Raw genomic sequence first — 230686 nt, forward strand, 5'->3', positions numbered from 1 at the left:
CGAGCCGGAGATTGCCACGCTACGCTCGCAATGACGTGGTGGTAAGGGGCGCTCTCCGGCATGGCGAGAGAGAAGCCCCTTACAAATCCTTCCGCATCACATAATCATTCAAAAAATACTTATCGAAGGGAATATCAATCTCATAGGCGATAACAAACCCCATCTTTTCATAAAAGCTACGAGCTGGATTTTGCCGATGTACATTAAGCTCTAAAACGCTTTTGCCTGCCGCACGCACCCTGTCATAAATTTCATGGAGCAATGCCTTACCTACGCCTTTGCCCTTAGTTGATGGCAGGCTGTACAATTTCTGTAAACGGTAAACTTGTGGGTCGCTTTCGTGGGGCGAATAGGCGGCAAAGGCTACCGGCTTTTCATCGGCATATAAGAGCAAAAATGTTTGCTCGTTATTGGCTAGCTGGTTGGTTAACGTTTCGGTCGAATAGCGATCGGCCAGCATAAATCCGATCTGGTCGGCCTCTAAAATGGGCGAATAAGTTGGCCACCAAATTTCGTGAGCCAATTGCCTGATGGTCTCTACATCAGCAAGGGTTGCTTCTTTAATGGTATACATAATAATTAGCTGTCATTGAGAGAGCTGCGACCTTTCTCCTTGCGATTGCTTCGTCATTCCGGCCGCGCAATGACAAACGCATATCTGTCATTGCGAGCGTAGCGTGGCAATCGCACGCGTTAAAGTTTTCTTATTGCAATGACAAATTTGTTAATGATTTTCTTCGGGATCAATGTTTAACTCAGTAGCGGCCGGTGCCGTCACTGTTTGTCCAATGGCAAAGTACTGTTCCAACTCGCCCAATGTTGATGAATTGGTAGCCATATCTTTAATGATCTTACCTTTTTCCATCAACAGAATGCGGTCGCAAACATCGGTAACGTGGTTCAAATCATGGCTGGATACAATGGTAGTAACGCCTTTAGCAGCCTGTTCTTTAATAATATTTTTAAGTCGGAACTGCGTCGTCGGGTCAATATTAGCAAATGGTTCATCAAGCATAAGCAAGTCCGGGCGTTGCAGCAGGCAGGATACAATACCCACTTTTGTTTGATTCCCTTTTGAAAGATCGCGGATATACTTGCCTTTCTTCAGGATCTCGCCGTTAAAGAAATCAGCGTAGCCGTTCAATATGTCGTCGACATGAGCGTGCGACAGTTGATGCAGTCCTCCTATAAAGTAGAAATATTCCTCGGGTGTCAGGTAGTCTATCAGGAAACCTTCATCCAGGTAAGCGGCCGTATAGGTTTTCCAGTTCTCGCCACCCGCAACAGGTTCGCCATTGGATGTTACCTGGCCAGACTCCGGACGAATCAAGTCAAGAATCATGCGGAAAAGCGTGGTCTTACCTGCGCCGTTATTGCCCACCAGGCCAATGCTTTCGCCTTTGCCAATTTCTAAAGCCGGGATGTTGACTACGGTAACACCGCTATATACTTTTTTAAGCTCTTTTACTTGTATCATGCTTACTTGTTTCTAAAACCTTCTAATATTGCAAATTTGCGTTTGTGAAAATCGGCCTCCAAAAATTTGATGCAGAAGCCGCGGGTTAATATGCCTGTTAAACCGATGGCGCCTAATACTGCCAGGGCCACATCAGGCAAGCCTAACAGTTTTAAAGGCACGTATACTATAAACGGCGGTATAAACAGCAGGAACGAGAGGATCAACTGCGTTGCGCCGACACCCTCCCAGTTAAAAGATGCACCTTTGCTTAAATCTATACGTTTGGCGTTGCGGTTGGCAAAATATAGCACAATGTTGGTGGTTACGCCCAGGTTCCATAAATACATCATAGCATGTACCAGCAATACGCGCCAGCCAAAATAGGCATAAGGCGTGGTTAAAATAAAGGCTACGGTTGATGCTGTAGTAAACAACAGATATTTGCCCTTTAAAAAGTCTGAAAAACTTACCTTACTTACCATCAGTCCGTCAAAATGCGATGCCTGCCAGCTAAACATAAACTGACCATAACTGATGATGAAGAAACCCGTCATAAACATCCCTGAAAAAACCTTCAGGTAATCACTACCGGCGCCATGTTTGTTTGGCCCCAAATAAAACATCAGCCCATAAAATAAAAAAAGCAAAGACATCGTCATGGCAGATCTTGGGCGTTTATTGCGAAGGATAAGCTTGATCTCGTTTGCCACCAGATCACCTACCGGGCCAAAGCTATTGAGTATTGGAAATTCTGTGCTGCTTTTGTATTTATCTTTCTTGGTCTGCAGCTCTTCCAGGTAAAGGTTTTGCTTGAGATATAAAAAATTGAAATAGAACATGAAGATACCTAAGGCCAATGGGATGAGTGCCAATATCGGTGTCTTTAATACATTGCCAAAAAACAGGTAGGATATATCGCGGATAGAGTAGAAGTGCCACTTAAAATCGCCTAAAATCAACAAGACCAAAACGCCGGTAGTTACCAAAAACACCCAGCCGTTTAAGTTTGATTTACGTTTGATGTATAGCGCCAGGTAATTGTTAAATACCGATAGACCCATCAGGGCAATAATAAAACTAAAGGCAGCCAGCCCACCGGCCGAAGGCAAGATCTGTTTAAAAATAAATGGCCAGAACAACAGGAAGGGCCACAAGTTAAAAACCGAAAATAAACCGGTAAGCGTTAGATAGCCAACAATAGTGTTACGCTTTATGGGTAATTGCAAATAGGGTTGTACGCGTAAAGTGGGCAGTTCCTGCAGTTGTATCCTCGAGAACAGCTCGCCTAAAAAATAAATAAGCACTAAGCCACAAAATGGGATAATGATAGACTGATGCGGATATACTTTTTTAAGGATCATATCCATGAAAAATCCCGCAGCTACCACATACAACATCAACAATAATATCAATAATGACATGATGATGCGTACGGCCAACGTTTTGCCTGCATTTTTTGAGCGCCCGAGGGCTTTAAACTCGTGTTTAAGGAAAGTTGTTATCATACACGACCCAGACTAAGGAATAAGATACTTGTACCGTAATTATAGGAATAATTAAGGAAAGATTTAGAGCTAACGCGATTAATATTTATACCGGTCGCCCCAAAGTTTCTTTAATTTCTCTTTGGACTCATGCTCCCGTGGGTTGTTACCGGGTTCGTAAATTTTTGTGCCGCGGATGGCTTCCGGCAGGAAATCCAGGTCGACAAAGTTATTGTCATAGCTATGGGCGTATTTATAGTCTTTACCATAGCCAATGTTTTTCATGAGCTTGGTTGGCGCATTGCGCAGGTGTAGTGGCACTGGCAAATCGCCGGTTTGTTTAACCAGGCTCATGGCTGCGCCGATAGCCGTGGTAGCCGAATTACTTTTAGCCGAGGTAGTCAGATAGATTGCAGTTTGAGATAGGATCAATTGCGATTCGGGCATGCCGATAACATTCACCGAATTGAAACAGGCCTGCGCCAATAGTAAAGCGTTAGGGTTAGCGTTGCCAATATCTTCTGAAGACAGGATGAGCATACGACGGGCAATAAACAGTGGGTCCTCGCCGCCGGCAATCATTCGCGCCAGCCAGTAAACCGCGCCGTTAGGATCGCTGCCCCGCATAGATTTGATAAAGGCCGAGATGATGTCGTAATGCTGCTCGCCGGCTTTATCATACAGCGCCATGTTTTGCTGCACATGGTCAAGCACAATTTTATTGGTGATGGTAATACTTTTACCAGATAGGGAATTAACCAGCAGCTCGAATATATTGAGCAACTTACGCGCATCGCCGCCTGACAGCCGCAGTAAAGCTTCATGTTCTTTAATGTCGATTTTCTTTTGGCTCAACACCACATCTTCGGTCATCGCCTTTTGTAACAGGCTTACCAGGTCGTTTTCCTCCAAAGGTTGCAAAATGTAAACCTGGCACCGCGACAGCAAAGCCGAGATCACTTCGAACGAAGGATTTTCGGTAGTAGCGCCAATCAATGTTACAATACCGCGCTCAACAGCGCCCAATAACGAGTCTTGCTGCGATTTGGAGAAACGGTGGATCTCGTCGATAAACAAAACGGGCAGCGTATTGCCATCCTCTTTAAGCCGGGAGGCGGTCTCGATCACCTCACGCACATCCTTAACCCCGGAGTTAATAGCGCTAAGCGAAAAGAAGGGCCTGTCCAGTGTTTGCGAGATAATATAAGCCAGCGTAGTTTTACCAACCCCGGGCGGCCCCCAGAACAACATAGATGGCAGCGCGCCCGACTCGATAGCTTTGCGCAATACCGCGCCCTTGCCCACCAGGTGTTTCTGGCCAACATAGTCGTCGAGGTTTTTGGGGCGCATGCGCTCTGCTAAAGGCGGCAAATTGTTCATGTAGTAAAAATCTGAAAAGCCAACGGCAAATCCTAAATATTTTAGTATTTTTAAATAACAATTAGATGATCAACAAGTTTACCCAATCTACTTTTCCTGCTATTTGCGACCAATTGGCCACCGCAGATACTAATCTGGCGATGGTGATCGACAGCTACGGCTACCCGCCGATGTGGAACCGGCCCAACACCTTCGAGGCACTGGTGCATATTATCCTGGAGCAGCAGGTGTCGCTGGCATCGGCGCTGTCGGCACTTAATAAACTGCGCGAAAGGGTGCAGGAAATTACGCCCGCCCGGGTTATGTTGTTGACTGATGAAGAGTTTAAAGCTTGTTACTGCAGCCGCCAAAAAACAGCCTATATCAAATTCCTGGCAGAGGCTATTCTGAACGGTCAGATAAATTTGGAACATTTTGAACAAATGCCGGATGATGAGATCCGCCTAAAACTTACCGCCCTCAAAGGCATAGGCAACTGGACGGTGGATGTGTACCTGATGTTTGTCCTCCAAAGGGCAGACTTGTTCCCCATCGGCGACCTGGCGGCGGTTAACGCATTGAAAAGGCTAAAGGGTTTACCGGCTTCCACTACACGGGAAGAAATGATCGGAATGGCCGAAAGTTGGTCGCCCTATCGCACGGTGGCTACGATGATATTGTGGCATTTCTATTTATCGGCACCCAAAAAGAAGATATAATTGTCATTGCGAGCGTAGCGTGGCAATCGCAAGGAGGATGAGAACGCGTGCGATTGCTTCGTCGTTCCTCCTCGCAATGACACAACGCAAAAAAAAAGCGGCCTTTAAAAAAGGACCGCTTTGTAAAAACGAAATTATCGCTTTTTAAATGTTTTTATCTGAAAGTAACGCTTGTTTTACCCATAGTAAAACCGTCGGCGTATAATAATATAGTGTAAGTACCTTTTTGGAATGGTTGATCATAAACCCAATCGACGGTGTAGCCTGCGCCGCTATCCTGATAGTCTATAGACGTTTTGTAGGTCGACTGCAAGTCCTGGCCATCGGCGTTAAAAGTACCGCTGTCGGTTCCGGTGATCAGGTTGCCAATAGGGTCAATAATGCGGATATAAACATCGTGCGAACCCTTGGTAGCAATATCATTGCTGGCAACAGTAAAGTTTATTTTTAACTTATTAACGTTTTTGGCTTTGGTTTCGTCAACCTCTTTGCCATTCTTTTTAACTTTATAGCCTACAACGCTGGTGGTAGCCACTTTCAAAGCAGAACCTACTTTTACTTTGTTGTCTAAGTCTTGATTTTGTTTTTCAAGAGTGGTAGCTTTTTCGCTAACGGTGCTTAAGTTGCTTTTTAAGGTATCTCTTTCGGTAGCTAAAGAAACATTCTCTTTCTTAAGCTCATCAATGTCGGCAGTATATTTGGTAACAAAGTAACGCAGCTGTTTCACGTCTTCCTGTGCTTTGCTTAGTTCGGCTGCGGTTAAAGTGCCTTTGGCCAGTTCACCTCTTAATACTTTGATCTTAGCTCTTAATGAATCATTTTTTGCTTGCAGGTCTTTGCTCATTCTAGTCTTGCCAACGTTTACTTGCTCTATTTGAGCCTCTAAGCTGTCAAGCTCTGTTTGCAAGCGCGTTTTTTCATCACTCTGTACAATAATTCTTTGATCTGAATTATTTTTCTTCATGTATAAATACACGTCGGTGCCTAATAAAGCCACAATTACCACCACTAAGAAATAAATAACATTCGAATTCTTTTTCGGCTCTTGTGTCGATTGGTTCTCCATAAAAATTGTCCTTTTGGTGCTTAAATAATAGTTAAAATGTTTGGGCCACCAGTCCGAAAACACTTGAGTTGTGGCCCGAATTTAACTATTGTTAGTTATTAACTATACGTAATAATGAATATTTTATGATAATGTTTTTTAAAAAGACTATAATAATTGGTTTTGTAGCGTTAAATGTATGTACAAAATGAATAATACGCAACAATTGTGCATCATAATAAAGCGTCCTAGTAAGGAGTTTATATCTTTGCACTTCTTAAAATAAAACCCTTTAGATGCTTCGATTACGCCATTTTACATACCTGTTGCCCTTATTGCTGACTGTACAGGCACGCGCGCAAGTAAAGCTCGATACGCCTAAACTTACAGCTGCTGATAGTATAGCGCTAAAAAAAGTGCAACAGGACCCTAAGCGCGAATTTCGGGGTGTTTGGGTGGCTACTATAGGTAATATTGATTGGCCGCAACCACATTCCACCGTCGATCAGCAGCAACAACAACTCATCAATATTTTAGACCAACATCAGCGTACCGGCCTTAATGCCATAATATTTCAGGTACGCCCGGCTGCGGATGCTTTCTACAGCAAAGGTCGCGAGCCTTGGTCTAAATGGTTGATGGGCAAACAGGGGCAGGCGCCGGTGCCTTTTTATGATCCCTTAGAATTTGCCATTACCGAAGCGCATAAACGCGGAATAGAATTGCATGCCTGGTTTAACCCTTATCGGGCTACCACCGATGCCAATTACGGCGCGTTAAGTGCAGACCATATTACGCGCCAGCACCCGGAATGGTTTTTTACTTATGGCGGATTAAAAACATTCAATCCCGGTTTGCCTGAAGTACGCGAATATATTGTGAAGGTGATTTTGGATGTGGTTGATAATTATGATATCGACGGTGTGCATATGGATGATTATTTTTACCCGTACCAGATAGCCGGGCAAAAAATCAATGACGCCGCTGCCTATCAGCAATACGGTGCCGATTTTAGCGATATACGCGACTGGCGCCGCGACAACGTCAATAAGCTGATCAAAATGTTGAGCGATAGTATCCATGCGCATAAGCCAAGAGTGAAATTTGGTATTAGTCCGTTTGGCATTTGGGCTAATAAAGGGCAAAACGTGGATGGCTCGGATACCCGCGGAGGTGATTCATATTATGAATTATATGCCGATTCGCGTAAATGGGTTCAGGAGGGTTGGGTTGATTATATTAATCCGCAGATGTACTGGCCAATTGGCGACCGCCAAAATCCGTTTGAAGTACTAATGCCCTGGTGGAGCAATAACACCTATAACCGGCATTTGTATGTTGGGCAGGCGCCTTACCGCATGTATGAGCGCAGACAGAGTAATTATTTAAACCCGGCAGAGTTGCCGAACGAGATCAAACTACTGCGAACCAACCCCCGGGTACAAGGCAGCGTTTTTTTTAGCTCGCAATCGCTTACCGGTAATAAGGAAGGGTTTACAGATTCGTTAAGGGTAAACTATTACAAGCATCCGGCTTTGCCGCCGCCAATGTTATGGTTAGATTCAATCCCTCCCAATGTGCCGCGCAACCTGGTAGCAGCCAATATCCCAAATACAACAAAAGTGCAATTAAAGTGGGATGTGCCGTTGGAAGCAAAAGACAAAGAGCCGGTTTATGGCTATGTAATTTATCGTTTTGAAGGGACACAAAAAATCGATATTTCATCGCCCGATAACATTTTGCATATCCAATATGACGCAACTCCGTCTTTCATAGATACCACGGCCGAACGCGGCAAAACTTACCTGTACCTGGTCACGGCATTAGATAGGCTGAAGAACGAAAGCGACCGCAGCCCGGCAGTCGCCGCGACAATACCTTAGCGATATTTATTATCTTGCCCTCACAATGAGAGCTGTAGTACAACGTGTAACCCAGGCCAGCTGTATGGTTGACGGAAATATCACCGGTGAGATAGACCTGGGCTTTGTGGTATTGCTGGGGGTTGAAGATGCGGATACTGAAGAAGACCTGCAATGGCTGGCTCAAAAAATAATCGGTCTGCGTGTTTTTGGCGATGAAAATGGTTTGATGAATAAAGCCCTGGCCGATGTTGGTGGCAGCATCCTGCTGATATCGCAATTCACGCTGTTTGCGCAGACTAAAAAAGGGAACCGCCCGTCATTCATCCGCGCAGCGCGACCTGAAAAAGCTATACCGCTTTATGAGCAGATGATCCGTACGCTGGATACTATCACCGGCAAAAAAACAGCGACAGGCATTTTTGGTGCCGATATGAAGATCAGCCTGATCAATGATGGGCCGGTAACTATCATAATGGATACAAAAGATAAAGACAATCATTAAGTTATGACCATAGAAGAAGCACAACAACTGGTTGACAAATGGATCAGTACTACCGGTATCCGCTATTTTAATGAGTTGACCAACACAGCTATTTTAATGGAAGAGGTTGGCGAGGTTGCCCGCATCATGGCGCGGCAATATGGCGAGCAATCCTTCAAAAAATCTGATTTGGATGTTAACCTGGCCGATGAAATGGCCGACGTATTATTTGTGCTGATTTGCCTGGCTAACCAGACCGGGATCAATCTAACTGAGGCCTTAGAGAAAAATTTGGAGAAGAAAAGTATTCGGGATGCCGACAGGCATAAGAATAATGAGAAGTTGAAATAATTACCAAGCCGTCATCGTGAGCGAGGTACGAGCGTGACGATCTCTGAACGAGTGACTGAGTCAGCGAGCTGGAGATTGCCACGCTACGCTCGCAATGACGTGGTTTTATAATAGAGCGTTGTCATGCTGAGGCACTCGAAGCATCGGTGGGCAGGCCTACGCTCGCCCTTCGACAGGCTCAGGGTGACACCCGCCCTCTATAGGATTACTGCAACTTTACCAATCGCTCACCATCCAACACTGGTATCGCCGTAGTCAGATCCACTTTCAAACAAAACTCAATATCAGCCTCAATGCCCAGTTTTTTAAGCCTTTCGCTGTGCGATGTTTTCTTGAGGTATTGATCCAGGTCGTCTTTGGCTAATTGGTACAGGTCATTAGCGGCAATGGCCGGATCATCAACCACAAAGCCGGCATCTTTCAATTGTTCAACTACCGCACCGGCAAAGAGGGTATCCTCCAGGTTAAAATTGTTTTTCCAGCCCGAGCACACCAACAGTATATTTTCGTTTTGTTGTTTAAGCCAGTTACAGATCGACGTTAAATTGATAAACGCACCAATTACTATCTTTTTCGCTGCGCGGGATAAATGTAATGCGTGCGTTCCGTTAGTGGTGGTTAACACTATGGTTTTACCGGCAACCTTTTCTTTGGTATAAGAGAAAGGCGAATTGCCGAAATCAAAACCCGTAACAACTTCGCCATTACGCTCTGCTGCCAGCAAATAGTCAAATCCTTTTTCACGGTATGCGCTGCACTCTTCTACCTGCGATACCGGGATGATGGCCTCTGCGCCGTTTTCAATACCATAGCAGATAGAGGTGGTCGCTCTGAAAATATCGATCACTACCACGACGTAATTTTTTACATCATAAAGAGGTATCAATGCCGGTGTAAGGCAAACCTCGAGGCGAGGTTTCGTAAAGGTCTTGTCAGGTGTGGTGTTATCCATTATCAATTTTTTGTTTCCCAATAACCCATCTGTCATTTCGACGAGGAACGAGGAGAAATCTATACACAGAAAAGCTTAGCGAATGTATAGATTTCTCGCTATGCTCGAAATGACAATTATTTAAAGATTGGGCTTACGCTTTATAAAATGGCGGTTTAACAATCTTTGCTTTAACGGCATTGTCTCGGATCTTGATGAAGATCTCGGTGCCTTCTTTAGCAAACTCGTTTTTTACATAGCCCATGCCAATAGCTTTTTGCAAAGAGGGCGATTGCGTGCCCGAGGTTACTTTACCAATGTTATTGCCATCGGCATCAACAATCTCGTAATCATGACGTGGGATACCGCGATCAATCATTTCAAAACCAACCAGCTTTTGTTTGACGCCGGCAGCTTTTTGCTCGGCCAATGCGGCCGAATTGGTAAATTCTTTACTGAATTTAGTCACCCAGCCTAAGCCGGCTTCCAATGGCGATGTAGCATCGTCAATGTCATTACCATATAGGCAGAAACCCATTTCTAAACGCAACGTATCACGGGCGCCTAAGCCAATAGGTTTAATGCCAAATGGCGCACCTGCTTCAAATACCTTGTTCCAGATATGTTCGGCATGTTCATTATCTACATATAATTCAAAGCCGCCTGCACCGGTATAACCCGTCGCCGAAACAATCACATTATCAATACCTGCAAATGAGCCTTTTTCAAAGGTGTAGTACTCCATGGAGCCCAGGTCTATATCTGTCAGGCTTTGCAGCGCTTCAGCAGCTTTCGGGCCTTGTACAGCTAATAGTGAAGTACGATCAGAAATGTCTTTCATCGGTACACCTTCGGTATTGAACTGGCTGATCCAGTTCCAATCTTTTTCAATGTTCGAGGCGTTTACCACCAGCATATAGGTTGCTTCGTCAATGCGGTAAACCAAAAGGTCATCAACAATACCGCCGTCTTTATTAGGCAGGCAAGAGTACTGCACTTTACCATCGTATAATTTTGAGGCATCATTACTGGTAACGCGTTGTATCAGGTCAAGCGCTTTATCGCCTTTTAAAATAAACTCGCCCATGTGGCTTACGTCAAACACACCTACTGCTTTACGTACGGTTTCGTGTTCGGCATTAATGCCTGCATATTGTACGGGCATGTTGTAACCGGCGAAGGGTACCATTTTGGCACCAAGATCAATATGAATTTGGGATAGCGCTGTGTTTTTCATTGCTGAAATGTTTTAATGAAGACAAAATTTATCGTGATTTGAGCTTGTGCGAATCACAACAGTGGTACAAAATTTTATTTGGCCTAAAGGTAGTAAAAATGCAATAGGGTACGCGCTTTGTAACAAGTATTTTTAGCTATTAGCTATAGTTTTAGGCAGTTGCTCGCAGCAAGCCTGATAAAACTCAACCAAATGTTTGATAACTACATTAATGTCATGCTCTTTTTCGGCCAATAAACGAGCGTTTTGGCCCAGTTGGATACAATACTCCTCATCCCGGGCACATCGCTGGATGGCATCATAAAACTCGTCGCGGTTATTAGCTATCAGGATGTCATGCCCGTTAGTAAAGTTAATGCCCTCGGCTCCTAACGAGGTGGAGATAATGCATTTCTGCATCGCCATACCTTCTACAATCTTCACCCGCATACCGCCGCCGGATAGTAGCGGAACGATCATGATGGATTTGCTATTCACAAACTCAAGCGCGTCATCCACCTCACCTTGTATAAAAATCTTGCCTAAGGCTTCATAATCATCAAAACGGTCTGGAATATCATTGCCGGCCACATATAGCTTTACGGGCAGGTCGCCGCTGGTGATATCATTAATAAAAGTATCCAGGAACCACTCCATACCTTCGCGGTTAGGTAGCCAATCCAGCGAGCCCAAAAAAAACAAGCTCGGAAACTCGGTTTTCCTGATATCGACGTGATATTTTTCAAGGCGCAGGCCTACCGGTATAATCTCGATTGGTACGGAAATGCCGTATTCGGTAAGCATCTCTTTATCCTGAGGGGTAAATACCGTAATGGCATCAAACTTATTTAATTGCTGCTGCTCGTAGTTTTTGATACGCCCGGCATGCATGCGCAGGTATGACTTTTTAAACGGATCGATCTTTTGTTGTGACAGGCGCCACCAGATCTGGTTTTCGATATTGTGCGCCCGGTAAATCAGCTTTGCTTTGGAGTGCTTGCGCACGGCAGGCATATAAAGCGTAACAAACAAGCCCTCAAACTGAATAATATCGTACTCCGTATTGCGCATCTCGCGAATAAGCAAAGTCTCAAACTCGGGGTCATAATAGCGGTCGACGTTGAAAGATGTTTTTTTGAACAAATTCATAGCTACACCAAGTATGGTTACGGTAGTATCTATGTCGTAAGCACGATAGTTGATCTTACCCATCAAATCCTCATCAGGCAGGCTGCTGTCATGACTATTGCGTTTGGCATTTAACGCCACCAGCGATACATCATGACCCTCATTAACCAAGCCCTTGATGGTGTTGGCCACCACAATAGCATAGCCCCCATTTTGTGGGAATGGAACACGATGACTTAGTATCAGGATTTTCAATGATTTACGGGTTTTACCAAAAATAATATTCTGAGGCTACAGTACCAAACCGCAACCTGCTCTTAATGATAATATCAACGTAATATTATAGTACTTGTATGATTACGCCATCAGTTTCCACGCTGACATTGAACGAGCGGCGATGATAAGGCGTGTAACCATTCTTTAAAATAGATTGGCGATGTTTTAAAGTGCCGTAACCTTTATTGTTGTGCCAGTCGTACTCCGGGTGCTCGGCCGCAATCTTCTTCATGTAATCGTCGCGATAGGTTTTGGCGAGGATCGATGCGGCGGCTATACTGAAGTATTTGCCATCGCCCTGCACCACACAGGCATGGGGTATGGTGGCATGTTTGTTGAAACGATTGCCATCAATAATTAAAAATTGTGGTTGCAGATGCAGTTTTTCAATGGCGCGATGCATAGCCAGGAAGGATGCGTTGAGGATATTGATCTCGTCTATCTCCAGGTTATCTACCGAGGCTACCGCGTACGCTATAGCACGCTCCTCGATCTCTGCACGCAGCGCATAACGCAGGTTCTCGGCTATCTGTTTAGAATCATTTAACAATTCATGATCAAAATCATGCGGCAAAATAACAGCAGCGGCAAACACAGGGCCCGCAAGGCAACCGCGGCCAGCTTCGTCGCAACCCGCTTCTAATAATTCATGCTGATATCTGGCTAGTAACATTGATTCTTAAACGATAGGTACAAAATTATTATTTTATGGGATACGGTTTTTAGGTTAGTGTATCAGTTTGAAAACAGGTAGTGTCCCAGTTTGAAATTTATTTTTCACTTGTAGCCTCAACCCCATATCGTATTGCCTCTTCAAGTATACTAGTGTTTATGTCTTTTAGCTTATTGAACTTAATGCAATACCCGGTCACGCTTGCCTTGCCTAGTTCTTTCCCATACGCCTGGGCTAAGTATTTCTTATCCTCGATACCAAGGATATAGATGGAGATGCCGGTTGTGTTTGCGCTCATACCAATTTGATAAAACTCCCTGGTTTTTCCATCAGCATATTTTATGATGTAAGATCCATATCCGATATTAGGATTGGAAACAATTTTATTTTCACTGTTTTTACCATCCAGAAACCATAACTTACATGCTGGCATTACTTTCAGAATGATGCGATGCAACTCTTGCATGTCACTGCTTTTTGATTCAGGCTGACTGTCAATATACGCCTTGATTTGTTCTTGTACGTTCATATAAAATATTGAGTTAAGGGTTGCTTACTCAGCTTTTTCAAATTTCGCTTTATTTTATTTATATGCCAATTCTCCCCCGCCTCTCCAAAGAAGAGGAGCCACCTGTCAATTTAACTAACGAATAGTAACATAAATAGATTGCTAATCAGAACCTTCTGCTTTAGAGAGGGCAGGGTGAGGTCTAAAATATTCTCAACGTCAAAATCGTAATATCATCAATAGGCTTACCCTTGATACCGATATTGAGGTGGTCCATCAGTTTCTTATTGAAAGTATCGGGTGATAGCTCACCATTGTCAGCAACAAAGTCCATTAAGGTCTCTTCGTTCCAGGTCTTGTCGCCGTAAGGCTCAAAATCAAGAAGTCCGTCGGTATAATTTACTAAAAGTGTGCCTGGCTCAATATCTATCTCGCCTTCATTTAAAAAGGGCAACTGGTCAAACGCGCCGATCATGGTGGTGCCCAATTTTAACTGAATAACCTCGCCTTCCGAATATAAAATGGTAGCGTTATGCCCGGCATTAATATAATTGAGCTTGCGGGTTTGCTCGTTGTATTTAGCGATAAAGAGAGTGATAAAACGCTCGCCCTGTGTATTAGAAATTACTTTTTTGTTAAGCCGGTCGATGATATTGGTCAGATCATCCTCCACCGCGGCCCAGGCATGCAGGCTGGCTTGAAAGTTAGCCATGAGCAAGGCTGCTGATACGCCTTTGCCCGATACATCGGCAATGCACCATAAAAATTCATGGTCATTCAGGCGGATAAAATCGTAATAGTCGCCGCCGATGTTTTGATGCGGCAGGTATTTGGCGCCAATCTCCACGCTTTCGTCCTTATGCATGCGTAATGGGATGAGCATGTTCTGTACTTCGGCCGCAAGCTCCATTTCACGCTGGAAACGTTCGGCTTGCAGACGCTCGCGGAACAGTTTCTTATTCTCAAGGGCTACTACCACTACATTGATCATGGTCTGGATAAAGTTCAGATCGTTATTCAACATCTCGCCAGAAGTATTGAAGTTTCCAATGAGCGCGAAAGCCAGGGCTTTACTTTTATGATAGATGGGGATGAAATAGTCGTATTTTTTGAGGATGTCGTTGGTGTTTCCACCCAGCGACTCGGGCGCTTTAATTTTATTGAGCATTAGGCAAGCCTTGTTTAACTGGCCTACCGGCTCAAAATTACCGCCGTATTTAGAAATACAGGCATACGTGCCATCTTTCTCTATCAGGAACCTGAATGTGCCTACCTGCAGGTAGTTTTGCAAAATCACTTCAAGCATCTGTATCAGCACAGGTGTCGCCGCGTTTTTGTTTATAGCCCGGGTTATCTCCAACAAGGAGTTCAACTCTGACTGCCTTTTCAACAGCAGCCTGATTAATTCGTCCTCACCGGAGGGCTGTATTGTGTTTTGCATTGTTGGGTCTCGGAGAGACTAAATTAGAGAAAAAATATAATTTAAATACGAGTGCTTGTCGATTTAATATCAAAAGCATCGCGTAAGCCAACGGTTACCAGGTTAAATGCATAGACTATCAGCATGATAGCCAGGCCCGGTGTTATAGACAAGTAGGCCGAATCCATGATGATGTAGCCGTAATGTTCTTTGATCATGCTGCCCCAGGTAGGCATAGGTGGCTGAGCGCCAAATCCCAGGAAACTTAAGCCGGCTTCTAACAATATTGCCGATGCAAAATTAGACGAAGCCATCACTAAAATAGGACCCGCAATATTGGGTAAAATATGCCTGCGGATAATGCGGAAATTGGTATAACCCAATGAGCGCGCAGCTTCAATATATTCGGTTTGTTTGATGCTGATAACCTGTCCACGTACCAATCTAGCCACCTCTACCCACATGGATAAGCCTACGGCGATGAAGATCTGCCATAAACCTTTACCCAGAGCGAATGAAATGGCGATAACCAGCAGCAATGCCGGCAAGGCCCAGAGAATATTCATGAGCCAGCTTAAAGCAGCGTCAATCCAGCCGCCGAAATAACCGGCTATGGCGCCTATGGTTATGCCGATAATGAGACTAATAAGTACAGCCATTAATCCGACAGATAAAGAGATCCGCGCACCCAGAATTAAACGGCTCAACATATCGCGACCGTAAACGTCGGTACCTAACAAAAAGGTTTTATGGGTGATATAAGCCGACGGGCCTTTGGCCAATAATTGTGGGGATAATTGGTAGGTTTTGCTCTCGGGTTTGTCTTCATCGCCAATATATTCATTGACGGTGATTTTATTGCCTGATAATTTGTAAGCGGTGATGGGCACATCCTGGTAAAAAGCGGGCTGGCCAAACAGCATTTTTTTGAAAATACCGACAGTATCTATATGCTCAGTTTTTTTTATCCGCAGCATCATAAAGCTTGAACCGGGTTTTTTGATACTGAGCTGAATGGTTTGATTATTAGCCAGCGGTGTGGAGTCGGGCATAATAAGGTACCCCAGTATAGCCACGGCTACACAAAATACAATAAACAACATCCCGGCAACGGCAAATTTATTGCGTTTAAAAGCTTTCCAGGTGCGTTGTGTTGGGTTAAGATCTGCCAAGCGGATTATTGTATTTGGCTAAAGATAACAGCTTTTAAAGATTGTAGAACAAGCCGCAGCCGATCTTGACAATAAATAAACACGCTTATTTAACCATCCTGCCCTTCCAGTAGTATTTTTTGGTGGTGCCCATTAAACCCAGGTAGGCCAGGTAGATCATGTGCAGCGGCGCGACGATAATAAGCAGTTGCAGTAATTTAAGCCGCCTAAAGAAGGAGCAAATCAGGTATAAAAACACCACCTCTATCAAAAACTTAAGTGCAAACTGAATTAGAAATACTTTAAAAAACGTCGCATTAAAAATGCCCAGCAGGATATTTACCAGCATGGTCATGTTAAACAACCACATAAAAATAGCTACGGCTATTACCTTTTTGTCTTTGTATTTGGTTGATTTGGATGCCCATCGGCGGCGTTGCTGCAAGAAAGCTTTTAGTGTATATTTGGCGTGAGTGTAAACAATAGCATCGCGCACATTCAGGAACCCTATTTTACCCGGGAAGCGCTCGGCTACTTTTTGTAATAACAGTTCGTCATCGCCGGAGGCTAATTCATCAATCCCGCTAAAACCGCCTACTTCATAAAAAACATCTTTGCGGTAAGCTAAATTAGCGCCATTGCAGGTCGAGGCCCGCTTGTTACCGATAAATGAAGCACCAATGCCAATCAGGAAAGAAAACTCCAGCGTTTGCATGCGTTCAAACAGGGTTTTCTCCTCGAAAAATATCACCGGCGACGAGATCATGACCGGCTGCTCTGCCTCAAAATAACCTACTACCGACGACAGCCATTTAGTACCCATCCGGCAATCAGCATCAGTTGCTACCATAAGCTCGCCGGTTGAAATACTGATGGCTTTGGCAATAGCTTTTTTCTTATAGGAATTTAGCGGCTTGGCTTCGTTGAGTTGTAACAGCTTTACGCCACGATCGGCATAGCTGGCTATGATTTCAGCAGTGTTATCTGTTGAATGATCATCTACAATAATTACCTCGGTGAGTTCTTTGGGATAGTCCTGCGCCAGGATATCTTCAATGGTTAAGTGTATGCGTTCTGCTTCATTGCGGGCAGCAATCATGATAGTTACCCGGGTGCTAAAATCACCGGTTTTGAGTTGGGGGCGTTTCAGGCTAACCCATCCTTTAATGAGGTACGCTACCAGCAGCAAATAGCCCGCGGTCAATATGGCACATATAGCACTATAAATTGCGATCAAAGAATTTTAAGTTAAAAATGAACACAGAGCCTAAAATAGCGGGAATAATTAAATTAATAAGCCAGATAGATGTAAAAGCTGCTATAACTGCTACTTGCTGAGTAGTGACATAGGCAAATAACGTGGCAGAGGCCGTGGCGCGAACGGGTACATCCAACAAATCAAGCGATGGTAGTGCCGACTGGATAAAAAACACGATAAAAACCATCAATATAACATCCACAAACGGTATTTCTGGAATAAGCAGATGGATAACCAGGTAGTATTGAAAAGAAAAGATAAAGAACCTGGTTAAACAGTAAGCCATAATATTTACCAGGTCCTTAAACTGATAGTCGGCCATGATATCAAAAAAGCGGTGATATTTGCGTAGAAACGATATGCTGTTTAACAGTTTTACCAGCCATTTGATATTAAAAAAAGCAACCAGAAACAAGGTGGAAAAAGCCGCTGCTAACAAAGTGATAGCAGCCAGTATCCAGCCATTTAAATGCAGAAAAGTAAAGCAAAACCAAACCAGGGCTGTAGCGCCCAGCACATTAGTAATTACATTTTGACCAAACGAGCCTACCGCCATGGCAAACACACCATGGATGCGTTTACGCGGAGGTAAAAACATTACCCGGCCACCATACTCGCCAATACGATTGGGAGTGAATATGGCCCAAGTCAATCCGCAGAAAACACCTTCAATACATTCCCATAAGCTTATTTTAACCAGTTTGCGGGTAAGATGCTGCCATTTCAAACACTCTACTAGCCAGTTAGCCAGCATCAACAAAATCACAGCCGACATCACAATTACAACCTGCTTGTGGCTAAGCCGGTCAATGGCTTTTTCAAATGCTTTTAAATTGTTGCCTTTACTTAAATATTGGTGATAAATAAATACAAAGGCCAGCACCAATATAGTGGCCTTCAACAGGTAAGAGAAGAATTTTTTGGCGATAGAGGTTAACAATAGTTTGTGATATTTGGTGCAATGTTACAAAAAAGCCGGGCAAGGTTGCCCCCGCCCGGTGTAACTATACAAAATATGGGTTGTTTTTGTTTGTAAACGAATGCTTAATAGTGATAACGGCATTGCAAAATTACAATCGCATCGTTCTCGATCTTGTAGACAATACGATGCTCAAGATTAATACGGCGCGACCACCAACCAGCCAAGTTATGCCTCAACACCTCTGGTTTTCCATTGCCCTCGAATGGCTGTCGTTCTATCTCTTTTATTAACGAATTTATTTTTTTAAGCAATGCTTTATCCATGCTTTGCCAATACAAGTAGTCTTCCCAAGCTTGGTCAAGAAAAATAATTTTCATTCCTGTATCAAAGATCTTTCTTTTGCTAATCCTTTTTCATAATCTTCTATACCTTTTAATAACCGCATTGCGTTAGCCGGGCTTCTAAGCAGGTAAAACGTTTCCTGCATGCTTTCATAGTCAGACTTAGAAATTACAACAACGTCTTCTCCAGTTGTGCTAGTTACAAAAAGAGGTGTGTGATTATTTCTGACCTTATCTAAATAAGATTTTAGTTGTTGCCGAAAAGAAGTATACGTGGTAATTTGCATGACTTATTGCTTTATATAAAGTTAGGTAAACAAATTTACATGTACAAGTTCTTGTACGTGCAAATTTACAAACCCATTTCCTTTTTCAAAAACTGACCGGTAAAGCTGTTCTTTACTTTGCACAAACCTTCGGGAGTGCCGGCGAAAAGAATGTTACCTCCGCCCGATCCGCCTTCCAGGCCGAGATCAATCACATGGTCAACCACCTTGATCACGTCCAGGTTATGCTCAATTACCAGCACCGTGTTGCCTTTATCAACCAGTTGGTAAAGCACGCCTAATAACACGTTGATATCTTCAAAGTGCAAGCCGGTTGTCGGCTCATCCAGGATATAGAAAGTGTTGCCGGTATCTTTTTTAGAAAGCTCGGTAGCCAGTTTAACGCGCTGTGCCTCGCCGCCAGATAGTGTGGTTGACGATTGCCCCAAACGGATATAACCCAAACCAACATCCAGCAATGTTTTTACTTTGCGGTAGATAGACGGAATATGCTCAAAAAACGGTACTGCATCTTCAATACTCATATCCAGCACATCGCTGATGGATTTACCTTTGTAGCGCACCTCTAAAGTCTCGCGATTATAACGCCTGCCGCCGCATTCTTCGCAGGGAACCTGCACGTCAGGTAAAAAGTTCATCTCGATAACTTTCATACCCGCACCTTGGCAGGTTTCGCAACGGCCACCTTTTACGTTAAACGAGAAACGCCCGGGTTTGTAGCCACGGATCCTCGACTCAGGCAGTGCCACATACAGGTTACGGATATCTGAAAATACTCCCGTATAAGTAGCCGGGTTTGATCTCGGCGTACGGCCGATAGCGGTTTGATCTATTTCGATCACTTTATCAATATGTTCCAGTCCCTCTATCTTGTCGTAAGGTAGCGGTTGTTTTTTGGCCCTAAAAAAGTGATGATTTAATATCGGATATAAAGTCTCGGTGATCAGGCTGGATTTACCACTGCCGGATACCCCGGTAATACCAATCAATTTACCCAACGGGAAATCGACACTGACCTTTTTTAAATTATGGCCGGTAGCTTTTTTAAGCGATAACACCTTGCCGTTACCTTCACGACGGTTTTTAGGAATGCTGATCTCGCGTTCGCCGTTAATGTAAGATGTAGTTAAGGTATGATGCAGCATTAACTCTGCCGGTGTGCCTTGTGCTACCACCTGGCCGCCATGAACGCCGGCTGCAGGGCCCATGTCTATCACGTGATCGGCCTCCAGGATCATGTCTTTATCGTGCTCAACCACCAGGACGGTATTACCCAGGTCGCGCAGGTTTTTTAGTGCGTTGATCAGTCGCTCATTATCACGTTGGTGCAGGCCAATGCTTGGCTCGTCCAAAATGTACATTACGTTCATTAACTGCGAGCCTATCTGCGTAGCCAGCCTGATGCGTTGTGCCTCGCCACCCGAAAGGGTTTTGGCGGTACGATCCAACGTCAGGTAACTCAAGCCCACGTCCATTAAAAACACAATACGGGCGCGGATCTCTTTTAATATTTCTTTGGCGATGACGTTCTGGCGATCAGATAATCTATCCTCCAACCCTTCAAACCACTCTTGAAGGGCACGGATGTCCATAGTAGCCAACTCGAATATATTTTTATTGTCGACTTTAAAATTAAGCGATTCTTTCTTCAACCTCGCACCATCGCAAACCGGGCAGGTTTTCAGCACGCGATAATTTTCCATATCGTCCATGCCTTCGTCGCTGCGGCGCTCTTGCTGTTCTTCCAGCATCCGGATGATACCATCGAACGTGATCTGGTAACTTTGTACATTCCATTTGTTATACTCGACAGATACGGTTACCATTTCATTGGTGCCGTTCAAGATAATGTCTAGTTTCTCTTTTTCCAGTTTCTCCAGTGGCGTAGACAACGAGAATTCAAATTTCTTGGCCAAAGCCTTCAATACCTGGAAAATCCAGGTCTCGCGATATTCGCCCAGCGGAGCTAAGCCGCCATTCAGAATACTCAGTTTAGGATTCGGAATAACCGATGCTTCATCTACCTCAAAAATATAACCCAGGCCATTACATTTCTCGCAAGCACCATAAGGCGAGTTGAAAGAAAACGTATTTGGCTGCGGCTCATCGTAAGAGATGCCCGAAACCGGGTCCATCAGATATTTACTAAAGTAAGCTACATTATTGTCCTTATCGGCAATACGAATAATGCCTTTAGCAGTTTTTAAGGCCGATTGTATAGAAGTATAGATGCGCTTGCTGTTTTCTTCGCTCACCTGCACCCGGTCGATAACGATATCGATATCGTGGATCTTATAGCGATCCAACTGCATCTTTGGCTCAACATCGGCAATGGCGCCATCTATCCAAACCTTTAAAAAGCCCTGTTTGCGGATCTGTTCAAACAACTCACGATAATGACCCTTACGGGCTTTCACCACCGGTGCGAGGATATTGATGGGCTGATCTTTAAAACGCTCGGTAATGGTTTTCAGGATCTGGTCCTCGCTCATGCGTTCCATTTTCTCGCCGGTAACGTACGAGTACGCATCGCCGGTACGGGCAAAAAGTAAACGCATAAAGTCATAGATCTCGGTAATAGTACCAACGGTTGATCTTGGATTTTTACTCGTGGTTTTTTGCTCGATAGCAATAACCGGGCTCAGGCCTGATACTTTATCTACATCCGGCCTCTCCATCCCGCCCATAAACTGGCGCGAGTAGGCCGAAAAAGTCTCCATATAACGGCGCTGTCCCTCGGCATAAATGGTATCAAACGCCAAGGACGATTTACCGCTGCCGCTCAGGCCCGTTATAACAACCAGCTGGTTGCGCGGAAAAGAAACATCAATATTTTTTAAATTATGTACCCGTGCGCCGTAAACCTCAACTTCACTTTGCTCGCCCAGATCTATATGTTTTTCGCTCATGTATTATAATTAGTGAATGAGTGGATGTTTGAATGAGTGAATGTTTCTTTTGTCATCGCAGAAAAACTTTACGCAATTACCAAGCCGAACTACGGCTTGATAGGACAATTTAAAGCGATGTTGAATATGAAAAAGTGTAATAAAACCCATTATTCACTCATTCAATCCATCGCTAATTCACTCATTAAAATCCAGCCTGCAAAGGTAATGAAAAAAGCCCGATCTGCGGACTTGCAGATCGGGCTTAAAGTGCTCCGTAATAAAAATTTACGCTTAAGTGTTAGTTATAAGCTATAAAGTCTTTTGGTGGTACATAGGCAATATATTTGTTGTAACCATATTGGCCAGGGTGGTCAATAACCGCCTTCATGGCAATCAGGTTATAAACATAATTTCCTGTTTCGCGGTTAAGCTTCATTCTGAAATAATTGCCTTCGCTTTGGCTCCTCATGGCTTTAGCCAGTTTGATGGATCCGTTATTGTAAGCCGCAGCGGTTAGTGTCCAGTTTTTAAACTCATTGTGCAAATCGCGAATGTAACGGCAGGCGGCTATGGTTGCTTTGCGCAGGTTAAGGCGCTCGTCAACCCCGTGGCCAACTTTAAGGCCATAAGTACGTGCGGTGCCGGGCATAAATTGCCAGATACCTGCTGCACCTTTTGCTGATGTACCTTCTTTTAAACCCGATTCAACCAGTGGTAAGTACTTGAAATCAAGCGGTATACCATACGCTAATAAAATAGGTTCAATTACCGGGAAAATTTTGCCGGCCTTGATTTGAAGGATGTGCGATTGAATATTCCGGTAGTTGTGTTTTGTTAAAGAATACTGCATTTTGCGGTACACTTTGGTATTGGCAGGTAACGTTTCGTTGGCAAAGCTATAGTCGGTTTTTGCGTCGGCATCATAATTGACATAAGAAATAAATCTGGTTGATTTTGGTGCCGGTGCGGTCGCTGTTTTTACAAAAGCGACACCGTAAATGTTGAGCTTTAAAATGACTGCCATCACCAGGATTACGGAGCACGTAATAAAGTGTTTTTTAATCATTTTCATAGTGTTAATAGAACAATCCATTTGGTAAATGTTGTACAAAGGTACTTTATATAGATCAGATTGTCAAACACTTACTGCCCCCTTAGTGTTTTGAGAATTTTAAAATAGTTGAAAAATCGCCCTTTAGACCTGTTTAAACGCGGTTTTTGAACCGGTAAAAAAAGTTGAGATTTTAAGCGCGAAACCACCTAAAAATCGTACTTTTGCCCCTCACGCTGCGAAAGCGCTAACCCAAAAACTATGGTATTTAAACGACCAGTAAACAACCGCGACGACCGCCCAAAAAGATCTGGTGCACCGTCAAAAAGCGGAGACACTAAAAGAGCATCTTCATCCCGCGGAAAAGATTTCAAAAGCGGGGATAAACCCAATAACGATACGACCAAAAAAAGATACAGCAGCGGCCCTGATGCCGAACGCAGTTCCTTTTCATCCGGCGCAGCCGACAAAAAAAGTTTTGGTCCGCGTAAGCCATACTCTGGCCGCCCAACCGGCGACGAGGAAAGACCGAAAAGAAACTACGGCGAGCAAGCCGGCGACAAATTCGCCAAAAAGAAACCATATTCAGGTCGTCCAACTTCTGACAGCGACCGCCCTGTAAAAAGAGACGGTGATAACGACCGCCCGAGAAAGAGTTTTGGCGACGACCGCCCGAAAAAGAGCTTTAGCGATGATCGCCCTAAGAAAACCTTTGGCAGTGATCGCCCCGAAAGAAAAAGCTTTGACAGTGATCGCCCGGAGAAAAAAACCTTTAGCGAAAATCGCCCGGCAAAGAGCTTTAGTAGAGATGCGCCTGCAGGCCGCAAACCTGCCGGTGATTTCAAAAAACGCGACGGTGATAAACCTTTCCGCAAAACATACGATAAACCGTCTCGCGAAAATTCAATTAGCGAAAGAGACGCACCTAATAAAACCCTGCGCCCTAAAAAGGCAGCACCTAAGAAAGCGGATGACGGCCTGATTCGCCTGAACCGTTACATAGCCAATGCCGGTATCTGCTCGCGCCGTAAGGCTGATGAGCTGATTGAGGCTGGTGTAGTTTCGGTTAATGGTGTGGTGGTAAATGAGCTGGGATTGAAAGTCGATCCGATGAAAGACGAGATCCGCTACAATGGTGAAACATTGAAACGCGAAAAGAACGTTTACGTATTGCTGAACAAACCAAAAGATTATATCACGACTACCGAGGACCCGCAAGAGCGCCGTACGGTGATGCATTTGGTGGAAAAAGCCAGTCGCGAACGGATCTATCCTGTTGGCCGTTTAGACCGTAATACAACCGGTTTGCTTTTGATGACCAATGATGGTGATTTAGCTGATAAACTTTCGCATCCGCGTAGCGCAATTACTAAATTATACCAGGTTGAGCTAAGCAAAGCCCTGGCACAAGGAGATTTAAATAAACTGCAGTTTGGTATTGAGCTGGAAGATGGCCCGATTAAACCCGATGCAGTATCCTACGTTACCGGTGCCTCTAAAAAAGAAGTTGGTGTGCAGATACACAGCGGCAAGAATCGCATCGTTCGTCGTATGTTTGAGCACCTGGGCTACGAGGTGGTAAAACTGGACAGGGTGGTTTATGCTAACCTGACCAAGAAGGACCTGCCACGCGGCCGCTGGAGATACCTCGACGAAAAAGAGATCATACAGCTCAAGCATCTGATCAAATAAAATATAAGCCCTGCAATCGCGGGGCTTTTTTATGGATTTTGCTACCTTGCAGTTGGATTAATGAGTGATTGAGCGAATTAGCGAATGAGTGATTTGAAAAATCGCCAAACCTTAAATTCATTCGCTAATTCGCTCAATCACTCATTCACTCATTCACTAATTATAAGGTATGAAAAAGTTATTATTGGTTATCGCGCTTGCCGCACCGCTCATCAGCTCTGCTCAAAAATCTAAAACTGGCCCTAAGGTGTTCGACCTGTTGATCGGAACTTATACCGGCAACGATGCCAACGCAAGCAAAGGCATATATGTATACCGTTTCTACGCAGAGCGTGGCGAAACGGCTTATTTGAATGAAGTTGAAACCGATAATCCTTCTTTCCTTACGCCAACTGAAGACGGTCAATTTGTTTATGCCGTAAACGAGAACAATGCTGATGGAACCGGTGGTGTAAGCGCTTTTAAATTTGATAAAAAAACAGGCGTATTAACACCTATCAATAAACAAAAAACTAAAGGCTCGCCGGCGCATATTTCGGTTGATAAAGCGCAGAAGAACGTGTTTGTATCTAACTACGGCGGGGGCAACCTGCAGGTTTTCCCGCTCAACAAAGACGGCTCATTGGGCGAAGCCAATCAAACTATACAAGATGTAGGTAAGGGCCCGGATTTGGCGCGCCAAAATGAGCCGCACGTACACTCTGCTTTCTTGTCGCCCGATGAAAAATATTTGGTGGTATCTGACCTTGGTTTGGATAAGATCAACTTTTATCGTTACAAAGCCTCCAAAGTGCCGGCGCTAACGCCGGCTGATGTACCGTTTATTGCCACGGCTCCGGGTAGTGGCCCGCGTCATACAACCTTTTCGGCCGATGGCAAGTTTATGTACAATGTTCAGGAAATGAAGGCTACCGTAACCGCTTATACTTATGATAATGGTAAAGCCAAAGAGATCCAAACTATCGATATGATGCCTGGTAATTTCTCGGGTACCAATGGCGCTGCCGATATTCATATATCGCCGGATGGCCGTTACTTGTATGCTACCAATCGTGGCACGGCTAATCTGTTGGTAATATTTGCTGTAGATCAGGTAACCGGCAAACTAAGCCCGGTAGGTTCGTATTCTACCGAAGGTGAAAATCCACGCAATTTTATGATAGACCCAACCGGCAATTATCTGCTGATCGGCACTACCAACCGCATCAACATTTTTAGAATAGAGAAAGCCACAGGCAAGTTACGCGAGCTGCGTGCGCCAATTAAAGTATCGAAGGCGGTTTGTTTAAAAATGGTTGCGGTTGAGTAGTATTAGCCCGCAATTGTTTTTTTGGTTCGGGATGTAAAAAAGTAATCTGCCAGAAACAGAATTGCAATTATTGCTGCAGCGATAACGTATACGGTCGGCATGGCTGCAACGTACCGCGTTATAACTGTACCTATGTTATCAACAGGGCGACTATCTGTGGTCTTTGAACCTGATAATCCAATCAGCAACAGCAATATCGCAGCAAAAAAGCCTGCGATGCCGAACCATGCTTTTTTGGAGATGACAGGCTGAACTACTAACGGTTTCCGTGCCGTACCAATCTGCCGCATAACTGCGGCTGTAAAATCAAATGAAACACCTTCGGCTGGGTGTTGTTTTAATAACGATTTTAGTGCAATTTCCTGCACTGCATCTGCCTCGATCATGTTCATTACTGCGTCGGTAAAACCTTCGGCTGCTTCGTCTGCACCCGCTTGTTTCAATAGGTTCTTAAACATATCTTCTCTTTTAGCTTTCATAGTTAGTTGCGGGTTGATGGTCCAACAAAAACTTTAACTCTTTCTCTAATACTTTACGTGCCCGGTACAGCTTTATTTTAACGTTGGGTTTAGATAACCCGGTGATTTCTTCGATCTCTTTGATCGGCAGATCATTGATGTAAAATAAGGTAACTAATAACGCGTCAATCTCCGGCAATTTTTGAATAGCTTTCTGTACCTGTTGCTTTATTTGTTTGGCCTGAAGCTGTTCAAATTGCCCGGGTAGATTGTCGGGCACTTCGTGCTGGTCTTCATTAAGTGTTATCGTATTTACCTTATTCTCTTTTAGCCGGGTAACAGCCGTACGGTAGGCAATGGTATATAACCAGGTGGAGAACTTTGAATTGCCCTGGAAGGTATGGATCTGCTGATAAGCCTTAATAAAGCATTCTTGAGCCAGGTCCTGCGCATCGTCAGCATCGCGCAAAATTTTGAGGCCGATGCTGTAAACCATGTCCTTATATCTATTGACAAGAAACGCGTACGAAGCCGGGTCGCCGTTTTTTACTTTGTCTATATAATACCGGTCGTCTGCAGGTTCCATTACTTATGAGACAGGAAAATAAGCAAAGTGGTTACAAATAAATTATTTTAAATATTTTGTATCCGGATGATGGCAATTACTGTCATATAAGCAAGCGGCCGGAAAATGGCTGCGGTTTTAAATTTAGAAATCATGCAGGAAGTAACCAGAGATTGTATAGTATCGTTAACCCTATTTGCCGCTGTGTTCGGTATGGTATATGTTTTTTTAATGACCCGCCACCGCGAGCGTATGGCCATGTTAGAGCGCGGTGTTTCTACCAGCCCCTTTCATCGCCCGCAGCAAAACGGCTTAGCAACCCTAAAATACGGCATGTTGCTGGTGGGTATAGGCATTGGCTTTATTATGGGGGCCGTTTTGTATAATCATTTCGAGATAGATGAGGCGGTTAGTTTTTTATCTATGGTCACCTTGTTCGGCGGATTGAGTTTGATTATCAATTATCTCATCGTCAAAAGTAAATACGCAGATAAAGACTAAAGACACCAGCCGCACATCCGCGGTAACCCACCCATAAATCCAATTAATCAATCCAGGTAAAAGCGCCTTTGGGCGACTTAACGGAATCTTTTTGCCCGAAAAATCATGAAAAAACTTACGTCTATAACTCTATTTTTTCTATTGCTGGTGATGTACAGCACCGCAATCTTAGCTCAAGACAAAACCCTGAAGGAAGTCTCAGTAAAAGCGCAAAAATCACCTGTAAAACAAGAGGCCGACCGCGTGATCTACGATATGCAGGCCGACCCCGAAGCCAAAGTGAGTAACCTGCTCGAAATGTTGCGCAAAGTGCCTTACATTACGGTAGATGCCAACGAAAACGTCATGCTGAAAGGAAATGCCAGTTTCAAGATTCTGATCAATGGTAAGCCATCCAGCATGCTGGAGCGCGATCTTAAAGCCGTGTTACGCAGTATACCTGCATCAACTATACAGCGTATCGAGGTATATACCACGCCGCCGGCAAAATATGATGCTGAAGGATTGGGCGGCGTAATCAATATCATCACCAATAAAAAACTGGTAGATGGCTATAACGGTACCATCAATTTCAATGAGCGTATTTACGGCGGGCCTGGCCTGGGCACATCCTTTTCAGCTAAACTAGGCAAATTCGGAGTCTCGGCTTTTGCCGGTGCCAATATTAACGATAACCCGGTAACCAACCATAGCAGCGTTCGTAACACTACCGACCCAAGCTACCTGGATCAGGAAGGCAATTCAAAATCAAATGGAAAAAACGGCTATGTGGGTACCGAGTTAAGTTATGAGATCGATTCGTTGAACCTGCTTTCCGGGCAATTTAATATCAACAGCGGCCGGGCTAATGGCGAGAATGAGCAGACAACCCTGTTAACCGGTCCGGCCGGAATTATCAATGGTTACCATTTGCAAAATAACAACAGCAACAATGGCAATGGTTTTGACGCAGGGTTGAACTACCAACTGGGGTTTAAGAATGACAAGTCAAAACTACTGACATTTTCTTACCGGTGTTATCAATATAACAATGCCGCTGGCGCAAACATCAACACTACCGACCGGATCAATTACCCATCGCCGGATTACGATCAGCGCAATACCACCACATCATCAGAACAAACCGTGCAGGTTGATTTTGTGCAAACCATTAAAAACTGGAGTGTAGAGGCCGGCGTAAAGGCGATATTTAGGGATAATAAAAGCGATTTTACTTATAACCTTTTTAATGATAGCACCGGCAGTTTCCAAAAAAGCGGGGCTTTATCTAACAATTATAGCAGTACGCAAAACATACTGGCGGCATACAATACCTGGGGATATAATACCAAAGCGTTTAGCGTTAAGGCCGGGCTACGGGTAGAACAAACTTTTACTGATGCAAATTTTGTGTCGACATCTTCGGCGGCGCATCAGCGTTATCGGGATGTGGTGCCGTCTATTGCCTTTAATTTCCCTGTTAATAGCCTTAGCAGCTTTAATGCCGGCTTCTCGCAACGGCTCAAGCGCCCGGGGATTAATAAATTGAATCCATTTGTAGATCGCTCGAATCCTAATTTCGAAACCTATGGTAACCCGGATTTGACCCGAGTGGTAATGTCTGATGTCAGGGCGGGTTATAGCCTTTCTGGCAAAGGCAACTTCAACATGGGAGTATTTTATGATTTTGGCCATGGGCTTGATCTGACCGTGTCTCATTATGATGCTGCTACCCAGGTAACCTATACCACCTACAAAAATAACGGCTCTTTTAAAGGCCTGGGCGATTTTATGAGCTTCAGCTATCCAATCACTAAACAGTTAAACTTTGGCACCAATTGTAATATTGCCATCTTTTGGTTAACCGGCGATGATGACGGCACCTTCAAAACCATCCATTTTGTAACCGAAGGAATCTATAACTCGTTAAGCTATCAGTTTGATGGCGGATGGCGTACTAACCTTAATGTCGACATCAACGGTAAAAACCCCAACGGCTTGCAGGGTAAAACTAATGGCGTAATTAACACCGGCTTAAGCGTTAACAAGCAGTTGATCAAAAACCAATTGATGTTTTCGGCAGCCGTGCGTAATCCGTTTACAAAATATCACAACAGCGTTACCCACACCACGGGTGCAGACTTTACCCAGGATGTTACTGATCAAAACTATTTCAGAAGCTTTAGTATTAGTCTGAACTATAATTTCGGTAAGCTTAAAGACGCCATTAAAAAAGCCAAACGTGGTATTAATAACGACGACGGCGCGAAATAGCCACAAAATTTAATAGCTGATTTTATTATCTTGCAGCAGATAAACCAATTACCTGCTTGTCATGAAAAAACTATTAATCATTTTGCTGGTGCTGCCCCTGCTTGGCCTGGCGCAACAGAAAACGGCTAAAACTTATGATCTTTTGTTGGGCGGCTACACCACCGATTATCCTGGCAGCAAGGGCATAGCGGTTTATCGCTTTGACACAAAAACCGGCACGGTGAGTTTTTTAAACCAATTTGACAGCGTTGATAACCCCGACTTTTTGGCCATTAGCAATGACCATAAGTTTGTTTACTCTTGCGATGTAGATACGAAGGGTGGTGAGGCCCGGGTAAGCGCGTTTAAGTTTGATGTTGCCAGCGGGAAGCTGGAGCTAATTAATAGCCAGCCGGCCGGGGGTATTAATACGGTGCATATTATTCTTGACAACGAAAATAAACATGTCATACTATCGCATTATAGTAGCGGTAGTTTAACGGTATTACCGGTAAATAAGGATGGTTCTGTTGGCCCGGTTTCGCAAACCATACAATATACAGGTTCCGGGCCGCACAAAAATCAGAAAGGTCCGCATGTGCATTCGGCCATGATAGCTGCCGACGGAAAAAAAATATTGGTGGCTGATTTAGGTACAGACCATATTAATGTTTACGATTACGACGCCGGTAAAGCCAAGCCGATAATAATTGAAAGCGTAGTTGCAGAAACCACAAACCCCGGTGATGGCCCGCGCCATATGGAGTTCTCGCCCGATAAAAAGTTTTTATATGTGATACAGGAGCTAAGTGCATTCGTTCGCGTTTATAAATACGATAACGGAAAATTGACTTTTGTACAAGCCATTAGTATGATGCCTGCCGATTTTGCGAAAAACAGCGCTGCCGATGTGCATCTGTCGCCTGATGGTAATTTTCTGTATGCTTCAAATCGTGGCGGAGCCAATAATATAGTACAGTATGCTGTAAATAAACAAGACGGAAAACTAACATTTGCCGATCGTTTTGACGTAAGCAAAGCGCCACGGGGATTTACCATCGATCCATCGGGCAATTACCTGTTAAGCGCCGGGCAGGAAGGAAACGAGATTATTATTTTCAAGATTGATAAAACAACCGGTAAGCTTACTTTAACCGATAATAAAATTGACATTCCGCAGGTGGTTTGCCTTAAATGGGTGCCCGCCGAATAAATTGGCAAAAAAATAAAAAAGCTTAAAAGGTTTTTGGCCGGCAATCGTCTGCGTTAACATGTACAATACCTTATTAGCCTTACACTCCTTAACCCGCTGGCTGGTTTTGGGGAGTTTGATCTTTGCTCTGTTTCGCGCTTATCGCGGATGGCTATTGAAAAAGCAATTCTTGAAAACGGATAGTGTGAGCCGCATGGTGGCTGCTTCGGCGGCGCATGTGCAATTGGTATTTGGGTTGTGGTTGTATTTTATAAGCCCTATTGTAGCGTACTTTCTGCATAATTTTCATACCGCAATGCATGAGCGTGCTATCCGCTTTTTTGGGATGGAGCACGTTACCATGATGCTCATCGCCATTACCATTATCACCATCGGCGCAGCCAAAGCCAAAAGGAAACCAACCGATAAAGAGAAATTTAAAACCATGGCCATTTGGTTTACCATTGGTTTGCTTATTATTTTAAGTTCGGTGCCATGGTCGTTCTCGCCGTTGATTAGCAGGCCGAATTTCAGGCCACTGTAAACCAAAAAAGCAGCCCATAGGCTGCTTTGATTTAAAATGATGTTGTGATTTAAGCTTATTCTGCAAGTAATTCGTCGAGATTGCCTAATCCCATGGTAAAGCCTTGTTCGAAGCCCATTTGAACAATTTTCTCCAGGTCCTCGTCCTTATCAAATGATATGGTGATATCAACGACTGCAGTGTCGCCGGTTGATCTGAAACGATCATCCCAATGCATTGCAGGAAAAGAACTATCAACATTTCCATTTTCATCACAAAAAGAGGCGGTGGCGGTAAAGCTTTTGCCGGCTTCTATGGTATGGAAATCAACACGGCACCAGGCCTTTTCGCCATTAGGGCCGGCCATACAATAGAGCCACATACCGCCTGGTGTAAAATCCATAGTTTTGGTAATAGCTTTCCATGGTTTTGGTGCCCACCATTTGTCAAGCTGCTCGGCCTCGGTCCAGGCTCTCCATACTTTTTCAACCGGGGCATTGAAAGCCCGGGTTACAGTCAGCTTTTTGGCAGCTAAGTCTTTCAGAATTTCAGTTTTGTTAGTCATAACGATTGTTTTAAGCGTGGTGATTGTTTTAGTGATTTGTTTTAAAGATCTTTTAGTATCTCATCTAATTGATCAAACCGGTCCTCCCAGATCTTGCGGAAGGTATCCAGCCATTGGTCTACTTCTTTCATTTTATTAGCGTTTACGTGATAGTGTATCTCGCGGCCGGTTTGCTTTTGCGTCACCGCTTCGCACTCGGCCAGTATTTGTATGTGTTTAGATACTGCCTGCCGGCTGGTATTAAAATGCTCGGCCAATGCATTAGGCGTCATGGCGTGGATAGCCAGAAGGGCTAAAATTGCTCTGCGGGTTGGGTCGGCTATGGCTTGAAAAATGTCTCGTCTCATTTTATTTGCAACTAATTGATTGCAAATATATGTGCAATCAATTAGTTGCGCAAATTTATTTGAAGATATTTTTAAGGATGACATAAACGATGGAATAAGTTCCCCTCTTGAGAGGGGGCGCGTAAGACTTTGCGGTTGCAGGGGTGTGTTAATAAAGCAGGCTATCGAAAGGACACACCCCTCCACCCCTCTCAAGAAGGCAAGCGCGCCGGCCCTGGCTTTTATTGCTATGGGTAACCATCGCTATGTTTGTTACTTGGCAGATAAAAATTAATAACTACTTTTATTTACCAGTTTAACCACAACCATTTATGCCTGTTTTAAAATATTTGAAAGCCATTGGCTTGTCTTGTATCGTGTCGCTAGTTTTTTCCGGCGCAGGGATCGCCCAAACCGTCAGCCTGCAAGGCTTGAACCGCAAAAGTGGTGTTGTAATTGCGCAGAAAGCATCAACACTGGAATTGACCTGGCCGACAGGCAATGCAGAGCACGGCCGCGTTGTGTTTGATTTAAACCAAAGCAATCCGCTGTTTAAAAGCATACAAGTAACGTCGGCAGGCAAATACAAAGAGGTTGCTGCCAATCTTGATCCGCAGTTTATATTAACCATTGGCAAGCGCGATCTGATCTCGCAAAACGGCTGGAACATTTTTTTTGATCGCGTGCCGCAAAAGCCTTTTAAATCTTACAATGTCGATTTTGATAAAGGCAAGGCATCGGTAAAAACCGAAGGCTCGCGAACAATTGTGAGTATCGAGGGCATCAGCTCGCATAACTTTAGCGGGCACCTGGAGGTTACTTTTTATAACGGCAGCCCAATGTTTAACGTGGCCGCTGTAATGTCAACAGAAATCGATTCGACCGCTATTTTGTATGATGCCGGGCTGATCAGCAAAAAACCAAACTGGAGCAAGATCAGCTGGGCCAAAACTAACGACGAGTTTAATAGCGTTGCCTCAAACGCCGATGACACCGCGCATAACACCGAGGTAAAATACCGCACCATTATTGGCGAAACAACTAAAGGTAGCCTGGCGGTATTCCCGGCGCCGCATCAATATTTTTATCCTTTGGATGAAGCTTTTAATTTAAAGTTCACCTGGTACGGTAACAATTATCGCGGGATGTTACCGGGTTATGGCATCGGTATCCGGCAAGATCTGTACGGCGATCATCGGTACGTGCCCTGGTTCAATGCGCCGCCGGGAACGCAGCAACGGTTAAATTTCTTCTGTATGATTGGCTCGTCAGATGGTAAAAGTCTGTTAGAAAAAGTTAAGCTATTTACGCATGGCGATAAGTTTATCCCGCTGCCGGGCTACAAAACCATGTCAAGCCATTTTCACAATGAATACACTACACAGGTTTTGCTGAAAAACAAGCCGGTAGAAGCCGAACCGGAATATGTACGCGTATTTAAAAACCTGGGTGTAAACATTGTACACCTGGCCGAGTTTCATGTCGCCGGCCATCCAAAAGGACCTGACGCCGACCGCCTCAAGGAGCTGAATAGCCTATTTAAAGAATGCGAAAAGGAATCGCACGGAAATTTTATGCTCTTGCCGGGCGAGGAACCAAACGAGTTTTTTGGCGGCCATTGGTTGGAGTTTTTCCCTAAACCGGTTTACTGGGTAATGTCGCGCAAAGACGGCGGACCATTTGTAGCAGATGATAGTCGCTATGGTAAGGTGTATCACATTGGCGACAAAAACGATATGCTGAAATTACTGGAAACCGAAAACGGGCTGGCCTGGACGGCGCATGCGCGCACCAAGGGCTCAACCGGTTTTCCTGACGCCTATAAGGACGAGGCTTTTTATAAATCAGATCATTTTAATGGCGCAGCCTGGAAAAACATTCCTGCCGACCTATCAACCGAGCGCATGGGCAAACGCATTTTTGATTTAATGGACGATATGAACAACTGGGGCCTTAAAAAGAAAGTACTGGCCGAATCGGATATTTTCAGCATTACCGAGGAAAATGAAATGTATGCGCACGTTAATGTAAATTATCTTAAATTAAATGCTTTACCTGCATTTAAAAATGGTTGGCAGCCTATATTAAATGTGTTAAAAGGCGGTAATTTCTTCTCTACTACCGGTGAGGTGCTGATCCCGGATTTTAAGGTTAATGGTGCCAATGCCGGCTCAACAATCAAGGTTACGCCGGCCACCAAATCGGCGGTGGACTTTACTGTGAAATGGACCTTCCCCCTCAACTTCGCCGAACTGGTTACCGGGGACGGTAAAAATGTATACCGCCAAAGAATTAACCTCAGTAATACTACCGCCTTTGGCGAACAGAAATTCCATATCCCGGTAAATCTGAAAGGCAAAACCTGGATACGTTTAGAGGTTTGGGATGCGGCAGTTAATGGCGCGTTTACACAAACGGTTTGGGTAAATTGACCTGACAAACTTGTTAGAAGTATGGAATAGCAGAGGTTGTTGCATCTGTATAAAAACTCTTGCTATATTTAGGTAACCAATTGCAATACCTTATCATGAAAACACTTTATGCTTTGATGGCGCTGCTTCTTGTTTCGGCAGCAATACGTGCGCAGTCGACCGTTGACAGCGTCGAGATTAAATTTCAAAAGCTCCTCGACCAAACCGGTATGACCTTCAAAATGCCCGAGGGGTCGGTTAAAATACCAATTGTTAAAAACATGCAAATCCATTATGACTATGCGGTTAGTTATCCATCCCGCAATATGGAAATACGATATACCATTGTGCCAATGGGTAAGCGCGTTGCAGAATACCAGGAGTTTCAGAAAAAACATGATCCGGGTAGTTCAATGGCCGACCCGAATAAGATGTTCGAAATATCAGCCATTGTAACCGCTACCAATATGGGAGGCGGTACGCAAGATACCACTATCAAAGGACGAAAATTTCCGACCACGGATGTAAAAAACGAGTTTGGCGCGGATATAGGAGGCTTTTTAATGGTGCAAGTAAAAAACAATTCTGCCGGTACCAACTATAAGTTTTGCAGTATGGTAGCGTTACAAAAAGACAACGTAGCCAACGTCTATATTTTTTTCCTGTGCAACTCAATGCAAGAGTTCGTACAAAACCTGAAAGATCTGGGTCCCCTGGGTATTTATTATGCACTGCGGTTTAAGCCTGACGAAACGCCATTACAACGGTAGCTCAATATAAAACGTAGTGCCAAAACCAGGAGAGCTTTCAAACCAAAGCCGTCCGTTATGATTTTCGATGATCCGTTTGGAAATAGATAGCCCTAAGCCAAAGGGCTGCTCGCCTTCGGTGCCTAAGCGTTTAACCGGTGTAAACATTTCAAAGATCTTATCTTTGTCGGCCTCGGGTATGCCCATGCCGTTATCGGCAATAGCTATGAGGATCTTTCGTTTTTCTGTCAGCGCTTTGATGCTTACAAATATCAGCCCGCCCATATAGCTAAACTTAATAGCGTTAACAATTAAATTATTAAATACCCGCCATATCTTTTCATGATTGATGGCAGTAATAATTGGCGCGTTATCGCTTTCAAAAGTAATTTCCTGCTTTTTCTCGTTGGCTTTAAATTGTAGTAGTTCAACCGAATCGCGCAGCAACTCTTTAATATCCAACTCCTGTTTTACCAGTAGTTCATCCTCATTGGTTAAGCCGGATTTAAGCAGTTCATTGATCATTTCGAGCGAATGAATACCGGTTGTTTCCAGCAGCTTGAGCATGTGTTTGTTTTCTTCGGATGCTTCGTCTTCAAATATCGCGTTAGCCAAACCAATCATACCTGATAGTGGATTGCGCAAATCGTGCGCCATGATACCCATAATACGAATGATATTTTGATTGGCACGCTCCAGCTCTTCTAATGCTTGTTGTTGCTGCTGGTTATGTAAGCGAGTATTTTTGTGGTTCTTGCGGCTTTCTTTAAGTACCCTGAATACCGATAGACTTATCACTAACAGCAGCACCAATACAACTGTTACGCCAATAATGTACAATTTCTGCACGCGCTGGTTATGCTCCAGCTCAGCCAACAGGTTTTCGCGTTGAATAGAGTTGAGCTCGCGCTCTACATCCAGCGCGCGTAATTTAGAATTGGTTTTATCCAGCGAATCTTTTAGCCGGATGTATTTAGCCTGGTATTGGTAAGCATCTTCGGTGCGGTGCTGCGTAAAAAGATACTGTGCATAAAGATTGTTCCATTCAATATTGGGCACCGGGTTTTCTTTGCCAAACAGATTAAGTAAACGTTTACTTTCGCTAAAGGCTATTGCAGCTTTATCGTATTGTTTGGTTTTTAAATACAACTCTGCCTGCTTCATAAACGGCGGAATTCGCATCCCATCAACGTCTTTAACCGGGATGGCGATGCAAGCGGTCAGGTATTTTTCAGCCTCGTCCAACTTCCCCTGATTTAAGGCTAAGCCGCCTAAATTGTCGTATACGACAAAACGTGGCGAGTTGATGGTTTCTTTCGCAATTTTGCCTTCGGCAGCTACTTGATTTATATAGGCGACGTTCTTTTTGTAGTAGTAAGCGGCGCTGTCATACATCCCCGCCTTTTGATACATTACGCCAATATTATCTAAAGTACCCTGGGTTAAAAAGAAAATTTCTTGTGCCGATTTATTTTTATGGCAAGCCTGTAGTTCGCGATAACTCTGTACCCAGTAATGGGCCGCAATGGTGTAATTTTGCTGATGAAAATAAATGCCGCCAATTCTTGAAGTCAGGTAACCGCCATCACAATCGCGTTTTGTGGCAAGTTTCTTGGCGCTATCATAATACCCTAATGCATTGGCATATTGTTTTTGGCTGATGAGCGCGTCGGCTTTAGCCAGCAGGGTGTTGTAGTAGTCCTCCGGGTATTGATCAATATTTACTTTATTGCCAAAAATAGTTAAAGCACTATCTGCATAAAGCGTAGCGATAGGCCCATTAGTGAAATACATTCTTGACATAAAATTATAATAAGCTACAATTTCAGGGTCGCTGCTTTTAAATAATTTGCGCTGTTTGTTAAGAATGCTAATCGCTGTGTCTGATTTTCCGACAATTGCAAGACTATCTGCAACTTTTACATATCGCCTTATAATGTCGTTGGTTTGATCTTTTTTAGAATTACATGCCCAAAAAGCAGAAATGCAGGTCGCGAAAAGCAGGAAGAAGAAACCACGGATTGCACTTATAGACATGATAAATTTAGATAGCTATTGGGGACTTGTAAATCCAAAGTTAAAAAATTTTACCTAGCAACCTATAAATCAGTTTTGTAGGATTTGGTATTTATCAATAAACAGGTTTAACTTGGCCATATGAATATCCTGGTAGCTCCTAACGCGTTTAAAAATAGCCTCGATGCTCACCGTGCGGGGGAGGCTATTGCCGAGGGATTAAAACAAAGCAAATTGGATTGCCAATGCCGCCTTTTTCCGGTGGCCGATGGTGGCGATGGTACGGGTGAGCTATTGATTAAACATCTAAATGGCGAGAGCATCAGTGTTCCGGTGCATGATGCACTGGGCCGGCCCATTAACGCGCACTTTGGCCTGACTGACGATAACCGAACCGCTATAATTGAGATGGCCGATGCCTCCGGACTTCGCCAGCTAAAAACAATGGAGCTGGATCCTATGCGGGCCAACTCTTTCGGTACCGGCGAATTGATCAAAGCCGTATTGGATAAAGGCGTAAATGAGATTATAATAGGCATGGGTGGCTCTGCAACGATAGATGGCGGGGCCGGGATATTGGCCGCGTTGGGGATGAGATTTTATAATCGACAGGGCGAAGAATTAGCGCCCAAGCCCGGAGCTTTGGTGGATCTCGATCACATCGATACATCAAACTTAGATCAAAGAATTTTAAACAGCGAGATATTGATCTTGTGCGATGTGGATAATCAACTACTCGGCCCGCAGGGCGCGGCAGCAATGTTTGGTCCACAAAAAGGAGCAATGCCCGATGATGTTGTGACGCTGGAAAAGATGTTGAGCAAGCTTTCAGATATCGCCCTAAAACAAACCGGTAAAGATATGTCCACTGTAAAACATAGCGGTACAGCCGGCGGTGCCGCTGCAGGAATGTACGCTTTTTTGAATGCCAAATTGGTAGCGGGCGCTGACAGTTTTTTAAAGATCACAGACTTTGGAGGCACACTGAAAAATATCGATCTGGTGATAACCGGCGAAGGCAGTATTGATGAACAGACCATACATGGCAAAGCACCAGCCGCTGTAGCTATGATGGCCAAACAACGAGATATAAAAGTTATCGGCGTTGCCGGTAAAGTACCTTTAGAGCCAACCATCAAACTAAATCATTTGTTCGACAAGCTTATTTCTATTAACAAAACGCCTGTTGATTTGGATACCGCGCTTAAGAATACCCGCCAAAATCTTGTTACTATAGGTAAAGAAATAGGCGACTATTTAGTCGACGGCTGATTAGTCTTGCTTTTATCGTTCGCGGCCCAGATATCACGAATGGTGTCTTCGTCGCCCTGCCCCGCTGGTACCGTGCTGCTTGGGTTGTTGGCATAGTACCATTTCTTTTTATCTAGCGGCGATGTTGTTTGGCGGCCGCCCGGCATTTCGACATGGCCATTCGGGTCGGTTTTCTGTACCCAGTCGAAAGCATAATGCAACCAGTTTTGCCGGTAAGCCATTGGCTGATGCGCAAACCAACTAATCTCATCATACCCCCAAACCCAAATGGTTAGGCCCGCAGCATGCGCCTGGCTGGGTTGCTTACTTACGCCATAGTTATCAAACTCAACCAGGTAAGGCAAATGCTCGCAGCTCCAGCCGCTTGGCGTTATGCCGCCTTTACTGCGAAGAAATAAAGCGTCGGTATGGCCTACTTCCAGTTTGGCTTCTTCGGGTTTGTCGGGTATTTCTTCTATCCGTAACGGGAAGGCGTGTACATCCATCAATAAATGTCCATCCTTTACAAAACCACCGCTGGGTACGTGCGAGTCGCAGATTACCATTTTGCGGCGGGCATGTTTGTGTGCATAGTCGCGGATCAGTCCAAGGATCTGGGCATAATGGTCTAGATCCTTGTCATTCTTATTCATCAACTCCACCTGCCCAAAATGCAAGCCCTCTATACCAGCGTCTATATACGATGCCCCGAGGAAATAGAAAAAAAGTTTGGTTTCAGTTTGGCTCACATCAGGCACCGAGCCACGTCCCCACTGACCTTTAAACTTGCCATCAGGATACAGCATCGCGTCATAATTAAAATTACGATGCTCGACCGGCAAATTCAACGCTTTAAAGGCCCAATCGGGCACCGGCAATTGGTTTACTTCGGGAGTAACAATTTCAAAAATGCAGGCTTGTAAAATAATATCAGGGTCAACCGCGTGCACTCTGGCAGCTAAGTCTTTTTCCTTGATCAGGTTATTCGGGATATCTCCTTCCTGCCCCCACTGGCAAACGGCGCGGCCAATAAACTTGGGGCCGACATTTTTAATCATCCGCAGGTTATCATTAAAATCGCCTTGGCCAATAAGCAGGCTTTGCATAGTTATTGCCCGGTCCAGATAGTTTTCTAATACCTCGCGCGATATTTTGCCTTTGAACTTGTAATCGAGTGATTTGACTGGCGGCTTTGCGAAAACAGCAGCGCTAAACAAGCAAATAATGGTAAGCAGATTGCGAATTGATCTCATGATTAAAAATGCTATGTCATTTAAAAGCCCTCCCCCTCGGGGAGGGTTGGGAGGGGTCATATCCCCCACTTCTTATTGGGCGTCGACCCCATAACAAACTCCAAAATCCCGCCCTGCAATATTTGCTCATGCTGGATATAACACTTGTTATAAGGTTTGCCATTTAACCTGGCCGACTGGATATAAACATTAGCCGGCGAATTATTTTTAGCGACTATAGTGAACACCTTACCCGTAGCGCCTGCACGGATAGCTACGCGACTAAACGTCGGACTAAATAACTCATACCGCGGATCGCCGGGCGTAGCTTGATGCAGCCCGCTTGCCGCCAGCACATACCAGGCCGACATCTGGCCAACATCCTCATTACCTACCAGTCCGTTAACTCCGGTTGTATAAGCATTATTGCAGATTTTACGCACCCACTTTTGTGTAAGCCACGGAGTGCCTAATCGGTTAAACATAAAAGGCACTAAATGCACGGGTTCATTGGCTTGGTTGTAATAGTCGTTCCAGTTAAAGTTATCGGGAGTGTTCTCAAAGAACGAATTCAGGTCGGCAATGGTTTTTTCGCGACCGCCAAGCAATTTGGCGAGGCCATCAATATCATGCGGAACGAACCAGCCCTGCTGGTAAGGATTGCTTTCTACAGAACCGTAGTTTTGCTGCAGCCTGCCGGTCTTTGGCCAAGGCTCCCAGGTACCGTCAGCTTTTTTAGGGCGGAACCAGCCTTTTTCGGGGTCGAAGATCTTTTTGTAGGTCTGCGCACGCTCTGCATATAATTGTACATCTTCAGGATGTCCTAACCAACCAGCCAGTTGCGATTGACACCATTCGTCAAAACCATATTCTAAAGTAGTCGAGATATCCATTGCTTTGCGATCAGGGGTATTGCCAAACTTCTCCACCGAGTTACGTGAATACTTGTAAGCTTTTTGAAGATCGTAATTGCGGATACCTTTAACATAGGCATCGGCAATTACCGGAATAGCCGGGTTGCCTACCATACAACCTGAATAAGCATTCAAAAACTCCCATCGCTCCAGGTAACCTTCTCCGCTTTGATCGGCCAGCTCAACCAACGAGTTGATCATGTCGCTTACAATATTTGGATTAATGATAGTTTGCAGCGGAAACTGACTCCTGAAAACATCCCAGCCACTAAATACCGAACGTTTAACAAATTTTGTGGTATGATGCGTTTTCATATCGCCGCCCATGTAAGCGCCATCAACGTCGGCGGTAGCACGTGGGTCTATCATGGTATGATACAGGGCAGTATAGAACACCGTTTTCTGTGCTTCAGTTCCGCCGGCAATGCTGATCTCCGAAAGGCTTTTATTCCAGGCGGCTTTGTTTTTGCTACGCACACCCTGAAAATCCCAGGCGGGTATTTCTGTGTTTAGATTTAGGCGCGCACCGTCAATACTCGAAAAGGAAATGCCACTTTTTAACAATACTACTTCTTTATCAGCAGTAGCGAAATCAGTATAAAAGCCAAGATGCTTGCCTTGTAGCTCAGTGAATTTAGAGATAATGTTTGCCTTCGCTACCAAAGAATCATATTTCAGGCTGGTCACACTTTCGCTTCTGCGCGATATGCCTGCCGGAATATCTGCCGACCAGGCACCGTAGTTTTTAAATGGCTTGCTAAACTGTGCATAAAAGTAAACGGTGTAATTGGCTTTGCCGGCGCCATCGCCCCAGCCGCCACCTTCAGGCGGACATTTCATCCAGCCCTCGATGGTGTGATCATCAACTACCTTGATATATTGCTCGGTCGAAGTTCCGCCCACCCGGCGCGCCAAATCTATCTGGATACGAGACTCTTTGTTTTGCGGAAAGGTAAAACGCATAATGCCGCTATGTGGTGCCGCGGTCATTTCGGCGCGTACTTTATAATCGGTCAGTGTAGCAGCATAATAGCCTGCTTTTGCTACTTCATCTTTCTTGCTATAATGTGAGCGGTAGCCTGGCAATTCTTTGTGTCGCCCGGCTATGACATGCATGGGGCCTGTTGTTGGCGTAACCAGGAAATTACCCAGGTCGCCATACCAGCCAATACCACTCATCTGAGTAAAGGCAAAGCCCTCGATATAGTTCATTTCATAGCTATAACCGGGGCCATTATCGCCGCCGGTAATGGTATTGGGACTGATCTGTACTAATCCGAAAGGCGTAGCCGCACCCGGGAAGGTTTTGCCTAAGCCATGTAAAACGCCGGCCGCTTCTGCGCTGGTGCTGGCACCTATAAACGGGTCGACATAATCGGCAGGAGTTTTGGTTTGTGCCGACAATTGCGTTGCGCAGGCCAAAGCCAGGGCGCAAAATATCAATCTTTTCATCAGTATAATTGGTTATAAATGTGGATGATATCCAACGGCTAAATGTCGGTAAAATAAACTAACCTGCCGCTGGGTGGCTTTCCGACTGCAAAGTAAAATAATTATTACGAAAACGATTTCCGGACTTATAGTAGTTAAATAGCACCCGATTTATAGAAAATTAAGACTTAATTTGATTATAAACTTAAGGTGTATACCAATTTTGCTGTACACTTTGCCAATTACCCTGAATGAAAAAATACACTTACATAGCCTTGTTGCTGGCAGCAGTTGGCATTTTGTACCAATGTACAACGCATAAGTTACTGGCTACGTCGCCCAACAACCCGCCAAAGGCTGATCCTAACGCTTCGCCGGTAGTGCCTGCGGCCGAATCTATTAGTAAAATGAAGCTAGAGCCAGGCATGGCGATAAAATTGATTGCTTCCGAGCCGCTGATAAGCACACCTGTTGCGATGACCTTCGACCGGTACAACCGCATCTGGGCTATAGAAATGGAGGATTATATGCCCGATACCACCGGCCATGGCGAAAATGAGCCATTAGCCAAAGTGGTTGTCTTGACCGATAAGAACAGAGATGGCGTATACGATGAGCGTAAAGTAGTGATCGACTCATTGGTGATGCCGCGTGCCTTATGTTTGATCGAAGATGGTATTCTGATTGCAGAGCCGCCACGCCTGTATTACTATCAATTGAATAACGACAAGGTGGTAAGGCGAACATTGGTTGATGCTAAATACACCGATGGCGGTAACGTAGAACACCAACCCAACGGCCTGTATCGCGCTTTGGATAACTGGATCTATAACGCCAACTCAGACAAGCGCTACCGCAAACAAGGCGATAAATGGCTGATTGAAAGCGCGCACGAAAAGGGCCAGTGGGGCATTGCCCAGGACGATGAGGGCCGTATGTATGCCAATGATAACTCTACCAACCTGCAAGGCGACTATTTCCCGCCGAGCCTGGGTTTGACTAACAAGAATGAGCGCGGCGTGGCCGGTTTCAATGAACGCACCGTGGCCGATAACCGCACCTTTCCCATACGACCAACTACCGGGGTTAACCGTGGTTATATGAAAGGTGTTTTAGATGATAGCTTGCGCCTGGTAAACTTTACTGCGGCTTGCGGACCGATGATCTATCGCGGTGGGCTATTTGGGCCTGACTACCAGATGAACGCCTTTGTGGCCGAACCTGCCGGCAACCTCATCAAACGTGATATACTGACGGAGAAAGGCAATGTAGTTAAGGGTAAAGAAGCCTATCTGCACCGTGAGTTTTTAGCGAGTGTGGATGAGCGCTTCCGACCGGTGAGTTTGTATGATGGCCCGGATGGCGCTTTGTATGTGGTGGACATGTACCGCGGCATTATCCAGCATAAAACCTATTTAACACCCTACCTGGCTGGCGAGATTGGCAAGCGTAACTTAACCAAGCCATTATCATGCGGCCGCTTGTATAAGATCTACCCGGCCGGCAAGAAGTTGGTGACTGTTACCTTCCCCGATGATCCGATTAAGTTGGTAGCCCTGTTGGGAAACCCTAACGGCTATGTGCGCGACAAGGCGCAACAGATCCTGGTGGATACCAAGCCTCAGCAAGCGCTGCCTGCATTGCGCGAAGCGATCAAGTCTGACAACCCATTATTGGTAACGCATGCCTTATGGACGCTGGAGGGTTTCGGCGAGTTGAAGACAGAACAGGTGCTTGCTTTGCTGCAATCGGCTAATTGGAAGATCCGTATGCAGGCGTTAACGGCTTCGCCGCGCATCATCGACCAAAATAACTATAGCCGCTTTACGCCTGTTCTGGCTCAAATGGTGGCTAATAGCGATACTGCTGCCGCGCCTTATGTGGGCTTTGTAACCAGCGTTATCCAGCGATATGACCGTAAGGCTGCCGATGGCGTCCTGTTCAGCCTGGCGCGTAAGTACCCTAAGAACATCTATGTAGCCGATGCTATTGTATCCAACCTTCAGGGCCGCGAAGAGGCATTTCAGAAAGAGATGCTGGCTGCCTTGCCTGATACTGCTTTGACCATTAACAAACGCATAGGCCGCGTAGTTGCCGCCATTGAGGATGCCAAGTTGAACAGCGACCCAGCTCTCATGGCCAAGTACTTCCCTCGTGGCGTGGCTATCTTTGGTACGGTTTGTAAGACCTGCCATGGGGTTGACGGTAACGGGGTTACTGCATTGGCGCCGCCGCTGAATAAGTCGGAGATTGTGAATGGGGATAAGAGTGTGATGATCTCGATTGTGCTTAAGGGCCTGACCGGACCGGTTAAAATCAATGGCCACCTGTATAAGGCACCTGAGATTAGCGGCGAGATGCCGGGCTTTGCAGATAATAAAGACTTTAGCGATGACGACCTGGCGCAGGTAATGAACTTTGTGCGCCGCTCATGGCAGAACAAGGGTAGTAAGGTTAACGCGGTCGATGTGAAGAACCTGCGCGCCAAGCTGGCATCGCGCCAAAAGAACTATACCATAGACGAGCTGCAGCAACCGGCTAAAGCTGATCCGAATGTGAAGACGAATTAGGCGGCGGGGACTCACCCCGACTACTCCGCCTGTAGGCGGATGGGCGACCCTCTCTTCGCCTTTGGCGGAAAGAGGGTAAGTTTAGCGAGGGTAAGCGTTTATCAATACAGAAGTTAATTAACCCTCTTTACCGCTTGCGGAAGAGAGGGTGGTCGAGCGAAGCAAAGACCGGGTGAGTCCCCCGCCCGGGGCGCACTGTTTTGTTTCACGTGTGTGTGCAACAGATGAAACAAGTGAAACAAAAAAATCCATTAATGTATTGATATATAGTGTTTTGCAAAAACAGAGTGAAACAAAATGAAACAGCATTTATGACTTTTAAGTCTTTTTTTGTTTCACTAGGTTGTTCGCTATAGAAGCCGTCATTGCGGGGTAAGAGGTAATCTCTACACGATCGGTTAACGACATTATCCGCTGGCGCGCAGAGATTGCTTCGTACCTCGCAATGACGTAATGGAGGTCTATAACAACGCACAAAGCATTTAAAAAACATTTAAATCACTATAAATGCGGTTATTCCCAACAATCCATTAAATTTATGTCAACCAATTATCAATGACCTGGATCCAGCCTGTTAATCCATTACGTAACCTTACGCTCTCGGCATTGGTGGCGATGCTGCCGGTGCTGGTAATATTCTGGGCACTTATCATCAAAAAAACCAAAGGTTATAAGGCTAGTTTAATGGCTTGCGGGGCGGCGTTTATTATTGCCACCACGGTTTATGGCATGCCGGTTAAGCTGGCAGCATTATCGGTGTCCAACGGCGCTATCTATGGCTTTTTCCCCATCTGCTGGATCGTTATCAGTGCGGTATTTTTGTTTAATTTGACGGTTAAAAGCGGAAAGTTTGAGATCATCAAACATTCAATGGCGTCTATCACTGCCGACAGACGCCTGCAGGCTATGCTTATCGCTTTTTCGTTCGGCGCGTTTTTAGAAGGCACCGCGGGCTTTGGTGCGCCGGTGGCCATTACCGCCGCTATGCTGGTTGGTTTAGAGTTCGACCCGATGTATGCAACCGGACTTTGTTTGGTGGCTAACACCGTACCTGTTGCATTTGGTTCGGTGGGGATACCTATTGCCGTAGCATCGCAAGTTTCGGGGCTTTCAGAAATGCAGATCTCGCAGATGATAGGCCGTACTTTGCCTTTACTTTCTTTTATAACGCCGTTGTACCTGGTGATGCTGATGTCGGGTTTTAAAAAGTCGATGGAAGTTTTGCCGGCCATCCTGGTATCAGGCGGGTCGTTCGCCATACTACAGTTTGTCACCTCAAATTTTGTTGGCCCGGCGCTGCCGGATATTATCGCCGGTATCGGGTCGATTATTTGTTTAGTGACATTCTTAAAATTCTGGAAACCCGCTACTATATGGCGCTTTGCCAATGAACGCTCGCCGCTAAGCATCGTACGAGATAGATATACTTTAAACCAGGTGGTTACGGCCTGGTCGCCTTTTCTGTTTTTAACGGTTGTCATCCTTACCTGGGGTTTGCCATCGGTAAAAGAATTTTTGAACGTACATGGGCAACTGCAATTTGCTTTCCCGGGCCTTAATAATACTATTGCCGACGCAAAAGGCATCCCTATCCCGCATATCTTCAAATTTAATTATCTCTCGGCAGCCGGTACCGCGGTTTTGCTGGCGGGACTAGTTGCAGTACCGGTAGTTGGCCTAACTTATCGGCAGGCGCTAACCGTTTTTGGCGACACGATGAACCAGCTCAAATTCCCCATCATCACCATTATGTCGGTATTGAGCTTTGCCTATATCCTGAATGATTCGGGCATGACCACAACTATAGCATTGCTGCTGGCTAATACCGGCCCCTTATTCCCGTTCTTTGCGCCGATATTGGGCTGGCTTGGTGTTTTTATTACCGGGTCAGATACGGCATCCAATGCCTTATTTGCTAAACTACAATATGTCACCGCCACCAATATCCAGGTAGCGCCGGTAGTTACCGTGGCCGCCAATTGCTCGGGCGGGGTGGTTGGTAAAATGATCTCGCCGCAATCTATAGCCGTGGCTGCCGCAGCCGGCGGCTTGATAGGTAAAGAGTCGTCATTATTTAGGTTTACTATTAAACACAGCTTTATTTTACTGTTTTTTATCTGTTTGCTGGTTTTGGCGCAGGCTTATTTATTTAAGTGGATCATCCCATCGCCACCGGCAAATAAAATAAATGGCGTAACTTTAAATTCGGGATTGCCCGGTTATGTTTGGTTGATTTTAACGGCAACAATTATCGTCGTTTTTATCAGCCTGATCAAAATCGGCACCAATAAAACCCGGACTGAAAGCTAAATATGAAAATAGTAGTTCTTGATGGTTATACTTTAAATCCCGGCGATCTTTCCTGGGATGCCTTAAATGTTTTAGGCGAGGTGACGGTACATGACCGCACGCCATACGATCAGATAGCTGCGCGATGTGCCGGCGCCCAGGTTGTCCTCACCAATAAAACTCCGCTGGATGAAGCAACGCTGGCGCAGTTGCCAGATTTGAAATATGTAGGCGTATTGGCAACGGGCTATAACATTGTGGATACTGCCTATTGCAAACAGCATGGTATTGTGGTGAGTAATGTACCGGGCTATGGTACCAACGCGGTGGCGCAATTTGTATTTGCTTTGCTGCTGGAGCTTTGCCTGCATGTGCAAAAACACAGCGATGCGGTGCTGGAGGGCAAATGGGTAAAATCAGTTGATTTTTGTTTTTGGGATTTTCCGCTCATTGAGCTGGCTGGTAAAACGCTGGGTATTATCGGCTTTGGCACTATCGGGCAAAAAGTAGCCGACATAGCCGCCGCGTTTGATATGCAGGTGATTGCGCACAGCCGCACACAGACCGATCAATCGCATAGAAAAAACTTTAAATGGGTGGAGATGGATGAGTTGTTAAGCCAATCAGACATGATCAGCATTCATTGCCCGCTTACGCCCGAAACGCAGGGCTTGATCAACACCGAAAATCTTCGCAAAATGAAGCCATCGGCTTTTCTGATCAATACATCGCGCGGGCCAATTGTTAATGATGCCGATCTGGCCCATGCTTTGAATAATGGCGTGATAGCAGGGGCAGGTATCGACGTACTATCCAAAGAACCACCACCGGCGGATAACCCCATCTTTAAAGCGAAGAATTGCATCATTACGCCGCACATTGCCTGGGCGGCAAAAGAAGCCCGTGCGAGATTGATGGGTATCGTAACAGACAACTTAAAAGCTTTTATAGCGGGCCAGCCAACTAACGTTGTAAATAAATAAATTTCCTGAAACATATTAACTAACAGGGGGTTTACTTAGAAAGAAAATAAGTAAACCTATGAAAAAGTTAAGTTATGTATTAATGGTAGCAGCAGCCGGAATGTTATTCCAGGCCTGCCACAGTACTACAAAAGACAGCACCGCCGAGGCAGATAGCGTAAACAAAGTAAAAGACACTACTACCACCGCAAAAACGGGTATTGCGGTTGTTGCAGATGATGCAAAATTTGCGGTTGACGCAGCCAACGGCGGTATGACCGAGATTGAGTTGAGTAAACTGGCTACTACAAAAGCAACTAATGCCGATCTGAAAAAATTTGCTGATATGATGATTATGGATCATAGCAAGGCCGGCGATGAGTTAATGGCTATAGCTAAAACCAAGAATATTACTTTGCCGGATTCGGTTAATACCGACTCTAAAAAAGCAATTGCTGATCTGTCTGCAAAAACAGGTGCCGATTTTGATAAAGCTTACACAGACAAAATGGTAGCCGACCATAAAGCTACCGTTGATATGTTTGAAAAAGCATCAAAAAACCTGAAAGATAGCGACTTAAAAGCCTTTGTTGATAAGACAATACCGACCATAAAGGGCCATTTGGACAACATCAATAAGATAAAAGCCGGCATGAAATAGGCTAAAAGACAATGTTTTGTGAAAAAGCGTACGTTGAGGTTAAGGCCAAAATGTATGCTTTTTTTATTTTGGAGAAAATGATCCGAAACTTTGAGGATAACTATTTAAGTTTGAGTATTGATTGTTTGGCAGAATAACATTTGGTAAAATGAAAAATAAATTATTTTAAAATTTATTCTAGTTAGTACATAGGATTATTTACCTTTGTGGTCTTGTTACAATCGGACTAAACCAATTCGTTCTTTATGAGAATAATGAGATCAGTTAATTTTAGAAGGAGAAGTTTTAGCGGACTTCTCCTTTTTTTAACACTCATGTTTTCTTAGCGACTTTAAAGGCCAACCCCCACCCACTTTCTTTTAAACCGCATTTGTGCTTAATAGCGCGTCGTATAATTTATCTATTTCAACAGGTTTTCTTAAAAACCCGTTAAAGTAAGAATGATATTCACTTTGATATTCGGCGGTTACGTCGGCCGTCAGGGCAAATATCGGTGTTTTATGATTTGGGTTAGCGGTATCTGTAATGATGGCCTTAGTAGCCTGAAAACCATCCATCTCAGGCATGTGGATGTCCATTAAAATAAAATTGAACGCACCCTGTTTAGATTTGGCTACCGCCTCTAAACCATTCTTAGCCAGCTCAACCTTGATTTTCCAATTTTTTAACAGCTTACCAATAACCATAGCGTTAATCACATTATCCTCTGCAAGTAATACGGTACGGCCATCTAAATTGTCGCTATACTTTGACAATACCTTGTCCGGTACGTCTGTGCGTTTAAATTTAATCTCAAAGTAGAAGCTCGAGCCTAACCCTTCTTTGCTCTTTACAAACACATCGCTGCCATGCAGTACCACCAGCTTTTTAACAATAGCTAAACCCAGGCCTGAGCCACCTTGCTTACGGGTAGTAATAGATTGCGGCTGCGAGAAACTTTCGAAAATATCCTGAAGATAAGCAGGCGGAATACCTATACCGGTGTCATTAACCGTAAAACGCAAACTGTCTTCGTAATCAACAGAATTGGTTTTTTCCACCAGTACCTCAATGTCGCCGAAATAAGTGAACTTAATAGCATTGGTGATCAGGTTGCCCAATATTTGCGCAATCTTGTTCTCATCCATGTCGTACGATTTGGCCACATGCGCATCAATCCGGAAATTAAGGCGCAGGCCTTTTTCGCGGGCAAGGCTATCATAGGTTTTCTTAATGTTATCCAGCAGCAACCTGAAATTGGTTGGCCTTAGCTCGAAGTTGGCTTTGCCGGCCTCCAGTTTGGTAAAGTCAAGAATATCGTTAATTAATAACAACAAGCTGTTTGACGCAAAACGCAGTGCGTTAATCAACTCCTGTTCTTCTTTATCGGGACGATCGGCCAACAACGACGAAATGGTGATCACTGCGTTTAACGGTGTACGAATCTCGTGGCTCATGGTCGACAGGAATTCCTGTTTCACAATCGCGGTCTGCTCGGCAATATTCTTTTTCTCAATGATCTCTGCTTTTTCCAGCTGTAGTTGCGCCTCTTTTTTAACCGCCTCCATTTTGTTAATGAGGTCGTAATTTTCTATCACCTTTAAAGTTTGCGCATTGATCACACTTTCGCGCTCCTTAAGATATAGCTCCAGGGAATTGAGTGCTTTTATGGGGTCGCCTTCCAGTTTGTAGATCTCGTAAAACAAGTGGTAGCACTTAAATTTCACCATAGAAAGGTGATAAACGGTGCTAAATTCTAAACCTTTTTCAAGTTCTATCTTTGCCTGGTCCAGCTTGTGCATCGCTACATATAACGATGCCAGTTTATGGTAAGCCATACCCAAACCCAGGGTCTCGCCCATTTCCAGGTGAATCTTCACCGACGCAGTTAGGTCCTCTTCGGCTTCGTCAAACCTTTTTTGTGCGATGTAGACTTTGCCCCTGCCGTAATAAGCAAATGCCAGGCCGCGTACATCGCCGGTTTGTTTTTTGATCTCCAGCGACCGCTCAATAAGTACGGCAGCTTTTTCTATATCGTGTTGTTTCAGGTAAATGCCTGATAGCGGATTATAAGCGTTGGCCTCCAGATTTAAGTCGCCCACTTGCTTGGCCGAAAAAATGGAATCCTCGTAAGCTGTGATGGCATTCTTTTCGTCGCCAAAATATTCATAGATGGTACCTAGTGATTTATGCGAACGCGCCAGGTTGTGATGATCATTAAACTTACGGTAGGTATTAATACAATCAACCAAATTAACCAGGCCCAGGTGATAATTGTTGGTTTTGTAGTGTACGCCTGCAATATTGTATTTGGCATCGGCAATACCTTTTTCGTCGCCCAGGGTTTCGTAAAGCCTTATGCTTTCGGCCGACATTTCGAGCGCCTGATCATACTCGCCCAAAATCATAGAAAACAGGGCCGAATGGCTCAGGCTTTTAGCAATTAAGCACGATTCATTCAAGTTTCTGCTACTGGCAAGCGCCTGTGCGGCTAACTCTGTACTGCGTTTTAAATTGTAGGTCCGGCAGGCATACGCCTCGTCTAATAACGACGAGATATGCGTTTTTTCAGTTTGCTGCGGGGTTAACTTCATGCCTACAATACGGCCAAAAAGCCGCGGGGGTTTATCGAGTTTAAATAATCAGGAACTAAAGTGGTGTATACTAGTACTAAAGCTACGAATAATTTAAACAATGTTGTAACACAGAGTAAACAATTGTGATAATTAAGAAATCTAAATGGGCTAAAACAAACTGGTTTGAAGATTTACCAGCGGGGCATAGGTACTAACCGCCGAACCGCTGATGTGATACAATGCGGTTTCCTGGTAACGCGAGGCAACTACAATTTCGGCGCCACGGGCATGGGTATTAAATAGGTTATATACCAGCGCAGGGTCGTTATTGTCTTTAGACAGATGCGCCAAAAACAGGTGGCTCATATAAGCGGGCTTATAATCCATAAACAAAGTAAGTGCTTGCTTATTGGATAAGTGCCCTTTGCCACCACGTATCCGACGCTTTAAATGATACGGATACCTGCCGCTCTCCAGCATTTCTTCGTCATAATTAGCTTCGAGGAAGGCAGCATGACATTGTTGAAAATGTTGCACCAGGTTTTCGCATACGGCACCAAGATCTGTAAATACACCAACTTTAACCTCGCCGTAAGCCACGGTAAAACTATGCGGATGCGCAGCATCGTGCAGTTTCAAGAAAGCTGTGATTTGCAAATTGCCGATAGTGATGGGTGTTTCGGCAATAAAGTCGGCAACCAAATCCGGGTCCAATGTCAAACCGCCATGGGTCATGGTGAGCTGGGTAATATAAACCGGCAGCTGATACTTTTTGGCGATAACCGTTAACCCGCGAATATGATCAGAATGCTCATGCGAGATAAAAATGGCCTTCACCTTGCGCATAGATAAACCCAGGCGGGCCATGCGTGTTTCGGTTTCGCGGCAGGATATGCCGACATCAATCAATACAGCCTCGTCCTTGTTACCAACGTAATAACAATTACCATTGCTTCCGGAATTTAACGAGGCTACAAACAAAGACATTCTACAAATTAACCGGTTTTTTACTGATGAAAGAAGTTTAACTCTAAATTTATTTTAGCTGTAAGCCAAGCCCGGGGCCGTGGCTTAATTGATATTTTCCGTCGATAAGTTGTGGTGTTTGGTATGGATTGTTAGTCGTGAGAAACGGGCCGTCAATATCTGCCCAATCGCATTGCGGGGCAAGAGATGCTGCCGCCAATGAGGCGCAACTGGTTTCGCTCATGCAACCTATCAGCACCTTCATATCCAGCTCGCGGGCTTTATCAATCATCCGCTTGGCCTCGTGTATCCCTGCCGATTTCATGAGTTTGACATTAATGCCGTGATAAACGCCCTTAGCTTTCTCCACATCGGCAAAACGTTGTACAGACTCATCGCCAATAATAGGCAGTGGGCTGCGTGCTGTTAGCCAGGCGTTGCCCTCAGGATCTGTTTTTAGCATGGGCTGCTCAATTAAAACTACGCCCTGCTCCTGCAGCCAGTGGATCAGTTCGAGGCTTTGCACACGATCGGTCCAACCCTGGTTGGCGTCTACATAAATCGGCACGTTGGTAACCGAGCGGATGATATTGATCAGCTCTTTATCATTATCCCGCCCAAGCTTTACTTTGATCACCTTAAAGCCGGCGGCTTCTTTAACTTTCTGCAAAAAAACCCCGGGCGTATCAATGCCGATGGTATAACTGGTTGGCGGCATTAAAGCAAGATCGCTGCCCAGAATCTCCCAGCAGGGTTTGCCGAGTAGTTTGCCCCTCAAATCATGCAGAGCGATATCGATTGCCGCTTTTATAGCCGGATTGCCTGGCGCTAAGCTATCCAGGTATTCCATAATCGCCCCAAAATCAAACGGAAAATTAAACTGATCAACATCTATCTTAGATAAAAAAGTCGCGGCACTTTCAAAACTTTCGCCCATGTAAGGCACCATGGATGCCTCGCCGTAACCGATACATCCCTGATGCTCTAGCTGCACCAACATAATTGGCGTGACCGTGCGCGAGAATTTGGCAATGGTAAATGGGTGCCTTAGCGTAAGCTCAAAGGGTTGATAAGTCAGTTTCATGTTATAATACAAAAGCTAAAATACTCTTTTTAAAATGATGGCTATCTTAGCGGCTTAATTTAGCACGCGGTTGACTCACCCGGTCTTTGCTTCGCTCGACCACCCTCTCTTCGCCTTCGGCGGAAAGAGGGGGTTTAAATGGAGAAAAAATAACCCTCTTTCCGCCGAAGGCGAAGAGAGGGTCGCGCTCGAAGAGCCGCGGGGTGAGTCAACAACCATGCTTATAAAATAAATTCATGCCTGTAACTCCGTACGAGCCGTTTACCTCGGCTAATTTTAGTAATAAGCTTTGCTTTTTAACCGGGCAGCAGCTCAATAGCCAGGAGGAATTGATCCAGGTTTTCCCGCAATGGTTGATGAGCCTTTATGGGCTGGAAGAAAAACCTTTCAAGATGCTTGACGAGAGTATGGCAACTTACAAGGATATCAAATTACCTTGCTCGGCTGCAGTTAATGAGGCTTACCTGGAGCCTTTGGAGAAGGAGATCGCTGCGGCTTTTGCTTCAGGCTACGAAGCGGTTAAAGCGGTTGATGAGCTTAAGCTTTTTCAATGGGCGGGCAAATTATTGTATGGGATAATTTTTAATGAGATCCAGGCGGGTATCAGGCAGCAGGCGGCACAGGGCGAAGAATTTAATATTTCGCAATCCATCATTCATAAATTCAGCAACCTGCATTTAATGTTGCAGACGCTTAACCTGCCTGTATTTCTGGAAGGTTTTACGCCCTACAGCATCTTTTTGTTTAAGGTGGAGAATAACGAGGCAGAGTTTGGCTATCGCGATGAAATCAATACGCTTACATTTTCATTGCGGATCAAAGATTTTGGACTGATCATTTGCTTCCAGGACAACGGGGCCAACAAGCAATATCATAAAGAAACATTAGATAAGATTGGTGGCAATACCTTACACCCTATCCAGTTCGAGGAATTTAGCGGGCGTGTATTTTACTCGGCTTATTTGTTTAACCGCCTGCCCGAATATACTTTGTTGCCGGTAAATGATGAGCTGTATATAGAGGCAGAGCCGCTGCGCGGGATGAGCAGCAAGCCGCTTTTTGACGATTGGATCAATAAGATCTACGGCCAGGTATTAGAGAGTTTCTGGAAAAACTGGGGTTTTCTGTTGTTGGAGATCATTAAAAACCCCGAAGAGCCGATGAGCTTTTTGTTTGATGCCAAAGGCAACTTTATTAATGCAGCAACGATCGAACTCCCTCACTAACACTATGCACAAAAACCGGCGCCAGGCCCGGGTTAAGTATCAAGGTTATTGCTACACCACACAAAGCGCCAAATAAGTGAGCGTCGTGATTAATGTTATCGCGGGAGTACTTTGAGGCAAAGTGGCAATAAACCAGGTACAGCACACCAAATAGAATTGCCGGGATCTGGATAGGCAGCGGGATGATCATCATCATAACCATTGGCTGGTACATAATAAAGCTAAATACCACTGCGCTGATGGCTCCCGATGCGCCAAGGCTATGATAATGATAGTCGTTTTTGTGTTTGGCAAGCGTTGGCAAATCACTCAAAATTAAGCTGGCTACATATAGCAGTGCAAATTGCCAATGTCCTATCATTCCCTCTAAGGCAAAAGCAAAGAAGTAATAAGACAGCATATTAAAGGCCAGGTGCATATAATCGCGATGGATGAGGCCACTGGTTAACAGCGTATATACCCGTTCTTTGCGATAGACACTATACGGGTGAAACATCATCATGCCAAACCACTCAGGGTTACTGAAGGCCATGATGGAGGTAATCAGTGTTAAAACAAATATAAAAGACGCTACCGGGGCAAGATGAAGATATTCTATCATTTTAAATCAAGTTTGGCGTCCGTTAACAGGCGGGCCACCGGGTAGCGAAGATAGGTTTTTTCGAAATAAGGCGAATTGCGATACACAAAATTTAACTGTGCCGACGCGCTTTTGGCCAGTGTGGCATCTTTTGCTTTAGCTTCTTCCAGTTTTCGGCGCAGTTCGGGTTGTTTTTTTAACAGATCGGCGGCTACATCCTCAAAAACGTAAGGCGAGTAATATTCCTTCTCGTCAAATATCGAATCAAAAAAGTTCCAGGCAAAGTAAGAGTCGACACCTTGCGGCTCCAATGTCTCCACAATAAAGCGGTTAAGAGGCTGATTAACATACACCACATAATCGCCCGCGTAAAACTTAATTTTCATGTCGGTTGGGTTAAGCTTGACATCACTATGCGGATAATGTCCCTCGTAAGGGCGTTTAGGCGTCTTGCTATCCACAATGTAGTACATCTGCACATCAAGGGTGGTATCATGCGCTAATGGCCGCATAGCTACTTTATTGAGCTTATACAGATCAATGACCTTACCCCAGGCTTGCGGAATGATATAGGCGACAGGCTTATCGGCAGTAACAGTTGGCAGATAGTTATCGTAATATTTAATGGTTTTGGTAAAAGGTTTGCTGCGGTCGTAGTATAAACGTGGTAAGCCACTTACTTCGCTGGGTTTATAACCGGCGGTAAAACCATTGAAACTTAGGTGGTCGTAGTGTATCGTATCGGGTTCCCAACTTAAGGCAAAGGTTTTTTGCCGGCTCACCTGCGCATCGGCCCGGGCCTTTAGCTCACCAATCTGTTTGGCATCGCGCTGCACAATATCTACCAGGGCCTGCATAAAATCATAGGTAGCATACACGCGTTTATCAAAGGCTTTCAGCATATGGGTTTCGGTAATATAGCTGATGATGTTATGTTGCGATGTATAACCGGTAGCAAAGCGCGGTGTTTCCAAAAAACTCACAATGCCAGAGTCGGGGATATTTTCTTCGGCCTCGACATATGGCGTCATTTCAAAACCGCTTTTTTTCATCCGGCGATACAGCTCAGGCGATAAGGTTTCAGAGGTATACTTAGCCAAAACAGGTGTCTGCTTGTCCTTCTGCGTTTCAATCAATGTCATCACATACTGATAATCGGCGCCATCGCTGGTATGGTTATCCAAAAAAACTTCGGGCTTCCAGGTATTGATAATCTGCTCAAGCGCTAAAGTATTGCGACTATCGGCCTTGATAAAATCGCGGTTAAGATCCAAATTGCGCGAATTGCCGCGGAAGCCATAAGAAACTGGTCCGTTTTGATTAATGCGGCTAACGCCACGATTTAAACTGCCATCAATATTATACAAAGCCACCAGGCAGATCACCACATTTTTGGGCAAGGCATTTTTTTTAAGCAGGTAGCGGGCAAACATCATGCTGGCGTCAATACCTTCCGGCTCGCCGGGATGGATACCGTTGTTGATTAACAACACACGTTTGTTTTGCTTTTTGATCAACGCCGGATCAAAAATTTTATCGCGCGATAAAACCACCAGCGTTAAAGGCTTGCCAATATCGGTAGTGCCATAATTGATTAGTTTTAACTGCGGATTGGTTTTGGCCAAAGCCGTATAATAACTAATAACCTGGCTGTAAGTAGCTGTATAGTTTTTATCCTTACTTAGTTCGAAAGGCGTTAATTGAGCTTTAACAACGGACGCGTATGCCAGGCAAGCAGCCAGGCCAAACAGAAGTTTCTTCATAAAATTTTAAGCAAATAATTGCGCCCTTTAAGGTAAGGATTATTGAGACGCGCCGGTAATTTCGGCTTGTGTTTTTTTAGGAAGGCCCTTAACCACTTCATGGTACGAATGATCAATCATATCCAGCAATTGTTTGCGGGTAAGGGTGCCGGTCATGTGCACGGTGTTCCACATTTTTTTATTCATGTGGTAGCCCGGCTGTACTTCGGGGTGTCGCTCGCGCAATTCCTGGGCCAGTTCGGGGTCGCATTTAACGTTAAAACGATCGGCTTCATCGAGGTCTATCAACAGAAATAATTTGCCTGCTACTTTAAAAACCAAGGTTTCTTCGCCAAAGGGAAAACCTTCGGTAACTGCCGGTTTTGCCAGGCAGTAGTCGCGTAGTTCTTCAATATTCAAGGCTAATTAATTCTTTTATCATAAACACTTGTAGGCCCAAAGTTTACCTTTACCCCGAACTGTATCTGGCGATACTGATCCGGCGAGTTGTTTTTGAAAACGCCTGGCGGGTCGGTGTAGCCATCCAGTTCCTCGTTAAAAGTAACGGTATGCACGTACTGTATATTTAAACCAATAAAGGGTTCTCCGTATGAGTTGTAAATTTTAAACTCATATCCAAAGCGGATAGGAACAGCGAAACTTATGCTATTATCCTTCCCCGGGAAACGATAGGTACCCACAGGATACAGGGTAGAGGCGTCAAGGTTATAACGTTGTATAAACTTCATCTTGTTCATGATAACACCCATGCCTGTGCCCGCATAAAAATCTTTTACGGCGCTCAAGAAAGCGTTGTCTTCATAATCAACCATTTCGCCTATAGAGTAGTCCACATGTGCAAAAACAGCCAAATATTGGTTATCAAATTGTCGCTTACTGGGGTCGGTAACAATGCTGCCTCCAGAAAGCTCGCCGCTTTGAATTTCCAGGCCGATAAGCATATAAGGCGTATAGTTATAATAGCCAACAACATCAAAGCTTTTACCCTGGTTAACTTTTTTTACGTCGACATAAGGTTGATTTATTCCGGCAAAAACGCCCAGGCCCCATTGGGCATAGTTATAACTATCCTGAGCATACACAACAGTTTCGGCAAAAACTAAAATGAAAAAAAGTATAAGTTTTCTCAACATCAAATAATAAGCAACCCTTACAAGTTATTAATTTAGCGCTATATTCCAAAAAACACTGCACCACAAATATATGAACTTTAAACTGTCTGATTTTACCGTTACAGAACGTTTTTTACGTTATGTAAGTATAGATACGCAATCAAATCCTGCTTCAACTAGCTATCCATCAACAGAAAAGCAAAAAAACCTGGGCAGACTGCTGGTGCAAGAGCTCTTAGAGATAGGTATTGCTGATGCCCACCTGGATGAGTTTGGTTACGTTTATGCAACCATTCCATCTAATACCGATAAGCAAAATGTACCGGTAATTTGTTTTTGCTCGCACATGGATACCTCGCCCGATTGCAGTGGCGAAAATGTGAAGCCCATCATCCATAAAAATTATAATGGCGAGGATTTGGTGCTGCCCGATGACCATACCCAGGTATTGCGAAAAAACGAACATCCCGACTTAAAAAATCAGTTGGGCAATGACATTATAACCGCCAGCGGCATCACTTTATTGGGGGCCGATAATAAAGCCGGTGTTGCCGAGATCATGGATGCCTGCTACCAGTTGGTTAAGCACCCGGAGATAAAACACGGCGACATCAGGATTTTATTTACGCCAGATGAAGAAATAGGCCGGGGTGTTGATAAGGTAGATATTAAAAAACTGGGTGCATATGCCGGTTATACCATTGACGGTGAAAGCGCCGGCAATATGGAAAACGAAACCTTTAGCGCCGATGGTGCACGACTAATTATCAATGGTGTAAGCTCGCACCCGGGTTTTGCCAAGGACAAAATGGAAAGCGCCATTAAAATAGCCTCGATTATTGTAACCATGTTACCGTTCGAGCTATCGCCAGAGAATACGGACGGTATGGAAGGCTTTATACACCCGGTAGGTATTAGCGGCCATGTAGAGCAGGCCACGGTTGATTTTATTATTCGTGATTTTGAGGCTGATATGTTGGTAAGATATGCCAACGAGATCAGGAAGACGGTAGAGGAGGTTTTGGAGGATTTCCCTAACTCAACCTATGAGCTGCAGATCAAACAACAATATCGCAACATGAAACAGGTGTTGGAGCAACAGCCCGAAATTGTGGCGTATGGCATGGAGGCCATCAAGCGTGCAGGGCTAGCTGCCAAACTATGCAGCATTCGCGGTGGTACCGATGGCTCCCGCCTTTCATTTATGGGCCTGCCTTGCCCTAATATTTTTGCGGGTGAACACGCTTTTCATGGCAAGCAGGAGTGGATTTCTGTACAAGATATGCAGAAGGCCGTAGAAACCATAGTGCATTTGGCGGCTATTTGGGAAGAAAAGGCTTAGTGCTTTGCTAAAGGCGAATGTTGGCGGTTGCGTTAAGGATGGAAATGGATACCGGCCAAGCGCTTAAGGCCTTGCAGGCGTATGAATGGACAGCCTGACACGGAGGGGAACGCCATAGCTTAGGACTCACCCGGTCTGCGCTACGCTGGACCACCCTCTCTTCGCCTTTGGCGGAAAGAGGGTTAGGAATATCGAATGTTGAATATTAAATGATGAAGGGATGTGTTCGACATTCAAAATTCATTATTCGATATTAAAGTGAGTTGTTATCCTTTTTCTGTTGATAACTGAGTTATCAAACTTTCAAACTCATTTATAAATTCTTGATAATGTTCGCCGGTACCCGGGCCGCTAAAGCCGGTGTGTATTTTGCGCACGTCGCCTTTTTTATCGATGATGATAGTGGTTGGGAAGCCTACTACTTTAGCCATCATGGGTAAGCTCTTGGCCGGATCGCCTGCTGACGGCGTGTAACCCGTAATTAACAACGGGTATGGTATATTGAAACGACTTTTTAATTGCTTAACCGTCCGCTGCGAATTAGCGAAATCTTTGGTGCGTTCATACGCCAGGCCAACAACTTCAACGCCTTTTGGCTGGAATTTTTTATAGAAGTTAACCAGGTAAGCGGTTTCATCCATACAATTAGGGCACCATGACCCCAGTATTTGTACAATAACAACTTTGTTTTGGAAACGCTTATCAGTAAGCGAAACGTCTTTGCCATTTAAATCTTTAAAAGTAAAAGCCAGTTTTTTGTAGCCGGGTTTTAAGGCCGTAAGCGAATAAGCATCGGGCAGTTTGGCGTTTGCATCTTTAACGGCGCTCCAATTATCAATACTGCTTAAGCCTGCATAGAATTTACCATCAATGATTTTATCGCCGCTTACTTTAGCGGTAAACAGGTAATCGTGCCCACCGTCAAAAGTTGACAGATAGAGATCAGTGCCATTGATTACACCTTCCAGGTAGCGATAATCGCCGGTGGTTGATAAAAACGTGCCGGTAACTTTGGCGCCTACTTGTTTAAACTCGCCCACAGTTAAATCGGTCTTGCCATCGCTCACAAATGGCGCCGACCAGCGTCCGGTAATATCCGCGGCAGGTTTTTCGACTGTTTTAAATCGCCATGAGGTATTTGCGGTAGCGGTAAAATTCATGGCTACCAGTTTTGTGCCGGTATTTTTTATCCAATGGCCGGTAAGATTGCTTTCGGCTTGCTTCAATTTAAACTCAGAATCAAAAAGCGGCATGTGTATAAACACCGAGTCGCCTTTGTATTTTATGTCGGTAACTTTAAAGCGCTCTGCTCCATTCATAATAGCCAGCTGGGTTTTTCCGCCGGTATTACTTACTTCAAAATTGAACGGGATATCTACTCCGGCTGCAGTTTGGGTTACGCCGCGCCATATGCCGGTTTTTAAAGGAGCCTGCGCGTTGGCCGCGCTAAACGTAGCAACAACAGCAACAAGGCTTAAAAATGATCTGATTTTCATCTTGATAAATTTGATGTCAATCAAAATTACGTAAAAAGGAATAGCTTATTTAAGTAACTGGCGCGATATGACAATGTGCTGAATTTCTGAAGTGCCCTCATAGATCTGGGTTATTTTGGCATCGCGCATTAATCTTTCGACATGATATTCCTTTACATAGCCGTAACCACCGTGAATCTGCACGGCTTCGGTAGTGGTTTTCATTGCCGTTTCTGATGCAAATAGTTTAGCCATGGAGCTGGCTTGAGCATAAGGCAGGCCATTGTCCTTTAACCAGGCGGCTTTTAAACATAATAATCGCGCGGCTTCTATATTTGTCGCCATATCCGCCAGTTTAAACTGAATAGCTTGCAGATCGGCTAATGATTTACCAAAAGCTTTACGCTCTTGCGCGTAATTTAAAGCCATTTCATAAGCCCCTGAGGCAATACCCAATGCTTGTGATGCGATGCCTATGCGCCCACCTTCCAAACAAGTCATCGCAAACTTAAACCCGGAGCCATCATCGCCAATACGGTTTTCCTTCGGCACCTTAACATCGCTAAAGTGCAGCGAGTGCGTGTCGGACCCACGGATACCCATTTTATTTTCTTTTTGCCCAATAGTAAAACCGGGCATTCCTTTTTCGACAATAAAAGCATTAATGCCCTGATGACGTTTGTTGGTGTCTGTTTGGGCGATAGCCAAGTAAGTAGAAGCTGTGCTGCCATTAGTGATCCAATTTTTGGTGCCATTTAATAAGTAATGATCGCCCATATCAACGGCCGAGGTAGATAGCGCAGTAGCATCCGAGCCGGCCTCCGGCTCAGATAAACAGAAGGCGCCTATTACTTCTCCTTTAGCCAAAGGGATTAAATATTTTTGTTTTTGAGCTTCGGAGCCAAAGTGTTCCAGCCCATAACATATCAGCGAATTATTTACGGATACCACAACGGATGCCGATGCATCCACCTTTGAAAGCTCTTCCATCACTAACACATACGAGACAGCATCCATACCACTGCCGCCATATTGCGATGATACCATCATGCCCAAAAACCCCAGCCTGCCCATTAACTTTACTTGTTCGGCAGGAAACTTTTGGTGCTCATCGCGTTCAATTACGCCGGGTTTAAGTTCGGTTTGGGCAAAGTCGCGTGCGGCCTGGCGTATCATCAAATGTTCTTCTGATAGTTGGAAAAGCATATTAGCGGTTTTAGGCAAAGATAATTTATTATGCATGCATAGTAAAAAAATTAAAGCAAAAAAAAGAGAGCTCTTTTGAAGCTCCCTTTCCCCTAATTAATTTAAACTATTGATTAAACCCAAAACAAAGAACAAAAAACCTCAGCTTGGGTGTCTGAGAATTCAACATATTAACGTGCTTGCCAGCATTTTATTTTCATAGGTATATGCAGGGCGTTAAGTACAAAGCAAATGTATTGCCATTGGGCAATAATGGCAATGACTTATTCGTCAGAAATTGAAAATAAAATATATGTAATTTTATATTACTTTAGCATTATATAAACTAAAAGCATAATTTTAATAGTAACCTCACATTTGCCCAAACACTATGCTGTTAACTGATTTTGAATACCTTGACAACTCGGATAATGCGTTTAAACGCAAAATTTCGCTTCAAATAAAGCGCCTGCGCAGGCAGAACCAGGTTACCCAAGAAAAATTTTATTCTGACACTAATATTAACATAGCACGCCTTGAGTCGGGTAAAATAGATATCCGGATAGAGACTTTACGCAAGGTTTGCTACTACTTTGATGTCTCTTTGTCGGGTTTTTTCAGGGGGATATATTAAACCGAAGCGTAGTTTTGATATAAAAACCGGACACAATTCTGCTTTTTCCTACACGCTTTGTAGCATTTAAAAGACAAAGCCCTCTAAAATGTATAGTTTACCGACTCAAAGGATATAAATACCATAAAAAGGGCTTTTAAAACCTAAAACGGTGATTATTTGCTGATTAAAACTTTTTTAAAAAAATAGCTTGCGCAATAAAAAGCGAAACGTATATTTGCAATCCCAAACGGAGTGGTAGTTCAGCTGGTTAGAATACATGCCTGTCACGCATGGGGTCGCGGGTTCGAGTCCCGTCCATTCCGCTTAAAGAGGTGTCATCCGATACCAAAGCCGCTTAAATCATTGATTTAAGCGGCTTTTTTTTACAAATCCATTTGTTTCATATTTGATTTAGGAGTTTTAAATCAATAAATTGAAGCTAAAACAGCTCGAAAACGATCAAAATCTTAATTGAAAATTAGCTATCAAACAAGGGGATAATGATTTATCCAGTCTATTTTGGTTGTATCAAATACGAAAAAGACAAAATGATTTGATATGCTTTACGCCAGGAATAATTAATTAAGAACAATAAACTTAATGATATTTCATTAAAAATTCTGCAATATATTCCAACACAAGTTTTTACCTTAGTATTGCTTAAACCATTGATATGGAGTATCTCAAAATTATAGTGCCAATAGCATTTATCATTCTGGTCATTATTGTGGCGTTAAATCGAAATAAAATTCGCGCAAAAGGATTCGGTATGAACTTTAATGCAGAAGACACCACCCGTAAGAATAAGGCTCGCGTAAAGGGTAATCGCAATAAGATTGTTCAGGGAGATGGCAGTAATAAAAAGACTGCCGTTGATAACGATGCTGTTGTTCGGGGCGACGATAACGAAATTAGCCTAAACTAATAAAGGAAATGAATTATCAGGTTAACCGCTTAAGTATCAACGGCAATGACAATATTGTTTTTCAAAACGTTGACGGGAACACTGTAACCACTTCGTTAGATAAGTTGATCCGCGAACATACCAGAGAAAAAGATGCTCATATTCAAAGCTTACAGCACTCGCTGTTTGATAAAGATAAAATCAATGAATTGAGCGAATATAGGATAAACGCACTCAGAGAAGAACTTGATAAGGAGCTTAAAGAAAAAGCCCAACTAGAAAGACAGGTTCAGGAACTGATTCAAGAATTTGCAGACAAGGACATATCAGATACTGGTACGCTCTACCAGGAAGCCTTTAAGCTTTTTTTGGAAGGGCGGCTTGCAGATGCCCTGGCAAAACTAAGTGATAGCCAACTCGAAGCAGAATATCTGGCTTTGAAAGCACAGGAACAGAAGCTAAATCAAGGTAAGCGAAAGATGGCGGATACCTTCCTGTTGAAAGCAAGAATGCTTGTGATGGATGGTAAAAGCAGTAATGCGGCGGCTTATTATGAAAAAGCCGTCGAGGCTTGTCCAGAATGGAATTATTGGCAACAAAACGCTTATTTTTATTCCTATCTAAACAACGCCGCCAAGGCCGAAGAATGTTATAAACGTGCCATGGAAATAGCCGAAACCGCGGATCAAAAAGCGAAATCTGCGGAATTTCTTGCGGTGCTTATTGATCGTAAGGATGCGGCAAGAGCAAGGCAGCTTTTCCTGGAAGCAATTAGCCTTTACGAACAGGCCTCAGGCCTTGAGGGCATTCAGTCCTTTGTTAATCTAGCTTCAGTATCGGGTAATTTTGCCAAATTTCTATATGATAGAGATGAGCCGGAAACGGCCTTCGCTTATATTACTCAAGCGCTTAATTACTATAAGCAACTAGCTGAAAGCCAACCGGAAGCCTATTTGGCTGATTTGGCCTCAACCTATGCCAATTACGGCATTTTGCTGATGGATCAGGATTTACTGGAAAAAGCCGAAGAACAGTTTGTCGTGGCCATGCACTGGTACGATGAATTGGATGAAAAGGGCTATTCCTACAATGAAATGAGCCCCGTGATGCTACTGAATAATTTAGGGAGCCTGTTATCTCTGAAAAATGACGTGACGGCAGCACTATCCTATTTTGAAAAAGCACTCCGGTTAAATCGCGATCTTGTTGCTCAAAATCCTGAAGCTTATCTGCCTTTGTTAGGCAAATCGCTTAATAGTTACGCTAATGTACTCGGATCAATACAAAAATGGGATCAGGCAAAAGACGCATTTATGGAAGGGATCGGCATTTATGATAATCTGATAAAAATTGACCGGGAACAATTCCTACCCGACTTGGCAATGCTGGTCAGTAACCTCGCGCTGATGCAGAGCAACCAAGGTTACCTGGAATTAGCCGCTGATAATTATCTGCGTGCCCTTGCTTATAAAGTGGAGCTGAACAATAAATATCCGGGGATATATGAGCATAGCCTTGCACTAACATTAAATGATCTGTCAACCCTGGAATCGGAAACCGGAGATTTATTAGAAACGGCTGAGATCAATAGCAGAGAAGGGATTCGCCTGCTGGTCCGCCTGGTTGAAAAAAATCGTTATGCTTATCTTGTGACCCTGGCCAATAATTTTACTAATCTCGCTACTATACTCAAACGAAAAAACAAACAGGACGAGGCTGAACAGTACTACAATCTGGCTCTACAACTTTATATTGAACTTTATAAGCGCGAACCGCAAGTCTATATCTCTTTTTTGATCAAGGCATTGTTTAACATTGGATCTTTTTATCAAAACGGCAAACCAGATAAGGAGCAGTCAATCGGATATGCACAGCAAATCATCTATGCTTCCTGGCAGCATTTTAAACCTGAAGAAGGCCTACAACAAATCGCTTTGGCCGGGACTATTTTGGCGCGTTGGGGTATCGACCTGAATGACTTTATGCGAAGCTTAATGATCTAATTGCGCTTCTTTTTACCACATACACGAAATCGGGCAATATAAATTTTTAAGGCGGAATTGAAATTTTTGATTCGCATGTTTCAAGTCCACGGCCAGCCTGCAAACCAAACCTGTAAGAGATTAGAGGCTTTTTTGTTGATATAGAATTTTTCTTCGCGCACTTTCTGCTATTCAAGAACCCCGCAACAACCTTTTTATACTAACCAAATGAGCGTACAATACAATCGGTACAATAAATCCGGGTAATAATATAAACGGGAAATAAAATAAAGCGATACTTGGCTGTTCAAAACCCAGTCGTTGGAAAGCAAAAGGTGCGGATAGCACTGCTGTAATAATGATATTTACCAATAGCAGCAAACAGATCACATTCCAGGCGACAATAACTTTCCTGCTTATAACCTTTCTGACAAAACCAAAGTAATAGATAAATGGTGCGCTAATACCGCACAAAATATCAAAGTTTCTGCCTTCAAAAGTCATAACCTGGGGTATTACTTTATGCAGAAAAAGGCCGTATAGCACCAGTTCTACCGGGATTCTTACGATATGCAGGAGCGTTAGGGTTTTGATATCAAAACCGTTCATTGCCATTCTGCCATTATTCGTCGCAAACAGAATGATAATAAAGACAACCGGTGGCGCCAGCAAGAGCATGAACCTTGGGGGCGTACCAATAACTACTGTGTAAAAACCGGATAGTCCAATAATACTCTGTAAAACCAGCCATGCCAATGTGACCATGATAATCGTTTTAGAATAATGTGTTGCTCCGGAAAGCAACAGCAAGGTTAACAATACAGTTAATATAAAAATGATGCTGATGTAATTAGGTAGGTGTTCCATTTTTTGTTTTTTTATAGAACAAAGGAACTGGTAATTGCAAGCCGGCTGCTTGCCAAATGGCAAGAAATGAATGACTTGTTATTTTTTGGCTAACTCTTTCCGGATCCGGCTGAGCGAGGTATCGGTGATGCCCAGGTAAGAGGCAATGGTTTTAAGCGGTGCATGCTGAAAGGTCTCCGGGCTGGTCTTTAACAATTGCGCATAACGCTCTTCTGCCGTTTCGGTTATGGTGATCAGCATCCGGGTTTTCAAATCCGAAAATCCCTTAACCAATATAGATCGGCCAAATTCACGAAACTCGGGCAAGGCATGAAAAAGTTCGTTTAGCTGTTTATAAGTGATGAACCAGCCTTCGCAATCTGTCAAGGCCTGTAAATTCTCCATAGAGCGTGTTCGATTGAAAAAAGAAGCGACTTCAAAAACAACCTGGCCTGGCGAACAAAATGCGGTGGTAACTTCATTGCCTTCAGTATCATGCGCAAATGCACGCATATAGCCTTTTTCTAAAAAGTAATACTCATCAGATATTTTGCCTTCAGTAAGCAAAAAATCATGCTTTGAAACCGCTTTATAGCTAAACTGCCCGGCAATCTCACGGGCCACGGTCATGGATACCAGGTTAGTGTTGTGAAAAAATTTAGCCAATGTTTCTTTACTCATAATGGATGTTGCTACAATATACAAATCATTTGGAGGTATTGAATGTCAACTCCGTATATCCGCCACAATAACCATTTATCAAAAAGCATAAAAAATATTCTGCTTTAGATAAAGGAACAAAGTCGACACCTAACTAAGTTTGACTAACCAATTGTATCCTTTATGAAAAATGAGCTATCGGCGCAGGCTATTGCGCAATACCGGCAAGACGGATTTTTAGTTATCGAAAATTTTTTATCGCCAGATGAACTGGAGTTTTGGCGCACGGCCCTTACCGAAGCGGTAGCCAGGCGTGGCGGCAACAAACTGCCTGATCGGAAAGAAGTATATGGCAAAGGCGATGACAGCGACAAATCTTATTACGATAACGTATTTGACCAACTGATCAATCTTTGGCAGGATAATGAAAAAATGAAGAAGATCATGTTGGACGAGCGGCTTGGGAAAATGGCGGCTCAACTATCTGGTTCTGATGGCATCCGGATCTGGCATGATCAGGCTTTGGTTAAAAAGCCCTGGGCAAACCCTACTTCATGGCATTTAGATACGCCATATTGGTCCTTTAGCGACCGCCGGGCCTTATCTATCTGGGTTGCTCTGGATGATGCTACCTATGAGAATGGTTGTCTGTTTTTTATCCCCGGCTCTTATCATAAAACCACGTTTGAAAATCCCGGAATCGGGAAAAACATGGGTGCAATATTTACTACCTATCCCGAATTTAAAACGGCTAAATCGGTAGCGGCGCCAATGAAGGCCGGCAGTTGCTCGTTCCATAACGGGTTGACCATCCATGGTGCCCATGCTAATATGACGCCGGGTTTAAGGCGGGCCATGACCTGCGCTTATATGCCCGACGGGAATACTTTTAATGGTACGCAAAATATTTTGTCGGACGAAGAAATAGCGCGACTAAAAGTTGGCGACTTGCTCAATAACGATGAGCTAACGCCATTGATCTATTCAAGCAAGTAACATGAAGGTCAAGATATTGAGTCCGCAATGGGGCCATGAACAAATGCCCTTATTAGCATTCCTTGATAAAATTAGAGATGCAGGCTATGATGGCATCGACACCTGGATACCGGAGAATACTGCTGATAAACGTATATTGTTTGACTATTTACAAGCGAATGAACTGTATATGATAAGCCATCAGCACCGTGCTCAAGGTAATACATTTGCAGCGTTTAAAGCATCATTTGTAAAAGAGTTGCATGAGTGTGCCGGGCCGGGGCCGTTGCTCATCAATTCGCACACTGGTAAAGATTATTTTTCACTGGCCCAAAATCTCGAACTGATTGATGCCGCGCAGGAGTTTTCTGCCAAGACAGGAATCACCGTGGCACATGAAACCCATCGCGGGCGATTTGGTTATTCGCCCCAAATAACCGGCGAGGTTTTTAAATTAAGACCCGATCTTAAAATAACTGCCGATTTTTCGCATTGGACGTGTGTCACCGAAAGTATGCTGGAAAATTTCGAAGAAACGTTGGACGAAGCCATTAAACGAAGCATAGCTATACACGCACGCATTGGTTTTGAAGAAGGCCCACAGGTGGCAGATCCGTTTGCATCCGAATGGAGATACGCTTTAGACAAGTTTTTAGGCTGGTGGGATAGTATAGTTGCTTTTAACGCCGAAACGGATAGTAAAATCTTGCCGATTACTACAGAGTTTGGCCCGGAGCCATACATGCCGAAAATCCCTTTTAGCAAAACACCGATGGTTAATCAGTTTGCCATTAACTGCGCCATGAAGGATTTACTTGTTAAGCGCTATGCTCACTATCGTTAGCGCTTTGCGCCTGTGCCCGGAAAGCTTTAGGAGATACACCCGTTTTATTTTTAAATAGCTTAGAAAAATAGAATACCGACTCAAAGCCTGTTTGGTCTGCTACCTCATTGATATTTAATAAAGTTGAGTTTAATAGTTCTTTAGCCCGGTTAAGGCGAAGATTTAAATGGTATTGATGTGGCGACTCGCCGGTAATTTGTTTAAAAGCTTTGCGGAACGACGAATAACCCATGGGGAGTTCTTCAGCCAGTTTTTCCACATCCAATGTGTTTTCGAATGATTCCTGGATGATGAATCTGGCTTTCGCGATCAGTTTACCTACCGGATCATTACTGTATTGCCTATGATGCGATATTTCATTCACCAGGCCCAATATCCTGAGCGCTATTCCCGCAATTTGTTGCGGATAGCCGGGCAGCGAGGCCCGCGTAATTTCTATTAACTCGCGGAAAAGAACCAGGATATCTTTATCTAAACCAATATATGTAATTGGATTTTGACTATCGAAAAAACCATTTTGCATTAACTGCTCCACGTAAAAGCCGTTAAGCCCTACCCAGTATTCCTCCCAGCCCGATTTTGAGTCGGGTTTGTAGCGGTGCAAAACGCCGGGATAAAGAAAAAAACAGTTGCCCGCAATAATGTCAGATGGTTCTGTTAAGGCAGATGCATAAACACCTTTCCCCTTCGAAATAAAAACCAGGTAAAAATCATTCAGTATCCGCCCGCGGTTCCAGGTTAACTCATGGCTTTGCGGGTGTTGCTGATTAGGGTAATGGTCATGCGGTTCTATCTTTGAATAGCCCACGCTGGTAACATACATACCCCACCGTTCTTCTACAGGTGTTATGTTTAGATATTTGAAATAGTTAGGAAACATTGGTAAACTAAGATAGGCAATATCAGCATACCTTGCGTACCAGGCGGTCAATAACCTCCTTGCTTTTGCAAAATCCTACTACACGGTAACGTATTTCAATTAAACCACTTTTGAAAACAAAATACGGTCGGCTAATTTTTGTGGGTCTGTATAATCTTCTTTCCACCAGGGTTGGTCCGTTGTACCGGCAACCGGAGGTTTTTTGAGGAACAGGCGCCCTGCAGACGATTTTTTTGCATTTTGTACAGCATCGCGCCATTCGTAATGGTCAAACATCGATACCGCTTCAATCATATAGGCAACGGCAACCCGGCGGTCTTCGATCAGCCAGAGATTTTCTCCGTTTTTTAAATCGGCAGAAATAGAAAAATTATGAGAGCCCAGGTAAACTTTTGCAGCAGGCTTGTCAAAATCAATAACCACAAATTTATGGTGCATACGGATACCGCTGCCGCCCGTAGTTTCAGGCACATAGGGTTGAGGGACGTTTTTGATCAATGCCGCAGGGAAAGCCACCGGCAAATTCCCGTCGGGTACTTTCAAATCCAAGCCCCCCACTTTTTTATCAGAAATACCGTAAACGAAACGCCCCGGCGTATTGGTAACTTTGATCACAGCATCGCGAATTACCCCTTTGGTTTGGTATAAAAAGGCCAGCGAAAACAAAAAGCTGGACGTTGTACCGTCAATACTATCTGCGATACCCTGAAGGCAGGCGTTGGTGCTATTATGCGGCGAAAAAGCGATACTTGCTTTAATTCCATTTAAACCAAGGTCGGTCCATTTGGCCGAAGCGGTTTTACTAAAGCCCGACGGGTTATCCGGGTTAGCATATAAGTTATCAAAATTATCAAAGAATAGCTGCACCTGTTCTTTACCATAAACCACCGCGGTATTATTATTCTGTACAAAAAAGCCCCGCCACGAAAAATTGGTCGATCCGCCAAAGGCAACCGATTGATTGTTGCCTATTACAGCAATAGTTTTACCATGTTGCAAATCGCCACAATATTGTCGCTGTACATGATCACGGCCAGCCGAAACGACGAGCCGGTTTTCGGCAGCGGTTTCTGATGATGTCGAAGCTCCATGATCATTAGGCTTTTGGGGTTTGCTTACAGAATTATCGATAATGATCTTTAAGCGTGTCCCTAGTTGCTCGAGTTTATCTACTATTTCAGGCAAGTTCAGATCATAAGCAGTTACCCTTACCTGGGCAGACGGGTCGGCTATGGCGGCATCCAGGATGTCAGAAATAACCTTTCGAGCCTCAAAGCCCATCCATTCTAATGCTTGGGTTGCTAATGGGTTAGGTGATACATAAGTTAGTGGGGCGTCATTATCTCCCGGCAATATAGTTGCCGCGTTGCCGTCTTTATTGAATCGCTGACTAAAAGCCTGCGAAGCCACAAATCCGCGCGTAAACGCAATATTTAATATACCTGGATAAGTTTCTCCCTGTATAGCTATACCGGCCTCTTGCGATTCGCCATAACTAAGTTTGCTATCGCCGTCCATAAATACAGGCGTTACCCGGTAAGTATAATCTCCTTCAAGGTCGGGGTGATACGGAAAGTGTGTCCATCGAAACTTTTGAATCGGGGATAACCTTGTCGATAAGATATTGGGATTTACATTCCCTTTATTATCCAGGAATGATAAGCGATTGTCCAGGGGATAAAATTGAGCCCCTGCCGGCTCCTTATACTCTATTGCAAAACCAACAAAATTAAGCGGAGGCTCGGCTTCGCGCCAATCCATACCTAAAAGCACCATGCCTTCGCCGCGAAAGATCTTTAGGGTAAATAAAGCAGAATTATTGGAGCCATAAACTTCAAAGGGTGGTAAAGTTGCCATGATAAGGGTTTAATTTAGGTGAATAATTAACAAATGTGTTGTTTAAAGATAAGTAGTAACTTCTGATAATGAAATAGTTACTAAAATATCTTATTAAAGAATTGTTAATAAAGTCTCCAAAATATTTTACCGTTATCATCTGTCAAAAAAATAGATTTTGTGCATAGGATATAAACTAAGATTAATAGAAAATGCGGCTTGACCAGCGTCTTTGAGCTATATCAAGCCGCATTTACGGCAATGTGAGGTGTTGCTGACTAAGGCAAAGCCCTTTCCAACTATTTCTTATCCATCTTCTCTAATAGTGCCAAAATCTTATCTAATTTATCTAGTTCGATAGCGTTTAATTTCATCTGCAATTCTTCAATCTCTTTTTTGGCCTCTACATTGGTTCTGAAGTCCTCGTCGGCCTGTGCGCGGTCGCGGTCGCTTTGGCGGTTTTGAGCCATCATGATAATGGGCGCAGCGTAAGCCGCCTGGGTAGAGAAAAGCAGGTTAAGCAAGATATAAGGATAGGGGTCCCAATGGTGCATGATAGCTACCACGTTCAGTGTCATCCAGGCGGCAACTATTAAAGTTTGAATGATAATAAATCGCCAAGATCCCATGCCTGTGGCTACGGAGTCGGCAAGGCGCTCGCCAAAATCAGAATCAGCAACATGTCTTTGGTACCAGTTTCGCTTTTTTTGCATTTTAAATGGGGTTTGTGTGGATTAATATTAGTTATTGGCAGTGTCGTTAATCGAATGAATAACGCTGTCTAATTTTTCAATGGTTTGTTTTAGGTATTCAAATATCTGCACATTATGGTCGCCAATTATGCCGTGCTCTTCAATAATGTCCACCAGGCCAATAATACTGGCAACCGGGCTTCTAACCAAATGCGAGTTTTGATAAGAAATGGTTTGAAGCTTTCCAACTTTCTCTTTAAGCTGAGCTTCGAGTTCAATAATGTAAGTCACGTCTTCAACCTCGCGAATGATTATTTTAATATCGCCATTGGCTTTTCGTTCTGTCACCATTTGACGCGAATAGGCCCAGATATAGTTACCATCGTGCCGAAGCAGGCGAATGGTCATTTCAACAATCTCTCCGTTATGAGAATGCACCAACTTTTCACGGGTATCAAGTACCTTTTGCCAATCGTCCGGGTGTACTATCTTTTTATAGAAGTCGTCGCTTAATGCAAAATATTCATCAGCAGTATAACCCAATATTTTTACCGCGACGCCGCTAGAGAAAAGCAACCGATGATTATTCAGGTCGTACTCCTGAAACTCGACGTGCGCAACCTCGAAAACCGAACGTAAAAATTTGTTATTGGGTTTCATATATTCTCATAAATATATGAAAAAACCACATCGCAAATATGTAGTTGCTTTATTACTAAATTATTAATCAAACATCAATCCTGCACACACCTGAAACCCAAATGTTCCATGCCGCTATCCTCGGTACTTTTCATTCGGCGGGCTACCCGGTAGCCAGAGCAATAGCTATCGTTACATAAAAACGATCCGCCGCGGATGACGCGTTTTTTGGCATAGGGTTCATCCGGGTCGTAACTGTCTGCCGGGCCTTGCGGGTTGGCAACCCCTTGTGGTTTATTGATGGTTTGATAATAATCGTTGCGGTAATAATCGGCGCACCACTCCCACACGTTGCCGGCCATATCATATAAGCCATAGCCATTGGGTTTAAACGAACCTACCGGTGCCGAGTAAAAGAATTTATCGCGCAAGGTGTTCTTGTTTGGAAACTCGCCTTGCCAGGTATTGGCTTTCGGCTCACCGGCATCTACGGGTTCATTTCCCCAGGGATAGATCTCATCGCTCAATCCACCACGTGCGGCCCATTCCCACTCGGCTTCGGTTGGTAAACGTTTGCCGGCCCACTTGCAATAGGCTACGGCATCAAACCAGGAGATATGCACCACCGGATAATTGTCTTTACCGATGATGTTTGATTTTGGGCCGTGCGGATGTTTCCAATCGGCGCCTTTTTCCCAGCTCCACCATTGGCTGTAATCATTTAAATTAACCGGATGCGAAGGCTGATTAAAAACCAGCGATGCCGCTACCAGCAGGCTCTCATCAGGTTTCGGCGTGCCGGGCGGAACCTGCTTTTTCAATTCGTTCCAATCGGGTTTGCGCTCGGCAGTAGTAATGTATCCCGTAGCCTTTACAAATTTGGCGAATTGACCATTGGTCAACTCGGTTGCATCCATCCAAAAGCCCTTAACGGTTACTTTATGTTTTGGAAATTCGTCCGGGCCGGCCTGGTCATTGTCGCCGCCCATGCTGAAAGTGCCGGCTTTGATCCATACCATGCCTTTGTGCGAATGGTCGGCAATACTTTTGGTATTCATAGCAGGACCCGACAGACCCGGAAAGCGCGCCGGAATATTAGACTCACAGCAAACTGCAGACCTGGCTGACTTTATAGGTTGCCTCACTACAGCAGGTGCATTACTTTTTTGTTTACACGATATAAACACGATAACAGCTATCCCCACAAAAAATAAAATCGATCCTCCTCTTACCATGTGCTATTTCTTTCTCTGACCTGGTTTAGGCAAAACCATGTGCGTATGCGCCCAGTTTTGCCACAGACTGTCCATTTGTTTTACCTTATCGGGATATTGTGCTTTCAGATCGTTGGTTTCGGTGCGATCCTGGGCCAGGTTAAACAGGTGCCAGTTGTGATCGGCAGTTGAAACTAATTTCCAATCCCCTACACGTGCATAACGCGCCTGGAAATGCTCATTGAATAGTTCCTGGTGACCGGTTACAGCCTCGCCCTTAAAAGCAGATACCAGGCTTATGCCCGGCGTTGGCGGAATAGCATGGCCTTTATAAATTGTAGGATAAGTTGCCCCTGCAAGCTCGGTAAATGTGGTCATAAAATCCATGACGTGGCCAACTTGTTTATTGTAACTGCCTTTTGTTGCGGTAATGCCTTTGGGCCAGAAAGCGATCATTGGTGTGTGTACACCACCTTCGTACGATTCGGCTTTCCACATGCGGTATGGTGTATTGGCCACATTGGCCCAACGCTCACCGATGGAGGAATAGACCAACTCCGAGCCTGGTGTATTGTCTTTTTTAGTGGAGTAAGAAATCTGGCGACCATCGCGGGTTTCATTAGGTCGGTCGAAACCCGGCCCATAGCCCGGTGCGCTCTCGGCACTGGCGCCATTGTCTGATAAAAAAACGATCAGTGTGTTATCCAACTGCCCATTCTTTTTTAAGGCAGCGATAATACGACCTATACCCTGGTCCATACAATCCACCATAGCGGCGTGTATAGCCATGGTTTGAGCGTCATAATCTTTGTCAGGGTTATTCTCCCATTTCAAATCGTCATGCCAGCGTGGCGATAGCCTGGTGGTTTTAGGGTCAATCAATCCCAGCGCTATCATTTTTTTGTAACGAGCTTCGCGGACGGCATCCCAGCCGCCTTTGTAGGTGTCTTTATATTTAGCAATGTCTTGCGGTTTGGCCATCAGCGGCCAGTGCGGGGCGTTTTCGGCCACGTATAAAAAGAAGGGTTGTTTCTGTTTTGCATAGCCATTAATATAGGCTACGGCGGTATCGTTTATCGCATCGGTATGGTAATAGTTTTTGGGCACCGATGTAATCGGTTTGGTGCCACTTACCAAACTAAACGGATCAAAATAATCGACTACACCCCATATCGTACCAAAATATTTTTCAAAGCCGCGGCTGGTGGGATATTGCTCGATCGATGAAAATTCCGGGTATTGTTTATGATGGTCTAACCAGGCTAATTGCTCTTTTGGATCTGGCTGACCATTGGTGTTAGACACATGCCATTTGCCCGACATGGCAGTATGATAACCTGCCGTTTTTAAAACTTCGGCAAGCGTAACTGCGTTTTGGGTGATATGGCCCAGGTAGCCCGGCTCGTCTTCGGCGTCGGTCATTTTGCCGATACCTGCCTGGTGGTTGTATAAACCCGTTAATAACGAAGCCCGTGTTGGGCAGCAGCGCGATGTATTGTAAAAGTTAGTAAAACGAATGCCGTTTTGCGCCAGGTAATTGATATTGGGCGTGTTGATTTCGCCGCCGTAGCAACCAACATCACTAAAGCCCATATCGTCGGCCAGTATAACAATAATGTTTGGTCGTGGTGCTGCAGCCTTGGTTGGCTTGGGTTTTATCTTCCAGGCCAACAACGCCGCCAGCGTAATGCCGACTACCGGTAATAACACATACAACTTGTTATATTTCATAGCGATGGCTAATTTATAAATAATGCGCTTTACAGTTATTTTAAATGCGGAATAGTTTGCCACCACGCCATCAGCCGGACTTTCAGTTCATCCACCTTTTTAGATTCCTGGGCTGCCAGGTTGTTTGATTCTTTTTTGTCTTTCAGGATATTATATAATTCAATGTCAGAACCATCGGCGTTCATCAACAGTTTCCACTCGCCCGAGCGTACGGCCAGGTTCGGACTTTTGTCGATAGGGCGTGGATAATTAAACGCGGTTGCATTGCGGCCGTATTCCCAAAACAGATCCTTGTTTCTTAATGCTGGTTTACCCAGCAGCACGTCGCCGCGATCAATCCCATCGCCTTTATAGCCTTCGGGGAGTTTGATGCCGGCAAATTTGGTGAGTGTCGGCATCAGGTCGGTCGAACTAAGTTCTGAACTTTCGTCCACAGTCCCTGCAGGAACATGGCCCGGCCAGCTGATGATGAAAGGCATGCGTGTGCCGCCTTCATACAGCGACAATTTAGAACCGCGTAAGCCCATCGCTCTACTACCTCTGAAACTTGGTAGCGGCCCGTTATCGCTGGTAAAAATGATAATGGTGTTTTTATCCAGCCCCATTTCTTTTAAGCCATCCAGCAGTCTGCCTATTTGTACGTCGTACTCTTTCAAAACCAGTTTAAAGGCGGCTTCCTGTTCCGGGTTCATCGGGTATAGCCCGGTATATTCTGTTTTTACTTGAGGTACCCAGGGCGTATGCACATCATCGGGCCAAAGGTTGACAAAGCATGGTTGGCCTTTATGGCGCTTCATGAAATCTAAAGTCTTGTCTACAAAATAGCGGCTTCTGTCCCACCTTTTGATACTGTCTTTGTTCGACCAGATCCAGTCGGTAGCGGTCAGCAGCGGGTCCGGGTCCGGACTTTCATAGGTGCTGTTGTGCTCATCGAAACCATAGTTCTCAAAACCCGGCGCATTCTTGACATCGCGGCCTCCACCCATGTGCCATTTGCCAAAATGCCCGGTAGCGTAGCCCGCATTTTTAAATATGCGGGCAATGGACGGCGCTTTGGGGTCAAGCCAATCGGCCTGCTCGGCTGCTTTATTGTGTTTACGATTATCTAAGAAAGTTGAGAAGTTCCAGCGCGCGGGATTCATACCGGTAAGCATCCCCACCCGCGATGGCGAGCAGATAGGCGCGGCGCTATAGTATTGGGTAAACTTACGCCCGTTAGCAGCTATGCGGTCTATATTTGGCGTAGGTACAAAATTGCCCCCGAAACACGCTATATCGCTGTAACCCATATCGTCAGTTAAAATAATAATGATGTTGGGGCGCTCGGTAGCGGCTGCCTTTTTTGTCGGTTGGGGTTTAAATCCCACCAAAACAACAAATACAGCGCAGGCCAGCATAAGCCCGGCATACAGACTAAATTTTTTCATAGCAAGCGATTTATTTTAGGGGAGCGTTTGGCTAAGTTAGCTATTGTTTGTGCAAAAGCCGCATCAATTTTACGGCTTCTACAGCGGGCTTAACATCATGCACCCTTAAAATGTTTGCACCTTTGGCAAGGGCAGTGGTATTAAGCACAGTGGTACCGTTTAAGGCTTCATCTGCGGTAATGCCTAATTCGCCATAGATCATCCGCTTGCGAGACACACCCACCAATAGCGGCAATTGTAAAGCATGAAACTCTTCCAAGCGATTTAACAAAGCATAGCCATGCTCGGGTTTTTTAGCGAAGCCAAAACCTGGGTCCAGTATCACATCCTTCACGCCCAATTTTTTTAACTGTTGATATTTATCTATAAAGTAATCGAACACCTCGCCAAAAACATCATCATAAACAGCCAGTTGGTTCATGGTTTTTGGGTTGCCTTTCATATGCATCAGGATGTAAGGCACCTGAAGTTTAGCAACGGTGGCAAACATATCTTCGTCTAGTTGTCCGCCCGAAATGTCATTGATGATACGTGCCCCGGCTTGTATGGCTGCTTCGGCAACTTTACTTCTAAAAGTATCTATCGATAAAATAGCATCAGGAAATTGATTGGCCAAAGCTTCAACAACCGGCAACAAACGGTCTGTTTCTTCTTGTATAGAAATGTCTTCGGCATTAGGGCGCGAAGAGTACGCGCCAAGATCTAAAAACGCGGCGCCCTCGGCCAGCATTTTTTCGGCTTGTTGCAGGGCATCTGCTATAGTGGGTTGACGGCTACCCGCATAAAAAGAATCGGGGGTAAGATTGATAATCCCCATCACCTTAGGCGTGCTCAAATCAATGAGTTTGCCCCTTGCATTTAGCGTTGCCTTTTTATGAAAAAACGTATCTTTAGCCATTAATCTGTGCTGATCTTTTTTGCTGCTCAGCGCGTATAGAAATATAACAGTCAAATTTACAACTATAATCTTCAGTTTTGAGCAACACCGCAGCCGAATACGACGCAGTAATTAATGTTTGCAAGGACCTTTTCATGAAAAAAACACATGATTACGGTACCGCATGGCGCATTTTGCGTTTAGCATCTATCACCGACCAGATTTTTATCAAGGCTCAACGCATACGTACGCTCGAAGAAAAAAAGATCTCGAAAGTTGGCGAAGACATTACCGGCGAGTACATAGGCATTGTTAACTATTGCGTTATTGGCATGATGCAGTTAGAAACCGAACCGGGTGCTCCTGTTGAATTAGCGCCAAGCCATGTTGAAAGGCTTTTTGACGAAAAAGTTAAAGAAACGCAAGACCTGATGTTTGCCAAAAACCACGACTACGGCGAGGCCTGGCGAGATATGCGCATCAGCTCATTAACAGATTTGATTTTGATGAAGTTGCTACGTGTAAAACAGATCGAGGACAATGAAGGAATTACCCTGGCATCAGAAGGAATAAAAGCCAATTACCAGGATATTTTAAATTACTCGGTATTTGCATTGATTAAATTGGGCATAAAATGAAGAATAGATTTTTGTGGTTTTGCCGCATTGGCGTAGGCTTACTGTTTATCTTTTCGGGCCTGATCAAAGCCAACGATCCGTTGGGGTTTTCTTATAAACTCGAAGAATATTTCGAGGTTTTTCATATTACATTCCTGGATAGCCTGTCGGTATGTTTTGCCATACTGCTTTGCGCTATGGAAATGATCCTGGGTTTTGCCTTGATAATTGGCGTGAAAGCGCAAAGAGTGGCTTGGGGGCTGTTATTACTTATTATCTTCTTCGCCTTTTTGACCTTTTACTCTGCCGCCTTTAAAGTGGTGCAAACCTGCGGTTGTTTTGGCGATGCTATTCCGCTTACGCCATGGCAATCATTTAGTAAGGATCTGGTGTTATTATTACTGATCATCGTCATCTTTAAAAATAAGGATCAGATCAAACCTGCATTCGCCCCTAAAACAGGTGAGCGTTTATTTTTGATTTCGATAGCGATATCTGTAGCATTTGGGTTTTACACCTACAGCTTTATGCCGATCATCGACTTTTTGCCTTACAAAGTTGGGGCTAATATTCCGGACGAAATGAAAACGCCGCCGGGCGCTCAACCAGATGAGTTCGAGCTGACTTACAACCTAAAAAACAAAAAAACCGGCGCTACAAAAAGCATGACCGATAAGGAATACCTAAAAACAGGTATCTGGAAAGACAATAGCTGGGAAATTATTGGCGACCCGGATAGTAAACTGGTTAAAAAAGGATTTACGCCTAAGATTGTCGACCTGATAATTAGTGATGCGCAACGGAATGACTATACCAGGGAACTGATAAATAATCCTTTTTACAGCCTTTGGATAGTTGCTTATGATCTGAAGAAAACAGACGGTGCAGCTATTAACAGATTAAATGCATTGGCAACCAACCTTACAGCAAATTTTAACATGCGCACCATTTTGTTAACGTCGGCTTCGCCTGATGAGGCCGCGGCGTTTGTGAAAAAGTATCATTTGATCAGTGAGATTTTTTATGCAGACGGCGTTCCGTTGAAAGAGATGGTCCGCTCAAATCCGGGTATTATGTTGATCAAGAACGGCACAATTGTTAACAAATGGCACTACCATACCGTGCCCGACTATGATCACCTGGTAAAAGAATACCTGCAAAAGCAATGATCCGTTACTTCATCCGCAAGTTCTTTTATGGCTCGGCAGTAATGCTGGGTATTGTGGTTGTCGTATTCTTTCTGTTTAATATTTTACCGGTAGATCCTGCCCGCATGACGCAGGGGCAGCGTGCGGACGTGCAATCATTACAGGCCGTACGCAAGGAGTTTGGTTTAGATAAACCGGTGCCGGTTCAGTTTCTATATTATATTAATGACCTGTCGCCTGTCGGTGTGCATTTAAATACTACCGCCGAACAGCAACGCTATCATTATATGGCGCTATTTGCTGTATCGCAACAAAAAGTAATTGCTTTAAAATGGCCCTACCTGCGCCGTTCTTATCAAACCAGTAAAGATGTAGCCTCATTGCTGCTTGAAGTGGTGCCTAACACCTTAATACTGGCCACGGCTGCTATGCTTTTTGCTATTGTTATCGGTGTGTTTTTAGGGATTACAAGCGCTATTAATAAAGACACCTGGATTGACCGCGCAGCTTTAGCTTTTTCAACGTTAGGTATCTCGGCACCATCATTTTTTGCGGGCATTATTATCGCCTGGATCTTTGGCTTTGTGCTGAGTAAGTATACCGGCTTAAATATGTCTGGCAGTTTATATAGCTATGACCCGTTTAAGGGACAAGTTGTGGTATGGAAGAATTTAATATTGCCGATGATCACTTTAGGTTTAAGACCGTTAGCCATCATCGTACAATTAACCCGTAACGCCATGCTTGATGTTTTGGGCCAGGATTATATCCGTACAGCGCGGGCTAAAGGGTTGAGTGAGCATACCATCATATATCGGCACGCTTTAAAAAATGCACTTAATCCGGTTATCACCGCTATTGCTACCTGGTTTGCTTCTTTACTGGCCGGATCATTTTTTGTGGAGTATGTATTTGGGTATAATGGCTTGGGTAAGACAACAGTGAATGCACTGGAGATGTCAGACTTCCCGGTAGTGATGGGGGCCATTTTATTTATCGCCTTTATTTTTGTGACCATCAATATTTTGGTTGATGTTGTTTATGTTTGGATTGACCCAAGGGTAAAATTACAATGAGAGTTTTTATTATAGGATTTATGGGCTGCGGCAAAACCACCTGGGGCCGCAAATTAGCCAATCATTTGGGTGTCGAATTCATGGACCTTGACCAGGTGCTTGAAGCCAAAGCAGGTATGACCATTGCCGAATATTTTACTGAGCATGGTCAGGATGCATTCAGAGAGTTGGAGTCGCGGGTGTTAAAAGAAACCGATTATCCTGAGGATGTCATCGTCTCAACCGGCGGCGGTTTGCCCTGTTTCTTTGATAACCTGGATTGGATGAATGCTAACGGCCAAAGCCTTTATATCAAATTATCGCCCAAAACACTAGCCGAAAGATTGGATAAAGGTAAGACCACGCGCCCACTGATAGCCGGAAAACACGGCGAAGAGCTGGTGACATTTATAGCCGAAAAACTGGCTGAGCGAGAGGGCTTTTATAACCGGGCTACCCACGTGGTTAACGGCATTGATATGTCTGTAGAGATGCTGGCTGATACTGTCGGCAGTAAATAGGTTGGGGTATTAAAACACTATAAATATATATAGTTAAATCAGGCGGCTGCTAAGCTTAATAAAGCGTTGGTTAGTTGAATCTTGCTAACGGGTTTTACTAAATAAGCCAACGGTTGCGTATTCATGGCTTCGTAAACAAGGTGTTTATCGGTAATAGAGGATTGATAGATCACCGGGATATTCAGGTTTTCTTTAATATAAGCGGCCAGGTCGATACCATTCTTTTTACCGCTTAGCATAATATCGGTAATTACCATATCTATATCGGTATGCGTTAATTCTAATATTGCCTCTTCATAAGATGCAGATATCCCGGCTACCGAATGCCCCATGCAGGTAACCAGCTGTTTAAGCGAGGCTGCAATAATAGGGGAATCTTCGACGATGTAAATTTTTAATTTCATGGTGGGCCGGTTGGATTTAACCATAGACGCAACGAGTCTGAAAAAACCCCGAGCATGTTGCGTCTATGATTAACTATTAACTACAATGCAAAAGTACCCGTTTTGATTTTGCTTTATTTGAAACACCCGGGGACAAATAATGGACAAATTGAGGTGTTGTTTGGCGTTTGAAATGTAACAATGGCTTAAGCTAAAGCAAAGAGTTCGTTATTTTGTGGCAGACAAGATAATGCGGACAAATCGTAGACAGCTAGATATCTGATACGATATTTTCAAGCGCGTCGTCTTTGTCAAGTTCCATTTTTTTACGAAGACGCTGTTTTGATTTTTTAATACCCTCAATAGTAATACCCAGCATATTGGCCATCTCGCTATTGCTTAACTCCAGCCTGATTAATGACAAGATTCGGGCGTCGCTAACCGTAAGATTAGGATATTTCTTTTTGATGTTTTCAAAGAAACCCACATGTACTTTGCTGAAGAGCTTACGGAAGCTATCCCAGTTTTCATCGGTCATGATATGAGCATTGATCAGATTTTCCAGGCCCTCTTTATCGGCAATAGTAATGTTTTGCAAGTGCAAATGTTCAATCTCGGTTTTAAACTCCTCAATGACTTCATTTTTTTGTTTAAGGTTTTCCGTAAAATATTGCAACTCCAGGCCGGCGTTTTTAAGTTCCTCGTCTACCCGTAACTTTTCAGACAAAACAAGCTCTTTACGTTTGTGCTCTTTTAAATAAGTAAGCGCAATGATAATTACAACCAATGTTAAAATAACAATTATCGCATTGCGTTTCAGCGCTTCTATTTTAGCCTGAGCATTTAGTGCGGTGATCTGTTTATCCTTTTCAGCGGTTTCGTATTTTATCTGTAGTTCTGATAATTTGTTGCCGTTATCAACCACCTTCATAGAGTCGCGCATAGTTTGCGTCCGGCGATAATGCGTTAGCGCGTTTTTATAATCATTGTCTGAAATATAGCAGTCATAGAAATGCTCATGGATCTCCATGATCCGGTAGGGTTCTTTGAGGACAGTAGCAAGGGCAAGCGCTTTATTAAGTAGCCCAATACCTTTCTCATGATCTCCCTGGAAATAATAAGATTGCCCCAGCCAGCTATACGAATAAGTTAATGAGCGCTGCTGATTAAATTTGAGCGCCAGCTCCACGCCTTTATTGCCGTAATAATAAGCCCTGGCATAGTCGCGCTGATCCTTATAATACTGGCAGATGTTGTCATAGAACCGGATGCGCATTTTTTCATAATGCGGATTTGATTCGGCAATTCTTAAAGCAGCCAGGTTTAGGTTAATACTACTATCGGCCCCCGGTTGATGTTTATACAAATGCAACGAACGGGTAAACATAGCCTGCAAACCAAGCAAAGCAATCATGTGGGCGGTATCTTTGGTAGCTATAGCGAGCTTCAATCCCCTGTCGGCATTTTTAAAAGCCATGGGGTAATTGCCCGTTTCTTTATGCAGATTGGAAATAGTTCCGTATATCTGTATGTTAGCTTGTTTAATGTTGAATTTCTCAGCGTCGGCAAGGCACTTCATGCTCCACTGCATAGCGCTCTTATGATCGGCGTTTTGCCAGTAATAATTGGCCTCAAACAGTTCTGCCCAAACCAGGGCGCTTTTGTCTTTGGTTAGATTGGAAAGGTTGTAAAGCTTATCTGCGGCCCATTTAAGCGAGTCGTTACTGACGGTTTCGACACGCCGGCCTGCGGCAATGAGTGACTTGATTTGCCCGGCATATTGGGCCGGCGTTTGCTTGTCAGTTACGGTTTGATCGGCGTTTTGGCAAGATAATAAAACAGACGTTAGCCCTAAGGCTATCACCACGTATCTTACCAGGGTTAATCTAAACATCGACAATGGGGAAAACTTGAGTTAGCAAATATATTAATAGTTAACACTTTGTAACCCTCTACTTTAAAATTTACCCGGCGTTTCAAAAGGGGGATAAAAATGCCTATTATTGAACCTGCAAATTACAAGGCACTATAACGCACGGTTACGTATCATGAAGCATGTTTTAATAAGGTTAAAAGTATCTTTACATATCTGGTTTAACTTTTACGTTTTAAAGAAAAGAAAGCTGGCTATCGGCTCGTCTAAAGTAGCTTTGGGTGAAGGTTGGATCTTGTCTGAATATGATGCATTGGACGCCAGCAAAGCATCCGACTGGAAGCGTCTTTTTGGCGATAATAAACTAACTAATATACAAGCCGAGCACGTTTGGGAACACATCCCCGACGAAGAGACCCGCTTGTCTAACCAAAACTGTTATGATTGGCTGGATAAAGGCGGCCGCATGCGCATAGCCGTACCGGATGGGAATAACCCCGACCCCGAATACATAGAATGGGTACGTGTAGGTGGCAGCGGCATAGGTGCCGACGACCATAAGATCTTATACACTTACGACACTATGAAAAGCCGCCTGGAAAAGGCCGGCTTTAGAGTCGAACTGCTGGAGTACTGGGATGAAAACGGCCAGTTTCACCACACCGACTGGACGCTTGACGGCGGCAAGATTAACCGCTCGCGCCGTTATGATCCGCGTAACCAGGATGGCAAATTAGGTTATACCTCTTTGATCGTCGACGCGGTTAAGGACTGATCGATTTATAAAAGCGCCATTGCGAGCGTAGCGTGGCAATCGCAAGGAGAAAAGCCGAAGCCGTGCGATTGCTTCGTCGTTCCTCCTCGCAATGACAACGGGTCTATTTACTTCCGCTTACCATTCATTTCAATTTCTCTATCCATTTCCAGGATATCTACAGGCTGCGAATAATCGCCCAGTAAGTGTTGCACAAAGTAATCCGCCTTGCGCCAGAAGAAATATTCGGTCATGTCGCCGTAGGCGTGGCGTTGACCAGGCAGCAGCACCAAATCAAAACGTTTGTTGGCTTTAATCAGCGCGTTTACCACACGGATGCTATTGGCCGGGTTTACGTTATTGTCGATATCGCCGGTTGACAGCATCAGGTTGCCTTTCAGGTTTTTGGCGATGTCCGGATTTTTATCAATGGTATATTGAAAAGTGGTATCGCCTTTGGCGGTAATAACTTCTTTAACACCATTATGCTTTTCGCTCCACCAGCGGTTGTACACGCTGTTATCATGATTGCCCGATTCGGACACGGCCACCTTAAAGAAATCAGGATAAACCAGCATCGCAGCGCAGCTCATAAAGCCCCCGCCCGAGTGGCCGGTAATACCTACTTTAGTAATGTCAATGAATGAAAAGCGATCTGCCAGTTGTTCAACGGCTGCTTTCTTATCGGCCAGGCCGTAATCGCGCAGGTTGCCGTAACCGTAGTTATGGTACCATTTTGAACGCTCCGGGCTGCCACCGCGGTTGCCCACGCTCACCACAATAAACCCAAGCTGTGCCAAACGGTCGACATAGTTCATGCTCGAGGTAAATGAAAAATTGATCGCCTCGGTTTGCGGACCGGGATAAACGTATTCTATGATGGGATATTTCTTAGCTGGATCGAAATCGTAAGGCTTGTACATTACGCCGTAAAGATCAGTTTGGCCGTCATCAGCCTTAACTTTAAAAGTCTCGGGGAACTTGTAGCCGGCTGCCATCAGGTCGGTCAGGTCGGTAGTTTCCAAATCCATGATCTTGCGGCCGGTGTTATCATAAAGCACAGATTTTGGCGCAGTATTTACGCGCGAAAAATTATCTACAAAATAGCTTGGTCCGTCGTTAAAGCTGGCGCCATGATTAAAGTTTCCGGCATCCAGTAATTTTAAGCCGCTGCCATCTAAATTAACCCGGTAAAGGTGTACATAGTATGGATTCTCGCCCGGCTCGCGGCCCTGCGCCGTAAAGTACAGCACACGGTTTTTCTCGTCTATCCGCACAATATCATCGCAATGGAAAGAGCCTGAAGTGATTTGATTTTTGACATTGCCTTTATCATCATACAAATAAAAATGCGCCCAGCCATCGCGCTCGCTCCACTCCACCAGTTCCTTGCCGCCGTTGATGATGCCCGGCGTAGCAATCTCTACGTAGGTATTTAAACGCTCTTGTGCCTGCACGTTTACCGCGCCGGTATTAATGTCGACACTGCAAACGTCAATGCGCTTTAAATCGCGGGCGGTGCGGTAAAAGTAGAATTTGGTGTTGGTGCCTAACCATACAGACGGGTTAAACTCGTCGTCGCGGTTTTTAGCTATCTGTGGTGCGCGCCACAGGCCCAGGTCCTGATCTTTAAATAAAGCGGTATTCAGTTTTTTAAAGCTTTTTGCGCCAAAGTCGAACAATAACAACTCATTCAGCGGCGATTCTTTTTCGCCAGGGAGATGGTATTTGTAAGTTTCCAGCGTAGGGCGCGGGTCGGCAATACTGTTAATCACCCAAAGATCTTTAACCTTGCGCTCGTCGGTGCGTTCCATCACAAAATATTTAGAATCGGGCGACCATTGGATACCAGCCGGCCTTCTTTTCTTTTCGGCCTTCTTTTTATCCATACTCAATTCATCATCGCCACGGCCGCTGCCGTAGGCATAAAACTCTACGCCGTCTTTAGTAAGCTGATGGTCGACAATGGTGCTGTCCGTCTCATCCTTCACTGCTTTTTTGTAATTCTCTTTATCCATCCAATACAGGTTAAAGTTTTTAGAGAACACAATGGCCGAGCTATCCGGCGCTATAGATGCCCAGTTTGGTTTGGGTTTTACTTTATTAAAATCTACCAGTTCGGCCAGTTTACCGGTTTGCAGATTATAGGTGAAATAGAATGTCTTTTTCTCGAGCGAGTCGGCTGCTTTTTTATCCTTTCGATCTTTTTTTACCTGGTCGATCGTGCTGGTCAGATCAAACTGGATAGATTTTTCATCCTTGGTAAATTTCAGATTTTGGATGGGCAAATGTTGCGCATCGAAAGGGTCTTTAACAATGACGGTTATTGCGGCAGCCAGTTTATCATTATCAAAGATTTGTTTCTTGCTGTGTTGAGCCGGATCTACCAGGTACCAGTTCTTGATTTCGCTGGTTTCATAAACATACCAGAAGCGGTTAGATAGCTTCAACCAATGCGGATCGACCGATTGCGAAAAAACCATTTTCTTGATCTTATCGGCCGAAAACTTGGAAGCCAGTTGATAATTGCCTTTTGGCGCTGCCGGAGCGGCAACAGGAGCCTGCGCCCTAGCCTGCATCAGCATACATACAGCCAGAACGGATAAATAAAAATTTTTCATTGAAATAAATAGCGTTGTTGAGATCAGTAGCGAAAAAATTTCGCAGCCTAAATTTAGAAAAAAGTTAAGATGCGATTTGTATGCTTGTTGTTACAAAGGCCGCAAGATGAAAAGTTCCCCTCTTGAGAGGGGGCGCGGTGGAAAAGTGTGTGGGCAGGGGTGTGTTATACGAGCGATTGTGTTAGCAAAACGTCTAAACACACCCCTGCCCCTCTCAAGAGGGGAATCCCGCGCTTGTCGACATTATGAATATATTTACGTCCCTTCACAACAAAATGCAATATTGTTGCGTTTGATAATTAAACAGCCTAATTATCAAATCGCTGTAAGGCACAATACCTAAAATTATGGCAGAACTTGACACCAAACCTGCTGCCGCCGATAGTGGCAACAAGGTTAAAACCCACAAAAAATCGACTAAGGTTGATTTGACCGCAATGGTTGACCTGGCATTTTTGCTCATCACCTTTTTTATCCTTACCACCACGCTACAAAAACCCACGGCTATGGACCTGGCCATGCCCGACAACGAACGCGACATCAGGATGAATGTGCCGGAGAGCCGGACAATGACCGTGCTGATTGGCGCGAAAGACAAATTGGAGTGGTTTATTGGGGTGCCTGACAAACCGCTAAGTAAACCTAGGGTTGATGATTTTGGCAAGAATGGCATCCGCAAAGCACTGCTGGAGCAAAGCGACCGGATCAGGCAATCGCAAGGCAAAGACATGATTGTGCTGATTAAACCGAGCGACCAGTCTAACTATGCCAACGTAGTTAATTTAATGGACGAGCTGAACATTACCAATATAGAGCGCCGCGCTATTGTTGATATTACGCCAAATGAAATAAGCCTGTTAAAGAAAGATCATATTTATGGGCAATGACCCGTGTAAGACTTACGAAGTTTCGTAAACTTCGTAAGTCTTAACTGATTGTATCCTGAATTGCGAGCTCTTGTTCAAGGGGTTTAGAAAGCGATTTACGCTCAGCACGCCGGTTGGCCACCGCTTCAAAATGCTCTTTGTACTTTCTGTGCTCTGTTTTCATAATGACATCCCAAAAGTTAAAATAATAACCATAATTGGCTTTTAAATTAGAATGATGCAGGTTATGATGAACAGAGGTATTGATCCATTTAAATACCCGATGATGAACAAACCACTTAGGCAGAAACTCATAGCCCATATGCCCGACAATATTGACCAGGAATGAATAACCGAAGAAAATAGTAACTATAGAACTATGATGCGGGATAGTGAAAACGATGACAAACAGAATGCCCAGCTGTACCATTCCTTCAAACGGGTGAACGGCATAGGATGTAAAAGGCGTGGGGTTGGTAAACTCATGGTGCAGCTTATGTACATGCTTAAAAATTGCTTGGTGGTGCATTAAGCGGTGTGTCCAGTAAAAGTACGCATCATGCACCAGGAGCATTAAAAAGAAGCTGGCGTAGTAATATCCCCAACCGTATTTATCTATTGGCTTGTAGGCACGCGTGTAACCGTGTTTGTTTAACCAAACAACAAGGGTTACAGAGGTGCCCAGCATTAACAAAAAGATCATGGAATAAAAGATCTCACGTTTGATTTGTTTATTGTCGGGATATTTTTGCTGGATTCTGGCGTATTCCGCAGAGGTGCGTTTCCAGACAAAAAGAAGAAAAAACAGAAAAAAGGTAACAACGACGTATTGAATAACTAAACTGGTTGAATTATTCAGCCATTTATGAAATTGACTATTCAGTTCAGTTGCATCCATAAGTGACAGGCGCTTTGGTAAAAGCTTGCTTTAGTTTAGTGTTAATGAGGGTGTTCGACTTATTTGTCGACATAAACATAGGAAATATTTATTAATTTGTAGCAAAAATAGGTCGCCCTGTAAATTTATATATCTTTACCATTGCTATATTTTGTAATGCAATCCAAAACCCTGACTACCAAACCAATTCAAGACCAACCAAGCCGCAATTATGCTTTCGATCATCTAAAAACAACAATGATGATTGGGGTGGTGGTTGCACATGCCGGGCTAACTTACATGGTGCTGAAAATGGGCCAGATCTGGCCGGCTAAAGACCCGCATGTTACCTCTTTGTTTTTTGATTTGATAGTATCCTACCTGGGCTGCATTACTATGCCGGTGTTTTTTGTGATGTCCGGCTTTTTGACGGCTATGCTGGTTGAAAAGCAGGGGGTAAAAAAGATGATGAGCAATCGCTTAAACCGGATTTTCTTCCCACTATTAATTAGTTTGGTTACGGTGGTGCCATTAACAGCCGCCGGGTTTTATTATTTTGAATTTACCCTTTCAGGTTTACATTCGCCTTATGTTTTAGCCTTAAAACGGGTTTATAGCGATGGGTTTGGATTGCAACATCTCAAGTTGATGCACCTTTGGTTTTTATATTGCCTGGTGTTGTTTTGTTTTATCGGCGGTATTATAACCGTGTTGATGAAGAGGATGCCTTTAACAGCAAGAAAAACAGTTGGCGCATTTTCTTTTATCTATAATGCGAAGGCGGCGCCGTTGCTATTTGCCATACCCACATTTTTATTGCTGGGCCTGCGGGGCAAAACTATTATTGAAACGCCGGTTACTTTTTTTACAGACTTTAGCGTGTTGGCCGGTCATGCCGTTTTCTTTTTTTTGGGCTGGATATTGTTTTATCAAAAAGACATTTTACGATTTAAAAAGAGCGACCTGTTTTTCTGCATAGCCGGATTTTGCTTTTTCATAGCAAAGATTGTCATCTATGGCAAGTGGGGGCAGAATGGCGTTGCCGGCTATGTTGGCGCTGCTTTAAATGCTTTTTTTGTGTGGTGCCTGGTATTTGCCCATATCGGGTTGTATTTAAGATACTTTAATAGCTACTCACGGCTTGGCCGTTATTTATCAGACGCATCTTATTGGATCTATTTGGTGCATCTGCCAATTGTATTGGTGTTGCAGACTTTGTTGATACCCTTTGCGTTAAACGCGTATTTGAAATTCTTCCTGGTTGCTGTTATAACTTTCGCTATTACCATTACAACCTACAATTTTTTGGTGCGAGATACTTTTATCGGGAGCTTTTTGAATGGCAGAAGATACAAAAGAGGCTTACCAAATTAAGAACTGATAGGATTTTATATAAACGAAAAAGCCCCGGGGAATACCGGGGCTTTTTCGTTTTACAGGATACCAATACCGGGCCCTGGTTTTATTTTGGAGGCGCTTAGCCTGGCCTTAAGCGCCTGACTTTGCGCGGCGTTACCATTCTTGTTATAGTAGCTCATTAGCCATGGATACACCGTAAATAAATAGGGGTCGTATTTTAAAGCTTCCTCATAGTCCTGTGCAGCTACCGCCTGGTTGCTTGCTTCATGCAATTTACCTTGACTGTAATTGTACTCGCTTAAGTAAGCATAATCGCCGGTTTTTGGCAGCGCTTGTAATAGCTCGTTGGCTTTAGCGGTATCGCCGGTAGCGGCTATCAGCCGAATGTTGCGCAACGCATTATCATTAGGCGCATTACGACGGCCGCCGCCACCGCCGGCTTGGGGCGATGCCGGCAAATATTTAATTACCGAATCTTTCTTGCCCAGGTCATTATAAAACTCGGCTATTTGTAAATCAAAACTTGAGCGGCCGCTGCCGCTGGCTTTTAAAATACGTTGTGCCTCCTGCAGGGTGGCAATGGCTTTATCATATTGTTTGTTTGCAGCTAATGCATCGGCGTACATGGTGCGGTATTCAAAATTTTGTGGTTTTTGCGCTACAAGGTGCTCCAGGATTGTAGCAGGCTCGGCGTAACCCATTTCTGCGCGTAATGAGGCTATAAAAGCGTTGGCGTCATCGCGCTGATCGCGCAGGTAAGTAGATATGGTTGAGCCATGTTTAGCATAGTCGTCGGCAGCTGCAATAGCCTCAGCAATTTGTCCGTTGCGGCGATAAGTTTCGCGCAGTTGTATATTGATGGTAGCTTGTTCCTGGTAATCATCCTCCAGTTTTGAAGCTTTGATCAGGTATGCCGTGCGTTGGCTGACCAGCGTTGATTGGTCAATCAGTTTGGCATTATATTGCGCTTGTATCAGATCGGCATGAGCCACATAGATAGGCGCATATTTAGGATTGATAGCTTCGGCCTTTTTTAACCACTCTGCCGCTGCGGTAAAGTCTTTTTGGGTTGATTTTAATCTTGAATAAGCCAGATAAGTAGGCAAGTATTTTGGATAATAACTTAAAGAAGTATCCAGCAACGCGGCTGTTTTTTCTGGACTTTGCCCGCGATTATTGGCGAGGTTTAAATATACCTGCGCCCAGTTGTCGGCCATGGCGCTTTTGTCGCCGGCCAGGTAGGCGCGTTGTTTTTTAACCAGTTTATCAATAAACTCATACATGGTTGGGTCCTTGGTTTTCAAATCGCTGCTGGTGTTCATCGATTTAAAATCAAGCGGATGCACTTTCACCGGTTCAAAATAAGCCGGATAGGTTTGCGCAAAATACTCCGATTCATTATTCTGTGAATAATAATCCAGCGTGCGATGCTCGATCATCGCTTTATAATAATGTGCACGTACCTGCCGCGCTTCGTCATCAGTCAATACCGAGTAATGATAAAGGTGGGTATATTCATGTAAGATCACATTGCGTTCTTCGTAAGCGCCGCGCTCTACATATTCAATATCGGCACAGCCGCTGCCTACCCCGCGAATATCCATCCACTGGCGGTTATCAAAGGTGGTCATGTACCTGAAATATGGCGAGTTCATGGTAATTGCCAAATCAATATGCAATGGCGACACCCGGAAAGTTTGATGCTGTTTAGCCAAAAAAGGGAAGTAAACCGTAGCAGCGTACATTTGGTTCCAAACCATTTCTTTGGCCAGGTTACCGGGATAATAAGAAACATCCGGAAACACCGCCTCGAAATTTTTCATATCGGTGATCTTAACGTTTTTCAATACATTGGTTACTGAATCGTAGATCGACAAATACGGTATCCGTTTTGATTTAATAACGGCTGATAGGCCATTGTGTGCCGGCCCGTAATGCTTTTTGCGGACCAGGATCTGCCTGAAAATATTCTCTGCCGAATCTAATCTTAACTTTCGGTCCATATCAAAAGCCGAATAATAAAACGATGCGCGATACATTTGCGGCAGCACCGAAGTCGGGTGGTTTTGCTGTACGCCACGGGTAAACTCAATAGCCTCATTAATTTTATTTTGGCTGAAAAGCTCATCGGCTTTTTTTAGCGCATCTCTTACTTCGTCGTCATCTTTTTGAGCATAGTCGGCGTAGGTTAAATTGGTATGCCCGTTGCCCCAATGCCAGTTGGTAGCAAAATGCAGCGGGTTTACCGCAAGGGCAATCTCCCATTGAGCGGCCATAGCATTTAACTGTGTAGCGTCAACGCGGCGCCAAATGGCGTAACCGTAGCTAAAACGTGCATCGGCATTAAACGGATTAAGTGTTAATGATTTTTTTAGCGGTGCTTCGGCTTTTTCGGGATGTTGGTTCCAGAAATAAACATCGGCTTCTAACCGGTATGCGCCGGGATTTTTCGGGTTTTGTTTTTCCAGTTTTTGGGCGATGATTAAAGTTTCGGGGTAGCGCTTTTGCAGTAACATAGCATGGCCCATCGTCAGTTTCGCGTCTTCAGAATTGGGAGATCTTTTCAAGATGGCATTACAGGTTTCAATAGCTTGCGGTAACAGCCAGGCTTGTATTTGTAATTCGGCTTTTTTTTGTAGCGCGAACAGGTTGTTAGGCTCGGTTTTCAATACCTCATCAACCAAATCTTCGGCTGCAAAATAGTCGTCATGCAGAATCAGGTACTCGGCTTTTGTTATTTTATATTGCGGGGTTTGTGGTGCCGAGTTAATCAGTTCAAACGCCGTATCCCAAACGCCCAGCTTCAGCATTAAATTTACTTTTTCAAATAGCTTTGGATCGGTAAGCTGAGTTTTGGATAGGTTATTTTGTAAAATTTTTAACTGGCTCAAAGCCAGTTTTGCATTATCAGGATCAATAGTAGTTTGCGCACGGGAGATTAAGGCACAAAATGCCAGCAGCAAAAAGGTAGCGATTTTTTTCATATCAGTTAAAAAGCAGAAAGATACGAAATATTTAAGCTGCCGCGGGCCATCAACCTGGTAACAATAAAGTAACGATTTTGTAGTTTTGTACCCGTTATGATGAGTGTGGCCACCCCTTTTACCTTATTAAATCAAAATCTGTTATTGTTACCGCAAAAGGCTATTTTCTGGAAAGAAGAGCAGGCTTTAATGGCTGCAGACGTGCACTTGGGTAAGGTGGGGCATTTCCGCAAGGCCGGTATTGCTGTCCCCCGGGATATGGAGCAGGATGACCTGGCGGTATTATCAGATCTGATCCATGAACATCGCCCCCAAAAAATAATTTTTCTGGGAGATTTGTTTCACAGTGACATGAATGCCGATTGGGATTGGTTCAAGCTTTGGCGGCAGCAGTTTCCTAAATTACAGGTGATCTTGATCCGTGGTAACCATGATATTGTGCATGACGATCATTACCTGGAGCTAAACGTCGAGCTGCATCATGAGCTAACTGTTGGCCCGTTCTTGATGTTACATCATCCGCAAACAGAAGAAAAATTGAAGGAATTAAACGGCTATGTATTTTGCGGACATATTCACCCCGGCGTTAGTCTGCGCGGCAAAGGGCGTCAAAGCATGACACTGCCTTGTTTTGCTTTTGGTAAAGCACAGGCTATATTGCCTTCCTTCGGCAGGTTTACGGGGCGAGTAGCCATCCGCAGTTTAGAAACCGACCGGATTTTTGCTGTATTGAAAGATAAGGTGATGCCTATCGCCTAGTGCTTTCTAAAATAATCATCAACCGCGGTAGGTACATCGGCAAACTCAGCTACGCGAGCTACAATTTTCTCTTGTCCGTCAATTAAATAATAAGCAGGGATACTTTTTATACCCCAGGTTTCTCCGTTTGGCGAGTCGTCGCCTTTTAAGTCTGACAGCTGCGGCCAGTTCATTTGATCTTTAGCTATGGCCGCTTGCCATTTGTCTTTGTCGGTATCGAAAGAAACACTCACTACACCAAAACCTTTGTCTGACAGTTGCAGTAACTGCGTAATGATCTGCTGATGATTATCGCGGCTTGAGCCGTTGCTTGATCGCCAAAAATCTAACAGGATAAGCTTTTTATTCAGGGCTTTTAAATTTACAGTTTTACCATCGGGTGTGTTGCCTGCAATTTCCGGCGCCGGGCTGCCTGGTGCAAGCTTACTTAATGCACTTAGCTTGTTTTCCAATTCTTTACCGTCGTCGCTATTTTTAGCGGCCGAACTAAACTCCTGGAAAAGGTTATAATAAGCTACCGGATCATTCTGATAATCCAGCGATTTCATGATGTGCGCCGCCACAGCATTATCCGGGTATTTAGATTGGAATGCTTTGAATACCTCAAAACCGTCAACCTGGTTGTTTTTTAATTCTTCAGACTGCAGCTTACCCATCGTTTCCAGCTGATCGCCGGTTTTAATGTCGGTGCTGTCTATGCTTTTCATTTGCTTGTTTAATGCCAATACCTTTTGGCGCGCCTGGTGGCGCATAGTGTCATTAATGGCATTGTATTCGGTAAGTTGGGTTTGTAATTGTGATGGCGAAGTGATATTAGGATAATCGTTAACCTTTTTTGGATCTATCGTAATATTGTAGGTGCCTTCCTCCAGATAAACCTCAACCTCGCGCGTGGTGCCCTTAGTTTCTTTAAAAGAGTATTGCATTTTATAATATCCCGGAACCTGGATATAGTCTTTAATATCAAACTTGCCGCTGGTAATGTCTGCCCTGGTCATGGTGTTACCGGCAAGGTCCTTTATCACTAAATTGCCATACAATACACCCGGGGCGGTGCCGCTAATTGTAATATCGCCCTGAGAATGTTTGCATGACGCAAAAAGCGCAACGAGTAAGATAAAACAGATATTTTTCATAGCGGAATCGGTTTTCAATAGTCGTGGGTATTAGTTCATGCTAAATTAGCACAATTACCAATAGTAGCCAAAACTGCTTTAAATTTTACAGGAATATGGATAACGATTTTAGATTGTTTCTAAATAGCTAATTAGCCATCAATTAATAGAAAGCATTTATATCTTTTGGCTTTTAATAAATACTTTTGCCTAAAATTTCATTTACTTTAAAATAATGAGCGAATTTAAACAAACCTTTAACTCATCGCTGGGCAAAAAGCTGCTTATGGCTTTAACAGGCTTGTTTTTGTGTACATTTATTATTGTACACGTAGCAGGTAACCTGTTTCTTTTTAAAGACGACCAGGGTTATGGTTTTAATGTGTACGCTAATTTTCTTACACATTTTCCGCCAATTGAAGTGGTAGCATATCTGCTTTACTTCTGTATTTTGTTGCATGCGCTTTATGGGTTGATCTTGACGGTACAAAACCGCAAAGCCAGGCCGGTTGCTTACGCATCGCAATCAAAATCGCCGGCTTCGTGGTCATCAAAAAATATGGGCTTGCTGGGTGCTATCCTGTTTTTCTTTATCGTAGTGCACATGGGCGATTTTTGGTATAAATACAAGTTTACCCACAGCGTAGGTTTTAAAGAGTATAACACCAACGTTGTAACCGGCGCGCGCAGTGTTGTAGACTTTATACCGCTCGACCCAAATTTCGAGCATTCTGCTACCACAGACAGGTATACAGAAATTATTCGTGTAAAAGATTTGCACGCAGTAGTGTCAAACAGTTTCCATAATATATGGTACGTACTGTTGTACGTAGTGGCCATGTTCACGTTGTCTTTCCACTTACTGCATGGTTTTCAAAGTGCTTTCCAGACCCTGGGCTGGACGCATAGAAAATATAGCCCGGTGGTTAAGTTTATAGGTACCTGGTTCTTCGCGGTGATCATCCCCGTAGGGTTTGCCCTGATGCCGGTAGTGTATTTTTTTTGTAATAAGTAGTTTAGATAGAATCAAGATACAAGAGCTTGTATTGCAGTTAAAAACGATTAATAGTTAATAAGCAAGTCAGAGAAAACTAACAGAGTCAAAAATCTTGATTCTTGGTTCTTGTCTCTTGACTCTAAAATAAAACACATGAGTTTAGATGCTAAAATTCCGCAGGGCCCATTAGCCGAAAAATGGAGCAAGCATAAATTTAACTTAAAGCTGGTTAACCCCGCCAACAAACGTAAGTATGACGTTATTGTGGTAGGTACCGGTTTAGCAGGAGCGTCGGCAGCGGCCTCATTGGCCGAGTTAGGTTATAATGTAAAAGCTTTCTGTTTTCAGGATAGCCCGCGTCGTGCACACTCAATTGCTGCGCAGGGTGGTATTAACGCTGCCAAAAATTACCAGAATGATGGCGACAGCGTTTACCGCTTGTTTTACGATACCATTAAAGGCGGCGACTACCGTGCCCGCGAAGGAAACGTTTACCGTTTGGCTGAGGTTTCTGTAAATATTATTGACCAGTGCGTGGCACAGGGTGTACCGTTTGCCCGTGAATACGGCGGCTTGCTGGACAACCGTTCATTCGGTGGTTCTCAGGTGTCGCGTACGTTTTATGCGAGGGGCCAAACGGGACAACAATTGTTATTGGGTGCATACTCTGCACTGAATCGCCAGATCCACAAAGGCAAAGTAAAAATGTACACCCGTACAGAGTTGCTGGATGTGGTAAAGGTTGATGGCCATGCAAAAGGTATTATTACCCGTAACCTGGTTAACGGCGAAATTGAAACACACAGTGGCCACGCGGTATTGTTATGTACCGGCGGTTACGGTAACGTGTTTTACCTTTCAACCAATGCCATCGGCTCGAACGTTACAGCAGCATGGCGCGCACACAAACGCGGCGCTATGTTTGCTAACCCATGCTATACCCAAATTCACCCAACTTGTATCCCGGTAAGCGGCGATCATCAGTCTAAGCTAACGCTGATGTCTGAGTCATTACGTAACGACGGACGTGTTTGGGCGCCAAAAACTAAAGAAACAGCAGAGAAACTGCGCACTAAACAAGTTAGTGCCGCACAAGTAGCCGAAGAAGATCGCGACTACTTCCTGGAGCGTAAATACCCATCATTCGGTAACCTGGTTCCACGCGATGTGGCTTCACGTAACGCTAAAGAAATGGTTGATGATGGTCGTGGTGTTGGCGGATCGGGCGTAGCCGTATTTCTTGATTTTGCTGATGCGATAAAACGCCTGGGCCAGGAAATGGTAGCTGCTAAATACGGCAACCTATTTGATATGTATTACCAGATCACTAACGAGGACCCATATACCCAGCCAATGCGTATTTACCCGGCGGTACACTATACCATGGGCGGTCTTTGGGTTGATTATAACCTGAGCACCAACATCCCGGGCTTATATGCTTTAGGCGAATGTAACTTCTCTGATCACGGGGCTAACCGCTTAGGTGCATCTGCATTGATGCAGGGTTTAGCCGATGGCTATTTTGTGATCCCGTACACTTTGGGCGATTACCTGGCTACTATTGGCCCGAAAGCGGTTGACACCAACCACCCGGCTTTCGCTCAGACTAAAAAAGATGTTACTGATAGAATTGAAAAGCTGCTGGCGCTAAAAGGCACTAAGACAGTAAACGAATATCACCGCGACCTGGGCCACATTATGTGGGAATACTGCGGCATGGCACGTACCGAAGAGGGCCTGACCAAAGCCAAAGGTTTGATCAGCGCTTTACGTGCCGATTTCTGGAAAAATGCTTTGGTAGTTGGCCAGAATGACGAAGTTAACAACTCGCTGGAAAGAGCCGGCCGCGTTGCCGACTTCCTGGAGCTGGGCGAACTGATGGTTGATGATGCCTTGATGCGTAAAGAATCATGCGGCGGTCACTTCCGTTTAGAATCGCAAACAGAAGAAGGTGAAGCCTTGCGTAACGATGATGTGTTCTCATTCGTTGGTGCCTGGGAATATAAAGGCGATAACCAACCCGAAGAGTTACATAAAGAAGCGCTGGACTTTGAATTTGTTCATCCATCGCAACGTAGTTATAAGTAAAAAGATAGATTCAAGAGTCGAGAACCAAGAGTCAAGACTTTTTGATTTCATAATTGATAAAAGATGCTTAACGACGCTGTATTGGTTTCCTTACTGCAAAGAGCTTACTCGGGCGAAAAAGCCGCTGCTTTTGCATACCAGGGTCATGCAGGCGCAGTAAGTAATCAGGCTGAAAAGCAGGCGATCAAACAGATCGAGGTAGATGAATGGAACCATCGCGACGAGGTTTTGAAAATGATGCATCAATACAACGTGCCGGTTTCAAAATGGATGGAGTTCAAATGTCACCTGATCGGCAAGACCATCAGCGCAAGCTGCTACGTAATAGGCTGGTTCATGCCATTCTATTTTGCCGGCGATTTGGAAAGTGGTAACGTTTGCGAATACATCCGCATGAAGCGTTTGTTTAACGCGCTGGATATTACCGCGCACGATGCCATTTTGTATGAGATGAGCCTAAAAGAAAAGGAGCACGAGGTATACTTTTACGAACAGATAAAGGATAACAAGTTGCTGCCATTCTTTGAAAGGTTTTTTGGTTGGGGAGCAGTTAAAAGGAAAAATGACATCGACCTGGAGACAGGTTTTTATATAGAAGATACCAATGGTTACTGTCCAAATTATGGCGAGAAGAAAAATGCTATCGCCTCAAAGCCGGTAACTGCAAAACAAATTTAGTAAGATAACAGAATCAAGAGTCAAGAACCAAGATTTAAGACTTTTTGATTTCATAATTGATAAATAAAAGATAGGATTTTTAGCCTGGCGTCATCTTGACTCTCGGCTCTTGATTCTTGACTCTAATCAAAAAGAGATGAGTGGAAACATGAACCTGACGCTTAAAGTATGGCGTCAAAAGGACGCTAAAAGCAGCGGTAAAATGGTTACTTACAAGGCCGAGAACATCTCGCCTGATATGTCATTCCTGGAAATGCTGGATGTGGTGAACGAAAGTTTAACCCACAAAGGCGACGAACCGATACATTTTGACCACGATTGCCGCGAAGGTATTTGCGGTATGTGCTCGTTATACATTAACGGCCGTCCGCATGGGCCTAAACGCGCCATTACCACCTGCCAGCTGCATATGCGTAGCTTCCATGATGGCGAGACCATTACCATTGAGCCTTGGCGCGCGGCAGCGTTCCCGGTGATCAAGGATTTGGCGGTTGATCGTTCGGCTTTTGATCGTATTCAGCAATCCGGCGGTTACGTATCGGTAAATACTGGTGGTGTACCCGACGCTAATATCATCCCCATCCCTAAAGTTATTGCCGACGAGGCTTTCAACTCGGCTACATGTATAGGTTGCGGCGCTTGCGTGGCTGCCTGTAAAAATGCTTCGGCTATGCTGTTTGTATCGGCCAAAGTGTCGCAATTAGGTATGTTGCCACAAGGTCAGCCTGAGCGTTACAGCCGTGTACAAGCCATGGTAGCGCAGATGGACGAAGAAGGTTTTGGTAACTGTACGAACACCGGCGCCTGCGAAGCTGAATGCCCTAAAGAAATCACGCTGACCAACATCAGCCGCATGAATAACGACTATTTCAGCGCCAAGCTGTTCCGCGAACATAGCGCAGAACATGATGGTGGCGGTGAGTAAGAATCTGCCATAAGACGCAAAATATTGCGTCTCTACGTAAAAGGCCCGGAGATACATCCGGGCCTTTTTTATTTGCTGCAACGCAGTTGCAAATACTGTTTTTTCTTTAAATTTAGCAGATGACTTTATCGCTCAATTTGATTGACTTTGTGTTGTCTGCACTGGCTTTGCAGGGATTTGTTATTACTGGGCTGCTTTTCTATTCGTCAAAAACCATAGTAAGCAACCGGTGGTTGGGTGCGCTGGTTTTTATTGTATCTTATTGGGTTTTAAATGTCGAGCTAGCCCGGATGGGCATTTTGGCGCGATATCCGCTATCACTAGTATTGCTCCCGCAGTTTACTTTCGCAGCTGGCCCTATAGTTTATTTTTACGCAAAAAGCCTGATTATTGGTCCGCAAAAAATTAAAGGTAAAAACTGGCTGCATTTTTTACCATTGGTAGCCGAGTTTAAACCACAGCTGATATTTCTGATTTACACCAGCGGGTTGCTTTATATCCCGCTTTTACAAAACCTTTATTTTAAACCATTAACCCAGCATATCCTTTTTAATAGCAACCCCGGTAAGTTGATTTTAGTTTCAATAACAGCTTATGCTACTGCTACTTATGTCATTATTATCAAGCATCAAAAAAGCGTGGTTTTGCCGGCCAATAAATTAAAGGACTTAAAATGGTTAAAAACCATTTTGAACGCAGTCTTTGTGATTGTTGTGCTATTATTTTATGGTTGGGATAGGCCGTCAATTGGTCAATATGTTACGTTGCTTCCGCTTGTCGTAGCGATTTATGTTTTGGGGATGGCAGCGTGGCGCAGGCAGGCACACATGAGTATAGACGAGAAACAAGAGTACACGCAGAAACCGGCAAAAGTGCATTTTGCGCAGGAGGAAGCGGATGTTTATACCCGGCGCTTGAAAGAATTGATGGTTACACAACAGCTATACCTTAATCCGGTTTTAAAGGTAGAGGATGTTGCCGCTGAAATGCTAATTTCTGAAAAAGCGCTGTCCAACCTGATTAACCAGTATCTTGGTAAAAACTTTAACGATTACGTGAACGAATATCGAATTGCCGAAGCAAAGCAACAACTTGTCGACCCTAAAAACCGCAACTTCACGATAGCGGCCATTGCGTTTGATTGTGGATTTAACTCGCTAACTACCTTTCAACGGGTATTCAAACAAATAGCCGGAACTACGCCAAGCAGGTACCAGCATGACAATTTCTCATCGCAGCTAGCCATTAAATAACAACCAAATCGCGATTTGGGAAGACGAGCAGGCTGTTTAACGCTTGCTTTGTTTCAAATCAAATTATTAAACATATGAAACACTTATTGTTGTTATGCCTCATGGTGGCGGCGCCATTTGTGAGAGCCAGTAAAATTACCCTGCAAAAGCCGATGGACGTTTACAGCGGAAAATACGTCATGACTGTTAATGGTAATACGGGTTACATCCAGATTACACCCAAAGACGACCACCTGGTACTTCTTGAAACATGGACGGGCGACAAGTACAACCTGAAACATTTGTCGGGCGATAACTTTATTATGGAAATAAGAGGTTGGGCCGTACAATTTAACCGTGACAAAAAAGGAGCAGTGGTATCTGTAGAGGTAATGCGCAAAGATTTATGGACGAAGGTTAAATGATTTAGAGGTAAGATAAAGACGCAATATACTGCGTCTCTACAAGAAAGGCCCGAAGACGATTCGGGCCTTTTTTATTTACAATTGTCATTGCGAGCGCAGCGTGGCAATCGCGAATATTGCATCCTCGCGATTGCTTCGTCGTTCCTCCTCTCAATGACAATTTTATACCTTTACCTATACACAAACATCGTAAAATCCTCCACATCATAATCATCCTTCAAAACCACATGATCGCTCAGTGTCTTGCAATAAGCCACGATATCATCCGGATCATAAGCGGCCAGCATCCCCGCATAAGGCATCAATTTTAACAGGTTAAATCCCAGCCCGCATCGCGATAGCTGAAAAAGGTGGCTGATGGCTTTATAGATATAATCGGGATCAGCATTGGCATAGTTGAGCGAGCCGCTTGCTAATACATAATCAGCTTCTGGCAAAACGGTCGACATAAAACTTACCGGCCAAAAGATGGCTTTGGGCGATATAATCTTGGTGCGCGCCTCTTCAATCATTTCTGGAATGAAATCAACGCCGGTATAGCTTTTAACATCAGGATATTTATCGAGTAAAAAACCAAACATATCGCCGGTACCACAACCTGCGTCCAGTACGGTGCATCCGTTCAAATCTGCAATATCCATCATGGCATCAAAACGGACCAGCTGGCTTTTACGGTCGCGCCAGCCAAGGGCCAGGCTGTCATCTGCACCATGCAGAACCAGCATATCGCGATGGTATTTAAAGATTGACGACGAGTCCATGACCAAATTTAGCCCTATCTGTAACTATATCGCTAAAAAACTGTTTATTTATTCATGTATTTCGCCATCGTTATCCCCATCATCGCCTTACTGGCCTGGATCATCTTCCGCAAAAAAAGTAATCAACCAAATTTAGCAGCAGCCAATTTGCAGCCGCTGGAGCTATCGCTCAAAAAACTATTAGATAGTCATATCGATTATTATCACCGTTTATCATCTAAAGAAAAGAAACGTTTTGAGTCGCACATTGCCGGCTTTTTAGCGTATGTGCGTATTGAAGGTGTGGGTACAGAGATAACGGATGTAGATACAGTGATGATCGCCTCGGCTGCCATCATTCCCATTTTTGGTTTGGGCGATTGGGAGTACAGTAATTTAACCAGCGTGATATTGTATCCCGACACTTTCGATAAAGAATACCAGTTTGAAGGGAATGACCGCGCCATACAAGGCATGGTAGGCTCGGGCTATATGAACGGGCAGATGATCTTGTCGCGACCTTCTTTAGAAAAAGGATTTTCGCCAATGGCCGGCAAAGAAAATACGGGGATCCATGAGTTTGTACATTTGGTTGATAAATCAGATGGTGCGACTGATGGTATCCCTGAAAACCTGATGCCAAATGATTTTGCCACGCCCTGGTTGAAATTAATGCACCAGGAAATGCATCGCATCAAAGAAGGCCACTCGGATATTAACCCATATGCGCTCACTAACGAGGCCGAATTTCTGGCCGTAGCTTCCGAGTATTTTTTTGAAAAGCCCGACCAGTTTAAACAAAAGCACCCGGAGCTGTATCAGCAGCTAAGTTCCATTTTTAGACAAAAGCCGGCTCAATAATTACTATGTTAGTTCTGCAATTATAACCGCCATGAAAAAGATCATTTTTACCGCCCTATTGCTGGCCGCGGCAGGCATCGGGCTAACGGCTTACACTAAAAAGCAGCAGCCCAAACGCCCCAACGTTATTATAATTTATACGGATGATCAGGGTTATGCCGATATTAATCTGTACGGCTCAAAAGATCTCTACACGCCCAACATGGATGCGCTGGCAAAAAGCGGCGTACGGTTTATGAATTTTTATGCGGCCGCGCCAATCTGTTCGCCATCCAGAGCGTCGTTATTAACAGGCAGATATCCGCAACGCGCGGGCTTAGCGGCAATGGCATCATCCAAAGAAGGCGACGCCGGTATGCCCGGCTCGCAATATACAATGGGCGAATTGTTTAAAGATGCCGGTTACAAAACGGCGCATATTGGCAAATGGCACTTGGGCTACACCAAAGAAACCGAACCCAATGCGCAGGGCTTTGATTATTCGTTCGGCTTTATGGGTGGCTGCATTGACAATTACTCTCATTTTTTTTATTGGGATGGTCCTAACCGTCATGACCTTTGGAAAAACGGCGGGGAGATCTACGAAGCGGGCCACTATTTTGCCGACATGATGGTTGACGAGGCCGGCAAGTTCATGACCGAAAATAAAAACAGCCCCTTCTTTATGTACTGGGCCATTAATAACCCACACTACCCCTTACAAGGCAAAAAGAAATGGCTGGACTATTATAAAAATCTGCCATCGCCACGCGATAAATATGCTGCCAGTATTTCTACCATGGACGAAGAGATTGGCGCATTGTTAAAGAAGGTTGACGATTTGGGCTTGCGCGATAATACCATTATTGTTTTTCAGTCAGACCAGGGCTTTTCTATGGAAGAGCGCACCTTTGGCGGCGGTGGTTCGGCGGGTATTTACCGTGGCTCTAAGTTTAGTTTGTTTGAGGGGGGCGTGCGTGTGCCGGCGTTTATCAGTTGGCCAAAGCATATCCCGGTAAATGGCGTGCGCAATCAGGTGGCTACCAATATCGATTGGTTCCCTACCCTGGCCGAATACTGCGGCCTTAAATTACCTGCACACAAATTGGATGGGTTGAGCCTGGTGCCTATCATTAAATCAGAACAAGTTAAAACCGTTCACCCGGTATTTAACTGGCAAAGTTCAGGAGGAAAGGACAATCCGCAATGGTCCGTCTTAGATGGCGACTGGAAACTAATGCACAGCCCCTTCGAAGCCAAGAAGGCCGAACTTAACGCACAAAACTATTTCCTGGTATACCTAAAAGACGACCCATCAGAACAACATAATCTTGCTGACCAGCATCCCGACGTTGTGCAGCGCCTGGAAGCAATCCACGAAAGCTGGCTGGAAGAGGTGTTTACGCAGTAGGGGATGCGCAATCCGTCAGCGTAGGACTCACCCCGACATCGCTGCGCTTGTCGACCCTCTTCGCCTTCGGCGGAAAGAGGGTAAGAGTCTGTTAATAATAGAAATTTAACCACCCTCTTTCCAGCTTGCGGAAGAGAGGGTGGTCCAGCGAAGTGTAGACCGGGTGAGTCCCCGACACCTCGGCGCAAACGTGTGCACATTTTTACAATTGCTAAGTGCCTGTTTTAAGATATTTTAATAGATATTTGAATTAAGCCGGATGTCCTTATCCGCCTTTGAACCAATTTTTATCTTTAAATATCCTTATGGAAAAGTCTCGTCGTACCTTTATCAGGCAGGCATCAGTTGCCAGTGCCGGGTTAATGTTTGCCAAAACCGGCTTAAGCGCTAAGAGCTATAAACGCGTTATGGGTGCCAATGATCGCGTCCGCGTGGGTGTTGTCGGGTTTTCTGACCGGCACCGCAGTTCGCATATCCCCAGTTTTATGAATCATTACAAGGAACTAAACTTTGAGGTGGTTGCTGTTTCTGATATCTGGAACCGCCGCCGTAACGAGGGTGCCGCCATCTGGAAAGAAAAGATGCAGAACGACGTTAAAGCTTACCGTAATAATGAAGAATTATATGGCAGCAAAACTGTCGACGCCGTATTTATTAGCACGGCCGATTTCCAACACGCCCGTCACGCGATAGAAGCGGTACACGCCGGCTGCGACGCGTATGTGGAGAAACCATTTGCTGAAACGATGGAAGATGCCCGTGCGGCACTTAAAGCGGTTAAAGAGACAGGTAAGATCGTGCAGATAGGTTCGCAACGCCGCAGTGGTGCTAACTATCATGCCGCTGATGATTTTATAAAATCGGGCAAGTTTGGTGATATCACTAATGTGGAGTTAGTTTGGAATGTAAACCAACCCGGCCGCTGGCGCAGGCCAGAGTTACTAAACGTGTTAAAAGAGCAGGATACTGATTGGAAGCGTTTTATCATGAACCGCCCTTATGAACCGTTCGATCCCAAAAAATATTTAGAGTTTCGGTTGTTCTGGCCATACTCGTCGGGTTTGGTAGGGCAATGGATGAGCCACCAGATTGATACTGTACACTGGTTCAGCGGCTTGAAACATCCGCGTAGCGTGGTGGCCAATGGCGGTATTTATATGTGGAAAGACGGTCGGCGCAATTGGGATACGCTAATGGCTGCGTTTGATTATGGTCCGCTGGACGACCCTTCAAAAGGTTTCCAGGTTACGTTTGGTTCGCGCATGGACAACGGCAATGACGACCCGTCGGAGATCTATTATTCAAACGGCGGTGAATTAAACCTCATTACCAATAAGATTTCGCCACAAGGTGGCTTGCATGAAAAAGAAGCTGCGGCCATGGGCATGAAGCCTTTTTTATTGCCCGAACTTAGCCTGGCTAATACGGAAAAGGTGGTAACCTCTGCTAATACCGGCGGCGACGTACTCACCTCAAATCACGTACGTAACTGGATGGAATGCGTACGCAGCCGCAAGCAGCCAAATGCCCCGGTTGAAGCGGGTTATAGCCACTCTATAGCCAATATCATGACCAACGCCGCTGTGCATACCGGTTATAAAGCTACGTTTGATGAAGCAACGCAGGAGGTAATGGCTAATGGTAAGGTGTTTAAATGGGGAGAGTTGAAAGCGTGAGTTAAAAATAAAATTCCCCTCTTGGTAGGGGGCGCGATGGAAAGTGCGGCTGCAGGGGTGTGTTAAACGCGCGAAAGGACACACCCCTCCACCCCTCTCAAGAGGGGAATCGCACGCTCCCTTCGCCCCAAATTATATAATTATGAAAAATAAGAAACTCCTGGTCTTCGGCGTACTGATAACTGCATCGACGGTAACCATCGCCCAAAAACAACAAACGGTAACCATCACACCGTCTGCCAATGCTAAACGAGTAGACATACAAATCGGTGGGCAGCCATTCACCAGTTTCCTATACCCGGATACATTGGAAAAGCCGGTGCTGTATCCTATTCGTGATGCTGCAGGTACGGTGGTTACCCGCAGTTTTCCCTTAGATAAACGCGAAGGCGACCCAACGGATCACCCACATCACATTGGCCTTTGGTTTAATTATGAAAATCTGAATGGCTTAGACTTCTGGAACAATAGCTACGCTATCCCGGCATCTAAAAAAAGTCAATATGGCTGGATCAGGACAGAAAAGGTAACCGAAGTTAAAAGCGGAACAACAGGCGTTTTAGCTTATCGCGCCAATTGGACTAACCAGGCCAAACAAGTTATCCTGGAAGAAAGTACTCGTTTTGAATTCAGCGGGATAGCGGGTCAGCGCATTATCGATCGTACTACAACCCTAACGGCTAAGCAAGACGCTAAATTTACTGATGCCAAAGACGGCATGCTGGGCCTGCGCCTGGCGCACGAGCTGCAAATGCCTGCTAAAGAAGATCAGAAGTTTACTGATGATAAAGGCAACGTGACTTTAGTTAAAGGCGGCACAGATAAAATAGCCAATGGTAATTACCTCACCAGCGCCGGCAAAACCGGCGACGATGCATGGAGTACCCGCGGTGTTTGGTGTAAAGTTTTTGGCAAGATGGGTACAGATTCGGTGAGCATAGCCATTATAGATCATCCCCAAAACCCCAATTATCCTACCTTTTGGCATGCACGCGGGTATGGTTTGTTTGCTGCTAATCCGCTTGGTGAGAAGATCTTTACCAACGGCAAATCAGAAAAAAACCTGACTTTGAAAAAGGGAGAGTCGGTTACGTTTAAGTACCGCATAGTTATCACCAATGGCAAGGAGACTATTTCTGGCAGGGCTTTGAACAAAGAGGCAGCAGTTTTTGCTTCCAAATAGACTAAAGCGCGGCTGCAGTTCTGATATCAGCTACTTCCAAAATGGGTTTGTTATAGCCTTTGGTAACGCAATTGATCATGGCCTGGCCAACCTGGTGCAGCGTTAAAACTATTTTGGGCGCAAACAAATTCACCACCGGTATCACCCATAGAAACCAGCGATAAGTACCTTTTAAACTTTGCTGCCCGTCTACCGGTTTCATAACGCCCGGCCTGAATGCGTAGGCTTTTTTATACGGCAGGCGGAACAATGCATTCTCTGTACGCCCCTTCACCCGCGCCCACATGGTCGAGCCTTTTTCAGTACTGTCTGTACTGGCTCCGGATACATAGGTAAATACCAGATTAGGGTTCGCTGCCGCTACAGTCTCCGCAAAGTGAAGGGTAGTATCATAGGTAAGGTGGGTATACTCCGGTTCTTTCTTGCCTACAGAGGTTACGCCAGCGCAAAAAAAGCAGGCATCGTAGCCGACTAATTGGTCGGAGACTGCGCTAAGATTCATAAAATCAGGCACTAGCAGTTCGGCTAGTTTGGGGTGCTGCATTTCGTAATGCTTGCGGTTAACAATAAGCACCTTTTCTACCTCAGCGCTGTTTAAGCAATGAAGCATTACGCCCTCGCCCACCATGCCGGTGGCCCCTGTTATGATAACTTTTATTCCCATGACTGTTAATTACTATTATTTACTTTTTAAAGTAGACGAATAACAATATAAAACATTTTAAATCACTTTGTTTTGCTGTAAGATAATTTAATCGACACACCGTCTTGTCATCTCATCGACATATCAGTAATTAATGATATGTCGCTTTTTATTGTTGCCTACCTTTGGGTTATGGAAGCATTAAATGTTTACACAGTTACGTCGGCCATTGCAGATCCGGTAAGACTATCTACGATGATGTACCTCATGCGCGGTTCATCTTCGGTAAGCGAGATGATCACCCATCTGGATGTGTCGCAAAGTAATTTGTCTAATCACCTCGCCGTTCTTAAAAACGCCGGACTGGTCAAAGCTACATCTGCCGGCAGGCAAAAAATTTATGAACTGGCCAACCCCGAAGTGGCGCAGCTGATCGAAGTATTGCTTCACCTGCAACCCGTATCACCCAAAAAAGAAAAAGAGATCAAGCCTTTTCAGAAGGCACGTACTTGTTATGATCATATGGCGGGCAAACTTGGTGTGGGTGTTTTCAATGCTTTGGTTAACCATCAGGCTATTAATTTTTTAAATAATACAGACCCAGCCAGCCAGCCGCTTATAGCCAAAGTTATTGTGCTTGGTCCAAACGCTATCCCTGTTTTTGATAGGTTAGGTGTGAAGCTGCCGCTGCAAGCATCCACCCGTAAATTTGCTTTTGGCTGTACTGATTTGACCGAGCGCACACCTCACCTGGCCGGTGCTTTAGGCGCTGCGCTTTGCGAGGCTTTTTTTAAGCAACGGTGGATAACCCGAAATACCGGCACCCGTGGCGTATTTGTAACAACCCATGGTAAACAAGCCTTGAAAGATTTGATGGGGCTTGATATCGAATAACAACATTAATACCCTTCTACCTGTGAAAAAAATTAAAACCGGCTTTTGGTTCGTGGTATTTACTACCAGCCTGGCCTTTGTGGTATCTCAACTGGATGTTTCTATCGTTAACGTTGCGGTACCACAGATTGGCAAAGCATTTTCTGCAGACATAAGTACCCTGCAGTGGATTGTTGATGCCTACACCATTGCTTTTGCTGTACTTATGCTGTCGGCAGGCGGTATGAGCGATCTATTAGGGTCAAAGCGTCTGTTTCAATTAGGCATCCTGATTTTTGGGTTAGCCTCTGTGGGCTGCGGCCTGGCCTGGAGCCCCGCAGCATTGATCGGTTTCAGAGCTTTGCAAGGTTTTGGATCGGCAACCATGATACCTAGTTCTCTTTCTATTTTAAATAATACTTTTGCTCACGAACCTAAAATGCGCGCCCGCGCTGTAGCTTACTGGACAGCTGCCGGAGCCATATCTATAGCCGCCGGACCGGTGCTGGGCGGCTTGCTGTTAAATCTGAGTAGCTGGCGCCTGATATTTTTGGTGAATATCCCCATTTGTTTACTGGCTATAATTTTAAGTGCATATTTAAAAGACAGTCAAAAAAGTGCAGCCCGCGGTTTCGATATTCCGGGCCAGTTTGTGTGGATGTTGTCGTTGACTATATTTATAGCGGCTGTTATTGAATGGCATCACCTCGGCCCGCATTCGCCCTATATTTATGGTGGCATATTATTTAGTTTGGTGATGCTGGGCCTGTTCATTTGGCGCGAAAAAGTTGCCGCAGCGCCCATCCTTCCGCTCGATCTGTTTCAATCGAAAAATTTTAACGTTTTTATTGGTTTGGGGATGGCTTTTAATGGCACCTATTACGGGATGGTGTTTGTGCTGAGCCTTTACCTGCAGCAGGTACTGCACTACTCGGCTTTTGCGGCGGGGATGGCTTTTCTTCCATTAACCGGGGGATTCCTCATAGCTAACTTGACCAGCAGTTTTTTGATGGAACGATATGGTATCCGTGTACCTATTATAACAGGTCTGATTGTTTTTGCGATAGGATTAACCTGCTTACTACTAGCCAAAAATGATACGCCTTACTGGCAATTGTTATTTCCATTTTTCGGCTTGCCTTTGGGGATGGGGGTAGCGGTGCCTGCAATGACTACAGGGACATTGGCAACGGTTACAGCGAATCGCTCAGGTATCGCCTCGGCGGTATTAAATACTACGCGGCAGGCTGCCGGTGCGGTGGGCGTTGCTGTTTTTGGTACGATGGCGGGCGGCGGTTCAGACCATATTGTAACAGCTATCACAGAGATAGCCATTATTGCAGCTGCGTTTATGATCTTTTATGCCCTGGTGGTATTCAAGTTCCTGAAAGAACCGGTTAACAAATAGCTATACCCCAAACTGCGTTAAGTGATGATCAAGGTGTTTGTAAAACATTACGTTCCATTCGGCAGCTGTTAGTTTACCAAAAGAGTGTGATCTTTTATTATGAAAGTATTCTTCGCCTAATTGTTGGGTTTGGTTAAGGTGACTTAAAAGGCGCGTTTTTTCTATATCGAAATTCTTGTCCTCTTTAATTAAAAAGGCAGGCGCGGTGGGGCTGTTGCGTTTATAGGGCTTTGGACCTACTACTGCACTCTTAACAAATAGCTTTATAATAACCCTCGCGAAAGCATTTGGCCGTGGATGCTTATCTGTAAAAACCATTTCGTAGCTTACGTTAACATGTGCCAGCATTTGCCCTACTGCCATTTTACCCCAAAGCGGCTGTGTATCCGGCGTTAATTTATTTACACGATAGATCAATTCGATAACGTCGGCAGGGTTAAATACACTTTTCATAACGTGGGGTTGGGTTATAAAGATGGCAAATTTTAACTTTCAATCAAAAATTTAACTCACAAAAAAGGCCCGGAACCAATCGTTCCGAACCTTCATTATATAGAATTAAATTAGGGAGTTGCTATAACTTATCGTCGGCCGATTCGCGCGTTATCACAAACGCTGTAAAAGCAAACAGGCAGGCCAGCATTAAAACGCCCTCGTAAATATTTCTTTTAATGCTATCGTCATGGCCCATTGTTAAAATCATTGCGCCGGTAATCACTATCAGACAAATTGTAATAATTGTAGTTATTGTTGAATATTTTGCTTCCATCTTCTTATCATTTAACTGTTATAAGTTATGCAATGGTGGTGCCAAAGTTTTTATAGCCGATTTTTTGGGGAAAGGGGATAAAACCGGGGTAAGCAATGTACAAAAGAGGAAACAATTGTAACGGCCGTGTTACAATTGCTGTTTGGCTGCCTTGTCGCTTAAGATTCGGACTGATACAGATATTGTAAACAGCAGAAAGCATCCCAATAAAACAAAGCCGGCAAGCATATTGCGTGAGTGCTCATCGTCCATAAAATTCATAGTAATTAATGTGCCTGCCACCATTAAAAATATGGTCCACGCAGGGTCGAAACTGATTTTTCTTTTCATGCTTTTCGATTGATATCTGTAGATCAGGCAAATACAACGCCATTGATTCGCCAGGTTCAAATTACAATGATCAGTCAGTTAACACGTTGATTTATGCCCTTATATGTGGGAATTTATACCCCACCCTATTTAAAATTGTAATTTTGAAGCGTGAGGCTAATTATCTGTTTACTATTGTTGATGTTTTTAGGAACCGTTGTATATGCGCAACAACCGGCACACCCTTTCCCCCAACATGCGCATTGTTATAAGGGCGTTATTGTTCCGAGTCATATCAGTCAGGCTGCGCTCGATAAAACAACGGCAAACTTTTACGATCAATGGAAGCCTCGCTACCTAAAAAACGTGCCGGGCAAACCTCAAAGCTTCGTTTGGTTTGAAGGCAAAGGCGGTAAACAATGCGTATCTGAAGGGCAGGGCTACGGCATGGTAATTACCGTGCTAATGGCCGGGCATGACCCTAATGCAAAATTTACTTACGATAATTTATTTCGATACGTACGCACTCATCGCAGCCAGCGCAGTAAATACCTGATGGCCTGGGCGCAAAAAAACAATGGACAGGATCTGGATAAAACCACTGCTACCGATGGCGATCTGGATATAGCCTATTCTTTGCTTTTAGCCGCCAAACAATGGGGCAACAAGAGTGACATTAACTATCAGCAAGAAGCTCGTGCCATGATCAATGAAATTATGCGCTGCGAGATCAATCCAAAAACCTGGACCATTTTATTAGGTGAAGGCCTGGACGATGAGAGCGGCGACTGGTTTGCTACCCGTACGTCTGACTTTATGCCGGCGCATTTTAAAGCGTTTCAAAAAGCCACCGGCGATAATCGCTGGGAGAAAGTGATTGATGCTGAATATAAATTGTTCAAATTTATGCAAGACACCTACAGCCCGGATGCGGGTTTGCTGCCTGATTTTATCATCCACCTCAATAAAACACCCAAACCTGCCGGGGCGCATTTTTTAGAGAGCGTTTATGATGGGCAATATAACTACAATGCCTGTCGCGATCCCTGGCGCATAGGTACAGACTACATTTTAAATGGCGATCGTCGGTCAAAAGCCATTGTCGTCAAAATAAATACCTGGGTGCGCGAGACGACCAGTAACGATACTTACAATTTGTCTGCCGGATATACTTTGGAAGGAAATGATATTCAGCACCGTTACTTTGAAGCATTGAGTTTTGTTGCACCCTTCGGCGTTTCGGCTATGGTGGATGCTAAGAATCAAGCCTGGCTCAATAAAGTATGGATCTATTTAACCGGCTTTAAGATCAAGGATTACGATTATTACGATAATAGTATCAAACTATTGAATATGATAATTATGTCTGGTAATTATTGGGAATAGTCGGTAATTAATTGTCATTTCGAGCATAGCGAGAAATCTATACATTGACAAGCATTGACACTTAACTGGTGTATAGATCTCTCGCTATGCTCGAGATGACAATAGGGTAAAAAAAGATCTACTCTTCCCCATCAATAAAAGACAGCCCTGTATCTATGACAGCATGGGTACCATAGGCGTTTGTTATACAGCGCAGCTTTTACAAAATGAATTTTAGCGATAGTACAAAATCATTATCTTGCCACCATGTTTGATATTTGTTGTGTAGGCCATATTACTTCTGATAAAATTGTTAATACCCGCGGCACCATGCATATGCCCGGAGGTACGGCGCTATATTTCTCGTGCGCTGTAAACAGGCTTGATGTTAGCTATGTTTTGGTGACGGCACTGGCAGAAGCCGAGATGGAATATGTAGACTATCTGTGCGATAAGGACATAGAAGTAAGGGTTCAGTTTAGCAAACATACCGTGGTTTTTGAAAACATTTACGGTGAAAACCAGGACGAGCGTACCCAAAACGTTTTGCAGATAGCCGATGCTTTTACTATGGAGCAACTGGCGGATTTGGACGCGAAGATTTACCACCTTGGCCCTTTACTGGCCGGCGATTTCAGCACAGATTTTATAAAGACTTTATCTGCTAAAGGACGCATTGCACTAGACGTGCAGGGGTTTTTGCGCAAAGTTGTCGACCAAAAGGTTTATCTGACAGATTGGGCTGATAAAAAAGAGGCGCTGCAGTACATTGATATTTTAAAAGCCGACGTTGCCGAACTGGCTGCTTTATCGGGTCTTGATACTGTGGAGGAAGGTGTAAAATTTCTGACTGATCTGGGTGTTAAAGAAGTGGTAATCACCAATGGTAGTTTAGGCTCATTAATTTATAGCGATGATGAATTTTATCGTATCCCCGCCTATCACCCCGAATTGGTAGTAGATGCTACCGGTTGTGGCGACACCTACATGGCGGGTTATTTGTTTAAACGCATTAAGCAAGGTGCAGGTATCCAGACTTCGGGCGAATTTGCCGCAGCTATGGCCGGCTTAAAAACGATGTCGCCGGGTCCATTTGTAGGTACCGAGAACGAAGTGCTCAATTTCATGAAGGCCCGCGCTATTTAACCTGTCGATAAAAATATTTCCCTTTCACTGCCACGCGGGCTGTGCTTACCAACAAACAAGGTTCTTGTGTGTTATATTGCTGTTCGATTAATGAAAGTTTTAAGTTCAACCAGTTTATGAACTTTTTATAATGCAGTTTTGGACAAACTTCTGCTTGTCATCGTAAGATTTGTCGATTATTTGTTTAATTAATAATAAAATTGGCAAAATAAATCATAAATAATTATAAATTATTCAAAAAAACTTGCAATTAATTCAAAAGTGTTCATATATTACGTCATTGTTGTAAAAAACAAGCTATAAAAATTATTTTAACCTCAAATTTCGATGCAAGAATCAGCCTATTTTGATAAATATTCTCCTATTGGCGGCGTTTGGGATGAAATGTACGGGGCAGATGCCAATGTACGCGAGCATTATCGCAAGGTAATTGAGTACATTTCGGGAGAGTCGGCTGATGATCTGAATAAAAAAGAAGAGCTGGCTAAACGGCTTTTCATGAGCCAGGGTATCACGTTCACGGTTTATAACAGCGGCGAAGGTATCGAAAAGATCTTTCCTTTTGACATCATTCCCCGCATTATCACTGCGGCCGAATGGGCCTTTGTAGAGAAAGGTATCAAACAGCGCCTTACCGCGCTTAACCTGTTTTTAAAAGATATCTACCATAACCAGTTTATTATTAAAGATGGCGTGGTGCCTATTGATGTGATTTACTCCTGCCCGCATTTCCTGCGCGAAATGTATCAGTTGCAGGTGCCTTATGATATTTATGTGCATATATCGGGTATCGATTTGATCCGCGATCACGACGGCACTTTTTATGTATTGGAAGACAACCTGCGTACACCATCGGGCGTGAGTTACATGCTGGAGAACCGCGAAATCACCAAACGTTTATTCCCTGATCTATTGCCGCAATGCGGCGTACGCAGTGTTACGGAGTATCCGGCTATCCTTTATAAAAACTTATTGGCGCTATCACCGAGACAAATTGCTAATCCTAATATTGTATTACTTAGCCCGGGCATTTATAACTCGGCTTATTTCGAGCACACCACCCTGGCCCGCTTAATGGGTGTTGAACTGGTTGAGGGCCGCGATCTGGTGGTAAATAATCACAAAGTGTACATGAAAACCACCATAGGCCTGCAGCAGGTCGACGTAATCTATCGCCGGGTAGACGACGAGTACCTGGACCCGCTGGTGTTTAACCCATCGAGTATGTTGGGTGTGGCTGGTATCATGGGTGCTTATCGTAAAGGAAATGTAGCCATTGTTAACGCGATAGGTAATGGTGTTGCCGACGATAAAGCGGTGTACACTTACGTGCCGGCCATGATTAAATATTACTTGAATGAGGAGCCTATTCTTAAAAATGTACCTACCTATCAACTGGGTAATGACGACGAGCGCGAGCACGTTTTCAAAAACCTGAACAACATGGTAGTAAAACGTACCAATGGCAGTGGCGGCTACGGTATGTTGATGGGCCATGCAGCGTCTGACGAAGAAATAAATGATTATAAAAAGGAGATCATCAAAGATCCCCGTAATTTCATCGCGCAGCCAACCATAAGCTTGTCGGCTGCACCTTGCTATATGCAGGGAGAGTTAAAACCAAGACGTATTGACCTGCGCCCCTACGCCTTATGCGGACCGGATGGCATTGAGATTGTTCCGGGCGGCTTAACCCGCGTAGCGTTAAAAGAAGGTTCGCTGGTGGTGAATAGCTCGCAGGGTGGCGGTAGTAAGGATACGTGGGTATTGGCGTAAATAGATGTGCAGATACGCAAATGTGCGGATGTGCAGATGAAATAAATAGTAAATCCGATATCGAACATCCGATATCCGAAATCATAAATAATGTTAAGTAGAGTAGCAGCAAGTTTATATTGGCAAAGCCGGTACATTGAGCGTAGCGACGGTATGTTGCGCATGCTTAAGATCAACTATGCTTCGTCACAGGACGCTATACAGGAGTTTACCTGGGAGCCGGTGATCAGGATCTTTGCCGGGTCGGAAGAGGAAGGTGAGGCGCTGGAGAATGACAGCCGCGCGGTATTAAAATATATGGTGATGGGTAAAAGCAACTCTAACTCGGTACTAAATATCATTACCCTGGCCCGCGAAAACGCTCGTAGCGTACAAGAGCACATCACCAAAGATTTGTGGCAATGCCTGAATGAGTATTATCATACCGTAAAGGATAGTAAGCTGGAACGCGCCCTGCAGCGCGAGGACCCGATCAGTGTGCTAGACGTATTGATTAAACAGGTAATGCTTTATTACGGAACGGTAGAGATCACTATGGAGCGTGGCGAAGGCCGCAGCTTTATGAACATTGGTAAATACCTCGAGCGCGCTATCCAGTCGGTTGATATTTTGGATACCAAATTTGGCTCTATTGATGAAAACCCGGATAGGTTAACCGATACGACTTATTGGAAACATTTATTGCTATCATTAGGCGGCTATGAATTGTATTTAAAAACCTATCGAGAAGGCTTTGAAGCCGAGAACGTGCTGGAGCAGGTAGTGTTGAATAACGATTTCCCGCGCTCGGTTATCTACTCGGTAAATAACATTCAGCGTTATTTTGAGCGATTAAAAAACGATACCAACCTGGAAGATTTCAGAGACATGACCTTTAAAATAGGCCGCCTGCAAAGCCGCATTAAATACAGCTCGGTAAAAACCATCCGTCAAGAGGGCCTGCATGCTTTCCTGACCCAGATCCGCAGTGAATTATATGGCATAGCCAATGCGTTGAATGAACATTATTTTGCGAATAGTTAACAGCCCCACCCAACCCTCCCCGGTAGGGAGGGCTTTAAAAAATTATTTTAAAGTCTCCCCTGCCGGGGGAGATTTAGAGGGGGCTTATATAAAAACATATTTTTATGCCTGAATTTGAAATACAACATATAACCCGGTATCTGTACGATGCACCTGCGCGCGACAGCGCCAACCAGATTATCCTGTTCCCGATAAAGGACGAATACCAGGATGTTTTGAAACAGGAGATTGCGATAACCGGCAACCCCATTGTTGACAAGCATATTGACTATTACGGTAACGAGGTGGGCAGCTTTACGTATAGCGACCCGCACTCGGTATTAACCATTATGTCGAAAGTATTGGTGAGCACCAAGTATCGCCCTTACCCGGTTAATGATATTTTCCCGGGCCAGCAATGGGAAGATCTGAAACCGCTGCAATACATGGTGCCTTATATCGACTTTTTGCGTCAAGAGTATTTTGAAGGTGTAGAAGAGCTGAAAGTAATAGTTGATGAGTTAAGAGGCAAAGATGAAACGCCATATCAGGTTGCCTTACGCTTTTGTGAATACGTTTACAAAAACTTTAACTACATCAAAGGCGTAACCACGGTTGAAACTACACTTGACGAAATATGGAAATTAAAAGGCGGCGTTTGCCAGGATTTTGCCCATATTTTGACGGAAATGCTGCGTCTTAAAAACATCCCTGCACGTTATGTAAGCGGCTACATTTGTACCGATAAAAACGGGATGCGCGGCGAAGGCGCTACCCATGCCTGGGCAGAAGCCTTTATTCCGGATTATGGCTGGTTAGGTATCGATCCCACCAATAACATCATCGCTAACGAGAATCATATCCGTTTGGCCGTAGGGCGTAACTTTATGGATTGCTCGCCGGTTAAAGGGGTGTACAAAGGCTCATCTGGTCACAGACTCGAAGTTTCTGTAGTAATGGACGGCGAAAAGGTAATATCCAAAGAAGAAATAGCTGCCGAAGGTGCAGCCTACACGGTTATCACACCAGCGGCCGATCATTTGGCAAAAAATAGCTATCAGCGTCACATGGAAATGATCCAGCAGCAACAACAACAGCAACAATAGCACGGCAATGTGAATATTTAAACAACTCCATAGGAGTTGAAGGTTGGTAGAAAACATGGGAAGCACACCAAGTCGTGCCATCGGTACGATATATAGGTAGCATACCTACGGCATGCATCCTTTTTTATCATTATTTCCTGCCGACCTTTCGCGCCTATGACGCGTTTGTTTTTAACTTAACTATATTGAATAGCAGTGCCTTAATTAACCTTTGGTAGCCTTAACCGCTTTAATCAGCGAATCTACACTTTCGGGTGCTTTACGGAATGTCTTTGTTAGTTTTCCTTCGTTGTCAAAAATGGCAATATAAGGCGTCGTTTCTATCTTGTAGTATTTCTGGATCAGGTAAGTATAACCTTCTGTACCCACGGTAATGTTGGGGTGTTTTTTCAGATCGAAATCTCTCACAAAATTCTTAATAGCACGGATATCATAGTTATTTGACCAGGTAATCATCATGATCTGGGCATCGCCAAACTGTTTCAATTTTTCGCGCATCTCCATGGTCAGGTGTTGGCAGTGCGGGCAATCGGGCGCAAAGTAAATCAATACCGTTTTACGATGTTTCAAATTTGCCGGCGTGGCCCAGGTACTATCAGTTTTTAAAATACGATAAGGCGGAATAGCTGCGCCCGGAGTTTCATTTTGTGCCTTGCAACTTACAACGGCTATAATTAAGCTAAAAAATAAAATCAGTTTTTTCATATGTGGTTCAATTAAGCCTCCAGCAGTTCCATTTGCCAGGCCATGTGTTCTTCAGTTATTGGATATAACGCGTTTTCACGAATAGAATGATAAACCGCGTAAAATAATTTAAAGTATTCGCCCTTTAATGAAGGCATAAACTCAATGCTTTTCTCTCCATCTATGCCAACAGTTACCAATTTGCCTTCCATGCCTGCCGGTTCTACGCCATAAGCATCATCGGTTGGCAGCATGCCTTCAATTAACTGGGCTTCTTGCACATCGCAGCGGTATTTGCTGTAGCTGCCTATGGTGCCATGTACTACAAAAGCAGGCTGTGGGTCGGCAATTAGCAATCCCGAAGTTAAATATACCACTAATCCGGCAGGATAAGTCAATCGGAAGTTTACATAATCAGGCACGACAGACAATTCACGTTGTATAGTAGTCAGTTTTTCAAACTTAAGCGGCTTGCCAAACAAGCTGATGGCTTGATCTATTAAATGCGGACCTAATTCATAAACAATGCCGTTTATAGGCGTATCCTTAGTTTCTTTAAATGGCTTTACGTTAAGTGCCGGTTTGTATCGGTCATAACGGAAGCTAACTTCGGTCAATTTACCCAGTCTGCCACTTTCAATCACTTCTTTTACCGATAGAAAATCACTATCCCAACGGCGGTTTTGGTAGCAGAATACGTGCTTGCCTACACTGCGCGCCAAATCAAACAGTTCCTTGATCTCGGCAACATTACCTGAAGCGGGTTTCTCTATCAGCACATGTTTACCGGCAGTTAGCGCTTGCTTAGCGTAATCGAAATGTGTAAAGTTGGGGGTGTTGACGATGATGAGTTCGATCCAGGCATCATTCAAAATCTCTTCGACAGCGTTATAACTAACAATGTCCGGGTAGTGCGCCGCCATTTTCTTCTGGTTACGTTCAACCACAGCTTTTAATTTAAACTGAGGATTGGTGCTCAGGAACGGGGCATGAAATACTCTGCCCGACATTCCGTAGGCCAATAAACCGGTAACTATAGGTGATGCCATGTTAGCTTGCTGTAATGCTGCGCCAAATTAGGTTTTTAGCGATGCTTATGCAAAAATAGGTTGAAATATGTAGTTCAGATTACTTGATGGTAGAATGTATGGCATCTATCAAATCCAGGTGGCGCTGTACCGTCATCAGGTGGTGATTGGCGAAAGCCTTTACCTGCGGATCATAAGCGTATTTAGCTGCGTGCTTAAATTGCGCCATAGCATTTTTATAATCATTGCTCATTTTGTCCAAATAAGCCAAATCAAAATCTTTACCTGCTTTTTGTGAAAGGGCATTAATTGGCGCTTCATTAGCCGCACTGATGGAATCTGGCAATGCAATCTTTTTTAATTTGGCCAGTGTATCTAACTTTCGGCGGCCCTTGGTTAAATCCTTTACCATCATGGCGCCAAAGTTTTTAACGCGCTTGTCTTTGCCTTTTTGTTTGGCCATATTGCCAATTTTGATCTCGATCAGGCAGGCTTCGGCCATATTGGTTACAAATTGAACATCGTCCTTACCAATAATTATAGTAGAGTTTTTAGAAGTGTCGGTAACGGCTGACGTTGTATCGTCGTCATCGCCGCTGCTATTGCTGTGGCATGCCTGTAAAGTACAGGCTGCAAATAGCGCGAGCATTAGCAGCAGTTTTTTGTTCATAACCCGGTTTTAATAAAATTGGTAACAAATCCCGTTCCGATATGGGATTTGATTTTTACTAAAAATACAGATTGTTAGCTGAATAATGCGCCGATGCGTAAACTTTTATTATTTTTGGATATAAAATTAACGATATGAACTTTCCTGCTGAATTAAAGTACACTAAAGACCACGAATGGGTTAAATTAGAAGGTAGCGTTGCTACCATAGGTATAACTGAATTTGCTCAAGGCGAATTGGGTGATATTGTTTATGTAGACATTAGTTCTGTAGGTAAAGAAGTGAGCAAAGAAGAAGTTTTTGGTACTATTGAGGCCGTTAAAACAGTATCTGATTTGTTTATGCCGGTTACCGGCACCGTTACCGAAATTAACAAAGCTTTAGACACCCAACCTGAACTGGTAAACTCAGATCCGTTTGGCGAAGGCTGGATGGTTAAAATTACCGTGAGTAACCCTGCTGATGTAGACGGCCTTTTATCTGCCGATGATTACAAAGCGCTTGTTGGTGCATAATTAGAAAACACCTTAAAATATAAAGGCTCACCATTTTGGTGAGCCTTATTTGTTTGTAAATATGTTAACTTACAGCAACGGGCTTAATAGCCTGAAGAATGCCGTCCCAAAGTAAGAGCCGCGCATTTAATGCTTCATTTACCGCCTGGGTTGCTTCTTGCCACTTCAGTTCGTCTGCACCACATAATTCGGCAGTCATGTCATATGCTAAATGTGAATGATGATCGCCATCCACTTCAATATGGCGTTCCAGGTAATATTTCAAAATATCAACTTTGCCTGATGCGCTTTTTGCGATCTCTCTAACCAACTCGATAAATATTGAAGGGATCAAGTCTTCTCTGCCAAAAGTAAACACAGCCGCAATTACGTGTGGTTTGTTGGTGGCAATCACGTCAAATGTATGTTGCACAAATGCGCTTGCAGCAGCAGGCACGTTAGGGCTGTTCAAGCATGTTGTTAAACTGTTGCCTTCGGTTAGTAAAGTAACAAATTGATCTATAGCCGCGGTGTCTGCATCCGCTTGTTGCATGGCTCTTAAGTAGAGTTCAAAATGACTGGTACGATTACCATTTTCATCTACATCGCTTTCCTCGCCGGTTACAATTTCATTAATCAGATAGCGCGTGCTGCCTTGCCCCACAGGTAACCAGGGTACAGAAGTGCAGGTAAGGTGTTGTTGTAAAGATTTAAGTAAAGACATAAAGTCCCACACTGCGTAACAGTGCTGCTGCATAAATTCCCTCAAATCTTCTACACTGCTTAAGGCTGCATAGATGGGGTGTGCTATTAATTGATTACGTTTCGCTGCGGTTGCTGCCAGTAATTCTTCTATTCTTGCATTCATTTCGTACTGCTCTTATCGGGTGGCAAAGATAAAAAATTATGTAGGCTATAGCTTCGTGAAATTATTCATGAAACGTGTAACTTATACTAAGAAAAATCGTTTACGTGTTTTCAGGATACAATAAACTGTCTTGATTATTGTACCTTAGTATTGATTAGCGTTGTAGAAAATTATGTTTAAAAGTAGATTTATCCTATTGGGCCTTGCGGTATTGTTAAGCGCAACATCATGCGGTATCTTTAAAAAAGATTGCGGTTGTCCGCATTTTGGCAAAGTAAAAACCCAGTCAAAGCCTAATGAAGCCCCGGTAGTTTACGCTGCGCGATAACTAATACTTTACATGTCAGGTAACCCCATAGGGGTTAAACGTCGGTAGAAGAACAATACACAAAAGCCCCGCTCCGTAGGTGCGGTAAGAGTGGCATACCTACGGCATGCGGGTTTTCAAATCGTTTTTGTTCTACCAACCTGTTGCTCCTATGGAGCAAACTGTCGTGTGGTTGGATTAATTATTCTGCCACCCAGATCGTATCCACAAACCATTTTTTGCTATCGAACAACCTGTTTGCGGGTTTAAAGCCGGTATTCGCCGCCATCTGGTCGGTTTGCATTACGGTGAATTTCTGTGAGATCTCCATGTAAATATATTCGTCCTTAATAAAGCGGATGGTTTCTTTACCAATGTTAACCAGCTGATCTTGTAAACTGGTCAGATAGCTTTTGCAGGCACCGGTTTCAGGATCGTACATAGCATAATGATCAAATTGGTCTATATTGAAATTGGCATCCAGCTCGCGGTTAATGCGGGTTAGCAAGTTTAAATTAAATCTTTTAGTGATACCTTGCGAATCGCTGTAAGCTGAAAGAATAGTTTTGGGATTCTTTTTCAGATCAAACCCAATCAAAACCATATCGCCCGGCGAAAGATGCTTGCGCATTTCTGCACAAAACGTGGTGGCCTCTGCAACCGGCATATTGCCGATGTTCGATCCCATAAATAAAACTACTTTACGGCGTTTAGATATCGTTGCTGCTTTTTTCAGCATTTCAAAATACTCGCCATTCAGTCCCTTCATTTTCAAGCCGGGGATAGCCAGCGGCAATTTCACCGTCAGGTAATTGATGGTATTGGTAGATATATCAATAGGCAGGTAAGTAAAATCAACGTTCTCCTGCTGCAGGTGTCTTAATAAGTAAGAAGATTTGGTGGCATCGCCAGCGCCCAGCTCAATCAGATCAAAAGCATCACCATCGCCAATAACAGCCTGGGCCAGCTCGTGCGTTTTGTTGGCGAATATATCCAGTTCGCAATCGGTTGGATAGTATTCAGGGCAATCCATCAGCTCCTGGAAAATTTTATCGCCGGCAGCATCATAAAAATACTTTGATTGCAAGCGTTTAGGCGTAGCGCGCAGCCCCTCAATAACATCCGTATAAAACGTGTCTGTTTTACTTTTGGATGCCGTCATTGATTTGGTTTGGACAGCAGTTTGATTCATATAGGTATTGGTTTGGACAAATTACTTAGCAAGCCTTATGCCAGTAAATTGCCAGCGCAGGCCAGTTTGGAAAAAATTACGATAAGTTAACCTACTATGACCGGGCGAAGTAACTTCTGAAGCGCCACGCAGCACTTTCTGGTTCACCATAAATTTACCGTTATACTCGCCTATCGCGCCGGCAGCTTTGGTAAAACCCGGGTATGGCAGGTAGGAGCTTTCGGTCCACTCCCAGGCCTTGCCCCATTCAAATTGCGGCGCGGCGGCTTCCCATTCAAACTCGGTAGGCAGGCGCAGGCCCTTCCAGCTGGCGTAGGCATATGCTTCAAAGTAGCTTATATGACAGACTGGCTCGTTTGGCCGAAACGGTTCCAAGCCATGATAAGTGTAAACGTGCCATTTATCATCCAACAAATGCCAATACATGGGCGATTCCACCCGGTTGGTCTTTACCCAATCCCAACCCTCGGCATGCCAGTGGCGGAAGTCATGATACCCATCGGCATTAATAAACTCCAGGTACTCGGCATTGGTTACCAGGTTTGGGCTGATCTGGTAGCTATTTAAATACACCTTGTGGCGGTTTAGCTCATTGTCAAAACAAAAACCTTCGCCGCTAAAGCCTATCTCGTAAACACCTTCGTCCATTTTAATAAAACCGGCATCGCTATGATTAACTTTTGGCGATACATAGTTTTTATCATAAGCTGGCATCAGCGGGTTATTGCCTAAGATGTATTTGATATCGGTATATAATAATTCCTGGTGCTGTTCTTCGTGGTTAAGGCCAAGGATCAACAACTCGCGTACATCTGCAGAAGGCTCCTGGCATAAAAAATCGGCCATGGCATTGTCCACATATTCGCGGTAGCGGTAAATGTCGATCACGGTTGGCCGGCTCAAGTTGCCGCGATCGGTGCGGACTACCCGTGTCCCTACTGCTTCATAATAGCTGTTAAATACAAAGTTGTAGTTGGTATCAAACTCCTGGTAACCCATAAAATAAGGCTTCAGGATAAAAGTTTCGAAAAACCAGGTGGTGTGCCCAATATGCCATTTCGGCGGACTCACATCAACCACCGGCTGCACCACATAGTCTTCGGTTTGCAGGTGGCTGCAAATGGCTTCGGTATATTTTCTGACTTTGAAATAGCGATCTAATAACTCCATTACTATTTGGTTTGCAGGTATTGTTTTAAGTTGGTTATAGTTTTAACACCAAGCTGCGCGGCTTGTTTTCTGCGCATCATCAAAGCGTACGCGTTATTAAACCCAATAGGTTGTAACCATTTGATCTGGTAGCGTTTTTCAAATTCAGATTTTACGTAGTCATAAGTCTTTTCCTTATTGCCGGTCACCGCATCAATTTGTTGTTGCGATGGTTGTAAAATAGCCAGCAAGCCCGTGCCGGTATATTCCGGATACAGATCTATCTGGTTGTTGGCCATGGCATCAAAACAAATTTTAGTGCCACCCAGTCCGGTTTTGGTCGCTACATCATAATCAGTGTTTCCTTTGATCAGCATGCTGTACATGCCGGCCAAAATGTACTGCTCGCCAAAAATTTTGGAGCCGATGCGCACAATGCCTGCGCTGCCGCCACGGTCTGGTTTGAATAAGTTGTGTGCCACCAAAAAATCTTTAGCTACCCGCTCGGGGCTTTGGTGAAGATAGTCGGTGCGATAGTTTAAGTCGGTCATCACGCTATCATTTATTTTGCCGGCCAGTAAATTTAACGTCGATTCCAGTTGCGGGAATTTTTTGAGCGCATCGTCCCGCACAATCGGTGCGGCATAATATGGCGGGAAGATCTTTTTATCATCCTCTAAAACCACCAAATCGTAAGCTTTTAAGCGCCCATCGGTTGAGTAGCCGCTGATGACATCCAGCTCTTTTTCAAAAGCCGCTTTGTACATTACCGCATCGCTGATCACAATGGTATGGATCTTCAAACCGTATTTGCTTTGCAAGCCCAGATTGCCGTCTTGCCTGCCCATAAATTCGGGTGTAAAACCGGCGGTCAATTTGCTGCCATAAGCCGTGGGGATAAAGTAAAAGCAAGCCATAATCACCAAAATCGCAGGCAATACTTTAGCCGCAACTTTTAATTTTTTAAGGTTAAGATGCTGCAACAGCGAGAGCAGGAAATCAAACAAAATAGCCAGCAAGGCGGCCGGAATAGCCCCCGCCAAAATCATATTGGTATTGTTGAGGGAGATGCCGCCGAAAATAAACTCGCCTAAGCCACCCGCGGCAATGTACGACGCCAATGTTGCCACGCCCACATTAATGACCGTAGCGGTACGGATACCGGCCAATATCACCGGCATAGCCAACGGCAGCTCAACTTTAAATAGCAATTGCCATTTACTCATGCCCATAGCCACGGCGGCTTCTTTGACACTGTCGTCGACTCCTGTTATACCGGTAAAGGTATTTCTGATGATGGGCAATAAAGCATACAGCAGTAAAGCCACAATAGCTGGCTTGGGTCCAATACCCAATAGCGGGATCATAAAACCTAATAAGGCGATGCTAGGGATAGTCTGCAACACACCAGCAATACCCAATACCGGACCTGAAAACTTTTTCCGGCGTGCAATGAAAATGCCTAAGGGCAGACCCACCAAAACCGCAATAATGAGCGAAATAAATGTCAACCCGATATGCTGCAGGGTTTGCGTGAGCAGCTTGTCGCTTTGCTGGGCCATGAACTGCCAGAGGGTTTGTTGCTGCTCATTCATGCGCGTGCCGTTTTTTGTATTGATAAAATGCCGACATTAAGTCTTCAAAACCAAGGTCAGTCTTTTTCTTGTTTTGGTCGATGATATGCAGATTCTCTGTCTTAGAAAACTTGAACCCTTCCAACACATGCCATAAAGAAACATCGGCAGCTAACGATTCGCCATGCAATTCAAAAACGCCTTCGGTAGCGACTAAATCTTTGAGTTTTATCGCCTTAAATTCCAACTGCAAACGCTGATCTTTCAAAAAATCCCGCACAAAATCATTTTCCGGTTTAAACAACAGCTCGGCAGGTGTGCCATTCTGCACAATTTTGCCCTTATCCATCAAACAGATCCTATCGCCCAGCTCAAATGCTTCCTGCACGTCATGCGTCACCATGATGATGGTTTTGCGTTTCAGCTCATCCAATGCTTTAAACTCTTGCTGAATTTTTGAGCGGGTTACGGTGTCCAAGGCACCAAAGGGTTCGTCCATTAATAGCACCGCCGGGTCGGTAACTAATGCCCTTGCTAAACCGACGCGCTGCTGCTGACCGCCGCTGAGCTCGTTAGGATAAGCGCTCAGGTATTTCTTATCGAGATGCAGTTTTTCCAATAATTCGCTAACGCGATGTTCGGTTTGCTTTTTGTCCCATTTTAGGAGTTGGGGTACAATAGCGATATTCTCGGCCACTGTATAGTGCGGAAAAAGTCCGTTGTTTTGCAACACATAACCAATGCCGCGGCGTAGGATCTCAGGCTGCTGGTCCAGAATGTTTTGGCCGTTGATGAAGACCTTGCCACGATCGGGTTCGATCAGCCGGTTGATCATTTTAAGCGTCGTGGTTTTGCCACAGCCGCTGGTGCCCAGCAAGATCAGGTTCTCACCCTCAGCCACCTCGAACGAGATGTCATCGACAGCCTTAGTTTTATTAAACGACTTGCTTAAATGGTCAACCTTTATCATAGGGGATCAATCTTCAACACGCATAAATAAATTATTGAGCGACTCTGAATACAAGGGATGCGCAAATACGCAATACCTGATCCGGTCGTAAGTAATACCACCCTCTATAGCCATTTGCAATACCGACATGATCTCGCCGCCCTCCTGGCCCAATATGGCCGCGCCCAAAATCTTTTTAGTTTTCCGGTCGACAATGGCTTTCATGAAGCCACGCGTATCGCCGGTTTCGACCGCCCTTGCCACATGTGCCATGGGTAACTTGGCTACAATGTAATCCAGCTTTTGCTCCTTAGCCTCCTGCTCACTAATGCCGACGCGACCCAGTTGCGGATCGGTAAACATGCAGTAAGGTATTGGGCGGTCGGCAGTGGTGTAATTATGTTTTTCTATGAGGTTACGGTACACGATGGTATAATCGTTATAGGCAATGTGGGTAAATGCAGGTCCGCCGGTAACATCGCCCAAAGCATAAATACCTTTAACGTTGGTCTCAAGCTTGCCATTTACTTTGATGTAGCCTTTATCATCTAACTTCACGCCGGTTTTATCCAGGCCTAAAGTATCTGTGTTGGGTATACGACCAACAGCCACCAGCACGTGGCTGAATTTCTCTTTCTTCTCGTGCCCCGCATTTTTGATCGTAGCGGTGATCTTGCCTTTTTTGCCTTGCTTAAACTTAACTGCTTGCGATCCGGTTTGGATATTGATATCCTCCAAAGCCAGGATCTTGCGCACCTCAATCGAAATATCCTCATCCTCTCGCCTAAGTAAACGTGCTGATTTTTCCAGTATAGTTACCTTGCTGCCAAACCTTCTGAACATCTGCCCAAACTCTAACCCAATATAATTACCGCCGATTACCAGCAGGTTATCAGGCACTTTATCCAGTTCTAATATGGAGGTCGAGGTTAGATAATCTATATCGTTCAAACCCTCAATTTCGGGAATAAAAGTTTTGGTGCCTACGTTCAGAAAGATCCAGTCGGCTTTTAATAATTTTGCGCCGCTACCGTCTTTAAGCGCTACGGATATGGTTTTAACATCAGTAAATACTGCCTCGCCAAAAATTACATCAAGGTTTGGCGTTTCTTCGGCGTTTTTGGTGCCACCATTGCGGGCGTGGATGACGATGTCGTCCTTGCGCTTTTTAATGGTCGCCATATCCACCTTAAAGTTTTTGATGGTGACACCCAGGGCCGCGCTATTGGCTGCCATATAAGCCATTTTAGCCGATGCCACCCAGGTTTTGGTAGGTGTACAGCCATCATTAACACAGGTGCCTCCTATCCATCGTTTTTCAATCAATGCGGTTTTTTTGCCGGCTTGGGCCAGTTTTTTGGCTAAGGGTAACCCCGCCTGGCCTGCGCCTATTATTATTGCATCGTATTGTTTTGGCTTCATAAATAGCGGCTGTGGTGTTTATATAAAGATAAATGTTATTAACTGCTTTATAATGCCTGAGACCGCTTTTTGTTTGCTTTTATAGGGCGAATTGTCTGCCGAAAATCAGCATAAATATTTTTTTTAAAGATTTTTTTAATATTAGCATTAAAGGTATATCTTTGCAATCCCAAAATAAGGGAAACCATTTCAAAAATGGCCCGTTCGTCTAGGGGTTAGGACAGGAGATTTTCATTCTTCAAACAGGGGTTCGATTCCCCTACGGGCTACTAAAGGAAACAAACGATATCGTTTGTTTCCTTTTTTTATACCCATAAATATTTGGCGCACGATTGGTTAAGACCAAATCCTATTTAGTTCGATATTTTCCGATAAAATTTGGCGATCCCCCCTTTTGCGGCAGTGCAAAAGATTTCAGGCTATATATTGAAGGGACGGTTTCATATCAACCGGCTTGAATATAATATTGGACCGGACAATTCCATTGATAAAAAGGTGGAGATTGTGACCTGACGATCTTGTTGGAATAAATAGTTATTTCCCGTTGATCAGTCTAGCCATTAAAAATGCTGCACCGGCAGCAAGGGTTCCGATCACCACCACTTTCAGAGCACCACTGAAGGCCGGTTGACCGGTCATCTTACTTTTAAAATAACCAAATATGAAAAGGCAGATGAGGGTAATGATACAGGAATAATAAAGCGCCGTATGCGCATCTCTGACAAAGAAATATGGCGACAAGGGTATGATCCCCCCAACGATATAGGATATCCCTATAGTGATGGCGCTTTTGGTAGCGCGGTTGGGATGCGGTTCTTCCAGGCCAAGTTCATAACGCATCATGAAGTCAACCCATTTATCCTTATCCTTTGCCATTTCCTCGGCAATTTGAGTCTGCAGGTTCTCCGATAAACCAAATCCGGCAAAAACTTCTTTGACCTCTGCTTTTTCCTGTTCAGGAACACGCTCCACCTCATTGTACTCCCGTTGAAGTTCGGAGCGATAATGGTCTGCTTCCGTTCGTCCGGCCAAAAAACCGCCAAGCCCCATGGCAATGGAACCAGCCACAATTTCTGCTATCCCGGCGGTAACAACCAATCCCGAAGAGCTGACCGCCCCGCTTAGTCCTGCCGCCAGCGCAAATGGTACCGTTAAGCCGTCAGACATACCGATAACTATATCCCTGATGGTTTCTGAGCTGGTAACGTGTTGTTCGTGATGCATGGTTGAATTAAATAAATCGGATGAGTTTGCTTATCACAGACTTTTCTACAAATCGCAAAAATATATCTCCATTATGTAGGCATTCTGAAGTTAGGCACTTTTTTCGAGATAAAAGACAATTTGTAATTTGTTTAATTATCAATCGTTTACATTTAAAACATAAGCATGATCTCCATGTAGTAGAGTCATGACAGTTCCTAAAAAAACAAAAGAACTACTAAAGCTCAACTATAGCCTTAATAACTTTGGTTTGTGGGTCAAGCCAGCTTTTGAAATCTCTGGTTACTTCATCAAATTTTACCCTGTGTGTAATGTAATTAGAGGGATCAACCAATTTGTTTTTCATGGCTGATATTACATGATCAAAATCCTCGCGCGTGGCATTTCGGCTGCTCATCAATGTTGCTTCTCTTTTATGAAATTCTGGATGGCTAAAGCTTATCTCGCCTTTCTGTAAACCAATTAAAACAAATCGTGCTCCATGCGCCATATATTGAAATGCATTGTTAATGGCTTTTTGGCTGCCGGTAGCATCTATGATAACTGTGGGCATATCTCCGCCTGTAATTGCTTGCAAACGTGCAGTAACATTGTCTTTAAGAGCGTTGATGGTATGATCAACTTTTAATTTTTCTTTGCAAAAGTCTAGCCGTTGTTCGTTAATGTCTAAAGCTATTACTTTACCACCCGCTATGCGGGCAAACTCCATAGTGCCTAACCCGATCGGGCCTGCACCGACAATTAACACAAATTCACCTTTTGTAATAGCAGCGCGTCGAACGCCATGGGCCCCAATTGCAAGTGGTTCAACTAACGCCAACTCATCTAAACTTAAACCTTGTGCCGGTAATACCAATCGTGTAGGAACCTGTATAAATTCTGCCATGCCGCCGTCGGTGTGTACACCGAGTACTTGAATGTTTGAGCAGCAATTGGGTTTACCCATGCGGCAGGCCAGGCAGGTCTGGCAATTGATATATGGAATGACGGTGACGATGTCACCCGATTGAAAATCGCTGGTAGAAATTACTATCTCGGCAGCCAATTCATGACCCAATACCCTTGGATAATTGAAGTAAGGTTGCGTTCCCTCGAAAGCATGAAGATCAGTACCGCAAATGCCTATTCGACGGACCCTTAAAAGGGTGTTGCCTTCTGATGGTTCGGGCTTTAGACGATCTGCATATATCAGCTTTCCGGGTTCTTCGCAAATAAGTGTTTTCATGACATCTATTTTTTAAAACTGCGTAACTTTCCAATATGCAGCTTTCGGTTTTAAAGATTGGTCAAAAAGAAGAGGATAGTTTTTTCGCCCGGGTACGGGAAAGTTATTCAGCCAGGAAGACCGGTCGGAAAGATTCCAGAAAGTAACGCCAGTCAGTTCTTTTTTAAACTCCCTAAAAACTTCAAACACTCGTTGGTATTGCTCCGCCTGGCGCTGCTCTGCGGCAGCTGCGGGTATTCGTTCGTCATTGCTTGTAAAGACCGAAATGTCCAACTCGGTTATTTGCACCTGAAGTCCCAATGAGGCGTATTTTTTTATTGTTGCAATTAAGTTTTCGGTTGATGGCTTATTTAGCGACCAATGTGCCTGCAACCCGACGGCATTAATGGGTACTCCGTCAGCTAACAACTGTTTAAGGAGTCGGTAAATTCGTTCCCTTTTTTGGGGCTGTTCGGTATTGTAATCATTGTAAAACAAAATAGCATCGGGGTCGGCTTCGTGTGCATATTGAAATGCTTTTGCAATAAAGTCCTCTCCGCATATCTGGTACCACAAAGAGTTTCGCAAGAGTTGGCTGTCATCGTCAGCCACAGCCTCATTTACCACGTCCCAGGCATATATTTTGCCTTTATAACGACCAACAACCTGGTAAATATGATCTTTCAGCCGTTGCAGTAATACTGTTTTACTAACCAGCTTTCCATTTCCGTCGTAAAAAAACCATTTGGGTGTTTGGTTGTGCCAACATAAGTTATGCCCCCTTATTTTCAAATGGTGTTGCTGGGCAAAGTTGACAATCAAATCGGCATCCCGCCAGTTGTAACGACCCTCTTCCGGGTGTATAGGCCCCATTTTCATGGCATTTTCGGGTGTTAGGCTATTAAACTCTTGCAGAATTAACGCAGTCTGCGCCGAGTCTTTTAATTGATTAGCGCTAACGGCTACTCCTATGGGGAAATACTGCTGATAATAATCTTTAAGCCCCTTTGAAGAATAAGGCTGTTGTGCTGCTGCATTTATAGTAATAACGAGTATTAGAACACCCGTCAGTAACACCCGGGTGCCGATAGCATCTTGCCTCATTTTTAGCTTTCTATTTTTAGCACAAAGGCGCTTTTGCCGGGTGCCTGGTCCGGTAAATTTACGGTTAATCCGGCAGAATTTTGCCCGAAATCTAAGGTCTGTCCATGACCCAATAAACTCACCTTTTGTACCTTGGCTGTTGTGTTGGTATTGAGTGTTTTTATAAGCGTAGTTTTGTCGGTGGGCCAACCCAATAGGGTGGCATAAAGCGTTTTGCCATTGGTAACAAAGCGCATATCCGCCGCTCCGAAAGGTTTGCCTTTGCCCTCATTAAAACCTTGCGCACTTAGCGGCGCCGTTGATTCCATGGCCGGGCCTTCGCCGTAAACTTTCCATGGCCGGGTGCCGTAAATACTTTCGCTGTTTATTTGCATCCATGCGGCAATCTCTTCAACTACAGCGCGTTCTTTGTCATCAATAGTGCCATCGCCACGCACCGGGATATTTAACATCAGGTTACCATTTTTGCTCACTACATCAATCAACGTATGTATCACAGTTTTGGCGCTTTTATATTGATTATGATCGTAAATGCGACGGTCATAATGCCAGCCGCCAATGCAGGTATCAGTTTGCCAGGGTTGTGCCTCAATCTGGTTGCTTTGGCCGCGTTCAATATCCCACACCATACATTTACGTTGTTGCTCGTCCAATATTTTGCCAAAAACTACCGCATCCAACTTGCCGTGTTTTTTAATATTGGTATTATATAGATGAGCGGCAATGCGTAAACCAACATCACTGGCGGGCCATAGTGGCAAAGCGGTATCATCAAAATAAACAAACTCCGGCCCGTATTTATCAATTAACGCTACGGTGCGGTTATAAAACTTTTCGCAATAAGCTTTTGATGGCGGGGTTACGCCATTGCCCCAGTTCCACTGGCGATGGATCATGCCATCGTCTAAACTGTTTTGGCTTAGGGGATGGTTCTGCGCGTACAGATCTTGCGGGTCTTCGCCATCCCACCATTTACCGGTGCCGTCAGCTGCAGTAGCTTTCCCGTCATAAGATATCCCGGCTAAGGGGCCATTCTTATCTGCCCGCTGCGCGGTTTCCATCCAGCTCCAGGCATGGGCGGCATGAACACTTACGCCAAATCTTAAATCGTGTTGTTTCGCTGCTTTGGCCCAACCGCCTACCAGGTCTTTTTTGGGACCCATGCGGGTCGAGTTCCATTTTTGATATTTGCTGTCATACAGATCAAAATTATCGTGGTGATTTGCCAGCGCCATGAAATATTTTGCTCCTGCTTTTTTATATAAACCAAGCAGTTCTTGCGGGTCCCAGTTTTCTGCTTTCCACTCATGGATAACATCTTTAAAACCAAATTTTGAAGGATGTCCGTACTTTTCGCAATGGTATTTGTATTGATCGCTGCCTTCCTGGTACATTCCTCGTGCATACCAGTCACCCCGTTCGGGTTGGCACTGCGGCCCCCAATGCGCCCACATGCCAAACTTTGCATCGCGGAACCAATCTGGTACTTGATATTGGGTTAACGAATCCCAGGTGGGCTGAAAAGGTCCGGCTGCGTAAGGTGCTTTTAATAGTCGGCCTGCATAACTTTTTGAAAGATATAAAGATGACACGCCGGCGGCTATGCCTTTTATTAAAGTTCTTCTTTCCATAATTACTTGTTTGTTAAGGTGAAATCAGGAAGACTGATTTTTTTACCGCCATCCATGGCCGACTCATGCGCCAAAATACCTACGCAGGTAATGTTAGCCGACTGCCGTGCATTAGGGAATGGCTGGCGGCTATTTACCAATGCTGATACAAATTCATTCACTAAATGCGGATGCGAACCGCCATGGCCCGAACCCTGGATAAAGGATAAATGCTGATTACTATTAGCATCATAAACCCCGCCGGTGGTAAAGGCCTGGATCTCTTTAGGTAACAGATGCGCATAATCTGGTATCGTCACTTTTTCAGGAGTTTCGCCGGTATGGATTACAGATTGTTCATGCTCAACTAATGTCCACTCAAAGGTTTTTTTGGAACCGTATACGTCGAAGCTCTCGCGGTATTGTCTTGCGGTGTTGAAAAGCGATCGTGTTACTTCAGCAGCCAAATCAGAATCTTTAAACTTGATGTGACAACTCTCAACAGCAAATGGGGAACCATATTTACCAATCAGGGTTTCATCAATGCGCCCGGAGCCAAAGCAGGACACATACTCGGCATCGGCTTTAGCCAAAGCCAAAACAGGGCCTACGCAATGTGTTGCGTAATGCATCGGCGGCAGGCCTTCCCAGTAGCCCGGCCAACCTGCCATTTCTTGCTGGTGCGAGGCTCTTAAAAATTGAAGTCGACCCAGTTCGCCATTTTCATACAGTTCTTTTACAAATAAAAATTCGCGACTGTAAATCACGGTTTCCATCATCATGTAGGTTAGGCCGGTTTCTTTCACTGCTTCTACAATCTGGCGACATTCTTCAACCGTGGTAGCCATGGGCACAGTGCAGGCTACATGCTTGCCCGCACGCAAGGCTTTGATAGATTGCTCGGCATGGTTTTGGATTGGAGTGTTGATATGTACTGCGTCGACATCAGGATCTTGCAATAATTCGTCATAATCAGTGTAACGTTTTTCAATACCGAAAGCATCGCCTACCTGGTGCAGCTTAGTATGGTCGCGCTGGCAAATGGCATACATATTTGCATTTGGATGATGCTGATAAATTGGGATAAATTCTGCCCCGAAACCTAAGCCAACTATGGCTACGTTAATTTTTTTATTTTCCATACTTGTAATAAATGCTGTTTGATATTTTGAGGGCTATTGCGCCCAATGTTTTAAAAATGCTAATCCTTCCGAAGCGAATTTATCCTGGCTCGAAGCCAGCGGATGCCAGATACAAACAGCCTGGGCTAATTCCTTGTTGTCAGGTGTGAAGCTCTCTATTGACACCGTTCCTTTATAGTTTATCGCTTCCAGCCCGCGGCGGTAGGCCGCCCAGTTTGTTTGGCCTGTTCCCGGTGTCCCACGGTAATTTTCGGCAACCTGTACATGAATCAGTTTATCGCCGGCTAGTTTTATCGCTTCCTCAATGTTCGGCTCCTCAATATTCATGTGGAAACCATCTAGAATTATTTTAGCAGCCGGGTGATCAATCTCGTCTACCAAACGCACCACGTCCCAGGCGGTATTCACTAAATCAGATTCAAAACGGTTTAAAGGTTCTAACGCTATCTCCAAATTCTGTTCGGCGGCCATATCGCAAACCTTGCGTAGGTTTTTAACAGCAAGGGCCCATTCTGCTTTACGCTGTTCTGGCGGCACCATACGCGCCTTTCCAACTGCCGAATACATTGGCCCTGCAAAAAACTTAGTGTCCCATAAAGCACATAGATCAAGGCAGTCAGCTATGTACTTAAAGCATATTTCATGAATGGCGGGGTCCTCATTGGTCAAATCGCGGGTTGGTCCAAATGCGCCGCACACAATAGCCTTAAGACCATATTTGGCAAGTGCTTTTTTTACCGCATGGCCATCAATTAATGCGGGGTCTTCGATAGCTATCTCAACTACATCAAAGCCCATTGCAGCAATTTTGGGAAATAGTTCTTCTATTGACGATGTTTGAAATGGCGACGTAAATAGCCAGGTGCTTACACCGAATTTTATTGGTAATGACATTTTTGATTTTTAATAGGGTGTAGCTTCGGGTTCGTCTGGCTGATTTAATGTTACGGCTTTGTAACCTCCTTTTGATCTGAAATACAGGATAAGAAGTACAAAGCTTACCAGCATGATCAAAGGGAAAATAACGATGTAGCGCAATGCTTCTTTTTTTGCAGTGTCGCGAATTGTGGTGACAGTTCGTTGTTCATCGACATTTGCCGTAGCCAATTTTGTTTGATCCAACGCTTTATAATCGCCAAAAAGACTTGTCTTTTGCTCTGTAACATAGGTGCTGTGTATAGCTGTTTGATGCGTCCCGTCGTAGGCGGTGACCTTTTTATCTACTGATTTATCCTGGATAAAACCTAATATCCCTGCACCAATGACGCCGGCAGCAATCATGCCCAAACCGCCTGTAATGTTTAATGTTAAAGCTCCTCCTTTTGGAAAACGCTCTGATACCATACCCAACATAGTCGGCCAAAAAAAAGACTTGCCCAATCCATATATAGTTGCGGCTATCAGAATTACGTTACCGGCAGAAAAAGACATGGCATATAAGCCAATACCTGCAATGGCAGAGCATATAGCTAACAATCCCGGTGATGAGAACCGATGTGATATCGGACCGGCGAAAAAGCGTAGTACAAACATAATGGCCGATGTATATACCAATACCCAACCGGCTTGAAAGCCTATTTTGTTCATTTCCGGTGTCATTAAATCTGTTATCCAGCTATCCGTACCTAATTCGGTTGTCGCCAGCGGTATCATAATTAATAACAAGGCTATAAACAGTGGGCGACCGAAGCTACGCGTGTAATAACCAAACCCTGCTGTTATTAATAAAGTGATGATGACGTTTGCAGCGGTGGTCCAGCCAAATACTGCACCTAATTGGAATATGATTAGAGCCACTATGATCAATGCGCCGCCCGCCCCGACTTCTTGTAACATTTCTTTGTAAGACACGCCGGCTTGTACGCGCTCATTCAAAGGGAACTTTCTGGAGATAGTCATCAACGCGTAGATCACGGTTGGAATTAATATTAAGGCTATCTTATACTCCCATTTGACATTAACACCAAGCAACAGTGCCATTACACCACCTAAAACCAAACCGCCGGCCCAACCTGCGTGAAGCCTGCTCAACCATTTGATTTTTTGATTAGGAAACATTGTTGCCACCACCGGATTTGCTACAGCTTCAACTGTCCCGTTACCAATGGCACAAATAAATGAGCCAATATAGAGCATCCAATAACCGGTGGCAAATATGGTTAACAATGCCGATGCTATGTGGCAAAAGACAGCAATAAACATGGCTGTTTTATAGCCGATACGATCAATTACCAAACTGAACAATACAATGCTTATGGCGAAGGGCCAAAGGCCCACACCGGCAATTTCGCCCAACTGGGTTTGGGTAAGATTGAAATCGTGCCCCCATTGTGGCAATACCAGCGCACGCAAAATAAATCCGAATGCGGTAGTGACAATTGAAATGAAGCAGGCATAAAAAAGCTTCATATCGGGTGCAGAGGTTCCGTTTGTTGTAGCCGTCATGGTTTCTGATTATTTAACAACTTTCATCATGCCGTTCATAATGCGCCAATGGCCGGGGAAAGAGCATATAAATGGATAATCTCCTGCTTCAGCAGGCACCCGGAACTTTAATTTAAAGCTTTTTTGAGGCTCTACCAATGTTGTCGAGAACAACACTTCCGGAATCTTCGGAACATAATTTTGTTCTATGCCTTTTGGGTCTTGAGCCAGTTTGTCTGCCGCAGCGCCAGCCTTTTCCAAACTCCCTTTTTGAAGGATCACGAAATTGTGCTGCATAAAATCTGGGTTTGAAAAATCAACTTCTATCATGCTGCCAGCCTTAACTGTGAAAATTTTGGTGTCAAACTTCATTGCATTTTGGATTACATTGATTTTCACAACCTGGTCTGGCTTGGTGTCGGATGCCTTTGCTTTGTTATTTTCACCAGTATTGGCGGCCCTAATCTCTTCTGCTGCGCCCTTGACATGAGTTGATATAGCAGCCTGTAGCGCCTTACTAATCCAATAGTCATTCATATTCTGCGGGATTTTTTGCATGGCTTGCAAGGTTGTCCCCATAGCGCCTGACTGCGGCATGTCTGCGATTATTAAAATGGCAGCTAATCTTGTGTTTAAATTGACATCGTTTAAAAGACCGGCATTTTGAATAGCCGACATTGATTTTGCGGTCAAGGGCAGTACTTGCAACGCCGCTTTTCTAACGCCTGCCGATGGGTGTTTCAGCGCTTCTTCAGCGACACTAATAGCTTGTTGATCCGAACCTTCAAGCAAGCCCAAGCCTTTAAGCGTCCACAACGCATGTATGGCCGCCGGATTAATGCCTAACAGGTCAACATCCCTATTTTGAATTAGCGCATAAAGTTGCGGTGCCACTTGTTTGTATCCACCCTCAACGATTAGTCTTTGTGCAGTCATTCGCCAAAACATATTATCGTCTTGCAGCGCCGCCACGAGTTGACCCGGGTTGTTTTTGTCAAGTTTCTTTATAGCCGAAGGTTTTGCATCATCATAAACTATCCGGTAAATGCGGCCATGCGTTCTGTCGCGCAAGGGATTGATATAGGCGTTACCTTTGCCATTTTCAAATCCTTTAGGAGTGGGGTTGTGCTGGATGATGAAGTTATACCAGTCAGCCACCCATATTGCGCCATCCGGACCAACTTCGGACTGTACAGGAGCCAGCCATTCGTCTGCACTTGCCAAGAAGTTCCAACCATCTTTTTCTTTAAAGCCGGAGCCATCGGGTTCTAATATTGCCCGGTGCACGATGCGCCCGGTTGGTTCATTCACAAAGGCTATACGGTTCCAGTATTCTTGCGGGAAATTACGTGCTGTATAAAGATTGTGTCCGGCAGCAGCGGTGAAGCCATCGTGCACATCCACCTGTCTTAGATTTTTGGTTACCACGTGCATATTGTAGTGTCCGTCAATCTTTTCGACAGAGGTCATTGGTGGCAAACCGATCTTATTAATGTAAGATAGTGGCATACCCAGATAGTCGCTATGCGAGTTATTGGCGGTTGATATAAATACATCGTTGTTTTCTGAAAATCCTAAGCCCCAGGTGTTGTTGCTGGTGGCGCCCATGTGCTCCATGTGTTTGCCATCGGGTGTAAAACGGTAAGCCGCTTGCGAGAAATCGAAATGCTCGCCGCCAACGTCGCCTTTGAAACCTGAGTAACCAACGGTGCCCCAAATTTTATTGTCAAACCCATAATGCAAATTTGAAGGACCGGCATGTGTGTCGAATTTACCCCAGCCGGATATGAGCTTCTCACGGATGTCGGCCTTGTCATCACCGTTTGTGTCTTTTAAAAATAGGAAATCCGGAGCCTGCGCAATGATCACGCCGCCGTTAGCAAAAACAATACTGGTTGGAATATTCAGTTTGTCGGCAAAAATGGTGAACTTGTCGGCTTTGCCGTCGCCGTCGGTATCTTCGCATATTTTTATACGGTCGTGGCCTTCTCCCGGGTTGCTGATAATTGTATTCGGATAATCAACGGTTTCCACTATCCAAAGACGACCGCGTTCATCCCAAGCCATGGCAATAGGCTTTTCAATATCAGGTTCGGAAGCAAACAGCTGCATTTTAAAACCAACCGGTACCTGGGTTAATAGCTGCGATTCGGTAGGGGACAGCGGTGCCTGTAATTTAGGTGCAGGATTACGGTTTTCATAGTTAGGAATATCTGCAACCGTATAACCGGGGTTAGGCTTCGGTAATTTTGCCAGTCCCTTGTCAGCCTTTTTACCAACCGCCCATATTACGCCATTCTCCAGCATCTTTAAAAAATCGGGATTCTTCCAGGTATGCTCGTCGTGCCCGTAAGCGGTATAAAATACGCGGCCCTTACCGTAATTATTCGTCCAGGTATAAGGTTCGTGATGGTCGCCTTCTACGCGTTCTGTTATAACATGGATATCCTTGTTGATCTTGGTGTGTACGTAAGTTTCATCCCAGGTAGTGAATGCGTTTACGCCGTTCATAATAGGATGCTTCTTGTCGACAATAACCATTTTAAACGTATCGGTTTTATGGCTGCTAAACTGCCCACCGATCATTTTCACAACTTCGTCCGAATTGCGAAAGCAATACGATGCACAATGAATGGGGATAAAGCCCTTCCCACTTTTTACATATTGTAATAGGGCTTTTTCCTGCGGTTTAGAAATGGTGTCGTAATTGGCGTATAATATCAACCCATCATATTTTGAAAGCGTGGTTTCATTCAGATCATCCGGGTTAGTGGTATAAGTAATATTAATTCCATCCTTGAAAAAAGACTGTTGAACAATCTCGGCAAACTTGTCGGACAAGTGATGCGTGGCGGTATGGCCCAGGAATAGAATCTCCAACCGGTGCGGTGGATATTTAATAAAGGTGCCTTTGATGCTTACCAATGCTGCCAGGCATATCGTTGCCAGGATTAAGTATTTTTTCATGAAAACAATTTAAATAGGTTTATACGTAACCGGTGGATTAGGTATAAACAAATATGGTTATCAAATCTTTTTCTTTTTTGTCTAATTCTGACTGTATTTTATCATTAAACACTTAATTTTATATTTTTTGATGCTAATAATCAATTATGAAAGCGGCTATACACAAGTCTTCTATTCCTGAATCTCAGATCTTTATGATTAAATACCTGGAGGATCAATACTTCGATCCCATATGGCACTCGCATTCTGAGTATCAATTATTTGTTCCGCTTGAAGGTACCGGCACCCGCTTTATTGGCGACAGTATCAAATCGTTCGCGCCAAATGAGTTGATATTAACGGGGTCAAACCTGCCGCATTTGTGGCGAAGTGATGAGGCCTATTTTGAAAAGACTAATCGCTTAAAGGTTCGTGGGGTTGTAATCTACCTGCAAGAAAGTATACTCGGAGAACACCTGATGGGTAAAGAAGAAATGGTCCAGCTAAAAAGGCTGTTTAAACGATCATCGCGCGGTCTGGAATTTTATGGCGACGTAAAGCAGAAGGTTATCACGATGATGAAAGAGTTGGTGTTGCTAACCGGTTTAGAAGCGTTCATTCACCTGCTTAAAATTTTAAATCTGTTGTCTGTTTCAAAAGAATACCATTATATATCGCACAACGAGTACATCGAACCTTTTAAGGAAGATGAAACTGACCGGATGAGCAGTGTTTATGAATATATCTTAAAGAACTATCGCAAAAAAATACATTTAAACGATTTAGCCGACTTGCTATGCATGACACCAACATCATTTAGTCGCTACTTTACAGCAGCCAATAATAAAGGCTTCACTCGCTTTATAAGCGAACTAAGGGTTAAACACGCATGTAAACTATTGACAGAAACAGATCTGAGTATTGCAACCGTTTCAGAACGCTCGGGCTTTAAAACCTTGTCAAACTTTAACAGACAGTTTAAAGACGAAATGAGAAAAAAGCCGTCGGATTATAAAAAGGAGTTTTTGGGGTTATAGTTAATCGAACCCGGTAAAAACTACCTAACCGGCGCGGTAAGCATATATTGCCACACATATTTAAACTGCGGCGTGGTGGTTGAGCCATGCGGGTTAGGAGTTTCAACATCGGTAACCAGAATATGATTTTTACTCACAACGGGCGTCAACGGCTTTATACTCACGCTATCTATAGTTGCGGTTTCCATCAATGTTTTGCAATTCTCTAATTGCAGGTGCACATTATATGGGTCTTTATAATGCAAAAACGCGAAATACCTTGATGCGTTGGTGGCACCTTTTTTAGCTTGCCATGGGGCGGGCGCGTTAAAGCTTTTACTGTAATCTTGCGGGCCGCTAAACATCAGCACCCGGTCAACTTTATACATTTTGCCAATATAGGCGGCATGCCCCGCTCCCTGCGAATTCCCGGCCGGTATGATCTTCTCCCAAACAGGTTTGCCATTTTTTACAAACTGCTTCCAGTTGCCGGCAGGGTCATTCTTAATCAAATAGTTCAATACATTATCAAACCGGTTTAAAATACTGTTGGCGCTGTCTACCTCAATAGCGTCGCTAACGGGTTTGCCGGTCAGGCTTTCCAGCCGGTAATTATCAAATGCCTGCACGTCGGGGTTATTGGCGAGCTTGACAGCCTCTAAACTGTTCGGATAATCCAGCGCAATGACATGGTAGCCCATTGATGATAGTATCGTATCCAAGGTAATAGTTCGCGCGGCCACGCCGTTGGTGCCGGCAATCATCAACACCAATTTATGGGCATCGGGCTTGCCTTTGTACCAGGTGGCAATATGTTCCCCATGAAGGTCTTTAATAGCGGCGTTGGTGGCGCTCGGCATCACTTTTATAATATTTGGCTGTGCCGATAAATTTAACGTTGCGATAAAAATCAGCGCAAGGCAAAGAAATAAACAAAGTTTAATGCGGTTCATAGCACAATACTACAAATAATATTATATAAAGCCTATGGGGTTAATGGATTTAATTTATATTTGTCTGCATGAGTACCTCATTACCTCCACTCGACGTACACCCAAACAGCGTGGGTCTTGGCGCTGAAATTCGCGGTATCGACCTGCGCGAGTTAACCGACGAATCATTTAATCAGGTCTACAGCGCCTGGCTGGATCATTCTGTTCTGCTTTTCCGGGGCCAGCAACTTACAGATGAGCAGTTGATTAGTTTCAGCCGCCGGTTTGGCGAGCTGGACCTGGCACCAATTCAGGAAAACGGCCGTCGTTTTGTAGATGGCTTCCCGGAACTGTATATCGTCTCTAACGTGATCGAGAATGGTGAAGCGATTGGCAGCCTGGGCAGCGGCGAGGCTGTCTGGCATACCGACATGTCTTACCTGCCCGAGCCACCCAAAGCCAGTATTTTGTATGCCCTTGAGATTCCGCCATCGGGCGGAAATACGGAATTTATGGATATGTTCGGTTTGTATGAGTCGTTGCCGGCGCAGCTAAAAGAACGGCTCCGGGGCTTGCGCATTAAGCACGATGGCACTTACAACAGCGGAGGTTATGTTCGTCATGGCGTCACTGCAACAGACGATCCCCGCACTTCACCGGGAACTTTTCACCCGCTTGTTTGCAAGCATCCCGAAACCGGCCGCCCTGGCCTTTACCTTGGGCGGCGACGTAACGCCTACATTGAGGGTCTTGAATTAGCAGCATCAGAAGCGCTGCTCGACGAAATATGGAGTTACACCAACCAAAAGCAGCTGGCGTGGCACAACGTATGGAAAGTCGGCGATCTCGTACTGTGGGACAATCGCTCTACCATGCACCGCCGCGACTCCTTTGATGCAGGCCATCGCCGGGTCATGCATCGTACCCAAATTAAGGGACAAACACCGCCTTCTGCATGAAGACCTTAGCATCCAACAGGGTTTTGGCCGTACTTTGCCTGATGTACCTGGTGCTGTATATAGACCGGGTAAACATAGCCACCATAGCCCCACGCATCACTGCCGATCTGCGGCTCTCCAACACACAATTCGGTTTCGCTATATCCGCATTCGCTTACCCCTATGCCATATTACAGTTAGCCGGCGGCTGGCTTGGCGATCGCTTCCGCGTTCGTTATGTATTAGCTGCATGCGGCATGGTTGTTTGCATTGCCACCTTACTTACGGGCGCATCCACGACGTTCGCCGTTCTGGTTTTTGCGCGCACACTGCTGGGTCTGGGCGAGGGCCTTGCTTTCCCCACCGCGACGCGTGCTTTAGCAATCTGGCTTCCGCCAGAGCGCTGGGGTTTCGCGCAAGGTATCACACACGCCGCCGCACGACTCGGCAATGCGCTCACACCGCCGCTCATTGTGGCGTTGCTTGCCTACACTTCGTGGCACGTCTCGCTGTATCTGCTAGGCTCACTGAGTTTGCTTTGGACACTCGCCTGGTTATGGGCTACGCCAAAGGAAAACAACAGCCCGGTTGGAAAAAACGAAAAAGCGAAGGTCGTAATCCCATGGCTCAAGCTTGCAAAACGAATGCTTCCCGTAACCGCTGTCGACTTTTGCTATGGATGGACGCTTTGGGTTTTTCTCACGTGGTTGCCATTGTTCTTCTTCCAGCATTTTGGCCTTGACCTGAAACATTCCGCACTGTTCTCGTCGGGCGTACTCCTTGCCGGGGTGCTGGGCGACACAGTTGGAGGGTTGCTTACAGACCGTATCTATCGCATCACCGGAAGCCTGCAGAAAGCTCGCCGCAACATCATTGTGATCGGAATGCTGGGCACCTTCGTTTTCCTGTTGCCGGTCCTCCAATCTCGTAATGTAACACATGTGGCACTGTTTCTTTCGGCGGCTTGTTTCTTCTCCGAGTTGATTGTGGCACCCATTTGGGCCATCCCCATGGATATTGCCCCCCGCTATGCCGGTACCGCCAGCGGCATGATGAACTTTGGCTTCGGCGTGGCAGGTATCATCTCGCCGGTGTTCTTTGGCAAAATTCTGGATTCCACCGGCAGCTGGGCAGCCTGCTTCTATGTTTCGCTGGGCATACTGCTCCTTGGAGCGATTGGCGCATTCTTCATGCGGCCGGATAAGCCTTTTGAGCAGGCGGAAGGCATGAGTTAGTATTCATTCAGGCGATAAATGCCGCACGATTTTTTTCGATAAATTCAGCAAACGTAATAGGTTTCTTACCTATAAGTTCTTCGATCTTATTATTAAAGCTTGGTAGTCCAAAAATATTGTCACCTTCTGTTTTGCCGACGTGGTCTTTAAAATAATCATAGCCTCCAATGCCAATCAAATCAGCCATCTCCTGTACACTTACCTGCTCGTACACTATATCCTTTCCTAAAGTCTGAGCAACAATTTCACCTAGTTGGGTATAACTCAGCACTTCGGGTCCAAAGAGTTGATAGGTTTGCCCGATGTGTTGTTCAGGATCAGCCAATATAGCAGCGGCAGTGCGACCAAGATCTTCGGCGGCTACCGGGGCATGTTTCGCATCGGCGGGAAAGCTCATTTTTAGTTGGCCTGATTTAATTTGGCCTGAGACATATAAGAACCATTCAGAAAAAAATGTAGGCCTTAGGTGGGTTGTCGGAATCCCTGTCCAATTAAAAACTTCTTCAGAGAGGAAATGCCGGATAGTCGCCGGGCTTTTTGAAGTTGACGTTACCTGTTTCTGGGACATATTCACGATGAATTCGGCTTCGGCTTCTTTTGCGGCCTGCGCGAATATGACGGTGGCATCCAGCAGCATGGGGCTTAAAGGATACACAAAATACCCTCTTTTAGTGCCCTGCCACGCTGCTCTGACATCATCAAGATTTTGCAGGTCTCCGACAAAGATCTCGGCACCGAGTGCTTTGAGCCGCGCGGACCGGTCGTCTTCTTGATGTACAAATGCGCGCACATCAAATCTTTTTTGCAGCAGCGCTTCTACAGTAGGCGCTCCCGTTGCACCGGTAGCACCGGTGATTAAAATTTTAGTTTTTTCCATTTTCATCATATTTATTGATCATTTTCTTTTTTTAATTGCTGTAAAATTATAGTGTATAATCTTATTTAAATACCGATCGGTATAAAATGACAAAATGATGTGTTTTATTAGACCTCTATTCTAATAAAATAAACAGCGAGCAGGCCTTTGTGTGAAATTGATTATGTTAACGCTATATTTAACAGATGATAAAACCGGTCAAAATGCTTAGGATTAAAGCTGTATGCTTTCTTTTGTTCCTTTTGTTTGTCACGCCATCTATGGCCCAGATCAAATGGCCAAACGGGCAACTTCTGCCATCATTCCCGGCGCCCGCCCAGACTCAGGATTTGATTACCCTGCGTGAGAACTCTCCCTATGCTTCGGCAGAAATGTACCTGTTTGCTTCGTTAAAAGGTTTGGTGAACCGGACGAAACCACGTATTTTCTCTTATGAGGGCGATGCTAACGGCGAGGGGCCGCATACCTGGCTGGAATCGCTGGGTTTGAACTGGTCTGAACCTGCCGACAAATGGGACCTGATTATGAAATACCGGAAAGAAATTTCGGGCTTAATTGTTTATGATACCGCCCAGATCCATACCGTTAATCTGGCCACGGTAATTGCCAAAAGCAAAGGGGCGCTCATCGCTTCGCCGCTGTTATTGTCTAAATTAACTGCACCGCCTTATAACTTGCCTGTTTTATTGGATCTGCGAGGAAAGTTCAACAGTAAGTTGGACGTTTACCAGGAACTATATGATCAATATTGGCCGCATTTGGATCATCGTTTGGTTATCGGGCTAAATCCTAAAGCGCAGAAAGCTGCTCTTCGTGAATATGCAGCAGCGTTGGGTGTCGCGGTAATATGGCTTGATCCTAAAATAGCCGGCGAAAGTGAACTGTTGAACAAGTTTCTGGCTTCCATGTCACCGGGTTCGCCCTTTATGGGCTGGTGGCCGGAGGAAGCGCCCGGGGTAAAGCGGGCCTCGCAATATGGTATTGCAACCATTGCGAGCGACTGGTGTTTTAACCTGACGGTATTTAGTGGCACATCCAGAACCATTCATATCAAACCAATCCCCCCAAAGCCGGCACTCCAAAACAAAATCTATGTAGCATTTATATTAAGCGACGGCGACAATCTGCAATTTGACGAGCACCTGATGCGCAAGCTTTGGAATAATCCAGACCGTGGTTCTGTCCCGATGGGCTGGACCGTGTCGCCTGCTATGGTTGATGCGATGCCGGGCGCGCTTAACTACTACTGGCAGTCCTCTACCGTCAATGATAATCTGATCTCCGGGCCTTCCGGCTATGGTTATACTTATCCTAACAACTGGTCAGACGAAAAATTGCTCAAACAATACGTTTCTAAAACGCAGGACTATACAGCTCGTGCCGGTCTAAGGGTAATCACTATCTGGAACACTATTACCGGCGGTATTAACCCTAATGTTGGCAATATGTATGCTACTCAGGCAAGTTCGTTGCTTGGTGTAACTGCCCAGAACACCGGCGGCGGACTCACTATTTATAATAACAGCTTACCAGCCATGGCGCTTGATTGCAACTACTGTACAAATGAGCAGGCAATGAAAGATTTCATAGGCAGGGCCGTAGTGGGTTGGGATAAAACCTCCCCGCGATTTGTGATCATACAGGCGCAACCCTGGAAGGGCGTAACGCCGACAAGCTTTAAAAATGTGGCTAATTCATTGAATGAAGATTATGTGGTTGTTAGGCCTGATCAACTTTTTCAGCTTATTCGTGAGAAAAATGGTCTTTCAGTTAATCCAAAATAATTTACAACATTAATTCGTGGTGAAATACATTCAATCAATTATATGTGCAGCAGGACTGATGTTATCAACCACTGTTTTCGGACAGGCTGTAATCAAAATAGATACCGGGCGGGCACTCGCCAACTCGTATTTAGGCAATGGCGTACAGTGGGACCCTTACGAAGTTAAATCGCTCTCTGATGCCGACTGGGAAAAAGCCTACCGGCGGCTTGACTTTATGAAACTGGGCTTTGCGCGGGTGGTGATAAATGCCTCACTATATTGTAAAACCGCTCCTTTGGGACAGGCGCCTGTATATGATTTCAACTCGCCTACGGCACAGGTGCTGTATAAGATCCTGGATTATTGCCAATCCCGGCATGTGACAGTAATTCTTGGTGAATGGGGCGATCCATCAGGCAAAGGCGAAACCGTAGACCGTACCCGGAAACAACTAAGGTTTGATGGGATACAGGAGTATGACCCACGCTGGACCTTTATTATCGGTGATTTTCTGACATACCTTATCAACGAAAAAAAATATACCTGCATCAAATATTACAATTTAGGCAATGAACCCAACGGCGACTGGATGTATACGGAAAGTTTCGCCACCTGGAAGACATCTATCATTAACCTGGACAATGAATTGAAAGCCCGCAACTTGCGCGGGAAGGTGAAAATTGTAGGTCCGGATGCATCTTGGGCCAACCAATGGATCAAGCAAATAATAGCTGATAAAAAATTGGTGAACATCATTGATGCCTACGAAGTGCACTGGTATGCTATGGCCAAAGAGATAAACAGTGAAAGCTTCGAAAAAGAATTGGCCTACTACCGCGATTATATTAACACCAACGACCCTAATGGTAAAAGTAAACCTTTCTTTTTAGGCGAGGGTGGGATGCTGGAGGGTAAAAGCAAGACCCTGGATCAGCAAAAAATGATCGGCACTTTTCAATACGGGGTTTGGATGGCCGACTATGCGGTACAAAGTATGCAGGCCGGACAAGCGGGGGTGATAGCCTGGTCTTTGGATGACGCTATGCATGTGGCCGCCCGCACGGGTAATACCGGCAGTCTTAATGATTACGAGTGGAAAGAATGGGGCCTGTGGGACAGTTTTGGCGAAGAAAAAGGCAAACCCGAATTGGAGAAATTAAGGCCATGGTACTATACCTGGTCGCTTTTATCAAAATATGTACCCGCCGGCAGCAAAATATTAAAAGTTGACAGTACAGGCATTGTCGGGCTAAGGAGTGCCGCTGTAACTTTTAATGATAATGGCCAAACCGGATACACGTTTATAATAGTTAATGCTACTGATAGTCATAAAGAGGTTAACTTACAACTCCCGGCAGGTAGTAAACTTACGCTGCACCAGTTTAGTTATTTTGAGAACGATATGTCACGAACGCCTGATGGTTTTCCCGTGGAAAAGCGGACGATCAAGAATGTAAGCAACAGCAAAATCTTGAAAATTGGACTCGAAAGTAAAGGTGTGGTTGTACTGACAACAATGAAATAAAAATCTTTCTACGTCAATCAATCAACCGAGCCGATTTAATTATCGCTTATAAAGATTATTTGCTAATTTCCATTGGCCCGGTAATGGCTGGTTATTTCATGCACACGGATAAGGTAAATGTCATCAACTACTATAATATATTGGCTATGCTGCTATCGGCATCCGTAGCTGTGTTTATACCGTTCGAGCTGGTACTGTTATCGTATATTATATTAGGTCCGGGTCATTATCTCACCGAAATATCATGGCTTAACCAGCGCCAATTTTTCACTGTCAAAAAGTATGACATCCTTATGTTGATAGCGCTGATTGCTATCACGCTGTTGTTGAAGCTGCCATTTGCTAACCTTTTGTTTTATGTTTTTGGCTTATCATTTATTTTATTAGTGGTAAAGGGCAGGGTATATCAATTGCTGGCTTTTGCAATCGTAGTTATAGCCGGCTATTTCTTTTTAACCAATAACCTGTTGCGGACGATCTTTGGTTTATACATCCCCACACTTATACATGTTTACCTCTTTACCGGTGCTTTTTTGCTTTTTGGCGCCCTGAAGAATAAACATTTTTCGGGTTACCTAACCTTTCTGGTTTTTTTGGCTTGCCCCTTGTTACTGGGCGTTCTGTTTACCGGTTACCATCCTTTACCCACCCACTGGGCCACGATTGAATACCGCGAATTTGCACAGTTAAATACCACTACTTTACGCAGCCGATATCTGAACATTTATACCGATAAAGCCAGCATTATTTTAACGCGGGTAATTGCCTTTGCCTACACTTACCATTATATCAATTGGTTCAGCAAAACCAGCGTGATCAAATGGCATCGCATATCAGTGCCAAGAGCAATCATTATCGGATTGATCTGGATTGCTTCGGTTGGCTTATATTTTTACAATTATCGTTTGGGATTTAAATGGCTTTTTCTTTTAAGCCTGGCGCACGTAATACTGGAGTTTCCGCTTAACCACCGTAGCTTCATAGGCATAGGCCGCGAAGTGGGTGTGAGGTTAAGATCAAGGCCTGAAATTTGACAATTCAATTATGTGTTTAAACATGTAACTTGATAAAATATGTTACTTTTATAAAAATTTATACTCAACAAAAAACAATGAAAAAGATCATTACAATAGTAGCCTTAGTAGCAACGCAGAGTGTGTTGTTTGCCCAAACTAAATGGAACGTAGATAAGGCGCATGCACGCCTTGAATTTACAGCAGTGCATATGTCGGTTTCTGAGGTTGACGGCGTTTTTAAAGATTTCGATGCGTCTGTTACTGCGTCAAAGCCTGATTTCAGCGATGCCAAATTTGAATTATCTGCCAAAGTTGCCTCTATTAACACAGACGTTGATATGCGTGACGCCGATTTAAAATCAGATCACTTTTTTGATGCTGCTAATAACCCTGAGCTTACCTTCGTGAGTACCGGTATTAAAGCAACAACAGCTAATCACTATAAATTAAGCGGTAAAATGACCATGCATGGCATAACAAAAGATGTTGTGCTTGATCTTTGGTATCGCGGAACTATAGATAACGCTATGACCAAAGCAAAAGATGCCGGATTCCAGGTTACAGGGGTTGTTAAGCGTTCTGATTTTAAGTTGGGAGCACAATACCCGGATGCCGTAATCAGCAATGATATTACCATTAAAGCAAATGCTGAATTTGCCCCGGCCAAATAATTAATTTGTTTAACAAATCTTAAGAAAAACCCAGCCATACGGCTGGGTTTTTCTTTTATAATATGAGCTGCTTCACTCATTCCTAAGAATAGCCCGGCTATTTGCGCAAAATCAAATCGGCATTATAAACGTTTTTATTACAATAAAACACATGTTTAAAGTTCTATTTTGTTAATTTGATGAATTACTATCAACAAGATATGCCGCTCGAAAGATATTTAAAAGCCGATCAAGGTCAGATCCATACTATACACGGCCCAGGCAGGCTGCAATTTATTTTAGCAGTGCGTTTATCGCTGCTATTCGTATTCATAACTCGTGCATTCGTAGCGACTGCACAGGTAAATCAGGAGCCTTTGGATGCCCGTATTATCCACCGTCCGGGTGCTTTTGAGGGCAGCGACCATCGTCGGCATCTTGCTTACGAAGTTCATCTAACAAACCTCAACAATTCCGGGCCGCTAATGGTTAAATCAATTTCCATTTTCCAGGATTTATTTGGAGCGCCTATGGCAACGTTTTCCAAAGATGAGTTGATGACGTTACTTAACGCTGAGGAAATGCCAACAAGGGGGACGGATTTAGTGCTGCAGCCTGGCAAGAGTGTCGTTGCCTTTTTGTGGCTAACCCTGCTGCCGGGAGCACCTGTCCCACAAAACTTACATCATAGCATAGATTTTATAGATCAAGATAGCAAAATCCACACATTCACCGGTGCAGTTACCCAATTGGATAAGCAACCTACACTATCGTTTGGAGCCCCGCTACGCGGAAATATATGGTTTGTGGATGAAGGCCCAGGCAATCCTAAGTCGCATCATTGGGGCAGCATGCTTGAACAGAATAAAATAGTAACCATTCCACAACGTTTTGCCATCGACTTTTTTGGACTGAATAATGCCGGACATGCAGTAGAGACATCGCCAGACAAACTGAATCAGACCCCCAATACGCAGTGGATTGGATTTGGTGCTGATGTGCTTGCCGTGCGGGATGCCGTTGTGCGCGATATGCGCGATGGCATACCCGACCATGCCCCTTTATCGCCTTTACCAGAACCAACCGATATCACAGCCCGCGGACTTTATGGAAACTTCATCGTGTTGGAAGTTGCGCCGAACGTTTTTGTCCATTACGCTCACTTGCAAAATGGAAGTATCCGGGTACGTATTGGGCAACATGTAAAGAAAGGCGATGTGCTGGCTCATTTAGGAGACTCCGGAAATGCTGGAGGCCCCCATCTTCACTTTCATGTTTCAGACAAACCGACATTCGAATTGTCTGAAGGTATCCCATTTGTGTTTTCTACCATAAATGTGCTTGGTAAAACAAATGAAGGCGCAATGCTCGATTCGACGTCGACCTTTCATGGCCAATCATCGACAAAAAAGAATGTACTGCCACTTTATAACGACGTTGTGCGGTTTTAAGAAACCGAAATAGCCTGCTTTATAATATAGTTCTACTGTGTAAGCGCAGCGGCCTTTTCTTATCTGGCGATAACTTTATGGTAACAGGCTCAGAATGGGGCGTGAAATTTATCAGGGACAAAGACAAAAAAGTAACTGATGTTATAGTGAGAGGGACGGATAAGTGGACGAAGATTAAAAGCAACTAAATGCCGGTGCAATAAAAATTATAAAGCCGCTTTACGGAAGTAGAGCGGCTTTTTGCTTGCTGCAAAATAGTTGAATCCCTAAAATGTATAAGTGATTAGTTGAAAGATATAAATCAGGCACCAGCATTAGCCACACCTTTGCTTTATAAATTAATAACATAAAGCAATGAAAAAGACAGTATTAATCACAGGGGCATCGTCCGGCTTTGGAAGAGAGGCTGCTAAATTATTTAATACAAATAACTGGAATGTGATCGCAACCATGCGGTCGCCCGAAAAAGAAACCGAACTAAACACACTTAACAACGTTTTCGTATGTAAGTTGGATGTAACCGATAACATTAGCATACAGCAAGCGGTAACAGCGGGAACAGAAAAATTTGGTAAGATCGATGTCTTGGTGAATAATGCAGGTTATGGTGCATTAGGCGCTTTGGAAACAGCAACCGAAGAGCAAATTAAACAACAGTTTGATGTAAACGTATTTGGCCTGATAGCAGTAACCAAAGCAGTATTACCCGGCATGAGAGAACAACAATCTGGAACAATAATCAATATATCGTCTGTTGGTGGGCGGGTTACCTTTCCGTTTTCATCGCTTTATCATGCCACAAAATTTGCGGTAGAAGGCATGACAGAATCCTTACAGTACGAATTGAATCCGCTGGGTATTAGCCTGAAAATAGTTGAGCCGGGGGGCTATAGAACCGAATTTGCAGGACGTTCAATGACGCTTTTAAATGCTGATAATTTTGAAGGTTATCATGCTTCATTCAGTAAATTTATAACCATGCTGGACAATTGGCCAATGTCTGAAAATATTGCTGAGGTAGCTGAGGTGATTTATGAAGCGGCTACGGATGATACCGAAAAGCTGCGTTACCCGGTGGGCCATGATGCTGCGCAACTAATACAAAGCAGGCAGCAAATGGATGATGTGGATTTCAAAAAAATGATGGCTGCTCAAACAGGCATGTAAACAAAACCGGGCTACCTAACCGGCGGCCCGGTTTTTATAATAACTTTATAGAAATTAAACGATGTTGGATAAATATATTGATCTTCCGTCAATCAACGATTTGCATAAGCTGGTTAAATACGCGGCCCCGAAACACCCCTTGGTAAGTGTAATAGATCATGAAGATTTCTATGCAAAGCGCCCCAAAGAAGATGCGTTTTATCGTTTTGGTTTTTATACCATTTCCTGCAAAAAATTTGAGGGCCTGTTAAAATATGGCAAAGGCTATTATGATTTTAGCGAGGGCTCTTTACTGTTTACTGCCCCCGGACAGGTGATAGCACCAGGCCCAAATGTTACAGTTGATGAAGGTTGGGCATTGTTTATCCATCCTGACCTTATCCATGGTACCGATTTGGGTAAAAAGATTCATCTTTATTCCTTTTTTAATTATGAGGCCAATGAAGCTTTACATATTTCTGAAGAGGAGAAACTGATTATTAAAGATTGTGTCGCAAAGATTGAAAAAGAGTATTCGCAAAATATAGACAAACACTCGCAAGGCCTTATTGTAAGCAATATCGAGCTTTTACTAAACTATTGTAATCGGTTTTACGACCGGCAATTTTTCACCCGGGCAAAAATCAATTCGGACGTGGTGCAACAGTTTGAAAAATTATTGAAAGATTATTTTTCGCAAAACACGCTTATCAATACAGGCTTGCCAAATGTTAAATACTTCGCGGCACAACTCAACCTGTCGCCTAATTATTTGTCTGATCTTTTAAGCAAGTTTACCGGCAAAACTACGCAAGAGCATATTCACCTGGAACTAATAGATAAAGCCAAATCGCTATTGTGGGGCACAAATAACTCTATCAGCGAAATTGCATATGGGCTTGGGTTTGAACACCCTTCGCACTTTACCAAAATATTCAAATCAAAAACCGGGAAATCGCCGAGAGAGTACAGGCACGTTAACTAATAACGATTAATTTCTATCGGTTATTAAGTTATAGTTTGTTAAAGATATACGATAAAAATAGTTGACCAGTCCGCTTTAACTAAGTGGGCGGCCATATCTGGCTGGAAAGCGGGCCGGGCGAAGGTTCTACCTTTTATTTCAGCCTACCTGTAGATTAATAGTTATCTTTATGGCCTTAAAAGAGTTATCTTTTTATGGCCGGTAAAAAACAAACAACCAAAACCTCATCACCATCTCCCAATTTATTTCCGGTAGTTGGTATCGGCGCTTCGGCCGGAGGCTTGGACGCGCTCAAACAATTTTTGCAGGCGTTGCCTGCCAAAACGGGGATGGCCTTTGTTTTTATACAACATTTAAATCCTAATCATGTCAGTATTTTGCCGGAAATACTAGAGCGTATTTCGCCAATACCAGTGCAGCATATTACTGATATGGTGCATATTGAGCCTGACCGTTTATATATAGTGCCAGAAAATAAGGTAGTCACTACTTCAGATGGCGTACTGAACCTGGAGCCACGGATAAAGGATCATCGGAAAAATGATATTATCGATCAGTTTTTTTCGTCCCTGGGCCTGGTGCATCAAAGTTATGCAGTCGGTATAGTCCTTTCGGGCGCATTAAGCGATGGTACCGTGGGCCTGCAGGTTATTAAATCTTACGGCGGTCTTACCTTTGCCCAGGATATTGGTTCGGCAACATTTGATGGTATGCCCAGCAGCGCCATCAAAGCAGGCGTCATAGACTTTATACTGCCCCCCGCAAAAATTGCCCAACAACTGGTCGAGATCAACAAACCTTTTCAGACAGATGCGGCAGAAAAACCTAATGAAGCCGAAAAATCAGAAGAGCAGGTATTCAAATTGATCCTGAGCGTTTTGCGGGCCAGGCGCGGTGTAGATTTTCAACATTATAAATCAAGCACGCTTAAGCGCCGCATCATCCGCCGTATGGCGCTGTCCAAAACTGAAACACCGTCTGCCTATCTCGAAAAACTCAAAGAAAATAAAGGCGAGCAAGATGCCTTATATAATGATATGTTGATCTCGGTCACCAGTTTTTTTCGTGACCCTGAAACCTTTAAAGTAGTCTGCTCAGAAGTATTCCCGGAACTATTGCGGGCGAAGCTGGAAAAACACGATCCGCTGCGCATTTGGATAGCCGGGTGTGCCACAGGTGAAGAAGCCTATTCCATGGCTATGTGTCTGCAGGAACAGTTGGGCAACAAGGCAGCTGCACTTAAGATCCAGATCTTTGCTACTGATATTTCAGAAACAGCTATTACCAAGGCCCGTATTGGCAAATACCGCCAGTCTGAAATAGAAGGGCTTAGCCCCACGCGCATCCAGCAGTTTTTTACTAAACTGGATGGCAGTTATCAGGTGAATAAATCTATCAGAGACATGTGCGTGTTTGCGCATCATAATTTGTTGAAGGATCCGCCTTTTTCTAAAATAGACTTGCTAAGCTGTAGAAATGTAATGATCTACCTGGAACCGGTATTGCAAACTAAGGCACTCACCATCTTTCATTACGCGCTCAACAAAGACGGCTTTCTTTGGTTGGGTAAATCTGAAACTACCGGCAGGCATACCGATATTTTCAACACCTTTAAGGCCGCTGATAAATTATATACCCGTAAGGGCCCGGTGGGCCGATATGTGGATGTATCCGCTTATGCCAGAGATACTATGTTTAAAGACCTGAATGATGACCTGCGTAAGGAGGAAGAAAAAGATATTTTTAAAGTGGCCGAGGAAGCCATGTTGGAAAAACTGATTCCGCCTTGCGTACTGGTGAATGAAAAATTTGATGCCATCCAGTTTAAAGGCGCTACCGATCATTGGCTGTCGCTACCAAAAGGCAAACCGAGTTTTAACCTGCTGAAAATTGCCCGGGAGGATATCATACATGAACTCCAAACCCTGTTGCTACAAGCAAAGACTACGCGCGAAATTGCGAACAAATATACCATCCCCTATGTATATAACGACCTGCAGCATTTTGTGAATTTGCAGGCCATACCGCTGACACCCGGGGACGATCTTTATTTCCTGGTGGTTTTTCAGCCGGCATCGTCTACCGGTATTCAGCCTAATATATTCGAAGCATCGCGTCTTGGTGGCGATGACTTTTATGATGCTTCTGCCATGCGTATTGAACAATTGGAGAGAGAGCTCATCCAGACGCGGGCCAATATGCGCATGATCACAGAAGAGCAGGAGGCCGCTAATGAAAAATTGCAGAGTTATAATGAGGAATTGCTTTCTGCCGGCGAGGAGCAACAAAGCCTGAACGAAGAGTTGGAAACATCGAAGGAAGAGCTGCAAAGTACCAACGAAGAAATTATTATTGTCAATAAAGAACTGATTGACAGGAACGAGCAGTTAAATAATGCGCGTCTATATACTGAAGCCATTGTCAACACCATTCGCGAGCCTTTACTGATCATTGATCAAGACCTCCGTGTAATACGCGCCAGCCGGAGCTTTTATATTAAATTCAAACTTAGCGAAAAAGAAGTGGAGGGCCGCTTGCTTTATGAGATTGCTGATGGCGAATGGAACATACCCCCATTGAAAAAATTACTGGAACGCATACTACCCGAAAAAACGGTAATGGAAGACTTTAAAGTGATCCATGATCTTCCGCGCATAGGCAAACGCATTCTATACCTAAACGCCCGAACCATCAATATACCGGGCAGCGAACAACTGATCTTGCTGGCGATGGAAGCAGCGAGCGAAAACAAGTAACAGCCTATTTGCCGGCGTGGGTTTCTTTTTGTAGCAGTTCTTCCACTTCAAAATCACTGCTGCGGCCTAAAACGATAAAGTTATCGGGTATTACTTCGGTTGTATAGCGCTTTACACCTTCTTTGTCTTCAAACGAGCGGGTATGCAATTTCCCTTCCACGTAAACTAATTTACCTTTACGCAACACTTTGTGGCCTGCCTCGGCTAATGAACGCCACATCACAATATTGTGCCAATCGGTCTGTTCTGTTTTAACACCATTCTTGACGATAAACTCGGACGTGGCAAGTGGGAAACTTAAAACCGCAACATTGTCCGGCAAATATCTCAACTCCGGGTCTTTGCCTAAATGGCCGACCAGGATAACTTTATTCACCCCTGACATTACTTTTGAGTTTTAAGAATTAAATACTGTATACAGGTGACAACACTAAATACTCCTTCTGGTTTTAAATAATTACCGGGGTGTAGTGGGTCTCTGCTAAGAAAGCCTATGTAGAACTCAAATATACGAAAACTATTAAAAATTAAAATATTGCACGAAAGGATTTACTAACCGTAAGGCCGATGCTGCTTAATGTTTGGTTAAACATTAAGCTTTACCCTAGCCTTGATGCGTTAAATAATTGTATAATTGCCGTATATTATGTCGTCAAACCGATAAATAAACCAATGAGAAAACAACGATTACTTTTTGTAGCACTGTTTGCATTTGCAGTAAATGTAACTTACAGTCAAAATACACCATCGGGATGGGTGAAATACGGTAATGACCCTGTTTTGCCGGCTAAATTCGGGACCATTTTTGACATCAGCGTATTGAAAGTGCCTGGTGGTTACCTAATGTATTGTTCATGGCGGCCTAAAAAAAGTATTGCTATTTCTGAAAGCAAAGATGGTTTTCATTGGAGCGACCCGCAAATTGTTTTAAGCCCCGACTCTACCGCAGGCTGGGAGGGCGATTTGAACCGACCGGTTGTAGTAAAGCGCGCCGATGGCTACCATATGTGGTACACCGGGCAAATATCAACCGGGGGGCGCAATGGCATATCAAAGATTGGCTATGCCACCAGTAACGACGGAAAGCACTGGAAGCGCATGAGCGCCAAACCCGTTCTTTCGCCCGAAGTTGGTTGGGAGAAAACTGCGGTAATGTGTCCGCATGTGTTGTGGGATAAAGAAGCGAAGGTGTTTAAAATGTGGTATTCGGGCGGCGAACAATATGAGCCGGACGCTATAGGCTACGCTACCAGCAAGGATGGGTTGCATTGGGAGAAATATACAGGTAACCCTGTTTTTGCAAATGACCCCTCGCATACCTGGGAGCAGGCCAAGGTAACCGCTTGCCAGGTGATCAAAGAAAACGGACAATATTATATGTTTTACATCGGTTTCAGAGATATTGATTACGCGCAGATAGGGATGGCCAAATCAAAAGATGGCATTACCAATTGGGTGCGGTATTCAGGTAATCCTATTATAAAGCCCGGTAATGGCTGGGATGCAAGCGCGGTGTACAAACCCTTTGCTATTTATGACGGCAAGCAATGGCTGTTATGGTACAATGGCCGGCATGACGGTGTTGAGCAGATAGGCGCGGCTACGCACCAGGGAAGAGATCTCGGGTTTTAAGATATCATTGATCGGCCTAAAATGAAAAAGAATAACAAGCGCAGTTCGGCAGGTTTTTTTATGACCATGTTATGCTTGTTTTTTTGTACCGATAAGCTGCACGCACAGGTAAACTTTCTGCTGAAAGCAGACAACTATAAAGCTTTCATAGATCAGTTTAACCGGGATGATGACGAGTTATATAAAGAACATTTTCCAAACGACTCTGCCTGGGGTTTTTTGCGCGACAATATGCCGCTGCTGGATTGTCCCGATCAAAATATTGAGCGTACTTATTATTTCCGTTGGTGGACATATCGCAAACATATCAAGCTTACACCCGATGGTTATGTCATAACCGAATTTTTGCCGCAGGTACCGTGGTCGGGTAAGTACAATACCATCAGCTGCCCTTTGGGGCAACATTTTTATGAGGGCAGGTGGCTTAAGGACACTAAATATTTAAATGACAATGCGGTTTTCTGGCTTCAAAAAGGTGGCGATCTGCACAGCTACAGCAACTGGTTTGCCGATGCACTTTGGGCAAATTACGAGGTGAGTCATGATGCTAGAGCCATTACCAAACTGCTGCCCGACCTGGTTAAAAGCTACCGGCAATGGGAAACGGGTAAAATACAAGGCGGTAAATTTACCGGCAAAAATCCGGACGGTTTGTTTAGCAGTATTGATGACAGGGACGGCATGGAAATGTCCATAGGTGGCAGCGGTGAAAGGCCAACCATTAACTCTTATATGTATGGCGATGCCATCGCCATAGCAAAAATTGCACACTTAAAAGGCGACATCGCGACAGCAAAGATATTTACGCAAAAAGCTGATTCTTTGCGTACGCTTATCCTCAGCAAACTATGGGATAAAAAAGACTCCTTTTTTAAAGTTTTGCCGTTTGATCAAACCCAGCTGGTGGCTGTCAAAGAAATTATGGGTTATACGCCATGGTATTTTAACATCCCGACACAGGGTGCTGGCTATGAACAGGCTTGGTCTTACATAAAATCGACCAAAGGTTTTTATGCGCCTTATGGACTAACCAGCGCCGGGCAGGATGCCCCCGGTTTTAAGCTGGCCTATACCGGCCACGAGTGCCAATGGAACGGCCCGAGCTGGCCGTTCTCAACGTCTGTAACATTGACTGCCCTGGCAAACGTCTTAAATAATTATAGCCAGGATGTGGTTAGCCCGGCAGATTATTTCAAGCAACTAGCTATTTATGCCGGTGCGCAACAACGCGTTACCGCCGATGACAAAACGCTGCCCTGGATAGACGAGGTACTGAACCCCTATACCGGCGACTGGATCTCGCGCACCATACTGGAGAGAGCAGGCTGGCAGAAAGGTGCAGGTGGCAGGGAACGCGGCAAAGACTATAACCATTCCACCTTTTGCGATCTGGTTATCTCGGGCCTGATAGGGCTGCGGCCGCAAAGTGATAACACGGTAATCATAAACCCGTTAATCCCGCCAAATACCTGGAATTGGTTTTGCCTGGATAATGTAAGTTATCACGGCAAAACACTAACCATCGTGTACGACAAATTCGGCACTAAATACCACAAAGGCAAAGGGCTAATGTGTTTTATAAATGGTAAACTAATGGCTCATGCTGAGCGCTTACAGAAAATAAGCTTTGAGCTTAAGTAGCCGGGGTTGCCAGGGTTATCCAACAAAAAACTGCTGACTCACAATCTTACCACCATCCACTTTATAAACGGCAATTTCTTTAAATGATTTACGCTCCTGGCCGGCGGGAGTAAAACCCATGTAAAAAGCCACGCTAAAATAAGTCCCTGCAAGAATAGGTGCCGATAAGCTGATTTCATGCAGGTCGACCGAGGCGAGGAATTTTTCTTCGCGTTCAATCAGATTTTTCAATCCTGTCAGCGGTTCATTTTTATAATTCGGGTCTATACTCACTGCTTCTTCTGCAAATAGCTCCTGGTAAGCTTGAACAAATTGGCGTTCTGCGCAAAGGGTAATTAACCGTGCTGCAATGTCTTCGATATTTTTCATGGCAATTTTTATTTGGATAGATGTTATTGTACGACGGCTAATTTCGAATTTCCGCAGCGTGTTGCTATACCCAAATTTGTTTTTTTACAAATCAGAAACTAAGTGCCTGGCAGCGCTATAATAAATCGCGACCCATCTCCAACCCGGCTTTCTACAGTGATGCTACCGCCCTGGCGTTCCATAAAGTCGCGGCAAAGTTGCAGGCCCAGGCCCACACCTTTTTCATTTGCGGTGCCATAGGTTGGCGCTACAGTGCCAGAGAATAAGGTTTCTACCTGTTGAGGCGCTATCCCTGCACCGGTATCATTGACACTCAATACGCAGCGGCCCTCAACGGTTTCAGCAGTAACCCTTATTGTCCCTCCCGCCGGTGTAAACTTAATGGCATTCTGTAAAAGGTTACGTACCACTAACTGTAACATATCAGCATCGCCGCTAACCATGATTGCCGGGTCTATTTGTTGCTCTAATAAAATATCTTTTTGTTTTGCCTGTGCTTGCGCAATTGCCAGTGTGCTCTTAAGGGTATTCAATAAGTCCAGTTGTGCAATGCGTATCGCCACACCATTTTGTTGTGAACGCGACCAATACAGTAGGTTGGTTACCAGGTCCAGTGTCTGATCGTTTGCCTGTCGCAGCGTTTGTTCCATTTGTGCGCGGTCCCCGGTAGAAAGAGAGGTATCATCAAGAAGCTCCAGGTACTGCCTTACCTGAACGAAGGGCGCCCGTAAGTCATGCGATAAGATGGACAGTAATCGGTTTTTTTCCTCATCGCGCTGCATTGCGTGGGTCCTTTCGCGGTCATAATTACGCCTGAACAGACTAATGATGATAGCCATGCTAATTACCGGTAACGGAAACGCGGTGATGCGATCGGTAAACTGACCTTTGCCGGCGCGGAATGGATAGCTTACCAAGCCGGGATACTGATGCTCTGCCACGTGTACCAGCCCAAACACAATGAGGTAAGTAATTACCCAGGCCCATTGAAGCCGGTAAGGGCAGATGGTTAGCAACAGCAACAGGTACACCGGCCAGATCAAATCGGTAGAACCCTCTATGCCGGCATTAGCAAAATAATTAATAGAAAGCAGCACCAGGCCCATCAAGCCGAATAGGAAACTACGATGTGGCAAGCCCTGAAAACGCGAACGATTGTATTCGTATAAAAAGAAACCGCAATATAATATACATGATAGCGCAGCTACATACATGCCCGCAAACAGGTTGTACGGAAAATAGGCGGCCACCAGTAAAACGATACCGAGACTGGTGGAATGGAAAACACGGGCTTCCAGCCTGAAGTCGGACGGATTGCCGACAAGCCAGCGCCAGCGGGCACCAATAGCATGGGTAAAAGTATACAAGCGGTTGGGCATGACGGCGCAGATCAATCTGTAATGCTAAGATACGGAAATGCGCCTACCAAAGTTGCCCTGTAAGGATGCTATTGCATTATAATTAAGTGAAGGTAATTACCTGGAAAAGTTAGATGGTTGATAAAAAGCGGTTTAAAAAATTATAATTTACGGTCAGACTCACGGATGGCCAGATCATTAATGCTGGCATATCTTTTCTGCATCAGGCCGTTTTCGTCAAACTCCCAGTTTTCGTTACCATACGCGCGGAACCATTCGCCCTCTGTGTTATGGTACTCATATTCAAAGCGTACGGCTATGCGGTTATCGGTAAAGGCCCAAAGCTCTTTTTTTAATTTATACTGATGCTCCTTTTCCCATTTAGCGGTCAGGAATTTTACAATCTCCTCGCGGCCATTAATAAAAGTATCCCGGTTGCGCCACTCGCTATCCACCGTATACGCCTTTGATACCCGCTCCGGATCTTTAGAGTTCCAGGCATCTTCTGCCAGCTGTACTTTTTGTTTTGCTGTTTCTAAATTAAAGGGTGGTAAAGGGAGTTTTTGTTCCATGATTTGATGTTAACTATCCTAATCAAATATAGGGTTGTAATTTGATAGCTGTATGGTAGTTTTTGGGGGAGTTGTGGTGTTATTTGGGGAAATGGCTAAAAGCAGATCGTCCGGTTTGCAAACTCCTGACAGCGGAGCGAACAGTGGGGACTTATACTTAATACGACCTGTCACGAAACAAGATTGTGACAGCCGTATATCGCAATGTCGGGTAAGAAATATTATCTTTGATGATAGCAAAAAACGGTTGGCTTACAGAGCGGCGCCAACGCAAAAATACCCGGTTGAAAAACAAAGCATTGTATTTACAAGGATTGAAAACGTTGTTATTAACAGCGATATACCTGGTATTTGGTTTTTGCCCATTACGGAATACATTATCTGCGATTGCGCATGCTACGCCTGCAAATACCACAAAAAAAATACCCGAATATGGCAAGATCATAGCACACGACGATTGCTGTATAACGATTGTCGCCAAGGCTATTCCAACTACCGGTCGACCGCTAAGTGGGCCGCCTTTGTTTTTGACGAGCCTGATCGCCGCATTTCTATTATGCAATTTCGCGGTCGGCGCAAACAATCGTTTCCATCCTTTACCGGTGGCCGCTAATAGCCATCAACTTCCTATTTACCTCCGCAATCGTTCATTATTGATCTGATCTTTTTTATTAATTATCAACGCGTTGTTTAGCCTGGTCGGGAACGGGGTTATTCGCTATTTAATTTAAAAAAAAAGACAATCATGAAACATCCTATTTTCTCTGTTACCGGTAAAGACTATCGGCAAATTGCCCCTTTATTTTTACGTCTGGTTATAGGCTTTGCTTTTATGGCCCACGGCTGGGCCAAACTTAGCCGGGGGCCAGAACATTTTGCCCAACTATTAACGCTATTACATGTACCCATGCCGCAAATAATGGCATGGCTTTCGGTGATTATCGAACTATTGGGCGGCTTTACATTGTTTATAGGGCTATTTACAGGCCTTAGTGCCGTGCCGCTTATTTTTACAATGTTAGTGGCAATGTTTACTATTCACATCCATTATGGTTATAGCGCCGTTAACACAATTGGCCTAACCCCGCACGGGCCACTTTTTGGCCCGCCGGGTTACGAAATAAACCTGGTCTATATAGCAGGATTGCTTGTGCTGATATTTAGCGGAGCGGGCAAATTTTCTGTAGATGCAGCCATTGCTGCAAGAAAAGTCCAATAATTAACACTAATAGGCTGCGTCGCGATTTGTACCGTCGGCGCAGCTTTAAAAAAATATATCATGACTACACTTGTTATCAGCATTTTCATTATCAGTTTTCTGGCTACTCTTGTTCGTTCTACTTTTGGTTTCGGCGAATCATTGGTAGCTGTACCGTTGTTTTGCTTATTTATCCCCATCAACGTAGCTGTGCCTCTTTCTGTATTGATATCCGTATTAGTTGCTTTGGTTGTTGTGGCTCAAGATTACCGCCAAATTGAAATGAACAGTGCAAAATGGCTGATACTTTTTGCTATCCCCGGCATCCCGCTTGGACTGCTTATTCTTACTTATGGTAATGAGCTTTGGGTTAAAACCGGGCTTGGCTTGTTAATTATTGCCTATAGTCTTTATGCTTTGTTTGGTAAAAGTGCTTTCAGGCTTGAAAAAGACAGCCGTGTATGGCTTTTTATTTGTGGTTTATTTTCGGGTATATTGGGAGGCGCTTTTGGTATAAATGGGCCACCGCTGGTAGTTTATGGTAACCTGCGTAATTGGGACGCCAAGACCTTTCGCGCCACGTTGCAGGGCTATTTTCTGCCAGCCAGCTTAATCGGCCTGATTGGCTATCTGTCAAAAGGATTAATTACGCGGGACGTTATCATAGATTTTTTGATATCACTTCCGGCTGTTTTCCCGGCTGTTTTCCTGGGCCGCTATCTTAATCACAGGCTCAAAGGGCAGTCGTTTTTTAAATATGTATATGCTGGCTTATTGTTAATTGGTGTATTACTGATTGTTTTAAGCGTGCCGCATGGTTAATAAATTGGCTGTAAATACGTTGTGCCTCAATACGTGCGTCGAAAAATCTTCTGGCGCGGGTATGCAGCGGTGGAAATGACCGCAGCGTACTCGTGCCCTGCTTACTTAGTATGCCCCCACCTCCCCATTCAACACCCCCAAATTATCCACCGCAGCACCCATCGTATTATTAAAATAAACATAAACCCGCTTGCTTGCCTCCATCCATTCTCGAATATTATGGGCCTGCTCGTTTAAAAAAGCATCATCATAACTACCGCGGTAGCCACCGTTTGGCCCGTGAAAGCGAAGGTAAACGAAAGGTAAATTCAAAGGTTCTTGCGGGGATGCGGAGGCGGGCAGATCATGAATAACCAGCGACATATTTAAGCCGGTAAGTAATTGGTCAGTACGGTCGGCATATAGTGACGGATGGCGAAACTCCACGGCAACATCCCAGTCGGGCGCCGCGTTGCGCACCTCATTTAACAAGTTATTGATCTGCAGAAATTGCCCTTCGCGCACGCTGGGTGGAAACTGAACCAGTAAAGCGCCCTTTTTTGCTCCCACGGCATTTATAGCGTTGATAAATCGATCGAGGTCGGCGGGGGCATATTGCAAGCCTTTTTCGTGCGTAATGCCTTTCCAAAGTTTGAAGGTAAAGCGAAAATGGCTGGGTACCAGATCGGCCCATTTACGCAAGGTAGCCGCCTGCGGGATTTTATAAAAAGAGCTGTTGATCTCGATACTGTTAAATAGCGCGGCATAATATACCAGTCTTGGCTGGTCCTGAAATTCTGGCGGATAGCTTAGCTTATTAGGCACCGGCAGTACCAGTCCGCTGGTTCCGGCATAATAAGCTTGTCCGCGTGCGTTCATAGATTGTTATCATTTTTAGGATAAACGTCCGGCAGAATTAAAGGTTTCGGTTGACAAATTTCAGCAATAAAAATCGTCTTTTTAGGTGATCCAAAAAAGACTTAAAAGTCATAAAAAGTGATCCAAACTGATCCAGCTATTAAAGTAGTTATTGGATAACTATTTGATTGTAAATATTTTGTATTTTTAGGGTGATCCATCTGATCCACATTCTCGCGTGGATCACCTAACATGCCTTAAGCGGTCGCACTTTTATCAAAAAGTACAATAATTAGCAGTTTTAAGACAATGACAAATTAAGGGGATGGCTGTACATTCGTTAACAGAACCCAATTATAACAGCCTGTTCAAACCATTTATGATGACTTACCCGATACGAGCGATTGTCTTTGTGATATTATTATCAATTTTTGAGCAGCGCGTGCAGGCGCAGGGCAATCTGTATCCGCCATTGTCTGCAACTAAAACCGGTAAGGCTAACCCGCTATCGCCCGATCCATTGGTAAACTATACCTGGGCCAATCCCAAAGCCAGCGATGGGTTGGAGAGCTATGTGCTGCAACCTAAAAGTTGGACGGCAGACGCGCATAGCTTCAATACCAAAGACTTTAAAAAGAACAATACTATAGAAGTAAACGGCGAAGGCGATATCTGCTTTGATTTTGGGCAAGAGAACGCAGCCTGGCTGGAGTTTGACAGCCCCGATCTGAGCGGCAGGGTAGAGATGAGTATCAGCGAATATAATCAGCCGCCGCCGGCTCATGCCCTGGGTTATCCCACCAAAACACTGACACCTAAAAAATATGGCAATACCTATCGCCTGGAGTTGAACAAGGAGCTTTATGAAGGCGTTCGCTTTGGCTTTATCCATGTGCGGTCTTTCTCAAAAACATGGCACATTACCGGCGTGCGGCTGATTTGCCAAATTAAGCCTACTAACTATCAAGGAAGCTTTGCCTGCAGTGACACCATGCTAACCCGCATCTGGTACACGGGCGCTTACACCGTAAAGCTGAACCTGCTTAAAGATTATATGGGTGCGATATTAATGAACCGCGGTGACAGGTACTCCTGGACCGGCGATGCCCACCCTGCCCAGGCAGCATCGATGGTAGCCTTTGGCAATTTTGATTTCGTAAAGCGAAACATCGACTATACTTCGACCCAAAGCAACGGTATTCGCAGCTATGCGCTGTATTGGGTACTGAGCCTGATTGACTACTACAAATACACCGGCGACACCGAAACCCTCAATAAATACATCGATAATGCCTGCGGTAAACTGGACGATGCGTATAAGGTTTATGGAACCAACCCTCACCTGGAGTTTTACGGCTGGGACGAACGCTTAGGCGCGGGCTTTGAGCACTCCGATAACCCCGAAACGCAGAACGCCTACAAAATGCTCTCTATCCGTGTGTGGAAACAGTTTGCCGAGACCATGGCTTTATGCGGCCGGATGGATCTGCGGGACAAGTACCAAAGCTACGCAACCGAGAAGTTCGCCGCTTTAAAGAAGGATACAAACTGGTATCAGAGTTTTGGCCTGCATGCCGGCACGGATGCGGTTACAACAGGTTTGTTAAACACTAACGAGAAGCAGGCCATTTATGAAAAGAGCTTTACTGATAAGGTGAATCGCGTCTCTTACTCGCCCTTTAATCAGTATTTCGTTATCCAGGCATTTGCCCAAATGAATAAGTATGATGACGCATTGAGTTCTATCCATGATCTGTGGGGTGGCGAGATTAACTATGGCGGTACTACTTTCTTTGAAGATTACCGCCCGTCATGGAACGCAGTTATTGAGAAAAATGGCGCTGTGCCTAATAACCAATGTGGGTTTACCAGCCTTTGCCACCCCTGGGGTGCCGGTGTTACCAAATGGTTGAGCGAGGAAGTGCTCGGTATCAAACCAACCTCGCCCGGCTTTAAAACATTTGATGTGCTGCCGCATCTAGGCCGTACGCTAACCAGTGTTTCCGGGAAAACACCAACGCCGCTGGGGGCTATCGCTGCAAGCTTCAACACAACTACTGGTATTTGTAGCCTATCGGTCCCTGTCGACGCGGTTGGACGGATCGGTATACCAAAAGTCGAAAAGCAGATTACCGGCATAACCATCAATGGAGTTCTGGCATGGAACGGTATCTATCATTCTGTCAACGGCATAAGCGGCGCAAGTCAGGATGAGCAGTTTATTTACCTTACCGGCGTACAGTCTGGAGATTATAAAATAGATGTGACATATGACGGTACTACACCAAAGTATATTGAACAACTGGCACATTATCCTGCCCGGTACCTGGGCATTGATTCTACTACCAGTGGTAACTGGGGCGGTAAGTATGGAAAGGATGGCTATGTGCTTTGCGACTATAATGATGATGGGAACGATAAGAGCAAATTGCCCGCTTACGTTTCCTCTGTCAATTTTTATAAGGTTAAAGGTAATGGCAAACCAGATAATGTGGTCTGGAAATCAAACACGGGCGATAAAAGAGCCCTGGCGCCGGACGCAACTAATAAAGGAGCCAGAAACGCAACCTCTCTGTATGCGGTAGATGCAGATCAAATAGGTTATACCTTCACCTCAACTATCGCGGTAAAGGGTACGCACGAGTATAAGGTATCACTCTACTTTTTGGATTGGGACATGAAAGGACGGAAAATTGCCATTGAAATGTTTGACGCGGCTAATTTGAAACTAATTGCCCCGGTTAAAGTAGTTAAAGATTTTACCGGGGGAGCCTATTTAACGTACACTTATAATAAATCAGCTAAATTCAGGATAAACCTGGTAAGGGGCGACAATGCTGTTTTAAGCGGGATATTCTTCGATCCTGTGTTAAAAAGATAAATATCGATACGCTTTCCGGGGAAAGCTTAATTATTTTAAAATACTTAATCTATAGATTTGGTAGATTAAATTATTGTTTTTATGTTTGTCGCGTCATCATGAAAACAGAAAGCTCATACGCCCCAAACTACAAGATTGCTTCTCAAGCAATTGTAAACATCTTTTCAAGAGATGTCATGTGCATGTGTTGCTGTTAATCTGAAAGACAAGCGCGTTTAGACACCGCTGCTTCGGCATTGTCACATCTTACCCCAATAAAATTCAGAAAATAAATATGTGTTGAAATCAAGATAAAAAAATGAACCGGCAAGGAGGCCTCGCCGGTCACGATGAAGTATCAGCTCTGTAACGCCAATCACTCACTGATATTCATCCCCAGTTAAAGCAATGAATAGATCATTAACTAAAACTTGTTAAATATGGAAATATTTATCCGTAAGAAAAAAACGTTTATACCCTTCAGTTTACTTTTACTCCTCATAGGCTTAGCCTTACCTCATCACACCTTTGCCCAGCAAGAAGTACCGGCAGGCAATTCAAAAATAGAAGGACTGATTACAGACTCAGCATCTAAAGAAACATTGATTGGTGCTGCAGTACGCATTAAAGGTGTAACCAATGGCGCGACAACAGATGCGAACGGTAGATTTGTATTGATAACCGCCCAAAAACTGCCTTTTACGCTTGTAATAACCTACATCGGCTATGAAACAAAGGAAGTTGTTGTTGATGGCAGCCCCGTTAATGTAAGATTAAAAGCACAAAACAGCCAGCTAAATGATGTTGTGGTTGTGGGCTACGGTACCCAAACCCGTAAATCCATCACCGGTTCGGTTTCTACTATCGCCGTTGGCGAGGTAAAAGACAAGCCCACCGCAACTTTCGAAGAGCAATTACAAGGCAAAGCTGCGGGCTTGCAGATAAGCGCTTCAACTGGTGTGCCGGGCGATGCAATGTTTATCCGTATCCGTGGTACCACTTCAATCAATGCCAGCAATGATCCTTTGTATGTAATTGATGGCGTATATGTAAACAGCTCGTCTTTACAACGTATTACCACCCAGGGCCAGGCTAACAACCCGCTTGCCGATATCAATCCGGATGATATTGAAAGTGTAACCGTTTTAAAAGATGCAGACGCGACAGCGATATATGGTGCTCGTGCAGCAAACGGGGTTATTTTGATCACCACCAAACGCGGTAAATACAATACCGCACCTAAAGTAAGCCTAAGCACTTATTTTGGCGCAGCTAAAGCGCCTAAGTTATGGGATCTGGTAACAGGCCCTCAGCATGCTGAGCTGATTAATGAATTTTATACAAACTCTGAGGCCGATGCTATTGCTGCCGGAAACACCGCCGGAGCGGCAACTTATAAATACCTGCCATTTAGAGCACTTACCGATAATCCGGCCGCGACACCTGCACCGCGCGGCCTTCCGCAAAATCAGCCAACTTACGATCGTTTGGACGAAGCCTTTCGCACCGGCTTTTTGCAGAATTATGATCTGTCAGTATCAGGCGGTAACGATAAAACTACCTACTATATAGGCGGCGGTTTAAACAAACAACAAGCCGATCTGAAAACCAATGATTTTAGACGCGGTTCGTTCAAGCTGAACTTAGATCAAAAAATAAGCGACTATGTAACTGTTGGAACCAGCAACACCTTTACCCAGGTTTACCGTACTAATGCCCGCGTGGGCGATGGTCCGCAGGGTGGTGTACTGCAATCTGCCTTACATACACCAACCTACCTGCCACCAACTAACGCAGACGGCAGCCCCGCCAGGTGGGCAGGCTTTGATAACCTGGATGTTCTGTTAAATAATTACGACATGAACAGTACCAGTAACCGGGTCATCAGTAATTTATATGCCGAGGTTAAGATCACCAAAGATCTGAAGTTCAAAACCAGCTGGAGTGTTGACTATAACCAATACAAGGAGTCGCAATACTGGAATAGTTTGACCATCATTGGTATTGCAAATCATAATTCAGGGTCTGAAGCTTTAAGCGACAACACCATCTGGACGGATGAGCAAACATTAACCTATAGCCACGCATTTGGTAAACACAATATAGGTGCCTTGATAGGTAACTCTCTTCAGGGTACCACAAACGACCAAACAATAGCCAATGGTACCAACTATCCTAACGATTCTTTTACGCAGTTATCTTCTGCAGCCAGCACCACTTCTTCGGGATATGCTACAAGTTATAAACTGTCATCGTTCTTTGCCCGCGCGAATTATAATTATGACGGTAAATACTACGTTGACGGAAGTATTCGTGCAGATGGTTCATCCCGTTTCGGTGCCAACCACCAATGGGGTTATTTCCCTTCGGCAGGTGTAGCCTGGAGAATTAAGAAAGAGGACTTTCTGAATGATTTTAGTGCTATTTCAGATCTGAAATTGAGAGCCACAATAGGTGTTACCGGTAACCAAAACGGTATCGGCGACTTTGCCTCACGCGGTTTATGGGGTGCGGGTAACAATTACCAGAATAATCCCGGAACTACCGCTGCCCAACTGGCAAACCCTAACCTTAAATGGGAAAGCACCCGCCAGACTGACATCGGTTTAGATCTGAGCGTATTGAACGATCGCATAACTTTCACGGGCGATTATTATGATAAATATACTAGCAACCTGCTGTTGAACCTTCCACTGGCATCAAGCCAGGGTTTTAGCTCTATCCTGGCTAATGCCGGCGAAATGAGCAATAAGGGTTTCGAATTTAGTGTGAGCAGCACCAACCTGGACGGCCCTTTTAAATGGACTACCAACTTCAACATCTCTCGCAACATCAACAAGATAACCAAGTTGCCTACACCGGTAGTGGCAGCATATGCGGCCGAACGCATGGTGCAGGGCCAATCGATGTATACTTTTTATGCTTACAAACAGCTGTATGTAGATAAGCAAACAGGTAACGCAGTATATGACGATTACGATCATAATGGTGTGATCAACTCAAGCGACCTGGAGCCTGTGGGTAACGCTTTGCCTAAGTTTTCGGGCGGTATCACCAATAATTTCCGCTACGCAGGATTTGACCTGGGTGTATTCTTCAACTTTGTATATGGCAATAAAGTATACAACAACAATGATTACTTCCTGGAAGGCGGGGGTACCCGCGACGCTGCGCGTGCCATGGATACCCGCCAGTTAACCAGGTGGCAAAAGCCGGGTGATGTTACCGATATGCCAAGGTTAACCGCATACGGTTTAAACTATACCCTTAGCCCTACCACACGTAACATCGAAGATGGCTCATTCTTGCGCTTAAGCAATGTTAACCTGGGTTATAATATCCCTAAAAGCATCACCGAAAAAGCGCATATCTCTTCGGTAAGAGTATACGTTAGTGGCTCAAACTTATGGTTGTGGACCAAATATAGAGGCCCGGATCCTGAGATCAACGTATCATCATCAGCTACTGTGTTAGGTTACGATCTGGGCACTCCGCCAATTCCGCGCACTATACAAGTAGGTGCAAACATCACATTCTAAACATAAAGCACTTAATCATGAAAAAAGCAACATATATATTTTCTCTGCTATTGCTCTTCACTTCGTGCAAGAAGTTCTTAGAAGTGCAGCCACAATTACAGGTTGATCAATCTGAAGCGATAACTAACGCAGGTACTGCCGCAACGGCAGTAAATGGTTTATTTAACCTGTTGGGTTCAAACAGTTATTACGGTTCAAATTTCCCTTCCTTATCATACCTTTCAGGAGGTGATATTCAATGGACAGGTTCGCAATCAGACCCAAGCGAGATCAACAAACACTTAACCTCTGCTACCAATGGTAACGTACAGTCGGCCTGGACAGCCATTTATAAAACCATTGCACAGGCAAACTATATCCTTGATAAAGTACCCGGCCTCACCGATCCGCTTTTAACCCCCGCACTGAAAAATCAATACCTGGGCGAAGCGCACTTTATACGCGCGCTGGCTTATTTTGATTTGGCGCGCGGCTGGGGTGGCGTACAATTGGTGTTAAAACCAACCTACGCATCTACAGATAACGTGGGCATTCCACGCAGCAGTCTGGCCGATACTTATGCACAAGTATTAAACGATTTAGACGCTGCCGAACCATTGGTGCCTACAACCGTAAGCCGTAACCGGGTTACATTGAGAACAGTACAAGCGCTTAAAGCCCGTTTTTACCTGTATCAAAAAAATTGGGTCCTGGCAGAGCAATTTGCTACAGATGTTTTGGCTGATAATGCCAACTACAATTTGGTAACCCCTTACAGCGCCTTTTTTGCCAATAGTATCACAACTCCTACAGCTGAGTCTGTTTTTGAGCTGGCCTACACTATCTCAAACACCAATAATCATAGCACCTGGTGGTTACCGCCGGCATCGGGCGGTCGCCGAGAATGGGCTCCGGGAAATCCGTTGGTTGCCTTATTGAATGACCCTACAGTAGGCGGTAATCGCAACGCCTTAATTGGCCAGACCGCGGCCCCGGGCCTGTTGTGGTATGGTAAATTATATTACCGTAACCCGCTGGGTACCGACCCTGCTTACATCATCCGCGTAGCAGAGCTTTACCTGATCCGTTCAGAAGCTCGTGCCGAACAAGGAAACCTGACGGGTGCTAACAGCGCACAATCAGATCTTAACGCAGTACGTGCCCGTGCGGGCGTTGCCGCAAGTACAGCCGCAACTTTATCGGATATTTTATTAGCACTTGAAAAAGAGCGTCAGGTGGAGTTTCCGTTTGAGACGGATCGCTTCTTCAATCTGGTGAGAACAGATCGTGCGCAAACTGTACTGTCATTGCCTGACAAACATCTTTACCTGTTTCCAATACCTTATAACGAAACCCTGGTTGATCCGAATTTAGCCGGCAACAACCGTAACCCTGGTTATTATTAATTGAATATATCAGAATTACTTATCATGAAAAAATTAAGCATTTTATTATTGATCGTAGCAGCGATAGGCAATGTGGCCTTTGCACAGCAATCACCTATCACTGTAAAAAAATCAGACACCAGGCACGGACCTGAAAAAGGCAGCCTGATCATCATTGGCGGTAACGTTGGTTCGCAGCGCGATATTTGGGACAAGTTCACAGAATTGGCAGGTGGCAAAGACAAAGCAGTAGTGGTGGTAATTACCGCTGCCGTGGGCGACTCGGCCGCTTATGATCAGAAAGACGTAGACGAGGTTAAAAAACAGACGGGCATTAAAAACGTCACCCTGCTGCATACCAATGATCTGCGGGAAGCCAACAGCGAAAAATTCATCGCGCCGCTTAAAAAAGCTACTGCGGTTTATTTTGAAGGTGGCCGCCAATGGCGCATTGCCGACTCCTACCTGAACACACTAACTCACCTGGCTTTTAAAGAAGTGTTGGACCGTGGCGGTGTAATTGCAGGCAGCTCGGCAGGTGCCAGTATTTTAGGTTCGTTCCTTTGGCGCGGTGATACCAAAGGTGCGCAGATCTTAGTGGGCGATCATACCCAGGGTTTGGGTTTCCTGAAAAACTCAGCGATTGATCAACATATCCTGGTGCGTAACCGCGAATTTGATCTAACCGATTTCATCCGCAAGGCGCCACAGCTAATCGGCATTGGTATGAATGAGGCCACTGCAGTGTTAGTGCAACGTGATACCCTGCAGGTATTGGGCAAATCCTTCATCGCTATTTATGATTACAACGCCATCGTTAACACCGGCGAAAAACACGTGGTTAATGGTCGCGAAGATTTTACGGCTTCTGATGGTCCCTTCTTCTTTTTAAGTGCAGGCCAGAAATATGACCTGGCAAAAAGGCAGGTAATTAAAGAACCAAGAAAAGGCGCTGCTACAAAAGCTGACGACGACGATAAATAAACAAAAACTAATAAGGCAACCGAAATTTTCCGGTTGCCTCATTTAAAAAATGCCGGGTGACCGAGAGGCGAGGTTATGGTCCGCAAAATCATTTACGGCAGTTCGATTCTGCCCCCGGCGTCATCTTTAAACTAACTAAATTTTATGTCCAACATTACCAACAACCAAACACAACGAGACTGGAGCGACGGCGAGAAGAATATCTTCCGCTTCGTCTTCCTGTTCTTTGTTATCCAGGCGCTGCCGCTCAGCATCGACCTGTTTAAATTTCTTTTCGGCCCCAACTTTTTAAGCTATGGGTATATTTTTAATCTTACGCGCCTGTCGCCTAAGTTTATCCCGGGCACGGATAGTTTTATTAACTGGATCATTGTATTGGCGCTGGCGCTAATCGGCGCATTTGCCTGGAACCGCTCTAAATACAAAGAGCAAGACTATGATAAACTTTATTACTGGCTCCGAACCATCGTCAGGTATCGCTTGGCTATTGGCGTTATTGGCTATGGTTTTTTGAAGTTTTTTCCGCTTCAGTCGCCATTCCCCTCTATCAGTAATTTAAACACCGCCTACGGCGATTTTAATGACTGGAAGATTTTCTCGATGAGCCTGGGTATTGTACCCGGCTATGAGGCTTTTTTAGGCGGCGTAGAAATTTTGGCAGGTTTGCTGTTGCTTTTCAGAAAGACAGCAACATTTGGTGCTATGCTGATATTGGTATTTACCGGTAACGTATTCATCTCTAATCTGGCTTATGAGGGTGGCGAATATGTGTACAGCTTTTACCTGATCAGCTTTGCAACATTGGTGCTTTGGTTTGATGCTTTAAGGGTTTACAGCCTGGTATCGTTGGAGAAACCAACTGAGCCTAACCCATACAAACCCGTATTTGTGGGTACGCAAAGAACGGTGCGTCTGGGCTTAAAAACGCTGATTATTTTCTTCTTTGTTTTCTTATATGGCGCCAAAACCTATTCAGGTTATCATCATGACCCATACCAGTTTCCAAAAGGAAAAGGCCTGGCAAAAGCTGCCGGTATTTATAACGTGAGTGAGTTCAGGATCAATGGCAAAGTGCTGCCATATTCGGCAACCGATGCTGTACGCTGGCGCGATGTTGTTTTTGAGAAATGGGCAACTTTGAGTGTTCGCTCTAATCGCCCGGTACTTTTAGACTCGACCAACTACGAGCAGATCTCGCAAAAAGATCAGGACAGAAATTACGAATTACTAGGCTCTGCCGGTAGGCATTACTATAGTTATGTAACTGATACAATTGGGCAAACCTTGTTGTTAACCAACAAAAATCCGCATTACCGTAAAGAGCAAATTTCATTAAACTACATCCGCCCGGATAGCGCTACCATTATCCTGAGCGGCCTGGATCAAAACCGTGATTCGCTTTATGTAGTGCTCAACAAAGTTGACAAAAAATACCCGATTAATTTGGGCAGACGCAAGGTACTTAAACTTTAATCTCAATAGCAATGGCTAACAACATAACACCAGCAGAAGATACTAAACCGGTACCGGCACCATGGTCCTGGTCAAAAAAATTAATATTCCGAATTGCATTTATATTTTTCCTGGCGATGGCTATTCCGTCGACATCAGGTTGGTATACCAATGTGGTTACATTGAATTGGTTTCGCCCGCATTACCGGGATATATACGATATCGCCCGTTTTCAACCAAGCTTTCAGCGTTGGTTTAGTAGCGGCCCAAATTATGGCGACGTAGACGGTGCGCCGCTTCCACAAGAAAGAGGCGACGGTGGCGATAACCAAAAAGGTGGCGGCAAAGGCGGCAGACATCACCACCATAATGCAGGCGGAGCAGACAGTACTGTTGCTGATACAGGCCATGCAAATGGTGGCGGTCATCATCATCACCACGGCGGCGGCGGCGATGAGAACTTAGCTGCAGGCAATCAGGGAAACGGCGAAGGCCATCATCACCATCATGATCATCAAGGCGGCGATAATAATATAGCTCAGGCTGATACCACTCAAGGCCATGGCGGAGGACATCATCACCATCACCATGATGAAGATGGCGGAGGTAACGTAGCGCAAGCGGATACCGCTGGCGGACACGGACACCATCATCACCATCATGACGGTGGCGAAAATGCTTTAGCTGGTGCAGATACCGCACAACACCACGGGCATCATCACCATGATGGTAGCGAAAATGAATTAGCCGGTGCCGATACTGCACGCGGTCATGGGCACCACCATCACGGCGATACGATAGCTAGTACATCAGCAAAAGATACTACCGCATTAGTTGCCGTGGCTCCGGGTTCAAAAAACACGAATGACGACAACAATGTCGCCTTACCGCCGAAGAGAAATTTCTTTGCCGATTACACCGATTGGGGCATTGCCTTATTGTTCGGTATAGTAGGTGGTTTGATCTGGACGCTGTTAGATCGTAAATCAAAATCATATAACCTGCTTTACTATTGGATTCGTGTGGTGGTACGCTACCGTGCCGGTATTGGTATCATTGGCTTTGGTTTCACCAAGCTGTTCCCAACGCAAATGCCTTATCCGTCACTGGGTTTATTGAATAGCAACTTTGGCGATTTCACCGCACAGAAAATCTACTGGATGTCGGTAGGTATTGTGCCATGGTACCAGGTGTTTGGCGGCATTGTGGAGATTGTTGCGGGTGGTATGTTATTCTTCCGTAAAACCACTCTTTTTGGAGCGATACTTTTAGCAGGGGCCTTGTTTGATATCACGTTGGTAAACTACGCTTATGATGGTGGCGTGCATGTTTATGCCTTCTATTTCGTGTTGTTGTCGTTGTTCCTGATTGTGGATTATATCCCATCACTGTACAATTTGATCATCCGCGAAAAATATACTTTCTATCCTCGCGTATATCCTGATTTCAGCAAACCCGGATTGAAATACACCCGTATTGTGTTGAAGGTATTAACCTTTGTAATTTTCTTTGGCGTACTGACGTACACCGAGGTGATCAATTTCAAGTATGACCCTTACAAGCAACCATCAACAGCGGGTGTAAAAACACTGCGTGGTAATTATCACGTAACCGAGTTTAAGATCAACGGACAAGAATTAGCCTACAATCCCAACGACACTACCCGCTGGCAGGAAGCAACTTTCGAGAATTGGACGACTTTAAGCTTCAGGGTTAATCACCCGGTGGTTATTGATCCATCCAACGGTGGCGGTAGCCCGATGCATGATATCCAGCGTACATTCGAAATCACGGGTGTCGCAGGCGGCGAGCGTGCTTTTCACTACTATGCTGATACAGTTGACAAAGTGCTTTATCTACAAGATAAAAATGCAGTGGCGGCATTAGGCAGCAGACGCGGCGGCGGCAGAGGTGGCCGTGGCAATCGTCCAAAAAATCAAAATAATAAGCCCGATAATTGGATAAGTCCCGAAGCCTGGAAACACATTGGCGACGAGAGTAAAATGATTGATCCCGCAGCATGGTCTACCCGCCGCGACCGCGAGTTTGCCGCAAAACAACGCGAGCCAAAACGCGCCCGTATGATCCTGAAATATGATACTACCGATGGTAACAGGGTTATCCTGTCGGGGGTTAATGATAAAAAAGATTCGATATATGTAGTGCTTGATCGGTATGATCGTCATTACATTTTACCAAAAAGCACGTTGAGTGCAGGTAAATATTAATGAGCTAAATAGCTAATGGCCCAGCCACTGTAATTTAATTGCAGCGGTTGGGTTTATTAAACCAAAGACATGAAACAACTGGCCGCTATTTTTTTGATCGGGTTGATGATGATTGGCATATCCTCGTTCAAATATCGCGCGACCAAAAGTAGCGTTGCTACAACCGACACCAATAAATGGCCGGCAAAATTTGGCTTTGGCCATCCGGTTACCCAGGTCGAGATAGATGCCTGGGATATTGATATAAGGCCTGATGGCAAAGGGTTGCCTATAGGGCAAGGAACGGTTTCAAAAGGTCGTGCTATTTATGTACAAAAATGTGTGGCCTGCCACGGCGAAGGCGGTAAAAACCAGGTCGAGGTGAAAACAATAGGGCCGGCATTGATAAGCGATACCGTACTAAAAGCCAGGAACAAAACCATAGGCAATTACTGGCCATATGCAACTACCTTGTTTGATTACATCCGTCGTGCTATGCCTTACCCGCAGCCTGGCTCTTTGACTAATACAGAAGTTTATAGCCTTTCTGCCTATTTGCTTAACGCGAACCATGTCACGGCAGATACCATCCAAAATGCAAAGACACTACCCAAAGTGGTAATGCCTGCCCGGAAATTATTTGTTTTTGACGATCGCAAAGGCGGACCTGAAATAAAATAGCCCGCCATGGATAAAAAGAAATACCCAAAGATCAGCAGACGGGGCCTTTTAGGCGGCGTTTTAGGCGCCGCTTTGTTGCCGGTAAATAAAGTTTTAGCTAAAAGACTACCGGGATTAATACCACCCGATGACCCCACGAAATCGCCGGGCAGAGGGACGAGCAAGTTGGGGCAGCGCTCTAAATATGAAAATCCGGTAAAAACCACTTCTGACATATCATCGCGTACGCCTTTGCAGGATATGTACAGCACCATTACGCCGTCTGATCTGCATTACGAGCGCCATCATGCGGGTATTCCAGATATCGATCCGGCTAAATATGAGCTGATGATCCATGGCATGGTAGATAGGCCCATGAAGTTTACCCTGGCCGATCTGAAGAGTTTCCCCGCTGTCGCCCGTACCTGTTTTTTAGAATGCGCCGGTAATTTCAGGACAGGCAAAGAGGAAATGACCCCGCAGGATATCCTGGGTTTAACCAGCCAAAGTGAATGGACCGGTGTCATGCTCTCCACCATATTCAGAGAGGTTGGCGCCAGCCATGCTGCCAAATGGTTCCTGGCTGAAGGGTCAGACGCAGCGGTGCTAACGCGCAGTGTACCAATGTATAAAGCTTGGGACGATGCCATGATTGTCTACGCCCAAAACGGCGAAGCTATGCGGCCTGAACAGGGTTACCCTGCCCGCCTGCTGCTCCCCGGCTGGGAGGGTAATATGAATGTTAAATGGCTGAGACGCATTGAGATAGGCGACGAGCCGTGGATGACCCGCGAGGAAACATCTAAATACACCTACCCAGTCAAGGACAAAATCAGGATGTTTAGCTTTGAGATGGATGCGCGGTCTATTATTACTTATCCTGTTTATCCGAACAAAATCAAGTCAGGATATCTGGAAATCAGGGGGTTGGCCTGGAGCGGCCGGGGTAAGGTTACCAAAGTTGAGGTTAGCACCGATGGGGGTAAAACCTGGCTGGATGCTAATTTACAGGGCCCGGTATTGAGCAAGGCACATACCTATTTCAGGCATTTATGGGAGTGGGATGGAACGGCTACCGAGATAGCCAGCCGGGTTACTGACGAGACCGGCTACGTGCAACCCAGCGTGCAGCAACTAGCCGATGCCCGCGGCACCAAAGCAGGCGGCTACCATATGAACCCCATCAACTGGTGGCAAATTAAGGCAGACGGTTCGGTATTGTTTAAACCGGAATAATCGTCCTTTTCTTCCTTTTAAAGTCGTTTAATTTCATTTAAAAGCGGCTATTTGCATTTTCATGATGCTTTAAATACGAAATATTTTTTTTGGTGAAAAACGCTGATAGAATTGCTCCGTTTTTTTAAAATAAATGGAGTAATTTTCTCATTCCAATTCATAAACTCAAACGTCGTTTCTATGAACCTGAAAAATATACTGGCGGCATTTCTTTTCGCAGCCGCATCATTTAGTGCCGGGCAAACACAGTCCCAGGCCAAACACACCTTTGCTTTTGGCGATACCCAATTTTTGCTGGATGGAAAACCCTTCCAGATGATCAGCGGCGAGATGCACTACCCCCGCGTACCCCGCGAGGCCTGGCGCGCCCGTATGAAGATGGCCAAAGCCATGGGCCTGAATGTTATTGGCACCTACGTGTTCTGGAATGTGCACGAACCCGAGAAAGGCCAATTTGATTTTAGCGGCGGTGCCGATGTGGCCGAGTTTGTGAAGATAGCCCAGGAAGAGGGTCTGTGGGTAATTCTGCGTCCCAGCCCTTATGTTTGCGCCGAGTGGGAATTTGGCGGCTACCCCTACTGGTTGCAAAACGAGAAAGGCCTGACGGTGCGCAGCAAGGAGCCGCAATACCTGGCCGAGTATAAAAAATATATCATGGCTGTCGGCAAGCAATTGGCTCCCCTGCAAATAAACCATGGTGGTAACATCCTGATGGTGCAGATTGAGAATGAATACGGATCGTACGCAGGCGATAAGGAGTACCTGAAAATCAATGAACAAATGTTTAGAGAGGCCGGCTTTGATGGTTTGCTATACGATTGCGACCCGGCTCCCGATCTGGCAAAGGGCCACCTGCCTGGCCTGTTACCCGCTGTAAACGGGCTGGATAATCCACACAAGGTTAAACAACTGATCAATGCCAATCATGATGGCAAAGGCCCCTATTATATTGCTGAATGGTACCCGGCCTGGTTTGACTGGTGGGGCACCAAACATCATACCGTGCCGTCAGAACAATACGCGCCTCATCTGGATTCGGTGCTGGCGGCGGGGATTTCGATCAATATGTATATGTTTCATGGCGGCACCACGCGTGGTTTTATGAACGGTGCAAACTATAATGACAGCAACCCTTATGAACCGCAGATAAGCAGTTATGATTATGATGCACCACTAGACGAGGCTGGTAACGCCACGCCAAAGTTTATGGCGTTTAGAAGCGTAATTGAGAAATATTTGCCTGCGGGTGTCAAACTGCCTGCAGTTCCGGCGGCCAAGCCGACGATGGCCATTAAAGATATTCACATTAAACAATCGGCGGCGGTGCTGAGTAATTTGCCTGTGCCAAAGGCAAATGTTCATCCTTTAACTTTTGAGGATCTGCATCAGGCTTATGGTTTTGTGCTTTATCGCACTACACTTACTGGCGGCAAAACCGGATTTTTGAAACTGAAGGACCTGCGCGATTATGCGGTGATCATGATCAACGGAAAAGAAGTTGGAACTTTAGATCGTCGCCTGAAACAAGACAGCATCGAGCTAAAATTACCGGCAGGCAAGGTAAGGCTGGACATTTTGGTAGAGAATCTGGGCCGTATTAACTTTGGCAAATACCTGCTGCAAAATAAAAAAGGACTAACAGGCAAAGTAAACTTCGGTACGCAGGAGGTGCTTAACTGGCAACAGTATGGCTTGCCCTTTCAAGACTTAACTCATTTGAAATACACTGCCGGCCGAATCACCCAACCATCGCCACAAATAAAAAAAGGAAGCTTTATGCTACTTACCGTTGCCGATACTTACCTGGATATGCGCAAATGGGGAAAAGGCATGGTTTGGATAAACGGACATAATTTAGGCAGATATTGGAGCATAGGCCCGCAGCAAACGCTTTACATACCGGCCGAGTGGTTGAAAAAAGGCGCAAACAGCATTGAAGTATTAGAGTTGTTGAAACCGCAAATGAATACGCTTTCAACGCTCGACAAGCCGATTTTAAATCTATTACAATAACAAAAGTCTTGCTGATATTTAGATCTACCATAAAAACTGTTGCCCCGGCCCTTATGGTCCTGGCCTTGAGCATGTCTGCGTTTGGGCAGATTACGATAACGATTAACCCGGCGAAAACCTATCAGACTATTGACAACTTCGCCGCGTCTGACGCCTGGGCCTGTCAGTTTGTGGGCAACTGGCCCGATGCTAAAAAAAATAAAATAGCCGATCTGCTTTTTAGCAATGGAACTGATGCTGATGGCTCGCCCAAAGGTATTGGCTTATCTATGTGGCGCTTTAACATTGGCGCTGGTAGCACCGAACAGGGTATTGCAAGCGGAATTAAGGACGAGTGGCGCCGCGCGGAATCATTTTTAAATGCGGATGGTAGTTACGACTGGAAAAAGCAGGCCGGGCAGGTTTGGTTTTTAAAGGCGGCAAAGACACGCGGCGTACAGAAGTTTCTAGGGTTTACTAATAGCCCGCCGGTAAAGTTTACTATCGATGGCCAGGCTTATGCCAGCCTGGGCAAAGTCAACATCGCCCCAAATCATTATGATGATTTTGCCAGTTACCTAACGACGGTTATTAAGGGCATCGAGAAGATCAGCAAAGTAAAATTCGACTACATCAGCCCGGTAAATGAGCCGCAATGGGATTGGAGTGATGGCGGGCAGGAAGGTTGCCCTTATACTAATGCTGAAATAGCCGGTGTGGTAAAAGCCATCAATAAAACTTTTGTAAGGGATAATATCGACTCAAAAATTATTATTGGCGAAGCCGGGGCGATAGACTATTTATACCTTAAAAGCGACAAGCCGGGCAAAGGCTACCAGGTCGACGATTTTTTTAAGCCGACGTCAACAAATTATATAGGTAACCTGGCTAATGTGGCGCATACTATCACTGCACATAGCTATTTTACCACCTCGCCCATGAAATCGTCAATTAAAGACCGGACAGCGCTGGCAGATTGTGTCGCAAAGATTAATGGTCTTAACTTTTGGGAATCTGAATACTGTATTTTGGGCGATAACTCGGGCGATATAGATGGTAATCGTCGCGATTTGGGTATGGATGCGGCTTTATACCTGGCATCGGTTATTCATAATGATCTGGCCGTGGCCAATGCCTCGGCCTGGCAGTGGTGGACGGCAATTTCAGCCTACGACTATAAAGATGGCCTGATCTACGTCGACAAAAACAAAACCGATGGTAACTTTTACGCCAGTAAAATGCTTTGGGTGCTGGGTAATTACAGCAGGTTTATCAGACCGGGTGCGGTGCGCATTGCGGTAAGCTCGTCTGCGGATAATCGAGTATTAATATCGGCTTATAAAAAAGATAGAAATGTCGTGCTGGTAATAGTTAACCCCGAGACAAACAACCTGGATATCGATCTTAATACCGGAAGTGCTTTCAAGCTAAAATATGATAAGATGTACGTTACCTCGTCAACAGCCGATTTGAAAGCTGAAAAGATATCGGCAGGAAAAATAATGGTGCCGGGGCGTTCTGTAGTTACGATTGTAGGAAGGTTGTAATTACTATTGCTTCTCCCCGCCCCGTCATCGTGAGCGAGGTACGAGCGTGACGATCTCTCAACTGAGCAGGTTTGTTTACTAACTAACTCCCCACCACGTCATCGTGAGTGAGGTACGAGCGTGACGATCTCTCAACTGAGCGGGTTTGTTTACTAACTAACTCCCCACCACGTCATCGTGAGTGAGGTACGAGCGTGACGATCTCTCAACTGAGCGGGTTTGTTTACTAACTAACTCCCCACCACGTCATCGTGAGCGAGGTACGAGCGTGACGATCTCGGGATCGTGTGTGTTACTCCTGCTCAATATCTGTATATAAATCCCTCCATATAGGGTTAAGCTCCGAGATGAGTTGTTCTATTATAAACTCTTTTCCTTCTTTTCAACGATCGTCACGCTCGTACCTCGCTCACGATGACGCGCTTGGTGTTGAAGAGATCGTTATGCTCGTACCTCGCTCACGATGACGGACAGGGTGTTGAAGAGATCGTCACGCTCGTACCTCGCTCACGATGACGGACAGGGTGTTGAAGAGATCGTCACGCTCGTACCTCGCTCACGATGACGCGCTTGGTGTTGAAGAGATCGTCACGCTCGTACCTCGCTCACGATGACGGACAGGGTGGCGAAGAGATCGTCACGCTCGTACCTTGCTCACGATAATGACGTGCAGGGTGTTGAAGAGATCGTCACGCTCGTACCTCGCTCACGATGACGGACAGGGTGTTGAAGAGATCGTCACGCTCGTACCTCGCTCACGATGACGGACAGGGTGGTGAAGAGATCGTCATGCTCGTACCTCGCTCACGATAATGACGTGCAGGGTGTTGAAGAGGTCGTCACGCTCGTACCTCGCTCACGATGACGGACAGGGTGTTGAAGAGATCGTCACGCTCGTACCTCGCTCACGATGACGGACAGGGTGGTGAAATATTTTTTAATCGCGTCAACCATTGTTATAATTTTGTGTTTATCTAGGGTTTAGAACGTTACCGTAATTGCTATGACCACCTCTGATTCAGCCGAAAACAGTAAGAGAGTAAACGAGACCGAACATCTTTTTCGGGCGCTGGTTACAGCCACTTCTGACGTGGTGTACCGCATGAGTCCGGACTGGAATGTTATGCGACAGCTGGATGGAGGGGACTTTTTAACAGACACAGGCGAGCCGATAAGCGATTGGATTGAAAAATACATTCACCTGATTGACCAGCATCACGTTAAGGCAACAATTGCAGAGGCTATCCGTACTAAAAGCATGTTTCAGTTGGAGCACCGTGTCCGTATAGCTGACGGCAGTATTGGCTGGACTTTTTCCAGGGCGATACCTATCTTGGATGATAGCGGTGAAATTATAGAATGGTTTGGCGCAGCAAGCGATGTTACGCCCCGCAAGCGTATGGAAGAAGCCCTGCTACATGCACGAGACCAGGCCGAACAGCAAAAAAAATTATATGAAATTGTGGCATCAAACACGCCCGACTTAATCTACGTGTTTGATTTAAATTATAAGTTCACTTTTGCCAACCCTGCTTTACTGACCATGTGGGGTAAAACGTGGGACGAAGCGGTAGGCAGAGGTTTGCTGGACAACGGTTATGAACCATGGCATGCCGAGATGCATGAACGCGAGATTGACCATGTTGTTGCCACCAAAGAGACTATACGCGGCGAAGTATCGTTTCCGCATGCGACCTTAGGCCGGCGCGTTTACGATTATATTTTTTCGCCTGTTTTAAATGCGGACGGCGAGGTAGAAAGTATTGCCGGTACCACCCGCGATATTTCAGAGATCAAAGAGAACGAGCAGCGTAAAAACGATTTCATCAGCATGGTTAGTCATGAGTTAAAGACGCCGTTGACTTCTGTTATAAGCTACGTGCAGCTCTCGCAAAAAAGAGCCACCCAAAACCACGATGAAGTAGCTACGGGCATGCTGGAACGCGCGGGGAAACAACTGGCAAAAATGACGCGGATGATCAACGGTTTTCTTAACGTATCGCGCCTGGAATCAGGTCAGATCCATATCGACCATAAATTGTTTGATCTTGCCGCATTGATGAAAGAGGTGGAACAAGAGTCTGCCACAACCATCTCTGGCTACAACTTAATTTTTGAACCTGTAAAAGAAACCTGGGTAAGTGCCGACAAAGACAAGATTAGCCAGGTGTTTAATAACCTCATTAGCAATGCTGTTAAATATTCGCCGCCGGGCTCTGCTATTCATGTAGGTGCTATTGCTAAAGGCGGCAGGGTTAAGGTAAGCGTGCAGGATGAAGGCATGGGCATTAGCAAAGAAGATTTACCCCGGCTTTTTGAACGTTATTACCGTGTTAAAGAAGCCGAGGCAAAACACATCTCAGGCTTTGGGATAGGGCTTTACCTGTGTTCAGAAATTATTAAGCGCCACGGCGGTAATGTCTGGGCCGAGAGCCAACCCGGTAAAGGCAGTACCTTCTTTTTTGATTTGCCGGTGGTACAGCCTGAGCATAAATAATCCATTAACTGGAGGGGTGTCACCCTGGGTCCGTCGAAGGGTGAGCGCGGGATTGACAGGGGCTTTGTAAGCTATTAAAGATGCCGGCGTAAAGATCCCCGGAATGTAGTCTCAAAAATTGAAAATCAGCAATCGCTTTTTTATCTATATTTGCCTTGCTTTTGCCGGCCAGGCGTAAAGCAACCTGGTCCCGTAGTTCAACGGATAGAATAGGAGTTTCCTAAACTCTAGATATGAGTTCGATTCTCGTCGGGACCACATTTAAACCCATCCATGGGAACAGCGTGGGAAAGATTATTTGAAAAGCCTTCAGATGAAAATCTGAAGGCTTTTTTGTTTAAAATGCAATTACTAATTCTGAGCAGCAGGATGTAACTGATATAAATTTAATAAGAAGACAAAGCCATTTGATAGGCATAAGATCCTTTATTCTCATAGCCACCTAACTTTACCTTTATACCATTTTTATTGTAATATGCAAAGTTGCCTGACCAACCTAAAAAATAGGCATCATTATCATTATTAAAAGCAATTGCTGAGAAAATAGAGTAACCTGTGTTAGATTGAGTAATTATTCCATTTTTCCAGTAAATAGGACTATCTAAATTACCGATCGTTAAAGTGCCTAAGACAAGAACATCGCCATTATGAACAGTAATAGATGAAGCGGATGAATAATCAGTTGTATCCCCTGGTATTATTGTTTTTCCATTTTTCCAGTAGGTCGCAGCAACGGGATTGAACATATTTTTGGGGCCAATAGCAGCACTTCCGGCTACATAAATATCGCTACCATCAATATAAATGCAATTTCCACGTTCTGCGTGTATACTATCAGTGGCCAACATAACGGCCGTGCTATTTTTCCAGTATACCGCATTCGTCCCAGTCGGGGTGGCAATGGTGCCGGCTATGTAAACATCATTGCCTTGTATAGCAATGGCATTTGCAGAAGAGCCAGAGGCGTATTCAAGGTCTATGGCTACTCCGTTCTTCCAACACATAGCCTTTTGTAAGGGGTAGCCATTTGACGAAACGGTGGTGTACCCGCAGACGTAAACATCGTTTCCTTTTATGCAAACTCCTGTGGCATTAGATTCAACTCTAAAATCAACAAGTAATGATTCAATACCATTTTTCCAGATAGTAGCTGCAGAAGTTCCGTAACCCGAGGTATAGCCGGCAAAGATTACATCCTGTCCTTGTGTTGCCACGGCCAATGCCTGAGATGGCGTAAGCTGGCCAGCTATATTAGGATGGAGTATAGTAGGTACGCCATTCTTCCAATAAGTTGCCTCTACATATCCGTTGGAGGCAATAGTCGCTCCTGCTACATATACATTTGTATCGCTTTTTAACCCATTATCACCAGGTGCTACGTTGCCATGTTTAGAACATCCCGCTAGCATTAACCCCACGCAACACAAATAACAGGTAACCAAGTATCTATAATTCATATTCATTGATCAAATTGATTTTCGTTTATTTGGAAGATATAAAGATATAAATAATTCAGATTGAGTCCGGATTTTCAGCTTGTGGTCGATGTCCTAATCGCAACATATTTATTGCTCCAAGCCCGCCGCACAATACAAATCAGCCATAAAAGAGTTCGAGTTTTGTAGTCTAAGGACCACGATTTAAACCCATCCATGGGAACGGAGTGGGAAAGATTATTGAAAGCCTTTGGATTAAAATCTGGAGGCTTTTTTACTGAATTAGACGGTTCAAAAGCAAGCTAAACAATATTATCATTTCATTATCGTTACAGACTACCTAATTTCTTCCTTGTTTCAGGCGATTCTTTGAGGGACAATGCTTTCTTATAACTCGCTATGGCATTTTTTTTGTCGCCTTTAGCAAGATATAGATCCCCCAGATAAGTATACGCCACCGGGTTCGTGGGATAATTTATTATGTTCATTCTAAACATAGCTTCAGCCTTATCAAACTCTTTTTTGCCTAGTACAAAAAAACCAAGATTATTTACCAAATCTACTGGCGGCAACATTATGCTGCCATCTTCTGCTGTGATCCCATATTTTGAAGTTAAATTTTCAAAATGGTCTTTTAAGTAAGGAGCTAATGGGAAAGCAGGGTCGGTGAAATAGCTGTCCTGCGTTTTTAATGCATAATCCTTAAAAATAAAATGGAGGGCATCATAGGTCGCAAGCAAAGAGACAGAGCCATGTGAGTCTTCATTATAATATTTAAAATTTGCATTGAGGCCTCTCCGGCTGCTGCCCATCACATAGTCGCGCAGTTGAAGTATAGAGCGGGAATGAATGGTCCCGGAAGTTGTATCGTTTTTAATCGATGCGGTATCCATCCCGGGAGGTAGTGTATTGGCCATACCTAAAAACAGAGATACCCCGGGGTATGTATTGTTTTGTAAGGTCTGTCCTGTTTCATGCAACAGTTTTTGATTATCCCACCACATACTTGGGTCAATGACGATATAACCCCTGAATAAGTTTTTGTGGTGCACCAGCGCATTGATGGCCATAATGCCTCCGAATGAATGCCCAAGGAGAACCCGGTAAGAAAAGGTTGGATATATGGAATCAATATGGGGCACCAGCTCATGCTCGATAAATGCAGTGAAGGTTTCGCCGCCACCGGAGTTTTTGCCGATATTGTCGGTGATCCACAAACCACTGCTCACCCTGGTTGGGGTAAGGTCTCTTGTGCGGTTAGTATTGGGTATCCCGACGACGATCATTTCAGGGTAGATGTCATTCCCGTTGACGGAACTTAGGTAGTCGATCATTCCCACAACACCTGTAAAACACCGCTCGGCATCCAGGACGTAAACAACTGGGTACTTTTTTTTCTTATCCAAGCTTGCAGATGCAGGCACATGTACCCAAATTTTCCTTTGTTCGTTTAGAAGCTTTGAATGGATGCTGTCTATAGCGCCAATAACAACGGAGTTATTTGTCTGCGCTTTCAGTGGCAATAAAATAATGCTCAAAGCGCATGTTAAGATTAATGTTTTCATAACAGATTTACTGATTATAAGACATCAAATAATTTGTAAAGTGACGCTATAATCAAAAAGTTCCTTAAACACAGCAAGGTCAACTAATCTGTCTATGGTCGGCGTATAACGCACTATATTTATTTCTACAAACCCGCCGCACAACAGAACTCAAATTTTAATGAACTTGTTATATCTTAGAGCCGGTGTTAATTTCATGCTGGTATTCAAACTGAGGCTCATTCAATGAAGGTTTTAAAGTTTCTTAGTGTTTTAGTGATTCTTGTAATCATCGGTTTTTCATATTGGGTCCATAAGTCTTTGCATACCCCTTATGTGCACAATAAAAATAATCAATATATACAAATCCCGCATGGCTCATCCCCCGGCCAAATACTAGATAAACTTACCTCCGAAGGAATCCTTTCTTCACCAATTCCGCTGAAAATATATCTTAAAATTAACGGCGCCGGCAATGAGATGCAGGCGGGCGAATATTTGTTCGATTCGCCAGTTACACCGCTTGAGGTATTGGAAGAGCTGAAAAATGGCAAACTACGAACTGTGAAATTAACCATCCCGGAAGGTTTTAATCGCTTTGATATTGCTAAAAGAATAGCCGGGCGATTCCCTCAAAGCCAACCGGCAGGCGAAAATGCTGCATTGAAATTGATGGATGATATTTCACTCATTAAAGACATAGCCCCGGAAGCTAAAAATCTTGAAGGTTATATGTATCCAAACACTTATAATTTCCCACGCGCTGTTGCTACCCGGGCCATAATAAAGGAAATGGTTGAGGAGTTTAAAAAGGTTTGGAAGCCGGAATATGCAGAACGGGCACATCAATTGAAACTGACACCGCACCAGGTGATTACCATTGCCTCTCTTATCGAAACAGAATCGCGAGTGAATGAGGAGCGACCTATTGTAGCCTCAGTAATCTATAATCGCCTGAAAAAAGGAATGCCGCTTGGGATAGATCAGACTGCTGTTTACATAGCGAAGATGGAAAATCGTTGGGATGGGACGATATACAAAAGCGATTTGGAGTCAAATTCTCCGTACAATACCAGAAAGGTTGTCGGTCTTCCTCCCGGCCCGATTTCGTCAGTTTCTGAAAGCTCCATCAAAGCCGCCCTTTATCCTGCCACCACAAACTATATTTATTACGTTTTAAATGTGGAGAAAACCGATAAGTCTCATCGGTTTTATTCAACAGTTGCAGAGTTCGAACGTGGGAAAGCTGCCTATCAAGCCTGGCTGAAAAAGGAGCGTAGATAAAAGATTTATACAAGAATAATACGTTTTACAGGGTTTTAATCTACCGCTCATCGAGTTTTGCTTTTAAAAATTTCCTATTTTAGTAAGCGCAAAGCTATATTGAAATATGAAGCCCGATTCACAGAATGTAACAGACTACACCAATAACAACACCATATTCATGGTTTGGGATTTTAAAGATGGCCTGGAAGTTAAGCGCGTTTTTAACAAACTTTGTAAACTCATTATCAATCTAAATAATTCGGCTAATGTGCGTTTCCCGGTTTCCAGGGCAAGTTGTGTTATGGGGATTGGGCATGATGCCTGGGTTAGGCTGCAGCTTCCGGTTCCGTTGCCTAAAGAATTAGTGAATTTTGAACCCATTATTGGCGATAAGCACACGGCTGTTTCATCTAAAGGAGATCTTCATTTTCATATCAGGGCAGATACTACCAGTATATGCTACGATATGGCAGCCGCAGTAGCCGATGTTTTAAGCGCAATAGCTGTGAGCACAGACGAAACTCATGGTTTCAGGTACTGGGATAGCCGTTCGATACTGGGTTTTGTTGATGGTACAGAAAATCCGCAGGGGGCAGACAGGGAGCTTTTTAGCATGGTGGGCGATGATGACCCGGCTTACACCGGTGGGAGCTATCTCTTCGTACAAAAGTATATCCACAATTTAACTGCCTGGAAACAGCTGCCTACCGAACAACAGGAAAAGGTGATAGGACGGTATAAAGAAAACGATGTAGAAATGGCGGACGACACAAAACCCGCAAACTCGCACATAGCCTTGGCCAATGTTGGCGACGATTTCAAGATTGTTCGGGATAACATGCCTTTTGGCAATATGTCTACCAATGAAATGGGTACCTACTTTATAGCTTATGCCAGCACCTTCGGCACGGTACATAAAATGCTGACTAATATGTTTATCGGCTCGCCCGCCGGAAATTACGACAGGATACTGGACTTTAGTACAGCCAGGACAGGCAGCTTATTTTTTGTGCCGACATTTGATATGCTGGACGATTTTTCATCAGACTGATTAATAGATAGATCAATTGCCCGCCCGGGGTGATGCCGCATCCTACATTGAAACAGAATCTTCGATCAAATTAAATATCATTTAAAGTACTTGTAATCAGTATTTTAAATTACATGTCTACGTTTTGTCCACGGTCTGTAGCTTATATAAGATAGTTGATAATGGTTTTTAAATCTAACTTTACTCAACAGCGTTATTTTTGGCGAAAATAAATTGTCCCACGTTTGTCCACGTGTAGTATTGTTATTATAACTATATTTATATAAAAATGCAGATAGTCAACTAGTTATTGCAATGCTGCATTTAAAAAATTAGATTTACACCTATACCCTTATTGAACTAATGAAAATAATAGTAGTGGCTAATCACGCAGGGGTATTACCTGCATTAAACTGGTTTAACAGCCAGGGTTGGCTACAGGCTGTTATTAGCAGCGATAGGCTAGCCGGTCATAATCTGCAAATTCAGGATTATTGTCAAAGCCAAAACATCACCCACCTAAAACTCACCCAGCAACAATTACACACACAGGCATTACAACTATTTAACGAGCTTGAACCCGACATGGCTTTAATGTATGGTTTCGCTTATCGTATTCCGCCTGCTATTTTTACCATTCCGCGCTTAGGATTTTACAATGTACACTTTAGCCTATTGCCGGCCTATAGCGGTAGCGACCCCGTTTTCTGGCAACTGAAAAACGGCGAGCGACAAGGCGGCATCACTATTCATAAAGTAGACGAAGGGTTTGACAGCGGCGTCGTTGTTTTACAGCAAGCCATTCCTTTTTTACCGGGCGAAAGCTGGGGTATCTGCAATAGCAGGTATGGTTCTATGACTATCGCCATGATCACTCAGCTTTGCACAACGTTAGCGCAGGGCGATGAACTGCCATTAATAAATACTGATAACAGAACACCCAGTTACTATCCTAAACCTACAGCAGTAGATCTTGCCATATTTTGGGACAGGGATAACGCCGGCCAGATAGAAAGTTTGGTGAACGCATGTAACCCATCGGCAGGGGGAGCTATCACTACTTATATGCAGCAAGAGGTGCGTATCCTGGAAGTATCGCCGGTTGACGGGCAGGGCGAAGCGGGCGTAAAAGGCGGCACTATTATTCATGCCGACGCGAGCGGGCTGTTTGTGCAATGTGCCGACCGCAGTTTGCTGCGCATCAATATATTAAAACTAAACGAGGGCTATTTAACCGGCTTTAAGCTGGCGGCGTTGGGTATAAAGGCGGGCCATTGTTTTGAGAACGTTGTATTTGAAAACTTAACCTCGGGCCAAAAGCAAGAGTATACCATTAAAACTGCTAATTAACCATTTAACCCAATAACCTTAAACCCAATTAAACAATGAATCCCTACGTTGGAGAAATTAGAATGTATGCCGGAACAAGAGCGCCAGAAAACTGGGTCTTCTGTGATGGTTCGCTGCTGGATATTAATCAGTGGATGGAATTATACTCGCATATAGGTACCAACTTTGGCGGTGATGGCCAATCAAACTTTGCCGTACCAGATATGCGGGGCCGTGTACCTGTACATGTTGGTACAGGTGCGAGTATGTCAGAAATACGCCTGGCACAAATGGGGGGATATGAAACCCTTGCGGTAGATGCCAAGTATATGTCTGGCCATACCCATGCCGTGTACGGCACAAAGACGGTGGGCACATCACCGAGCCCGGTAAATGCAATGATGGCAGCGACGATAGTATCAGAATCACCGCCGAAAATTCCTGCTGTTTACATTGGTGCAGGCGAGACACCGGCGCCAACACCATCGGCCATGAACGCGTTAACAGTTGCCCCTAATACAAATGCGGGCAATCCGGTAACCGTAAATCTTGTTCAGCCATACCTCACTATTAACTACATCATTTCATTAAAAGGCGTTTATTAATTAAAAAAAAGACAATGGAACCATATATAGGAGAAATAAGGATATTTCCTTATTACAAAATACCAGAAACCAGGTCAGAATGGGCTATCTGCGATGGCGGCATGCGTGACAGAAACCAGGAAGCGGCATTATTTAGTATAATAGGTTATAACTACGGCGGCAAAGACGGCAAATTTGCCTTACCCGATATGCGCGGAAGGGCACCACTTGGTATTCCAAAAGGAGACATGAGCAAGCTTGGTATAATGGCAGGCTTTAACGAAACCTTACTTACAGAAGAATACATACCTAAGCATACGCACACGATACAAGTGGCCGATGTGCTGCCCGATGCCCCCGGTGTAACCGGTAATTTGATAACACGGGGTGTCAATAATGAATATGGCCCAAAGGATGGCGCACTGGTGCAAATGGCAGCAAAAACAATTACTTCGGCACAAGTGCCATTGCCTAATATGCAGCCTTTTATTGGGTTAGCGTTTTACATAGCTGTAAAAGGTATATATCCACAGAAGCCGTAAGTTGATTGGTGAAAATTAAATTAATTAAAAACATTAAAACATAAACGATATGGACGCTTTTGTTGGAGAAATAAGAATGTTTGGAGGAAACTTCGCCCCTATAGGCTGGGCATTATGCGATGGGCAGGAAATACCTTGCGGCAGCGCTTATAAATTATATACTGTTATTAAAAATGCCTACGGCGGCATACCAGATAAAACTTTTAAATTACCCTTGCTGTGCGACGTAATACCTCCAGGCGCAGCCAATGCAGATTTTAAAGGGGGCAGTTACGTAATCGGCAAAAACGGGGGGAATAATGGCACGTACACGGTTACCACAGTGCCGGCGCATACACATACTTTTAACGGTACAACATTTAATCCGCTGGATAAACAAACCGCGCCAACAAATGCTTTTAACGCTACTTTCCCTAATGAAAGAACGGCTACCAGGAACAGATATAAGCAAAAGCTGGGTGATACCGTAATTGCGGGTCAACTAGACAGTAGCACTGTAGCTTTGGCCGGGACAGATACACCTAAAGCAATAAGCAATATGCAGGCCACCTTAGTGCACAACTTTATTATTTGTTATGACGGCATTATGCCGTTTTAAATCATTTAATAGGGGATTAATTGTCCCAAACAATAAACAATATTAATACAGTAGCCGGCTTCTGATTTTTTTGACAGGCTGCTTTAAACAATGCTGGTCAATACAAAAACTGTTCTTTAAAAATAGATTTTGTATTGGCCTTTTATCACGTAAATTCCGCTACTCATTGCCCTTAATTTAATTGCTATAATTTATACCCAAAAGACCAATTGCTATGAAGAAATTTTTACTTAAATTTTTATTTACCATCCTTTTTATCGGCGTTTTAAACAACGTTTATGCCGGTACCTATGTAGCAAAGGCTACAGGCTCATGGAAGGATGCCACCAATTGGTCTGGACCCGTTGCCAATCATATCCCAACTTTTGGCGATATAGCAATTATACCTTCTAATGTGATCATAACTTATAGCGTGGTTAATACCGCGGGTAACCTTAGTTTAGGATATGAACCCTGGGATAACCCAACCATTTATGTGTTTGGCCAGCTGAAGCTTCATGCAGATGCAGCTGTGGTTAGCTCAACTACAGAATCTGAAGGCCCATTTTTAGATAATAATCTCGCTAAAATATTATTTTTTAGCGGCAGCACGCTTACGGACGACACTTACGCCGGCCTTATTTTTACGGCAACCAACAGCTTCTACTTTTACACAGGATCACATTTTGTTGTTGGGCCAACCAATGCTTTTGGCAGCACTATATTTCAATATGATAACGATGGACCGGACGTAGACGACCCCAGCAATGTAGAATTTGTAAACAGATCGGGGCCTTTTACGGTTACCCCAACGCGGGAAGGTGTTGCAGATGCGGTTAGTAACACAGAACCGCCGGCTGTTGCGCCAGCGGTATCAACGCCAGCAGCCAGCGGCATCGGTACCTCATCGGCTACGTTAAATGGAGAGGTGTTTTCTACCGCCGTACAAACTACAGGTATAATTTTTGACTATAGTACGGCGTCTGATCTTAGCGGAGCGCTAACTGCTACCGCATCAGCCACCTCGGTAGCGCTTAATTCATCAAATCAGACAATCACAGCCAATCTTACCGGTTTGGTAAGCGGCCAAACCTATTATTACCGGATTGAAGGTACAAACACAACCGGTACTACCTTAGGCGATATACAAACATTTACCATACCATGTACGCCGCCAACCGTAACCGGCAACCCGCCTAACCGCACAACTTGCAATGGTGGTGCTACAACATTTTCTGTTAGCGGCACAAACGTTACGGCTTATAAATGGCAGGTTAATTCAGGTGCAGGTTTTACAGACCTGAGCGACGGCGGCTCTTATTCAGGAACAGCAACAGCTACCTTACATGTTTCACCTGCAACGGGATCCATGTCCGGTTTTACCTACCGGGCCAGGTTAATTAACGGTGTTGGCACTTGTACCGTAAATTCAAATGCAGCCACTTTAACGGTGGACGTTGTATCAGTTATTACTAATGGCATAACTAATGTATCCTGCTTCGGAGGTAACAATGGCGCTGCCACTGTTCTTGTAACAAGTGGTATTGGCCCTTTTATTTATTCATGGTCGCCATCCGGAGGCACGGGGTCCTCTGCAACCGGGCTGGCCGCGGGCACTTATACCGTATTTGTTACCGACAATATTGGTTGTACCGGGCAAGTGACCGTTGTTGTTGGACAGCCCAGCGCCCCTGTAAGCGGAACCGCCTCGTTAAATAACAATGTTACTATGCATGGCGGCGGCAATGGTTCTGTTACTGTAGCGGCAAGTGGGGGTACGCCGGGTTATACTTATGCATGGTCACCATCCGGCGGAAACGGAACCACGGCCTCGGGTTTGGTTGCCGGTACCTATAAGGTTTTAATAACAGATATCAATAGTTGTACATCATTCTCAAACAATATTACCGTATTTGAACCCACGGCAACACCTACGGCTTCAGCAATATCGGGCACCGGCTTTACCGCCACCTGGGCTGCAGAAACAGGTGCAACAAGTTATCGCTTAGACGTATCGGCCGATGGCTTCAATACTTTTGTAAGCGGATATAATGATCTTTCTGTTAGTGGTACTTCGCAAGCTATCACGGGCTTAACAGCAGGTACAACTTATTCTTATAGGGTACGCTATGTAAACTCGGGTGGCACAAGTCCAAACTCTGCTACCAGTACGCAGGTTGCTAATACACCACCAACAATAGCAGGCACCGTATCGCAACAGGGGGTTAACGATAATACTACCATTAGCCCTTTTAACAGTGTTATTATTAATGACGCAGAAACATCACAAACCCAAACAGTAACTGTTAGTCTTGATGACGCGGCTAAAGGCAGTTTTACTACTTTAAACGGCTTTACAAATGCAGGCGGTGGCACTTATACTTTCTCAGGCACCGCTGCTGCAGCGCAAACAGCTATACGGGGATTAGTTTTTACGCCAACACCAAACCGTACACCACATGGCGGTACAGAAACTACAACTTTTACCATAGCAGTAAATGATGGCATTGCAGCTACTGTAACAGATAATTCGACATCTGTTATCAGTATATCTGTTAATGATAAACCGGTGATAGCCGGTATCAATACGTTGACTTATAATGCGCTGAATGCTGCCACAGCAGTTAGTCCCGGCCTTACGGTTACAGATCCGGAGGATAATAGCATGGCATCGGCCTCTGTAACTATAACAAGTGGTTTTGTTTTGGGCGATATTTTGGCGGCAAACACCGCGGGTACCAATATAAGCGTAGTTTACACGCCAGGTACCGGGGTATTGACATTGTCAGGATCAGACCCGATAGGGCATTACCAACAAGTTTTGCAGTCGGTTAGTTATTCCAACGCATCGCGTAATCCGTCCGCAAATGGAACAAATACTTCAAGACAGATTGATTATACAGTTTCTGACGGAGGTTTACAAAGCGATGTGGTAAGCAGCACCATTAATATCACTGCTTCCAGCGATGCTACGCTATCTGCATTGGTTCTTAGTTCCGGCACACTTAGCCCGGCTTTTGGTAGTGGTACTACTACCTATACCGCGTCAACCACAGCGACCAGCATTACGGTTACGCCAACAAAAACTGATGCTGATGCGACATTACAAATTCAATTAAACGGCGGCGGTTATACCGGTATCGCCAGCGGTACTGCTTCAAGCGATTTGTCGCTTGCAACAGGCACAAATACCATCGACCTAAAACTAGTAGCACCGGATGGTACCGTAAAAACATATACAACAACCATTACCCGTAAAATCCAGCCAATCATCACAATGCAGCCGGCAACGGGTTCGCAAGCAGTATTTGTTGACGGCGCGCCTGCCCCTTTAACGGTTGCAGCTTCGGGCGGTACCGGCTTTACTTACCAATGGTACAGCAATACAACCGCAAGTAATACGGGCGGTACGCCAATTTCTTTACCCATAGGCACAAGTTATGCCGGGGCGGGCGGTAAAGTAGGCTATATTTTACAGCCCGGCGATCCGGGTTATGTTGCCGGCCAGATATCAGGTATTATAGTTGCCCCTACAGACGCCGGTGACGGTGCCGAATGGGGTTGCCAGGGAACATCTGTAGGTACCAGTTTTAATATTGGCTCTGGCCTGGCAAACACTAATGCTATGATATCTTCATGCAGCACGCCGGGTACCGCGGCCAGGTTGGCCCGCGCTTATAGTGCAAATGGCTTTAACGACTGGTTTTTGCCAAGCTATAATGAAATGAACCAATTTTATATCAACAGGGCCGCAATAGGTGGCTTTGCAAATAGTGGTTATTATTGGACATCATCACAATTTAACGGTAGCGAAGCTTATGGCGCCGGATTTGATAACGGCGACAATGGCTTGGGCCATGGTACCAAAAGCGATGGCGACAGGGTACGCGCGGCTCGCTATTTTAATATTGCCGATACCTTTGCACCATTAAGTGCAACAGCAGGAACAACTTATTACTATGTGGTAGTAACCAACAGCGACGGATTAAGTGTTACCAGTGACGTTTCCGGCTCGGTGGCGGTGAGTCTTCAACCGACACTAACAGCGACAAGCTTTATCGGGCAACTGGGTAACGAGTACGGAACCGCTACCGGTGGTACCAGCTTTGATGTTGGTGGCAGCAATTTGTTAAGCGACGTTACGGTAACGGCACCGGCAGGTTTTGAAATATCGACATCAACCGCCGGAACTTTTACAAACAGCCTAACCCTGCCACAAAGTAGCGGCACAGTAGGCCTCACCGCCCTTTACCTGCGATTAGCTGCAGCTGATAATGTAGGCACTTATAGCGGGGACATCCTTGTAATGGCAACCGGTGCAACAACTTTGCACATAGCAACTATAGCCAGCACGGTTACTCCAAAAAATATAACAGTAACTGCCGATGCTCAAACGAAAGTTTATGGTGATGCCGACCCGGCACTTACCTATCAAATCACGTCAGGCGCATTAGCCAATGGTGATGTGTTTGCCGGTACTTTAACTCGCGATGGGGGCGAAAATGCAAACACTTATGCCATAACACAAGGCACGCTGGCATTAAATGCCAACTATATAATAAACTATACAAGCGACAATTTAACAATTAACCCGGCGACACTAACGGTAACGGCTGACCCCCAAAGCAAAGCATATGGCACAGCCGACCCAACGCTGACATATACAACAATAGGCCTGATTAGCACCACAGTAGACGGTGTAACTATCAACGATGGCGCTAATGATGTCTTAAGCGGCACGCTAACGCGCGACGCAGGCGAACAGCCGGGTACGTATGCAATAAGTCAGGGCAGCTTAACATCAACCGGTAATTACACAATTGCCTTTAATGCCGAAAACTTAACGATAACCCCTACTGTAGCCAACGAAGCGGAGCTTTCCAACCTGTTAACCAGTGTGGGTACGATAAATCAAATAAGCAGCACGGCTTATACTGTTACTTTAAGTGGCTTAACAATAGCTACGTTGCGTCTTAAAGCTATAGCAACAGATCCACTGGCAACTTTAACCATAAACGGTAACCCGGCGGCATCAAACGTAACTACAGCGGATATTACGCTAAATACGGGGACTACTCCGACGATTATCCCGATCGTAATACTGGCTGAGGACGGTGTAGCTACCAAAACGATACAAGTAACAGTAAATCGTATAGCGTCTGCTAACGCCGATCTGAGCAACCTGGCGGTTAGCGGTCAAACGCCAACACAGGTGAGCTCAACCGAATATACGGCGACGGTGACCGGTTCGCAGGTAGTGGTTAGGGCGGCGACAGCAGATGCTGGCGCTACACTAAAGATCAACGGTACGCCGGTAGCACCGAATACCTACACAGGTAATATCAGCCTGACCACAGGTGCCAATACAATACCTATAGTAGTGACGGCCGAAGACGGAACGATGAAAACGTACACGTTAACGGTTACCAAACTGCCATCAACTATTAACGACCTGAAAAGCCTGGCACTTGGCGGCGGTATAGTACCAACCCAAACCACGGCAACAACATTTACCGCTAGTGTGAACGCTTCGACAGTGACGGTTAGAGCCACTGCAGATGCCAGCGCTACGATCAAGATCAATGGTGCAACTGTAGCCTCTGGCCAATACTCAGGCAATATCAACCTGGTACTTGGCGACAATGCTATCCCGATGGTTATCACAGCGGAAGATGGGACACCAAAAACATACACCTTAACGGTTACCAGGCTGCCATCAACCAATAACGATCTGAAGGGTTTGGCAGTTAGCGGCCAAACGCCAACGCAAACAAGTGCTACCACGTTTACTGCCAGCATAGTGGGCACTACAACCACTGTTAGAGCCACAACAGCAGATGCGAATGCTACGGTTATGATTGATGGTACTACGGTAGTTTCAGGCACCTATTCAAACCCTATCAATCTGACACTGGGCGCTAATACGATCACAACGGTAATCACCGCAGAAGACGGCACCCCTAAAACGTACACATTAACGGTTACCAGGCTGCCATCAACTAATAACGACCTGAAGAGTTTAGCCGTTAGCGGGCAAACGCCAACGCAAACCACCGCCACCACCTATGCCGTAACGGTAACAGCAACTACGGCCACCGTAAGAGCGATAACAGCCGATGCCAACGCGACCATAATGATCAATGGTACTACGGTAGCCTCGGGCAGCTACTCCAATACGATTAGCCTGACCACAGGCAGCAACACGGTAACTACGGTAGTAACCGCCGAAGACGGCACCCCAAAAACGTATACGCTGACCATTACCAGGATACCATCAAGCAATGCCGGCCTGAAGAGCCTGGCGCTTAATGGCGGAGTAATGGTAACACAAACCAGCCCAACTGACTATACGGCAACGGTAATGGCAACGTCAGTATTGGTACGAGCTACAGTAGCCGATGCGCGTGCCACATTAAAGATCAATGGCGTGGCAACAGCATCAGGCCTATACTCGGGCAGCATACCGCTAATCACGGGCAGCAACACGGTAACCGTGTTAGTAACCGCCGAAGACGGTACCCCCCAAACCTATACGCTGACCATTACCAGGATGCCATCAAACAATGCGAGTCTGAAAAGCCTTGCAATTGGCGGTGGCATAACGCCAACGCAAACCGACGCTATCAGCTATACGGCAAGCGTAACCACGGCAACGGTAACGGTACGGACTATAGTAGTAGATGCCGGCGCTACGGTTAAGATTAATGGCACCGCGGTAGCCTCAGGCAGTTATTCTAACCCAATCAGTCTGACGACAGGTGCCAATACCATAACCATATTGATTACTGCTGAGGACGGCACAACCAAAACGTACACATTAACCGTAACTACCACGGCAACAACCAGCTTTGCTGCGATACCGGTAACCGGCGACGAAACGTTAAACATTCCGCCACCAAGTGCCATCATTCCGGCCAATATTCTGTCACCAAACGGAGACGGCAAGAATGATACCTGGATAGTTAAAGACATAGACTATTACCCTAATAATACGGTAACTATTTATGACCACGCGGGTAAAGTTGTGTACAGAAAGAAAGGCTACAGCAATGAATGGGACGGTAGTACCGGAAACGGCGCACCATTGCCACAGGGTACATATTACTATATCCTTAAACTAAGCCCTGACATTACAGCCATCAAAGGCTTTATATCCATACTGCGCAACAACTAGGTAGTAAAACAATAATACGAAAGATGACAAAGCCCCGGGGACGCAAGTTCCGGGGCTTTGTTGTGTTTCACGCGGGAGTGAAACAGATGAAACAAGGTTTTGTCGCAAAAAACTTGAAATCAGTAAATTATAAAAATATAGTGAAACAGAATGAAACAAGAAAACGGCATTAATCGGCCCTAAAAAGGTTAACCTATTGGTTGTTAATACAGCGAAGAGAGCCGGCACCGACAATAATAATATTCCTGTTAGGTTTAATTTGAAACGCTGTTTTTACTACTATAAACCACGTTTATAGACTTTAATTGATAAATTAGACGGGTATTCCCCAATATTAAAAACAATCAGCAGGTACTAAATTGAACGAGTTTAAGCTTTATTGGTTGATTTGCATGCTCCTGCTGCCCGTTTTTACGCAGGCGGTTGGCAAGGTCGATGATAAGTTTGTACCATTAAAATTCGCAGTTCTGGCCGATCATGGCTATGACATTAATCAGGTTTCAAAACTAAACCTGTTCAAGTTTATTACTACCGATTCGCTTATTGGCGCTAATATATATTGGCTCAGAATAGTTACCGGCAACCAAGACCGGGTTAATAAATCGTATTATTTAAGGGTAACTCCGGATAAAAACACCAAATTTTATTTTTTCGATCGCGCAGCAAAAAAATGGCTCAGCATGACTACAGGTGCCAGAACCAATAACAATCCGTACATGTTTGGAGTGTATCCTTATGAAGTATTGCCACTGACAAGAGATACCACTTATATGCGGGTTGATGTAAGCGGCCCTAATGTTGTTCATAGCAGATTTAAAGTTACGGTATCACTAAAGCCCAAGATAACGGTAGACAATTTAAACCAGAAAATTAAGACCCTATGGCTAATTGCGATAGTGGTGTTAATGTTGTTTTTAATTAACAACATATACATATATTTTAGTTTTAAAGACAAAGCGGTAATTTTTTATTTGATGATACAGTTGGGGGTTATGTTTTATCTCACCGCTTACTGGTATTTTTTCGAGACTTATTACACGCACGTATTTAATTCGACACTTGCCAATACCTATCATTTTTATGACATTAACCAGATTGGCGCTCATATAGGTATAATGCTTGTTCTTTATGGCTATGTACAACTTACGCGCTCATATCTTAATATAAAAAAGACCCTGGCGTTAGAGGATCAGTTATTGCGGTACTGCTTAAATATATATTTGATAGCAAGCATTATTAATATTATAGTAAACGTGTGCGGGATGCCCCTTGAATATTATACCATCCCGTATGATAATGTGTATTGCGCCATACTCATTGCGCTTATACTCTATACCTGCGTTAAAGCCTACATTCTTAAAGTTGCGTTTGCCGTGCCTTACTTATTGGCAAACCTGGTGCCTTTAACAATATTGCTTACCATCCCTATCTATCATTTATTGGTATCATTTAGTAATGAGCATAATTATGTGTTACCGTTTTTTGGCGTAATAGCACAAGCGTTAGGGTTTTCAATAGCCTTGGTTACCCGCACCCGTTCTATACAAGACGCGCTGATGGAGAGCCAAATTCAAAGCGGGCAACTGGCTTTTGACCTTAAAGAGGCCGATTATTTAAACAAGTTGAATGAATTGAAGATCCAGCAGATCAACGCCGAAATGTGCCTTGAAAAAGAACGAAGCGAATTGTTAAAAGAGCGGCTTGAACTTAATCAGCGCGAGCTGGCATCGTCAACGCTTAACATGGTTCAAAAAAGCGAATTACTGGCCCTTTTGAAAGATCAGCTCCAGCAGTTAAACTGGCTTGACCGTTATCATACCAAAAAAAATGTGCACGATATGACCGCTTTGTTAGAGGACAACATTGAGCTGGATAGCGATTGGAAAAAATTTAAAATCCACTTTGAGCAGGTTCATCCCGATTTTTTTGAAAATCTAAAAAGGTCACATCCCGCACTTACGGCAAAAGAAATAAGGTTATACACTTATTTTGAGATGAAACTTAATCATAAAGAAATTGCCGCGTTATTAAACATAGATCCCGCCAGCGTACGCCGCGCTAAAACGCGTCTTTTGAAGAAAATGCGCTTGCCTTCTCAGGCAGATCAGATGGAAATAGATTGAATATTGTAGGTTTTTTACCCCCTTTTACGAATAAACGGCACAGTAAGTTGCATTTATTTTCTTAAAACTTTTAAATTAATTAATTGATAATCAATTAATTAATAGTGTTGTCTACGCTATGTCCACGTAACGTTTTAGAATAAACGCTTATTTATATCTTTTTTTGCGCAGATTTTTCGAGGTGTTTGACCCTGCTCATTTGTCCTTTAAATGTCCATGCTTTGTGCCATTGAATTACTTCGATTTGGTATATATTTGATATTCTATTATCCTGATTAATAAGCTATTGTAAGACCTAACAAAACTATATGGAAGTTTTTTACCCACTGCTGTCTATTATTGCGATTATTAAAAAACGCCAACGTGCCTTTAAGGCTTTGGCTTTGCTGCTGTTATCAACAGCGGCGTTACCGCAATCTCTGTTTGCACAAACACCTACTGTAAGTTATGGCGGTAGCTCATATGTGTACACCACCAACACAACGATAACAGATGTTATCCCGACAGGAACCAATGTATCTGCGCCGTCGCTTGCAGCGCAATCGGTTTTTTATACGCCGATCAATACATCTTTGCTGGCGGTTGATGGCAGCGGTAATACTTTCTTTATTGCTTCGGGCAGTCTTAAGATGGCTCCCGCAGGTGGCGGAGCAGCTGTGGCAATAAGCACAAGTTTTACCACTTTATCAAATTTAAAGGTTGATCAGAACGGGACGCTTTATATTGTCGATAAATCAACCGGCACCGTAGCCCAAATAACTACGCCGGCTTCGGGCGGCCGTACAATAACCAATATAATAACTGGTTTAAACTCGCCAAATGATATAGCGGTTGGTAATGACGGGACGATATATACGGCTGGCGGGGGGGTAGTTTCAAAATACCCGGTTGTTGGTGGTGTTGTTGGCTCCGGCATTGTGATCGCTAATGTTTCTAACGTTTTAGGCATTGCCGTTGACGGAGGAGGAAATGTATATACAGTAGATGATTTTAATCTTTTAAAAATACCGGCCACTAATACGGCTTATCCTATAAGTCAGGCAAACTTGATAACTGTTGGCTCCGGATTTTTCCAGCCTTCGACAGTAGCTGTTGACAATATAGGTGATGTTTTTGTTGACAATTTTAACAATTCAGTACCCCGTATCTCTATGGTTGACCCCAGCGGCACAATCACTACCATTAGCGGTACTGGCCCCGCAGGATCATTCTTCGGCATGGCGGTTGATCTGCAAGGAAACGCCTACTATGCTTCGGGTTTTGGCGGCAGCAATATGTTTACGGTTAAAAGAAATGGCGGCTATTACATCAGCCCGGCATTGCCCGCGGGTTTAAGCTTTGACTCCACTACAGGTAAAATCAGCGGAACGCCTTTAAAGGCAAGCCCGCAAACTACTTATACTATTACGGCTTTAAACAGCACCAGCAATACCAGTGCAACAACCACAATAAATATTAAAGTTAGCGATACAAGACTAGCATCCTTGTCGATTAGTGCCGGTACATTGAGCCCGGCATTTAATGCCTCGACCACTAGTTATACTGCGCAAGCGGTGCATCTGGCTTCTGTTAACGTAACACTTAGTCCGGTAGACCCAACATCAACCGTAACTTACAATGGCTCAACTATTACACCAGGAGTGCCGTTTGCCATAACCGGGTTAACCATTGGCTCCGTAAATTCATTGCCATTTGTTGTAACTACTACAGATGCTACAACCAACACTTATACGGTGGCATTTAATGATCTTGCAGGACCAATTGCAAGTTACAATACCCCTAATACATTTACGGTAGGTACGCCTGCAAGCCTTTCGCCCACAAGCAGTAACTCTGTTTCTGCACCCGCCTATGCCAGCCAGGTTTTTTTGAGCACGGTTCAAAATGAGGGAAATGGGGTTGCCGTTGACGCAGCCGGCAATATTTACACCTACGATTTTAACAGCCGCCTGGTAAAAATACCTGCAGGCGGTGGTACTGCCATAGCCATGGGTGGCGGTTTTGTGTTGATTACCGGTATAGCCATTGATAAATCTGGCGCGTTGTATGTAGCGGATGAGATTGGTAGCACTGTTACCAGGATAACCAATCCGGGCCAGCCAGGCAGCACACAAACAGTTGTGGCTTCAGGTTTTAATAATATAGGCGGCATTGCTGTAGATGCCTCAGGGAATTTATATGTTGGTGAGAACAACAGCCATTGTGTTGACAAATTTACTATGGTAAACGGGGTCAGCACATCAAAAACCATCATAGTTAATTCAGGAATCACTTTTCCTTACGGCCTCGCGGTTGACGCAGCCGGTAATCTTTATATTGCTGACAACCAGGCTACGAATATCATTGAGGTACCTGCATCTGCTACAACCTATCCGGTAGATCCGTCAAACTTCATTAACCTTTTCTCAAACCTGGCAACGCCGGTGGCGGTAGCAGTTGACAATGCCGGTAATGTGTTTGTCGGCGAAGAAAATAACGGAACCGGCAGGGTGACAAAGCTTGACCCAAGTGGCGTTAGCACCGTGCTAAGCGGTGCCATAGGTGCTGTAACAGGCGTTGGCGTCGATGCAAAAGGGAATGTTTATTATACCGATGTTGCCAATAGCAAACTTTACGAAACCGCGTTAAATGGCGGTTATTATATATCGCCGACATTGCCATCGGGTTTAACTTTTAACGGTACTACCGGTGTAATAAGCGGTACGTCTACCGTTGGCAGCCCGGCTACTAATTACGAGGTAGATGTATATAACAGCAGCACCAATGCCAGCACAAGTTCAACGGTAAACATCAAAGTAACTTCAACCAATGCCAACTTAAGTGGTATTAGCGCAGGTGTAGGGAATTTAAGCCCAACTTTTTCGAGCGGGGTAACTACTTACACGCTTGCCGAAGCCAGTACTTCGCCATCTTCGGTGATAATATCTGCAACTGCTGATCCTGGTGCTTCCATTAGTATTAATGGTGGCTCTGCTACATTGGGTTCTGCCTCGGCAACTGTTCCGTTTTCTACAGGCAGTACACCTGTGGCTATCCTGGTAACAGCAGCCGATGGGTCGACCACCAAAACATACACGGTAAATATTAACAAGCTTGCCCTGCCGGTTATAACTTATAACACGCCCAACAATTATAATGTAGGCACACCGGTTTCATTGGTGCCAAGCACCAGTAACGTATCATCATTAAGCTATAGCGGTACGAGCACTTTTAGTCCGGTTAACGCATATTCGCAAGGAATTGCATTTGATGCTGCGGGTAATCTTTTTTATAATGACGGTGGCGGCGTGTCTGAAATCCCGGTAGGTACTACAGATCCGGTAAGTGTGAATAGCAGTATTAGCAACATAGTCGGTATAGCGGTGGATGCGTCAGGAAATTTATATGTAGCGCATGACTCGGAAATTGATAAAATAACTAACCCGGGCCAGGCAGGAAGCACAACAACGCCTCTAATTCAAAACATCAGTGCCTGGAGTGTAGCTGTTGACCATGCAGGTAATGTTTATGCAAACGATCAAACCAAAGTCACTAAATATGTTATAGCAAATAACGCAGTTGCTTCTAGTACAGTGCTGGCCACCAATTTTTCAAATATCGCACAGATCGTTGTAGACGGGGCCGGTAATTTATTTGTTGCGGACGCAAGCGTTGGTTTTATCAAAAAAATTCCGGCAAACGCAACCGGGTTTCCTATTGACGCCACTACTTTAACCAGCGTAGCATCAAACATTGGTTATGCCAGCGGCATGGCTGTAGACAATGGCGGCAATCTGATTGTGACAGACGCTTCAGGCTCGGGCGCCGTTAATCGTGTGGATGTGGCTACGGGTAATTTAACCAATTTAGCCAGTTCTACGGGTTATATGATCAGCATAGCAGCAGGCCCCGATGGAACAATTGTGTATTCTAGTTATGCCGACCCTAGTTTATTCCAGATTAAACAAACCGCTGGTTTTAGGGTGTCGCCTGCATTACCAAGCAGCTTGTTACTAAATGCAAATACCGGTGAAATAAGTGGCACACCTTCAATAGGAGGTGCGGTTGCCAACTATACCGTTACTGCTTATAACGCGGCCAGCGAAACTGCTGCCTCTAATGTTTTCAGCATTAAAGTAACATCAACCAATGCCAGTTTGAGCAGCCTGGGTATTACACCAGGCGTTGTTACACCTGTATTAGCGCCGGGTACTACCACTTATGCCGCAATGATTGCGGATACCACTAATTCAATAACATTGGCGGCTGTAGCAGATCCTACAGCTACTATATCAATAAATGGCGGTACTGCTACAACAGGATCGGCCAACGCAGTAATTAGTACCACAGCAAACAGTGCCATTAGTATTTTGGTAACCGCAGGCGATGGTACTACTACAAAAACTTATACTATTAATATTACTAAAGTAGGCCCGGCTACGCTGACCTACACCAGCCCCAATATTCTGCCTACGGGCACCCCGGCAAACATTGTTCCGACAACAAGTAACCTTTCTGCATTGGGTTATGCAGATCAGGCGGATGTATATAGCACCAGTGATCAGGTGGATGCGGTAACTACAGACGCGGCGGGTAACATATATTATGGCGCACGTGGTACCTTAGGTATGATATCTGCCGCCGACGGCACCAATACAACCATACGCTCAGACTTTGATTTTATTACCGGGGTTGCGCTGGATGCATCCGGCAATTTATACGTAAATGATAATACCACAATATATAAGGTTACCGACCCGCTGGGTGCTGCAACTAAAACCACTTTTGCAAATACCTCGAGCTTTTTGGGTGGTATTGTTTTAGATGCTGCGGGCAATATCTATATCAGTGTATCTGGTAGTGAATCTGTACAGAAGTTTACGGTGGTAAACGGTACGTTGGGAACCACCACTATGATTGCCGAGGAATTTAACAATGCTACGGGCATTGCTATCGACAAAGCAGGCAACCTGTATATTGCAGATCAGCAAAATAACAATGTCAAAATAATACCGGCAACCAATACCAACTATCCTATTGATGCATCGACGCTGTCTACAGTGGGTACAGGGTTTAACCAGCCATATGGTATAACGATTGATAACGGGGGCAATTTATTTGTTTCAGAATCAGGCTCGGGTAATATAAAAAGAATAGACGCTGCAACCGGCGCTACTAGTACCATACAAACCGGCTTCGGTACCCCTGAAGGGTTAACCGTAGACGGCACAGGCAAACTGTATGTGACAGATTGGTCTGACTTTGAGATCTACTCTATAACGCAAAACAGCGGTATAAAAATTGCGCCTGCATTACCTGCCGGTTTAGTGTTTAATGTGGCTAACGGTGCTATAACCGGCACGCCTACCGTGGGCAGCCCTACAACCACTTACGCTGTTACCGCATTTAACGCCCTGGGACAGTCAAATAGTAACAGCACGGTTAGCATTAAAGTAGTGTCAAGCAATGCTAATTTATCTGCTTTGACTATTGATGCAGGTACGCTTAGCCCTGCTTTTGCAGCAGCTACAACAACTTATACAGCAAACGTAGCCAGTACAGTTTCGGCTATCACCATAAATACTACCGCCGAATCTACAGCGTCTATAGCTGTGAACGGGGGTACGTCGTCATTGGGTACTAACGCATCAACCATATCGCTTACTCCGGGCACTAACGTTATTAGTGTTGTAGTAATTGCCGGCGATGGCGTATCTACCAAAACTTATACCTTAACAGTAACAAAACTAGGTTTACCTACCCTTAGCTATACTACGGCTTCCAGCTATAAAACAGGCGATGTAGTTTCCGTGACACCAACCAGCACGAATGTTTCTACACTTGGTTTCGCTCAGCAAGTAGCCATAAATAATACTACGGGTACTATTGGCGGCTGGGCAGTAGCCACCGATGCCAGCAATAATTTATATGTCAGCCTAAGATCAAGTATATTGAAGGTTACACCTGCAGGTGTGGTTACTACATTGGTTTCATCGGGCATTACCAACGTAAATGGTATGGTTGCAGATGGTTCAGGCAATTTATACGCTACAGACTATACCTCAACCACGTCAGCCTCCGGTAGAATACTGAAAATAGACGGAACCGGAGCAATAACGGCACTAGTTACTAACCTCATTAAACCGGCGGGCCTGGCATTTGATGGCGCCGGCAATTTATATGTGGTTGAATCAAACACAACCACCAACTCGCACGACGTAAAAAAATACTCGGGCGGTAATTTTACGACGCCGCTTATTATAAGCACCGCATTTAGCAAGCCAACAGGCATAGCTATAGATAAAGCGGGCAACGTGTACATTGCTGATGCCAACAAAACAGGCATCTATAAAATACCGGCAAGCTTAACCAACTCTACCGGTGTTGCCTTAGCCAGTATGACCATCATTGCGTCAACAATGGGTACGCCAACATCAGTAGCTGTTGATAACATGGGCAATCTGTATGCCGGAATGAACGAGTTCTTTAAAAGAGTTGACGGTACAACTCTGGCGGTTACTACCATTAGCGATCAGCCAACCCTTACACCAACGGGCGTAGCGATTGATCAGTTGGGTAACCTTAATTTGTCTTACAGCGGCAACTTTGTACCAGCTTACCAGGTTAAACCGCTGGGTGGCTATTATGTATCGCCAGCGTTGCCTGCCGGCTTAACCGTTAATGCTACTACTGGTTTAATATCGGGCACGCCAACAGCTACAACCGCTTTAACCGCTTACACTATTTACGGCTATAACGCCGCCGGCGAACCGGGCTCTACAACAGTTAGTTTCAGTACTGTTGATCTTAGCCTTTCAAACCTGGTTATCAGCGCAGGTACACTTAGCCCGGCATTTTCGGCAAGTGTCAGCAAATTTACCGCTACCGAGGCCAGCGCCACAGCATCTGTAAACATAACGCCTACTGTTCATGCAGTGGGTTCAACGGTTGCAATTAACGGCACTACGGTAACATCAGGCGCTGCATCGGCACAAGCGTTGGCAGCAGGCTTAAATACATTTTATATTAAAGTAACGGGTGTGGATGGGGTAACAACCGCCACTGATACTTTATTGATAACCCGCTTTGGCCCGCCAACATTGGCTTATGCAGGTCCGCAGGCTTACGCTGTTGGCGCAGCAATTACCCCGTTAAATCCTACGGCAACCAATGTTTCAACGTATGCTTACGGCACGGGTACTACTTCTGCCACCAGTTTATTTACTGTAGCAACTCCAACCGGTATCGCGGTAGACGCTAACGCCATTTATGTTTACAACGGCGGTACTAATAATATAACCAAGCGCCTTTTTCAAGGCGGCACCGTCACCACGTTGGGCAGCGGCATTTCGCAAGGTGCTAACCTGGCCCTTGATGCTGCGGGAAATTTATATGTTGCAGATCAAGGCGCAAACAATATCAAAAAAATAACACCGGGCAATGTGCAAACCACACTGCCTGTTAATGTCACCTCACCAAGTGGCGTGGCCATTGATGCTGCAGGCAACCTGTATGTAAGTCAATATTCTAATACCGATGTAGTTAAATTTGCTGCCGGTACCGGTGCAAAAACAGTAGTGGCCACCGGCTTTACAACAGCCGAAGATGTTGCGCTTGATGCTGCCGGTAATATATACGTGCTTGACGGCCTGGGTGGTGCGGTTTACAAAATACCCGCAAATACCAGCTCGACAGTTACTGCCAGCAGCCTTACCGCTATTGCTACCGGCCTGGGCTCTAATTCATCAGGCTTAACCGTTGATGCGTCCGGCAATATCTTTGTTACTAACGGATCGAAAGCGGTAATTTTAATTACACCCGCTGGTGCTAAAACAACCATTAGCACAACCGCTATGAACGCCAATTTTGGTATTACAGCCGGCCCGGCAGGTGTTATTTATGTTGCAGATAACGGCGCCGGTAAAGTATTTCAGCTTCCTCCGTTAGGTGGTTACTTCTTAACTACGCCGTTGCCAACTGGTTTAACGCTCGACGCTAATACCGGTATTATATCGGGCACACCAACAGCCAGTACCCCGGCAACAATTTATACTATTTCGGGCTATAACGGCGAAGGCGTTGTTGCTACAGCTACGGTTAGTATCCAAACTTTAGGGCATAATCCGTTATTAGCATCACTTACGGTTGATCCGCTTGGCGTTGTTAGCCCGGTGTTTGATCCTAACACCGACAGCTATTCAGTTTCTGTAAAAAGCTCTGCTTCATCAGTAACTATTACGCCTACCCCGGCTGATTTATCGTCTACTATTACGGTAAACTCATCGCCATTAAGCAGCGGCGCAGCAGTGGTACCGATAATTGCAGGTACTAACACTATCACTATTGTGGTAACTGCGCCGGATGGCTCGACAACTAAAACCTACACCCTGGCGGTAACCCAGGCAGCAGCACCGGCAATAGCTTACAACAGCACCCCGATTGTTTACCCACCGGGTGCAGCAATAACGCCGGTATCACCTACCAGCTCAAGTAATATCGCAACACCAAAATTTGATGTTAAGACAATAGTTAGTCAGCAGCCAGCCATTAACGCTGCGACAGGCATAATTGCCGATGCAGCTGGAAATATTTACCTGGGTGGCAACGCAGCTACTTTACAAAAAATTGCAGTAGGTGGTGCCATAACTACCCTAGGTAGCGGTTTTTCTAATATCAGCAATATCACGATGGACGCCGCAGGAAACATTTATGTGGCCGACCAAAATCTAACTACCATACAAAAAATAACTCCTGGTGGCGTACAAACTACTATTGGCACAGGTTTAAGCCAACCTATGGGTGTGGCTGTTGACGCTGCCGGAAATGTGTACGTTACAGAGTTAACCAATAACGATTTAAAGAAGATCTCTATAGTTACCGGCAACGCGACTATCCTGGTTACCGGCCTTAATGCGCCACATGGCCTGGCGGTTGATGCGAGTGGTAATGTGTACATTGCCGATTACCAAAACAACGTGGTACGGAAATTACCTGCGGGCGCTACCACATCGGCAGCGGCAAGCACTTTAGCTACTGTGGGTACAGGTTTGTCACAACCAACCGACTTATCTGTTGACGCGTCAGGCAACCTGTTTATTGCCAGTTCAGGTAATAACAACATTGTAAAAATTTCAGGCGCGGGCACGCAGTCTACCGTGGCATCGGGCTTTAGTAATGTTTATGGTGTTGCAACAGACGGCGCAGGCAATATTTACACTACAGATTTGAATGCGGGCGCTATTTACAAAAACAGGCCTATAGGTGGCTATTACATAACGCCGGCTATACCTGCTGGATTAGTTTTTCATAACGGCACCGGTACTATCAGCGGTACGCCTATAGCCGGTTCGGCAGCAACTACCTATACAATTACGGCCTATAACAATGTTGGTGAAAGCGCTACCGCGACGGTTAATTTCCAAACTATCTCCGGTATTGTAGCTTTATCAAATTTGGTTAGCAGCAACGGCACGTTATCGCCAACGTTTGCTTCAAACACACTGGTTTATACTTTGTCAACCACCGCATCGGCAATTACATTAACACCTACAACAGTCGATGCCGGTGTGATTGTTAAAATTAACGGCACAACGGTAGCATCGGGCGCGGCATCAGCCAGCATCCCATTAAATGTTGGCCTGAATACCATTAATATTTCGGTTACCAATAGCGATGGTTCGGCCAATAACGTTTATCGCGTGGCTGCCACCCGTGTGCCGGCGCCAAGTATCGCTTACAGCGGCGTGCAGTCCAGCTATAATACCGGATCGGCCATTGCGTCGCTTGTGCCAACAAGCAGCAATGTCGACGCGTTTAGTGGCAACGGCTTTAGCAGCACATTTACTACTATCAGCACAAACCTGGTTAACCCATTGGGTATTGCTGTGGATGATCCCGGAAATCTATACATCACTAATTATGGAATAGTTTCGCCTGCCACATCTGCCTTATACAAATTTACGCCAACAACTAATGGTTTTTCGGCACCGCAGCAATTAGCGGGTAGCTATAATCAACCATTTTCGGTAGCTGTAGATAACCTGGGCAACAATTATGTAGCCGACGGCTCAAACAATTTATTAAAAAATGGTACCGTATTAAGCATAAGTGCAATAACTAATAAAGAGCCTTTTGGCGTGACGGTAGATGCATTGGGCAACGTGTTTGTTGGTCTGGGAGCTAACGGTGCTATCATTAAAATACCGGCTTACGGCACGGGTACAGCTGTTACATTTGCAACCGGCTTCACCTCGCCCCAGGCTTTAACCACAGATGCAGCAGGAAATTTATACGTTGCTGATGATGGTACAGGCATTATAACTAAAATTGACAGAACAGGTGCTAAGACAGTACTGGCATCTAACCTGGAAAGCCCTAATGGTATAGCTATTGACGGTACCGGCAATATTTATACCACCGATGATCACAGGTTATTGATGTTGCCTGCCGGAGGCGGTGCGCCGGTTAATATGTTCCCGGCTACAACTTTTGCCAGTTTGTGGAGCCTTGCTATAGACAAGACGCATAAGTTATACCTGACCAGTTCTAACTTTACTGATATTAACGGTGTGTTTTTCACCAAATCTTTAAGCCCGGTTAATGGCTACTACATTAGCCCTACCTTACCTGCCGGCTTAACTTTTGATAATACCAGCGGTACCATAAGTGGTACGCCTACGGCAAGCAGCCCGGCAACTACTTATACCATTACGGCTTATAATGGCAATGGCAACGCATCAACCACCATTAACTTTAAAACAGTTGCCAGTGATGCCACGCTTTCAAACCTGGCACTTTCAACAGGTGTTTTATTGCCGACGTTTTCTGCTGCAACTACCACCTATACATCAACAGTAATTAGTACGGCAACTACTTTAACAGTAACCCCTACGGTTACCGATCCGGGTGCGACCGTTACGGTAAACGGAACTGCGGTGGCATCGGGGGCTGCTTCGTCTGCTATTACTATCAACGCCGGCAGCAATACTATTACTGTGGTGGTTACCGCGGCAGATGGAACTACTACTAAAACTTATACCTTAACGGTAGTTAGGGCACCAAGTTTAAGAGCGCTTACTGCTACAGCCAGCCCATCTGTTAGCCTAAGCCCGACGTTTACGGCCGGTACTTATACATATACAGGGTCTACTACAGCTTCGACTGTTAAAATAACGCCGACAATTACAACGGCAGATGCGGGTGGCACCATTAAGGTTAATGGCACTACTGTTAATTCTGGAAGCGCTTCCGGCAGTATTGCGCTTGTTGTAGGTGCTAACACCATACCTGTTACAGTAACCAGCACAGGTGGTGCAGTAGCTACTTATAACGTAGTTATCAATGTTACCGGCACCACTGCTCAAACTATCACTTTCCCAACTATAACAACGACACAGTTTGGCACGGCCGACTTTTCGCCTGGCGCGTCAAGCTCGTCGGGCCTGCCAATAACTTACACCAGCAGTAAGTCGGGTGTTACTATTGTGAACGGAAATATCCACATCGTGGCTCCGGTAACAAATGTGGTCATCACAGCAACACAAGCGGGTAACAACACTTATGCTGCGGCTACCAAAACCGTTACATTTACAGTTAGCAAAGGCACAACGGTGCTTACTATGGCCCCTACCGCAACGGTACCTTTGGGAACAGTTGATTACGGGCCTGCAACCAGTAATAACCCCGAAACAGATGTAACTTATACCAGCAGTAATACCGCTGTTGCAACCGGTGGGTTAAACGTGCAAATTGTAGGCATAGGTAGTACTACCATAACCGCCAATCAAGCCGCTACTACCGATTATACAGCGACAAGCGCTTCACAAATACTTACGGTAAGCCAGGCAGCAAGTGTTATCAATCTTGCCGCATTCCCGCCGATGCAGTTTGGTGATGCCGATTTTGCACCTGTAGCAACCAGTAATAATACCGACTCGCCAATTACTTACAGCAGTAGTAATACGGCTGTAGCCACCATAACAGCAGGTAATTTAATCCATATTGTAGGTGTTGGCGATGCCGACATAACCGCTTCACAATTAGGCAGTACAAATTATACCGATGCAACAAGTGTTGTTAAGCATTTAACCGTAGCTGTCGGTACACCGCTTATTACGTTTGCAACATTACCTACCTTAAACTACGGGCATACAGATTTTACTTTAAATGCAACAAGCAGCAACAGCGTTACCAGTATTACTTATACCAGTAGCGACCCTACAGTGGCTACGGTTACCAGTAACACCGTACATATTACAGGCGCCGGTACAGCCATTATTACAGCAAGTCAGGCAGCAGGAAATAATTTTAATGCCGCTACAGATGTGCCGCAATCATTAACCATTGGTCAGCGTGCAATAACCGCAACTGCTGATGCACAGACCAGGGCCTACGGTACAGCCGACCCTGCATTGACCTATACAATCACATCGGGATCTTTAGTAGGATTGGATCAGTTAAGCGGCACGCTAACGCGCGACGCAGGCGAACAGCCGGGTACGTATGCAATAAATCAGGGCAGCTTAATAGCCAATGGCAATTACAACCTGAGCTTTACAGCCGGCACGCTGACGATCACCCCGACGATAGCAAACGAAGCCGAACTTTCCAACCTGTTAACAAGTGCGGGTACTATAAATCAAATAAGCAGCACAGCGTATACCGTTACTTTAAGTGGCTTAACAATAACCACGGTGCGTCTTAAAGCTATAACAACCGATCCGCTGGCAACTTTAACGATCAATGGTAACCCGGCGGTATCAAACGTAACAACACCAGATATCACACTAAATTCAGGAACATCACCAACGATTATCCCGATAGTGATATTGGCCGAAGATGGCGTAACTACTAAAACAATACAGGTAACGGTAAATCGTATTGCGTCGCCTAATACCGATCTGAAAAACTTAGCACTCGGCGGCGGCATAATACCAACCCAGGCAAGTGCAACGCAGTATATAGCGACAGTGTCAGCCGCACAGGTAACAGTAAGAGCTACCGTTGCAGATGCAAGCTCAACCCTGACGATAAACGGTATAAGCGTAGCCTCGGGTACGTACTCGGGTAATATAGGTTTAGCCAGCGGCGACAATAGCATACCTATTGTAATAGCGGCCGAGGACGGTACGATGAAAACGTATACTTTGATCGTTACCAAAATAGCGTCGAGCAATGCTGACCTGAAAAGCTTAGCGGTTAGCGGCCAAACGCCGACTCAAACAACGGCTACAACCTTTACCGCCACTGTGGCCTCAACTACGGCAACCGTGAGAGCCACAACGGCTGATGCAGGGGCCACGGTTAAGATCAACGGTGTAACAGTAGCATCAGGTGCTTATTCGGATAATATCAGCTTGATTATTGGTGCCAACACCATACCTGTAGTAATAACAGCGGCAGATGGTACAATGAAAGCCTACACATTAACAGTTACCAGGCTGCCATCAAGTAACAATGATCTGAAGAGTTTAGCGGTTAGCGGCCAAACACCAACGCAAACCGACGCAATCAGCTACACGGCAAGCGTAACCACGGCTACGGTGACCGTAAGAGCTATAGTAGCAGATGTTAACGCTACCGTAAAAATCAACGGCACAACGGTGGTATCGGGAACTTATTCAGGTAATATCAGCCTGACTACAGGTGCCAATACAATAACCGCATTAGTAACCGCCGAAGACGGTACGCCAAAAACGTATACGTTAACAGTTACCAGGCTACCATCAAGTAACAATGATCTGAAGAGTTTAACGGTTAGCGGCCAAACACCAACGCAAACCGACGCTATCAGCTATACGGCAAGCGTAACTACGGCAACGGTAACGGTACGGGCTATAGTAGCAGATGCTAACGCGACGGTAAAAATCAACGGCACAACGGTGGTATCGGGAACTTATTCAGGTAATATCAGCCTGACTACAGGTGCCAATACAATAACCGTATTAGTAACCGCCGAAGACGGTACGCCAAAAACGTACACATTAACGGTTACCAGGTTGCAATCAAGCAATAACGATCTGAAAAGTTTAGCGGTTAGCGGCCAAACACCAACTCAGGCAGATGCTACCACCTACACGGCAAGCGTAACCACGGCAACGGTAACGGTACGGACTATAGTAGCAGATGCCGGCGCTACGGTTAAGATTAATGGCACCGCGGTAGCCTCAGGCAGTTATTCTAACCCAATAAGTCTGACGACAGGTGCCAATACCATAACCATATTGATTACTGCTGAGGACGGCACAACCAAAACGTACACATTAACCGTAACTACCACGGCAACAACCAGCTTTGCTGCGATACCGGTAACCGGCGACGAAACGTTAAACATTCCGCCACCAAGTGCCATCATTCCGGCCAATATTCTGTCACCAAACGGAGACGGCAAGAATGATACCTGGATAGTTAAAGACATAGACTATTACCCTAATAATACGGTAACTATTTATGACCACGCGGGTAAAGTTGTGTACAGAAAGAAAGGCTACAGCAATGAATGGGACGGTAGTACCGGAAGCGGCGCACCATTGCCACAGGGTACATATTACTATATCCTTAAACTAAGCCCTGACATTACAGCCATCAAAGGCTTTATATCCATATTACGCAGTAATTAAAAGGCAATGTCTAAGGTTACGCTACATATAATCATCGTTGTGATATCAGGATTGATATTGGGCTGCGCGCAGACTACCCGCGCGCAGCTTAATCCTTCGCAGACCATGTATTTTCAAAACCGGTATATGTATAACCCGGCAATGGCGGGCATTGACGAGGGCCTTAACCTAAACCTTGGGTATAAACAACAATGGAGCAACTTCCCCGGTATGCCGCGTACGTCAACCTTTACAAGCGATTACCAAATGCAAAAAGTGGGAATTGGATTAAACGTGGCGGATTATAAGGAGGGCCTGATTCGCTCTACAAGGGTAATGGGTACTTATGCCTACCACCTGCCGGTGGGCGCGGACGAAAAGCTAAGCTTCGGTCTCTCTTTAGGCGTCAACGATTCGCGGGTGGATAATGGCGAATTAACGGGTGATGCCGGCGATGCCGAAGTGGCACAATACAACCAGTTAAAGCCCTATGTAGATGGCGACTTTGGTATAGCTTATACCTCTGATAACTTATACATAGGCGCTGCATTGCCCAATATGAAATCTATTTTTTTTAAAAGCTCCGACACGCGTTTTGATGCCGACAGATTACTGTTCATGGCATCAATAAGTTATAAAATGGATTTAAGCAACGAGGCCCGGGCTACTTTATTAGAACCATTGGTAGCTTACCGAATTGTAAATGGCTACAATAATATCATCGACGGCGGCGTTAATCTAACGTTGGCCAACTATGGTTTGTCAATGCAGGCGCTTTACCATAGCAGTAAGGCTGTGGGCTTAGGCGTAGGGTTTGATCAGCGGGCATATGGTTTAAATTTAAGCTACAACATGGCAAGCGGCAACCTGAACGACTATAGTCTTGGCGGTTTTGAGCTTGGGCTGAGGATCAAGGTGTTTTAATGAAGTGGCCGCTTGATGTTTACTGAAAAGTGGAACAAGCGAACAGTAATAATATCTTCGATAAGCTGTAAATGACTGATAATAAACAAAATAAATTGTCTTTAGTTGTATATCGAAAACCGAGGCGGAACACTCCAGTTGAAACACTTTTGAAACAACTGAAACATGTTAACCGCCGGCGTATTTGGCGTTTAAAAAAAGAAGAGGTCTGAGTTTATTACTTAGGCCTCTTCTTTTTTACAGCTAGGATTACTTTTTTGGCGGCGAAAGTATTGGGTCGATATGCCTTTAACATTCAAAAATATTATGAAAGTGTTAACTATAAAGAAATCGCATCATTGATCAGCCAATAAACAAATGTTTGGAATAATGTGGGCTATGATATTCTAATTAGGTATATACAAGCATTAAACTTAAAGCTAACTTAACATTGGACGGGTACTTTTGTATCTGAACGATGAAACATTTTTCTGATACCCTATTACTTCAGCAAATAAAGGCCGATGATCATTCGGCGTTTGACGTGTTGTTTGACCGTTATTGGAAAAAACTGTACCAAAGCGCTATGGCCCGCGTGCGCGATGAAGGAATAGCTCAGGACATTGTACAGGAAATTTTCATTAAAGTGTGGGATCGACGCGCAGATATCGATATCAAAACCTCCTTTGAAAATTATCTGCTTAACGCGGTACGCTTTAATGTCATCAGCCATTATCGCTCAAAAAAAGTTACTGAATTGAATCTGCAAAACGCTTTAGAGCGTGTAAACCTGCTGGAAGATTCTATCCACTCGCTTACAGATTACCTGGAGCTTGAAAAAACTTTACAGGAAGCCGTTGAATGCATGCCCGAAATGCTGAAACGCGTTTACCAGTTGCGTAGCGAAAATCAATCCATCAAAGACATTGCTACAGAATTGGGCCTGGCAGATCAAACCGTAAAAAATTACCTCACCGAAGCTTCAAGAAGGCTGCGCATTACCGTTGCAGAGAAATATCCTGAAAAGCATTTAACCTACGTGGCGTTGCTGGCTGTGCTACTTCACAAATAATTAACGTAAACATCATCTAAATTAAAAGTACCCCGGCCGGTTTTCAACGACTTACTATTGAAAACCCGCGAAATGGATATTTATAAGTTTAGAGAATTATTAGAACGTTACTTAGAGGGCCAGGCTAATGAAACCGAGAAGGCCCTGGTTGAAGCCTGGTACAAAACATACGCCGTAGATGAGCAAGAGTTAAGCGATATCGAAGCAGCGCGCATCCGCAACGCCATCCGTGCTACAATAAAATTAGAAACGCCTAAAAGACGAATCATTAGCATGCCGATGCTGCGCATTGCAGCCAGCGTGCTGATAGCCGCATCAGCAGCTTTTCTGATTAAGCAATATCTGTTTAATAATCCAAACTACTATACGGTACAAACCGGCATGCGCGGCATGAAAAAGGTTGTGCTGCCCGATAACTCGACGGTTTGGTTAAATGCAGAGACCCGCGTAAAAGTTCCGGAGCATTTCGAAGGTCAATTCCGTACCGTGATCTTAGAAAATGGCGAAGCCTTTTTTGATGTGCAGCATGACAGCAATCACCCATTTATAGTAAAAGTAAACCAGCTTAATGTGCAGGTTTATGGCACCTCATTCAACATCCGCAGCTATAAAAAAATGGGCAATATAACAGTAGCCGTGGCAACAGGCAAAGTTGGCGTTACGAGGGGCGCCAAAACCCTGGCCATGCTACTGCCTGATGATTTGCTAAACTATCAAATTGCGACGGGCACTTTTACCAGTGAGCATATGCCGGCCAACAGGTCGCAAAGCTGGAAATCGGGCTACACTTATCTGGCCGACGCCGATTTTAATGAACTATCGGTCATTGTCAAAAATTTATTCGGCTTGTCGCTCAAAACAACAAGCAAACAAATAAGCGGCTATCATTTTACCTGCCGTGTAAACCATAATAGTGGTGCCGATGAGGTATTAACCATGATTGGGCAGCTGCATAACACACATTACCGAAAGGAGGGGGATGAAGTAGTGTTTTATTAAAAAACAAAAGCGGTCTGTGTGACCAGACCGCCAATAATTTTTTCCTGACAAACGGACGGCAATCCGGTCAGGCAAAGCCCGGTAACTATTCACAATTACACAAGCAAAACAAACATATGAATTTTTGTACACAATGGTGGAAGCAAATTATGCGTATTTCTATCCTTTCATTTAGCATTTTATTAACGGTTGGCCTGGTTTACGCCAAACCCTCTAACGGGTATGGGCAAAGCCTTGATCAACGCGTAAGTATTAAGTTTGGCCGCGAAAACCTGTATGACGCGGTTAAACAAATTGAGCAAAAAACCGACGTGGTTTTTGCCTACGACGCTAACTACCTTGGGCTGAAAGAAAAATTTCTGCAGCCCGGCAATTTTAACAACGAGCGCCTGGAAACCATTTTATGGGCCATGTTTAGAGGCACCAGTATCATCTTCAAAGAGTCGTCTGGTAATATCCTGTTGACCAAAAAACTGGCCCCCGGCCGTATTACCGGTAAGGTGGTCGATGAAACGGGTTCGCCTTTACCCGGTGCCAATATCAAAGTAGCCGGCAGTACTACCGGTACTACGTCTGATGCTAACGGTAATTACACGCTGGTTATGCCTGAAGGCGTTTATACTATTCAAGCATCATTCGTGGGTTCAAAACAGATAGAATATAAAGATGTAAAAGTTAATGCTGATAGAGCAACTGTTTTAAACATTACGATTGCCGGCGGCAGCGAGCTTAAAGAGGTTACCGTAAGTTACGGTAAACAACGCGGCCGCGATATAACCGGCTCGGTAGCTACGGTTGATGCACGCCCCCTGCAAGATATGCCGGTAATGCAATTTGGCCAGGAGCTGCAAGGTAAAGTGGCCGGTGTTGATGTATCGCAAACCAGCGGACAGCCTGGTCGGGGCATTGCGTTCAGAATTCGTGGTGCAGCTTCAATGGCTACCGATTACCAGCCTTTATTTGTGATTGATGGTTTGCCAATAACCGGTAGCATCAACAATATTAATCCGGACGAGATCGAATCATTCTCGATTTTGAAAGATGCGTCGGCAACTGCTCTGTATGGTTCGCGCGCGGCAAATGGCGTGGTATTAATCACTACCAAACATGCCAAACCCGGCGATCCAAAAGTTGAGTTTAGTACCAATGTGGGTATGCAAAAGATCCCGAACAGCTCGATACCAAAAGTTATGGATGGCGAGCAATGGGCCACATTCATGAACGAGAAATTTACAGATGCCCAAAAGTATGAGAATCCGTCTACAACAATACCGGCTATCTATCAGAACCCGTCGCAATATGGTAAGGGTACCGATTGGTTTGCGTTGACCACCCGCAATGCGCCTATCCAATCTTACGATCTGAGTATATTATCGGCTACAGAAAAATCATCATCAACCGTAATATTAGGCTATGAAGAACAACAAGGTGTACTAATTAACAACGGTACCAAACTGTTTTCGTTACGTTTTAACCAGGATGTAACATTGGGCAGCCACAACCAGTTAAAAGTAGGCTTTAACCTGGCGCCAAGCTATCGCCTTGATCATAACAACCGTTTAAATACCGATGGTGTAGGTGGTTATTATGAGCGGATCTTTGAAGCCAGCCCTATTAATAAACCTTATAATGATGATGGTACTTTTGCGGTTGGTGCTTACTCTACAGGCATGAGTGCTTATGTAAACCCGCTGGCTTTATTGAGCCAGACACGGGATGATTATATCACTACCCGTATCCTGGCTAACGGTTATATTAACTGGGAATTTTTACCGGGTTTTAGCCTGAAAACAAACGTTGGCGTTGATAAAGGCGCCGAAACCCGCACTCAGTTTTCGCCTTCTATAACTTTGTCAACTTCGCCTGCTGCACCCGTGGCTTCAACAGGTATCAGTTCATCGGTCGACAATTATTCGTATACCGCAGAGTCTTACCTGAACTATAAGAAAACCATCGCCACAAATCATCATATCGAAGCATTGGCGGGTTATTCCATTCAATATTTCGATTCAAAAAGCAACTCTATTAGTGGTACCGGTTATCCTACAGACGATATCCCTTACCTGAGTGCTGCAACCATCATATCGGCAGCATCAAGTTCTGCCACCCAGTATTCATTGTTATCTGCAATTGGCCGGTTGAATTACGATTATATGGGTAAATATCTATTGCAGGGCGCTATCCGAAGCGACGGTTCATCAAGATTTGGTGCCGATAAAAAGTACGGCTACTTCCCATCAGTATCTGCCGGCTGGATATTGAGCGACGAAGACTTTATGCATGATATCAAAGAAGTTGATCTGCTTAAACTACGCGTTAGCTATGGTATCACCGGTAATAATAACTTTGGTAACTACACTGCTATACCTACGCTTGCCAAATATAATTACCTGTTAAACGGCGCATTAATACAAGGCCAAACTATTGGCACCCTGGGTAACGATGAATTAGCCTGGGAAAGAAATAAACAATGGGACATTGGTTTGGAGTTTGCCATACTTAAAAATCGCATCTCTGTTAACTATGATTATTACCACAAACTTTCTGACGGATTGCTGCAGGCCCGCCCTATCCCGAGAGCGTCAGGCTTTACAAGTATTGAGTATAATATTGGTCAGTTTGCTTTTTGGGGACATGAGATCACCATTAACACGGTTAACACCACCGGCCAGTTTAAATGGAACACCAACTTTAACATTGCCTTTGAGCGTAACCTGATCAAGAGTTTAGTTGACCCGGGTTATCTGCGCAGAAACAATACCGTTACATCTGATTACTACCGCAACCAGGTTGGCCACCACTTAGGCGAGTTTTATGGTTTTGTGAATGAGGGTTTATATAAAAACGCTGCCGACCTGGCAACCTCTGCAAAATACCAAAGTACCGGTTTGTCAAACAACGGATCTTCTGATATAGGTACACTGAAAATGAAGGATCTTAACGGCGACGGTATTATTGACGACGTTAATGACCGTACTTTTATTGGCGACCCTACGCCAACCTTTACTTATGGTATAACTAACAGCTTTGCCTATAAAAACCTTGACCTGAGCATAACCATGTCTGGCCAGGTTGGTGGCAAGATCTTAGCTGCTGCTCAATGGGCCTACCTGACTAACCTTGACGGTTCGCGCGTGCCGCTTGCTGCTGCTTTAGATCACTGGCGCTCTGAGGCCGATCCGGGTTCAGGTATTTACCCGCGCACCAAAACCGGTACAACTGCTATTGGCCGTTCGGTAAATACACAATGGGTTCAGAATGGGTCATACCTAACTGCCAAAAACATATCACTGGGTTACAATTTCAGGTTCGGCAATAATTTATTGCTGAAAAACCTGCGTGTTTATGCATCAGTACAACAAGCCTTTATTATAACCGGCTATACTGGCGGCGGCAACCCGGAGATCAGCCTTTCCGGATCTGACGCGCTTAATGGTATTGGTGTTGATGAAAACGCTTACCCGGTACCACGCACCTACTCGGCCGGTTTAACTGCAACTTTTAAATAAGATTTTACCCTAACAATATGAAAAAGAAATATATCCTGCTGATGTTTATGGCTTTAATAGCGACATCATGCAAAAAAGATTTTATTGACCTTAATCCCACAGATTCGTTGTCGCCAGATACTTTTTTCCAGACCGATGACGAACTGGAGCAGGCGGTAGCAGCGGCGTACGCCCCGTTGCGCGATTTACTGATTAACGACTATCATACTTCAGAAACACGTTCAGACAATACGCATTATATCCCCAACCCTAATAACCGCGGTACCGCTACAGTTTACCAGGAAAACGTGTCTGACTGGAACAACGATGCCAACAATGATTACGTAAATGCTGTTTACTATTGGTGCTATACCGGTATTTCAAGAGCAAACATTGTTATTGGGCGCCTACCAAATGCGGCTAAAGCTACTGATGCCGGTAAGGCCCGGGCCGATGGCCAGGCTAAGTTTTTACGCGCCTGGAACTACTTTAAACTGGTGCGTTTATTTGGCGGTGTGCCTTTATATTTAACCGAGGTAACCAATGCGGCAGACGCATTTAAAGACCGCTCAACTGCCGACCAGGTTTATGCGCAGATCATTGCCGACTCGCAGGATGCCATCAAAGAATTACTGCCTCCAACTAAATTTCCGCAAACCGGCGAGGCTACAAAAGGCTCGGCTACCATGTTATTGGCCGACGTATATGTAACATTAAAAAGGTATAAAGAAGCCGAAGATTTGCTGAACACACTGCCTGCAATGGGCTATGACTTAAACGCCAACTATGCTGACGCCTTTGTGCCAACCAACAAAAATGGTAAAGAGTCGATCTTTGAAGTTCAATATTTGCAGGGTACTGCAGTGGGCACACAACCAAATACAGTTGTTTTCCAGTTTTTACCAAAAACTACTACTACGGTGCTAATTACCGGTACTGCTTTCCCGAGCAACACAACGGGTTCTGGCTGGAACATCCCAACTTTTGATTTGCTTGCAGATTACGAGCCGAATGATAAACGCCTTGACGCTTCCATCGGTATTGCCGAAGGTACTTACGATGCCAGTTTCGTGATGACTATTTCTGCAGTTAAAAGCCCGGTTAACTATGTGCCTACACCAGGTAAATCGTACACTGCGTTTATTAAGAAATATATCCACCCGCCGTTTGTGGCTACTACCAACTCTAATGATGATTGGCCAATTTACCGCTACTCTGAAGCACTATTGCTGTTAGCAGAAGCACAGAACGAGCAAAGCGAATCGCCGTTGGTAGCTTTAAATAAAGTGCGCGTTCGTGCAGGTTTACCCGCAAGTACAGAAACAGATCAGGGTAAGCTACGCGACATTATCATGCATGAAAGACGTGTGGAGCTGGCTTTTGAAAACAAACGTTTCCATGACCTGCAACGTATGCCTAACGGTTTATCAATTATGCAGGCTTATGCTGTAAAAGCTAAACAAAACTTTACCAATTTGGTAGCTAATGCTTTTGATATCGAGCCGTATAAATTCCTGTTCCCGATACCATTGCCAGAACGTAACCTTAACCCGGGTATGAAGCAAAATCCGGGGTATTCGTTTTAATTTCTAACCAGATATATCGTGAAAAACATCCATAAAATTATAATAGGACTATCACTTTGTGCAGCTGTTCAATCGGCAGCTGCGCAAAGCGACAGCCTGCAAAAAATAGTAAAGGGCCGCGCCAACAGCGCTGAGCAAATGGCAAAGCCTTACGTAGTATTAATTTGCGCTGACGGTTTCCGTTGGGATTATGCAGAGAAATACCGTGCAAAAAATCTGCTGAAATACTCCGCAGAAGGCGTTAGGGCGGCTTCAATGTTCCCATCTTTCCCGGCATCAACCCATGCCAACCATTTTACTTTGATGAGCGGCTTGTTGCCATCGCACTCGGGTATTGTAGGTAACGCTTTTTATGACCCTGCACGTAAAGAAATGTTCAAACCGTCTGACGGCTCATGGTTTGGCGAGGAGCCGATCTGGGTAACTGCCGAAAAACAAAAAATGTTAACGGCCAGTTTTTTCTATATTGACACCGACCCGGCTGTAAAAGGCACGCATTTAACTTACATCTATAAGCGTAAAAAAAACTACACGCCGTCTGGTGATGAAAGAGCTGCGGCCATTAAAAACTGGTTAACCCTTCCGGCCGAAAAGCGTCCGCACTTTATTGCCTGCTATTTCCCGGAGACGGATCACGCCGGCCATAATTACGGTCCGGATTCAAAAGAGGTGAATGAAGCCGTTACCGGTATTGACGAAACCGTTGGGAAAATGGTGGAAGCTGCGCGCGCTACCGGTTTGCCTGTTAGCTTTATTTTTGTATCAGATCATGGTATGTTCCCTATAGATCAGGCGCATCATTTACATGTCCCTAAATCAATTGACACTGCTAGATTTGTGGTAGTATCACAGGGCAACTATGTAAACATTCATGCTATCAAACAGGCTGATATTATGCCGGAATATGAAAGGCTAAAAGCAGAACACATTGACGGTTATGATGTGACGTTGAAGAAAGATCTGCCTAAGGGATGGCACTTTAGCCCGGCGGAAGATAAATACAACCGTTTTGGTGACATCGTTTTAGTGGCGCAGTATCCAAAAGTATTTACCGAAGGTGAAACGGTTGGTGCCCATGGCTTCGACGCGCATGAGCATAAAGATATCCAGGCTACGTTTTTTGCCTGGGGCCCGGCCTTTAAACAACATTTGCAGATCCAAAGTTTTGAAAATGTTGAGGTATATGGTGTGATGACCCAGATATTGGGCATTAACGGTTTGCCTAATGATGGTACAGGTACCCTTGCTAAAGAGATTTTAAAATAGTTCCCTCCATAATTAACTAAAATTGCGAAGCCTCAAGTCGGAAGACCTGGGGCTTTTTGTTTTGGATAACGGGCCAGCACAACTAATTTTTTTACTTTTACCACGTGGATATCAAACGCAAAAAGAATATTGTATCCCTTATTGGTTTTATAGTGGGTTTTGCAGCGGGCATTATGCTGCATCGCCACGGTTTGGGGGTAGCTTTTGGTATCCTGCTGGCGCTTGTTTTTCGTGAGGTTTACGATAAGCGCCTTTATTAATTAATTCCCAACAAGGTGTCTTGCCGATGGTTTATAGGCCAAAGTGTAGCCGGCTTTTTCGTCGGTTTGCAAACGGCCGGTTTTTTCATTAACTATCATCGGTTTTTGAAGCAGCTCTTTTGAGCTTTTTAACAGAAAATCAACCTTCATGGTATCTTTATCTAAGCCTGTAGGGCCAACGGCGAAAGACCATGTCGCGTGCAAGGTGTCATTTTTCAGCATGCCTTCTATAACACCGCCATGACCCTTTTTTTGATGAGGAAACCAGTCCATTATACCCTGCACACGGTTATTGATGGCTGTAAATTCCACGCGGGTAGTGTCTTTGCCTTCGTGGTGCATGAAACGGTAGGTGGTTATAACCGGTGCATCAGCGTTTTTATTTTTTGCAGTGTCGGTGTCAGTTACCGAGTTGGTAGCAGCAAATTTTTTTGAGGGAGATGAGCAGGCGGCTAAGCACAATAAGATTATCCCCAGGGGTAAATATTTCATGTTTTAAAACAGTAATTACAGTGTAAAAGTATAACAGTAGCGTCAAGGCTACAAATTCTTTTTTTAGGTTTGCTGCCGATGGATCATGTATTAGATAACCCGGTTTTTAACGGCCTTTCTACAGGCAATAAAAACCTGGGCAATGGCAATGCGCAAATTAAATACTTTAGTAAGGAAGTTGCGCCATTTGTAGCAGTTAAAAATGCAACGGCCGATGAATTTCAAGAACTTTACGATCTTTTACCGCATGATGGTCCATCCGTGTTTGTATGGCCGGCTAAAATAACCATCCCCGCCCCGTGGCAAACACTGGATATAATTCCGGGTTACCAAATGACCTATATCGCCGACAATATAGCGGTTGACCATAGTAGCCTGGTAGTATTGACGGATGAGCACGTGTCCCAGATGCTGGAACTTACCAAACTAACTAATCCTGGCCCGTTTGCGCCGCGCACCATAGATTTTGGCCACTACCGTGGGATCTTTGACGACGATAAACTAGTAGCCATGGCCGGGCAACGGATGAACCCTTTACCATACGCAGAGGTAAGTGCGGTGTGCACGCATCCAGATTATGTGGGTAAAGGTTATGCCAGGCAGTTAATGGGCTTCCAGATCAATCGCATCAAAGCCGAGGGAAACATCCCCTTTTTGCATGTGCGGGCCGATAACACGCGAGCGATAGAGATTTACCACAAAATGGGCTTTGAAACCCGCAGCGAAATGAATTTCTACATCATAAAGAAATAGAGGGTTGGGCTAAAGCCGGATTTGTAGTTTTTATGTTCCGTTGGCTGAAGCCAACGGCAATGAATAGTATCAGCTTGAATAAAGATTGAATACAGAATGGCATAGGCAATGCAACTGTATAAATGAGATGTTATTCATTACCGTCCCATTTATGGGACGGATAAAAGATGCTCGATAATGGCTTTAGCCAAACCAGTGCTACAATGTCCCCAAATTAAAAGAGGCTGCTTTTTTACGACAACCTCTTTGTTAAATATGATTTAGAACTTACCAGCTAATACTAACATGTATCCCATCCGGGCTATTTGCGTAACCCAGGAACAGCGTTTTTGAAGACATATCCCATGACGATTGCACATCAGTGATCACCTGACCGCCTGCATCGGTAACTACCACTTTTTTAGCAGCAGCCGGCAACAGTATACGCATGGCATTTTGCGTGTTTATTGGGCTTTTTGCAACAAAACTATAAGTACCCATGCCGACTTTCTCATCCGTTACTCTTGAGGCCGATGCCAGTACCTGCGGTTTAGCTTTATTAACCACACGGTTTACAGCATACAGGTATGATTGCTCGCCGGGGTTCACGGTTTTTTCTGCTAATACCGGTAATTGCGGATCGAACAGATCAATCACCGGCCCTTTAACAGTGTATGGTTTGGTATCCGGATTTTCGTTTAATACCGCGATGATATCATAGGGTCCGCGCTCCAGGTACAGATTGTTTTTGAAAATCAGTTTGCCGGCTTTGGCGTCAGTTTCATACGCCTCTTTGATGGTGTTTAGGTAAGTACCATCATTGTTAGCCTGCATCACAAAGTCTTTCGGATTTTCGCGCAACACGTATACGTGGCCCAGCCCAACTTTATATTTTTTGGTTCCGCTTTGCGGATCTATTCCCAACAGTTTAAATAAATGCTGCGACGGCGCTGCGTAGCTATTGCCTTTAGTGTTCCACCATTCCATAACCGATTGGTATGGATCGTCATCTTTACCCACATAAATCAGCTCGCCACCTTTTTTAACCCAAGCGGCCAGTTGCTCATGCACCTGTTCGGTAACGGGTTTCATGTTCGAATAGCTCATCACCAGCACTTTGATATCTTTCAAAGTAGCGGCATAGCCCAGGTTTTCCATGTGGACGGTTTGCACTGGTACGCCGCGCTTAACCAAGGGTAAAGTCTGCCCGTAGAAAATAGAAAACTGCGGATCTTCAAAACCATTATGCGTAGGGAAACGCTGGAACATCAATGAATTACTCATCAACACCCCCACGCCATTTACACCACTTACTTTGTTGGCTGATACCGGGATACTGTTCAAAGAGTTCACCATGATCTGCATTTGGGTAGAGTAATATTTAGGGATGTTAACGCTCGAATCGCTATTGGCCATTTTGTATTTGCCGGTATAAATACGCTCCGGCCATGGCATTACTTCATAGTTGGCCACCACCGGGTACAATAATTTGGCCGAGAAAGTAGCCTGGTAATTGCGTTTATAATCGGCCCAATCGCGGCGTGCATCCTCAATAGGGTCGGTCAGGAAGAATAGTTTGCGTTTGGTAGGCGCAGTCATAGATACCATTGATCCGTACTCTAAATAAGCATTCTCAAAAACGCGTTCTTTACGATCGCCGTTAAAATAAGTGGCTTCACGGGCGGTACCGGTCCAAACCTGTGCTATATAGCCATCAATGCCTGGCAACGAAGCTAAACTAGCCTCCGGACTAACAATTTGCCATGACGAATAATTAACCAGCGAGTGTGTAGCAATGTAAACCTTTACGTCTATGCCTTTGCTTTTGGCATAAGCCTTGGCATAGTCAGACACCTGTTTAATGGCTTCATAGTATAAATGATATTTCAGTTTATTAGCCAGGTAAGTATTTTCCGGGCTTTCGTCTTGGGCTTTCCAGGGGAAGCCATAAAATTTTTGCCATTCTTCTTTAAAATGAACGCTGTAACCGCCGCGCATCCAAAACTCGGGTTCTTCTAAAAAGATCTCTTTAATACCTACGTCTATCACACGTTTAACCACCGCCGTCTTCATATATTCAATGTACGACGGGATAGGCACCACGTACGGGATGTTATAGCCGTGCATAATGGGCTTGCCATCTTTTTGAACCTGTGCAACGTCCAGGTGGTTCTGCCCATCCCATTTCCCCAGGAAATAGTCGGGGTAATTACCCCAGGCAATGCCGGTCATAAATGCAGTTTGATAACCATGATCTCGCCATGATTGTACACGCTGCTCAAAGGTCATCTCCGGGCGGTCGTTAGTGCCATAAACAATCGCCATATCAGAGCGCACGTCAATTTGCGGTATCCAGGGGCTGCCGGTTTGAAATGCCGTTTTTTGCGGCAACGCGGCTGGCTTAACCTGCGCAAACGCGGTTGCAGAGGCTGTTATAATACTTAACAGGAGTAAAGTTTTTTTCATCTCGTTTGGTTTTTGCGGAGACAAACGGTCCGCCTAAAAAATAGTATTGGTTTATAGCTATTGATAGCTTGCAAGTTAGTTACTTTTTGTACCGGGCTTTATTTGCTACAGATTTTTTACAGTTGTTCTATGGATTATTATCCGATTTGTCATCCTGAACGTAGTGAAGGATCTTATACGCCTTACATTTGCGTTTACTTATCAGTTTTATAAGATCCTTCACTACGTTCAGGATGACAACTTATTTAGGTGTGCTAAATCCCAACTTGTTCAATCCGCGCTTCACATCCGGGTTACTCATAAATAGTTTCCAGATCAGCCTACTGCGATAATTCTCAATCATCACAATAATAGGCCCCTGATCTATGGCCAGATAGGATTTAGCGTACCAATCATGCTGCTCGCTAAATGCATCCACAAAACCGTATTCGCCCCAAATTTTATCGCTCAGATCTTCATAAAAATGGCGCATAGCCCGCATGGAATACTCCGGCGCGTAAGGAAGTGCTGATAATGCAGCCGTGGGCGTAATCACGCCCAGATCATTAGTCGGCGAGTGCCCTGAATAACCATGCCAACTATCACTGGCG

Annotated in this window: 178 protein-coding genes and 4 tRNA genes (1 of these 182 cut by a window edge); 98 read left to right on the forward strand and 84 right to left on the reverse strand. The window is 44.6% G+C overall.

Features of this window, described 5'->3' with window-relative positions; translation table 11 throughout:
* Positions 1–79: 79 nt before the first annotated feature.
* From HB679_RS15165 to HB679_RS15180, 4 genes are all read right to left on the reverse strand, one after another.
* Complete coding sequence (locus tag HB679_RS15165) at positions 80–574, reverse strand: GNAT family N-acetyltransferase (protein ID WP_214072858.1); 495 nt, start codon at positions 572–574, stop codon at positions 80–82.
* 150 nt (positions 575–724) lie between these two features.
* Entirely contained in the window at positions 725–1477 is a 753-nt protein-coding gene (locus HB679_RS15170; protein WP_214072859.1) for an ABC transporter ATP-binding protein, read from the reverse strand.
* Between the two features lie 2 nt (positions 1478–1479).
* Positions 1480–2964, reverse strand: a complete 1485-nt coding sequence (locus HB679_RS15175) for a DUF5687 family protein (protein ID WP_214072860.1) — start codon at positions 2962–2964, stop codon at positions 1480–1482.
* Between the two features lie 78 nt (positions 2965–3042).
* The gene (locus tag HB679_RS15180; RefSeq protein WP_214072861.1) at positions 3043–4323 is read right to left on the reverse strand and encodes a replication-associated recombination protein A; all 1281 of its coding nucleotides are present in this window, start codon (positions 4321–4323) and stop codon (positions 3043–3045) included.
* Between the two features lie 65 nt (positions 4324–4388).
* Between HB679_RS15180 and HB679_RS15185 the strand changes: the two genes are divergently transcribed.
* Positions 4389–5021 carry a DNA-3-methyladenine glycosylase 2 family protein gene (locus HB679_RS15185; RefSeq protein ID WP_214072862.1) on the forward strand — a complete coding sequence of 211 codons (633 nt, stop codon included), beginning with the start codon at positions 4389–4391 and terminating at the stop codon, positions 5019–5021.
* Between the two features lie 154 nt (positions 5022–5175).
* Here HB679_RS15185 and HB679_RS15190 read toward each other — a convergent pair whose 3' ends face one another.
* Positions 5176–6087 carry a hypothetical protein gene (locus HB679_RS15190; RefSeq protein WP_214072863.1) on the reverse strand — a complete coding sequence of 304 codons (912 nt, stop codon included), beginning with the start codon at positions 6085–6087 and terminating at the stop codon, positions 5176–5178.
* A gap of 275 nt (positions 6088–6362) precedes the next feature.
* Here HB679_RS15190 and HB679_RS15195 point away from each other — a divergent pair, with 275 nt between their 5' ends.
* Genes HB679_RS15195 through HB679_RS15205 form a run of 3 tightly spaced genes read left to right on the forward strand, consistent with a single transcriptional unit; the run spans position 6363 to position 8763 of the window.
* Positions 6363–7949: a family 10 glycosylhydrolase gene (locus HB679_RS15195; RefSeq protein ID WP_214072864.1), complete on the forward strand. Its 1587-nt coding sequence runs from the start codon at positions 6363–6365 to the stop codon at positions 7947–7949.
* A gap of 25 nt (positions 7950–7974) precedes the next feature.
* Positions 7975–8433: a D-aminoacyl-tRNA deacylase gene (gene dtd, locus HB679_RS15200; RefSeq protein WP_214072865.1), complete on the forward strand. Its 459-nt coding sequence runs from the start codon at positions 7975–7977 to the stop codon at positions 8431–8433.
* A 3-nt stretch (positions 8434–8436) separates the two neighbouring features.
* A complete protein-coding gene (locus tag HB679_RS15205; RefSeq protein ID WP_214072866.1) occupies positions 8437–8763 on the forward strand; it encodes a nucleotide pyrophosphohydrolase in 327 nt (108 codons plus the stop codon).
* Between the two features lie 205 nt (positions 8764–8968).
* Here the strand turns inward: HB679_RS15205 and HB679_RS15210 are convergent, their stop codons facing one another.
* The 13 genes from HB679_RS15210 to HB679_RS15270 form a co-directional block, all read right to left on the reverse strand.
* Positions 8969–9715 (reverse strand): 2-phosphosulfolactate phosphatase, encoded by a 747-nt coding sequence (locus HB679_RS15210; RefSeq protein WP_214072867.1) that lies wholly within the window; start codon positions 9713–9715, stop codon positions 8969–8971.
* A 133-nt stretch (positions 9716–9848) separates the two neighbouring features.
* Positions 9849–10931: a glycine cleavage system aminomethyltransferase GcvT gene (gene gcvT / locus HB679_RS15215; protein ID WP_214072868.1), complete on the reverse strand. Its 1083-nt coding sequence runs from the start codon at positions 10929–10931 to the stop codon at positions 9849–9851.
* A 132-nt stretch (positions 10932–11063) separates the two neighbouring features.
* A complete protein-coding gene (locus tag HB679_RS15220; RefSeq protein WP_214072869.1) occupies positions 11064–12293 on the reverse strand; it encodes a glycosyltransferase family 4 protein in 1230 nt (409 codons plus the stop codon).
* An 85-nt stretch (positions 12294–12378) separates the two neighbouring features.
* Complete coding sequence (locus HB679_RS15225) at positions 12379–12987, reverse strand: ribonuclease HII (RefSeq protein ID WP_214072870.1); 609 nt, start codon at positions 12985–12987, stop codon at positions 12379–12381.
* A 97-nt stretch (positions 12988–13084) separates the two neighbouring features.
* Positions 13085–13516: a DUF1801 domain-containing protein gene (locus tag HB679_RS15230; protein ID WP_214072871.1), complete on the reverse strand. Its 432-nt coding sequence runs from the start codon at positions 13514–13516 to the stop codon at positions 13085–13087.
* A 181-nt stretch (positions 13517–13697) separates the two neighbouring features.
* Positions 13698–14936 (reverse strand): PP2C family protein-serine/threonine phosphatase, encoded by a 1239-nt coding sequence (locus tag HB679_RS15235; RefSeq protein ID WP_214072872.1) that lies wholly within the window; start codon positions 14934–14936, stop codon positions 13698–13700.
* Positions 14937–14977: 41 nt separating this feature from the next.
* Positions 14978–16087, reverse strand: coding sequence for an ABC transporter permease (locus HB679_RS15240; RefSeq protein ID WP_214072873.1), 1110 nt, complete (start codon positions 16085–16087; stop codon positions 14978–14980).
* A gap of 85 nt (positions 16088–16172) precedes the next feature.
* Positions 16173–17303, reverse strand: coding sequence for a glycosyltransferase (locus tag HB679_RS15245; protein WP_214072874.1), 1131 nt, complete (start codon positions 17301–17303; stop codon positions 16173–16175).
* Entirely contained in the window at positions 17287–18264 is a 978-nt protein-coding gene (locus HB679_RS15250; protein WP_214072875.1) for a lysylphosphatidylglycerol synthase domain-containing protein, read from the reverse strand. Before HB679_RS15250 ends, HB679_RS15245 begins: the two co-directional genes overlap by 17 nt.
* A gap of 104 nt (positions 18265–18368) precedes the next feature.
* On the reverse strand, positions 18369–18623 hold the full coding sequence (locus HB679_RS15255; RefSeq protein ID WP_214072876.1) for a Txe/YoeB family addiction module toxin: 255 nt from the start codon (positions 18621–18623) through the stop codon (positions 18369–18371).
* Complete coding sequence (locus tag HB679_RS15260; RefSeq protein WP_214072877.1) at positions 18620–18874, reverse strand: type II toxin-antitoxin system prevent-host-death family antitoxin; 255 nt, start codon at positions 18872–18874, stop codon at positions 18620–18622. The genes HB679_RS15255 and HB679_RS15260 overlap by 4 nt, the downstream gene beginning before the upstream one ends.
* A 65-nt stretch (positions 18875–18939) precedes the next feature.
* Complete coding sequence (uvrA, locus tag HB679_RS15265) at positions 18940–21783, reverse strand: excinuclease ABC subunit UvrA (protein WP_214072878.1); 2844 nt, start codon at positions 21781–21783, stop codon at positions 18940–18942.
* A 280-nt stretch (positions 21784–22063) separates the two neighbouring features.
* Complete coding sequence (locus HB679_RS15270; protein WP_214072879.1) at positions 22064–22837, reverse strand: lytic transglycosylase domain-containing protein; 774 nt, start codon at positions 22835–22837, stop codon at positions 22064–22066.
* Positions 22838–23077: 240 nt separating this feature from the next.
* Here HB679_RS15270 and HB679_RS15275 point away from each other — a divergent pair, with 240 nt between their 5' ends.
* Positions 23078–24508, forward strand: coding sequence for a pseudouridine synthase (locus HB679_RS15275; RefSeq protein ID WP_214072880.1), 1431 nt, complete (start codon positions 23078–23080; stop codon positions 24506–24508).
* 169 nt (positions 24509–24677) lie between these two features.
* Entirely contained in the window at positions 24678–25817 is a 1140-nt protein-coding gene (locus HB679_RS15280; protein WP_214072881.1) for a lactonase family protein, read from the forward strand.
* A gap of 2 nt (positions 25818–25819) precedes the next feature.
* Here the strand turns inward: HB679_RS15280 and HB679_RS15285 are convergent, their stop codons facing one another.
* Positions 25820–26296, reverse strand: a complete 477-nt coding sequence (locus HB679_RS15285; protein ID WP_214072882.1) for a hypothetical protein — start codon at positions 26294–26296, stop codon at positions 25820–25822.
* Positions 26286–26861: a sigma-70 family RNA polymerase sigma factor gene (locus tag HB679_RS15290; protein WP_214072883.1), complete on the reverse strand. Its 576-nt coding sequence runs from the start codon at positions 26859–26861 to the stop codon at positions 26286–26288. Before HB679_RS15290 ends, HB679_RS15285 begins: the two co-directional genes overlap by 11 nt.
* A 132-nt stretch (positions 26862–26993) precedes the next feature.
* Here HB679_RS15290 and HB679_RS15295 point away from each other — a divergent pair, with 132 nt between their 5' ends.
* From HB679_RS15295 to HB679_RS15310, 4 genes are all read left to right on the forward strand, one after another.
* Positions 26994–27341 (forward strand): DUF6249 domain-containing protein, encoded by a 348-nt coding sequence (locus tag HB679_RS15295; RefSeq protein WP_214072884.1) that lies wholly within the window; start codon positions 26994–26996, stop codon positions 27339–27341.
* A gap of 105 nt (positions 27342–27446) precedes the next feature.
* Complete coding sequence (locus HB679_RS15300) at positions 27447–29594, forward strand: outer membrane beta-barrel protein (protein WP_214072885.1); 2148 nt, start codon at positions 27447–27449, stop codon at positions 29592–29594.
* Positions 29595–29655: 61 nt separating this feature from the next.
* Entirely contained in the window at positions 29656–30786 is a 1131-nt protein-coding gene (locus HB679_RS15305) for a lactonase family protein (RefSeq protein ID WP_214072886.1), read from the forward strand.
* Positions 30787–30844: 58 nt separating this feature from the next.
* On the forward strand, positions 30845–31309 hold the full coding sequence (locus tag HB679_RS15310; protein WP_214072887.1) for a hypothetical protein: 465 nt from the start codon (positions 30845–30847) through the stop codon (positions 31307–31309).
* 55 nt (positions 31310–31364) lie between these two features.
* Here HB679_RS15310 and HB679_RS15315 read toward each other — a convergent pair whose 3' ends face one another.
* Entirely contained in the window at positions 31365–31853 is a 489-nt protein-coding gene (locus tag HB679_RS15315; RefSeq protein ID WP_214072888.1) for an SRPBCC domain-containing protein, read from the reverse strand.
* 41 nt (positions 31854–31894) lie between these two features.
* Positions 31895–32200 carry a metalloregulator ArsR/SmtB family transcription factor gene (locus HB679_RS15320; RefSeq protein ID WP_214072889.1) on the reverse strand — a complete coding sequence of 102 codons (306 nt, stop codon included), beginning with the start codon at positions 32198–32200 and terminating at the stop codon, positions 31895–31897.
* A gap of 311 nt (positions 32201–32511) precedes the next feature.
* Here HB679_RS15320 and HB679_RS15325 point away from each other — a divergent pair, with 311 nt between their 5' ends.
* Positions 32512–34611, forward strand: a complete 2100-nt coding sequence (locus tag HB679_RS15325; protein ID WP_214072890.1) for a hypothetical protein — start codon at positions 32512–32514, stop codon at positions 34609–34611.
* A 95-nt stretch (positions 34612–34706) separates the two neighbouring features.
* Positions 34707–35360 (forward strand): hypothetical protein, encoded by a 654-nt coding sequence (locus HB679_RS15330; protein ID WP_214072891.1) that lies wholly within the window; start codon positions 34707–34709, stop codon positions 35358–35360.
* On the opposite strand, the gene HB679_RS15335 is transcribed toward HB679_RS15330, so the two are convergent.
* Positions 35349–37376, reverse strand: coding sequence for a HAMP domain-containing sensor histidine kinase (locus tag HB679_RS15335; protein ID WP_214072892.1), 2028 nt, complete (start codon positions 37374–37376; stop codon positions 35349–35351). The genes HB679_RS15330 and HB679_RS15335 overlap by 12 nt on opposite strands.
* A gap of 120 nt (positions 37377–37496) precedes the next feature.
* On the opposite strand from HB679_RS15335, the gene HB679_RS15340 reads away from it, so the two are divergent.
* The gene (locus tag HB679_RS15340) at positions 37497–38627 is read left to right on the forward strand and encodes a glycerate kinase (protein ID WP_214072893.1); all 1131 of its coding nucleotides are present in this window, start codon (positions 37497–37499) and stop codon (positions 38625–38627) included.
* Here HB679_RS15340 and HB679_RS15345 read toward each other — a convergent pair.
* Together HB679_RS15345 and HB679_RS15350 are read right to left on the reverse strand one after the other, a co-directional pair.
* Complete coding sequence (locus HB679_RS15345) at positions 38609–39859, reverse strand: hypothetical protein (protein ID WP_214072894.1); 1251 nt, start codon at positions 39857–39859, stop codon at positions 38609–38611. The two genes, HB679_RS15340 and HB679_RS15345, sit on opposite strands and share 19 nt — an antisense overlap.
* 56 nt (positions 39860–39915) lie before the next feature.
* Positions 39916–42204, reverse strand: coding sequence for a GH92 family glycosyl hydrolase (locus HB679_RS15350; RefSeq protein ID WP_214072895.1), 2289 nt, complete (start codon positions 42202–42204; stop codon positions 39916–39918).
* Between the two features lie 230 nt (positions 42205–42434).
* Here HB679_RS15350 and HB679_RS15355 point away from each other — a divergent pair, with 230 nt between their 5' ends.
* From HB679_RS15355 to HB679_RS15370, 4 genes are all read left to right on the forward strand, one after another.
* Complete coding sequence (locus tag HB679_RS15355; RefSeq protein ID WP_214072896.1) at positions 42435–44753, forward strand: c-type cytochrome; 2319 nt, start codon at positions 42435–42437, stop codon at positions 44751–44753.
* Positions 44754–45308: 555 nt separating this feature from the next.
* Complete coding sequence (locus HB679_RS15360) at positions 45309–47063, forward strand: lactate permease LctP family transporter (RefSeq protein WP_214072897.1); 1755 nt, start codon at positions 45309–45311, stop codon at positions 47061–47063.
* A gap of 2 nt (positions 47064–47065) precedes the next feature.
* Positions 47066–48025 (forward strand): D-2-hydroxyacid dehydrogenase, encoded by a 960-nt coding sequence (locus HB679_RS15365; protein ID WP_214072898.1) that lies wholly within the window; start codon positions 47066–47068, stop codon positions 48023–48025.
* A 58-nt stretch (positions 48026–48083) separates the two neighbouring features.
* The gene (locus HB679_RS15370) at positions 48084–48665 is read left to right on the forward strand and encodes a DUF4142 domain-containing protein (protein WP_214072899.1); all 582 of its coding nucleotides are present in this window, start codon (positions 48084–48086) and stop codon (positions 48663–48665) included.
* A 359-nt stretch (positions 48666–49024) separates the two neighbouring features.
* On the opposite strand, the gene HB679_RS15375 is transcribed toward HB679_RS15370, so the two are convergent.
* The 3 genes from HB679_RS15375 to HB679_RS15385 form a co-directional block, all read right to left on the reverse strand.
* Positions 49025–51238, reverse strand: coding sequence for an ATP-binding protein (locus tag HB679_RS15375; protein WP_214072900.1), 2214 nt, complete (start codon positions 51236–51238; stop codon positions 49025–49027).
* Positions 51239–51388: 150 nt separating this feature from the next.
* Positions 51389–52207, reverse strand: a complete 819-nt coding sequence (locus HB679_RS15380) for an MBL fold metallo-hydrolase (protein ID WP_214072901.1) — start codon at positions 52205–52207, stop codon at positions 51389–51391.
* Between the two features lie 49 nt (positions 52208–52256).
* The gene (locus HB679_RS15385) at positions 52257–53270 is read right to left on the reverse strand and encodes a dipeptide epimerase (protein WP_214072902.1); all 1014 of its coding nucleotides are present in this window, start codon (positions 53268–53270) and stop codon (positions 52257–52259) included.
* 236 nt (positions 53271–53506) lie between these two features.
* Between HB679_RS15385 and HB679_RS15390 the strand changes: the two genes are divergently transcribed.
* Positions 53507–54496, forward strand: a complete 990-nt coding sequence (locus HB679_RS15390) for a hypothetical protein (RefSeq protein WP_214072903.1) — start codon at positions 53507–53509, stop codon at positions 54494–54496.
* Here the strand turns inward: HB679_RS15390 and HB679_RS15395 are convergent.
* From HB679_RS15395 to HB679_RS15410, 4 genes are read right to left on the reverse strand one after another with little or no spacing between them, the layout of a single operon-like run.
* Positions 54465–55097 carry a rhomboid family intramembrane serine protease gene (locus HB679_RS15395; protein ID WP_214072904.1) on the reverse strand — a complete coding sequence of 211 codons (633 nt, stop codon included), beginning with the start codon at positions 55095–55097 and terminating at the stop codon, positions 54465–54467. The genes HB679_RS15390 and HB679_RS15395 overlap by 32 nt on opposite strands.
* A complete protein-coding gene (locus HB679_RS15400) occupies positions 55094–56839 on the reverse strand; it encodes a M14 family zinc carboxypeptidase (RefSeq protein ID WP_214072905.1) in 1746 nt (581 codons plus the stop codon). Before HB679_RS15400 ends, HB679_RS15395 begins: the two co-directional genes overlap by 4 nt.
* Positions 56840–56878: 39 nt before the next feature.
* On the reverse strand, positions 56879–57238 hold the full coding sequence (locus HB679_RS15405) for an MmcQ/YjbR family DNA-binding protein (RefSeq protein ID WP_214072906.1): 360 nt from the start codon (positions 57236–57238) through the stop codon (positions 56879–56881).
* Between the two features lie 2 nt (positions 57239–57240).
* Positions 57241–57972 (reverse strand): hypothetical protein, encoded by a 732-nt coding sequence (locus tag HB679_RS15410; RefSeq protein ID WP_214072907.1) that lies wholly within the window; start codon positions 57970–57972, stop codon positions 57241–57243.
* A 70-nt stretch (positions 57973–58042) separates the two neighbouring features.
* Here HB679_RS15410 and pepT point away from each other — a divergent pair, with 70 nt between their 5' ends.
* Positions 58043–59293, forward strand: a complete 1251-nt coding sequence (gene pepT, locus HB679_RS15415; RefSeq protein ID WP_214072908.1) for a peptidase T — start codon at positions 58043–58045, stop codon at positions 59291–59293.
* Between the two features lie 266 nt (positions 59294–59559).
* Here pepT and HB679_RS15420 read toward each other — a convergent pair whose 3' ends face one another.
* On the reverse strand, positions 59560–60789 hold the full coding sequence (locus HB679_RS15420) for a TlpA disulfide reductase family protein (RefSeq protein ID WP_214072909.1): 1230 nt from the start codon (positions 60787–60789) through the stop codon (positions 59560–59562).
* A gap of 45 nt (positions 60790–60834) precedes the next feature.
* The gene (locus HB679_RS15425) at positions 60835–61974 is read right to left on the reverse strand and encodes an acyl-CoA dehydrogenase (RefSeq protein WP_214072910.1); all 1140 of its coding nucleotides are present in this window, start codon (positions 61972–61974) and stop codon (positions 60835–60837) included.
* A gap of 370 nt (positions 61975–62344) precedes the next feature.
* On the opposite strand from HB679_RS15425, the gene HB679_RS15430 reads away from it, so the two are divergent.
* The 4 genes from HB679_RS15430 to HB679_RS15445 all read left to right on the forward strand — a co-directional run bounded on the left by HB679_RS15430 (position 62345) and on the right by HB679_RS15445 (position 65476).
* A complete protein-coding gene (locus tag HB679_RS15430; protein WP_144246880.1) occupies positions 62345–62587 on the forward strand; it encodes a helix-turn-helix transcriptional regulator in 243 nt (80 codons plus the stop codon).
* Positions 62588–62818: 231 nt separating this feature from the next.
* A tRNA-Asp gene (locus HB679_RS15435) sits at positions 62819–62892 on the forward strand.
* Positions 62893–63242: 350 nt separating this feature from the next.
* A complete protein-coding gene (locus HB679_RS15440) occupies positions 63243–63494 on the forward strand; it encodes a hypothetical protein (RefSeq protein WP_214072911.1) in 252 nt (83 codons plus the stop codon).
* 8 nt (positions 63495–63502) lie between these two features.
* Positions 63503–65476, forward strand: coding sequence for a tetratricopeptide repeat protein (locus tag HB679_RS15445; RefSeq protein WP_214072912.1), 1974 nt, complete (start codon positions 63503–63505; stop codon positions 65474–65476).
* 171 nt (positions 65477–65647) lie between these two features.
* On the opposite strand, the gene HB679_RS15450 is transcribed toward HB679_RS15445, so the two are convergent.
* Positions 65648–66322, reverse strand: coding sequence for a hypothetical protein (locus HB679_RS15450; RefSeq protein ID WP_214072913.1), 675 nt, complete (start codon positions 66320–66322; stop codon positions 65648–65650).
* Positions 66323–66400: 78 nt separating this feature from the next.
* Positions 66401–66982, reverse strand: coding sequence for a Crp/Fnr family transcriptional regulator (locus HB679_RS15455; RefSeq protein ID WP_214072914.1), 582 nt, complete (start codon positions 66980–66982; stop codon positions 66401–66403).
* Positions 66983–67144: 162 nt separating this feature from the next.
* Here HB679_RS15455 and HB679_RS15460 point away from each other — a divergent pair, with 162 nt between their 5' ends.
* Complete coding sequence (locus HB679_RS15460) at positions 67145–67957, forward strand: phytanoyl-CoA dioxygenase family protein (RefSeq protein ID WP_214072915.1); 813 nt, start codon at positions 67145–67147, stop codon at positions 67955–67957.
* A gap of 1 nt (position 67958) precedes the next feature.
* Positions 67959–68780, forward strand: a complete 822-nt coding sequence (locus HB679_RS15465; protein WP_214072916.1) for a sugar phosphate isomerase/epimerase — start codon at positions 67959–67961, stop codon at positions 68778–68780.
* On the opposite strand, the gene HB679_RS15470 is transcribed toward HB679_RS15465, so the two are convergent.
* The 8 genes from HB679_RS15470 to folP form a co-directional block, all read right to left on the reverse strand.
* Positions 68755–69660 (reverse strand): AraC family transcriptional regulator, encoded by a 906-nt coding sequence (locus HB679_RS15470; protein WP_214072917.1) that lies wholly within the window; start codon positions 69658–69660, stop codon positions 68755–68757. The two genes, HB679_RS15465 and HB679_RS15470, sit on opposite strands and share 26 nt — an antisense overlap.
* Positions 69661–69759: 99 nt before the next feature.
* Positions 69760–71517 (reverse strand): phospholipase D-like domain-containing protein, encoded by a 1758-nt coding sequence (locus tag HB679_RS15475; RefSeq protein ID WP_214072918.1) that lies wholly within the window; start codon positions 71515–71517, stop codon positions 69760–69762.
* Positions 71518–71795: 278 nt separating this feature from the next.
* Positions 71796–72209: a DUF1003 domain-containing protein gene (locus tag HB679_RS15480; RefSeq protein ID WP_214072919.1), complete on the reverse strand. Its 414-nt coding sequence runs from the start codon at positions 72207–72209 to the stop codon at positions 71796–71798.
* Positions 72210–72236: 27 nt separating this feature from the next.
* Positions 72237–72848: a PAS domain-containing protein gene (locus HB679_RS15485; protein WP_214072920.1), complete on the reverse strand. Its 612-nt coding sequence runs from the start codon at positions 72846–72848 to the stop codon at positions 72237–72239.
* Positions 72849–72922: 74 nt separating this feature from the next.
* Positions 72923–73885, reverse strand: coding sequence for a formylglycine-generating enzyme family protein (locus tag HB679_RS15490; protein WP_255547629.1), 963 nt, complete (start codon positions 73883–73885; stop codon positions 72923–72925).
* 180 nt (positions 73886–74065) lie between these two features.
* On the reverse strand, positions 74066–75772 hold the full coding sequence (locus HB679_RS15495; RefSeq protein ID WP_214072922.1) for an arylsulfatase: 1707 nt from the start codon (positions 75770–75772) through the stop codon (positions 74066–74068).
* Positions 75773–75807: 35 nt separating this feature from the next.
* Complete coding sequence (locus tag HB679_RS15500) at positions 75808–77199, reverse strand: sulfatase-like hydrolase/transferase (protein WP_214072923.1); 1392 nt, start codon at positions 77197–77199, stop codon at positions 75808–75810.
* Positions 77200–77239: 40 nt separating this feature from the next.
* Positions 77240–78097 carry a dihydropteroate synthase gene (folP, locus tag HB679_RS15505; protein WP_214073158.1) on the reverse strand — a complete coding sequence of 286 codons (858 nt, stop codon included), beginning with the start codon at positions 78095–78097 and terminating at the stop codon, positions 77240–77242.
* A 134-nt stretch (positions 78098–78231) separates the two neighbouring features.
* On the opposite strand from folP, the gene HB679_RS15510 reads away from it, so the two are divergent.
* The 4 genes from HB679_RS15510 to HB679_RS15525 are packed head-to-tail and all read left to right on the forward strand — an operon-like array spanning position 78232 to position 81417.
* Positions 78232–78714 (forward strand): DUF1599 domain-containing protein, encoded by a 483-nt coding sequence (locus tag HB679_RS15510; RefSeq protein ID WP_214073159.1) that lies wholly within the window; start codon positions 78232–78234, stop codon positions 78712–78714.
* Entirely contained in the window at positions 78711–79862 is a 1152-nt protein-coding gene (locus HB679_RS15515; RefSeq protein WP_214072924.1) for a BT_3928 family protein, read from the forward strand. Before HB679_RS15510 ends, HB679_RS15515 begins: the two co-directional genes overlap by 4 nt.
* On the forward strand, positions 79859–80917 hold the full coding sequence (locus tag HB679_RS15520) for an ABC transporter permease (RefSeq protein WP_214072925.1): 1059 nt from the start codon (positions 79859–79861) through the stop codon (positions 80915–80917). Before HB679_RS15515 ends, HB679_RS15520 begins: the two co-directional genes overlap by 4 nt.
* A complete protein-coding gene (locus HB679_RS15525; protein ID WP_214072926.1) occupies positions 80914–81417 on the forward strand; it encodes a shikimate kinase in 504 nt (167 codons plus the stop codon). The genes HB679_RS15520 and HB679_RS15525 overlap by 4 nt, the downstream gene beginning before the upstream one ends.
* Before the next feature lie 38 nt (positions 81418–81455).
* On the opposite strand, the gene HB679_RS15530 is transcribed toward HB679_RS15525, so the two are convergent.
* Together HB679_RS15530 and HB679_RS15535 are read right to left on the reverse strand one after the other, a co-directional pair.
* The gene (locus tag HB679_RS15530) at positions 81456–81821 is read right to left on the reverse strand and encodes a response regulator (RefSeq protein WP_214072927.1); all 366 of its coding nucleotides are present in this window, start codon (positions 81819–81821) and stop codon (positions 81456–81458) included.
* Between the two features lie 250 nt (positions 81822–82071).
* A complete protein-coding gene (locus HB679_RS15535; RefSeq protein WP_214072928.1) occupies positions 82072–83694 on the reverse strand; it encodes a hypothetical protein in 1623 nt (540 codons plus the stop codon).
* A gap of 154 nt (positions 83695–83848) precedes the next feature.
* Here HB679_RS15535 and HB679_RS15540 point away from each other — a divergent pair, with 154 nt between their 5' ends.
* Positions 83849–84448, forward strand: coding sequence for a hypothetical protein (locus HB679_RS15540; protein ID WP_214072929.1), 600 nt, complete (start codon positions 83849–83851; stop codon positions 84446–84448).
* A 107-nt stretch (positions 84449–84555) separates the two neighbouring features.
* On the opposite strand, the gene HB679_RS15545 is transcribed toward HB679_RS15540, so the two are convergent.
* Positions 84556–87048 (reverse strand): DPP IV N-terminal domain-containing protein, encoded by a 2493-nt coding sequence (locus HB679_RS15545; protein WP_255547630.1) that lies wholly within the window; start codon positions 87046–87048, stop codon positions 84556–84558.
* Positions 87049–87395: 347 nt separating this feature from the next.
* Between HB679_RS15545 and HB679_RS15550 the strand changes: the two genes are divergently transcribed.
* On the forward strand, positions 87396–87935 hold the full coding sequence (locus HB679_RS15550; protein ID WP_214072930.1) for a biopolymer transporter ExbD: 540 nt from the start codon (positions 87396–87398) through the stop codon (positions 87933–87935).
* Positions 87936–87975: 40 nt separating this feature from the next.
* On the opposite strand, the gene HB679_RS15555 is transcribed toward HB679_RS15550, so the two are convergent.
* Positions 87976–88812: a sterol desaturase family protein gene (locus tag HB679_RS15555; RefSeq protein ID WP_214072931.1), complete on the reverse strand. Its 837-nt coding sequence runs from the start codon at positions 88810–88812 to the stop codon at positions 87976–87978.
* A gap of 156 nt (positions 88813–88968) precedes the next feature.
* On the opposite strand from HB679_RS15555, the gene HB679_RS15560 reads away from it, so the two are divergent.
* Positions 88969–90165, forward strand: a complete 1197-nt coding sequence (locus tag HB679_RS15560) for an acyltransferase family protein (RefSeq protein WP_214072932.1) — start codon at positions 88969–88971, stop codon at positions 90163–90165.
* Positions 90166–90224: 59 nt separating this feature from the next.
* Here HB679_RS15560 and HB679_RS15565 read toward each other — a convergent pair whose 3' ends face one another.
* Complete coding sequence (locus HB679_RS15565; RefSeq protein ID WP_214072933.1) at positions 90225–93134, reverse strand: hypothetical protein; 2910 nt, start codon at positions 93132–93134, stop codon at positions 90225–90227.
* A 96-nt stretch (positions 93135–93230) separates the two neighbouring features.
* On the opposite strand from HB679_RS15565, the gene pdeM reads away from it, so the two are divergent.
* The gene (gene pdeM, locus HB679_RS15570) at positions 93231–93893 is read left to right on the forward strand and encodes a ligase-associated DNA damage response endonuclease PdeM (RefSeq protein ID WP_214072934.1); all 663 of its coding nucleotides are present in this window, start codon (positions 93231–93233) and stop codon (positions 93891–93893) included.
* Here pdeM and HB679_RS15575 read toward each other — a convergent pair.
* Positions 93890–95029 carry a TlpA disulfide reductase family protein gene (locus tag HB679_RS15575; protein WP_214072935.1) on the reverse strand — a complete coding sequence of 380 codons (1140 nt, stop codon included), beginning with the start codon at positions 95027–95029 and terminating at the stop codon, positions 93890–93892. The two genes, pdeM and HB679_RS15575, sit on opposite strands and share 4 nt — an antisense overlap.
* Positions 95030–95243: 214 nt before the next feature.
* On the opposite strand from HB679_RS15575, the gene HB679_RS15580 reads away from it, so the two are divergent.
* From HB679_RS15580 to HB679_RS15605, 6 genes are all read left to right on the forward strand, one after another.
* On the forward strand, positions 95244–96023 hold the full coding sequence (locus tag HB679_RS15580; RefSeq protein WP_214072936.1) for a succinate dehydrogenase cytochrome b subunit: 780 nt from the start codon (positions 95244–95246) through the stop codon (positions 96021–96023).
* Between the two features lie 135 nt (positions 96024–96158).
* Entirely contained in the window at positions 96159–98093 is a 1935-nt protein-coding gene (locus HB679_RS15585; RefSeq protein WP_214072937.1) for a fumarate reductase/succinate dehydrogenase flavoprotein subunit, read from the forward strand.
* A gap of 63 nt (positions 98094–98156) precedes the next feature.
* Positions 98157–98771: a hypothetical protein gene (locus tag HB679_RS15590; protein WP_214072938.1), complete on the forward strand. Its 615-nt coding sequence runs from the start codon at positions 98157–98159 to the stop codon at positions 98769–98771.
* A 136-nt stretch (positions 98772–98907) separates the two neighbouring features.
* Positions 98908–99696, forward strand: coding sequence for a succinate dehydrogenase/fumarate reductase iron-sulfur subunit (locus HB679_RS15595; RefSeq protein WP_214072939.1), 789 nt, complete (start codon positions 98908–98910; stop codon positions 99694–99696).
* 119 nt (positions 99697–99815) lie between these two features.
* A complete protein-coding gene (locus HB679_RS15600; protein ID WP_214072940.1) occupies positions 99816–100949 on the forward strand; it encodes a helix-turn-helix transcriptional regulator in 1134 nt (377 codons plus the stop codon).
* 74 nt (positions 100950–101023) lie between these two features.
* Complete coding sequence (locus tag HB679_RS15605) at positions 101024–101353, forward strand: DUF3471 domain-containing protein (RefSeq protein WP_214072941.1); 330 nt, start codon at positions 101024–101026, stop codon at positions 101351–101353.
* 170 nt (positions 101354–101523) lie between these two features.
* Here HB679_RS15605 and HB679_RS15610 read toward each other — a convergent pair whose 3' ends face one another.
* Positions 101524–102114 carry a class I SAM-dependent methyltransferase gene (locus tag HB679_RS15610; protein ID WP_214072942.1) on the reverse strand — a complete coding sequence of 197 codons (591 nt, stop codon included), beginning with the start codon at positions 102112–102114 and terminating at the stop codon, positions 101524–101526.
* Between the two features lie 54 nt (positions 102115–102168).
* On the opposite strand from HB679_RS15610, the gene HB679_RS15615 reads away from it, so the two are divergent.
* The 4 genes from HB679_RS15615 (at position 102169) to HB679_RS15630 (ending at position 107203) form a co-directional block, all read left to right on the forward strand.
* Complete coding sequence (locus HB679_RS15615) at positions 102169–102954, forward strand: M90 family metallopeptidase (protein WP_214072943.1); 786 nt, start codon at positions 102169–102171, stop codon at positions 102952–102954.
* A 31-nt stretch (positions 102955–102985) separates the two neighbouring features.
* Positions 102986–104344 (forward strand): sulfatase-like hydrolase/transferase, encoded by a 1359-nt coding sequence (locus HB679_RS15620; protein WP_214072944.1) that lies wholly within the window; start codon positions 102986–102988, stop codon positions 104342–104344.
* Between the two features lie 305 nt (positions 104345–104649).
* Positions 104650–106020 (forward strand): Gfo/Idh/MocA family oxidoreductase, encoded by a 1371-nt coding sequence (locus HB679_RS15625; protein WP_214072945.1) that lies wholly within the window; start codon positions 104650–104652, stop codon positions 106018–106020.
* Between the two features lie 142 nt (positions 106021–106162).
* Positions 106163–107203 (forward strand): PmoA family protein, encoded by a 1041-nt coding sequence (locus HB679_RS15630; RefSeq protein WP_214072946.1) that lies wholly within the window; start codon positions 106163–106165, stop codon positions 107201–107203.
* A gap of 1 nt (position 107204) precedes the next feature.
* Here the strand turns inward: HB679_RS15630 and HB679_RS15635 are convergent, their stop codons facing one another.
* Entirely contained in the window at positions 107205–107867 is a 663-nt protein-coding gene (locus tag HB679_RS15635; RefSeq protein ID WP_218625324.1) for an NAD-dependent epimerase/dehydratase family protein, read from the reverse strand.
* A gap of 171 nt (positions 107868–108038) precedes the next feature.
* On the opposite strand from HB679_RS15635, the gene HB679_RS15640 reads away from it, so the two are divergent.
* Both HB679_RS15640 and HB679_RS15645 read left to right on the forward strand, forming a co-directional pair.
* Positions 108039–108740 carry a metalloregulator ArsR/SmtB family transcription factor gene (locus HB679_RS15640; protein ID WP_214072947.1) on the forward strand — a complete coding sequence of 234 codons (702 nt, stop codon included), beginning with the start codon at positions 108039–108041 and terminating at the stop codon, positions 108738–108740.
* Positions 108741–108762: 22 nt separating this feature from the next.
* Positions 108763–110127: an MFS transporter gene (locus HB679_RS15645; RefSeq protein WP_214072948.1), complete on the forward strand. Its 1365-nt coding sequence runs from the start codon at positions 108763–108765 to the stop codon at positions 110125–110127.
* Here HB679_RS15645 and HB679_RS15650 read toward each other — a convergent pair whose 3' ends face one another.
* The 3 genes from HB679_RS15650 to HB679_RS15660 form a co-directional block, all read right to left on the reverse strand.
* Positions 110128–110580 (reverse strand): DUF1569 domain-containing protein, encoded by a 453-nt coding sequence (locus HB679_RS15650; RefSeq protein WP_214072949.1) that lies wholly within the window; start codon positions 110578–110580, stop codon positions 110128–110130.
* 121 nt (positions 110581–110701) lie between these two features.
* A complete protein-coding gene (locus HB679_RS15655; RefSeq protein ID WP_214072950.1) occupies positions 110702–110896 on the reverse strand; it encodes a hypothetical protein in 195 nt (64 codons plus the stop codon).
* 129 nt (positions 110897–111025) lie between these two features.
* Positions 111026–111226 (reverse strand): hypothetical protein, encoded by a 201-nt coding sequence (locus tag HB679_RS15660; RefSeq protein ID WP_214072951.1) that lies wholly within the window; start codon positions 111224–111226, stop codon positions 111026–111028.
* Between the two features lie 180 nt (positions 111227–111406).
* Between HB679_RS15660 and HB679_RS15665 the strand changes: the two genes are divergently transcribed.
* From HB679_RS15665 to HB679_RS15685, 5 genes are all read left to right on the forward strand, one after another.
* Positions 111407–112591, forward strand: coding sequence for a glycosyl hydrolase family 8 (locus tag HB679_RS15665; RefSeq protein WP_214072952.1), 1185 nt, complete (start codon positions 111407–111409; stop codon positions 112589–112591).
* A gap of 246 nt (positions 112592–112837) precedes the next feature.
* The gene (locus HB679_RS15670) at positions 112838–113716 is read left to right on the forward strand and encodes a PfkB family carbohydrate kinase (RefSeq protein WP_214072953.1); all 879 of its coding nucleotides are present in this window, start codon (positions 112838–112840) and stop codon (positions 113714–113716) included.
* 327 nt (positions 113717–114043) lie between these two features.
* Complete coding sequence (locus tag HB679_RS15675; RefSeq protein ID WP_214072954.1) at positions 114044–115492, forward strand: circularly permuted type 2 ATP-grasp protein; 1449 nt, start codon at positions 114044–114046, stop codon at positions 115490–115492.
* A gap of 90 nt (positions 115493–115582) precedes the next feature.
* Entirely contained in the window at positions 115583–116515 is a 933-nt protein-coding gene (locus HB679_RS15680; RefSeq protein ID WP_214072955.1) for an alpha-E domain-containing protein, read from the forward strand.
* A 104-nt stretch (positions 116516–116619) separates the two neighbouring features.
* Positions 116620–117600 (forward strand): transglutaminase family protein, encoded by a 981-nt coding sequence (locus tag HB679_RS15685; RefSeq protein ID WP_214072956.1) that lies wholly within the window; start codon positions 116620–116622, stop codon positions 117598–117600.
* A 204-nt stretch (positions 117601–117804) separates the two neighbouring features.
* Here HB679_RS15685 and HB679_RS15690 read toward each other — a convergent pair whose 3' ends face one another.
* The 3 genes from HB679_RS15690 to HB679_RS15700 form a co-directional block, all read right to left on the reverse strand.
* Entirely contained in the window at positions 117805–118305 is a 501-nt protein-coding gene (locus HB679_RS15690; RefSeq protein WP_214072957.1) for a thioredoxin-like domain-containing protein, read from the reverse strand.
* An 11-nt stretch (positions 118306–118316) separates the two neighbouring features.
* Positions 118317–119333 (reverse strand): Gfo/Idh/MocA family oxidoreductase, encoded by a 1017-nt coding sequence (locus HB679_RS15695; protein ID WP_214072958.1) that lies wholly within the window; start codon positions 119331–119333, stop codon positions 118317–118319.
* A gap of 79 nt (positions 119334–119412) precedes the next feature.
* The gene (locus tag HB679_RS15700; protein WP_214072959.1) at positions 119413–119982 is read right to left on the reverse strand and encodes a DUF4142 domain-containing protein; all 570 of its coding nucleotides are present in this window, start codon (positions 119980–119982) and stop codon (positions 119413–119415) included.
* 134 nt (positions 119983–120116) lie between these two features.
* On the opposite strand from HB679_RS15700, the gene gcvH reads away from it, so the two are divergent.
* Positions 120117–120497, forward strand: coding sequence for a glycine cleavage system protein GcvH (gene gcvH / locus HB679_RS15705; protein ID WP_214072960.1), 381 nt, complete (start codon positions 120117–120119; stop codon positions 120495–120497).
* A gap of 64 nt (positions 120498–120561) precedes the next feature.
* Here gcvH and HB679_RS15710 read toward each other — a convergent pair whose 3' ends face one another.
* The 6 genes from HB679_RS15710 to HB679_RS15735 form a co-directional block, all read right to left on the reverse strand.
* Positions 120562–121344, reverse strand: coding sequence for a DUF3050 domain-containing protein (locus HB679_RS15710; protein ID WP_214072961.1), 783 nt, complete (start codon positions 121342–121344; stop codon positions 120562–120564).
* 509 nt (positions 121345–121853) lie between these two features.
* Positions 121854–122843: an L-histidine N(alpha)-methyltransferase gene (gene egtD, locus HB679_RS15715; protein ID WP_214072962.1), complete on the reverse strand. Its 990-nt coding sequence runs from the start codon at positions 122841–122843 to the stop codon at positions 121854–121856.
* A gap of 21 nt (positions 122844–122864) precedes the next feature.
* Complete coding sequence (gene egtB / locus HB679_RS15720; RefSeq protein WP_214072963.1) at positions 122865–124013, reverse strand: ergothioneine biosynthesis protein EgtB; 1149 nt, start codon at positions 124011–124013, stop codon at positions 122865–122867.
* Between the two features lie 2 nt (positions 124014–124015).
* On the reverse strand, positions 124016–125587 hold the full coding sequence (locus HB679_RS15725; RefSeq protein ID WP_214072964.1) for an ABC transporter permease/substrate-binding protein: 1572 nt from the start codon (positions 125585–125587) through the stop codon (positions 124016–124018).
* The gene (locus tag HB679_RS15730; RefSeq protein ID WP_214072965.1) at positions 125580–126536 is read right to left on the reverse strand and encodes an ATP-binding cassette domain-containing protein; all 957 of its coding nucleotides are present in this window, start codon (positions 126534–126536) and stop codon (positions 125580–125582) included. Before HB679_RS15730 ends, HB679_RS15725 begins: the two co-directional genes overlap by 8 nt.
* A 6-nt stretch (positions 126537–126542) precedes the next feature.
* The gene (locus HB679_RS15735) at positions 126543–127937 is read right to left on the reverse strand and encodes a mercuric reductase (protein WP_214072966.1); all 1395 of its coding nucleotides are present in this window, start codon (positions 127935–127937) and stop codon (positions 126543–126545) included.
* Positions 127938–128134: 197 nt separating this feature from the next.
* On the opposite strand from HB679_RS15735, the gene HB679_RS15740 reads away from it, so the two are divergent.
* Positions 128135–128206: transfer RNA gene (locus tag HB679_RS15740), tRNA-Glu, on the forward strand.
* A gap of 265 nt (positions 128207–128471) precedes the next feature.
* Here the strand turns inward: HB679_RS15740 and HB679_RS15745 are convergent.
* The 8 genes from HB679_RS15745 to HB679_RS15780 form a co-directional block, all read right to left on the reverse strand.
* On the reverse strand, positions 128472–129161 hold the full coding sequence (locus HB679_RS15745) for a VIT1/CCC1 transporter family protein (RefSeq protein WP_214072967.1): 690 nt from the start codon (positions 129159–129161) through the stop codon (positions 128472–128474).
* Positions 129162–129378: 217 nt separating this feature from the next.
* Positions 129379–130386 (reverse strand): zinc-binding alcohol dehydrogenase family protein, encoded by a 1008-nt coding sequence (locus tag HB679_RS15750; RefSeq protein WP_214072968.1) that lies wholly within the window; start codon positions 130384–130386, stop codon positions 129379–129381.
* Positions 130387–130398: 12 nt separating this feature from the next.
* Complete coding sequence (locus tag HB679_RS15755; protein ID WP_214072969.1) at positions 130399–131469, reverse strand: endo-1,4-beta-xylanase; 1071 nt, start codon at positions 131467–131469, stop codon at positions 130399–130401.
* Between the two features lie 2 nt (positions 131470–131471).
* Positions 131472–133100 (reverse strand): alpha-L-fucosidase, encoded by a 1629-nt coding sequence (locus HB679_RS15760; RefSeq protein WP_214072970.1) that lies wholly within the window; start codon positions 133098–133100, stop codon positions 131472–131474.
* A 2-nt stretch (positions 133101–133102) separates the two neighbouring features.
* Positions 133103–134221 (reverse strand): Gfo/Idh/MocA family oxidoreductase, encoded by a 1119-nt coding sequence (locus tag HB679_RS15765; protein WP_214072971.1) that lies wholly within the window; start codon positions 134219–134221, stop codon positions 133103–133105.
* Between the two features lie 33 nt (positions 134222–134254).
* Entirely contained in the window at positions 134255–135115 is an 861-nt protein-coding gene (locus tag HB679_RS15770) for a sugar phosphate isomerase/epimerase family protein (RefSeq protein ID WP_214072972.1), read from the reverse strand.
* 9 nt (positions 135116–135124) lie between these two features.
* Positions 135125–136666: an MFS transporter gene (locus HB679_RS15775; protein WP_214072973.1), complete on the reverse strand. Its 1542-nt coding sequence runs from the start codon at positions 136664–136666 to the stop codon at positions 135125–135127.
* Positions 136667–136675: 9 nt separating this feature from the next.
* Positions 136676–139612 carry a PVC-type heme-binding CxxCH protein gene (locus HB679_RS15780; protein WP_214072974.1) on the reverse strand — a complete coding sequence of 979 codons (2937 nt, stop codon included), beginning with the start codon at positions 139610–139612 and terminating at the stop codon, positions 136676–136678.
* A gap of 146 nt (positions 139613–139758) precedes the next feature.
* Here HB679_RS15780 and HB679_RS15785 point away from each other — a divergent pair, with 146 nt between their 5' ends.
* Positions 139759–140628 (forward strand): AraC family transcriptional regulator, encoded by an 870-nt coding sequence (locus HB679_RS15785; RefSeq protein WP_214072975.1) that lies wholly within the window; start codon positions 139759–139761, stop codon positions 140626–140628.
* A 20-nt stretch (positions 140629–140648) separates the two neighbouring features.
* On the opposite strand, the gene HB679_RS15790 is transcribed toward HB679_RS15785, so the two are convergent.
* Positions 140649–141560, reverse strand: coding sequence for a hypothetical protein (locus HB679_RS15790; protein ID WP_214072976.1), 912 nt, complete (start codon positions 141558–141560; stop codon positions 140649–140651).
* 68 nt (positions 141561–141628) lie between these two features.
* Between HB679_RS15790 and HB679_RS15795 the strand changes: the two genes are divergently transcribed.
* Both HB679_RS15795 and HB679_RS15800 read left to right on the forward strand, forming a co-directional pair.
* Complete coding sequence (locus HB679_RS15795; RefSeq protein ID WP_214072977.1) at positions 141629–142498, forward strand: TauD/TfdA family dioxygenase; 870 nt, start codon at positions 141629–141631, stop codon at positions 142496–142498.
* On the forward strand, positions 142495–143712 hold the full coding sequence (locus HB679_RS15800) for an MFS transporter (protein WP_214072978.1): 1218 nt from the start codon (positions 142495–142497) through the stop codon (positions 143710–143712). Before HB679_RS15795 ends, HB679_RS15800 begins: the two co-directional genes overlap by 4 nt.
* A 7-nt stretch (positions 143713–143719) precedes the next feature.
* Here the strand turns inward: HB679_RS15800 and HB679_RS15805 are convergent, their stop codons facing one another.
* Positions 143720–144589 carry an NmrA family NAD(P)-binding protein gene (locus tag HB679_RS15805; RefSeq protein ID WP_214072979.1) on the reverse strand — a complete coding sequence of 290 codons (870 nt, stop codon included), beginning with the start codon at positions 144587–144589 and terminating at the stop codon, positions 143720–143722.
* A gap of 203 nt (positions 144590–144792) precedes the next feature.
* Here HB679_RS15805 and HB679_RS15810 point away from each other — a divergent pair, with 203 nt between their 5' ends.
* The 8 genes from HB679_RS15810 (at position 144793) to HB679_RS15845 (ending at position 155884) form a co-directional block, all read left to right on the forward strand.
* Positions 144793–146373: a GxGYxYP domain-containing protein gene (locus tag HB679_RS15810; protein WP_255547632.1), complete on the forward strand. Its 1581-nt coding sequence runs from the start codon at positions 144793–144795 to the stop codon at positions 146371–146373.
* Between the two features lie 58 nt (positions 146374–146431).
* The gene (locus HB679_RS15815; protein ID WP_214072981.1) at positions 146432–147880 is read left to right on the forward strand and encodes a hypothetical protein; all 1449 of its coding nucleotides are present in this window, start codon (positions 146432–146434) and stop codon (positions 147878–147880) included.
* 59 nt (positions 147881–147939) lie between these two features.
* On the forward strand, positions 147940–148914 hold the full coding sequence (locus tag HB679_RS15820) for a hypothetical protein (RefSeq protein ID WP_214072982.1): 975 nt from the start codon (positions 147940–147942) through the stop codon (positions 148912–148914).
* A 77-nt stretch (positions 148915–148991) separates the two neighbouring features.
* Positions 148992–149567: a YceI family protein gene (locus HB679_RS15825; RefSeq protein ID WP_214072983.1), complete on the forward strand. Its 576-nt coding sequence runs from the start codon at positions 148992–148994 to the stop codon at positions 149565–149567.
* Positions 149568–149746: 179 nt separating this feature from the next.
* Positions 149747–150997, forward strand: a complete 1251-nt coding sequence (locus HB679_RS15830; RefSeq protein ID WP_214072984.1) for a M23 family metallopeptidase — start codon at positions 149747–149749, stop codon at positions 150995–150997.
* 354 nt (positions 150998–151351) lie between these two features.
* Positions 151352–152164, forward strand: a complete 813-nt coding sequence (locus HB679_RS15835) for an SDR family oxidoreductase (protein ID WP_214072985.1) — start codon at positions 151352–151354, stop codon at positions 152162–152164.
* A gap of 61 nt (positions 152165–152225) precedes the next feature.
* Positions 152226–153128, forward strand: coding sequence for a helix-turn-helix transcriptional regulator (locus tag HB679_RS15840; protein ID WP_214072986.1), 903 nt, complete (start codon positions 152226–152228; stop codon positions 153126–153128).
* Between the two features lie 194 nt (positions 153129–153322).
* On the forward strand, positions 153323–155884 hold the full coding sequence (locus HB679_RS15845; protein ID WP_214072987.1) for a CheR family methyltransferase: 2562 nt from the start codon (positions 153323–153325) through the stop codon (positions 155882–155884).
* Positions 155885–155888: 4 nt separating this feature from the next.
* Here HB679_RS15845 and ssb read toward each other — a convergent pair whose 3' ends face one another.
* The gene (ssb, locus tag HB679_RS15850; protein ID WP_214072988.1) at positions 155889–156269 is read right to left on the reverse strand and encodes a single-stranded DNA-binding protein; all 381 of its coding nucleotides are present in this window, start codon (positions 156267–156269) and stop codon (positions 155889–155891) included.
* Between the two features lie 287 nt (positions 156270–156556).
* On the opposite strand from ssb, the gene HB679_RS15855 reads away from it, so the two are divergent.
* Together HB679_RS15855 and HB679_RS15860 are read left to right on the forward strand one after the other, a co-directional pair.
* Positions 156557–157516 (forward strand): family 43 glycosylhydrolase, encoded by a 960-nt coding sequence (locus HB679_RS15855; RefSeq protein ID WP_214072989.1) that lies wholly within the window; start codon positions 156557–156559, stop codon positions 157514–157516.
* A gap of 21 nt (positions 157517–157537) precedes the next feature.
* Positions 157538–159157 (forward strand): glycosyl hydrolase family 65 protein, encoded by a 1620-nt coding sequence (locus tag HB679_RS15860; protein WP_214072990.1) that lies wholly within the window; start codon positions 157538–157540, stop codon positions 159155–159157.
* 15 nt (positions 159158–159172) lie between these two features.
* Here the strand turns inward: HB679_RS15860 and HB679_RS15865 are convergent, their stop codons facing one another.
* From HB679_RS15865 to HB679_RS15875, 3 genes are all read right to left on the reverse strand, one after another.
* Positions 159173–159526 (reverse strand): nuclear transport factor 2 family protein, encoded by a 354-nt coding sequence (locus tag HB679_RS15865; protein ID WP_214072991.1) that lies wholly within the window; start codon positions 159524–159526, stop codon positions 159173–159175.
* A 98-nt stretch (positions 159527–159624) separates the two neighbouring features.
* Positions 159625–160905, reverse strand: a complete 1281-nt coding sequence (locus HB679_RS15870) for a HAMP domain-containing sensor histidine kinase (protein ID WP_214072992.1) — start codon at positions 160903–160905, stop codon at positions 159625–159627.
* A gap of 140 nt (positions 160906–161045) precedes the next feature.
* The gene (locus tag HB679_RS15875) at positions 161046–161456 is read right to left on the reverse strand and encodes a nuclear transport factor 2 family protein (RefSeq protein ID WP_214072993.1); all 411 of its coding nucleotides are present in this window, start codon (positions 161454–161456) and stop codon (positions 161046–161048) included.
* A 230-nt stretch (positions 161457–161686) separates the two neighbouring features.
* On the opposite strand from HB679_RS15875, the gene HB679_RS15880 reads away from it, so the two are divergent.
* The 3 genes from HB679_RS15880 to HB679_RS15890 all read left to right on the forward strand — a co-directional run bounded on the left by HB679_RS15880 (position 161687) and on the right by HB679_RS15890 (position 163476).
* Positions 161687–162118: a hypothetical protein gene (locus HB679_RS15880; protein ID WP_214072994.1), complete on the forward strand. Its 432-nt coding sequence runs from the start codon at positions 161687–161689 to the stop codon at positions 162116–162118.
* Between the two features lie 83 nt (positions 162119–162201).
* Positions 162202–162675, forward strand: a complete 474-nt coding sequence (locus HB679_RS15885) for a DoxX family protein (protein WP_214072995.1) — start codon at positions 162202–162204, stop codon at positions 162673–162675.
* Between the two features lie 60 nt (positions 162676–162735).
* Entirely contained in the window at positions 162736–163476 is a 741-nt protein-coding gene (locus HB679_RS15890; RefSeq protein ID WP_214072996.1) for a sulfite exporter TauE/SafE family protein, read from the forward strand.
* Positions 163477–163581: 105 nt separating this feature from the next.
* Here HB679_RS15890 and HB679_RS15895 read toward each other — a convergent pair whose 3' ends face one another.
* The gene (locus tag HB679_RS15895) at positions 163582–164334 is read right to left on the reverse strand and encodes a DUF72 domain-containing protein (protein ID WP_214072997.1); all 753 of its coding nucleotides are present in this window, start codon (positions 164332–164334) and stop codon (positions 163582–163584) included.
* Between the two features lie 304 nt (positions 164335–164638).
* Between HB679_RS15895 and HB679_RS15900 the strand changes: the two genes are divergently transcribed.
* From HB679_RS15900 to HB679_RS15960, 13 genes are all read left to right on the forward strand, one after another.
* Positions 164639–167194, forward strand: coding sequence for an alpha-L-rhamnosidase C-terminal domain-containing protein (locus HB679_RS15900; protein ID WP_214072998.1), 2556 nt, complete (start codon positions 164639–164641; stop codon positions 167192–167194).
* A gap of 419 nt (positions 167195–167613) precedes the next feature.
* Entirely contained in the window at positions 167614–170712 is a 3099-nt protein-coding gene (locus tag HB679_RS15905; RefSeq protein ID WP_214072999.1) for a TonB-dependent receptor, read from the forward strand.
* A 17-nt stretch (positions 170713–170729) separates the two neighbouring features.
* Complete coding sequence (locus HB679_RS15910; protein ID WP_214073000.1) at positions 170730–172097, forward strand: RagB/SusD family nutrient uptake outer membrane protein; 1368 nt, start codon at positions 170730–170732, stop codon at positions 172095–172097.
* Between the two features lie 24 nt (positions 172098–172121).
* Positions 172122–173060 (forward strand): cyanophycinase, encoded by a 939-nt coding sequence (locus HB679_RS15915; protein ID WP_214073001.1) that lies wholly within the window; start codon positions 172122–172124, stop codon positions 173058–173060.
* Positions 173061–173110: 50 nt separating this feature from the next.
* Positions 173111–173181, forward strand: a tRNA-Cys gene (locus HB679_RS15920).
* Between the two features lie 23 nt (positions 173182–173204).
* On the forward strand, positions 173205–174533 hold the full coding sequence (locus HB679_RS15925) for a DoxX family protein (RefSeq protein WP_214073002.1): 1329 nt from the start codon (positions 173205–173207) through the stop codon (positions 174531–174533).
* Positions 174534–174544: 11 nt separating this feature from the next.
* Positions 174545–176740 (forward strand): hypothetical protein, encoded by a 2196-nt coding sequence (locus tag HB679_RS15930; protein ID WP_214073003.1) that lies wholly within the window; start codon positions 174545–174547, stop codon positions 176738–176740.
* A gap of 69 nt (positions 176741–176809) precedes the next feature.
* A complete protein-coding gene (locus HB679_RS15935) occupies positions 176810–177400 on the forward strand; it encodes a cytochrome c (RefSeq protein ID WP_214073004.1) in 591 nt (196 codons plus the stop codon).
* A gap of 6 nt (positions 177401–177406) precedes the next feature.
* Positions 177407–178615 carry a sulfite dehydrogenase gene (gene soxC, locus HB679_RS15940; protein WP_214073005.1) on the forward strand — a complete coding sequence of 403 codons (1209 nt, stop codon included), beginning with the start codon at positions 177407–177409 and terminating at the stop codon, positions 178613–178615.
* A 180-nt stretch (positions 178616–178795) separates the two neighbouring features.
* Complete coding sequence (locus HB679_RS15945; protein ID WP_214073006.1) at positions 178796–180628, forward strand: beta-galactosidase family protein; 1833 nt, start codon at positions 178796–178798, stop codon at positions 180626–180628.
* 8 nt (positions 180629–180636) lie between these two features.
* Positions 180637–182154 carry a glycoside hydrolase family 30 protein gene (locus HB679_RS15950; protein WP_214073007.1) on the forward strand — a complete coding sequence of 506 codons (1518 nt, stop codon included), beginning with the start codon at positions 180637–180639 and terminating at the stop codon, positions 182152–182154.
* A gap of 1003 nt (positions 182155–183157) precedes the next feature.
* The gene (locus HB679_RS15955; RefSeq protein ID WP_214073008.1) at positions 183158–184651 is read left to right on the forward strand and encodes an ATP-binding protein; all 1494 of its coding nucleotides are present in this window, start codon (positions 183158–183160) and stop codon (positions 184649–184651) included.
* Between the two features lie 186 nt (positions 184652–184837).
* Positions 184838–184909: transfer RNA gene (locus tag HB679_RS15960), tRNA-Arg, on the forward strand.
* A gap of 128 nt (positions 184910–185037) precedes the next feature.
* Here the strand turns inward: HB679_RS15960 and HB679_RS15965 are convergent.
* Positions 185038–186114, reverse strand: a complete 1077-nt coding sequence (locus HB679_RS15965) for a hypothetical protein (RefSeq protein ID WP_214073009.1) — start codon at positions 186112–186114, stop codon at positions 185038–185040.
* Between the two features lie 302 nt (positions 186115–186416).
* Entirely contained in the window at positions 186417–187652 is a 1236-nt protein-coding gene (locus tag HB679_RS15970; RefSeq protein ID WP_214073010.1) for an alpha/beta hydrolase-fold protein, read from the reverse strand.
* Between the two features lie 225 nt (positions 187653–187877).
* Between HB679_RS15970 and mltG the strand changes: the two genes are divergently transcribed.
* The 16 genes from mltG to HB679_RS16050 all read left to right on the forward strand — a co-directional run bounded on the left by mltG (position 187878) and on the right by HB679_RS16050 (position 226406).
* Positions 187878–188915 carry an endolytic transglycosylase MltG gene (mltG, locus tag HB679_RS15975; RefSeq protein ID WP_214073011.1) on the forward strand — a complete coding sequence of 346 codons (1038 nt, stop codon included), beginning with the start codon at positions 187878–187880 and terminating at the stop codon, positions 188913–188915.
* A 106-nt stretch (positions 188916–189021) separates the two neighbouring features.
* A complete protein-coding gene (locus HB679_RS15980; RefSeq protein ID WP_214073012.1) occupies positions 189022–189948 on the forward strand; it encodes a Dyp-type peroxidase in 927 nt (308 codons plus the stop codon).
* Between the two features lie 342 nt (positions 189949–190290).
* Positions 190291–191277, forward strand: coding sequence for a formyltransferase family protein (locus HB679_RS15985; protein ID WP_214073013.1), 987 nt, complete (start codon positions 190291–190293; stop codon positions 191275–191277).
* A 35-nt stretch (positions 191278–191312) separates the two neighbouring features.
* Positions 191313–191861 (forward strand): tail fiber protein, encoded by a 549-nt coding sequence (locus HB679_RS15990; RefSeq protein ID WP_214073014.1) that lies wholly within the window; start codon positions 191313–191315, stop codon positions 191859–191861.
* A gap of 14 nt (positions 191862–191875) precedes the next feature.
* Positions 191876–192382, forward strand: coding sequence for a tail fiber protein (locus HB679_RS15995; protein ID WP_214073015.1), 507 nt, complete (start codon positions 191876–191878; stop codon positions 192380–192382).
* A 49-nt stretch (positions 192383–192431) separates the two neighbouring features.
* A complete protein-coding gene (locus tag HB679_RS16000) occupies positions 192432–192980 on the forward strand; it encodes a tail fiber protein (RefSeq protein WP_214073016.1) in 549 nt (182 codons plus the stop codon).
* Between the two features lie 214 nt (positions 192981–193194).
* Positions 193195–200133 (forward strand): cadherin-like beta sandwich domain-containing protein, encoded by a 6939-nt coding sequence (locus tag HB679_RS16005; protein WP_214073017.1) that lies wholly within the window; start codon positions 193195–193197, stop codon positions 200131–200133.
* 359 nt (positions 200134–200492) lie between these two features.
* Positions 200493–202256 carry a hypothetical protein gene (locus HB679_RS16010; protein ID WP_214073018.1) on the forward strand — a complete coding sequence of 588 codons (1764 nt, stop codon included), beginning with the start codon at positions 200493–200495 and terminating at the stop codon, positions 202254–202256.
* A 308-nt stretch (positions 202257–202564) separates the two neighbouring features.
* Entirely contained in the window at positions 202565–216853 is a 14289-nt protein-coding gene (locus tag HB679_RS16015) for a cadherin-like beta sandwich domain-containing protein (RefSeq protein WP_214073019.1), read from the forward strand.
* Positions 216854–216859: 6 nt separating this feature from the next.
* Entirely contained in the window at positions 216860–217756 is an 897-nt protein-coding gene (locus HB679_RS16020; RefSeq protein ID WP_214073020.1) for a PorP/SprF family type IX secretion system membrane protein, read from the forward strand.
* Between the two features lie 457 nt (positions 217757–218213).
* Positions 218214–218807, forward strand: a complete 594-nt coding sequence (locus HB679_RS16025; protein ID WP_214073021.1) for a sigma-70 family RNA polymerase sigma factor — start codon at positions 218214–218216, stop codon at positions 218805–218807.
* A 57-nt stretch (positions 218808–218864) separates the two neighbouring features.
* Positions 218865–219806, forward strand: coding sequence for a FecR family protein (locus HB679_RS16030; protein ID WP_214073022.1), 942 nt, complete (start codon positions 218865–218867; stop codon positions 219804–219806).
* A 116-nt stretch (positions 219807–219922) separates the two neighbouring features.
* A complete protein-coding gene (locus tag HB679_RS16035; protein ID WP_255547633.1) occupies positions 219923–223315 on the forward strand; it encodes a TonB-dependent receptor in 3393 nt (1130 codons plus the stop codon).
* Between the two features lie 17 nt (positions 223316–223332).
* Positions 223333–224880: a RagB/SusD family nutrient uptake outer membrane protein gene (locus HB679_RS16040; protein WP_214073023.1), complete on the forward strand. Its 1548-nt coding sequence runs from the start codon at positions 223333–223335 to the stop codon at positions 224878–224880.
* A gap of 18 nt (positions 224881–224898) precedes the next feature.
* Positions 224899–226146 (forward strand): ectonucleotide pyrophosphatase/phosphodiesterase, encoded by a 1248-nt coding sequence (locus HB679_RS16045; RefSeq protein ID WP_214073024.1) that lies wholly within the window; start codon positions 224899–224901, stop codon positions 226144–226146.
* Between the two features lie 104 nt (positions 226147–226250).
* Positions 226251–226406: a hypothetical protein gene (locus HB679_RS16050; RefSeq protein WP_214073025.1), complete on the forward strand. Its 156-nt coding sequence runs from the start codon at positions 226251–226253 to the stop codon at positions 226404–226406.
* On the opposite strand, the gene HB679_RS16055 is transcribed toward HB679_RS16050, so the two are convergent.
* Positions 226407–226898, reverse strand: coding sequence for a hypothetical protein (locus HB679_RS16055; RefSeq protein ID WP_214073026.1), 492 nt, complete (start codon positions 226896–226898; stop codon positions 226407–226409). It abuts the gene before it with no gap.
* Positions 226899–226976: 78 nt separating this feature from the next.
* Between HB679_RS16055 and HB679_RS16060 the strand changes: the two genes are divergently transcribed.
* Positions 226977–227651 carry a GNAT family N-acetyltransferase gene (locus HB679_RS16060; RefSeq protein ID WP_214073027.1) on the forward strand — a complete coding sequence of 225 codons (675 nt, stop codon included), beginning with the start codon at positions 226977–226979 and terminating at the stop codon, positions 227649–227651.
* Between the two features lie 267 nt (positions 227652–227918).
* Here the strand turns inward: HB679_RS16060 and HB679_RS16065 are convergent, their stop codons facing one another.
* Entirely contained in the window at positions 227919–230096 is a 2178-nt protein-coding gene (locus HB679_RS16065) for a hypothetical protein (protein WP_214073028.1), read from the reverse strand.
* Between the two features lie 241 nt (positions 230097–230337).
* Positions 230338–230686, reverse strand: partial view of a glucoamylase family protein gene (locus HB679_RS16070; RefSeq protein ID WP_255547634.1) — the final stretch only. Its footprint extends 929 nt past the window's final position; 349 of the gene's 1278 nt are visible here — the last part of the coding sequence; its start codon lies beyond the right edge, outside the window — the gene reads right to left on this strand; its stop codon occupies positions 230338–230340.

It is taken from the genome of Mucilaginibacter sp. dw_454 (genome assembly GCF_018449775.1).
Classification (GTDB): domain Bacteria; phylum Bacteroidota; class Bacteroidia; order Sphingobacteriales; family Sphingobacteriaceae; genus Mucilaginibacter.

Excerpts from the sequence above, each read along its gene's own strand:
- HB679_RS15830 (WP_214072984.1), top strand. The coding sequence starts at position 149,747 with ATGAATTACTATCAACAAGATATGCCGCTCGAAAGATATTTAAAAGCC.
- HB679_RS16015 (WP_214073019.1), top strand. The coding sequence starts at position 202,565 with ATGGAAGTTTTTTACCCACTGCTGTCTATTATTGCGATTATTAAAAAA.
- HB679_RS15510 (WP_214073159.1), top strand. The coding sequence starts at position 78,232 with ATGAAAAAAACACATGATTACGGTACCGCATGGCGCATTTTGCGTTTA.
- HB679_RS15275 (WP_214072880.1), top strand. The coding sequence starts at position 23,078 with ATGGTATTTAAACGACCAGTAAACAACCGCGACGACCGCCCAAAAAGA.
- HB679_RS15600 (WP_214072940.1), top strand. The coding sequence starts at position 99,816 with ATGACTTTATCGCTCAATTTGATTGACTTTGTGTTGTCTGCACTGGCT.
- HB679_RS15175 (WP_214072860.1), bottom strand. The coding sequence starts at position 2,964 with ATGATAACAACTTTCCTTAAACACGAGTTTAAAGCCCTCGGGCGCTCA.
- HB679_RS15395 (WP_214072904.1), bottom strand. The coding sequence starts at position 55,097 with ATGATAGAATATCTTCATCTTGCCCCGGTAGCGTCTTTTATATTTGTT.
- HB679_RS15760 (WP_214072970.1), bottom strand. The coding sequence starts at position 133,100 with ATGGAAAGAAGAACTTTAATAAAAGGCATAGCCGCCGGCGTGTCATCT.
- HB679_RS15360 (WP_214072897.1), top strand. The coding sequence starts at position 45,309 with ATGACCTGGATCCAGCCTGTTAATCCATTACGTAACCTTACGCTCTCG.
- HB679_RS15810 (WP_255547632.1), top strand. The coding sequence starts at position 144,793 with ATGCTTAGGATTAAAGCTGTATGCTTTCTTTTGTTCCTTTTGTTTGTC.
- HB679_RS15210 (WP_214072867.1), bottom strand. The coding sequence starts at position 9,715 with ATGGATAACACCACACCTGACAAGACCTTTACGAAACCTCGCCTCGAG.
- HB679_RS15640 (WP_214072947.1), top strand. The coding sequence starts at position 108,039 with ATGGAAGCATTAAATGTTTACACAGTTACGTCGGCCATTGCAGATCCG.
- HB679_RS15400 (WP_214072905.1), bottom strand. The coding sequence starts at position 56,839 with ATGAAGAAACTTCTGTTTGGCCTGGCTGCTTGCCTGGCATACGCGTCC.
- HB679_RS15290 (WP_214072883.1), bottom strand. The coding sequence starts at position 26,861 with ATGGAACCTGCAGACGACCGGTATTATATAGACAAAGTAAAAAACGGC.
- HB679_RS15350 (WP_214072895.1), bottom strand. The coding sequence starts at position 42,204 with ATGAAAAGATTGATATTTTGCGCCCTGGCTTTGGCCTGCGCAACGCAA.
- HB679_RS15890 (WP_214072996.1), top strand. The coding sequence starts at position 162,736 with ATGACTACACTTGTTATCAGCATTTTCATTATCAGTTTTCTGGCTACT.
- HB679_RS15625 (WP_214072945.1), top strand. The coding sequence starts at position 104,650 with ATGGAAAAGTCTCGTCGTACCTTTATCAGGCAGGCATCAGTTGCCAGT.
- HB679_RS15665 (WP_214072952.1), top strand. The coding sequence starts at position 111,407 with ATGTTTTTAGGAACCGTTGTATATGCGCAACAACCGGCACACCCTTTC.
- HB679_RS15935 (WP_214073004.1), top strand. The coding sequence starts at position 176,810 with ATGAAACAACTGGCCGCTATTTTTTTGATCGGGTTGATGATGATTGGC.
- HB679_RS15785 (WP_214072975.1), top strand. The coding sequence starts at position 139,759 with ATGAAAGCGGCTATACACAAGTCTTCTATTCCTGAATCTCAGATCTTT.
- folP (WP_214073158.1), bottom strand. The coding sequence starts at position 78,097 with ATGGCTAAAGATACGTTTTTTCATAAAAAGGCAACGCTAAATGCAAGG.
- HB679_RS15475 (WP_214072918.1), bottom strand. The coding sequence starts at position 71,517 with ATGGCAACTTTACCACCCTTTGAAGTTTATGGCTCCAATAATTCTGCT.
- HB679_RS16020 (WP_214073020.1), top strand. The coding sequence starts at position 216,860 with ATGTCTAAGGTTACGCTACATATAATCATCGTTGTGATATCAGGATTG.
- HB679_RS15470 (WP_214072917.1), bottom strand. The coding sequence starts at position 69,660 with ATGTTTCCTAACTATTTCAAATATCTAAACATAACACCTGTAGAAGAA.
- HB679_RS15565 (WP_214072933.1), bottom strand. The coding sequence starts at position 93,134 with ATGAAAAAAATCGCTACCTTTTTGCTGCTGGCATTTTGTGCCTTAATC.
- HB679_RS15900 (WP_214072998.1), top strand. The coding sequence starts at position 164,639 with ATGGCTGTACATTCGTTAACAGAACCCAATTATAACAGCCTGTTCAAA.
- HB679_RS15880 (WP_214072994.1), top strand. The coding sequence starts at position 161,687 with ATGATAGCAAAAAACGGTTGGCTTACAGAGCGGCGCCAACGCAAAAAT.
- soxC (WP_214073005.1), top strand. The coding sequence starts at position 177,407 with ATGGATAAAAAGAAATACCCAAAGATCAGCAGACGGGGCCTTTTAGGC.
- HB679_RS15930 (WP_214073003.1), top strand. The coding sequence starts at position 174,545 with ATGGCTAACAACATAACACCAGCAGAAGATACTAAACCGGTACCGGCA.
- HB679_RS15285 (WP_214072882.1), bottom strand. The coding sequence starts at position 26,296 with ATGAAAGCTAAAAGAGAAGATATGTTTAAGAACCTATTGAAACAAGCG.
- HB679_RS15680 (WP_214072955.1), top strand. The coding sequence starts at position 115,583 with ATGTTAAGTAGAGTAGCAGCAAGTTTATATTGGCAAAGCCGGTACATT.
- HB679_RS15525 (WP_214072926.1), top strand. The coding sequence starts at position 80,914 with ATGAGAGTTTTTATTATAGGATTTATGGGCTGCGGCAAAACCACCTGG.
- HB679_RS15775 (WP_214072973.1), bottom strand. The coding sequence starts at position 136,666 with ATGACGGCTACAACAAACGGAACCTCTGCACCCGATATGAAGCTTTTT.
- HB679_RS16040 (WP_214073023.1), top strand. The coding sequence starts at position 223,333 with ATGAAAAAGAAATATATCCTGCTGATGTTTATGGCTTTAATAGCGACA.
- pepT (WP_214072908.1), top strand. The coding sequence starts at position 58,043 with ATGAACTTTAAACTGTCTGATTTTACCGTTACAGAACGTTTTTTACGT.
- HB679_RS15660 (WP_214072951.1), bottom strand. The coding sequence starts at position 111,226 with ATGAAAAGAAAAATCAGTTTCGACCCTGCGTGGACCATATTTTTAATG.
- HB679_RS16025 (WP_214073021.1), top strand. The coding sequence starts at position 218,214 with ATGAAACATTTTTCTGATACCCTATTACTTCAGCAAATAAAGGCCGAT.
- HB679_RS15430 (WP_144246880.1), top strand. The coding sequence starts at position 62,345 with ATGCTGTTAACTGATTTTGAATACCTTGACAACTCGGATAATGCGTTT.
- HB679_RS15260 (WP_214072877.1), bottom strand. The coding sequence starts at position 18,874 with ATGCAAATTACCACGTATACTTCTTTTCGGCAACAACTAAAATCTTAT.
- HB679_RS15805 (WP_214072979.1), bottom strand. The coding sequence starts at position 144,589 with ATGGAAAAAACTAAAATTTTAATCACCGGTGCTACCGGTGCAACGGGA.
- HB679_RS15765 (WP_214072971.1), bottom strand. The coding sequence starts at position 134,221 with ATGGAAAATAAAAAAATTAACGTAGCCATAGTTGGCTTAGGTTTCGGG.
- HB679_RS15270 (WP_214072879.1), bottom strand. The coding sequence starts at position 22,837 with ATGAAAATGATTAAAAAACACTTTATTACGTGCTCCGTAATCCTGGTG.
- HB679_RS15685 (WP_214072956.1), top strand. The coding sequence starts at position 116,620 with ATGCCTGAATTTGAAATACAACATATAACCCGGTATCTGTACGATGCA.
- HB679_RS15945 (WP_214073006.1), top strand. The coding sequence starts at position 178,796 with ATGAACCTGAAAAATATACTGGCGGCATTTCTTTTCGCAGCCGCATCA.
- HB679_RS15875 (WP_214072993.1), bottom strand. The coding sequence starts at position 161,456 with ATGGAACAAAAACTCCCTTTACCACCCTTTAATTTAGAAACAGCAAAA.
- mltG (WP_214073011.1), top strand. The coding sequence starts at position 187,878 with ATGAAGGTTTTAAAGTTTCTTAGTGTTTTAGTGATTCTTGTAATCATC.
- HB679_RS15770 (WP_214072972.1), bottom strand. The coding sequence starts at position 135,115 with ATGTCATTACCAATAAAATTCGGTGTAAGCACCTGGCTATTTACGTCG.
- HB679_RS15465 (WP_214072916.1), top strand. The coding sequence starts at position 67,959 with ATGAAGGTCAAGATATTGAGTCCGCAATGGGGCCATGAACAAATGCCC.
- HB679_RS15710 (WP_214072961.1), bottom strand. The coding sequence starts at position 121,344 with ATGAATGCAAGAATAGAAGAATTACTGGCAGCAACCGCAGCGAAACGT.
- HB679_RS15520 (WP_214072925.1), top strand. The coding sequence starts at position 79,859 with ATGATCCGTTACTTCATCCGCAAGTTCTTTTATGGCTCGGCAGTAATG.
- HB679_RS15390 (WP_214072903.1), top strand. The coding sequence starts at position 53,507 with ATGCCTGTAACTCCGTACGAGCCGTTTACCTCGGCTAATTTTAGTAAT.
- HB679_RS15460 (WP_214072915.1), top strand. The coding sequence starts at position 67,145 with ATGAAAAATGAGCTATCGGCGCAGGCTATTGCGCAATACCGGCAAGAC.
- HB679_RS15860 (WP_214072990.1), top strand. The coding sequence starts at position 157,538 with ATGAAAAAGAATAACAAGCGCAGTTCGGCAGGTTTTTTTATGACCATG.
- HB679_RS15445 (WP_214072912.1), top strand. The coding sequence starts at position 63,503 with ATGAATTATCAGGTTAACCGCTTAAGTATCAACGGCAATGACAATATT.
- HB679_RS15725 (WP_214072964.1), bottom strand. The coding sequence starts at position 125,587 with ATGAATGAGCAGCAACAAACCCTCTGGCAGTTCATGGCCCAGCAAAGC.
- HB679_RS15695 (WP_214072958.1), bottom strand. The coding sequence starts at position 119,333 with ATGGCATCACCTATAGTTACCGGTTTATTGGCCTACGGAATGTCGGGC.
- HB679_RS15555 (WP_214072931.1), bottom strand. The coding sequence starts at position 88,812 with ATGGATGCAACTGAACTGAATAGTCAATTTCATAAATGGCTGAATAAT.
- uvrA (WP_214072878.1), bottom strand. The coding sequence starts at position 21,783 with ATGAGCGAAAAACATATAGATCTGGGCGAGCAAAGTGAAGTTGAGGTT.
- HB679_RS15825 (WP_214072983.1), top strand. The coding sequence starts at position 148,992 with ATGAAAAAGATCATTACAATAGTAGCCTTAGTAGCAACGCAGAGTGTG.
- HB679_RS15165 (WP_214072858.1), bottom strand. The coding sequence starts at position 574 with ATGTATACCATTAAAGAAGCAACCCTTGCTGATGTAGAGACCATCAGG.
- HB679_RS15955 (WP_214073008.1), top strand. The coding sequence starts at position 183,158 with ATGACCACCTCTGATTCAGCCGAAAACAGTAAGAGAGTAAACGAGACC.
- HB679_RS15580 (WP_214072936.1), top strand. The coding sequence starts at position 95,244 with ATGAGCGAATTTAAACAAACCTTTAACTCATCGCTGGGCAAAAAGCTG.
- HB679_RS15340 (WP_214072893.1), top strand. The coding sequence starts at position 37,497 with ATGAATATCCTGGTAGCTCCTAACGCGTTTAAAAATAGCCTCGATGCT.
- HB679_RS15980 (WP_214073012.1), top strand. The coding sequence starts at position 189,022 with ATGAAGCCCGATTCACAGAATGTAACAGACTACACCAATAACAACACC.
- HB679_RS16035 (WP_255547633.1), top strand. The coding sequence starts at position 219,923 with ATGAATTTTTGTACACAATGGTGGAAGCAAATTATGCGTATTTCTATC.
- gcvH (WP_214072960.1), top strand. The coding sequence starts at position 120,117 with ATGAACTTTCCTGCTGAATTAAAGTACACTAAAGACCACGAATGGGTT.
- HB679_RS15365 (WP_214072898.1), top strand. The coding sequence starts at position 47,066 with ATGAAAATAGTAGTTCTTGATGGTTATACTTTAAATCCCGGCGATCTT.
- HB679_RS15355 (WP_214072896.1), top strand. The coding sequence starts at position 42,435 with ATGAAAAAATACACTTACATAGCCTTGTTGCTGGCAGCAGTTGGCATT.
- HB679_RS15345 (WP_214072894.1), bottom strand. The coding sequence starts at position 39,859 with ATGAGATCAATTCGCAATCTGCTTACCATTATTTGCTTGTTTAGCGCT.
- HB679_RS15385 (WP_214072902.1), bottom strand. The coding sequence starts at position 53,270 with ATGAAACTGACTTATCAACCCTTTGAGCTTACGCTAAGGCACCCATTT.
- HB679_RS15865 (WP_214072991.1), bottom strand. The coding sequence starts at position 159,526 with ATGAAAAATATCGAAGACATTGCAGCACGGTTAATTACCCTTTGCGCA.
- HB679_RS15670 (WP_214072953.1), top strand. The coding sequence starts at position 112,838 with ATGTTTGATATTTGTTGTGTAGGCCATATTACTTCTGATAAAATTGTT.
- egtB (WP_214072963.1), bottom strand. The coding sequence starts at position 124,013 with ATGGAGTTATTAGATCGCTATTTCAAAGTCAGAAAATATACCGAAGCC.
- HB679_RS15630 (WP_214072946.1), top strand. The coding sequence starts at position 106,163 with ATGAAAAATAAGAAACTCCTGGTCTTCGGCGTACTGATAACTGCATCG.
- HB679_RS15835 (WP_214072985.1), top strand. The coding sequence starts at position 151,352 with ATGAAAAAGACAGTATTAATCACAGGGGCATCGTCCGGCTTTGGAAGA.
- HB679_RS15595 (WP_214072939.1), top strand. The coding sequence starts at position 98,908 with ATGAGTGGAAACATGAACCTGACGCTTAAAGTATGGCGTCAAAAGGAC.
- HB679_RS15870 (WP_214072992.1), bottom strand. The coding sequence starts at position 160,905 with ATGCCCAACCGCTTGTATACTTTTACCCATGCTATTGGTGCCCGCTGG.
- HB679_RS15795 (WP_214072977.1), top strand. The coding sequence starts at position 141,629 with ATGAGTACCTCATTACCTCCACTCGACGTACACCCAAACAGCGTGGGT.
- dtd (WP_214072865.1), top strand. The coding sequence starts at position 7,975 with ATGAGAGCTGTAGTACAACGTGTAACCCAGGCCAGCTGTATGGTTGAC.
- HB679_RS15515 (WP_214072924.1), top strand. The coding sequence starts at position 78,711 with ATGAAGAATAGATTTTTGTGGTTTTGCCGCATTGGCGTAGGCTTACTG.
- HB679_RS15535 (WP_214072928.1), bottom strand. The coding sequence starts at position 83,694 with ATGTTTAGATTAACCCTGGTAAGATACGTGGTGATAGCCTTAGGGCTA.
- HB679_RS15545 (WP_255547630.1), bottom strand. The coding sequence starts at position 87,048 with ATGAAAAATTTTTATTTATCCGTTCTGGCTGTATGTATGCTGATGCAG.
- HB679_RS16005 (WP_214073017.1), top strand. The coding sequence starts at position 193,195 with ATGAAGAAATTTTTACTTAAATTTTTATTTACCATCCTTTTTATCGGC.
- HB679_RS15585 (WP_214072937.1), top strand. The coding sequence starts at position 96,159 with ATGAGTTTAGATGCTAAAATTCCGCAGGGCCCATTAGCCGAAAAATGG.
- HB679_RS15985 (WP_214073013.1), top strand. The coding sequence starts at position 190,291 with ATGAAAATAATAGTAGTGGCTAATCACGCAGGGGTATTACCTGCATTA.
- HB679_RS15905 (WP_214072999.1), top strand. The coding sequence starts at position 167,614 with ATGGAAATATTTATCCGTAAGAAAAAAACGTTTATACCCTTCAGTTTA.
- egtD (WP_214072962.1), bottom strand. The coding sequence starts at position 122,843 with ATGAATCAAACTGCTGTCCAAACCAAATCAATGACGGCATCCAAAAGT.
- HB679_RS15650 (WP_214072949.1), bottom strand. The coding sequence starts at position 110,580 with ATGAAAAGTGTATTTAACCCTGCCGACGTTATCGAATTGATCTATCGT.
- HB679_RS15255 (WP_214072876.1), bottom strand. The coding sequence starts at position 18,623 with ATGAAAATTATTTTTCTTGACCAAGCTTGGGAAGACTACTTGTATTGG.
- HB679_RS15910 (WP_214073000.1), top strand. The coding sequence starts at position 170,730 with ATGAAAAAAGCAACATATATATTTTCTCTGCTATTGCTCTTCACTTCG.
- HB679_RS15170 (WP_214072859.1), bottom strand. The coding sequence starts at position 1,477 with ATGATACAAGTAAAAGAGCTTAAAAAAGTATATAGCGGTGTTACCGTA.
- HB679_RS15925 (WP_214073002.1), top strand. The coding sequence starts at position 173,205 with ATGTCCAACATTACCAACAACCAAACACAACGAGACTGGAGCGACGGC.
- HB679_RS15190 (WP_214072863.1), bottom strand. The coding sequence starts at position 6,087 with ATGGAGAACCAATCGACACAAGAGCCGAAAAAGAATTCGAATGTTATT.
- HB679_RS16065 (WP_214073028.1), bottom strand. The coding sequence starts at position 230,096 with ATGAAAAAAACTTTACTCCTGTTAAGTATTATAACAGCCTCTGCAACC.
- HB679_RS15845 (WP_214072987.1), top strand. The coding sequence starts at position 153,323 with ATGGCCGGTAAAAAACAAACAACCAAAACCTCATCACCATCTCCCAAT.
- HB679_RS15480 (WP_214072919.1), bottom strand. The coding sequence starts at position 72,209 with ATGCAAAAAAAGCGAAACTGGTACCAAAGACATGTTGCTGATTCTGAT.
- HB679_RS15895 (WP_214072997.1), bottom strand. The coding sequence starts at position 164,334 with ATGAACGCACGCGGACAAGCTTATTATGCCGGAACCAGCGGACTGGTA.
- HB679_RS15735 (WP_214072966.1), bottom strand. The coding sequence starts at position 127,937 with ATGAAGCCAAAACAATACGATGCAATAATAATAGGCGCAGGCCAGGCG.
- HB679_RS15750 (WP_214072968.1), bottom strand. The coding sequence starts at position 130,386 with ATGAAAACACTTATTTGCGAAGAACCCGGAAAGCTGATATATGCAGAT.
- HB679_RS15755 (WP_214072969.1), bottom strand. The coding sequence starts at position 131,469 with ATGAGGCAAGATGCTATCGGCACCCGGGTGTTACTGACGGGTGTTCTA.
- HB679_RS15780 (WP_214072974.1), bottom strand. The coding sequence starts at position 139,612 with ATGAAAAAATACTTAATCCTGGCAACGATATGCCTGGCAGCATTGGTA.
- HB679_RS15320 (WP_214072889.1), bottom strand. The coding sequence starts at position 32,200 with ATGAGACGAGACATTTTTCAAGCCATAGCCGACCCAACCCGCAGAGCA.
- HB679_RS15330 (WP_214072891.1), top strand. The coding sequence starts at position 34,707 with ATGAAAACACTTTATGCTTTGATGGCGCTGCTTCTTGTTTCGGCAGCA.
- HB679_RS15225 (WP_214072870.1), bottom strand. The coding sequence starts at position 12,987 with ATGTTACTAGCCAGATATCAGCATGAATTATTAGAAGCGGGTTGCGAC.
- HB679_RS15375 (WP_214072900.1), bottom strand. The coding sequence starts at position 51,238 with ATGAAGTTAACCCCGCAGCAAACTGAAAAAACGCATATCTCGTCGTTA.
- HB679_RS15590 (WP_214072938.1), top strand. The coding sequence starts at position 98,157 with ATGCTTAACGACGCTGTATTGGTTTCCTTACTGCAAAGAGCTTACTCG.
- HB679_RS15315 (WP_214072888.1), bottom strand. The coding sequence starts at position 31,853 with ATGACTAACAAAACTGAAATTCTGAAAGACTTAGCTGCCAAAAAGCTG.
- HB679_RS15915 (WP_214073001.1), top strand. The coding sequence starts at position 172,122 with ATGAAAAAATTAAGCATTTTATTATTGATCGTAGCAGCGATAGGCAAT.
- ssb (WP_214072988.1), bottom strand. The coding sequence starts at position 156,269 with ATGTCAGGGGTGAATAAAGTTATCCTGGTCGGCCATTTAGGCAAAGAC.
- HB679_RS15800 (WP_214072978.1), top strand. The coding sequence starts at position 142,495 with ATGAAGACCTTAGCATCCAACAGGGTTTTGGCCGTACTTTGCCTGATG.
- HB679_RS15440 (WP_214072911.1), top strand. The coding sequence starts at position 63,243 with ATGGAGTATCTCAAAATTATAGTGCCAATAGCATTTATCATTCTGGTC.
- HB679_RS15235 (WP_214072872.1), bottom strand. The coding sequence starts at position 14,936 with ATGCAAAACACAATACAGCCCTCCGGTGAGGACGAATTAATCAGGCTG.
- HB679_RS15380 (WP_214072901.1), bottom strand. The coding sequence starts at position 52,207 with ATGTCTTTGTTTGTAGCCTCGTTAAATTCCGGAAGCAATGGTAATTGT.
- gcvT (WP_214072868.1), bottom strand. The coding sequence starts at position 10,931 with ATGAAAAACACAGCGCTATCCCAAATTCATATTGATCTTGGTGCCAAA.
- HB679_RS15745 (WP_214072967.1), bottom strand. The coding sequence starts at position 129,161 with ATGCATCACGAACAACACGTTACCAGCTCAGAAACCATCAGGGATATA.
- HB679_RS15790 (WP_214072976.1), bottom strand. The coding sequence starts at position 141,560 with ATGAACCGCATTAAACTTTGTTTATTTCTTTGCCTTGCGCTGATTTTT.
- HB679_RS15180 (WP_214072861.1), bottom strand. The coding sequence starts at position 4,323 with ATGAACAATTTGCCGCCTTTAGCAGAGCGCATGCGCCCCAAAAACCTC.
- HB679_RS15420 (WP_214072909.1), bottom strand. The coding sequence starts at position 60,789 with ATGAAAATCAGATCATTTTTAAGCCTTGTTGCTGTTGTTGCTACGTTT.
- HB679_RS16055 (WP_214073026.1), bottom strand. The coding sequence starts at position 226,898 with ATGAAATATTTACCCCTGGGGATAATCTTATTGTGCTTAGCCGCCTGC.
- HB679_RS15500 (WP_214072923.1), bottom strand. The coding sequence starts at position 77,199 with ATGAAAAAATTTAGTCTGTATGCCGGGCTTATGCTGGCCTGCGCTGTA.
- HB679_RS15295 (WP_214072884.1), top strand. The coding sequence starts at position 26,994 with ATGCAGGAAGTAACCAGAGATTGTATAGTATCGTTAACCCTATTTGCC.
- HB679_RS15575 (WP_214072935.1), bottom strand. The coding sequence starts at position 95,029 with ATGAAAAATATCTGTTTTATCTTACTCGTTGCGCTTTTTGCGTCATGC.
- HB679_RS15490 (WP_255547629.1), bottom strand. The coding sequence starts at position 73,885 with ATGAATACCAAAAGTATTGCCGACCATTCGCACAAAGGCATGGTATGG.
- HB679_RS15700 (WP_214072959.1), bottom strand. The coding sequence starts at position 119,982 with ATGAACAAAAAACTGCTGCTAATGCTCGCGCTATTTGCAGCCTGTACT.
- HB679_RS15300 (WP_214072885.1), top strand. The coding sequence starts at position 27,447 with ATGAAAAAACTTACGTCTATAACTCTATTTTTTCTATTGCTGGTGATG.
- pdeM (WP_214072934.1), top strand. The coding sequence starts at position 93,231 with ATGATGAGTGTGGCCACCCCTTTTACCTTATTAAATCAAAATCTGTTA.
- HB679_RS16000 (WP_214073016.1), top strand. The coding sequence starts at position 192,432 with ATGGACGCTTTTGTTGGAGAAATAAGAATGTTTGGAGGAAACTTCGCC.
- HB679_RS15965 (WP_214073009.1), bottom strand. The coding sequence starts at position 186,114 with ATGAATATGAATTATAGATACTTGGTTACCTGTTATTTGTGTTGCGTG.
- HB679_RS15495 (WP_214072922.1), bottom strand. The coding sequence starts at position 75,772 with ATGAAATATAACAAGTTGTATGTGTTATTACCGGTAGTCGGCATTACG.
- HB679_RS15615 (WP_214072943.1), top strand. The coding sequence starts at position 102,169 with ATGTATTTCGCCATCGTTATCCCCATCATCGCCTTACTGGCCTGGATC.
- HB679_RS15655 (WP_214072950.1), bottom strand. The coding sequence starts at position 110,896 with ATGGAAGCAAAATATTCAACAATAACTACAATTATTACAATTTGTCTG.
- HB679_RS15840 (WP_214072986.1), top strand. The coding sequence starts at position 152,226 with ATGTTGGATAAATATATTGATCTTCCGTCAATCAACGATTTGCATAAG.
- HB679_RS15540 (WP_214072929.1), top strand. The coding sequence starts at position 83,849 with ATGAAGCATGTTTTAATAAGGTTAAAAGTATCTTTACATATCTGGTTT.
- HB679_RS15455 (WP_214072914.1), bottom strand. The coding sequence starts at position 66,982 with ATGAGTAAAGAAACATTGGCTAAATTTTTTCACAACACTAACCTGGTA.
- HB679_RS15185 (WP_214072862.1), top strand. The coding sequence starts at position 4,389 with ATGATCAACAAGTTTACCCAATCTACTTTTCCTGCTATTTGCGACCAA.
- HB679_RS15310 (WP_214072887.1), top strand. The coding sequence starts at position 30,845 with ATGTACAATACCTTATTAGCCTTACACTCCTTAACCCGCTGGCTGGTT.
- HB679_RS15335 (WP_214072892.1), bottom strand. The coding sequence starts at position 37,376 with ATGTCTATAAGTGCAATCCGTGGTTTCTTCTTCCTGCTTTTCGCGACC.
- HB679_RS15995 (WP_214073015.1), top strand. The coding sequence starts at position 191,876 with ATGGAACCATATATAGGAGAAATAAGGATATTTCCTTATTACAAAATA.
- HB679_RS15205 (WP_214072866.1), top strand. The coding sequence starts at position 8,437 with ATGACCATAGAAGAAGCACAACAACTGGTTGACAAATGGATCAGTACT.
- HB679_RS15690 (WP_214072957.1), bottom strand. The coding sequence starts at position 118,305 with ATGAAAAAACTGATTTTATTTTTTAGCTTAATTATAGCCGTTGTAAGT.
- HB679_RS15305 (WP_214072886.1), top strand. The coding sequence starts at position 29,656 with ATGAAAAAACTATTAATCATTTTGCTGGTGCTGCCCCTGCTTGGCCTG.
- HB679_RS15815 (WP_214072981.1), top strand. The coding sequence starts at position 146,432 with ATGTTATCAACCACTGTTTTCGGACAGGCTGTAATCAAAATAGATACC.
- HB679_RS15425 (WP_214072910.1), bottom strand. The coding sequence starts at position 61,974 with ATGCTTTTCCAACTATCAGAAGAACATTTGATGATACGCCAGGCCGCA.
- HB679_RS15450 (WP_214072913.1), bottom strand. The coding sequence starts at position 66,322 with ATGGAACACCTACCTAATTACATCAGCATCATTTTTATATTAACTGTA.
- HB679_RS15675 (WP_214072954.1), top strand. The coding sequence starts at position 114,044 with ATGCAAGAATCAGCCTATTTTGATAAATATTCTCCTATTGGCGGCGTT.
- HB679_RS15855 (WP_214072989.1), top strand. The coding sequence starts at position 156,557 with ATGAGAAAACAACGATTACTTTTTGTAGCACTGTTTGCATTTGCAGTA.
- HB679_RS15325 (WP_214072890.1), top strand. The coding sequence starts at position 32,512 with ATGCCTGTTTTAAAATATTTGAAAGCCATTGGCTTGTCTTGTATCGTG.
- HB679_RS15605 (WP_214072941.1), top strand. The coding sequence starts at position 101,024 with ATGAAACACTTATTGTTGTTATGCCTCATGGTGGCGGCGCCATTTGTG.
- HB679_RS15635 (WP_218625324.1), bottom strand. The coding sequence starts at position 107,867 with ATGGGAATAAAAGTTATCATAACAGGGGCCACCGGCATGGTGGGCGAG.
- HB679_RS15730 (WP_214072965.1), bottom strand. The coding sequence starts at position 126,536 with ATGATAAAGGTTGACCATTTAAGCAAGTCGTTTAATAAAACTAAGGCT.
- HB679_RS15610 (WP_214072942.1), bottom strand. The coding sequence starts at position 102,114 with ATGGACTCGTCGTCAATCTTTAAATACCATCGCGATATGCTGGTTCTG.
- HB679_RS15370 (WP_214072899.1), top strand. The coding sequence starts at position 48,084 with ATGAAAAAGTTAAGTTATGTATTAATGGTAGCAGCAGCCGGAATGTTA.
- HB679_RS15195 (WP_214072864.1), top strand. The coding sequence starts at position 6,363 with ATGCTTCGATTACGCCATTTTACATACCTGTTGCCCTTATTGCTGACT.
- HB679_RS15485 (WP_214072920.1), bottom strand. The coding sequence starts at position 72,848 with ATGAAACCCAATAACAAATTTTTACGTTCGGTTTTCGAGGTTGCGCAC.
- HB679_RS15530 (WP_214072927.1), bottom strand. The coding sequence starts at position 81,821 with ATGAAATTAAAAATTTACATCGTCGAAGATTCCCCTATTATTGCAGCC.
- HB679_RS15410 (WP_214072907.1), bottom strand. The coding sequence starts at position 57,972 with ATGTTGAGAAAACTTATACTTTTTTTCATTTTAGTTTTTGCCGAAACT.
- HB679_RS15280 (WP_214072881.1), top strand. The coding sequence starts at position 24,678 with ATGAAAAAGTTATTATTGGTTATCGCGCTTGCCGCACCGCTCATCAGC.
- HB679_RS15990 (WP_214073014.1), top strand. The coding sequence starts at position 191,313 with ATGAATCCCTACGTTGGAGAAATTAGAATGTATGCCGGAACAAGAGCG.
- HB679_RS15560 (WP_214072932.1), top strand. The coding sequence starts at position 88,969 with ATGCAATCCAAAACCCTGACTACCAAACCAATTCAAGACCAACCAAGC.
- HB679_RS15230 (WP_214072871.1), bottom strand. The coding sequence starts at position 13,516 with ATGAACGTACAAGAACAAATCAAGGCGTATATTGACAGTCAGCCTGAA.
- HB679_RS15970 (WP_214073010.1), bottom strand. The coding sequence starts at position 187,652 with ATGAAAACATTAATCTTAACATGCGCTTTGAGCATTATTTTATTGCCA.
- HB679_RS15885 (WP_214072995.1), top strand. The coding sequence starts at position 162,202 with ATGAAACATCCTATTTTCTCTGTTACCGGTAAAGACTATCGGCAAATT.
- HB679_RS15620 (WP_214072944.1), top strand. The coding sequence starts at position 102,986 with ATGAAAAAGATCATTTTTACCGCCCTATTGCTGGCCGCGGCAGGCATC.
- HB679_RS16060 (WP_214073027.1), top strand. The coding sequence starts at position 226,977 with ATGGATCATGTATTAGATAACCCGGTTTTTAACGGCCTTTCTACAGGC.
- HB679_RS15550 (WP_214072930.1), top strand. The coding sequence starts at position 87,396 with ATGGCAGAACTTGACACCAAACCTGCTGCCGCCGATAGTGGCAACAAG.